This is a genomic window from Eudoraea sp., from assembly GCF_039969275.1.
Classification (GTDB): domain Bacteria; phylum Bacteroidota; class Bacteroidia; order Flavobacteriales; family Flavobacteriaceae; genus Eudoraea.
In genome coordinates this window covers 230,685-423,755 of sequence record NZ_JBDVOC010000017.1, presented here as the reverse complement: position 1 = coordinate 423,755, position 193,071 = coordinate 230,685, and the positions used below count along the sequence as shown (strand labels likewise).

The 193,071-nt window shown below is 36.9% G+C and carries 138 protein-coding genes, 3 tRNA genes and 4 pseudogenes (1 of these 145 cut by a window edge); 79 read left to right on the top strand and 66 right to left on the bottom strand.

Going from position 1 to position 193,071, the window contains the following annotated elements; translation table 11 throughout:
- Positions 1–661 precede the first annotated feature (661 nt).
- The 3 genes and pseudogenes from ABJH90_RS17375 to ABJH90_RS17365 form a co-directional block, all read left to right on the top strand.
- Positions 662–964: pseudogene (locus ABJH90_RS17375) on the top strand (tRNA uridine-5-carboxymethylaminomethyl(34) synthesis GTPase MnmE); the annotation flags it as partial.
- A gap of 482 nt (positions 965–1,446) precedes the next feature.
- A complete protein-coding gene (locus ABJH90_RS17370) occupies positions 1,447–1,986 on the top strand; it encodes a GNAT family protein (protein WP_348338125.1) in 540 nt (179 codons plus the stop codon).
- A gap of 386 nt (positions 1,987–2,372) precedes the next feature.
- Positions 2,373–2,546 (top strand): hypothetical protein, encoded by a 174-nt coding sequence (locus ABJH90_RS17365; RefSeq protein WP_348140373.1) that lies wholly within the window; start codon positions 2,373–2,375, stop codon positions 2,544–2,546.
- Positions 2,547–2,553: 7 nt separating this feature from the next.
- Here ABJH90_RS17365 and ABJH90_RS17360 read toward each other — a convergent pair.
- A pseudogene (locus ABJH90_RS17360) lies at positions 2,554–3,893 on the bottom strand (IS3 family transposase).
- A gap of 550 nt (positions 3,894–4,443) precedes the next feature.
- Here ABJH90_RS17360 and ABJH90_RS17355 point away from each other — a divergent pair.
- Positions 4,444–4,752, top strand: coding sequence for a hypothetical protein (locus tag ABJH90_RS17355; RefSeq protein ID WP_348140371.1), 309 nt, complete (start codon positions 4,444–4,446; stop codon positions 4,750–4,752).
- 299 nt (positions 4,753–5,051) lie between these two features.
- Here the strand turns inward: ABJH90_RS17355 and ABJH90_RS17350 are convergent, their stop codons facing one another.
- The 3 genes from ABJH90_RS17350 to ABJH90_RS17340 form a co-directional block, all read right to left on the bottom strand.
- The gene (locus tag ABJH90_RS17350; RefSeq protein WP_348140369.1) at positions 5,052–6,158 is read right to left on the bottom strand and encodes a methyltransferase domain-containing protein; all 1,107 of its coding nucleotides are present in this window, start codon (positions 6,156–6,158) and stop codon (positions 5,052–5,054) included.
- Between the two features lie 417 nt (positions 6,159–6,575).
- A complete protein-coding gene (locus ABJH90_RS17345) occupies positions 6,576–7,244 on the bottom strand; it encodes an acetyltransferase (protein ID WP_348140367.1) in 669 nt (222 codons plus the stop codon).
- 259 nt (positions 7,245–7,503) lie between these two features.
- Entirely contained in the window at positions 7,504–8,433 is a 930-nt protein-coding gene (locus ABJH90_RS17340) for a DUF1835 domain-containing protein (protein WP_348140365.1), read from the bottom strand.
- 235 nt (positions 8,434–8,668) lie between these two features.
- On the opposite strand from ABJH90_RS17340, the gene ppdK reads away from it, so the two are divergent.
- The 17 genes and pseudogenes from ppdK (at position 8,669) to ABJH90_RS17255 (ending at position 28,367) form a co-directional block, all read left to right on the top strand.
- Complete coding sequence (gene ppdK / locus ABJH90_RS17335) at positions 8,669–11,389, top strand: pyruvate, phosphate dikinase (protein ID WP_348140363.1); 2,721 nt, start codon at positions 8,669–8,671, stop codon at positions 11,387–11,389.
- Between the two features lie 104 nt (positions 11,390–11,493).
- Complete coding sequence (locus ABJH90_RS17330; protein ID WP_348319785.1) at positions 11,494–12,234, top strand: CpsB/CapC family capsule biosynthesis tyrosine phosphatase; 741 nt, start codon at positions 11,494–11,496, stop codon at positions 12,232–12,234.
- Between the two features lie 536 nt (positions 12,235–12,770).
- Positions 12,771–13,838 carry a dTDP-glucose 4,6-dehydratase gene (gene rfbB / locus ABJH90_RS17325; protein WP_348140359.1) on the top strand — a complete coding sequence of 356 codons (1,068 nt, stop codon included), beginning with the start codon at positions 12,771–12,773 and terminating at the stop codon, positions 13,836–13,838.
- Between the two features lie 3 nt (positions 13,839–13,841).
- Entirely contained in the window at positions 13,842–14,711 is an 870-nt protein-coding gene (gene rfbA, locus ABJH90_RS17320) for a glucose-1-phosphate thymidylyltransferase RfbA (RefSeq protein ID WP_348140357.1), read from the top strand.
- The gene (locus ABJH90_RS17315; protein ID WP_348140355.1) at positions 14,711–16,150 is read left to right on the top strand and encodes a lipopolysaccharide biosynthesis protein; all 1,440 of its coding nucleotides are present in this window, start codon (positions 14,711–14,713) and stop codon (positions 16,148–16,150) included. The genes rfbA and ABJH90_RS17315 overlap by 1 nt, the downstream gene beginning before the upstream one ends.
- Positions 16,147–17,229, top strand: coding sequence for a DegT/DnrJ/EryC1/StrS family aminotransferase (locus ABJH90_RS17310; RefSeq protein WP_348140353.1), 1,083 nt, complete (start codon positions 16,147–16,149; stop codon positions 17,227–17,229). Before ABJH90_RS17315 ends, ABJH90_RS17310 begins: the two co-directional genes overlap by 4 nt.
- Positions 17,230–17,232: 3 nt before the next feature.
- Positions 17,233–17,940, top strand: a complete 708-nt coding sequence (locus tag ABJH90_RS17305; RefSeq protein WP_348140351.1) for a WbqC family protein — start codon at positions 17,233–17,235, stop codon at positions 17,938–17,940.
- 437 nt (positions 17,941–18,377) lie between these two features.
- Positions 18,378–20,090 (top strand): hypothetical protein, encoded by a 1,713-nt coding sequence (locus tag ABJH90_RS17300; RefSeq protein ID WP_348140349.1) that lies wholly within the window; start codon positions 18,378–18,380, stop codon positions 20,088–20,090.
- Between the two features lie 55 nt (positions 20,091–20,145).
- Positions 20,146–21,255 (top strand): hypothetical protein, encoded by a 1,110-nt coding sequence (locus ABJH90_RS17295; protein WP_348140347.1) that lies wholly within the window; start codon positions 20,146–20,148, stop codon positions 21,253–21,255.
- A 450-nt stretch (positions 21,256–21,705) separates the two neighbouring features.
- The gene (locus tag ABJH90_RS17290; protein WP_348140345.1) at positions 21,706–22,737 is read left to right on the top strand and encodes a hypothetical protein; all 1,032 of its coding nucleotides are present in this window, start codon (positions 21,706–21,708) and stop codon (positions 22,735–22,737) included.
- Positions 22,700–23,851 carry a hypothetical protein gene (locus ABJH90_RS17285; protein ID WP_348140343.1) on the top strand — a complete coding sequence of 384 codons (1,152 nt, stop codon included), beginning with the start codon at positions 22,700–22,702 and terminating at the stop codon, positions 23,849–23,851. The genes ABJH90_RS17290 and ABJH90_RS17285 overlap by 38 nt, the downstream gene beginning before the upstream one ends.
- A gap of 204 nt (positions 23,852–24,055) precedes the next feature.
- Positions 24,056–24,667, top strand: coding sequence for a sugar transferase (locus tag ABJH90_RS17280; protein WP_348140341.1), 612 nt, complete (start codon positions 24,056–24,058; stop codon positions 24,665–24,667).
- A complete protein-coding gene (locus ABJH90_RS17275) occupies positions 24,664–24,963 on the top strand; it encodes a hypothetical protein (protein WP_348140339.1) in 300 nt (99 codons plus the stop codon). Before ABJH90_RS17280 ends, ABJH90_RS17275 begins: the two co-directional genes overlap by 4 nt.
- 121 nt (positions 24,964–25,084) lie before the next feature.
- Positions 25,085–25,489 (top strand): formyltransferase family protein, encoded by a 405-nt coding sequence (locus ABJH90_RS17270; protein ID WP_348140401.1) that lies wholly within the window; start codon positions 25,085–25,087, stop codon positions 25,487–25,489.
- Between the two features lie 269 nt (positions 25,490–25,758).
- Positions 25,759–26,909 (top strand): annotated as a pseudogene (locus ABJH90_RS17265) (DegT/DnrJ/EryC1/StrS family aminotransferase).
- A 13-nt stretch (positions 26,910–26,922) separates the two neighbouring features.
- Positions 26,923–27,165 carry a hypothetical protein gene (locus ABJH90_RS17260; protein WP_348140337.1) on the top strand — a complete coding sequence of 81 codons (243 nt, stop codon included), beginning with the start codon at positions 26,923–26,925 and terminating at the stop codon, positions 27,163–27,165.
- The gene (locus ABJH90_RS17255; protein WP_348140335.1) at positions 27,165–28,367 is read left to right on the top strand and encodes a glycosyltransferase family 4 protein; all 1,203 of its coding nucleotides are present in this window, start codon (positions 27,165–27,167) and stop codon (positions 28,365–28,367) included. Before ABJH90_RS17260 ends, ABJH90_RS17255 begins: the two co-directional genes overlap by 1 nt.
- A 610-nt stretch (positions 28,368–28,977) precedes the next feature.
- Here ABJH90_RS17255 and ABJH90_RS17250 read toward each other — a convergent pair.
- The 5 genes from ABJH90_RS17250 to ABJH90_RS17230 form a co-directional block, all read right to left on the bottom strand.
- The gene (locus tag ABJH90_RS17250) at positions 28,978–30,501 is read right to left on the bottom strand and encodes an Ig-like domain-containing protein (RefSeq protein ID WP_348140333.1); all 1,524 of its coding nucleotides are present in this window, start codon (positions 30,499–30,501) and stop codon (positions 28,978–28,980) included.
- A gap of 992 nt (positions 30,502–31,493) precedes the next feature.
- Positions 31,494–33,884, bottom strand: coding sequence for a polysaccharide biosynthesis tyrosine autokinase (locus tag ABJH90_RS17245; RefSeq protein WP_348140331.1), 2,391 nt, complete (start codon positions 33,882–33,884; stop codon positions 31,494–31,496).
- 29 nt (positions 33,885–33,913) lie between these two features.
- On the bottom strand, positions 33,914–34,690 hold the full coding sequence (locus ABJH90_RS17240; protein ID WP_348140329.1) for a polysaccharide biosynthesis/export family protein: 777 nt from the start codon (positions 34,688–34,690) through the stop codon (positions 33,914–33,916).
- Between the two features lie 34 nt (positions 34,691–34,724).
- A complete protein-coding gene (locus tag ABJH90_RS17235) occupies positions 34,725–36,683 on the bottom strand; it encodes a nucleoside-diphosphate sugar epimerase/dehydratase (RefSeq protein ID WP_348140327.1) in 1,959 nt (652 codons plus the stop codon).
- A complete protein-coding gene (locus ABJH90_RS17230; protein WP_348140399.1) occupies positions 36,680–37,768 on the bottom strand; it encodes a DegT/DnrJ/EryC1/StrS family aminotransferase in 1,089 nt (362 codons plus the stop codon). Before ABJH90_RS17230 ends, ABJH90_RS17235 begins: the two co-directional genes overlap by 4 nt.
- Positions 37,769–38,322: 554 nt before the next feature.
- Between ABJH90_RS17230 and ABJH90_RS17225 the strand changes: the two genes are divergently transcribed.
- The 18 genes from ABJH90_RS17225 to ABJH90_RS17140 all read left to right on the top strand — a co-directional run bounded on the left by ABJH90_RS17225 (position 38,323) and on the right by ABJH90_RS17140 (position 55,414).
- Positions 38,323–39,348, top strand: a complete 1,026-nt coding sequence (locus ABJH90_RS17225) for an NAD-dependent epimerase (protein WP_348140325.1) — start codon at positions 38,323–38,325, stop codon at positions 39,346–39,348.
- Between the two features lie 58 nt (positions 39,349–39,406).
- Complete coding sequence (gene cysQ, locus ABJH90_RS17220) at positions 39,407–40,213, top strand: 3'(2'),5'-bisphosphate nucleotidase CysQ (protein WP_348140323.1); 807 nt, start codon at positions 39,407–39,409, stop codon at positions 40,211–40,213.
- Positions 40,213–40,644 carry a DUF2061 domain-containing protein gene (locus tag ABJH90_RS17215; protein ID WP_348140321.1) on the top strand — a complete coding sequence of 144 codons (432 nt, stop codon included), beginning with the start codon at positions 40,213–40,215 and terminating at the stop codon, positions 40,642–40,644. The genes cysQ and ABJH90_RS17215 overlap by 1 nt, the downstream gene beginning before the upstream one ends.
- Positions 40,626–41,228: an adenylyl-sulfate kinase gene (gene cysC / locus ABJH90_RS17210; RefSeq protein ID WP_348140319.1), complete on the top strand. Its 603-nt coding sequence runs from the start codon at positions 40,626–40,628 to the stop codon at positions 41,226–41,228. Before ABJH90_RS17215 ends, cysC begins: the two co-directional genes overlap by 19 nt.
- Positions 41,221–42,126 (top strand): sulfate adenylyltransferase subunit CysD, encoded by a 906-nt coding sequence (gene cysD / locus ABJH90_RS17205; RefSeq protein WP_348140317.1) that lies wholly within the window; start codon positions 41,221–41,223, stop codon positions 42,124–42,126. Before cysC ends, cysD begins: the two co-directional genes overlap by 8 nt.
- A gap of 17 nt (positions 42,127–42,143) precedes the next feature.
- Positions 42,144–43,400, top strand: a complete 1,257-nt coding sequence (locus ABJH90_RS17200) for a GTP-binding protein (RefSeq protein WP_348140315.1) — start codon at positions 42,144–42,146, stop codon at positions 43,398–43,400.
- Between the two features lie 165 nt (positions 43,401–43,565).
- Complete coding sequence (locus ABJH90_RS17195; protein ID WP_348140313.1) at positions 43,566–44,564, top strand: SDR family oxidoreductase; 999 nt, start codon at positions 43,566–43,568, stop codon at positions 44,562–44,564.
- A gap of 7 nt (positions 44,565–44,571) precedes the next feature.
- Positions 44,572–45,906, top strand: a complete 1,335-nt coding sequence (locus ABJH90_RS17190) for a UDP-glucose/GDP-mannose dehydrogenase family protein (protein ID WP_348140397.1) — start codon at positions 44,572–44,574, stop codon at positions 45,904–45,906.
- A 21-nt stretch (positions 45,907–45,927) separates the two neighbouring features.
- The gene (locus tag ABJH90_RS17185; RefSeq protein ID WP_348140311.1) at positions 45,928–47,208 is read left to right on the top strand and encodes a nucleotide sugar dehydrogenase; all 1,281 of its coding nucleotides are present in this window, start codon (positions 45,928–45,930) and stop codon (positions 47,206–47,208) included.
- 219 nt (positions 47,209–47,427) lie between these two features.
- Positions 47,428–48,549, top strand: coding sequence for a UDP-N-acetylglucosamine 2-epimerase (non-hydrolyzing) (gene wecB, locus ABJH90_RS17180; RefSeq protein ID WP_348140309.1), 1,122 nt, complete (start codon positions 47,428–47,430; stop codon positions 48,547–48,549).
- Positions 48,549–49,760, top strand: coding sequence for a UDP-N-acetyl-D-mannosamine dehydrogenase (gene wecC, locus ABJH90_RS17175; protein WP_348140307.1), 1,212 nt, complete (start codon positions 48,549–48,551; stop codon positions 49,758–49,760). The genes wecB and wecC overlap by 1 nt, the downstream gene beginning before the upstream one ends.
- A 208-nt stretch (positions 49,761–49,968) precedes the next feature.
- Positions 49,969–50,448 (top strand): hypothetical protein, encoded by a 480-nt coding sequence (locus ABJH90_RS17170; protein WP_348140305.1) that lies wholly within the window; start codon positions 49,969–49,971, stop codon positions 50,446–50,448.
- 171 nt (positions 50,449–50,619) lie between these two features.
- Positions 50,620–51,099 (top strand): hypothetical protein, encoded by a 480-nt coding sequence (locus ABJH90_RS17165; RefSeq protein ID WP_348140303.1) that lies wholly within the window; start codon positions 50,620–50,622, stop codon positions 51,097–51,099.
- A gap of 250 nt (positions 51,100–51,349) precedes the next feature.
- The gene (locus ABJH90_RS17160; RefSeq protein WP_348140301.1) at positions 51,350–52,870 is read left to right on the top strand and encodes an amino acid adenylation domain-containing protein; all 1,521 of its coding nucleotides are present in this window, start codon (positions 51,350–51,352) and stop codon (positions 52,868–52,870) included.
- 49 nt (positions 52,871–52,919) lie between these two features.
- Positions 52,920–53,153, top strand: a complete 234-nt coding sequence (locus ABJH90_RS17155) for an acyl carrier protein (protein ID WP_348140299.1) — start codon at positions 52,920–52,922, stop codon at positions 53,151–53,153.
- Entirely contained in the window at positions 53,150–54,220 is a 1,071-nt protein-coding gene (locus ABJH90_RS17150) for a ketoacyl-ACP synthase III (RefSeq protein WP_348140297.1), read from the top strand. The genes ABJH90_RS17155 and ABJH90_RS17150 overlap by 4 nt, the downstream gene beginning before the upstream one ends.
- Positions 54,221–54,223: 3 nt before the next feature.
- Positions 54,224–54,439 (top strand): acyl carrier protein, encoded by a 216-nt coding sequence (locus tag ABJH90_RS17145; protein WP_348140295.1) that lies wholly within the window; start codon positions 54,224–54,226, stop codon positions 54,437–54,439.
- Positions 54,440–54,748: 309 nt separating this feature from the next.
- Complete coding sequence (locus ABJH90_RS17140; RefSeq protein WP_348140293.1) at positions 54,749–55,414, top strand: hypothetical protein; 666 nt, start codon at positions 54,749–54,751, stop codon at positions 55,412–55,414.
- A gap of 110 nt (positions 55,415–55,524) precedes the next feature.
- Here ABJH90_RS17140 and ABJH90_RS17135 read toward each other — a convergent pair whose 3' ends face one another.
- From ABJH90_RS17135 to ABJH90_RS17075, 13 genes and pseudogenes are all read right to left on the bottom strand, one after another.
- On the bottom strand, positions 55,525–55,662 hold the full coding sequence (locus tag ABJH90_RS17135; RefSeq protein WP_348140291.1) for a hypothetical protein: 138 nt from the start codon (positions 55,660–55,662) through the stop codon (positions 55,525–55,527).
- A gap of 215 nt (positions 55,663–55,877) precedes the next feature.
- On the bottom strand, positions 55,878–56,819 hold the full coding sequence (locus ABJH90_RS17130; protein ID WP_348140289.1) for a glycosyltransferase: 942 nt from the start codon (positions 56,817–56,819) through the stop codon (positions 55,878–55,880).
- A 484-nt stretch (positions 56,820–57,303) separates the two neighbouring features.
- A complete protein-coding gene (locus tag ABJH90_RS17125; RefSeq protein WP_348140287.1) occupies positions 57,304–58,326 on the bottom strand; it encodes a GNAT family N-acetyltransferase in 1,023 nt (340 codons plus the stop codon).
- 102 nt (positions 58,327–58,428) lie between these two features.
- On the bottom strand, positions 58,429–58,689 hold the full coding sequence (locus tag ABJH90_RS17120) for an OmpA family protein (protein ID WP_348140285.1): 261 nt from the start codon (positions 58,687–58,689) through the stop codon (positions 58,429–58,431).
- Positions 58,690–59,112: 423 nt separating this feature from the next.
- On the bottom strand, positions 59,113–60,375 hold the full coding sequence (locus ABJH90_RS17115; protein WP_348140283.1) for an OmpA family protein: 1,263 nt from the start codon (positions 60,373–60,375) through the stop codon (positions 59,113–59,115).
- 117 nt (positions 60,376–60,492) lie between these two features.
- Positions 60,493–60,951, bottom strand: a complete 459-nt coding sequence (locus ABJH90_RS17110; protein WP_348140281.1) for a hypothetical protein — start codon at positions 60,949–60,951, stop codon at positions 60,493–60,495.
- 11 nt (positions 60,952–60,962) lie between these two features.
- The gene (gene bshA, locus ABJH90_RS17105) at positions 60,963–62,105 is read right to left on the bottom strand and encodes an N-acetyl-alpha-D-glucosaminyl L-malate synthase BshA (protein WP_348140279.1); all 1,143 of its coding nucleotides are present in this window, start codon (positions 62,103–62,105) and stop codon (positions 60,963–60,965) included.
- Positions 62,106–62,188: 83 nt separating this feature from the next.
- Positions 62,189–65,113, bottom strand: a complete 2,925-nt coding sequence (locus tag ABJH90_RS17100) for a glycoside hydrolase family 3 N-terminal domain-containing protein (RefSeq protein WP_348140277.1) — start codon at positions 65,111–65,113, stop codon at positions 62,189–62,191.
- Positions 65,114–65,234: 121 nt separating this feature from the next.
- Positions 65,235–65,717: an ABC transporter ATPase gene (locus ABJH90_RS17095; RefSeq protein WP_348140275.1), complete on the bottom strand. Its 483-nt coding sequence runs from the start codon at positions 65,715–65,717 to the stop codon at positions 65,235–65,237.
- Positions 65,718–65,774: 57 nt separating this feature from the next.
- Positions 65,775–66,566, bottom strand: a complete 792-nt coding sequence (locus ABJH90_RS17090; protein WP_348140273.1) for a (Fe-S)-binding protein — start codon at positions 66,564–66,566, stop codon at positions 65,775–65,777.
- Between the two features lie 20 nt (positions 66,567–66,586).
- Complete coding sequence (locus ABJH90_RS17085; RefSeq protein WP_348140271.1) at positions 66,587–67,912, bottom strand: (Fe-S)-binding protein; 1,326 nt, start codon at positions 67,910–67,912, stop codon at positions 66,587–66,589.
- A complete protein-coding gene (locus ABJH90_RS17080) occupies positions 67,913–68,881 on the bottom strand; it encodes an MlaD family protein (protein WP_348140269.1) in 969 nt (322 codons plus the stop codon).
- 868 nt (positions 68,882–69,749) lie between these two features.
- Positions 69,750–70,514: pseudogene (locus ABJH90_RS17075) on the bottom strand (N-acetylmuramoyl-L-alanine amidase); the annotation flags it as partial.
- 256 nt (positions 70,515–70,770) lie between these two features.
- Between ABJH90_RS17075 and ABJH90_RS17070 the strand changes: the two are divergent.
- Positions 70,771–73,470 carry a putative LPS assembly protein LptD gene (locus ABJH90_RS17070; protein WP_348140267.1) on the top strand — a complete coding sequence of 900 codons (2,700 nt, stop codon included), beginning with the start codon at positions 70,771–70,773 and terminating at the stop codon, positions 73,468–73,470.
- An 83-nt stretch (positions 73,471–73,553) separates the two neighbouring features.
- A complete protein-coding gene (locus tag ABJH90_RS17065) occupies positions 73,554–73,934 on the top strand; it encodes a RidA family protein (RefSeq protein ID WP_348140265.1) in 381 nt (126 codons plus the stop codon).
- Here ABJH90_RS17065 and ABJH90_RS17060 read toward each other — a convergent pair.
- From ABJH90_RS17060 to ABJH90_RS17045, 4 genes are all read right to left on the bottom strand, one after another.
- On the bottom strand, positions 73,927–74,778 hold the full coding sequence (locus tag ABJH90_RS17060) for an N-acetylglucosamine kinase (RefSeq protein WP_348140263.1): 852 nt from the start codon (positions 74,776–74,778) through the stop codon (positions 73,927–73,929). The two genes, ABJH90_RS17065 and ABJH90_RS17060, sit on opposite strands and share 8 nt — an antisense overlap.
- An 81-nt stretch (positions 74,779–74,859) precedes the next feature.
- The gene (gene gap, locus ABJH90_RS17055; RefSeq protein WP_348140261.1) at positions 74,860–75,861 is read right to left on the bottom strand and encodes a type I glyceraldehyde-3-phosphate dehydrogenase; all 1,002 of its coding nucleotides are present in this window, start codon (positions 75,859–75,861) and stop codon (positions 74,860–74,862) included.
- Positions 75,862–75,883: 22 nt separating this feature from the next.
- Positions 75,884–76,873, bottom strand: coding sequence for a 6-phosphofructokinase (gene pfkA, locus ABJH90_RS17050; protein WP_348140259.1), 990 nt, complete (start codon positions 76,871–76,873; stop codon positions 75,884–75,886).
- A gap of 287 nt (positions 76,874–77,160) precedes the next feature.
- A complete protein-coding gene (locus tag ABJH90_RS17045) occupies positions 77,161–78,363 on the bottom strand; it encodes a 6-phosphofructokinase (protein WP_348140256.1) in 1,203 nt (400 codons plus the stop codon).
- 169 nt (positions 78,364–78,532) lie between these two features.
- Between ABJH90_RS17045 and ABJH90_RS17040 the strand changes: the two genes are divergently transcribed.
- Positions 78,533–79,585 carry a class I fructose-bisphosphate aldolase gene (locus ABJH90_RS17040; protein ID WP_348140254.1) on the top strand — a complete coding sequence of 351 codons (1,053 nt, stop codon included), beginning with the start codon at positions 78,533–78,535 and terminating at the stop codon, positions 79,583–79,585.
- Positions 79,586–79,715: 130 nt separating this feature from the next.
- On the opposite strand, the gene ABJH90_RS17035 is transcribed toward ABJH90_RS17040, so the two are convergent.
- Complete coding sequence (locus ABJH90_RS17035) at positions 79,716–84,131, bottom strand: translocation/assembly module TamB domain-containing protein (RefSeq protein ID WP_348140252.1); 4,416 nt, start codon at positions 84,129–84,131, stop codon at positions 79,716–79,718.
- A gap of 95 nt (positions 84,132–84,226) precedes the next feature.
- Between ABJH90_RS17035 and tsaD the strand changes: the two genes are divergently transcribed.
- The 6 genes from tsaD to ABJH90_RS17005 all read left to right on the top strand — a co-directional run bounded on the left by tsaD (position 84,227) and on the right by ABJH90_RS17005 (position 90,592).
- Positions 84,227–85,252 carry a tRNA (adenosine(37)-N6)-threonylcarbamoyltransferase complex transferase subunit TsaD gene (tsaD, locus tag ABJH90_RS17030; RefSeq protein ID WP_348140250.1) on the top strand — a complete coding sequence of 342 codons (1,026 nt, stop codon included), beginning with the start codon at positions 84,227–84,229 and terminating at the stop codon, positions 85,250–85,252.
- Between the two features lie 110 nt (positions 85,253–85,362).
- On the top strand, positions 85,363–86,073 hold the full coding sequence (locus tag ABJH90_RS17025) for a 16S rRNA (uracil(1498)-N(3))-methyltransferase (protein ID WP_348140248.1): 711 nt from the start codon (positions 85,363–85,365) through the stop codon (positions 86,071–86,073).
- Between the two features lie 157 nt (positions 86,074–86,230).
- On the top strand, positions 86,231–86,872 hold the full coding sequence (locus ABJH90_RS17020; protein WP_348140246.1) for a DUF4159 domain-containing protein: 642 nt from the start codon (positions 86,231–86,233) through the stop codon (positions 86,870–86,872).
- Positions 86,873–86,875: 3 nt separating this feature from the next.
- Positions 86,876–87,964, top strand: a complete 1,089-nt coding sequence (locus ABJH90_RS17015; RefSeq protein WP_348140244.1) for an AI-2E family transporter — start codon at positions 86,876–86,878, stop codon at positions 87,962–87,964.
- Positions 87,965–88,037: 73 nt separating this feature from the next.
- Entirely contained in the window at positions 88,038–89,150 is a 1,113-nt protein-coding gene (locus ABJH90_RS17010) for a class I SAM-dependent methyltransferase (protein ID WP_348140242.1), read from the top strand.
- A gap of 65 nt (positions 89,151–89,215) precedes the next feature.
- On the top strand, positions 89,216–90,592 hold the full coding sequence (locus ABJH90_RS17005) for a Gfo/Idh/MocA family oxidoreductase (protein ID WP_348140240.1): 1,377 nt from the start codon (positions 89,216–89,218) through the stop codon (positions 90,590–90,592).
- 15 nt (positions 90,593–90,607) lie between these two features.
- On the opposite strand, the gene ABJH90_RS17000 is transcribed toward ABJH90_RS17005, so the two are convergent.
- Complete coding sequence (locus tag ABJH90_RS17000) at positions 90,608–91,540, bottom strand: alpha/beta hydrolase (protein ID WP_348140238.1); 933 nt, start codon at positions 91,538–91,540, stop codon at positions 90,608–90,610.
- A gap of 25 nt (positions 91,541–91,565) precedes the next feature.
- Complete coding sequence (locus ABJH90_RS16995; RefSeq protein WP_348140236.1) at positions 91,566–92,300, bottom strand: M15 family metallopeptidase; 735 nt, start codon at positions 92,298–92,300, stop codon at positions 91,566–91,568.
- Between the two features lie 278 nt (positions 92,301–92,578).
- On the opposite strand from ABJH90_RS16995, the gene ABJH90_RS16990 reads away from it, so the two are divergent.
- Complete coding sequence (locus ABJH90_RS16990; RefSeq protein WP_348140234.1) at positions 92,579–93,808, top strand: glycoside hydrolase family 130 protein; 1,230 nt, start codon at positions 92,579–92,581, stop codon at positions 93,806–93,808.
- A 1-nt stretch (position 93,809) separates the two neighbouring features.
- A complete protein-coding gene (locus ABJH90_RS16985) occupies positions 93,810–95,573 on the top strand; it encodes an arylsulfatase (protein WP_348140232.1) in 1,764 nt (587 codons plus the stop codon).
- Between the two features lie 3 nt (positions 95,574–95,576).
- Here the strand turns inward: ABJH90_RS16985 and ABJH90_RS16980 are convergent, their stop codons facing one another.
- The 5 genes from ABJH90_RS16980 to ABJH90_RS16960 all read right to left on the bottom strand — a co-directional run bounded on the left by ABJH90_RS16980 (position 95,577) and on the right by ABJH90_RS16960 (position 101,551).
- Complete coding sequence (locus ABJH90_RS16980; protein WP_348140230.1) at positions 95,577–97,205, bottom strand: sulfatase; 1,629 nt, start codon at positions 97,203–97,205, stop codon at positions 95,577–95,579.
- Positions 97,202–98,041 carry a sugar phosphate isomerase/epimerase gene (locus ABJH90_RS16975; RefSeq protein ID WP_348140228.1) on the bottom strand — a complete coding sequence of 280 codons (840 nt, stop codon included), beginning with the start codon at positions 98,039–98,041 and terminating at the stop codon, positions 97,202–97,204. The genes ABJH90_RS16980 and ABJH90_RS16975 overlap by 4 nt, the downstream gene beginning before the upstream one ends.
- A 15-nt stretch (positions 98,042–98,056) precedes the next feature.
- Positions 98,057–98,773: a gluconate 2-dehydrogenase subunit 3 family protein gene (locus ABJH90_RS16970; protein WP_348140226.1), complete on the bottom strand. Its 717-nt coding sequence runs from the start codon at positions 98,771–98,773 to the stop codon at positions 98,057–98,059.
- A 3-nt stretch (positions 98,774–98,776) separates the two neighbouring features.
- The gene (locus ABJH90_RS16965; protein ID WP_348140224.1) at positions 98,777–100,495 is read right to left on the bottom strand and encodes a GMC family oxidoreductase; all 1,719 of its coding nucleotides are present in this window, start codon (positions 100,493–100,495) and stop codon (positions 98,777–98,779) included.
- A 177-nt stretch (positions 100,496–100,672) separates the two neighbouring features.
- On the bottom strand, positions 100,673–101,551 hold the full coding sequence (locus tag ABJH90_RS16960) for an AraC family transcriptional regulator (RefSeq protein ID WP_348140222.1): 879 nt from the start codon (positions 101,549–101,551) through the stop codon (positions 100,673–100,675).
- Positions 101,552–101,749: 198 nt separating this feature from the next.
- Here ABJH90_RS16960 and ABJH90_RS16955 point away from each other — a divergent pair, with 198 nt between their 5' ends.
- The 5 genes from ABJH90_RS16955 (at position 101,750) to ABJH90_RS16935 (ending at position 114,037) form a co-directional block, all read left to right on the top strand.
- Positions 101,750–103,573 (top strand): sodium:solute symporter family protein, encoded by a 1,824-nt coding sequence (locus ABJH90_RS16955; protein WP_348140220.1) that lies wholly within the window; start codon positions 101,750–101,752, stop codon positions 103,571–103,573.
- 58 nt (positions 103,574–103,631) lie between these two features.
- The gene (locus ABJH90_RS16950; RefSeq protein ID WP_348140395.1) at positions 103,632–104,771 is read left to right on the top strand and encodes a glycosidase; all 1,140 of its coding nucleotides are present in this window, start codon (positions 103,632–103,634) and stop codon (positions 104,769–104,771) included.
- 433 nt (positions 104,772–105,204) lie between these two features.
- Complete coding sequence (locus tag ABJH90_RS16945; protein WP_348140218.1) at positions 105,205–108,537, top strand: SusC/RagA family TonB-linked outer membrane protein; 3,333 nt, start codon at positions 105,205–105,207, stop codon at positions 108,535–108,537.
- A 56-nt stretch (positions 108,538–108,593) separates the two neighbouring features.
- Positions 108,594–110,354, top strand: a complete 1,761-nt coding sequence (locus ABJH90_RS16940) for a RagB/SusD family nutrient uptake outer membrane protein (protein ID WP_348140215.1) — start codon at positions 108,594–108,596, stop codon at positions 110,352–110,354.
- Between the two features lie 107 nt (positions 110,355–110,461).
- Complete coding sequence (locus ABJH90_RS16935; protein WP_348140213.1) at positions 110,462–114,037, top strand: VCBS repeat-containing protein; 3,576 nt, start codon at positions 110,462–110,464, stop codon at positions 114,035–114,037.
- Here the strand turns inward: ABJH90_RS16935 and ABJH90_RS16930 are convergent.
- From ABJH90_RS16930 to ABJH90_RS16915, 4 genes are all read right to left on the bottom strand, one after another.
- Positions 114,034–115,542, bottom strand: a complete 1,509-nt coding sequence (locus ABJH90_RS16930; protein WP_348140211.1) for a sulfatase — start codon at positions 115,540–115,542, stop codon at positions 114,034–114,036. The two genes, ABJH90_RS16935 and ABJH90_RS16930, sit on opposite strands and share 4 nt — an antisense overlap.
- Before the next feature lie 8 nt (positions 115,543–115,550).
- On the bottom strand, positions 115,551–117,269 hold the full coding sequence (locus ABJH90_RS16925) for a glycoside hydrolase family 9 protein (protein WP_348140209.1): 1,719 nt from the start codon (positions 117,267–117,269) through the stop codon (positions 115,551–115,553).
- A gap of 50 nt (positions 117,270–117,319) precedes the next feature.
- Positions 117,320–118,414 (bottom strand): bile acid:sodium symporter family protein, encoded by a 1,095-nt coding sequence (locus ABJH90_RS16920; RefSeq protein ID WP_348140207.1) that lies wholly within the window; start codon positions 118,412–118,414, stop codon positions 117,320–117,322.
- A 97-nt stretch (positions 118,415–118,511) separates the two neighbouring features.
- Positions 118,512–119,246, bottom strand: a complete 735-nt coding sequence (locus ABJH90_RS16915; protein WP_348140205.1) for a PHB depolymerase family esterase — start codon at positions 119,244–119,246, stop codon at positions 118,512–118,514.
- A gap of 276 nt (positions 119,247–119,522) precedes the next feature.
- On the opposite strand from ABJH90_RS16915, the gene ABJH90_RS16910 reads away from it, so the two are divergent.
- From ABJH90_RS16910 to ABJH90_RS16885, 6 genes are all read left to right on the top strand, one after another.
- Positions 119,523–119,606, top strand: a tRNA-Ser gene (locus ABJH90_RS16910).
- Positions 119,607–119,719: 113 nt separating this feature from the next.
- Positions 119,720–119,797, top strand: a tRNA-Pro gene (locus tag ABJH90_RS16905).
- A 313-nt stretch (positions 119,798–120,110) separates the two neighbouring features.
- Positions 120,111–122,198 (top strand): family 16 glycosylhydrolase, encoded by a 2,088-nt coding sequence (locus ABJH90_RS16900; RefSeq protein ID WP_348140203.1) that lies wholly within the window; start codon positions 120,111–120,113, stop codon positions 122,196–122,198.
- Between the two features lie 415 nt (positions 122,199–122,613).
- Complete coding sequence (locus ABJH90_RS16895) at positions 122,614–124,404, top strand: PDZ domain-containing protein (protein WP_348140201.1); 1,791 nt, start codon at positions 122,614–122,616, stop codon at positions 124,402–124,404.
- 202 nt (positions 124,405–124,606) lie between these two features.
- On the top strand, positions 124,607–125,017 hold the full coding sequence (locus ABJH90_RS16890) for a DUF6326 family protein (RefSeq protein ID WP_348140199.1): 411 nt from the start codon (positions 124,607–124,609) through the stop codon (positions 125,015–125,017).
- 10 nt (positions 125,018–125,027) lie between these two features.
- Positions 125,028–125,753, top strand: a complete 726-nt coding sequence (locus ABJH90_RS16885) for a DUF4386 domain-containing protein (RefSeq protein ID WP_348140197.1) — start codon at positions 125,028–125,030, stop codon at positions 125,751–125,753.
- Between the two features lie 338 nt (positions 125,754–126,091).
- Here the strand turns inward: ABJH90_RS16885 and ABJH90_RS16880 are convergent, their stop codons facing one another.
- The 5 genes from ABJH90_RS16880 to ABJH90_RS16860 all read right to left on the bottom strand — a co-directional run bounded on the left by ABJH90_RS16880 (position 126,092) and on the right by ABJH90_RS16860 (position 132,127).
- The gene (locus ABJH90_RS16880) at positions 126,092–127,762 is read right to left on the bottom strand and encodes a mechanosensitive ion channel family protein (protein ID WP_348140195.1); all 1,671 of its coding nucleotides are present in this window, start codon (positions 127,760–127,762) and stop codon (positions 126,092–126,094) included.
- A gap of 215 nt (positions 127,763–127,977) precedes the next feature.
- Positions 127,978–130,020 (bottom strand): adenylate/guanylate cyclase domain-containing protein, encoded by a 2,043-nt coding sequence (locus ABJH90_RS16875; protein ID WP_348140193.1) that lies wholly within the window; start codon positions 130,018–130,020, stop codon positions 127,978–127,980.
- A gap of 125 nt (positions 130,021–130,145) precedes the next feature.
- Positions 130,146–130,601 (bottom strand): pyridoxamine 5'-phosphate oxidase family protein, encoded by a 456-nt coding sequence (locus tag ABJH90_RS16870; protein WP_348140191.1) that lies wholly within the window; start codon positions 130,599–130,601, stop codon positions 130,146–130,148.
- A gap of 238 nt (positions 130,602–130,839) precedes the next feature.
- Positions 130,840–131,469, bottom strand: coding sequence for a phosphoribosyltransferase family protein (locus tag ABJH90_RS16865; protein ID WP_348140189.1), 630 nt, complete (start codon positions 131,467–131,469; stop codon positions 130,840–130,842).
- A gap of 16 nt (positions 131,470–131,485) precedes the next feature.
- On the bottom strand, positions 131,486–132,127 hold the full coding sequence (locus ABJH90_RS16860; protein ID WP_348140187.1) for an alpha/beta hydrolase: 642 nt from the start codon (positions 132,125–132,127) through the stop codon (positions 131,486–131,488).
- 175 nt (positions 132,128–132,302) lie between these two features.
- Here ABJH90_RS16860 and ABJH90_RS16855 point away from each other — a divergent pair, with 175 nt between their 5' ends.
- From ABJH90_RS16855 to ABJH90_RS16840, 4 genes are all read left to right on the top strand, one after another.
- Entirely contained in the window at positions 132,303–132,431 is a 129-nt protein-coding gene (locus ABJH90_RS16855) for a hypothetical protein (protein ID WP_348140185.1), read from the top strand.
- A gap of 567 nt (positions 132,432–132,998) precedes the next feature.
- Positions 132,999–134,252, top strand: coding sequence for a cell envelope biogenesis protein OmpA (locus tag ABJH90_RS16850; RefSeq protein ID WP_348140183.1), 1,254 nt, complete (start codon positions 132,999–133,001; stop codon positions 134,250–134,252).
- Between the two features lie 210 nt (positions 134,253–134,462).
- Entirely contained in the window at positions 134,463–136,289 is a 1,827-nt protein-coding gene (locus ABJH90_RS16845; RefSeq protein WP_348140181.1) for a PorP/SprF family type IX secretion system membrane protein, read from the top strand.
- A gap of 834 nt (positions 136,290–137,123) precedes the next feature.
- Complete coding sequence (locus ABJH90_RS16840; protein ID WP_348140179.1) at positions 137,124–137,750, top strand: response regulator transcription factor; 627 nt, start codon at positions 137,124–137,126, stop codon at positions 137,748–137,750.
- A 215-nt stretch (positions 137,751–137,965) separates the two neighbouring features.
- Here ABJH90_RS16840 and ABJH90_RS16835 read toward each other — a convergent pair whose 3' ends face one another.
- From ABJH90_RS16835 to ABJH90_RS16770, 14 genes are all read right to left on the bottom strand, one after another.
- On the bottom strand, positions 137,966–139,030 hold the full coding sequence (locus ABJH90_RS16835; RefSeq protein WP_348140177.1) for an AI-2E family transporter: 1,065 nt from the start codon (positions 139,028–139,030) through the stop codon (positions 137,966–137,968).
- A gap of 53 nt (positions 139,031–139,083) precedes the next feature.
- Entirely contained in the window at positions 139,084–139,686 is a 603-nt protein-coding gene (locus ABJH90_RS16830) for an ion channel (protein WP_348140175.1), read from the bottom strand.
- Positions 139,687–139,689: 3 nt separating this feature from the next.
- Entirely contained in the window at positions 139,690–140,313 is a 624-nt protein-coding gene (locus tag ABJH90_RS16825) for a hypothetical protein (RefSeq protein ID WP_348140173.1), read from the bottom strand.
- A 64-nt stretch (positions 140,314–140,377) separates the two neighbouring features.
- A complete protein-coding gene (locus ABJH90_RS16820; protein WP_348140171.1) occupies positions 140,378–141,226 on the bottom strand; it encodes a hypothetical protein in 849 nt (282 codons plus the stop codon).
- Between the two features lie 39 nt (positions 141,227–141,265).
- Positions 141,266–142,165 carry a hypothetical protein gene (locus ABJH90_RS16815; protein ID WP_348140169.1) on the bottom strand — a complete coding sequence of 300 codons (900 nt, stop codon included), beginning with the start codon at positions 142,163–142,165 and terminating at the stop codon, positions 141,266–141,268.
- 35 nt (positions 142,166–142,200) lie between these two features.
- On the bottom strand, positions 142,201–142,725 hold the full coding sequence (locus ABJH90_RS16810; protein ID WP_348140167.1) for a hypothetical protein: 525 nt from the start codon (positions 142,723–142,725) through the stop codon (positions 142,201–142,203).
- Between the two features lie 378 nt (positions 142,726–143,103).
- Positions 143,104–144,645 (bottom strand): arylsulfatase, encoded by a 1,542-nt coding sequence (locus ABJH90_RS16805; RefSeq protein ID WP_348140165.1) that lies wholly within the window; start codon positions 144,643–144,645, stop codon positions 143,104–143,106.
- Between the two features lie 398 nt (positions 144,646–145,043).
- On the bottom strand, positions 145,044–145,568 hold the full coding sequence (locus tag ABJH90_RS16800) for an outer membrane beta-barrel protein (protein ID WP_348140163.1): 525 nt from the start codon (positions 145,566–145,568) through the stop codon (positions 145,044–145,046).
- Between the two features lie 56 nt (positions 145,569–145,624).
- Positions 145,625–148,792, bottom strand: coding sequence for a hypothetical protein (locus tag ABJH90_RS16795; protein ID WP_348140161.1), 3,168 nt, complete (start codon positions 148,790–148,792; stop codon positions 145,625–145,627).
- A 98-nt stretch (positions 148,793–148,890) separates the two neighbouring features.
- The gene (locus ABJH90_RS16790; protein WP_348140159.1) at positions 148,891–149,826 is read right to left on the bottom strand and encodes a transporter; all 936 of its coding nucleotides are present in this window, start codon (positions 149,824–149,826) and stop codon (positions 148,891–148,893) included.
- A gap of 287 nt (positions 149,827–150,113) precedes the next feature.
- The gene (locus tag ABJH90_RS16785) at positions 150,114–150,695 is read right to left on the bottom strand and encodes a hypothetical protein (RefSeq protein ID WP_348140157.1); all 582 of its coding nucleotides are present in this window, start codon (positions 150,693–150,695) and stop codon (positions 150,114–150,116) included.
- 111 nt (positions 150,696–150,806) lie between these two features.
- Complete coding sequence (locus ABJH90_RS16780; RefSeq protein WP_348140155.1) at positions 150,807–151,970, bottom strand: squalene synthase; 1,164 nt, start codon at positions 151,968–151,970, stop codon at positions 150,807–150,809.
- A 36-nt stretch (positions 151,971–152,006) separates the two neighbouring features.
- A complete protein-coding gene (locus ABJH90_RS16775) occupies positions 152,007–152,768 on the bottom strand; it encodes an outer membrane lipoprotein-sorting protein (protein WP_348140153.1) in 762 nt (253 codons plus the stop codon).
- A gap of 164 nt (positions 152,769–152,932) precedes the next feature.
- Positions 152,933–155,173, bottom strand: coding sequence for an MMPL family transporter (locus tag ABJH90_RS16770; RefSeq protein ID WP_348140151.1), 2,241 nt, complete (start codon positions 155,171–155,173; stop codon positions 152,933–152,935).
- A gap of 432 nt (positions 155,174–155,605) precedes the next feature.
- Here ABJH90_RS16770 and ABJH90_RS16765 point away from each other — a divergent pair.
- From ABJH90_RS16765 to ABJH90_RS16755, 3 genes are all read left to right on the top strand, one after another.
- Positions 155,606–155,679: transfer RNA gene (locus tag ABJH90_RS16765), tRNA-Arg, on the top strand.
- Positions 155,680–156,974: 1,295 nt separating this feature from the next.
- Positions 156,975–157,643 carry a Crp/Fnr family transcriptional regulator gene (locus ABJH90_RS16760; RefSeq protein WP_348140149.1) on the top strand — a complete coding sequence of 223 codons (669 nt, stop codon included), beginning with the start codon at positions 156,975–156,977 and terminating at the stop codon, positions 157,641–157,643.
- Positions 157,644–157,890: 247 nt separating this feature from the next.
- Positions 157,891–160,302 carry a cbb3-type cytochrome c oxidase subunit I gene (locus tag ABJH90_RS16755; RefSeq protein ID WP_348140147.1) on the top strand — a complete coding sequence of 804 codons (2,412 nt, stop codon included), beginning with the start codon at positions 157,891–157,893 and terminating at the stop codon, positions 160,300–160,302.
- A 320-nt stretch (positions 160,303–160,622) separates the two neighbouring features.
- Here the strand turns inward: ABJH90_RS16755 and ABJH90_RS16750 are convergent, their stop codons facing one another.
- Complete coding sequence (locus tag ABJH90_RS16750; RefSeq protein ID WP_348140145.1) at positions 160,623–163,271, bottom strand: cation-transporting P-type ATPase; 2,649 nt, start codon at positions 163,269–163,271, stop codon at positions 160,623–160,625.
- A gap of 165 nt (positions 163,272–163,436) precedes the next feature.
- On the opposite strand from ABJH90_RS16750, the gene ABJH90_RS16745 reads away from it, so the two are divergent.
- From ABJH90_RS16745 to ABJH90_RS16735, 3 genes are all read left to right on the top strand, one after another.
- Positions 163,437–164,387, top strand: a complete 951-nt coding sequence (locus ABJH90_RS16745) for a calcium/sodium antiporter (protein WP_348140143.1) — start codon at positions 163,437–163,439, stop codon at positions 164,385–164,387.
- Positions 164,388–164,890: 503 nt separating this feature from the next.
- Entirely contained in the window at positions 164,891–169,357 is a 4,467-nt protein-coding gene (locus tag ABJH90_RS16740; protein WP_348140141.1) for a T9SS type A sorting domain-containing protein, read from the top strand.
- A 14-nt stretch (positions 169,358–169,371) separates the two neighbouring features.
- Positions 169,372–171,369 carry an adenylate/guanylate cyclase domain-containing protein gene (locus tag ABJH90_RS16735; RefSeq protein ID WP_348140139.1) on the top strand — a complete coding sequence of 666 codons (1,998 nt, stop codon included), beginning with the start codon at positions 169,372–169,374 and terminating at the stop codon, positions 171,367–171,369.
- Positions 171,370–171,393: 24 nt separating this feature from the next.
- Here the strand turns inward: ABJH90_RS16735 and ABJH90_RS16730 are convergent, their stop codons facing one another.
- Genes ABJH90_RS16730 through ABJH90_RS16720 form a run of 3 tightly spaced genes read right to left on the bottom strand, consistent with a single transcriptional unit; the run spans position 171,394 to position 174,243 of the window.
- Positions 171,394–172,146, bottom strand: a complete 753-nt coding sequence (locus ABJH90_RS16730; RefSeq protein ID WP_348140137.1) for a hypothetical protein — start codon at positions 172,144–172,146, stop codon at positions 171,394–171,396.
- 39 nt (positions 172,147–172,185) lie between these two features.
- Entirely contained in the window at positions 172,186–173,721 is a 1,536-nt protein-coding gene (locus ABJH90_RS16725) for an NAD(P)-binding domain-containing protein (RefSeq protein ID WP_348140135.1), read from the bottom strand.
- 3 nt (positions 173,722–173,724) lie between these two features.
- Positions 173,725–174,243, bottom strand: coding sequence for a hypothetical protein (locus tag ABJH90_RS16720; RefSeq protein ID WP_348140133.1), 519 nt, complete (start codon positions 174,241–174,243; stop codon positions 173,725–173,727).
- A 467-nt stretch (positions 174,244–174,710) separates the two neighbouring features.
- On the opposite strand from ABJH90_RS16720, the gene ABJH90_RS16715 reads away from it, so the two are divergent.
- Complete coding sequence (locus ABJH90_RS16715) at positions 174,711–175,364, top strand: tetratricopeptide repeat protein (protein WP_348140131.1); 654 nt, start codon at positions 174,711–174,713, stop codon at positions 175,362–175,364.
- A 32-nt stretch (positions 175,365–175,396) separates the two neighbouring features.
- Here the strand turns inward: ABJH90_RS16715 and ABJH90_RS16710 are convergent, their stop codons facing one another.
- Entirely contained in the window at positions 175,397–177,445 is a 2,049-nt protein-coding gene (locus ABJH90_RS16710; protein ID WP_348140393.1) for an HDIG domain-containing metalloprotein, read from the bottom strand.
- A 118-nt stretch (positions 177,446–177,563) separates the two neighbouring features.
- Here ABJH90_RS16710 and ABJH90_RS16705 point away from each other — a divergent pair, with 118 nt between their 5' ends.
- Together ABJH90_RS16705 and ABJH90_RS16700 are read left to right on the top strand one after the other, a co-directional pair.
- Positions 177,564–178,739 carry an acetyl-CoA C-acyltransferase gene (locus tag ABJH90_RS16705; protein ID WP_348140129.1) on the top strand — a complete coding sequence of 392 codons (1,176 nt, stop codon included), beginning with the start codon at positions 177,564–177,566 and terminating at the stop codon, positions 178,737–178,739.
- Positions 178,740–178,760: 21 nt separating this feature from the next.
- The gene (locus ABJH90_RS16700) at positions 178,761–179,513 is read left to right on the top strand and encodes a C40 family peptidase (protein WP_348140127.1); all 753 of its coding nucleotides are present in this window, start codon (positions 178,761–178,763) and stop codon (positions 179,511–179,513) included.
- Positions 179,514–179,566: 53 nt separating this feature from the next.
- Here ABJH90_RS16700 and ABJH90_RS16695 read toward each other — a convergent pair whose 3' ends face one another.
- Both ABJH90_RS16695 and gyrA read right to left on the bottom strand, forming a co-directional pair.
- A complete protein-coding gene (locus ABJH90_RS16695) occupies positions 179,567–180,823 on the bottom strand; it encodes a tetratricopeptide repeat protein (RefSeq protein ID WP_348140125.1) in 1,257 nt (418 codons plus the stop codon).
- A 30-nt stretch (positions 180,824–180,853) separates the two neighbouring features.
- A complete protein-coding gene (gene gyrA / locus ABJH90_RS16690; protein ID WP_348140123.1) occupies positions 180,854–183,388 on the bottom strand; it encodes a DNA gyrase subunit A in 2,535 nt (844 codons plus the stop codon).
- A gap of 260 nt (positions 183,389–183,648) precedes the next feature.
- Here gyrA and ABJH90_RS16685 point away from each other — a divergent pair, with 260 nt between their 5' ends.
- Both ABJH90_RS16685 and ABJH90_RS16680 read left to right on the top strand, forming a co-directional pair.
- Positions 183,649–186,198, top strand: coding sequence for an ATP-dependent Clp protease ATP-binding subunit (locus ABJH90_RS16685; protein ID WP_348140121.1), 2,550 nt, complete (start codon positions 183,649–183,651; stop codon positions 186,196–186,198).
- 201 nt (positions 186,199–186,399) lie between these two features.
- The gene (locus tag ABJH90_RS16680; RefSeq protein WP_348140119.1) at positions 186,400–186,801 is read left to right on the top strand and encodes an STAS/SEC14 domain-containing protein; all 402 of its coding nucleotides are present in this window, start codon (positions 186,400–186,402) and stop codon (positions 186,799–186,801) included.
- A gap of 2 nt (positions 186,802–186,803) precedes the next feature.
- Here the strand turns inward: ABJH90_RS16680 and ABJH90_RS16675 are convergent, their stop codons facing one another.
- Positions 186,804–188,348 (bottom strand): NAD(P)H-hydrate dehydratase, encoded by a 1,545-nt coding sequence (locus ABJH90_RS16675; protein WP_348140117.1) that lies wholly within the window; start codon positions 188,346–188,348, stop codon positions 186,804–186,806.
- 198 nt (positions 188,349–188,546) lie between these two features.
- The gene (locus ABJH90_RS16670) at positions 188,547–188,705 is read right to left on the bottom strand and encodes a hypothetical protein (RefSeq protein WP_348140115.1); all 159 of its coding nucleotides are present in this window, start codon (positions 188,703–188,705) and stop codon (positions 188,547–188,549) included.
- 52 nt (positions 188,706–188,757) lie between these two features.
- On the opposite strand from ABJH90_RS16670, the gene thrA reads away from it, so the two are divergent.
- The 3 genes in view from thrA to thrC are tightly spaced (at most 30 nt apart) and all read left to right on the top strand, a layout consistent with a single transcriptional unit that may run on beyond the window.
- The gene (gene thrA, locus ABJH90_RS16665; protein ID WP_348140114.1) at positions 188,758–191,202 is read left to right on the top strand and encodes a bifunctional aspartate kinase/homoserine dehydrogenase I; all 2,445 of its coding nucleotides are present in this window, start codon (positions 188,758–188,760) and stop codon (positions 191,200–191,202) included.
- Between the two features lie 4 nt (positions 191,203–191,206).
- Entirely contained in the window at positions 191,207–192,127 is a 921-nt protein-coding gene (locus tag ABJH90_RS16660) for a homoserine kinase (RefSeq protein WP_348140112.1), read from the top strand.
- A gap of 30 nt (positions 192,128–192,157) precedes the next feature.
- Positions 192,158–193,071, top strand: the 5' portion of a protein-coding gene (gene thrC, locus ABJH90_RS16655) for a threonine synthase (protein WP_348140110.1). 382 nt of this gene lie beyond the right edge of the window; 914 of the gene's 1,296 nt are visible here — the first part of the coding sequence; its start codon is at positions 192,158–192,160; its stop codon lies off the right edge, out of view.

The following is a 193,071-nucleotide window of genomic DNA, read 5'->3' as shown; positions in this document are numbered from 1 at the left end:
TACAAGTACTATAAACAATAAAACAATGTTTCTTTTTAACCGAGTGTTTTTGATTATTACATTATTCGGAGAATAACAAAATAAATTGATAATGGGCAATAAAAGAAACGCGAACTCATTAATACTTAATAGCACCCCAGGTAATGGCAAATAGGATTTTTCATTCGTAGGTAAAAAAAACCCAATAAATAGAATTATATAAAATATACGATTGAAGAGTGAATGCATCTAAAAATTAAGTTTTATTTCAGAAATAAGAATTAGAATTTGCTTTTTTTAATTAGGTTTAATGGGTCATTATTTTTAAAATACTCAGATCTTGTCATCCTTAAAGTAAAAGGACTAATTAATCATATAATGCCTGACTATAGATTACAGACAAAAAGTTAAGTCATACAAGGCCCTTACTTTCAGGCATACCGAAATGTTGTAAAAAAAACACTCTTTAAATGTTTCTTTTTAGGGGCTACCTCTTTTGGAAGCTTACTTTATGTTTCATTTAAAGAACGCTATAGTTAATATTACGCCAAAATCATGAAGAGGTAAAGATTTGTCTGTCAGGATGTTGGAAAAATCGATTAAAGTATAATAATTGCAGGTATGGAAGCGAAGAAAAAGATACCAAAATCAAAGTAAATAGGGGACGAAAGTTGAATACCAACTACTCTCTGCCAAAACCGGTCTTTGAATAGAAGAGCTCAAATCGAAGCTCTTGGATGATGTCAATGCAGGGGTTTTAAGAAATAATGAGACTATTGTGACTAATAGCAGGCATTATGATGCATTAATAAAAGCCTTGGAGGAGATTAAAAAAGTGCAGCTGGGGCTGCAGGAAGGTTTATCTGGCGATCTATTGGCCATTGATATCCGGCAGGCGCTTTATCATTTTGGAGAGATTACCGGAGAGAACACCACCGATGACCTTTTAGGGAATATTTTTGCCAATTTTTGTATCGGAAAGTAACCACTATAAAAAGGCCATAGGAAACATACTAAAAGTGGTTATTTATCGCTAGATTCAACGATTATTTCAATCTTCTAATATATTTTTTATTTTGTAATATAGTAGTCAATGAGGTAATTCAAAGTAATTCTTGTACGCCATAGATATATTCTTTGTTGAGGTCGAACTTGCCCCTGGTACCAGCAACATTTTAAGCAAGAGAGTTTTTAAACATGGGCATTGTATGGATAAGTATTCAGGTGATTTAGGGTTTATATGATTACACCTTTTCTGTATGCGATTTAACTTAAAACGAATATTTGATTGTTTAGTAAACCAGTCTTATGAAATCTACCAAAACAGCCAAGAAAAACACGTATCTGACATGCTGAAACTATGTTAAAATCAAAGAATTATTATCTTAGTTCTTATAAGTGGGATATAGGTAATAACTTTATCCAATTGTTATGGGCTATAATATAAAATTGAAAAAGGAAACTTACATGAGCAAAATTGACAAAGAAAAAATCAAATTAAGAGCATTAACAAAAGAAGATGCGAAAATCTCTTGGACATGGCGTAATAATGAAAATATGCGATATTTTTATTCTGGTCATCCTTTTTTCATAAACCAAGAAAAAGAAGAAACATGGATAACAAGAATATCTGCTTCTGATATGCCATTAACTTCATTTGGAATAGAAGAAGTAGAAACCAATTCTTTAATTGGAATGTCATTCCTGAAGGATATAAATTTAATCCATAGAAATGCTGAGTTTGCTGTTTTTATTGGTGAAGAAAATGCCAAGGGTAAAGGATATGCAAAAGAAGCAACAATAAAAACAATAGAGTTCGCTTTTAACAATCTAAATCTCAATAGAGTTTTCCTAAAAGTTCAAGAAGACAATACTAATGCAATAAAACTGTATGAAAAATGCAAATTTAAAAAAGAAGGAATTTTAAGAGAATGTATTTACAAGAATGGGCATTATTTAAATAAGATTATAATGTCTATTCTTAAATCAGAACATATTGATGAATAACAAATTACAGCCCATAACATGGATAAAAATAATAGCCGAGACAGTAGTAAATTCAAGGGTTGTTGCCCGTTTCAATTTTTTTGTAATTTGATAGTTTTGAAGTCCACAATCGGCTACTACACTTTTAATAACCTTTTTCTTATATTGTCATTTAGAACATAAGCCTTTTAATTCTAACATTTACTACTTCATAAAACTTTACTTTCAAAATGCGTTATTTGATAATAATAATACTCCTTAGTTCCTGTCAGAGCAACCCAAAATTAGAAGTATTAAAAAAAGAAAACGAGTAATTGCAAATTAAGGTCGATAGCACAAAGAACGAACTTCATAAATGCGAGATGTAGATTGATTCTTATAAGGGGATGCCTCTAAATATTTAGTTAATGGGCATCTATGGATATAATATACTACCAGAGGATGAACAATGGGACACACTATGGGATAAAGGAGAGTTTCTGACCAACCTAAAATTGATAGATAAATCGTTCAGCCTTTACGCAATTGATAAGTTCTTTGTTGTGTACGTCGTCAAACGAAAGTGGACTAGCTTGGCTTAAAGTTAAGTTATAAATTTAACATTTGTTTTACGTGGGTGTTTCTTCGTTTTTTCATTGTTTTTTCTTTTGTTATTTGTCTTTGTTCAAGTATTGAATCTGCTCTTCCAAAATATACATCCGATGGTGTCACATTTCGAAGTGACTCATGATATCTTCGGTTATTATAATAGTTTACAAACTCTGCCAGTCTTTGTTCAAGTTCTTGTGGCAAATAATAATGTTCCAGTTTAATGATGTTTTTCATCGACCTGTGATACCGTTCGATCTTTCCCTGTGTTTGTGGGTGCAATGGTCTTCCCCTAATATGCTTCATGTTTTTGTCATTTATAAATTGTTTTAATTCTTGACTGATATAGCAAGGACCATTATCTGACAATAGTTTTGGTCGTTGCTTTTTTGACAGCCCTGCTTTGAGTAGAGCGGTCACTATGGTACGGGTGACATCTTTGGCATGCATGGTCGAGCAAAGCTCCCAATGCACAATATAGCGGCTGTAATCATCCAATATAGTGGAGAGGTAGTACCATCCCCAGCCCGTAATCTTCAAATATGTAAAATCTGTCTGCCACATTTGATGTATCCTAGTGGTTTTATCCTTAAACTCATTAGATGCCGCCATTAGATTGAAAGCAGGCTGTGTAACAAGCCCATTTGCCTTTAAAATACGGTATACACTACTCTCGGAGATGTAATATCGTTTCTCATCAATCATTTTACAAGCAACCCCTCTGGAGGATTCTTCTGGATACTCCAGTGCCATATCAATAACCTCTGCATGTACCTTGTCAGGAATCTTGTTCCAATATGTGTTCCTGGCCCTGGGCCTAGGGGCCAGGCCATCAAAACCTTCTTCTCGGTATTTGCCATACCAATTATAAAAAGTGCTCTTATGTAGTCCTATTTCTTTCAAAGTCCTGTTAACACCAATTTCAGAAGTTTCCACAAGTCTAATGATCTCGTACTTTTCTTGTTGGGTAAAACGCATATACTTTCTCCATTTTACTCGAAGCCAGTCGTACTTTTTTTAAGTACACGGTTCTGGAGCAATAGCTCAGCTACTGCTTCCTTTAACTCAGAGTTCTCACCCTTGAGCTCTTTTACCTCATCCGTATTTGCCTCTCGCATGGTATCCCCCGTAAGACGCTTTTTGCCAGCTTCTAGAAAATCCTTGCTCCATCGGTAATACAAAGCAGGGGCAATACCCTCCCGACGACAAATGGTGGCCACAGAAGATTCACCTTTTAATCCTTCCAGTACAATCCTGATTTTTTCTTCCGAAGAGAATTTCCTGCGGGTTTGTCGTTTAATGTCTTTTACAATTGATTCCGTTGATTTCTTTTTTGCCATTTTAAGTGAACTTTTAAAGTTAATAATCCATCTTCAAGGCTAGCCTTGAAGATAACAAAACTGTCACTTAACTTAAAGGCTAAATCAGTCCACTTTTATCTGAAAATCTACACTTTGTTGAGGTGGGGCTCGGACCTTTACAATACGCAACTGCATAAAACCTATTCTAAATATGCCACAACATCTATAACCTCAATATATAAGCTTATTATTTATAATATTTAGTAATTGAATGATATTGATAGTTATGGATTAATATAGAAATAATGTGTGGACTATTTTGAAAATGATAAACAAATACAATAAATTTGTAATAATAATAAGGTTATTCCTATTGGAAAGGTACATTACCGACTTAGAGGAAAGATTGAAAATGAATCTATTTATCTACAACTTACGGTAGATAGAACAAATCGTTTTGAAAAAAGGACTGGATTAAGTATTGACCACAAGTATTGGAGTAAAGAAATAAAGTTACCGAAGCAGAACCAAACAAAAAACAAGCAATTAATAGCATAGATCAATCAATCTACCTTAACTGATAGCTTAATTGCCTATTATTCATTATAATGGCAATGCAAATGATAATTCTACAAATAATTTCGATGGACAAGTCAACGGTGCTGCCTTAACTGCTAACAGATTTGGAAATAGTAATTCAGCCTATTTTTTTGATGGAATCCATGATTTTATAAACTGTGGTTCTATTTTAGACCTTTCCTCACAAGACACCATTTCTATTTCTGCTTGGATTTATCCACAACAAATATCCACAAACAACAATTTTTCAGGGCTAGGCTTTGGCAAAAAGACATCCGGAACTTTACAACTAAACGTGCGAACAGAAGCAGACCCGTAAATTTTCGGAAACAATAAAAAAGGGATAGAGACAGCCTTACTTTGTGGAATATTGGATATAAAGGGAGATTAAAATATTCCTTATAAATTCTTCAATCCATTTTACAACCTTTACAACGATAATTAGGCTTTTGAGGTCGATATGTACTCTAATCGCACCCCAAAATCATAACTACTTGCTTATCAATAATAGTTATATTTTGTATTTTAAAGCAAATCAAATTTCGATAGATTTATTATTATTTAGAAATTTTTTTGTAGTTAAAAACTATCTAACAATTTAGGTTTAGACTGCCATTATTAATTTGAATGAACCTGTTTTGATATCACTTTCCTTCTATACTTCAAAATTCTTTCTTTTTCTTTCCGGACTTCCGAACTCTTTCTGGCAGTAAAAACATAAACAAACTCATACAGCTGATGTACCTGCATATCTTCAAGTCCTTCCGGAAGCAAGTCAACAGGGCTTCCTGCAAGAGTATTGTAACAGGCAAACACTTTTTTATAATACAAATGTTCTAACCATGTAGACTCTGGATACTCTTGTTCATCAAAAATAAGGATTTTTCCACCTTCTTTGGTCACTCTAATCATTTCCTTCAGAGCACTTTTTGTGTCAGCAAATCCATTAAATGCCCCATAATTTGTGCAAATATCAAATGTCCCGGATTTAAAAGGAAGATTGGTGGCATCAGCTAGAATGAAATCTACAGGAGCCTTCTGTTTACTCATTAAATCCCTTCCTTGTACAATCATACCCGCAGAAAGGTCAACTGCCGTGTAATCTGCATTCAGATTCATATAACCACGTCTATATAGTGCATTGCCAGTACCACTGGCAATATCAAGCATTTTTATTCTTTTATCTGACTCCAAATATTCTTTTAGAAACTCATCGTGAACAGAAGAGACGCTTTTTTTAGGCACAAATTTCCGAATCGCAAGTATTATTCTTATGGGAATAGCAAGCAAAAGCAAATACGCATATCGCTGTTGTTTTGAAAACACAAAAACGAAAATTGCCAAAGCCGCAAATAATATAAAATCATAGATCTTTACATCATCAATGCCACGATAAGCAATCAAATCTATCAAATTATAGGCTAGGAAAATAAAGGAAAACACTAATAAAAAATATACGATCCAGTATTTAAGAGAAATTTTTATTGGTCTAGCTGGAAGCATGAAGAAAGGGTTCCAAAAATTATAAAACCATGCCATATATTGATAAACTTTATCTCTAAGTCCCTTATCTGACTTACCCAGAGAATCTTCTACATAAAGCTTTGGGATGCCACTTACACAAGAATATTTCTCACCACATGCACTACACTTCCAGTAGGTTTGATAACGTTCATTAATACTATTTTCTTTACACGCGGGACATATCACTTTTGATTCTATCATAATCAATAAAACTTGAATTAAAAATCAGTTCTTTTAAATATTAAAATAAAGGTATTCCGATTATCCAAATTATTGCAGACATCTCGATAGACTGATAAAAAAAACGATAAAACTGCATTTTTCGGACAGCAACCTTAATTTTGGTATTGTTACTCAAATACTTAAGATAACTGATATAAAATATCGAATAAGGCGGAGCGGGAAGGATTAGATGATTTAAAAAATATCTTTAATTCTAAGGACAATTTAGAAAATACTAGATAAGTAGGTAACCATTATTGAATCTTCGCCATCGTAGGATTTATATTCAAAAAAGTAATGGTAAGATGAGTATGGAAACCTAGGGAATTTGATTGATTGGATTATATCGACAAAGTGTAACAATTAATGGAAGTTCATTTATTTGCATATAGATAATTATATTTTCCATAAATTATTTGGCCTTATTACCTTACAAGGACTTCCATAGGCTATACTATTTGCGGGAATATCTTTGGTAACAACGCTTCCCATACCAATAAAGGTATTATCACCAACGGTAACATTATTGTTTATAATAGCACCCGCTCCTATTTCGCAGCCACGTCCTATTTTGACATTTCCAGAAGTTACAACCCCTGGATTAATACCAGTGAAGTCTCCAATGGTATTATGGTGCCCGATTTGAGAACCTCGCTTTATATGTACTCCAAATCCAACGGAGGTTTGTGCACTTAATACGCAAAGATGATCTATAAATACAGCCTTACTTAAAATATTACTTGTGCTGACAATAGAGGATTTAGCAATTAAGTTGGAATATTCCTCATTCTTTACATAGGGTAAAAAATCTTTGTGTATTCTATATTTGTTTCGTGCACCACCCACTCCAAATAATATTGGTGAGGTAACTTTAATATCCTGCATCTTTTTAATCTCGAAGGAAATGGGTTGCAATCTGTCGGCGGCTTTAATTTCCATAACAATATTGGGGAAGACTTCTATTTTTAATGGTTTTTTATAATTATACCTAATAATGTCGTTTAGAACACATACCCAATCTTGTTCAAATCCTAGCAACTGAAATACTTTATTATCTGTGCTCATTTATAATTTATTGATAAATTTACCTTCTATATTTTGATTATTTATCATGTAATATAGGAATAAGACCTTAAAATACTGTAAGTAAATGATCTAATTGCGTTTAACGTGCTTGATGTCCTCTGTTATTATCGACTCACAGTGCAATCCATTAAAGATCTTCAACTAAAAATTATGATATAGGAAATATCATCAGTTAATAAGCTAAAGTGATAAATACTATTATCGGCAAATAAAAAGTCCAGACGGCTTTAATTGCAAGCTATAATTTTAGAATTCTGCTCGATTCTGTGTTGAAAAGATAATTGTACTTTAATGCACCCCCTAAATAGGCCTCATTGTTCCGGATTTTGGAATAGTAGCTTGTTGTACCATCCAATATTTCCTTGCCTTTTTTAGAAAGTCTTACCGGATTAAAAGTGCTGTATAAGGGTTTTAAAGATGAAATGATACGCTCGTATTGTGTATCACCAAAACCATAAATACCTTTATCAGAGAGCACTGTAAGTAATAATTCGCGTTTTGATTTTGGTTTTTTAGACAAGGAAAGCTCTAGAATATGATTCTCGAGTTCGTTTAGTCCGTTTTTTATGCTAGGGAAGCGTTTTAAATGTATTTTTATTGCTTCTGAGAGATAATCAAATTGATAATTTTCATAATCCGTGAGAGTTTCTAATCTAATGGGATTGTCACTACAATAGAGTTGCCATATATAATCCGCGTATACAATATCATCTTGCTCAAGTACTGTCCTGTTTTCAAAGTGCTCGAGTAATTGTTCGCTAGCTAACTCATTCAGATATATTTTGTTAGTTTTATCTTCATCACCACTACTTACCAATGAAATTTGCGCATATGGGCGATGTGTCTTTAACCAACTTATTACGGCCAGCATGTTTATTTGGCTATACAAATCGTAATCAAACCAGAGAACTATCCTATCTTTTTGTTTATGATTACAAAGCGATTTGAATTCTTTTAAGGTTTTCTCAATAAACCACTTTTTAGAAATTTTATAATTTTTATTCAGAAATTCGAAACGGGTCCTCCAAAAAGTTTCACTCCCTACATTAGTCAATGTTTTTCCTTCACAGAGCATTTCACGCCATGTGATAATATCGCCTTTAAGTTCTAATGATTTTAGCCTATTGGTAAGGTGGTCGCTATTGGTAATATGTAACCTGGAACTCAATTCAGATGTTGTTTACGTTTTAATCAAGATAAGCAAACCCTATGCTCAGTATAAACATTTCCGTTCAATAATCATTAATTCGGATAAACGACCTTTAGCTCTATAATTTCCTCCCCCACTCTGTAACATTAATTACATAAGTGATGCTATTTCCATATACATGATATATGTCATAAAATCAAAGCTGAAATGGACCTATTTTCGGTGTTGAAATCTATTTAAAAAGAATATTCCCATGGAAACGATGTCCGAAGTAAAAACAAGAGTCTACAGGTTTGGAAATAAAACAGCAGATGGAAACAGTAAAATGAAAAACCTGTTGGGTGGTAAAGGGGCCAATCTTGCTGAAATGAGCGCCATTGGTATTCCCGTACCTCCCGGTTTTACTATTACCACAGAAGTTTGTACAGAATATAACGAACTTGGTAAGGATCAAGTTATACAAAACATAAAGGAAGAAGTTAAGCAGGCTATCAAAAATATTGAGGGAATTATGGGCGCCAAATTTGGTGATCCTGAAAATCCCCTACTAATTTCTGTTCGTTCCGGGGCTCGTGTTTCTATGCCAGGTATGATGGATACGGTTTTAAATCTTGGGATAAATGACGATGTGATACCCGGCTTGGTCCAAAAAACAAAAAACGAACGCTTTGCATGGGATTCTTATCGCCGTTTTATACAAATGTATGGTGGGGTTGTCCTTGGGATGAAACCGGAAACCAAGGAAGACATTGATCCTTTTGAGGAAATCATGGAACATCTTAAAGATAAACGCGATATAGAATTAGATACCCAATTTACAGTACAGGATTTACAGGATTTGGTATACGACTTCAAAGATGCTGTAAAAAAACAAACAGGTCACGATTTTCCTTTAGATCCATGGGATCAGCTATGGGGTGCAATTATGGCTGTATTTAATAGTTGGAACGGGAATAGAGCCATTTATTACAGGAAAATGCATGGTTACCCGGCAGACTGGGGAACAGCCGTAAATGTTCAGGCCATGGTTTATGGAAACATGGGAGAGAATTCCGGAACCGGGGTTTGTTTTACAAGAGATGCAGGAACAGGTGAAAATGTTTTTAATGGGGAATATCTGATAAATGCACAGGGAGAAGATGTAGTAGCAGGTGTTAGAACACCTCAGCAAATAACCAAATTAGGCTCAGAACGCTGGGCAGTACTTGCACAGGTAAAAGAAGCTGATAGGGCTGCTGATTATCCTTCTCTAGAAGAACTTATGCCCTCTATTTATTCGGAACTGAATGGCTACCAGGAAAAACTGGAAAAACATTATCGTGATATGCAGGATATGGAATTTACCATTCAGGAAGGTAAACTTTGGATTCTACAAACCAGAAATGGTAAAAGAACGGGGGCTGCCATGGTAAAAATCGCCGTTGATCTTATTAAAGAAGGCCAGATTGATGAAAAAGAGGCTTTAATGCGCATAGAACCCAACAAACTGGATGAGTTGCTCCACCCTGTATTTGACCATAGTCGCTTGAATAAAGATGATATTATTGCTCAAGGTTTACCTGCCTCTCCAGGTGCAGCAACCGGTCAGATCGTGTTTTTCGCCGACGAAGCAGATAAATATAAGTTTACCATACTTACCCGAATAGAAACTTCCCCTGAGGATCTGGAAGGAATGAACATTGCAAGAGGTATCCTTACCGCCAGGGGTGGGATGACTTCCCACGCAGCGGTTGTAGCCCGTGGCATGGGTAAATGTTGTGTTTCAGGCGCAGGTGCGCTTAAAATTGATTATAAAAAAAGAATATTACGAGTTGAAGATAAGGAATATCAAGAGGGGGATTGGATCTCCATTAATGGTACTACAGGTAATATTATTGAAGGAAAAGTGCCAACCATGCAACCCGAGTTGAGTGGGGAATTTGCCGAGATCATGGACTTATCTGATAAGTACCGAACCATGAAGGTTCGTACCAATGCAGACACTCCCAAAGACGCTAAAGCAGCTCGTAGTTTTGGAGCAGAGGGTATTGGTCTTACAAGGACCGAGCATATGTTCTTTCAGGCAGACAGGATCAGGGCTATGAGGGAAATGATTCTGGCTGATACTGTAAAGGGCAGAAAACTGGCATTAAAGGAACTCTTGCCAATGCAGCGATCAGATTTTGAAGGAATTTTTGAAGCTATGAACGGGTTACCAGTTACCATACGATTACTCGATCCACCATTACATGAATTCGTTCCGCACCAACTGGCCACACAAAAAGAACTGGCAGAGGATCTTCATATTTCGCTTGCCGCTGTAAAAAATAAAGTGTCGGAACTTCATGAATTTAACCCAATGCTTGGTCACAGAGGTTGCAGATTGGGTAATACCTATCCGGAAATAACGGAAATGCAGACCCGGGCCATCATCGAAGCTGCGTTAAATTTAAAAGCCAAGGGGATCGAGGTAATTCCTGAAATAATGGTTCCCCTTATAGGTGCTGTTAATGAGTTTGTTGCCCAGGAACATGTTATCAGATCAACAGCTCAAAGGGTATTCAAAGAGCGCGAAGATAGCGTGGAATACCTGGTAGGAACGATGATTGAAATTCCACGGGCGGCACTTATGGCAGATCGCATTGCCGAAAATGCTGATTTCTTTTCTTTTGGCACGAATGACCTTACTCAAATGACATATGGTTACTCCAGAGATGATGCAGGTTCATTTCTTGGGATATATTTGAAAAAAGGAATACTAACCTCCGACCCTTTTGAGGTACTGGATCAGGAAGGAGTGGGACAATTAGTAAAAATGGGAACAGAAAGGGGTAGAATAACAAAACCTAATTTAAAGGTAGGTATTTGTGGAGAACATGGTGGCGAACCAAGTTCAGTTGAATTTTGCTACCGGACAGGTATGAATTATGTTAGCTGTTCACCATTTAGAGTGCCTATTGCTCGCGTAGCTGCGGCTCAGGCGGCGATTTCTTAGGCAACAGAATTGGCATAGTATACATATGTAGGCCTAATTAGTGTAGAAGTGAATAGTACTATTTAAAGCATTAAACACTATTTTTGTGTTGATAATGGTATTATATGTTTCATATTTTTAGTAAGAAAAAATTCCTCGTGGATTATTTACAGAATTTTGTGGATATCCACAACCATATTCTTCCGGGAATAGATGATGGGGCTAAAAATGTGCAGGAATCGATAGACCTGATTCGCGGCTTTAAGGAGCTTGGGATAACCAACTTGGTTGCCACTCCTCACATCATGAGTAATTTATACCCAAATACCAAAGAAACAATTGAGGCTTCTATGGACCTGTTGACCAATGAATTGATAGCAAACTATCTTAAAGACATCTCCATTGAGGCCGCTGCCGAACATATGATCGACGACAATTTTGAAGATATATTGGAAAGAGGCGAAGTAATGCCTATGAGAAAGCAGTATTTATTGGTTGAAATGTCTTTTTTGCAAGCTTCGATTAATTTTGATGATGCTATACAAAGCGTTATGAAAAAAGGCTTATTTCCTGTTCTGGCACATCCCGAGCGCTATGGATATTGGCATTCCAATAAAGCTAACTATTCACAGTATAAAAAAAAAGGAGTTCAATATCAACTAAACCTGCTATCCTTAAGTGATTATTATGGGGCAGAAGTACAGAAGATGGCCCTATATCTATTAGATCATGGACTATGTGATTATATTGCCTCAGACATTCACCGTCTGGAACAACTAGAAGCTTTGAAGGAAATAAAAATTAAAGCGAATTTATTGGAAAGTATTATCCCAATAATAAACAATACTATCACTAATTTTTACTGATTACACTAGAGACGTCACCACTTTTTTCTTGATTTGCCATAGCCATAACCATAACTACCGCCATAGCCCAGGTTAGATGATTTTACAAGTAAAGGTTGTGTATTCCTAATACGAAAATGCATAAATTTCAAAAAAAAAGCAGATAATATTGTTTTTGTGTATTTAATCGAATTTTACAATATAGTTTATTTTAAGAGCAATATCTTCGTAGTAAATTTCAGTCAAAGTACAATTGTGAAATCCACTTTTTATAAATAAAATTAGTTTTGTAGAAAAATGGCAGTGTAAAAATAACTTGCTTATAACACTTAATAATAAAAGGGGGCATTTCTACTTTTTGGTAATGAGCCACTCTAATTATTGCTGTTCAACATGAAACTTCTTGGTTAAAAACTGGAATTTAGGTTGAATGTAAAATAGGACTCATAATATAGGAACTGCGTATTAAATCAATAATATGGCACATATTTTAAAGGAAAATATAGAATTAAACGTAGCACCAAAGTGATATATTATTATTCTAAATTGCTCAGTAAATGTTTAATAAAAGTATTCGAAGTAAAAATTTATTAGTAACCGGAGGTGCAGGTTTTATTGGCTCCCATGTTATTCGAAGATTGGTCAATAAGTATCCTGAATATCATATCTATAATTTGGATGCATTGACCTATGCAGGAAATTTGGAAAATTTAATAGACATTGAGGGAAAAGAAAATTATACGTTTCTTAGGGGTAGTATAACAGATGAAGATTATGTCAGTACTATTTTCAAAGAATACCGTTTTGAAGGAGTAATTCACTTAGCTGCGGAGTCTCATGTAGACAGATCCATAACCGATCCTTTGGCTTTCGCAAAAACCAATATTTTAGGCACAATGTTGCTGTTAAATGCATTTAGGGCATTATGGAAGGATAACTGGAAAGGAAAGCGTTTTTATCATATTAGTACAGATGAGGTCTATGGATCCTTGGGGAAAACGGGCTTCTTTGAGGAAACAACTCCTTATGATCCTAATTCACCATACTCTGCTTCTAAAGCCAGTTCAGATCATTTTGTAAGGGCTTATGGAGAAACTTATAATATACCTTATGTTATTTCCAATTGCTCCAATAATTACGGAGCAAACCAATTTCCTGAAAAGCTAATACCTTTGTTTATAAATAATATTATTCATAATAGACCATTGCCTGTTTACGGAGATGGAAATTATACGCGAGACTGGCTATATGTGATTGATCATGCCATAGCGATCGACCTTGTTTTTCATAAAGGAATAAATAAGGAAACATATAATATCGGTGGCTTCAACGAGTGGAAAAATATTGATCTGGTGAAGTTGCTTTGCCAGCATATGGATGAAAAACTGGGTCGTGAAAAAGGAGGCAGTGAGCAACTGATTACCTATGTTAAAGACAGGCCCGGACATGATCTACGCTATGCCATTGACGCCTCCAAAATTAACAGGGACTTAGGTTGGAGTCCGACCGTGACCTTTGAAGAAGGTCTCTCAAAGACCATAGATTGGTACTTAGCGAATGAAGATTGGTTAAACAACGTGACCAGTGGTGCCTACCAACAATATTATGAATTACAATACCAATAAAACATGAAAGGGATAATATTAGCAGGAGGTTCAGGGACACGATTACACCCATTAACATTAAGTGTTAGTAAGCAATTGCTGCCCATCTACGACAAGCCAATGATCTATTATCCATTATCGGTCCTGATGCTTGCAGAGATTAAGGAGATATTAATAATTTCAACTCCACAGGATTTACCAAATTTTAAAAAATTATTGGGGTCTGGTAAACAATTTGGCATACAATTATCGTATGCTGAGCAACCATCACCGGATGGTTTGGCACAGGCTTTTATAATTGGTGAGGACTTTATTGGTAATGATGACGTTTCTTTGATCCTTGGAGATAATGTATTTTATGGGTCTGGATTGCAAAAATTATTGAAAAACGCGATTAAAATTGTTAAACAAGAAAACAAAGCTGTTATTTACGGTAATTATGTTACGGACCCAGAACGCTATGGCGTGGTGGAGTTTAATCGAAATAAAGACGTTTTAAGTATTGCGGAAAAGCCAGAAATTCCCAAGTCAAAGTACGCTGTTGTTGGATTATATTTTTACCCTAATAGTGTAGTGAAGATTGCAAAGAATGTAAAACCCAGTGATAGGGGTGAGTTGGAGATTACTTCAATAAATCAGGAATATTTAGATCGGAAACAATTAAAATTAGAAATTTTAAGTCGGGGCTTCGCTTGGTTAGATACAGGCACCCATGAGGCATTAACCGAAGCAACTGAGTTTGTGAAAGCTGTTGAAAAAAGAACAGGGCTAAAAATTGCCTGTTTGGAGGAGATTGCTTTAAATTATAAATGGATAGATAAAAAACAATTAAAACAGAGGATTTTTAAATTAAAAGGTGAATATTACACTTATCTTCAAAATTTGTTGGATTAATGTCCTTAAAACAAAAAACAATATCCGGTGTCGCATGGAGTTTTGCTGAGGCTTTATTTTTAAAAGGACTTTCCTTTGTAACGATGGTCTTTTTAGCTCGTTGGCTAGGGCCTATAGATTTTGGTCTCATGGGAATGATCGCGGTATTTATCGGAATTGGTACGTCTTTAGTCGATAGCGGAATGTCTGCTTCAATTATTAGGACAAAAAATGCAGATGATTCCGATTTTTCTACGGTATTTTACATGAATATGGCCATTAGTCTGCTGGTGTACGCCCTCATGTTTATTACAGCACCATATATTTCTTCTTTTTATGGACAAGTAGTACTTATAGATATAATTAGAATTTATTGTTTAATATTTATTATATCAGCTTTTTCCGCAGTACAATTGGCGATATTAAATAAGGAAATGCGTTTTAAAAGGATGATGCTGTTAAATGCCCCGAGCACAATTATTGGAGTTAGTGTGGGCCTTTTCTTAGGCTATAATAATTATGGTGTTTGGAGTATTGTATCTATGTATATGACCACACAAATAATACTATCTTTATTACTTTGGATAACGGGATCATGGAAACCTGGCTTAAACTTTTCGAAAGAAAAGCTAATATACCATTATAATTTTGGTTACAAATTGATGCTATCGGGATTACTGGGTGTAGTTTTTGCAAACAGCTATAATATTATTATAGGGAAATTTTTTCCAGTGCAGACACTAGGTTATTATGAACGGGCGAAACGATTTACTCAATATCCTTCACAAACAATTACTGAAATCGTAGGTAAAGTTACGTACCCAATGTTAGCGCAATTGCAAGATGATACGCCAAAATTGTCAATAATTTTCAGGAGTTTACTACGTATAGCTTTTTTTGTTATTGCTCCATTAATGTTGGGGTTAGCTGCTATAGCAGAACCATTATTTGACCTGATACTAGGGAGTGAATGGCTAGCTGCAGTTCCCTATTTCCAAATATTAAGCTTGGCGGCCATGTTATTCCCTATCCATGCTTTTAATGTTAACGTGTTAAAAGTATATGGAAGAAGCGACTTGTTTTTAAAATTGGAAGTATTTAAAAAATCATTCCTTGCTATTGGTATAATAATTGGTTTACAATTTGGGGTTATTGGCCTGGTTTGGAGTAGCGTAGTTGTTTCCCTTATCAGTTTGCTTATTAATACATATTACAGCAGTAAATTAATACATTATACTACGAAGCGCCAATTATTGGATATGTTACCAATTTTACTATTAGCCATTCTTACTTTTTTATTGATGTACTATTCAGTTTATTTATTTATCGACTATAGCAATATCGTTCAAATAGCTTTTGCTTCACTAATAGGAATTACTTTTTATCTATTGATTAATTCCTTTTTTAAAGCAAGCCCTTTATATAATCTATTAACAATTATAAAAAATCGCAAGTTATGATACCCGTAACCTTACCCTTTTTACCGCCCAAGGAAGACTATGATATTTTATTGCATGGTATTTGGAAACGTCGATGGCTAACCAATATGGGGCCATTGGCGAGTGAGTTGGAAATGAGCCTGAAAGAGTATCTTAATGTTAATCATTTATTATTCGTCACCAATGGCACGGTAGCGTTGCAAATGGCCATTAAAGCTTTGGATTTGAAAGGTGAAATTATTACCACTCCGTTTACGTATGTGGCTACTACGAGCAGTATTGTTTGGGAAAATTGCAAGCCTGTTTTTGTAGATATAGATTCAAATAGCTTAAACATAGATCCTACTAAAATAGAAGCTGCTATCACAGCGAAAACTTCTGCCATTGTGGCAACTCATGTATATGGTAATCCATGCGATGTGGTGGCCATTGAAAAGATAGCGAAAAAATATAAGCTTAAAGTAATATATGATGCTGCCCATGCCTTTGGGGTTCAAGTCAACGGTACTTCTATTTTTAATTTTGGTGATATTTCAACATGTAGTTTACATGCAACCAAGTTATTTCACTCGGGTGAGGGTGGCTTGGTGATAACCAAGGAAGCAAAGTTGTTAAAAGAAATTGCTCATATGCGTAATTTTGGGCACTCCGGACCCGAAACGTTTCATAATTTGGGAATTAATGGTAAGAATTCAGAATTTCATGCTGCAATGGGTTTGGCTAATTTTAATTATATTCAAGCCATACATGATAAACGTAAATTGTTGACGGATCGTTATAACAAAAAATTAAAGACTTTCAAAGCAATTAAGCCATTATGGCATAAAGATTCTAAGGCTAATTATGCCTATTATCCGATTGTTTTTGATAATGAAGAGTTACTACTAAAGTGTATTGATTTACTTAAATTGAATGAAATATTCGGGAGACGCTATTTTTACCCGACTTTACCATCCTCCTTGCCTTATTTGGAATCAAAACAACTCAAATGGGCAGATGATATTTCTAAGCGTGTATTTTGTTTGCCACTATACTTTAATCTTACGTTGGAAGAAGTAGATATGATATGTAGACTGTTATTAAGAGCACAAAACAATTAAGAAATGAGCGTAGCTATGATGCAACCGTATCTATTCCCATACTTGGGATATTTTCAATTATTGAAAGCGGTTGACGTATTTATTTTTGCTGATGACGTAAATTTTATTAAGGGAGGTTTTATCCATCGAAATAAAATTCTACTTCAAAATGAGGAGTATTACATTATTGTACCATGCGAAAAAAAAAGTCAAAATAAGTTGATTAATGAAGTACGACTTTCAACGAAAACCAAGGGATATCCCGATAGCATACTTCTTACTATTAAACAAGCCTATGCAAAAGCACCCTTTTATACAGATGTTTTTCCAATAATTGAATCGATATTCCATTCGGATATCGATAGCCTATATAGATTAGCGGCATCTTCAGTAGAATCGGTATCAAGGTATTTGGAATTAAACGTGGATTTTAAATATTCTTCTGTGTCATTTAATCATACAAAAGGTCAGGAAAAATCAATTCGACTGATAAATATAACGAAGGAATTAGGCGGTCACACTTATTTGAATCCTATTGGAGGAACTAAGATATACAACAAAGAATGTTTTGAAAACCAAGGCATTAAATTAGAGTTTTTAGTATCTGAGGCAATAACATATCCTCAGTTTAATGGCAATTTTATCCCAGACCTTTCCATAATCGATGTTATGATGTTTAATTCTATAGAAGATGTTAATAAGCTTCTTAATAAGTACAGACTTATAATATGATTGCAGGCGCAAATATTTGGGCTAAAACCTTTGGAATTATTCTGATTATATTATTTATGACATAGATACAGCTTCAGGTCGAATTTCAACCTTTATTTTATGTAGTCATTGTGTTTAGATATAAATGGTTAAATAACAATTATATTATTTCGCAACCTACTTTAAATGATAGTTGAAAGCGCAGGTAATCTGGAAGTCGCAACAGGGTAGCACAGATTTAGATTTTAAATGGAACATCTTGGACTCTTTAGTTTCACTTTTACTTGATAGGAAGGTTTTTTAAATTTACAATAGCAATTATTATGACAACATTTGTAAATTTGGCGTTATATGTACGGCATTATCAGTTGTTAATCAAGAAAATGGTCAAGTAAGCTTGAAAGAGTATACTTTAGCGTTCTTCTAGAAGAATTTTAGATAATTTTTAAATTTAATTTATGAGAGGATTCAATATTTCAATAGGTTCAATTGGTAAAATTAGTAAATCAAGAGAAACTCAAACCAATAAGCCTGACTTCATAGAATATAAGGATATTAGACTTAACAATTTTACTAATAATAAATTTGAAAATGATAATTTATTTTTAGAAACAAATGATTATATAATTGTTTTAAAAGGAGTTATTTTAAATAAAAAAGCCCTATTAAAGCCATCCTTAAATTGGGAAGAGACAATTACAGAATTATATTTGAAAGAAGGAAATGAATTTTTCAAAAAGTTCAGGGGAAGTTTTTGCGGTGCATTTTATGATAAAAAGGAGGATAAATGGATTGTTTTTACCGATCACATTGGTTCAAGAGCCCTTTATTATTATAAAAAAGGGAAAGTCTTTTTTATTTCCAGTGTAATAAATGAAATATACGCTTTTTTAAAGGACAATAATCTTTCATATAGTCTCAGTATTGAATCTGCATATAATTTGTTGAGTTATGGTTATATGTTAGGGGATGAAACATTGTGTGATGATATTCATAAAATTATGCCTGGAAATTATCTCTGTATTCGAAAGGGCAGCGTTGAAGCGATAAATTATTATAAACTACCTAAGTCGAAACTTGAAGGGAATGTAGATGAAGATGAAATAATTGAAACGCTGGATATAAAATTTAAGGAAGCTATTCGTCTGCAATTTGAAAAGGATAGGGAATATTCATACAAGCATTTAGTCACATTAAGTGGAGGGATGGAATCTAGAATGGTCTCCTGGGTCGCACATCAAATGGGGTATGTAGATCAACTTAATCTAACCTTTTCACAAAGCGATTATTTGGATGAGACAATTGCAAAAAAAATTGCCGCCGATTTAAAACATGAGTGGATTTTTAAGGCACTGGATAATGGTACTTTTTTAATGGACATTGATGAAATCAGTAAGATCTCAGGAGGTAATGCTTTGTATTATGGACTTGCCCATAGCAATAGTATTTTTAAGTATTTAAATTATGATACCTTAGGAATATCCCATTCAGGGCAATTGGGAGGTGCTATAATAGGTAGTTATATTAAACGTTTATACAAAGATGATTTGAAAACATTAGGAGGAAAATTTTCCAGGACACTGGAAAATAAAAACTCCTCAAGCACATCTTTCGAAACTTTTGAGGATTTAGAATCGGCCATAATATATCAAAGAGGATTTAATGGTATTAATGAAGGGCTAAAAATTGGACAAATCAATACTGAAACCATGTCACCTTTTTATAATGTGGATTTTATGGAATATTGTATGTCAATACCTCTAAAAAATAGGATGAATCATCGTATTTATTTTAAATGGATTTTATCAAAATATCCAGAAGCTGCAAACTATAAATGGGAAAAAATTAATGCTAAACCCTCTGCTAATAATTTTTCAATTAATTACAAAGGTAGACCGATTCTATTAAAAAAACTCCCTTCGCTCATACTGCAAAAATTGGGTTTGAAATTACCCCCTGGATCAACTAAAAATCATATGAATCCTTTGGAATATTGGTACAACACAAATAATGACCTTAAGACTTTTCAGGATAATTACTTTAAGGAAAATATTGATCGCATAACTAATTTAGGTTTGAGATCTGATTGTCAAAATCTTTATGATTTAGGTAATGCCATTGAAAAGAATCAAGTATTAACCCTTCTCTCTGCAATAAAGCTAAATTTTTAAATTAAGGTTTAATATTTTATATAGATAAATAGCAAGTTGCACAATATTACGTCCTATGAAAAAACTTATTCATGTTCATTCAGACCACAAATTCATACATGATTCGGAAAGGTTTGAGAGTGAATTTTTTATTAACGAATTGGTAATTTTAGATGCCAAAAATTCATTAAATAAAGAATATCATAACAAAGCCCTATTTTTTGAGCCTAATCCAGAGAATTTAAACAAAATTTTAGCAATAGTTAATACGGCGGATATACTTGTCATTTACAATTTAGACGTTTTCAAAAGCCTAATTGTGAATCATGCTGATAAAAGAGTTAAGATTGTCTGGCGGTTTTTTGGGACTGAGTTATATTCTCGTAAACTACATTTATATCTCAGTACAAAATCCAGGTCTTTTTTTAAACCCAGATTAATTAAAGACCAGGTAAAAAGGATTTTTCCATTCCTTTTTCAAAATGAAACGTTGTTTTACAGGGCCATAAAGCGTTCGGATGCAATTATCTGTGTTTTTAAAGAAGAGTACGAATATTTGATAAGACATTGGAATCATCTGCCGAAGTTAATCCCCCTTTCTTTAGACAAATTACAGTTCACCAAAGAGATTGATTTTGAATTGGAATATCCCAAAAAGAATACAGTGGTTTTTGGTAATAGCAGGTCAAATTACAACAATCATTTGGATATTATGGAATTGGCAGAATCATGTAACCTGAATAAGAAGATAGACATCAAAATTTTGTTTAATTATGGTGCGGAAAATGCCTATACTGATAAAGTACGGGAAAAGGCGAGGGGTATTGAACAGGCTACTTTAATAGATTCTTTTATGCCCCCGCATGAATTTAATGATTTTTACGGACTAGTAGCTGCCTTTGTCAATAACACCTATAGACAATTCGCGCTTGGTAATATAATGAGTGCATTGCATAGAGGGGCTAAGATTTATCTAAATAAAAAAAACACTACCTATACGTGGTTTAAAAATGAGGGGCTTTATATATATGAGATAGAGGACCTAAAAAATGATTTGGAAACCGGTAAGATTCACTTGACAAAAAGTGAAATAGAGCATAATTTAAAGTGCATGAGAAATCTAAAAGAATTATACCCCAGGACTGACTTCCATTTACAGATATTGCAATTATTAAACAAAAAATAATATCCAGGAAGTAATTAAAAGGTTATGAACTCGTTTTTATAATCAACATATAATTATATAATGAATTTAGGGAGGGGATGATCAATTAGACTTTAGGCGTTACTTCTATAGTTAAAAAAATATTCATCCTTTAAATAATTTGGATTTGAAATCTGATAGGTAATATCTTTATGCATAGTTTAATTCTATACAAAAAAGTAAATTCTAATTCCTATTTCTGAAATAAAACTTAATTTTTAGATGCATTCACTCTTCAATCGCCTATTTTATATAATTCTATTTATTGGTTTTTTTTTACCTACGAATAGCAATTTCTATTTGCCATTGCCTGGGGTGTTATTAAGTATTAATCATTTCGCCTTTATTTTATTGCCCATTATCAATCTATTCTGTTATTCTAAGAACAAAGTATTAATCAAAAACAATAGGTTAAAAATACACATATTTTTATTGATTATAATAGTTGTTTTTACTGAAGTTGTTGTTAAAAATCTTTTTTACGGTCAATCAATTATAGAGGCATTTAAAACCATAAGAATTGGATTGCCCTTATTTTCATCTTTAATTCTAATTGCCCAAGGGATAAGGGCCGATATTAGAATTGTATGGAATACGTTATTAGTTGCAATTAGTGCTTCCGTAATAATATCTGTGCTGTCTTTGGTTTTTGATCTGCCAATTTACTATAATTTGGAAAGTGGTGCTGATATATTGAAAGAAAGAAGTGGAAGATTAGGCAATTCTAACTTTCAATTCGGTTTAATAGGAATGTATCTATTAATTCAAGATAATAATAATTGGTATAGTAGGGGAAAGTTGGTTAAAATCACTGCCATTTTGAGTGTATTTGCGCTTATTCTAAGTTTTAACAGAACCTTATTAGCATTATTATTTCTGGAGACCATCTATTTATTGTGGAATAAAATCAACTTAAAAAAGTTTCTGAAAATTTCATTTTATGGCATTCTGGTATTGCTGATTTTTTTTGGGGCCTATTTTAATAATGACACTATGAGACGTCAAATGGATAGTAGAATCTTTTCAGTACTAACAGGAGAAGTAACTATTGCTGAAAATACCATCGAAGGTAACCGAGAGGTAATATACACGGCCGTGCAAGATAAACTGGCTTCCGGATATTATGTTATTGGATTGCCCTTCAAAATTCCAATATTTACCTGGGCCCCACGTTATTCATTTGAAGAGGAGCGGGATATGAGAGTCACCGATACATCTGTGCTAACACTCCTACTAAGATATGGCATCATACCTCTTGTATTGACTATGCTGATTTTAAGGCTGTTATATTCGTTTTCAAATGATCTATTCTTCAAAACTATTCTGATCTTATATCTAATTGCATCATTAAACATTGATGTTATATTGCGTATGAATTCAATTTTATTTATCGCAATCATTTTTATGATAACAAAAGCTAAAATTCATGAACAAAATAGTATTCATAGTAAAGACCGATATTAATACAGACGGAAGGATTTTAAATGAATTAAGGATTTTAAAAGAATGGAATAAGGATCTAGAAGTTGATCTCATTTTATTTCCTGATAAAAAGGTTACCATTTCTTTTGATGATTCAGTTAAATTACACCAAATTCATGGCACATTTAGACATAATAAGTTTTTAAGAGTTTTTACTGTACTTGAATTTACTTTTAAAGCTTTTAAATTATTGAATAAATTAAAGCCGCGTATTATTCATGCGCAAGATTCTTCAATAATTCTACCGGTACTATTATTCAGATTACTGCATCCTAATAAATTTTGGTTGATATATGATGATCATGAAGTGCCAAATAAAAATGGTTCTTTCTTAAATAAAATCCTGGGGGCTTTGGAGAATTTTTTTATAAAAAATTCTGATGCCGTAATAATGGCAAATAAAGAGAGAATGCTTTACTTGAAAAAAAAATTGCACTTAAAGAATAAACTATTTTACTTTTTAAACTTGCCATATTTTGATGTTAATCCAAGTACGGTCCCGTCAGCGTTGATTGAATCAAAATTGGATGAATTAGAACAACGAAAGAAAAAGGGAACTAAATTTATAATTCATCAGGGACGTTTAGAGATAGAAAGAGGAAGGCAGAAACTCGCCGAAATTAGCAAAGAACTGCCCAATCCTTATGTAATCCTTTTATTGGGAGGTACGGAAGCTGACTTTATTAAATTTAAGAAGGAGAATGGGCTACATGATGATAAATTCCTTTTTATAGGTAATGTTAATTATGAAGTGTTGCCTTTGTTTTGGGAAAAGGGATGTGCCAGTATCGTTATGTATTTACCTACTTATACTAACAATAGGCTTTGTGCACCTAATAGGTTGTATTTATCCTATTTTTTGGGTCTGCCGATTATTGTTAATAAGAATAACCCGGTATTATTTGATTTTATCGATAGTTATAAGGCAGGAGCGTTTATAGAAGACTTTACCGAGAATTCAAGTGTTGAATTTTTTAACCAATTGAATAATCTTATAATCGACGATTCAGCAAAAGAAAGGCTGTTGGCTATGGAAAAAAATAAAATAATTGATTTTTATTCTAGTATAATTGATAAAGTACCTAAAGCCGGGTAATAAAATTGGTCAACTGCACACAGCTAATTGTGGAAAATTTATAGATTCGGACAATATAGAATTATTAGCGGGATCTCTTGAAGAATTTAGTAATATGGACAAAATGAGATTAAATGAGATGGGTATGAATGGAAAAGAGTATCTAATTAATAACTTATATTACGAAACGCTAGCAAAAGAATATCTTGATATTATTGACAGCTTATGATTTCTTATACAAAACATATAAAAGTATTAATAGACTTTTTAGCAGCATTTCTGCTCATATCTTTATTAAGTCCTATCTTGATTATTTCAACTATCGGGTTGTATTTTGTCAACGATGGAGCCCCATTTTTTTTCCAACTTCGTCCAGGACAAAACGAAAAGCTTTTTAGGGTTATTAAGTTTAAAACGATGACAGACAAACGAGATGCCCAGGGAAAACTTTTGCCTGATTCCGAGAGGTTGACAAGTTTAGGAAAATTGCTGCGCAAATCTTCAGTAGACGAACTCCCGCAATTACTCAATGTGTTAAAAGGCGATATGAGCATCGTAGGTCCTAGACCTTTGCTGCCGGAGTATTTGTCCCTTTATACTAAAAATCAGGCTAGACGTAATGAAGTACGGCCCGGTATTACCGGTTGGGCACAGGTAAATGGCAGGAACGCCATTAGTTGGAAACAGAAATTCGAATATGATGTTTGGTATATTGATAATATTTCGTTTAAATTAGATATTAAAATTCTTTTTTATACAATTTTCAAGGTTATTAAATCTGAAGGTATAAATGATATCAACCAAGGTACAGTAAAAAAATTTACGGGTAATGAATGAAAAATAAATTAAAATTCTTAGTTAATAGAAGTAATTTTTTATATCATTCTTATAAAGAAGATCCAATCTACTTAAATGCTTTGTTAATTACAAGCGTGAATAAAAAAATAATAAATTTTTTACTAAAGAAAGGACATTTTTTTAACTTTGATATGGACATTAATATCGTTTTAAACCACTTTGAAATTTGGTTAATTCAATTTGAAGAAAAAGAAAAAAAGTTATGTTCTATTTCTGATAGATTTGTTTATAAAAGAGTTGAACAAGAATTACCTTATCCGAAAAAAAATAATTGATAATTTAATAGAAAATAATAATAACTCATAATCTATTAAATTTGCATTTGCCGGAAACAGGGATATAGGCGTCAAGGTTTTAGAATTTATTGTAACAAAGGGGTATTATCCCGAATTATTGATGGTTACTAATGAAGAATCTCAGGAAATAAATGAATTAATTAAGATTAGCAAGTTACCTTCTTCAAAAGTTTTTAAAGGATCTCCAAAAAAGAATGGGGTTATTAAATTACTTAAAAAGTTAAAACTAGATTATATTTTTGGCATTCATTTTCCTTATATAATTTCAGAAGAATTGATAAAAATCCCGTCTTCCCAATTTTTAAATTTGCACCCTTCTTATTTGCCTTATAATAAAGGATGGCATACTCCTTCCTGGGCCATATTGAAAAATACACCTGCAGGCGCTTCACTCCATTATATGTCGAAAGAACTTGATATGGGTAATATTATTTTGAGAAAAGAAGTTAAAATCGATTTATCTGATACAGCAGCTAGTTTGTATAAGAAAATTAAATTACTATAATTTGATGTGTTTAAGGAGGCATTCCATTCTCTTTTAAAAAAAGAAGTATCCTCTATTTCTCAGAAACCCACTGAGGGGACAACCCACAGAATGAAAGATTTAAAATCAATTGACATTTGTAAATTGGATTTAAACCAAAAATATTTATTAAATCCTTTATTTGATGGGCTCAGAGCATTAACAACAAATGATATATCGGAAGCTTGTTTTTAAAAAGGATGGAAAAAATATAGGATTCAAATAAATATTCAGCAGGAGAAATAAATATAATGAATAAAAAAATATGGCTTTCGTCGCCCCACTTGACCGGGGAAGAGCAAAAATATGTAAAAGAAGCCTTTGATACCAATTGGGTGGCACCCTTGGGCCCTAATGTAAATGGGTTTGAAGGGGATTTAAAAACATATTTAGAAGATGGTGTTGAAGTTGCTGCACTTAGTACAGGTACTGCCGCTATTCATCTGGCGTTGATTCATTGTGGCGTAGCACAAGGGGATGAGGTGATCTGCCAAACGTTTACTTTTTGCGGAAGTGCAAACCCTATTACCTATCTTGAGGCCAAACCGGTTTTTGTGGATAATGAACCCAAAACCTGGAATATTTGCCCCAATATTTAGAGGAAGCGATCAAGGATAGGATCAACCAAGGGAAAAAGCCAAAAGCCATTATTGCCGTACATTTATATGGGATGCCGTATGAGGTGGATGCCGTTTATAAAGTGGCTTCCAAATATCGAATACCCGTTGTTGAAGATAGCGCAGAGGCTCTGGGATCAAGCTATGAAGGTAAAAAGTGCGGCACTTTTGGCGAATATGGGGTGCTCTCCTTTAACGATAATAAGATCATAACGACAAGCGGCGGTGGGGCTTTGGTATGTCCCAACCATCAAGCCAGGGAGAAAACGTTGTTTTTGTCAACCCAAGCAAGGGATAATGCCCCCCATTACCAACATAGCGTCATAGGCTATAATTATCGTATGAGCAATATAAGTGCAGGGATAGGCCGTGGGCAAATGGAAGTTCTGGATAAACGCGTTGGGTAAAGACAAGATGGGTTAAGACAGGATATGAACCGCTTTTATAAAAAGCTGTTTCAAGAAATGCCCGGTATAATGTTATTGGAAGAACCCAATGCCGATTTTATAAGTAACCATTGGTTAAGCACTGTTCTTGTAACCCCTGAAAAATAAAACAAGGGTAGGGAATCCTTGCAGTTACATTTGGAAAAATGCAATATAGAAAGTCGGCCGCTATGGAAACCGATGCACCTGCAGCCAGTTTTTAAGGATTCCCTCTATTATGGAGGAAGGGTGGCAGAAGTTCTATTTGAAAAAGGATTGGTCCTTCCCTCAGGTTCTAATTTGACAACTTCAGATAAAGAAAGGATAAAAAAGACTATTTTTGAATGGTCAAAAGCATAACCGATGCGATCTTATGGTCACTAAAATCCTTAAGGCATTTAACATTATCTTATCCAAAGATAACAAACTGGATATACGTAAGTCTTTCGTTAATTCCGATATTCCAGAAAACATCATCTACTTTGGAAATCCTGCAAAATTTTATAAAAAAAGACTAGATGATGATACATTCGAAAAGATAAAGAATTCCGAGTATTGGAATAAAGAAGAAAAACAGGCAAAACAAATTCTAAATAATCTAGATATAAATAAGTAATGAAAATCCTATATATACACCAATACTTTCATACATCCAGCGAGGCAGGTGGCACCAGATCATATTGGATAAGCCAGGAACTTATTAAAAATGGACATGAGGTGATCATGCTAACATCCTCTAGTGAAATTGATTCAAAGGTCAAAAGAATCGACATAAATGGGATAGATGTCATCTATTTAAAAGTGCCATATAGTCAATATATGAGTATTTTTAAGCGCCTAATGTCCTTTGTAAATTTTATGCTTAAATCGGCCCGTATAGCCTTAAAAGAAAAGGACGTTGACCTGGTAATCGCCACTTCTACCCCACTTACAATTGGCTTCCCTGCCTTGGTGGTCAAAAAACTCAAAAAAACACCCTTTTTATTCGAAGTAAGGGATCTATGGCCCGAAGTTCCTATACAAATGGGTGGCCTAAATAATAAACTTCTAATTAAGTTGGCAGTTTGGTTTGAAAAAACCATTTATAAAAATGCCATGCATGTCGTTGCTTTATCTCCCGGAATGTATGACGGTGTTGTAAAAAGAAATATCCCTCCTGAAAAAGTTTCGATGATACCCAATATGTCTAAAATAGATATATTCTGGTCCCGTGACAAAGATTTGGTACTTGTTGACAACCTGGGACTTAAACGTGATTCTTTTAAAGTAGTTTATTTTGGGGCCATGGGCTTGGCCAATGGTATGGATTATATAATCGAAGCCATTAAATATTTAAAAGACAATCAGGAAATTGAGTTTGTATTTATGGGAAGTGGGGCCACTGAACCCATTTTAAAGGATACGTGTGAAAGCCTTGGTATAAAAACTGCCCATTTTCTTGGCGGTTTTGATCTAGAAAAACTCTCGGAAATTGTTAATTTATGTGATGTTTCTTTGGTTACATTTGCAGATTTTCCCATTTTGGCTACAAACTCCCCCAACAAATTATTTGATTCTTTATCCGCCGGAAAACCCATTATCGTAAATTCTCCTGGATGGACCAAAGATATGATTGAAAACAATAAATGTGGAGTGTTTGTAGACCCTAAAAACCCAAAAGATTTGGCAAAAAATATTTTATCACTTAAAGAGGATCCGAAAACTTGCAAAGAAATGGGGTTGAATGCGAGAAGATTGGCCGAAACGAAATATGACAAATCAATTCTGTGTAAAGAATTTACTGATGTTGTTGCTTCCTTAGATCTAAATAAGCAATAATAAACAGCGCTAACATTGAGCGGGCATATCTGTCAATTATTGGCTAAACATGCCAATTACAGAGGATAATAGATTTGATTTATGTTATCGCAAACTAATCTTTTAAGTAAAAAATTAAGCAACTTATTACGCCCTATGGATAAACCTATTTTGGCAACATATATAAATGCATGATGTCTGAGCATCCCCCCGAAAATAGGACAGTAAGTTAAGTTCCCAAAAAGAAACTTAAACTTACCAATATGGACGAAGAAAGTTTACCTCAAAATTCAAGACAAAAGTAGTTTTGAAAACTCTTAAGACTCCTGAAACTGCCAAAGAATCAACACAAAGGTTTGAGATATTACCCCGGCAGGTGAATTTATGAAAACTCGAATTTCCAGCCCAAGCAAAATCTGTATTTTTAAAGGTTTCAATTCTAGAAAAAGTGAGTCCGAGTAAAAAGAAGACCATCTTTTAAAAAAAATTGGCCAGCAAAAAGTAAGTAGAGCTTGATTTTTTATTTTTTAAAGAACGTCTTGCGGTGTTATAGTTAATTATTGAATAGCTTTCTATTTAACAACATTTCGCGCTTCTCCTACCGGGAGGTCTTAACTCCAGAAATGAAATGTTAGTCCCCATTATAAGTGTTATTGTTCCAAATTACACCTTGAGGTGGATTACTAACATACTGTTGTTTGAAAGCAAAACCGTAAAAACTTGGAACTGCAAAACGATTATACTCAACGGTAATACCATTTTTCGGAATACCACCTATCATAATATTTACATCATCAAATCCACTATTGTCAAAACGGTTACCCGCATCATCTTGAAAATCGTTATGATGTATATGGAAAGTGTTTCCTGCATAACAATCATTACATTTATCGGTATTACTTCCGTATTGCGAATGCACATCAAAATTATGATGGGTTCCCCCCTGTAATACCGTATTGCAATACGCTTCGTAAATAGCATAGTCAGGGTCACCACTGCCAACTGCTATATCATGTCTATTGTAGTAAAATATATTTGCATATATTTTGGTCTCTCCCCTTTGTGTAGAAACACCATAACCAAAATTATTCCCGTTAACATTATGTATGTAATTATGATGGGCCAATTGACCTGTACTTGGTTGATTAGGACCAAAAAAGTCACTTCCAGAATATTGATTAAAAGTAATAGCCCCAGAAGGCCAATTGTATATTTCCAGATTATCAACTTCCGTATTACTCCAATTAGAAGCAATGCCATATTTTCTTCTCCTTAGATCAGGGTCTGATGTATAAATTCCTGGTTCACCATAAGGCCCTTGAAATCTAAAACCTGTAAATCTTACTCCAGGACCTGTAGTTATAAATACTGGTCTTTCAGACCCAGAACCTAGATAACGCATTTGGTCAGTTTTTAAAAACGCACCTACACCAATACCTCTATCGCTTGCTATGGTAACTCCTGCTGCTACAGCTATATAACCATCACCTAAAGCCGTTAAATCTATGGTAACACCGCTATTTATAAAAACAATATCACCACTTGTCCTAGCTTCAACCAAGGACTCAAAAGCGGATGCGGATAAGTTAGTTGATACGATATGCGTTCCAGTTGTCAATATAGCATCATAGTCAGCCCCTCCTCCAATTGGATTACCATCCTGACAGTATGAAAAAGGGGATATATTATCAATTTCCCTGGAAGAGTTGGACTCTATAATTATATAAACAACAGCCTCACCTGATAGTAATGTACCGTCCTTATTCTGCATTTCCGCGGTATAGGTAAAGGTATCGGTTACAGGCTCTGCCGCTAAAATTTCTTCTGGGGTATAGGTCAGAGTATTGTCGTCATTGATTACAACGGTTCCGTTATTAGGCTGAGAGGTTTCAATTATTGAAACCTCTTCAGGTTTTTCAAAAGTGTCATTAGCCAAAACATCAAGTACGATGCTGCCGTTCGAGGATGTTTGATAATTATCATTTACAGTGGTCCCACTGTTTCCGTTATTTACATTGGTGTCACCACTTCCGCTATTTACCGTGATTTCAGTAGTTTCATTCTCCGAATTACTGATTATAGATATTTGATAAGTATCACCCTTAGCATACGTTCCAACGAGAACTTCGGGATCTACTGCAATGTAGTCTGCCATCAAATCCGAGTCCTTACTGCAGGAAAAAAGGGTGATAATTGCTAAAATAAGGCACAACAAAACTAGGGGACTTTTGGGGTTAAATTTCATGTGTAAGATAAATTAAGTAAGTATGATAATCAAATTTGGGTATTATAAAAATATATATATTTGTTGAATTATCGATAAAAACCATCAATTTTTCGATGAATTACCTGTTTGGTACTGAATTTTATACGTTTCAAATTTTAGTTTGGATGTAAGGCTTTTTTTTATTCGATGAACTACATGCTTTTTTAACATTATCTTTGCAAATCAATTAGTTAATCCAAGCGTTTTGTTTGCTTATGCATTTAATAGCTTTTTTTAATGGCCCCACTTTTTTGATTTGTAGTATCTGAATTATCGACTCCTATAATTTATTTCCTTTCTGTATTAAACTTTTTAAACTCAAAGCCGAAATAGAATTAACTTCTTTAGCCATACAAATGCATTTCTTGGAAATAAATTTGTCAGTAATCTTTTAAATTGCAAAATTGCCATAGTTTTAATGGAATAGTTCGGTAAGATTCTAATATCAATTTTAGTGGGATAAGGGGTGATTACTGATTATTAAGAGATAACCCATGCAGAAGTGGAGCAAAAAAAATAATATATCAGCTCAACTCTAAGACTTTCAATAATGGCTTTTATTTTTTAGTTGGTGGTAAAGTAATAGCCCTACGTCAATATTCTAAAGAAGTAAAAGAAGTAAAGTTTTGAAAATTTCCAAAATACTTAGTTGAAACCTGGTATCACCCCAACATAGGGTAAAATCCTAACCATAGACAACACACCAATTGTATTGGTTATCCTGAAGCAGTTACTATAATAAAAAAAGAGCAGCACATAGTATTCATATAATGTAAGATGGTTTTATGTGCAGAGATTTACCTCGTCCTTTTTTTGGAATTTGAATATTTGTCTTATTGTAATTTTAACGCCTCATGGTTTTCGAGGATATTTCATTACCATTAGAACTTCCACCATTTTTTAGTGGTTTTACCGTAGCCGTAGCCGTATTTTCTGCCATAGCCCAGGTTTGAGGGTTTAACATCGTTTACAACAAATGAAAGCCCTTTAAGTTTTCCTTCCTTGTATAACTTCAATGGAAAATCCAATACCTTTGATTCCGTTACCCCTGCTCTTGTTACATAAAGAATTTGATCTGCGTATTCACTTAATAGTAAAGTATCTGAAACTACCATTAGAGGGGCAGTATCTACTATAACGTAGTCATAATCAAGTTTCACATTTTCCAATAATTCGGAAATGCGATCACTCATCAAAAGATCCGAAGGATTGGGTGGTATTTTGCCTGAGTAAATAATATCAATTATATGGTCATACGCTAACATTGAAGAAATAATATCTTTATGGCCTAACCTAGAATCCACCAAATATTCTGTGAGTCCTTTATTTTCCTTATTTCTATACGGCCTGCCCATCTTATCAATATGTTTACCTGAATAGAATTGATAGATTTTTGGATTACGAATATCTGCTCCAATCAGCAGCACTTTTTTATTGGTATTTGCAAAAACCATTGCCAGATTGGAAGATATAAATGTCTTACCTTCCCTTGGTACAGTAGAAGTAATAAAAATAATATTCCCTTTTGAAGAATTCTTTTTTGATTTGATAATATAATCCAGATTGGTCCGAAGAATGCGTAAGGATTCTGCCAATACAGTTCGCTCGCCCGGTTTAACCAGGCTATTCTCCTTTTTGGAAATTTTAGGGAGCTCGGCTAAAACCGGTATATTTCCGATTAATTTTTCCAAACCAATCTTATTATGAACTTTATTATCCAATAAATAATTCACATATACAAAGGAAAATGGAACTAATAATCCAAGAAACAAAGAAACAAATAGCACCAATTTTAATTTCGGGGAAGCCGGAAAATCACTAACGGCATAGGCACTGTCCACAACGTTCGACTTTGGGGAAGAAGATGCAAATGCAATTTGAGCTTCCTCACGTTTTTGCAACAAATATAAATAAAGAGACTCTGTCGTTTCTTGCTGTCTTGATATATCCCTTAAGGTGCGTTCATTTTTTGGAGCCGAATAAATCCGGGAGTTAATTCTTGATAATCGACTACTAAGATCGTTAACCTGAAGTATCAGATTATTGGTCGTCCCATTTAAACTTGAACGCATACTACGCTTTAATCCGGCAAGTTGCTGATCCAGGTTTACTATAATTGGGTTTTTGTCATTGGAACTTTCCAACAATCGCTTCCGCTCCAAAGCCAGTTCATTGTACTTTTGGGTTGTGGCGACTATTGAAGGGTCCTGTAATCCAATATTTGACGGGAGTAACTCGCCGTAACCGTCTTCGTTATCAATAATATCCTTCATGGATGAGGCAATATCCAATTGTATAGATGCGTCCTGCAATTGCTGTTGGGTTTGAGCTCCAATATCTAGATTGAGACTGTTCTGTGCAACAAGGTCCGACAAGCCTCTATCCGATTTAAAATTCACTGCAGATTGATCCACGTTAGTTAAATTAGTAGAAATACGTTCTAATCTCTCATTAATAAAATCTGAGGTTTTAAAGGCCATTGCCCTTTTGTCCTCAACGGCATTTTGATTATAAATTGATATTAATGTATTTATAACGTCTTGCGCCCTTGAAATTAAAGCATCTTCTAACAAAATGGTAATAATCTTAGATTTTGGATTATCAACCGAGATTTCCAGGGCTCTCTGATAATATTCCGCAACTGAAGATAATGGGTTAACAGAAACTACAAATCTATTTGTTCCACTACTGGTTGGATCCAAATTATTTGGGGTAATAATTATATCACCTACTGGTGAGGAAATAGTTTTTCCATATGAATACATTTTAGTAGGCCCACTCTTGTCTTTAGCAAATTCAAAAGATGTTTTTGATGATAATGTAATAAAAAAACTTTGTCTCGAATTATGAATAAGGGAATCTGGGGCAAGAAAATTTATTTTGAATGGAGGGCTTGGGTTGCGATAAATACTGGAATTTCTAATATTACCTAATGCTGTAATTCTTATATTAAGCTCTAATTCCTTAACCAAGTCAATTAGATTAGATCTTGATGTTAATAGCGCCATTTCGTCCTCTACCTGGACACCTCCTTCACCTAAAATACCCAAATCTTCAAAAACATTAAGCTGGGAGGATCCCTTAGCATCCTCCAATATTTGAATTTTAGCTTGCACGGCAAATTTTGGGACGGTATACCTCATATATAATATTCCCAATATTACGGTACACAAAACTGAAACAACAAACCATTTCCAATTTTTTAAATAGGGTTTCAAAAGTTCTCTGTAATCCAGATTCTCATCTGAAGGATTTGTGGGCTCCGTGTTCATTTAATGTTATTTTATAAAAAGGAACATAATTAATTTCTTGTCACAAGAATAACAGCTGATGTGAGCAATACCGAAAATATTGTAACCGCAATGGACGTTTTTTGACTAGTATCCAAAGCGGAAGCAGAAATACCCCTTTTGTTAGGTTCTACATAAACAACATCATTCTGAGTGAGATAATAAACGGGAGATTTTGTCATATTTTTGGAAGTCAAATCGATACGATTATATACTTTTGTTCCCGCATAATCCCGAATAACCAAGACATTATCACGAACCCCGGTGATACTTAAATCTCCTGCTAAACCTATTGCCTCTAAAATAGTTATTTGTTCCCCGATAACAGGGTAAGTTCCTGGTCCATTGACATTTCCCAAAACTGTAACAGTAAAATTCCTTAGTTCTATATTTATTATAGGTTCTTTTAAATATTCTGACAATCGGTCTCTTAGAAGAATTCGCAATTCATCGGGAGATAGTCCCACAACTTTCACTTTTCCGATTACCGGGAAATCAATTTCACCGGCTTGATCTACTAAGTAATCTACTTGCGCCGCTTGACCACTGCTATTTGGGTCTCCTCTGAATAAATTAAAGGGAGCACTTGTTTCGGGATTTAAAGAAGAAACATATATCCCAATAAGATCATCAACTTTGAATTTTGTAATGAGGATATTCGTGTTAACTTGGGTTTCAAAATTGCCTATATCTTGAAAATAAACGACCTCTTCTCTAGTTGCTCCACAAGATAATAGAATTGTTGCTCCAAGAAAAAATAAAAAGATACGGTTGAATACTCTTAACATCTTATATATATTAGATTGCAATTATACAGAAAAATTACGATTGGACTATTTTCTTTTCTTCTTTATTCCCAACATGAGAATCTTTGTCGTAGTTTTTATCCCCAACTTCCTTTTTATCAAGATAGCAAAAGTTAGAATTGTTGGATACAAATTCTGGTACAATTTTTTTCATAAGGACCACTGTATCAGCGTTGAAGAACATATTGGAGACACACAACTCATCAATTCTTGATTGAACATCTGTATAGTCCAAATCCCTTACCTTACTTATCATTATTTTTTTATGGTAAGTCGGCAAGGTATTTTCACCTGAAGCTAAAAGCTCTTCATACAATTTTTCACCCGGTCGTAATCCGGTAACTTTGATGTCTATATCCTCAGGATATTTCAGCCCCGATAGCTTGATCATATTCTTGGCCAAATCAAAGATTTTAACAGATTTGCCCATGTCAAAGATAAAGATCTCTCCTCCTCTACCCATAGCTCCTGCTTCGAGCACCAGTTGTGATGCCTCAGGTATGGTCATGAAATACCTCGTAATATCCCTATGAGTAACGGTCAAAGGGCCACCTTTTTCAATTTGTTTTTTAAATAATGGAATAACAGAGCCATTAGAGCCTAGTACATTTCCAAACCTGGTAGTTATATACTTGGTCTCACTTTTCTGGTGCTTACAGGTTATATACATCTCTGCTATTCTTTTAGTTGCTCCCATTACATTGGTAGGATTAACCGCTTTGTCAGTAGAAATAAAAACAAATCTATCTACATTATAGTTAGAGGACAGATCTACCAACACTTTGGTGCCTGCAATATTAATTTTTATGGCCTCATAGGCGTTATATTCCATCAATGGAACATGTTTATAGGCCGCGGCATGAAACACTATATTGGGCTTATATTCCTGAAAGAGGGTATTCATTCTGTTTTTGTCCCTGATATCGGAAACAATAGGGAAAAAGTTGTGAATCCCGTTTTGTCTTAATTCCTGCTGCAAATCATAAAGAGGCGACTCTGCCTGGTCAATAATGATCAGTGATTTATATTCATAATTAACAATTTGTCTAACAATCTCGCTCCCAATTGATCCTGCACCTCCTGTGACAAATATTACCTGATCCTTTAGATGTCGTGAAATTTTTGAATTCCTAATGTTAATGGGCACTCTATTTAATAAGTCCTCGATCTGTACCTGTTTTATCTGAGATAATTTTAATTCTCCGTTTATCCAGTGGTCAACCGGAGGTACAATTTTAACCTGTACCTGAAATTCAACTAAACTTTCTACTAGTTCTTTTAAGAAAGTATTGTCTATATTATGAATGGAAACAATAATTTCGGCAATATTCCTCTTATCTATAAAGAATGCTGTTAACTCTTCTCTCCCATAGACTCGTACTCCATTTAAATTTTTTCCTAGTTTTTTGCGATCATCATCTATATAACCTATTACCTTGGAGTTGCTTGCAGTATGGCTTGTAAGTGCATTATAAGTCAAAACACCTGCCTCACCTGCACCATATATCAGCACATTCTTTGATACTTTAAATCCACGAATCAGATTATAATACAAGGACTTAAATATATATCTGGAAGTTGTAAGTGCAATAAAACTAATTAAACTATGAATTATGATAATAGACAAAGGGATGGTGAAATCCTCCATAAAATTCACCTGTCTGTTTACTATAACCAAAAATATGGTTAGAATACTGGAAAGGCAGATGGCATTAAATATGTTATAGACATCCTGCACACCTGTATGCCGTATAACACCTTTATAGGAACCCGTAACAATAAAGGCGGCCCCGGCGATAATAGCAACCAGGGGCAATTGAAATAATAGTCGTTCCGTATCAAAATTCAGGGTTAAATTAAACCTGATGAAATAAGATAAAACAAAAGAAATGCAAATTAAAAATATGTCAATACCCAAAACCAGCCATTTAGAGGCATATCTATGGGCATTGTTTAAGAGATAATTTTTAATCATAATACTACTTTAAGAATTAGGGTAACTATTCTTTCCAAATCTTCCTTACTAAGATTTGAACCACTGGGCAGACATAGGCCACGCTCAAATAAATCTTCTGCGGTTCCGTCAGTAAACCTGCGATACTTTTTAAAAACCGGTTGTAAGTGCATAGGTTTCCATAAAGGTCTGGACTCAATGTCCTCTTCCAATAGTGCAAGGCGTATTTTTTCCCTGGTTTCAAAGGAAGGTGTAAGGATGCACGTCAGCCATCTGTTACTATAATAACCTACAGGTTCCATTAAAAACTCTATTTCCGGACTGTTATTTAAATTACTCTTATAATATTCAAAATTAGATCTTCTCGCTCTAACCCTGTCATCCAAAACTTGCATTTGTCCTCTGCCAATACCTGCAAGCACATTACTCATTCTATAATTATATCCAACATGAGAATGTTGATAATGTGGAGCTTCATCCCTTGCCTGGGTGGCCAGGAAAACGGCTTTATTTTTTATATCTTCTTCTTTAGTCACCAAGGCACCCCCACCCGATGTGGTTATTATTTTATTTCCATTAAATGAAAGTATCCCAATATTGCCAAAACTGCCACATTTATTATCTTTATAGGAGCTTCCCAATGCTTCTGCACTATCTTCCACAATAGGAATATCGTATTTTTCAGAAATTTCTTTTATCTCATCAACCTTATAAGGCATTCCATATAGATGAACAGCAACAATAGCCTTTGGCTTTTTACCTAATGCCATTCTGTTAATGATTGCTTTCTCCAATAAAGATGGGGAAATATTCCAGGTATCTCTTTCGCTATCAACAAATACAGGTGTCGCACCAAGATAAAGAATAGGGTTGGCTGATGCAGAAAATGTAAAGCTCTGGCAAATTACTTCATCCCCATGTGAAACTCCTAAAAGTTCCAAAGCCAAATGAATGGCTCCTGTTCCGGAACTAAGTGCCGCAACATGAACATCGTTTTGAATATAATCCTCAATGGCCAGTTCAAATTGGTTGACATTTGGCCCTAAAGGAGCAACCCAGTTAGAGTCAAAAGCCTCTTTAACATACACCTGTTCCATCTCACCCATGTGGGGAGATGAAAGCCATATCTTAGTTTTTATTGCAGTTTCCAAATCGATTTTTAAGTATAAAGTTCTGGTTGTGATATATCTAATTGCAAATTTAAAATTAAAATGAATTTAAATCAGAAAATAATATTGATTCAACTATTCGCCAAAGTCTAAATTTAATTCGATTAAGTACAAAGTTTATACTTTTGATTCATATCCAAAAATCCAATTTCATTATATTCAGTTTTTTATGAACAAAACTATAAACACTTAAATTTCAACGTATAATCTAATTTATTGTTCTTACCTAATTAATTATATCTTAGGGGCTCATCCTAAAAAAAGAACAATTGTTTGGAACGCACATTATATCTTGCACGTTCGTTTTATTGGGGGAAGTTTACAAGGTAATCAATAATTTTCACAGGATATCGCTTAAAAACATTAAATTTCATAGCATGTATACAGTTGATGATCGTTATAATTGTTTATCTCACATAATTTTGTGGTAATTTCGAATTCAATAATTGAAATTCGCTTTTATGATCCTTAATTGATCATATATTTAGATAATGAAAATTCTAGTCACCGGGGCAGCCGGATTTATCGGGTTTTTTGTGTCCAAAAAGCTATTGGATAAAGGGCATACTGTAGTTGGCATTGACAACATCAACGACTACTATGATGTGCAACTCAAATACGACCGACTGGCTCAACTGGGAATTGATCGAAATAAGGCAGAAGCCTACAATTCAGGAGCAAATAGTTCTTCAGAACCTGAATTTTCGTTTATACGACTGAATTTGGAAGACCGGGAAGCTCTACCCAGCCTCTTTAAATCTGAAAAATTTGATGTGGTTTGTAATCTGGCAGCTCAGGCGGGAGTTCGCTACAGCCTGGAAAATCCGGAAGCCTATATAGATAGCAACATAGTGGGGTTTCTCAACATTTTGGAATGCTGCCGACACTATAAAATAAAACATTTGGTTTATGCCAGTAGTTCCAGTGTTTATGGACTAAACACAAAAATTCCTTTTGAAACTACCGATAATGTAGACCACCCAATAAGTTTGTACGCCGCTACCAAGAAAAGCAACGAATTAATGGCCCATACCTACAGTCATTTGCATAAATTCCCTACCACCGGACTTCGATTTTTTACCGTATATGGCCCATGGGGAAGGCCAGATATGGCTATGTTTCTTTTTACCGATGCCATTGTTAAAGGAGAAGCTATAAAAGTATTTAATCAAGGGAAGATGGAGCGGGATTTTACTTTTATAGATGATATAACCGAGGGAGTTGTAAGGGTGATTGAGGGTTCAATTGAAAACAGAATTGCATTAAATAAACTGTACAAGGTGTACAACATTGGAAATAATAGTGCCGTAAAACTGCTCGATTTTATTGCTGCTATTGAAAAAAGTCTGGGCAAGGTTGCGTTAAAAGAAATGCTGCCTATGCAACCCGGTGATGTAACCAGAACATGGGCCAATGTGGATGATTTAATAGAGGATTATAATTATAGCCCAAGTACCCCAATTGAAAAAGGAGTACAAAATTTTGTAAATTGGTATCTTAACTTCTACAGTAAATAGTAAACTTTAATTGATTAATACAATTCAAATATCGACTTTTGCCTATTAAAAAATTAAGATGACTCAACCTAATAATCTTTTACAACTTGCAATTGCTGCATCTATTAATGCAGGTAAGGCAATACTTGACATTTATTACAAACCGGACTTTGTATCCGAATTAAAAAATGATAACTCTCCCTTAACTGAAGCAGATTTGGCAGCGAGTAAGATTATCAATAATTACTTGGTAGATACCCCTTATCCCATTATCAATGAAGAAATTAAGAATAAGGACTATGCCGAGCGTAAAATGTGGGAAACCTGCTGGATTGTTGACCCGTTGGACGGAACAAAAGAATTTATAAAAAGAAATGGCGAGTTTACTGTGAATATTGCACTATGTAATAATGGTGCTCCAGCAATAGGAGTTATTTATGTCCCGGTATCCAGAGAATTATACTATGCTGATGTAACATCACATAGCGCATATAAAACCATTCTTGATGAAAACCATGAGCTTAATTCTGAAATTTTAAATGAAGATGATCGTATATTTCCCTCAAAACCAAATAATTCATTGATACGTGTAGTGGGAAGTCGTTCACATATGAATGACACTACTCTTGATTTTATTAATGAAGTAGAGAAAAATTATGAAAAAGTGGAAATTGTATCCAAAGGAAGTTCTTTAAAATTCTGTTTAGTTGCCGAAGGTAAAGCCGATGTATATCCCCGCTTTGCACCTACGATGGAATGGGACACGGCAGCAGGACAGGCAATTTGTAAGGCAGCCGGACTTAAGGTAATCTCCAGGAAAACAAATGAAGAGTTGGAATACAATAAAGAAAATTTATTGAATCCTCATTTTATAGTAAGCATTTAATGCCTAATATTTCCCATAAAAGACATCTTGCCAAGACTATTACCTGGCGTATAGTGGGTACCATAGATACCTTTGTATTGTCCTGGTTAATATCAGGTAATCCATTAATCGGACTTAAAATTGGATTTTCGGAAGTTGTTACTAAAATGCTTTTGTATTACTTGCATGAACGAATATGGTTTAATATTGGCATTCGTAATAGCCGGAAAAGACATATAATAAAAACGATAACCTGGAGAATAATTGGTACTTTAGACACTATTTTGTTATCCTGGTTTATCACAGGAAATCCATTTACTGGTATAAAAATTGGATTGGCAGAAGTGATTACTAAAATGATTTTGTATTATTTCCATGAACGTGCCTGGTATCGCATTAACTTTGGTTTGGAAAAATCGGAAAGGAAAAAAAGATGGAAAAAAATATTGTAGCACATACTTATAAGATAAACAAGGAAAGCAGAAGAAAATCAAATGGACATAACTCTTTTTTGATTTTCTTTACTGGTTTATCCGGTTCTGGCAAGTCTACAATTGCTAATGCACTTGAACAAAAATTATTTTCTGATGGAATAAAAACCTATGTATTGGATGGAGATAATGTGCGCAGGGGAATCAATCAGGGACTAAGCTTCAGCCCGGAAGACAGATCGGAAAATATTAGAAGAATTGGAGAAATATCTAAATTGTTTATAGATGCAGGAATAGTTATATTGGCAGCATTTGTTGCACCTTATGAAAAAGACAGACAGCATATAAAAAAGACCGTTGGAAGTAAAAACTATGTTGAGGTATTTGTTAATACGAGTTTGGAAGTCTGTGAAGCCAGGGACGTTAAAGGCTTATATAAAAAGGCTAGAAAGGGATCTATAAAAAATATGACCGGTATTTCGGCGCCTTATGAATTACCAAAAAATCCTATTGCTACCATTACCCAAGAAAATACCATTGAGGAATCTGTTGCAATCATTTATGACAAAATCAAAAATAAATTAAGACTCCAGGAGAATGAGTAAATATTTTTTAAACTATTTAGACGAATTAGAGTCGGAGGCCATTTATGTCTTAAGAGAAGTCTGGGCACAATTTCAAAATCCTGTAATTCTTTTTTCAGGTGGAAAAGACTCTATTTTAATTACCCATCTTGCAAAAAAAGCTTTTTATCCGAGTAAGATACCGTTTGCATTAATGCATGTGGATACGGGGCATAATTTTCCCGAAACCATAAAGTTCAGGGATGATCTTGTGGGTTTGCTTGATGTTCGGTTAATTGTAGGCTCTGTTCAGGAGTCTATTAACCAGGGACGCGTTGCAGAAGAAAAGGGTAAGCACGCCACTAGAAATGCGCTGCAAATAACAACTTTATTGGATACTATTGAATCAAATAAAATAGACTGTGCTATCGGTGGAGGTAGAAGAGACGAAGAGAAAGCACGCGCAAAAGAAAGATTCTTTTCGCACCGGGATGATTTTGGGCAATGGGATCCCAAAAACCAACGGCCGGAATTGTGGAATATATTTAATGGTAAACATTTTGAAGGAGAACACTTTAGGGTGTTCCCTATTAGTAATTGGACGGAAATGGATGTTTGGAATTATATTAAAAGGGAACAAATAGAAATACCATCGCTCTATATTGCACATGAGAGGGAAGTTGTCTGGAGAAACGATTCCTGGATTCCAAATTCTGAATTCCTGACTTTGCATGACAATGAAAAAATAGAAACCAAAAAGATCAGGTTCCGTACGCTGGGCGATATAACGATTACCGGTGGTATTGAATCTGAAGCTGATTCCCTGGAAAAAATTGTGAATGAAGTTTCGGCTATGCGACAGACAGAACGTGGTAACAGAACAGATGACAAACGATCTGAAAATGCCATGGAGGATAGAAAAAAACAAGGATATTTTTAAAAAAATAGAAAATTTTTATGAAAATTAATAATAACCAGTTATTGCGATTTACCACCGCAGGAAGTGTTGATGATGGAAAAAGTACATTAATTGGTCGCTTGTTATACGATTCCAAATCTATTTTTGAAGATCAATTGGAGGCCATCGAAAACACAAGCAAGCAAAGAGGTCACGATGGGGTTGATCTTGCCTTATTTACGGATGGATTAAGAGATGAGCGCGAGCAGGGAATCACTATAGATGTTGCCTATCGCTATTTCACAACTCCCAAAAGAAAATTTATTATCGCAGATACGCCTGGGCATATTCAATATACCCGGAATATGGTAACCGGTGCATCTACCGCAAATGCCGCAATTATTTTGATTGATGCCCGGCACGGGGTGATTGAGCAGACCAAACGACATGCTTTTATTGCTTCCCTTCTAAATATCCCGCACGTTATAGTGTGCATCAACAAAATGGATCTGATAGACTTTAAAGAAGAAGTGTATAATGATATCATTAAACAATTTGAAGCATTTTCTTCAAAATTCATTGTGAGGGATATTCGTTTTATCCCTATTAGTGCTCTATTGGGTGATAATGTAGTGAACAGATCGGAGAATATGCCCTGGTATCGGGGAGGAGCATTATTACATACCCTGGAAACCATACATGTTAGCAGTGATTATAATAAGGTAGACGCCCGTTTTCCGGTGCAAACTATCCTTCGGCCTCAACGCGAGGGATTCATAGATTATCGGGGATATGCTGGTCGAGTTGCAAGTGGCGTCTTAAGAAAAGGTGATAAAGTAACGGTAATGCCTTCCGGATTTACATCGGTCATTGATTCTATCCAGGGAGCTTCGGGAATGCTTGAGGAAGCTTTTGCTCCCATGTCTGTTTCTATTACATTACAAGACGATATTGATATTGCAAGAGGAGATATGATAGTAAGAACCACCAATATTCCGGAATCATCACAGGATATTGAAGTTTGGTTATGTTGGTTACACAATAATTCAGCCAAACCCAGGGCCAAATATGCCATCAGACATACTTCCAACGAACAAAAGGCAATGATAAAAGAAATAGTATATAAGATTGATATTAATACCCTGGGGCGAAATACTGAAGACAAAGATTTGAACATGAATGATATATGTAAGGTCAGAATTAGAACTACCAAACCTCTAATGATCGATCCATATCGTGAAAATAGATCTACCGGTAGTATCATTTTAATTGATGAAAACACCAATGAGACCGTTGCGGCAGGTATGATTACGTAAAAAATAACTTTAATGAAAACCGAATATCACTACCTTCGAAAAGTAGTATATGGTAATTGGAAAATCAATTATACCAAGCCTATAGCGATTATTAGGGATAGTTGATATAAAAAACAACATTAAATTCCAAGGTTTTGTTGATCTTTGCACCTGTAAATTCCAATAATGAACATTAAAGAACTTAACCTTAATTCCAGGTATAAAATTCTGGTTACCGGCGGTGCAGGTTTTATAGGCTCTAATTTATGTGAATCTCTACTTGAAAATGGAAATACCGTCCGTTGTCTGGATAATTTTGCGACCGGGAAAAGAGAAAACATTGATCCCCTCTTATATAATCCAAAATTTTCAATGCTGGAAGGGGATATACGAAACCTTAGTGAGTGTAGAAAAGCATGTGAGGGGATAGATTATGTCTTACACCAGGCCGCTCTAGGTTCAGTACCTCGTTCCATAAAAGACCCTATTACCAGTAATGAGGTAAATGTATCCGGATTTCTTAATATGCTGGTAGCAGCCCGTGATGCAAAGGTAAAACGTTTTGTCTATGCAGCGAGTTCTTCTACTTACGGTGATTCTGAAAATATGCCGAAAATTGAAGATATAATTGGGAAGCCTCTTTCCCCCTATGCCATCACTAAATACGTTAATGAATTGTATGCAGATATTTTTTCCAAAACCTATGGAATGGAGACTATTGGCCTTAGGTATTTCAATGTATTTGGTCGTAAGCAGGACCCAAATGGGGCCTATGCAGCTGTAATCCCTAAATTTGTAATGCAATTAATGCAGCACGAATCCCCGGTTATTAACGGAGACGGCAGCTTTTCGAGGGATTTTACCTATATAGATAATGTACTGGAAATGAACATTAGGGCCATGGTATCCGAAAATCCTGAATCAGTTAATACTGTCTATAATGTCGCCTATGGCAAACGAACCGATTTAAATGAACTAGTGGGGCTCTTAAAAGACTATTTAAGTAAATTTGATGCAGAAATAACCAATTTGAATGCTGTGTATGGTCCCAACAGGCAAGGCGATGTTCCCCATTCCCTGGCCTCAATAGAAAAGGCAAAAAAACTCCTGGGGTATACCCCTCAATTTGACCTAAAAAAAGGATTAAAAGAAGCCGTTACCTGGTACTGGCAAAATTTAAAATAAAATTATGATGAACCTAACTGTAATAGGAACAGGTTATGTAGGCTTAGTTAGTGGCACCTGCTTTGCCGAAATGGGTAACAATGTTACTTGTATTGATATTGATGCCAGGAAAATAGCTGACCTGAAGAAAGGGATCATACCTATTTATGAGCCCGGATTAGAGGCCATGGTCAAAAGAAATGTGGACAATAACACCTTACATTTTAGTACAGATCTGAAATTGAATTTAGACAAGTGCGATATAGCCTTTATTGCTGTTGGTACTCCAATGGGTGAAGATGGGTCTGCGGATTTGCAGTATGTATTACAGGTGGCTTCGGAAATAGGCAAGCATATGCATCACCCTCTAATAATAGTTGACAAGTCCACCGTACCGGTAGGTACGGCTGATAAGGTAATTGCTGCCATTGAAAATGAACTAAAAAAGCGAAATAAAGAAATTGAATTTCATGTAGTGTCTAATCCGGAATTTTTAAAGGAAGGTGATGCCATAAACGATTTTATGAAGCCCGACCGTGTTGTAATTGGTTCGGATGACAAAGCCACTACTGAAAAAATGCGCGCATTATACGCTCCTTTCTTTAGGAGTAGTATGGATCGATTGATAACTATGGATGTCCGATCAGCGGAAATGACCAAATATGTGGCCAATGCAATGTTAGCAACAAAAATTTCTTTTATGAATGAAATTGCCAATATCTGTGAGTTGGTTGGAGCGGACGTGAATAAAGTTCGGATTGGGATCGGCTCTGACAGTAGAATTGGATACAGCTTTATCTATCCGGGAAGTGGTTACGGCGGCTCTTGTTTCCCGAAAGATGTGAAAGCACTTCACAGGACGGCCGCAGAACACGGTTACAAAGCCGAACTTATAAATGCGGTAGAAACCGTAAATGATCGGCAAAAATTAGTAATTGCAAAAAAAATAATTTCTCGCTTTGGAGAAGACTTAACAGGAAAAACGTTTGCAGTTTGGGGATTGGCATTTAAGCCACAAACTGATGATATGCGAGAAGCACCAGCCATTTATATAATAAAAGAACTTACTAAAAGGGGCGCTGTAATTAAGGCCTATGATCCAAAAGCCATGGAAGAAGCAGAGCACTTTTATCTAAAAGGTGTACCAAATATTAGTTATCACCATTCTAAATATGACACAATAATAAATGCAGATGCCATGATTTTATTGACAGAATGGAAGGAATTCAGATCTCCGGATTTTGAAGAATTGAAAAGTCAATTAAACGAACCCGTTATATTTGATGGTCGCAATCAATACAACGATTCAAGTCTTAAAAAACAAGGCTTTGAATACTATCAGATTGGGAAAAAACAGATTTAAAATTTTAATTATTCCTTAAACATGGGCAAGACCAAAATAGCAGTAATTGGGTTGGGATATGTAGGCCTACCCTTGGCACGTCTTTTCGCTACAAAATATCCCGTAATTGGTTTTGATATTAATTCCGATCGAGTAGCAGAGCTGCAATCTGGCAAAGATAGTACTCTTGAAGTAGAGGATAACATTCTTCGTGCAGTGTTAAAAGAAGATCCCAATATGGAAACTGGCTTATACTGTAGTTGTGAAATGGAAGCAATAAAAGATTGTGATTATTATATAGTAACCGTTCCAACTCCGGTTGACAGCACTAACAGGCCTATTCTGACCCCCCTATACAAGTCGAGTGAAACTGTGGGTAAGGTTTTAAAACAAGGAGATACAGTCATTTACGAATCAACCGTTTATCCGGGGGTTACAGAAGAAGAATGCGTTCCTATTTTAGAAAATAGTAGTGGTTTAAAATTCAATAAAGATTTTTTCGTGGGTTATTCCCCAGAACGTATCAACCCGGGTGATAAGGAACACACTGTTGAAAAAATATTAAAGGTAACTTCGGGTTCTACTCCTGAAATAGGAAAAAAAGTTGATCAGTTGTATGCTTCAGTTATTATGGCCGGTACCCACCTGGCTCCTAGCATTAAAGTCGCCGAAGCCGCCAAGGTTATTGAAAATTCTCAGCGGGATATTAATATTGCTTTTGTTAATGAGTTGGCAAAAATATTCAATTTAATGGCTATTGATACGCATGCCGTTTTAGAGGCTGCAGGCACCAAATGGAATTTTATACCATTTAAACCAGGCCTCGTTGGCGGGCATTGTATTGGGGTTGATCCCTATTATTTGGCACAAAAGGCCCAGCAATTTGGATACCACCCGGAGATTATATTAACCGGGAGAAGAATGAATGATGGTATGGGGAAGTATGTTGCTTCTGAAGTTGTAAAATTAATGGTTCAAAATGATATCAAGGTAAAAGGATCAAAAATATTGGTTCTGGGTATTACGTTTAAAGAAAATTGTCCGGATGTTAGAAACACTAAGGCTGTTGATGTCATAAATAACCTAAGGAGTTATGGTACAGATGTGTCCATATATGATCCTTGGGCCTCACCTGTAGAAGTAAAGCATGAATATAATATGGATACTTCGAAGGTAATGCCTAATGGTAAATATGATGCAATCGTACTTACGGTGGCCCATGAGGAGTTTCTTCAAATGAATCTTAGGGAAATGCTTAAACCAATTGGGGTTTTATATGACGTAAAAGGATTCTCAAATGAGAGAGTCGACGGTAGACTTTAAATAAATATTTCTTGATTTTAAAAAAATAAATCATCATTAAAACGATTGTTTCTAACTTTATTTCTTTTAGTCTTTTATATTGGTATCGTAACTAATTAATTGGATTAAGATTTGCCATATTAGTTACTTTTGACATTATTATAGCAATTTCGAGGTAGTAATACCTTAAAACTCATGCTATTAATTTAATAAGAAACTGTAAATGTATTCCCAACACGAATGAAAAAGAAAAATCTAATCATATTCGGAACACGTCCTGAAGCGATAAAAATGGCTCCGTTGGTAAAAGAGTTTTTAAAAAATCCAACTTTTGAAACAAAGGTATGTGTAACTGCACAGCACCGTGAAATGCTCGATCAGGTCCTGGATTTTTTTGAAATTACACCGGATTTTGACCTGAACCTTATGAAACCGGGTCAAAACCTGTATGGCCTGACAGCTGCTATCATTACAGGGTTACAGCCTGTTCTTGAAGAATTTCAACCGGATTATGTTTATGTCCATGGGGATACAACCACCACAATGGGATCCAGTATCGCGGGATTCTATTCAGGCGCAAAGGTATGTCATGTTGAAGCAGGATTACGGACCTTTAATAAACTTGCTCCTTTTCCCGAAGAAATAAACCGAACCATTACAGGGCATATTGCCGACTATCATTTTGCCCCTACACAGACTTCTTTTGATAATTTACGGAACGAAGGAATTTCAAAGAATAACATTTTAATTACCGGTAACACGGTTATAGATGCCCTATTCGAGAGTGTTTCCAGAGTGGATAACATTGAAGATCCTGAAATAACGCAGCTAAAGAACGAGCTCGATTTCACTAAACGAATCGTTTTGGTTACTGGTCATAGAAGGGAAAATCATGGGCAGGGCTTTATTAATATTTGTGAAGCCTTAAAAGAAATTGGGAAAACAGTAGATAATGTACAGATCATTTATCCCGTTCATTTAAATCCAAAAGTGCAGAAACCTGTATATGATATTTTAGGCGACCAAGACAACGTTAAACTAATTTCCCCACTTGCGTATCCAGCCTTTGTTTGGCTAATGAAAAATTGCGAGCTCGTAATCACTGATAGTGGTGGTGTACAGGAAGAAGCTCCTAGTTTGGGTAAACCCGTACTTGTTATGAGAGACACAACAGAGAGACCAGAAGCAGTGGATGCTGGCACCGTAATTCTAGTTGGTACTGATAAAAATAAAATTGTTGCAGAAACTTTGGATTTGATGCAGAATTCAGAACGTTATAAAAAAATGAGCAAGCTCCATAACCCTTATGGAGATGGAAAAGCCAGTAATCGAATTGTTGAATTTATCAAAAATTTGGGGTAATGAATAAACCAGAAGTAGTAATGATTGGTCTTGGCTATATTGGCCTGCCAACAGCAGCTTTAATAGCAGAAGGAGGAACCTATGTACATGGGGTTGACATCAACCAACAAGTAGTGGATACAATCAATAGGGGTGAAATCCATATAGTGGAGCCATCTTTAGATACTTCTGTATCTAACGCAGTAAATAAAGGATTTTTGAAAGCTGCCACAACACCTGTTGAGGCAAATGCATACTTAATTGTTGTTCCTACACCTTTTAAAGACAAAAATGAGCCTGATATTTCTTTTGTCCATTCTGCCACCACAGCAATACTTCCATTGCTAAAAGAAGGTGATTTATATATAATCGAATCTACTTCTCCCATAGGTACTACGGAAAAGATGATGACCTATATATATGAAGAACGTCCTGAGCTCACTGGAAAATTACATATTGCATATTGTCCTGAACGCGTATTACCCGGCAATGTGATGTATGAATTGGTGCACAACGACCGTGTTATCGGAGGGATTGATAAGGTCTCAACGGAAAAAGCCGTTGCTTTTTATGCCAAATATGTAAAAGGAAAATTGCATAGAACAAATGCACGGACAGCCGAAATGTGTAAATTGGTGGAAAACTCGTCCAGAGATGTTCAAATAGCCTTTGCCAACGAATTGTCGTTGATTTGTGATAAAGCAGATATTAATGTATGGGAACTCATTAATTTAGCGAACAAGCACCCCAGGGTAGACATTTTGCAGCCCGGATGTGGTGTTGGAGGGCATTGTATCGCGGTCGACCCCTACTTTATCGTTTCTGATTATCCCATGGAATCGAAAATTATTGGAACTGCAAGAGAAGTAAACAATTACAAATCTTTCTGGTGCGCTGAAAAAGTTCAAAATGTTAAATTACAATTTGAATTGCAGCATGGAAGGAAGCCTACAATTGCGTTAATGGGTCTGGCTTTTAAACCGGATATTGATGATCTAAGGGAGTCCCCTGCAAAATACATTGTACAACGGGTTTTACAAAATGCGAATAATGAGGAATATTATATTGTAGAACCTAATATAAATGAGCATAACGTATTTAAACTTACAGACTATAAACCGGCTTTTGAAAAGGCCGATATCATCGTATTCCTTGTTGCCCATAAAGAGTTTAAGATGTTACCCAAAAGTAAGGACAAGGTGATGCTGGATTTTTGCGGCATCTACAAGTAGATTTTTATTTTATTGATTTGTGAATTCCAATTTACAATTTGGTTATATTATTTTGGTCCATTATCGAGGTTTAAAGGTTTTTAACCTAAATATTATCATTAAGAAAATGAAATCGTTTTCTTTACACAATAAATGGACTATTATTTCATTTTAAGGATAAGATAGTAGCACTTCAAAATCAAGAGTTAAGCAATTTATATTTATTCAAATGAAAAAAGATTATTTAGATAAAGTACAAACCATCGATAGCATTATAAAAGCAACTTATGATTCTATGGGCGGCGAACCAGGAGAAGCCAGGGATTGGGATTTGTACCGGTTTTTGTATCATCCTAATGGTCAGATGATTCGCTATGAAAACGATTTTGTAGACGGAGAATTAAGGCCTCAATATATGTCTCCAGATGACTTTATAAATTCAATTGGTAAGTGGATTGCAACTGTGCGAAAAACAGGTTTTTATGAAAGAGAAATTCATAGAATTACTAAAGTCTATGGTAATACAGCACATGTTTGGAGTACCTGTGAATCTTTTCATAGTAAAAATGATATGAAAGAAAACAAGCCCTATGTAAGAAATGTACATAGTGTACAATTAGCATATTATAAAGAAAGATGGTGGGTTCTTAGTATGTATTGGTCCAGAGAAACAGACGAATTTCCTATTCCAAAAGAATTTCTGGAATAATACTTTCAATTTTCAAAACTAAATACTTCTAAAATATAGCTTTAGAGAATAGATAATCAAGTCTATATTTTTGAAAAACTATAAATAGTAAAAAACTTACAGGATGCCTGTTCTGTTTTTTAATAACATTAATTCCTGAATAAATTTATAACCTAAAACAATAAAACAATTATGAAAGAAGAGTATTTAAAGAGTGTTCAAACCATGGATGATATTATAAAAACTTCTTATGCTTGTATAGGGGGAAAAGCATATGAACCCAGAGATTGGGATTTCTATAGGTTTTTATTTCATCCTGAAGGAAAATTAATCCGATATGAAAATGATATGGAAGGCGTATTAAGGCCTCAGTTTTTATCTCCTGACGAATATATTAATGGCATTGGAAAATGGATGGAGACTAAGCGGACAACGGGCTTTTATGAAAGAGAAATAGGCAGGGTCGAAGAAACTTATGGTAACATAGCGCATGTCATAAGTACTTGCGAGTCTTTTCATAGTTTAGAAGAGATGGAAGCCAACACGCCTTATGTGAGAAATGTTCACAGTATTCAATTAGCTTATCATAAAGAAAGATGGTGGATTCTTAATATGTATTGGCAACGTGTTACACCAGATTTTCCTCTCCCAGAAAAGTATTTGGGCTATTAGCTAATCATGTGACTGATCTTAATATTATTAATTAAATTATACAGAAACATTACAATGTAATGTTTCTGTATAATTAATAACTTCAAAACATATTCTTCAACATTAGGTACTGACTTATTGAATAATAGAGTGAAAATTTGAATAATATTATAAGTAAACTAAATTTTCAATTTAAACACTTTGGCGTTATAATGAAATTATTCATAACCAGTAGCTACTATTGTCGCTTTATTTGTATTAATGCTCTAATATGATAAAGATTAATTTAATTGAATATTTTGAAAATACTGTTGATTTATTTCCTGATAAATTAGCACTTGTCGACAGTACCTCTCAATTAACTTTTAAGGAGCTCAAGCAAAAAGCGAAACTTGTTGCAACTCAAATATCTAAAAAGAAAAATTCAATTAATAGCCCTGTTGCTATTTATTTACCCAAAACCAATGATGCAATTGCTTCATTTTTAGGCACTTTATACAGTGGCAATTGCTATACTCCATTGGATACGAAAAATCCTATCCCAAGAATTGAAGCCATTTTAAAAGCATTAAATCCATCATGTATTATAACAAATGATAGGTTTATATCGAACATAAAAAAATGTAATTTAGATATTGATGTTATCAACCTTGATGAATTAGAACAAAATAACAATATTGACGAAAGTTTTAATTATCAAAAATGTATAGATACGGATCCCGCATATATATTGCATACCTCAGGTTCTACAGGGGTACCAAAAGGAGTTGTTATTTCACATTTGTCCATTATTGATTATATAAATTGGGTAGTTGATACTTTTGACATAACGGAAAAAGAAAAAATTGGTAATCAAACCCCATTCATATTTGATATGTCTACGTTAGACATCTATCTAATGATTTTTAAAGGTGCAACACTCTTTATAATTCCTGAACAGAAGTTTATGTTTCCCGCTACTCTGTTGGATTATATAAAAGAAAATAAGATAAATTTTATTTTTTGGGTTCCATCGGTTTTGGTCAATATCGCTAATCTCAAACTTCTTGGTTCTATTAGTATTCCAACAGTAAAAAAGGTATTATTTGGTGGTGAGGTTATGCCACCTAAGCACTTGGGTTATTGGATTAAGAATTTAGATGAAAATATTGTTTATGGAAACATGTATGGCCCCACTGAGATAACAGGTACATGTATTTGTCATATTGTTGATGAGTCATTCAATGAAAATGAGTCTTTACCTATTGGTAAGCCATGTAGAAATACTGATATATTAATACTAAATGAAAAGGATGAACTTTGTAAAGTTGGAGAGAAAGGTGAATTATGTGTTAGAGGGTCTTCACTTGCCCTTGGTTATTGGAACAATTTTGAAAAAACGAACGCTGTTTTTGTTCAAAACCCATTGAATAAATCGGTACCTGAAAAGATATATAGAACTGGTGATATTGCTTTTTTAAATGAAAAAAGTGAATATATTTATATAGGTAGAAAAGATTTTCAAATAAAACTATCGGGGTACAGAATTGATTTAGGGGAAATAGAACATTATATTTTAAGTGTTTTTGACACTATAAATGCAGGAGTATTTTTTGACAGAGCCAAAAATGAAATTGTTTTAATATACGAGTCTGAAAATGAAATATCCATTAAGGATTTTAGATTAAAACTGGCACAAGTTTTGTCAAAACACATGATTCCAACAAGGTATATTAAAATGGACGTTTTACCTAAATCAACAACTGGAAAAATAGATAGAGCTTTATTAAATAAAAAAATAAATAATACATAATTTTATCAAATAAATGGAAGCTTTATTAATTAATTATATTTAATTTATTTTGAAGAAAAAAATATTAGACTTTCTAACTGAAATTAGACCGGAGTTCGACTTCGCAGCATCTAGTAATTTTATTGAAGAGGGTATGTTGGACTCATTTGATATTGTAAGTTTAGTTGCTTCACTAGATGAAGAATTTGGAATTTCCATTGACGGAACAGAAATTATACCGGAAAATTTCTCAAATGTCGATAGTATTTTTCAATTGCTAATTAAAAATGGTGTTACAGAATGAACCTAAAATTTCATAATAAAAAAATTACGGGCATCCTTACAGTTTTACCCGAAAATGAAGTCAATTTTGACGACGAGATCGATAATTATGACTTCTCAAGAGGTCAATCTATGAAGCTCAAGTTGATTATGGGCTATGGAAAGCGCAGAGTGGTCAAAGAAGGGACAACGGTGTCGGATCTGTGCGTATTTGGCATGAATTATCTTTTTGATAACAATCTTTTAAAAAAGGATGACATAGATGCTCTAATATTAGTGACGCAATCCCCAGATTATTTTGTGCCCGCAACCAGCCATATCATTCAAGGTAAGCTCAATCTAAAACAGGATATGATCTTGTTAGACATCAATCAAGCTTGTTCTGGCTATCCCATAGGTCTAAATCAGGCTTTTATGTTATTGGAACAGGATGAGGTGAATAAAGTGGTGGTATTGAATGCCGATATCATGAGCCGTAAGGTTTCAGTAAAAGATAGAGGTAGCAGACCAATAACCGGTGATGCCGCCGCCATCACAATTGTTGAAAAAAATCCGTCTGATAATATTATATATGGCACCGTAAACGTAGATGGAAATGGTGCTGATGCGCTGATAATTCCGGCAGGTGGTTTTAAGATGCCATCTACACCAAAAACTGCAGAATTGGAAACAGATAGTAGTGGTAATTCTAGAGCGTTGGACCATTTGGTCATGAAGGGGGACGTTGTTTTTAATTTTGTTCAAAAAGAAGTTCCTCCCATGATTGAGAACTTACTGGATAAGGCAGGTAGCAACAAGGACGAAGTAGATTATTATATGTTTCATCAGCCCAATAAATTTATGCTAAAAAAACTTGCTGATAAAATGGGGATTCCTTATAGTAAAATGCCAAACAATGTTGTTGAGAATTTTGGCAATTCCAGTGGTGTTTCCATTCCTACCTGTATTACTTACAATGTAGGCGAAAAACTAATGACGGATTCTTTTTTAATTTGTATAGCCGGGTTTGGAGCAGGTTTGAGTTGGGCCTCATTACTGATGGAAATGGGTAATTTAGATTTTTGTGAAACTATTGATTACGATAATTAAACCATGGAAAATTTTATAGAATCAATTTCTGAAATCTTTGAAGAAGAAACAGTTGAGCTTAGTGATGAGCTTGAATCATTCGATGCCTGGGATTCATTGACCATTTTGTCGATTATCGCAATTTGCGACTCAGAATATAATGTACCCCTCTCAGCAGAGGAAATTGAGAACTCAGGAACCATATTAGGATTAAGGGAGCTGATTGAAAGTAAAATGTAGTATGTCCTAACCATTGATAAAGCTAAATAAACAAAGAACTACCTGACAACGGTATATCGAAGCATAGTTTAATATTCAACTGGCTTATAAATGGTGAATAAACCGTAATATCCACGACCCAATAGACCATGCCATCAATAAGGCACTTGATAATGTAGAGTATGCCTCTTAAAAGTTCTTGAATCGAAAACCATAGATCATTTCGCTAATTCAAGTAAGTTATAATCTGTTCTTTAAAAATTGAATTGCTATTTCCAGTAATAAAAAGTAGATTTGGGTTAAGTACAACAGCTAAAACATATCAATATCATGAAAAACATAATAATTTTAGGTACCGGTGGGTGTGCCGCAGAGGTAACATTTTATATTGAGGACCATAATTCCAAAGTATCCGAAGGGGAAAGAATTAACATTTTAGGGTATATCGATTATGAAGAAAATATAAAGCCCTATTATGAAAAATATAATTTCAAGGCGCCCGTTCTATGTGATATTGATGTATACGAACCAAAACCGGATGAAGAGGTTTTAATTGCAGTAATGGATATTGAATTTAAACAGAAAATGATAAAAGCGCTCAAAGAAAAAAATGCCAAATTTGGTAGTTTTATCCATCATAGTGTTATAATGCCGGAAAACCTTAATATTGGCGAGGGCAATATTGTTTTCCCATTTTGTATTCTTGAAGAATATGCAACCATTGGCAGTTACAACCTCCTTACTTCGTATTGCTTTATCAGCCATGATTGCGTAGTGGGTGACAATAACTTTTTTTCCGTGGCAGGCGTTGCCGGATCCGTCAAAGTAGGGAATAACAACTATTTCGGACTTAGATCACTTGTAATTCCACATGTTGAAGTTGGTAACAATAATGTTATCCAGGCCGGTATGATTGTTGACAAAAATGTGAAAGATGATACTACCGTCTTCTATCGCTTTAAAGAAAGAGTTATGGCAATTCCTAAAGTAAATTGAGCTCTAATATTCGTTTTATTTTAAATCTGGAATGGGTCTGTAAATTAAACTCTGTCCGTTTTTCCGTATTGATTTTGGAGTATTTGATTGCTGGTTTTTTGGGCAGGAAACTATATGTGATGAGTCCGGTGATGATATTGACCAAGAAGTTTCCAAAGCTCTTGGCCTATATAACCCTTGTCGGCAAATAGCCTACAGCATATTTTCTTCATAAAGTTCTTGTTTCTTAACGGTTCCCTGTCCTCCACAATGGCCCATTTGATGCACAAGCTTAATATCTCACCCTTACCATTATCGAACTCCTTTAAGTTCTTAGCGATCTGCTGTGGTGAAAATCTGCCTTTTTTCCTACCTCTTCTTTAATGAATATTAATCGAACCCAGGTTATGAAGAAAATATTTTGTTATCAATGTTTTTGTTTTATTTATCTATCAATGGCCGCCATTACTAAGAAGGATCTTTATTATAAGGTGGAGTATAAATTCTGTGTTTTTAATCCAATATTTTCCCAGTCAAAATATTCAAATATCTTATTCCATGTTTCCTCCTTAGGATATGCATCTACATTTAATGCCATATGCATTATTGCTTTGTTCAATTCAATATAATTCAGTTCCGGAAGGATATATCCAATTTCACCAAACTTAAAAGAATCCGCTAATCCACCTATATTGGACACCACAACTCTTTTTTTCTCATTTATAGCTGTTAAAAGTATTCCGCTTTGTGATATTCGTGTATAAGGGAGAAGAACAAAGTCGGTAAGTTTCAAAATAGCCAAAAATTCCTCAACTAAAAGAAATCTATTTAATATTGTAACGTTCTTTTTACCTTTTAATTCATCCAATTTTCTATGCTTTCCTTTACCTGCTATAAATAGCATTAATTGTTCGTTATTAGAAACATTATCCTTATTCCATGCATCTACTATCAAGTCGTACCCCTTATAATCATTAATTTTACCCAACGCGGAAAAAACAATTCTTTTATCCAGATCATAGTCTGACCTAAACTTTTCAACATAATAATCAATCTTTTTCGAATCAATATTTTGCCCTATATCAAGTATCCCATGGGGTATTACATGTATTTTTTTGGAGGAGACTTTGAATTTTTCTATTATTTCTATTTCAGTGTTATTCGAATGTACAATTATCGCATCCACTAAAGAATATATTTTTTTATAAATATCTTCATATCTATCCCCTGTATCATGCGGTAATACATTATGGGCAGTTATAATGATTTTAACGCCATTTAGCTTTATTAATTTCAATAAATAGTAATCAATTTGAGGAACTTTTAGCCACTGAAAATGAACAATTAATGGTGATTTAAATTTTATAGACTTGAAAAGGATAAATTGTGACTTTAAGTAACTAATGAATTTAAAAAAACCTGTCATGTCACTATAATTATAGATTTTATAAAACTTGATTAACAATCGATTTGAATCGTACTTTGTATTACAAAAATAATGCAAGTCAATATTTTTCATATTTGAGAGCAAGGAGTAATCATACAGAGCCAAATTACTATAGCTCATAGGATCAATATAAAAAACAGTTTTTAGTTTTTCTTTACTATGGTTTTTTTCGTCAGTCATATTGAGGTCATCTTTAGTTTTAAATTTGGATCGAAAAGAAGGGTTGCGGATACCCGCCGTTATGTGTCCGGAACTCGAAATAACCAAATCACATTTTAAAGTTAGTGCATAATATATAGAGAAGAAACTATAGACCAAAAAAGTAAAAATCCTTCTTAAAAAATTTTGTTTATTATCAATTTTTACATTAATAATTTTAAGTTTTATCCCATCAATAATTAGATTTCCAAAAATAGAAGTAGCAAAAATTTATGCATTTTAACTTGCAATTATACAACAATACCTACCCTTTATATCTATATAACGGGAAAAAATTATTATCAATTTTTTGTTGATTATTCTTAAGCGTTAAACTGTCATAAATATCGTGATCAACAATGTATTTCCAAACGTTGAATTTCTTAAAATCTTTGGAGAAGGAAGATTTAAAATATAACAGGGAATCTGATTCACTCCCTAAGCCTCCTCCCAAATTAAAATATTTATAATTTTCCTTTGTTCCCGATATTCTTGTTTCATCTAATAATAGTCTTATAGGAGTGAGATGAAGATAGTCGTTTTTGGTGCCTGATATATGGTACTGAATAATATCATTGGTTCTCATTATCATTGCCGCTGATATAATTTCATCGGTCTCGTTCATAATAGCAAAAATGACCTCCGTAGTGAAGTCTTTGGAATCAATCATGTTAAAAAAGTAGTCTTTCTCAAAGTAGTAGGAATCCTTTGCTTGCACTCTATTCATGTTTTCGTAATAAAGATCTACAAACGTTAGAATGTCTTCTTGACTAGTACTTTTTTTCGTATAACATAGTTTCCTTACCTTATTAAGATACCTTTTTGTTGTTTTAGAAAATAATTGTCTTTGAATGTCAATGTCTTTTGTTAAATCGATATTTACAACATCACTTAACGCTTCAACATTACCTATATTTTTTAAAATACTAATTTGATTTTCTATAAAAGGATTGAGTCTTGAGAAAACGCTTATAATTTTTTGGTCTTTAAAGTAATTATAGAGTGATTGTTGAAAATCAGAAAGATCCATTGCGGTACTAAAACTTTTAAATATGGGGCCAGAATATCCATAAACCGAGGTGGCATCAAAATATGAAGTACCCTCAATAGGTCTAATCAACAAAGGAAGTGCAATCAAGATATCACTTGACCGGTATACCAATAATACTCCTTTTTCATCAGGTTTTCTATTTATGGCATGATAGTCATAAGTATGATAACAATCATAATTTTCTATTTCTGACAAAATTTCGACCCATTCGTTTTTTTTCAATATCTCAAAAAGCATACTAAACTACATTTCGTTAATAACCGGTTTCCATTTTCCAGATGATAAAAGGGGGTGAAAGGTTCTTAATCTTAAAATCATTAGGCATATTGGTGATTTTTTTTAAAATTCTATCACAGTAAACTCGGACCTTCTATTCATCTTGTGCTTTTCCTCAGAGCAATAGGTGTGGTTGTCACAATGGTTTGCTAATTGTTTTTCACCATAAGCCTCATAAGACAATCTACTGACATCGATTCCTTTAGCAATTAAATAATTCACAGTACTTTCTGCACTTCGCTTGGATAGCCATAAATTATACTCCTTAATACCATGGGAGTCTGAAAAAGATTCCACTTTTAAATTCAAAGTCGGAATTTCCACCAAAATTACTATTAAATTGTTTAAAAGTTAACTTTCTAGTGACTAGAAAGTTAACTTTTAAACAATTTTTACGTTACAAAGGTATTATTGGCGGTATACTCCAATTGGATAGTCTTTACTATTACACAAAAATGAAAAAACTTAAGAACTATAATTGGAAAAATAACGAAATCATTAATTAAGATATATTTATAATATGAATTCTTAAATGAAAGTTGCGATCAAATAAAAGTAATAGACTCGGGAGAACTAATTTGGGTTTCAAAAAAAGATACCAATATAAAAAGGCTAGAAAATAGTTTATACGCAATTAAAATTGTACCAAAATATTTAAGCATACAATTTTATAATGATAAAAGATTTAGAGTTAAAAAATATCCTTCCATTAAAGGATTTGCTACGAACTCTTTGACTGGATTTTTTCTATTTCCTATTACCGGAGTCTGTGGTATATTGATTTGTCAAGAGCTTAATAATAACTGATGATCTCCTATTCAGCCTATGCTGCTCTTCAGGGCAATATACTCCGTCAACGCAATTATTTACAGGTTGTTCTTCACCATGACCAATTGCCTTTAGCCTGCTACTTGCAACTCCCTTACTCTCCAAATACGCTACTGCACGTTCAGCTCTTTTATCGGATAGCCATAAATTATATTTTTTTGGACCTCTTGAATCTGCATGCGCTTCCACCAAGAAGGAATACGTTGGGTTGTCCTGCATTAAAACAGCTACTTTGTCGAGGGTGTTTTTTGACTTCTCATTTAGATAAGAGGAATCAAAATTATAATATACATAGCCCAATGCGTCTATCTCATTTTGCAGATTGAGCAGCTTGTTCTTTTCTGCATCCAATCTGGACTTCTCTTCCATTGCTAGCCTTGCCTCCTCCTTTTCCCTTGCCAATCTTTCTGCAAGTGCCGCAGCTGCAGCTTCGGCTTTTAAAGCCTCATCAATAGAATCTGAAACACGTTTAGCCTCCTCTTCCATTGCTTTAATTAAAGCTAATTTTTCGCGACCCTTTTTGGTAAGATCTTTTTCAATATTAAATTGATAAACAACGCCTACAGCGTGCTGTACATGGTTGGAAGCTTCATTTCCAAAGGACCATTTCCCTGAAGAACTAAAATCCAGTCCCCATCTATCCGAAAACCACGTTCTAAAGCCTATAACTCCATTATAAGTACCTCTGGATAGGTCATTGGCATAGGTATAACCAACTCCTACACCCACATAAGGGTCAAACCAACCCGTCTGCCCAAATAGTTTGTTTAAATCATAGCTAAGCCTGGTATCAAAACCAAAATAGTCCTTATCCTCAGGATTAACTACGCCGTCTATGATATTACCTTCTTTGTATTTGTTATAGGTGGCAATAGCTTCCAAACCTATGCCACTTCTAAAATAACGGCCAATATTAATTCTGGAAGGAAAAGCTACACCATTCCACCGATCTTTAATTGTGGTAATATTATTCGTTCGTTCCCCCGAATCATTGACAAAATTCCAGCCCAAACCCACCATCCATGAGCTTACCACCATACTGTCTTTAGCGGTCAGCTGTAGTTCTTCCTGTTGATCCAACGGTAGTAATTCCTGTTGTGTCGATTGAATTTCTTCCTGTGCGTAAAATGAAGTTGTCCCTAAGAAAAGAATAGCGATAGCGCTTGTTAAGTAGGATTTCATAATGTAATGATTTAGGAGTATTACATTACAAAATTACTTCCCATTAAATACAATTCCTGCAAAGTAAGTTGAGGTGCAATTTTATTCGATATGAAACCTATTTATTACTATTGATAATTACTTATTATTATCAAGGACAATTTCCTTCTCGGTAAGTGGCATTTTATATAGATGAAAGGGCATTAGGATGGCGGTGGATGGTGACTTATTATCTTTCGTGTTTTCTATGTCTAAAATCATCCGATTATCCTCTACCAGGACTCCTCTAATCCGTGATGTAGGTGTATCAGATGTTTTTCCGTTGCAATAGATAACAACCATTTCCGTACTAAAATCTATTTCAGGAATTTTAAGTCCAGGTTTTCTGGTCATATTTACTTCGGTAAAGAAATTTTTTAAGGCCTTCTTATCTCGTAGGACCAATAATTGCTCAGTTTCTGAGCCCCCATAATTATCACTTAAAATTAGTGTTAATGGATTATCGTCCAACTCCTGGTAATTTGTGTTTTTATCCTTATCCTTTTGACTTCCACAGGTCCCCGCCAATATCAATAATCCTAAAATAAGAGTTTTCATGAGAAATTACATTAATAGGTACTATTATAGTGGGCCTTATAAGCTTTTTCATATAAAGCTTCGTAAAGGGGCATTACATTCTTTATATCAAAATTTAGGGCTACCTGATGGGCATTCTCCTTAAATTCCGCAAGAACGGCATCATCACTTAGTATTTTTAATGCATTTTTAACCATATCATCCACGTCGCTAACATCACTCAAATAGCCGGTTACCCCATGAATATTTACTTCCGGAATACCACCCGTATTACTGGATATTACAGGAGTCCTGTTAATCATTGCCTCCAGAGCCGCTAAACCAAAACTTTCCGATTTAGAAGGTAACAAAAACAAATCCGAAAAGCACAGGACTCTATCAATCTCATTACTATTGCCTAAAAACACCACCTTATCTGTAATTCCCAATTGTTCACATAATAGCTCGGCATGCTCCTTTTCCGGGCCCTCACCAACCATAATTAATTTAGCTTCTAATTGCTTTTGAATGCCATTAAAAACATGAATAACATCCGGTATGTGTTTTACTTTTCTAAAGTTGCTAATATGAGTAACTATTTTCTCATTATCCTCTGCCATTAATGATCGCTGGCAGTCCGTAAAATCTAAACTGTATTTTGTTTTATCAATGAAATTTGGAATAACCTCAATTTCTTTTTTAACATCGAAAAAATCTAATGTTTTTTGTTTTAAATCATCTGATACTGAGGTTACTACATCACTTTTATTAATGCTAAAGTTTACTGCAGGTTTGTAAAACGGATGGTTCCCCACCAGTGTAATATCTGTACCATGCAAGGTTGTAATCATGGGAATATAAATTCCATCTTCTTCCAGAATTTTCTTTGCCATATATCCTGCATAGGCGTGTGGTATTGCATAGTGAACATGAAGTAATTCTATGCCGTAGAGCTTTATTGTATCAACCAGTTTACTCGAAAGCGCAAGTTCATATGGTTGGTAGTGAAAAAGAGGGTATTCTGGCACATGTACCTCATGAAAATGAATTCTATTACTTAATAATTCAAGCCTAACGGGTTGCCTGTATGTGACAAAATGTATTTCGTGTCCCCTATTGGCCAAGGCTATCCCCAATTCTGTAGCAACAACACCACTCCCACCAAAAGTCGGGTAGCAAACTATAGCTATTTTCATTTAATTAACGGTTTTAACGCTGTACATCAACTTCTTAAAAGTTTTGAAAAAGAAACAACGCTGCTTTAATACAAATCTAATATTTAATTTCCTCCCTCATTGATAAGAGAATCATAAATTGCCTTCTGAATCCTTGTCCTTAGCTCTGATTTCACCAAAAGCCTGTTTGTAGCAGATGGGTAGGTCCTGTTGGATAGAAAAACATATACTATCTCTTCTTCAGGATCGGCCCAGGTAAAAGTGCCTGTAAAACCGCTATGTCCAAAACTTTTTCTGGACACACAACCGCAAGTCGGACCTTTTTCTACAAGTTGCGGTTTATCGAATCCCACACCTCGTCGCACATTTTTATCACAGAAATAGCACTTATTGAATTTTTCTATGGTTCGGGAATCTAGAAAACGATCACCTCCGTAATAGCCTCCCTGAATGTACATTTGCATAATTTTTGCCACATCGTTGGCATTGCTAAACAGGCCTGCATGACCTCCTACTCCACCTTGCATTGCTGCCCCCATATCGTGCACATAACCCTGAACAAGCTGGTATCTGTAATAAGTATCCACCTCGGATGGAACGATCATATTGACCGGGAATTTTTCCAGTGGATTATACGTGGTGTAGTTAGCTCCCATAGGCTTGAAAAGAAAATTATCCATCAAATTATCCAAGCCGGAATTATAGTTGTCTTCAATATATTTTTTAAATATGTAGTAAGGAACATCACTATATCGGTATCTGTTAGACTTAAGGTTTTGTCTTCCTATTCGATCATAAATAGAATCTTTATAAGCGTCTTGCAGATACATATTCTCGGTAACCTTTATGGAAAATCCATCTGAGGGACTATTTCTATAGAATTCCGGAGAAGGCCTCCTCTTATCATTTAGCGTCTTCAAATAGAATGCAATCCAGGAGGGTAGTCTGCCATAATGACTTAAAGATTTCAGCACCGTTACATCTTTAAGCTCTGTGTCTGCATATTCCGGTATTAAATCCTGAAAAGTATCATTTAGGGCTATTTTGCCATCTTCTTCCATCTTCATAATGGCCGGAAGGGTGGAGAGTATTTTCGTAAGCGACGCAAGGTCATAGAGGTTATTAGTGGTTAATTCGGCTTTAGATTCATAAGTAGGTTTACCAAAAGCTTTATTATAAATTACTTTGCCCCTTCTTGCAATTAGGACCTGGGCTCCGGGGTACATTAAGGAATCTAACCCATTTTGTACCAACTGATCAACCTCAGCAAGTTTTAAAGAACTCATTCCTACTCTTTCGGGCGTACTGTACCCCAAACGCCTTAAAGATTGGGTTTTAACCGAAGTATTCACGGGAAACTCCGGACTTACAGTAACTGGCAATACTCCCTTCCCGGGAATTGCACCAAAGAGCACTTCCGCTGCTTTCTGCTGAGCAAGTTTGCTATTCTGATAGGCCATAATTACACCGTCTATACCCGTAAATGAGACAATATCCAACAACGCATAAGGCTTGGCAAATACGGTAAGTACAACATTAGAAGTCCTTTGCCTGGAAATTTCCTGAAGCCAAAAAAGTTCTTTTTGAGAAAATTTATATGGTTTCCAGGGACTTTCATTACTCTTATGAAGCCCTATTATTATGAGGTTAAAATCAAAAAGTTTCTTTTTAAGGGTAGAAATATCTTTACCATTTACCTGCGTTACTTTAGCATACTTATTTAAGGTTTCCAAAAATGGCGTATTTACTCCATCCCCAAATTTTACATAGGCAATTTTCTTGTTTTCAAGTTTTTTGATGCCAATAATGTTTAGTTTATCGCTAATTACAGTAATAGCATTCTCTATTGCCTCTTCATAGATAACATCATTTTCAGGACTATTCAGGTCTTCAAGGAGGTACTTTGTTTCTATTGGACTGTAGTCATGTAACCCCGCTTTGAATTTGGCCATTAATATTTTTTTTACGGAGTATGCCAGGCGCCGTTCAGATATCAGTCCTTTCCTATAGGCCTTTAAAAAGGTATCCTTGCTTTTTTTGAAATCCTTAGGCATTAGCAAAATATCATTACCCGATAAAAATGCTTCTAATTCAGTTATCCCATTACTTGCAAAGTCCGAGACCCCTTTCATATTAAGTGCATCAGTTAATATCAGCCCTTCAAATTCCAATTCATTTTTAAGCAAGTTGGTGATAATCTTTTTGGATAAAGATGAAGGCCGCTTATTTTCAGGCTCCAATTCCGGTACATTTAAATGGGCAACCATAACGCTGCTAAGTCCCTCTTTTATAAGCTTTTTATAGGGATACAATTCAATACTGTCTAATCGTTGCCTTGTAAAATCTAAAGTAGGCAGGGATTTATGTGAATCAACAAAAGTATCCCCATGACCAGGAAAATGCTTCCCACTTGATAGTACTCCGGCACTTTCCATGCCTTTCATAAAAGCAATCCCTTTTAGCGCAACATTCTCTCTGTCCTCACCAAAAGATCGATTCCCTATAATGGGGTTTCTCGGATCTATATTTATGTCTATATCAGGTGCAAAATTTATATGAACCCCAAGTCGATTTGCATGCCGGCCTATTTGATACCCCACTTTTGAAACAATTGCAGTATCTGCTATTGCGCCCAGAGTCATGTTCCATGGGAATGCGTAAGTTGAATCGAGTCTCATTGCCAGGCCCCATTCAGCATCCATTCCAATGAGAAGAGGAATTTTTGATAAGGACTGGTATTCATTAGTGAGTTTAGCCTGCCGCATAGGGCCTCCTTTTGAGAAAATCAATCCTCCTATTGCGTGATCCCTTATTAATCCCTTAATTCTTTGTGCCGCAGCTTCACCTTCTTCAGAAGATGCTATTACCATAAACAGTTGCCCAATCTTTTCTTCCAGAGACATGGCACTATACTTGTCATTGACCCACTCTTTCTGGGACAAAGTATCAGCTGTCACCAGCGGTGAATATTGACCTCGGGCAACCAGTAATAAAGCAAAGAATAGAAAAGAAAGTAGGTATTTCCCCATAAATATTATATTCTAGGTACTAACTTAAAACAAAATTAAATATTGTTTTTTTGTTCATTAATGTAGCCATGGTGGGTTAATTAGAGTGGCAAAAGCGTCTAATCAGGCTATAAACACAATTTTATAAAAAACGGCTATGCCAACTATCAGACGCTGGTACTTCCCAATGATTTAAATATTCATATTTATTGGTAACCAAATTATTAAAAACTATAGTGTTTTTAGAAACAGCCCTATCCTTAGCCATTTTCTTAAAATCTCCTAAAGGCTTATATGCAATATGTATGCCTTGTTTATAGGAAACATTCATCTTATCCAATAAATCTACATCATATTCCTTTTCGAGTTGTTGGATGAAATGTACAGATGCATCAATTGAACAACCTGAAGCAGAGGCAAAATTCTGATCCAAAGCAATTATAATGAAACGTTTATACTTAATTTCATACCCTGCCTTAAGGTCGCTTCCATGGGCAGTCCATTCAGAAATAAATCTGTCCAGGGCGGCTGTTATTTCAACAAGCTCTTCTTTCGAAAAACTTCTGTTAGCCTGGTATATCCAAACTCTTGCTGTTTCGGTTAATGATTCAAAATCTACCAACATTTGTTCTTTTTCGTTTTAATTGAATTTATATTGTCAGAAACAATTCTTTTAATCTGATTAAATATCCCCGGCATTAGCTATCAGTTCAGCGATATCCATAACTTTTATGGAGGCATCTTTTTCTTTATTCTTTACTCCATCGGTCATCATTGTATTGCAAAACGGACAGGCCGCAGCAATAATTTCTGGCTGAATTTCCAAGGCTTGTTCAGTACGTTCAATGTTTACATCCTTATCTCCTGGCTCTGATTCTTTAAACATTTGTGCCCCCCCGGCTCCACAACATAAACCCTTTTTCCTGCAATTCTTCATTTCAACCAGTTGGGCATCAAGTTTTTTTATGATATTTCTTGGTGTCTCATATACGTTGTTGGCCCTTCCAAGGTAACAAGGGTCATGAAAGGTAATACGTTTACCTCTATAGCTGCCACCTTCCAGGGTAATTCTACCATCTTCCAATAACATATTTATGAACTGGGTATGGTGCATAACCTTGTAATTACCTCCTAATCCCGGATATTCATTTTTTAAAGTATTAAAACAGTGGGGACAAGCAGTTACAATACTTTTTATTCCGTAGGCATTCATCACTTCAATATTGGTTACCGCCTGCATTTGGAACAAAAACTCATTTCCTGCCCGTTTTGCAGGATCCCCAGAACAACTTTCTTCAGTTCCAAGAACCGCAAAACTCACATCAGCCTTCTGAAGTATTTTCACAAAAGCCTTGGTGATTCTTTTAGCCCGGTCATCAAAACTACCAGCGCAACCCACCCAAAATAAAACTTCAGGCTGTTTACCTGCAGCAAAAAGCTCTGCCATAGTCGGTACTTTCAACTCCTCATTCATAATCTTGTTTATTATGCTTTTTAAGATTCATCGGCCCAATTAAGCCTGTCCATTTGATTAAATGGCCAGGGTGCTCCATTATTTTCAATATTTCCCATCATAACATTGAGTTCACTTGGCGCAGCCGATTGTTCCATAACCAGATACTGACGCATACTAATTATTATAGATAATGGGTCAATGCTTACAGGGCATGCTTCTACGCATGCATTGCAGGAGGTACAAGCCCATAATTCTTCAGGTGAAATAAAATCCCCCAATAATTGACGGCCATCTTCAACGAATTTTCCTTTATTCGCATCCATATTACTGCCAACATCCTCCAACCTATCACGAGTATCCATCATTATTTTCCTTGGTGATAGTTTCTTTCCAGTAAGGTTTGCCGGACATTCACTGGTACACCTTCCGCATTCTGTACATGTATACGCGTTCAACAGCTGCACCTTACTAAGATCCATAACATCAGAAGCTCCAAATTTATCCGGAGGAGGGGCATCTTCCACTGGTGTCGCAAACGGATCAACATTAGGATCCATCATCAATTTCACTTCTTTGGTTACTGCTTCAAGATTATCAAACTGACCCTGAGCAGTAAGTTTTCCATAATAAGTATTTGGAAAGGCAAGTAATATGTGTAAATGCTTCGAATAATACAAATAATTCAGAAAGGCCAATATTCCAACGATATGCATCCACCAGGCAGTACGTTCTATGAAAATTAAAGTGCTAATAGATAATCCATCAAATGCAGGCATAATAAATTGGCTGACAGGGAAAAGTCCTGCTTTTGTATAATGAGGAGTATCCAGGAACTGTAATTGATAATCAGCAGCGTTCATAGTTAGGAACAAAGCCATTAAAACCAATTCTATATACAAAATAAGATCGGCATCCATTTTTGGCCAGCCTTTCATTTCAGGCTTAATAAAGCGTTTTATCCTAATGAAATTCCTTCTTAACCAGAAGATAATTACCGCTAGTATTACCAAAAAAGCAAGCACTTCAAAAGAAGCTATAAGGATGTTGTAAAGTTTACCAAGGGGTGCAAAAACTCTATGGGTTCCAAAAATACCATCAATAATAATCTCCAGAACCTCAATATTTATTATAATGAAACCGAGATAAACAATAACATGCAAAAAACCTGCTATTGGTCTTACAACCATTTTAGTTTGCCCTAAAGCTATACGGGCCATATTCTTAAAACGCTGTGGCTTATTATCTGAAGGCATTCCACCTCTACCCAGGTTAATATTCCTGCTAAGCTTCTTTACGTTCATGGCGAAATAACCAATCCCGGCTAATAATATAATAAGGAAAATTACATTTGGCAGATACTGCATCTATTCATTAGGTTTATTTGTTGCAGGATCATCTTCGGGAATCTCATATTCTTTTTGCTTTTTCCCAAAAACTGAAACATTTACATAGCGCTTAGGATTTAAACGAAAATCCTGAAGAAGGAGGTCTAACTCTTTGGAAGCCTCAGACAGATTGTTGTACAGCTCCTCATTATTTACCAATTTACCAAGTGTACCTTCGCCTTTTTCAATTTTGGCTAACATTTTATCCAAATTACTTATTGTAGACTCCAAACTTCTTATAGTATTGGCCAGTCCCACCTGTGCGATAGAATCCGAGAGTACTGAAAAGTTAGTGGTAATTGTGTTAATGTTCGTAATTGAACTGTCCAGGCTATTTTTATTATCCGCCAATAATGAATTTAGAGTGGCAGCACTCGATTGAAAACTTTGAACGGTAGCATTAAGCCCCTTGATACTTTCTCTTAAGTTTCTCTTTGTCTCTTCATCCAATACGTCATTGAAATTTAATAACAAAGAATCCGCATTGGAGACAGCCCCTTCTATTTTCGACTGCAATGGTGCCAATTTTTGCTGTAGCAAATCTGTTAGTCCAGGCTTTATATTAGATGATAAAGTATCCCCGGATTGTGCAATTGGCGCACCGTCAAATACCGGATTTACTTGTATTCCTTTACCTCCTATAATCCCAGTATCATAGAGCTCTGCAATGCTATTTTTAGAAAATTCAAAATCACTGTCGACAGAAAAAGTAACAAGAAGGTTACCACTACCATTTTTAAAACTAATTTTATTCACATTCCCCACATTGAATCCATTAATAGATACCTGTGTTCCGGGTTGCAAACCACCTACGTGACTGTAAACGGCGTAAAAGGTTTTACTATTGTTAAAAATCGGGGTTGCTTTAAGAAAACTGAAGCCCATGACAAACAGCAAAATACCTCCAATAACTATTATTCCTGTTTTAACTTCCCTGGATAGCTTCAATCTATTCGATTTAAATTACAAACAAAATTAGAAATAAATTTTACAAGACCTGTCATTATTCAGAGACGTATTTTAAAGCCTCTGGAACGGGTATTCTTTTCCCATCCTTGTAGGCCACTATAAAGGAAGTAGGATATCCTTTGGCATCGGCATTCGCCTTATATAATTTTGCCTGAGAATAAGAATTGGTTTTTCCATACATATATCTCACAAGGTTCTTATAACGCTCTGTTGAAAGTGTACTCAATCCGTTAAATTCCTCGGAAAGCAACGGTAAAACCTTTGAACTGGCCAACAACTGTACTTTGAAGACTATTTTAGCCTCTGAGACAACTTCTTCCTTTTTAACCTCTTCTTCTTTTTTCTTCTCAACTATTGGTTCAGGAATGGGTTCTTCAGCAATAGTCAAGGGTATTTCTCTAACCTCTTCTTCTTTTTTCTTCTCAACTATTGGTTCAGGAATGGGTTCTTCAGTAATAGTCAAGGGTATTTCTCTAACCTCTTCTTCTTTTTTCTTCTCAACTATTGGTTCAGGAATGGGTTCTTCAGTAATAGTTAAGGGTATTTCTCTAACCTCTTCCTCGGGTACTTCTTTTTTTGGCAATGGTTTATCCTCTTCTTTTGTTAAAACTTCCTCGGTTTTATTTTGGTTAGTTACAGCAGTTTCGGCTGGAGGTAAATCAGAAGAAACTACAACAATTGGTTCCATGATTTCCTTCTTTATAGCCTCGTTTTTTATATCAGTGGCAGGTAATATTTCTGGTTCCGCAGCTACAATTACCTCATTTACAGGTGTCTCCTCCACATTTTTTATGGTCGTGATTTCCTCAGGAGATGTAGCATCCTCCAGATTAATCCTGGTGTTATTTTTATAATTAATAATAGCATCCGCGATGGCATTGCCCATTTCTTCCTGCCCTTTTTTAGAGTTTAGGTATACTCCTTCCGACTTATTAGTAAGAAAACCTGTTTCGATAAGAACACTGGGCATAAAAGTTTGATGAAGAACAATAAAACCGGCCTGCTTAACTTTTCTGTCATTTCGACTCAAATTTTTAGAAAAATTGTCCTGCATCATCTTGCCAAGCATAACGCTTTGATCCAGAAATTCTTCCTGCATAATAGTTAAGCCAATTACAGATTCAGGAGAGTTAATATCATAAGCAGCATAGCGAGATTCGTAATTATCTTCAAGATAAATCACGGAATTTTCCTTTTTTGCAATTTCAAAATTCTGCTTGTTTGCATGTAATCCCAGTACAAATGTCCCGGCTCCATTGGCGTCAGAAGTGTGTGAATCACAATGTACAGATACGAAAAGGTCTGCATTTGCCTTATTTGCAATTTCTCCTCTAACAAATAGATCTACAAACGAATCATCCTTTCTTGTATATATAACCTTTATGTCTGGTATAGATTCTAATTTCCTGCCAACATTTAATACGATGCTTAAGGCAATATTCTTTTCCATATAGCCATTGCCCAAATTGCCCGGATCATGACCACCATGACCTGCGTCTAATACTACAGTAAATTGATCCGCTGGAGGATCTGAATCTCTTTTATCATATGATGAGCATAGCAAGAAAAACGTTATTGCCAGGGGAATGAAAAAAAATTTATTAAACTTCATTTATTTTAGAATTATATTTTAAAGAAAATGAAACAATTGTAATGGCCTTATATTTTTTTCCTAAGGTAAAAATCTTTAGGATTTATTTCTATTACAAATCAAAAATACAATTATCATATTTCATCTGCTAAAAGGATTTTACAAGCATTTACTATGGTTAAATTTATTGTAATGTCCTACAAGCAGACCAAAAAATATATGTAAGTTTGACTACCAAAAACGAAGCCTTACCGTTACAAAAATAGGATTTATCGCTTTGCAATCAAACAAACATTCTCTACTTTTCTTATTACTGCTTATCATTGGCGTTATTCAGCTCTCTGCGCAGGAAGATCTGATAAGGCCTTTACCCATTAAAGCTGTGGGAGATACCATTTCTGCACCTTTAATGCCTGCTCCTGTAGTTTTAGACACGGTTTTGACAGATTCTACCCAGACCGATTCAATTGCGGGCAAACAAGGAATACTATCGGATAAAATTAAGTATAAGGCAAAGGATTATGTTAAATTAAGTCAAAAAGATCAAAAAATTTACCTGTATAATGAAGCTGAAATTTATTATCAGGATACAGAATTAAAAGCCGGCATAATAATCATGGATTACATAAAAAATGAAGTATATGCCGGACGTATTAAAGATTCACTGGGTAATTATTCCCAAATCCCTTATTTTAAACAAGGAGAAAATGTGGTAATTCCAGATTCAATTCGATTTAATTTTGACACACAAAAAGCCCTGATTTGGAATTCCAGAACAGAACAACAGGCAGGTTTAGGGCAACTTGGTTCGGACGCCATGAAGGTTTATGCGTCGATTACTAAAAAGGAAAATGATTCAGTATACTTTTTAAGTGAAGGGAAACTTACCACAGCTAAAGACAGTGTAAATCCTGATTATTATATTCGTGTTAGAAAGGCAAAATTTGTTCCTAAAAAGAAGGTTATAGCAGGATTCAGTAATTTATATATTTCAGATGTACCTACCCCTATTGCATTGCCTTTTGCATATTTTCCATTGACTTCTGGAAGAACTGCCGGAGTCATGATGCCTACTTTTGGAAATGATCCGGACAGGGGGTATTTTTTGCAAAACCTGGGTTACTATGTCCCTATTAATGATTATGTAGACCTCACACTTACCGGTGACCTGTATACCAACGGGAGTTGGGGTTTCAGAGCACAATCTGTTTATTCCAAGCGTTATAAGTACAGGGGTAATTTTAATTTTAGATATGAAAATCAGGTGACAAGTCAAAAAGGATTTGATGATTACAGTCGTGGTACCATTTACAATATTCAGATAGCACATTCCCAGGATTCAAAAGCTAATCCTAACTCCAGATTGTCGGCATCTGTTAACCTGGGTAGTAGCCAGTACTACAGAAACTCTCTACTGCAGCAAAATCTACCTAATACACAAATCAATAATCTGTCATCATCTGTTTCCTATTCCAGGACTTTCCCGGCCTATCCCTCAGTAAATCTGAGTTTAACAGCTACACACAATCAAAATACAAATACAGATGCAGTAAATCTTACGCTTCCAACATTGCAGGCCAGTTTGGAACGAATTTTTCCGTTTGCTAAAGAGGGTGGTATAAAAAAGGGGGCATTACAGAATATTAATTTTCAATATGATCTTAATGCCCGTAACAGCATAACAACCACCAGTGAAGATTTTGGATCCTCAAAAATGTTTGATGACGCCCAGGTTGGTGCCAGAAATCGGATACCTATAAGTACAAACTTTAAAGTCGCCAAATATTTAAGTATGAGTGTAGGGGGTACTTATGAAGACGTTTGGACTTTGCAAACATTTAATCAACGTTTTGATTCAGAAACTCAGGAAGTTGTCACCGATACAATAAAGGGATTTGATCGGTTCAATCAATACAGTCTTAACAGCAGCATTGGAACAACGGTATATGGTACATTTAGCCGAGGTGAAGATAAAAAGATACAAGCTATCCGTCATATAATGAGACCTTCGGTAAGTTACGGTTGGGCACCTTCGTTTGATCAATATTATGACGAGTATATAAATGGAATTACCGGAGACACTATTGAGTATACCCGTTTTCAAAACACCCTGTATGGGACACCCCGGAATGGTAAGTCCAGTGCTTTGAGTTTTTCTCTTGCCAATACACTTGAAGCTAAAGTTCGTGATAAAGATTCCACAGCTCTAGAACCAAAAAAGGTGATGTGGCTAAATAGTTTTAATTTATCTACAGGTTATAATTTTCAGGCAGATTCTCTTAATTTAAGTCCATTGGCTCTAACAGGAGGCACCAATATTCTTGATAACAAAATGTCTATTAACTTTGGTGCCAATCTGGATCCTTATGCAATTGACAATAATGGCAGACGTATAAATACGTTTAATATTAATAATGGAGGAAGTTTGCTAAGACTTACCTCTGCGAGGGCCAATATAAGTTATTCTTTAAACAGTAAAGATTTTCAACCAAGCAAAGACCGGGAGGAATATCCGACAGAAGGTGATGCCTACGTTGCAGCCAGTGGTGGTAGGACTGATGATCTTTTCGGGAAGGCAAATAATTTTGACGAAAGCAGATTTGACGATCGAGACGAAAGCAAAGTGGAAAATCCGATATATGAGAATAAAATAGAATGGGATCTTCGCCTGCAATATGCTGTTACCTATAGTAATAGTAACAGACAAAATGAAATTTCGAACAATTCTCTCATGTTTTCAGGAAATATTACACTTTCCCCCGGATGGGACGTAGGGGTGTCATCGGGTTATGATTTTGTGAGAAAAGGGTTTACAGTTACCCAGCTGCGCTTTAGGCGCGACTTAAAAAGTTTTAAATTGAATTTTGACTGGACCCCGTTTGGTGATTTTGAAAGATGGTACTTTTTTATTGGAATTAAAAGCTCTATTCTTAAGGATCTTAAATTTGAAAATAGAAGTCAGCCTCCTCCCAGGTAATATCAAAAAGAAAAAAACAGCATTCCGGTTTATACTGATCTATTTTTTAATTAGCTTAACTGTCTAAAGGTAAATTCAAAAGCATGAAAAAAATCATAAATACTCCTAATGCCCCTGCCCCTATTGGTCCTTATAACCAGGCTGTTTTGATCGGTAATACCCTATATATTTCCGGACAAATTCCTCTGGATCCGTCAAGCGCCAAACTCGTTGAAGGTAATATAAAGAAGGAAACGCTTCAATGTATGGAAAATCTAAGTGCGATACTGGAAGCTGCCGATATGTCTTTTGAACAGGTGGTTAAAGCCACGATCTTTGTTAAGGATATGAATTGCTTTTCGCAGATTAATGAAGTTTATGGCACATTTTTTAGCACTGAATCAGCGCCTGCCAGAGAGACCGTTGAAGTCTCAAATCTTCCAAAATTTGTAAATGTGGAGATTTCAATGATCGCCGTCAGATAGTCTCTTTGTGAAATTCTACCAGCCCTTCAATTGGTCTTTGACGAATAACACCCACAATCAAATCATTTCTTTCTAGTACGGCTGTTAATTCATCTTTAAGGAAATGGGCAATACTCCCCACAAAATTAACTGGCACTTTGGTAGCTAATTCAAATTGCATTATGTAATTATTTACAAATTGCTGAATGCCTTTGTCTATAACCCCCTTGCAATAGGGATGCTGCTTATTCTCAATCAGGAATCTGGCGAATGTAGCGAGGTAGGTATTCGGATTTGGCTGCTTGTAAAGATTTTCCTTAATTACATCGGCATCAAGGTCATACTCTTTATCAAATTTAATTCCCAGGTCCTGTGGCATTTTATGAAAATAGTAATCCCGAATTAATTTCCTCCCAAAGAAATTTCCACTCCCGTCATCCATTGGAATATAGCCCAGAGAGGTGACTTTTTGAAACAATTGGTGACCGTCATAATAGCTACAATTAGAACCCGTACCTAAAATGCAAACAATTCCCTGATGGCCAATTTTTGTTGTGGAATAGATAGCGGCAAAAGTATCTTCCTTAACTTCTGCCTTGGCATTTGGGAAATATGATTTGAAAATAGTCTTGAGAAATTTCTTCATTCTAGCTGTACCACAACCGGCACCATAAAAATAAAGTCGCTTAACTTTATCTTTGTTTTTAGACAGCTCAAAATTATTGGCCAGCCTGTCTTCAATGACCTCCCGAGTTAAGACTTCAGGACTAAGTCCCAAAGTTTGAGTAAAAAATAACTCCTTCCCTTTATCGTCCAAGGCAATCCAATCAGACTTAGTAGCTCCACTATCAACAATTAAAATCATAAAACAGGCATTAATAAAGAATCCTCAAAATAAGCAAAGATTTGCTTTTTTCGAGGATTCTTATTAATAAAATTCAATTTATTACAATGTATGCAAATATTCAGCCAGATCTAATAGTTTGTTTGAATAGCCTGCTTCATTGTCATACCAGGAGATTACTTTAAAAAATTTAGAATTTAACTCAATTCCGGCACCTGCATCAAAAATACTTGTACGGGCGTCACCAATAAAATCTTGTGAGACCACGGCTTCATCTGTATAACCTAAAATACCCTTAAGTTCACCTTCAGATGCCGCTTTAAATGTCTTTTTAATATCCTCATAAGAAGTTTCCTTTTCCAGGCGTACAGTTAAATCAACAACAGAAACATCTGCCGTTGGCACCCTTAAAGCCATCCCGGTAAGTTTACCCTCTAAAGAAGGAATAACTTTAGTTACTGCTTTTGCAGCTCCGGTGGACGCAGGAATAATATTTAACAAGGCACTTCTACCACCTCTGAAATCTTTTCGTGAAGGACCGTCTACGGTAAACTGAGTTGCTGTAGTGGCATGTACGGTAGTCATTAAAGCCTCTGCTATCCCATAATTATCATTTAACACTTTGGCTATTGGAGCCAGACAATTAGTAGTACAGGAAGCATTAGATACTATTTTGTCTGAAGCTTTTAGATCTTTATGATTCACGCCCATTACAAACATGGGGGCGTCTTTTGATGGTGCAGAGATAACTACTTTTTTAGCTCCACCGTCAATATGGTATTGCGCAGTTTCCAGAGTTGTAAAAATACCGGTGCATTCAGCAACATATTCTGCTCCTACTTCGTCCCATTTTAAAATTTTTGGATCCTTTTCACCTGTAATTCTAATGGTTTTGCCATTAACGATCAAGTTGCCATCTTTTACTGCAACAGAACCATCAAAACGGCCATGCACCGAATCATATTCCAACAGATATGCAAGGTGCTCCACAGCTAACAAATCGTTGATAGCAACAACCTCTATATTATCTCTTTTTACTGATTCTCTGAAAACAAGTCTACCAATTCTCCCAAATCCGTTTATTCCAATTTTTAGTGTTGACATTTTTTATTGTTTAAGATTAAAACTATATAGTCATTATATCAGAAACCCTTATGAGTTCCTTATCAATTTTTGATTTTCCCTTTATGGCCTCACTTACAGGGGTAAATGTAATTTTATTATCAACAATGCCGGCCATTAAATTTGTTTTTCCTTCTAACAGGGCTTCAACAGATTTTACTCCCATTCTACTGGCAAGTACCCTATCAAAACAAGAAGGTGCACCGCCTCGTTGCATATGGCCAAGAACACAAACCCGAACATCGTAAACAGGAAGGTTTTTTTCCACGAATTCTTTTAGTTCGTAAACATTTTTTCCGGTTGTTCTATCACCTTCTGCAACTACTACAATACTAGATGATTTTCCCCTGGCTTTACTCCGAGTTAAGGAATCTAACAGCCTCTCTAAACCCAAATTCTCTTCAGGAATAAGTATCTCTTCTGCACCGGCACCTACTCCGGAATTGAGGGCTATGTGGCCTACATCTCTACCCATAACCTCAACAAAGAAAAGTCGGTGATGCGAACTAGCCGTATCCCTGATCTTATCAATTGCTTCTACAACAGTATTCAGTGCAGTATCATAACCAAGGGTGTATGTTGTTCCAAAAATATCATTATCTATAGTTCCGGGAATACCAATAAAAGGCATTTTGTACTCTTCATAAAAAGCAAGTGCACCTGTAAAGCTTCCGTCCCCACCAATAACCACAAATGCATCAATATTATTTGCAACCAGTTGATCATACGCTTTTTTACGCCCTTCAGGCGTCCTAAACTCATCACATCTGGCAGATTTAAGGACAGTACCTCCTTTATTAATAATATTATTTACACTGCGGGCATTCATTGGAAGAAAATCGCCTTCTATCATCCCTTCATACCCTCGATAGATCCCAATACAATCTTTCTTAAAATATGCACATGTACGTACTACGGATCTTATAGCTGCGTTCATCCCTGGAGAATCACCCCCAGAAGTAAAGACCGCAATTTTTTTGATTTGTGAATTCATTAAAAAATTTAGAATTGCAAAATTACTAAACTTATTGCAGAAAAAGAATTAGACAAACCCTTTATTTAACACTTGACAGCACCTAAATCGTTATAGTAATAAATTTCTTTATTTCTAAGGCAAAAAAAACCTATTTACGGATGTCTTTAGCCCATTAAAAGCTGTAAAAAAATAGACATATTAAACCAGACAAATGTCATTTGCAAATAAAATAACAAATCATCTCAAAAAAGTTATGTTCAATCAACTAATTAAGGATCTATTTTTATTTAAGTGATTGCTTGTAATTAGTCATTAGTCATGATAAATAAGGGCAGCATTTCAAAGTTTTTATAAAATGGATGGAGTTTTGGGCGGTTATAGAATTTATCCACGTTAACGAACTTTTTAGTTTCTGTAACAACCTCAATTGGCACATGATCATATCGTCCATTTTTCAATACCACCATTCGGCCATCAATCCCTTTAAGTATTAAATCGAGCGCAAGATTTCCATAGGCTGTGGGCACTACAGAATCAATAAAATCAGGGTCGCCGCAACGTACCATGTATCCGAGTTTCTGATTGATTACATTTACGCGATTTCCCTTATTATATTTAGGGGATATTTTTTTTAACGCAAGAGAGACTTCATCACCAATACCACCCAACTTCGCATGGCCAAAGGCATCTTTTTCCATACCCTCAAACTTCATTTCACCACCTTTAAAAGTGGCCCCTTCGGAAATAAGTACAATGGAATAGTTACTCGGATTTCTATTCCTGTCCTCTGTAAGTAACTCTGCCAGTAGTTCTATATCAAAAGGTACTTCGGGTATCAGACATCTATTAGCTGCTCCTGCCAAAGTAGGCAACATAGCGGTAAATCCGGCATAACGTCCAAATACTTCCAGTACCAGAAAACGTTCATGAGATCCTGCTGCCGTCCGAAGACTATTTGTAAGACTAATAGTTCTCGTAACACATGTGCTGAAACCAATACAATAATCTGTTCCCGGAACATCATTATCCATGGTTTTAGGAATGGCCATTACCTTAACTCCTTGTTTGAACAAATGAACGGCATAGCTGAGCGTATCGTCTCCTCCAATAGCAATCAGATAGTCTACACCTAACCAATCGAGATTTTTGATCACTTCTGGTGTAAGATCATTGATCTCCTTATTATAGGTATCTCTTAAATGAGCTGGAACTATTAGGTTGGATACATGGCTTGCCCTTGTCCTGGAAGTATGAAGAAAAGTTCCACCGGTTCTTGCTGCTTTGTTCACTACTATCTGGGAAAGCTCCATAAAGTTATTGCTGTTGTCGTGCTTACCGTCTCTTACAATATCTATTAATCCTCCCCACCCTCTTCTAAAACCAATCACTCTATATCCTTCACGTATTGCTCTGAAAGTAACGGCTCTGATTGCCGGGTTAAGGCCGGGTACATCTCCACCCCCGGTTAAGATGCCGATAGTGCCTTTGGTCTTCTTAATTTTTGCCATAATATTTTTTTATTAAATTTTCATTTCAAAATCACTAAAAAACTAGGATGGTTAAAGTACTAAATTATGGTGATAATCTTATTAACATTTTCAAAAAAAATCTCTGAAATCGACCTTAAAAACGCCTTTATCAGCGTATCTTTATATGACGATTGAAAACAGTATTATTATGTCATTTAACATTGAAAATATTTTAGGCAAAGAAGCTGGTTACCTGTTAGATCACAAGTGTAACACGGTAAAAAAAGAACATCTACATCTACCCGGTCCTGATTTCGTGGATCGTGTTATGACAACTTCAGACAGAAATCCTGTCGTACTTCGCAATATGCAAACTCTTTTTAATAACGGACGAATGGGTGGTACAGGATATGTATCTATTCTTCCCGTGGATCAAGGTATTGAACACACAGCGGGTGCGTCGTTTGCACCAAATCCCATTTATTTTGATCCTGAGAAGATTGTTGAACTTGCTATAGAAGGCGGTTGTAATGCTGTTGCTTCTACTCTTGGTGTCCTTGGTTCCGTTTCAAGAAAGTACGCACATAAGATTCCATTTCTCCTTAAATTGAACCATAATGAATTACTTACCTATCCCAATAAGTTTGATCAGATAATGTTTGCAAGTGTGAATCAGGCTTTTGAAATGGGTTGCGTTGCCGTTGGAGCAACAATATATTACGGCTCTGAAGAGAGTACCAGACAAATTCAGGAAGTTACCGAAGCTTTTGAATATGCTCATGAACTAGGTATGGTAACAGTCTTATGGGCATACCTTCGTAATCCTGGTTTTAAAAAAGACGATAAAGATTATCACGTTTCTGCGGACGTAACCGGTCAGGCCAATCATTTGGCTTCCACAATCCAGGCTGATATAGTAAAACAAAAACAGGCTGAAAATAACGGAGGTTTTAAAGCAATAAATTTTGCCAAAACGCACGAGAAAGTATATTCTGAATTAACCACAGATCACCCAATTGATCTTACCCGATACCAGGTAATGAATTGTCTTATGGGCAGGGCGGGATTAATAAATTCCGGTGGATCTTCCGGCGATAATGATTTGGCTCAGGCCGTTAAAACCGCAGTGATTAACAAACGTGCAGGAGGTATGGGGTTAATATCAGGGCGAAAAGCTTTCCAAAAACCAATGGCAGACGGTGTAGAACTTTTAAATGCAATCCAAAATGTGTATTTAGATGATAAAATTACAATTGCTTGATTTTTAATATTTTAAATTTGTCTACTTATATTTAATTATAGCATTAAATATAACTATTAAGAAGCACCCCGGAAAACCGGGGTGCTTCTTTTTAGTATGTTTTATATATTTCGCTAAAATGGACCAATCATCATTTTGGAACATTCGTCTTCGGATAAAATTTTATTAAACTATCCTTCCCCATAACCGCATCAGGAGTTGCCGACACCTGTGGCTCCTCTGTTTCAACATTCTTCTTTTTAAAGATCTTTTGCATAAGTTCCTTAAAACTATTGAAATCTACCTCGTAAGAAATACCAACCCCTTGTGTATATCCTTGCTGTTCTGACAAAAACTGTTGTATTTCGTTTTCGCGATTAAAGATCTTGGCTCGCAGAGTCCCTTCTTCATTTAATAAAACCTGTATTTCCACATCACCGGCAACCACAGTTTCACTTACCCCTCCCACAGGAACCCCGAACCTACCATTAAATAAAACTTTGTCACTTATCTGAGTAGATACTGTGACACCTATTCTGTCTTCGGTAGAAATATCATTGGGATCCAAATAACCTTGCTCGTAAGTAACCCCAAAATCAAACTTATCATCACCATCATCAAGAACCTGATTTAATAAGCCGGAGGCCGTTTGAATTAAATTGCCTGTAACTGCTTGCTGGTTTATTCCTGATCCTTCACTAACGAAGGTCCCCTGGGCTAACAGAAAAAATGCATTTCGTTCTTCTATAGTCGGATCCTGGAGCCTGTATTCCAATTCAGATTTTACGGTAGAACTCGTCCCTGGAAATTCAATATTTAAATCAATAGTTGGTCGCTCTAACTGATCCGTAAGCCTAATAACCACATCAGTAGGGATTCGCCTGCTATATCCTGCATTATCAAGCAAGGGAGCCGGGTTTGCATTCAAGGAATAAACTGCTTCCATGTCTAAAGTTGCCTCCAGGGGCGAACCATCCCAAACAATACTACCCCCAGGTTTAACATTAAAAGCACGATCAATAATTCCTCCAAACTTGTAATTATACTCTCCTGTAACGACTACAAAATCACCCCACATATTAAACTTGCCGTTGGTATTAATCTCAATATAAACCAGGCCTGCTCCTGTTCCTTTTAAAGAACTTCCGGTTTTGGGATCAACTACGATCTCTACCTCCGCATCAGGGGTTACATCCAAATCAAATTTTAATTCTAAACCATAGTATTCTTTGATTTGACGCTCGAGGTCAATAGTTTCATCTTCATTTTTATTAATAAATGTGATAAAAGAGTAATCCCCTACGGAAGTGACATCACTTATGGGAATTTTTAAAGATGTTCCCCTGGCTGTTGAACCTTCAAAATTAATGTTCAGGGCATTGGACGGTCCAAATATTCGTCCCCTGCCACTAACAAATCCGGTTCCATAGTAGAGTATTTCTTCTTCAAATTCTGTATTTAGTATTAAAAATCTATCCCCACTGGTATTTATGTCTAAATCAAAATTCCATTTCTTAAAGAAATTATGCTCTATTGTACCATCCAGAATCGCCTCGGTATTCAAAGCAACATCCGTAAGCGTGATATTCTGAAAATTGAAAGTCTGATCATTTAATTTAACCACAGAGTTAGCTCCAAAATCATAATCTACGTTGAGATAGGGCACAGATATCCCTGCATTATTCATAGTTAAAAGTCCGTCAATATCAGGATTCCTAATATCTCCCTTTATTTGAGCATTGCCATTAAGCATTCCTCGAATATTGGAAATAATATCCTTTCCCAAAGGACTAAAAGGTTCCATATTAAAATTACTGAATGTAGCCACCAGATCTGCCTGAGGTATTTCCTGATCTCTGGTAACCTTGCCAAATACCCCAAATTTTTCAAGCCCGTTTTCCTTAATTTGAGAATTTACGGAAAATTCGGTAAGGTCACGATTACCAACAACACCAATGGAAAGATTCCCGAGATCTATTTCGTTTATTCCAAATTCAGATATATCCAAATTGCAAACCGGCAAGTAAATATTGTCTTTTTGAAGTACGTTTAAGGTACCATTTATCTCACCTTTGAGCTTTAAGCTATCTATAGCCGGGGTAATTTTATTTAGGGAAACAATTTTAAACTGAAGTTCCAAATCTTTGAACGTAGAGTCTGCAAGTTGCCCTCTTAGCCTAATTTGTTCCCTGTTATCGTTGTTCATTACTATTTCTTCAATAGTAATACTATCCAGGGTACTATTTAAAATTACCTTGTTTTTGCTATTGCTTTCACGATTCAGAACCCATGTATTACCCTTAAAACTTACGTCAGATTTTTTTAAACCAATTACTGATTTATTATCCTGATTGAAAGTGTGGTAAAAATTTAAGTTGTAACTATCGTTATACTCACTACCTCCTTTAAATTCCGTTCTAAAGAACAGCGTATCATTCAATGTGGTATTAATCAGGTTAAAATCTTTAACATCATAATATCGAGTTGAAAGATCCTGAACAGCCAGATAGGTATTAAAAAGTGGGTTTTTATTATCAATCCTAAAATCAATACTATCTAATTCATTACCATAGGCAGAAATATAAGGCGATTTGAAATTTAGTTTAAAATCCCCCTCATCTGCGATAATATTACCTTTGATAAAAGTATTTGGGCCAAAGGCAACCTCTGGAAAAAAAACTTCAACGATTTTATTATAAATCTTAAAATTAAAGGCCATTTCCTGCCCTCCTGAAATTTCATATGGTTTGTAGTTTGTATAAATACTCCCTATTGAATTTCGCACCAGTCGACCAAGCTCCCTTACTTTAAATTTACCCCTCATATATCCTGTAATTATATCAGGAGAATTTATTTCTATAACCCTTGTAGAATCTTCAGAAAATGTGGATTCAATTTTGAAGTCTTCAAAGTAATAAGTGCTATTTTTATTCTGATAATTTGTTTGGGAAAACTTTATATCTCCCTCAATACTTTGAAAGGAACTTCCTGTGATGTCCATAGTTACATTACCCTTAAATACAGACACACTATCATCTATAAAATTTAATATTTTCAGATCTGCATAATCCACCAAAGCATTAAAATTGAAACTACTTTTATCTGCGCTGAAATCTGCCAGCCCTTTAAATCTAAACTTTAAGTTCTCATCATTACTGATTAAAGACCCATCGAACAACTGATCTTTTAGGATCCCGGAAATCTTGATGTCTTTATAATCATAGCTGTTGAAATTAACATTATACACCTGCCCAAAAACTTCAGTATTCAGATTCTTGCTTACAAAACCTTTACCTTCAACATTAACGTCTATAGTTGTTTTTCCTAAACTTTTATTTTCGGTAAAACGTCCCAAATCAAAATCAATTAAGGATACGAATCCTTTATAACTGGCATTGTCTATATTGTTGATTTCTGAAAGGGTAAGATCTACATAACTTCTTCCTATGGCTGTGTTCAGATTTGCCCGGGTTTCTATTGATTTGGTTGTAATGAATGTTTCACCCCTTACCGTAAACTGTCCTAACCTCTGAAAAATAGAAGGAAGAGATTTACCCAATATTTTAGGTAATAAGGACCTTAGCTCATAATAGCTGGTAGTAATGTTCTTTATCTGTGCATTGAGCTCAAAAGGCCCTTCTTTTGAGATTATATTTTTAAAATTAAAATCCCCTCTAATCCCTGTATTATCTGATTGTAGAAATAAGCTTTCTACATTCAAATCATTTAATACCCCATTCACATTCGCTGAAAAATTCACTAATTTTTCTGAACCGAATTGGTCATACAACATATTAATCTCATCTAAGGCAACTGAGGAATCGATGAAATCTGCATTTAAATTTACCTTGTCTATAAATTGTGCGAGGTCTTCCCTTTTATAATTAAATACCAGATTGCCAACTATATTAGATTTGGGAGTTTGAATTTGCAGGGAATCAAATGTCATTTGTTGCTTGGTGTATTTAAAACTTGTAGCCAGCTTTTTAACATCGATACCCAAATTACTTTTTAGTGATAAGTTTTCAATAACGATACTAACTTCGGGTCCTAAAATTTGAAAATCACGGGCATCTATGTCAAGGTTCCTGAAGTTTAATACCTCAACTTTTTCCTTATTCATATCTGTTAACCGGAATGTACTATTTTCTATTTGAACATCTGATGAAGAAAAATAAAAAGGAGGCGTGTTCGGGTCACGGGGTTTTTTGTCGTCTAACTTGTCAACAAAAACACCGAGATTATTGTCGTTTTCTCCTTTATAAGTTTTAAGATTAAAAAGCAGTCCTTCTATATCTATATCACCAAATTGTAATTTCCCATTTATGAGATTTCGTACGCTTAATATGGACGTGGATAGCTCCCGAATGTAAATTAGAGTGTCCTGCTTGTAGTCTTCCACATAAACATCCTTTAAGGCAGTGTCCCATGAAATTAGAGAAATTCTAAGTCGGTCAACATTAATATTGGTGCCAAATTCATTGTTTAAAGTCTCAGTAGCGTAACGCGCAAGCCTGGTCTGTACGCCTGGCAGAGAAAGAATTATAGTGCCCAAAACGCAAGTCATCAGGAAGACTAGAAGCGTTCTAACGAGTATTTTTCTCAGTTTTTTGATAGGGCGATTATGTTTTACCTTTGTACTACCAATTTTTGTTCCAAAGCATGAGTCATAAACAAAATATATATATTCTGGCTATAGAATCATCCTGTGATGATACATCGGCCGCTGTTATGCACAATGACAAGACGCTTAGTAACGTGGTAGCCACGCAAAAAATTCATGAGGCATACGGAGGTGTTGTTCCGGAACTTGCATCAAGAGCACACCAGCAAAATATTGTTCCGGTAGTACACCAAGCGTTAGCCAAAGCAAATATCGACAAAAAACTAGTATCGGCCATAGCATTTACGCGCGGACCTGGACTATTAGGTTCTTTACTGGTGGGGACTTCATTTGCCAAATCACTTTCATTGGGTCTCAAGGTACCATTAATAGAGGTTAATCATATGCAGGCACACATTTTAGCGCATTTTATAAAAGAAGAAGATAAAAAAGTGCCCCCCTTTCCATTTTTAGCTTTAACCATCAGTGGTGGACACACTCAGATAGTTTTGGTCAATAATTATTTTGATATGGAAATCCTTGGAGAAACCCTTGATGATGCGGTTGGAGAGGCATTTGATAAGAGTGCAAAAATTCTAGGCTTACCTTATCCCGGAGGGCCATTAATTGACAAGTACGCCGCAAAAGGAGATCCTTCGGCTTTTCCTTTTCCAAAACCAAAAGTAAAAGACTTAAACTTTAGCTTTAGTGGTTTAAAAACCAGCATCTTATACTTTATTCAAAGAGAAACTCGTAAAAATCCAAATTTTGTTGAACAGAATTTGAATGACATATGTGCCTCGATTCAAAGTACAATTATTCGTATTTTGATGGACAAACTAAAGAAGGCTTCAACGCAAACCGGGATAAAAGAAATAGCGATAGCAGGTGGTGTTTCTGCTAATTCTGGAATAAGAAAGGCGTTACGAGAAAGTGAGGTTAAATACGGATGGAGTACATACATTCCAAAATTTGAATACTGCACGGATAATGCGGCAATGATTGGTATTGTTGGCTATTTAAAGTATATTGACGGGGTCTTTAGCGATGAACGTATTGCTGCAAAGGCCAGATATGTTATTTAAATATAACTCAATTAGGTTTAGTTTTTTTGAAGAGGCGAAACGGATTTGGCAATGAAAAGAATTCGTCAAAAATGAATTAACTGGCAAATAACTAATTTTTCAATTTTATTATGCAACTTTTCTATAATCCCTCACTTGATAATAGCGCCAATCAGTTTTCTTTTAATAAAGAAGAAAGCAAACATATTGTAAAAGTCTTGCGAAAAAAAGAAGGAGACGAACTTTATATTACCAATGGCAGAGGGGTATTATTTACCGCAAAAATTCTAGCTGCAGATATGAATATGTGCAAAGCAGCCATTATTTCAACACAAAAGAGAAACCCTAAAATGTTCCGGCTCCACCTGGCCGTTGCTCCTACAAAAAGCGCTGAACGATATGAATGGTTTCTTGAAAAAGCGACAGAAATTGGGGTTCATGAAATTACACCAATCCTGTGCCATCATTCTGAACGCAAAATACTTAAAATGGAGAGACTTCAAAAAGTAGTTCAGTCCGCTATGAAACAATCACTTCGAACCTACCTGCCTAAAATAAATAATCCGGTTTCATACTCAGAATTTCTCTCTCAGGATCATAAGGAACTGCTATTTATTGCACATTGCGAAGAAGAAGAGAAACTGGACCTTAAACGCTGCATCCTTGCTGATAAGGATGTAACTATATTGATTGGACCCGAAGGGGATTTTTCTCAGAAGGAGATAAAAGAAGCCTATGAAAACAATTTTTTGTCAATTTCCTTAGGTGAAGCCCGTTTAAGAACTGAAACAGCTGCCATAGTAGCTTGTACCGCGGTAGCATTAATAAATAGTGGGTCATAAACTTCAAAAAGTCTTTGATTAAAAAATACCGCGATTAGACTTTTCCGGGAATTTGCAGTCTAATTATTCAATTGATTAAGATGTAATAAAATTTTGGAAAGCAACTTTTTAATCGCTATTTAATTATCTTTAGGCCTATTAGATCCGAATCTTTTCTATGAAAATACTTCCCCTGTTTTTGACAATTTTGTGGATACTCAATGTTAATTCACAGGAAATCGCAATTCTAAAATACAATGGCGGTGGTGACTGGTATGCTAATCCAACGGCATTGCCGAACCTTATCAGGTTTTGCAACGAAAATATAGATACAGAAATTGAGCAAAGACCTCAAACCGTGGAAGTGGGCAACCCAGAAATTTTTCAGTATCCTTTTTTACATATGACAGGTCATGGCAACGTTTTCTTTTCTCAGGATGAAGCTGATAATTTAAGAACCTATCTTCTTTCCGGGGGATTTGTTCATATTGACGATAATTACGGAATGGAGCCCTATTTGAGAAAAGAACTAAACAAAGTTTTTCCTGATCAAGAACTCGTCGAGATTGGTGCAGACCATGCAATTTTTACAACGCAGTATGAATTTCCTAAGGGCTTACCAAAGATTCATGAACATGATGGCAAAAGACCACAGGCTTTGGGTATTTTTCATGAAAATAGATTGGTATTATTGTTTACCTATGAGTCGGACCTGGGTGATGGATGGGAAGATCCCGAAGTGCACAACGATTCAGAACAAATACGGCTTAAAGCCTTACAGATGGGCGCTAATATTATACATTATGCATTCAAAAATTAAACTATGAATTCAAAGATGATTTCTGATGGAATACTTAGGGCTGTAGGAATTATTACGGCAATTCTACTTGTTTGCTATTTCCTTTTTAAAATTAATATAGTACTGATTTACATTACCATAGCGCTTGTTATATCACTCTTAGGAAGACCTATAGTTGTATTCCTAAGAAATAGATTAAAAATGAATAATACCCTTGCGGTAATATTAACTATGGTAACATTTTTAGGTCTAATAATTGGGATTATTTTATTGTTCATCCCCTTGTTAATAAAGCAGGGGCAGAATCTTTCTTTGCTAAATATTGAGGCCTTACAGCAAAATCTTGAAAATCTTTACAATGAGGTTACTACATATTTTGGAATTACCACAGTTGACCTTAAAGTGCAACTTCGCGAATCCAAACTATTTTCCAGGATTAATTTTGGAGTAATTCCAGAGTTTTTAAACTCTGTCGTTGGTCTGTTGGGAAGCATAAGTATTGGGCTATTTTCGGTTATCTTTATTGCTTTTTTCTACCTAAAAGACAGCAAACTACTTCAGGATAATTTAATGGCATTGGTTCCAGATGAAAAAGAGGCCAAGCTTAAAAAATCAATTTATACTATAAAACTTCTTTTATCGCGTTACTTTGGGGGATTGGTTCTTCAAATTTCGATACTTTTTGTAATCTATACTGCGGTTCTTTTAATTTTCGGAATTGAAAATCCGGTAGTTATAGCATTTCTATGCGCACTTTTAAATCTCATCCCATACATCGGACCTATTATTAGCGGATTTTTAATGGCCTTGTTAACTATGACGAGTAACTTAGGTGCAGACTTCAGCACCGTAATTCTGCCTAAAACCATTTTTGTAATGATAGGTTTTGCAATAGGACAACTGGTGGATAACTTTTTCTCTCAACCGTTTATTTTTTCCAATAGTGTAAAATCGCACCCGCTTGAAATATTTCTTGTTATTATTATTGGCGGGCTTCTTTTTGGTATCACGGGAATGGTCATCGCAGTACCCGGATATACCGTAATAAAGGTGATTTTAAAGGAGTTTTTTGCCGATAATAAGATCGTAAAGTCCTTGACCAAAAATTTATAGTTATACTTTGAATAAAGATATCTTAAAAACTGGTGTACAGAGTTATATAAATAATAATTTAAATACTGACATCATGTCAGTATTGTTGAAAAAGACAAATTTTGATAATGTTTCTTCAAAAGATCTAGCACAACAGATAGAAAGCAAAAAAAAGTGTGCTGATAAACTCCCGACCTGGTACAATTCAGAAAATATATACTACCCTCCAAAGTTAAATATTGAGCAAACCTCCTCAGAAAAAACAGCCTTGTATAAAGCTGGTTTTGTCAATGGAAAATCTCTCCTGGATCTTACTGGTGGCTTTGGTGTGGACAGTTATTTTTTTAGTCAAAAGATACCCCGGGTTATTCTATGTGAAATTAGTCGGGAATTATCAGAAATTGCCGCTCATAATTTAAACATTCTTCGAGCACTCAATATTAATGTTATAAATGTTGATGGAATTGAATATTTAAAAAAGTCTGATAAAAGTTTCGATTGGATTTATGCAGATCCATCCAGAAGAGATAAAACCAAGGGTAAAGTATTTAAATTATCAGATTGTTCTCCGGATATCACAAAACATCTGGATCTGCTTCTGGAAAAATCAAAATCCATCCTCCTTAAGACCTCTCCCCTCTTGGACATAACTGTTGGAATCAAAGAATTAAAAAATGTTGAGGAGATCCATGTAGTTGCAGTGAATAATGATGTTAAGGAATTACTATGGATCATTAAGGACGACAATACACAAGATCCTTTAATAAAAACTATCAATATTAAAAATACACAGGATGAGGTTTTTGTTTTTAAACGCTCAATTGAAAATACAACTAAATCTGATTACGCCAAGCCCCTAGACTTCCTGTATGAACCTAATACTGCCATTCTGAAGGCTGGAGCATTTAAGATCCTTGGAAACAAATTCCATTTAAAAAAGCTACACGAGCATACCCATTTGTACACCTCTGAAAAAGAAGTGAAATTTCCAGGGAGAGTTTTTAGAATACTTACTACTTATCCCTACAGTAAAAAATCAATAGCCGCTCTGAATGTTCCAAAGGCTAATATTACTATTCGCAACTTCCCTATATCGGTTGCTGATATTAGAAAGAAATATAAAATAAAGGAAGGCGGGGAGCTCTATTTATTTTTTGTAAAGGATCTCGATAATAAACTCCAGATTCTTAAATGTTCAAAAATATAGGAAAAATATTTTTCGGTATATTTAGATAATCTTACCAACTAAATATAACTATTGACAATAAACAAATGGAATCCAAAACATTCTACATCAACCGGAGAAACTTTCTTAAAGGCGCTACAGCAGCGGCCGTATTATCATCTTTTGGAACCTATGGGTTTGAACTTATGTACAGGGATAAGCCATGGCGCGTGGGACTTATTGGGGCAGGATGGTATGGAAGCAGCGATCTCTATAAACTTATTCAGGTTGCAAATGTTGAAGTTATCTCAATCTGTGATGTTGACAGTAATTTTACAGCAGATACGGCTAAGCTGGTATCACAACGACAAAAATCCGGTAAAATGCCCAAAACATACTCGGATTACCGGGAAATGCTCGCAAAAGAAGGTTTGGAAATTGTGTTAATTGGTTCACCGGACCATTGGCATGCGCTCCAATGCATTGATGCGTTAAAGGCGGGGGCTCATGTTTATGTTCAAAAGCCGATCAGCGTTGATGTTATTGAAGGAGAGGCTATGGTAGCAGCCGCAAGAAAATATAATAGAGTTGTACAGGTTGGAACACAGCGTAAAAGTACTCCTCACTTAATCCATGCCAAAAAGAATATAGTTGACACCGGGATGCTTGGTAAAATATCTCATGTTGAGATGTGTTGTTATTTCCATATGCGCGCAAATGGCAATCCTCCTCTTGAGAAAGTTCCTGATTTTCTAGACTACGAAATGTGGACCGGGCCTGCACCTCTGAGGCCCTATGATGGGATCCCTCATAAAAGATGGTGGCGTACATTTATGGAATATGGCAATGGTATCATGGGTGATATGTGTGTTCATATGCTGGATACCGTTAGATGGATGCTGGCTCTGGATTGGCCTAACCGCATAAGTTCTACGGGAGGTATTTATGTTCAAAAGGACGGTAAATCCAATATTGCAGATACACAGTCCGCTATTTTCGAATATGATAATCTCAATTGCATCTGGCAACATAGAAGCTGGGGCACTCCGGATGATCCTGAATACCCCTGGTCATTTAAACTATTTGGGGAAAAAGGAACACTTTCAGGGAGTACAATGCAATATGATTTTGTTCCATACGGAGATGGTAAACCCCTGCACATGGATGTGGTGTACGAAAAAGAGCAATATCCCGAAGATTTAACGGAAAAGAACATAGAACTTAATGCCGCACCGGCCACGAGGTTGCATATGCTCGATTTTCTGTCAGCTATAGATAAAGGCACAAAACTCCGTTCGGACATTTTGGATGGTCACATTTCGACAGCCAGTTGTATTCTTGCAAATTTGTCTATGGAAGTTAAAAGACCTTTGATTTATGATCGGAAAAATCTGGTAATTGTAGATGATTTAGAGGCGACAAAACTGTTGCAAAGACCTTATCGCAGTCCATACGAACATCCCCATCCTAACCAGTTTATTTGATAAAATTCAGTTATACTAAAATTGTAGCGACCATTCATGCAGATGCTGGGTCCACTTACTAAGACCCGGGTTCTTCGTAGCTAATGAGAAGCCATGCCCGCCTTCCGGATAAATATGAAGTTCAGCCGGTACTCCTTTTTGATTTAGAGCCTGAAAAAATAAAAGACTGTTCTCCGGCGGCACAGCCTTGTCGTCTGCTGCATGGAACAGAATTGTTGGAGGTGTATTCTCTGAAACCTGAAGTTCATTTGAAAAGTATATAATACTCTCACTATCCGGTTCATCACCCAAAAGGGCCTTCTTAGATCCAATATGTACTGAAGAATCAGAAAAGGAAATAACGGGATAAACCAATGCCATGAAATCGGGACGGGCACTTAATAAATCGGCCCCGTCTACATAATTATATACCTCATCCTCAAAATGGGTTCCAAGCGTGGACGCAAGATGCCCACCAGCAGAAAATCCAATAATTCCTATTTTTTTATCATCAATATTCCAGGTTTTTGCCATATACCGTACAAGCCTCATGGCCCTTTGTGCATCCTGCAAAGGAACAAACTGATTATTTACTAAAGATTTTGAGACCGGTAATCTGTACTTTACGACTATCCCTGCAATTCCTTTTGAATTCAAAAATTTGGCAATATCACTCCCTTCCCAGTCATAAGCAAGAATATGGTACCCTCCTCCCGGGAAAATTAACATTGCTTTGCCCGTACTATTGGCTTCAGACGGTAAATACACCTCTATTTGAGGGTTTTGAACATAACTTATTTTTTGAATAGCGCCCTTCTCCAGTATCTCCTGTTCATTAGATTCAATTCGGTTCGGAACAGCATCTGCCGGCCAAAGTGGCAAAATAGTGTCCTGGGGATAAGTACAAACCACAAGAAAAAATGCAAATAAAGAAGTATATATTATCCTAATCTGTTGTCTATTTTTCATTGGTTTAACCATCTCTCAAATTTATCTAATTACATTCCCATTTAAAATCTGCAATGCGGTCATTAGATGCGCTGGAGAGGTTATAATGCCACCACTCCGTCCTTACTGACCAAAATCCGTATTTTTCCATAGTTTCTTTTAAAACTTTCCTATTGTGTAAAATTTCTTGTGGTAAATCCATATTATCGTGATATGCCTTTTTACCAAAGAAATCAAAGTCGGTGCCCATATCCAATTCATCTCCTCTAAGTGTTACGAGGGTAATGTCTACTGCACCTCCCTTATTATGGATGGAACCTTTAACAGGATTTGCCACATACTGCGGATTCGGCACAATCTCCCACATTTTATATTGTACAGAATTAGGTCTATAGCAATCATAAAACTTAATTTTATACCCCTGCGCCATAAAATCATTGTTCGCCTTAATTAAGGCTTTTGCTGTCTTTACACGCGTATAACATTCCGCACAGTTGTATACTTTGGCTTTTAAAAAATTGTTTTCTGTCGCATACCTAAGATCATATTTAAAATCTCCGCTGTAGTCAGCTAAACGAACGAATGTAGTATCGGTCAATCCATCTAAAGATTTTAAAACTTCTTCCCTGGGAGAAATTCTAGATTTTGAAAGTGTGTCCAAAACAATAACTGAATCTGATTTGACATCTATTACTTCCTCTTTTTTCGGTTTTTCTCTACAGGCGCTAAAAAGGATGATAAAACAAAAAAATACGATGGTTTTCAAAAGTGATTCTGGCAATTGAATAGTTTAATGACGAAGTTAGAGAAAATTAAAAACACATGCACTTCTAGTAACTCTTTTCTATTCGCGAGTCCTTCTATTTCAAAACACTCTCAAATTTAAATTATCATGTATGATTGACTTTCAAGACGATTATAATCAGATCGAATTATGATTCCATTTAGTTAGTCATTCTATTAATTTTTAAGGACCTTTATATACAATATAAATGGGGAATGGTTTTTTAGAGTAAGTAAAGATGGTGTACCTTATGAAGATGAAAATAAGGTTGGTCCATGGAAATGTCCTTACCACAACAGCAGGGCTTGCATGGAAATTCTAAGGCTCTTGAAACAGCCTGGATTGAACTAAAAACAACAAATAATTTAAACCAAATGAAAACGAGAATCTTATTATTGGTGATTTTTTGCTCTTTAACAGCTATCTCCTGCAAGGAGGATAATAAAAAAACTCCTGAGGCAAAGGATGGTGGGCCAGAACTGTGGCTTCTTGGCTTCGAAAAAACGGATAAAAATCCAATTATGACCGCAGATTCCAGTTATGTTTTCAAGGATCCGGTGACAAAAGAGGATATACAATGGCAAAAAGCCGATGTATTTAATCCTGGTGCAGTCGTACGAAATGACACCGTTTTTATGCTCTTTAGGGCCGAAGATAACCCTGAAGCCATTTTGGGCGGAAGAACTTCCCGTATTGGTCTTGCATACAGTACAGACGGAATAAATTTCAGCAAATACCCGGAACCCGTTTTATATCCAAAAGAAGATGAATTTCAAAAATGGGATTACCCCGGAGGCATTGAAGATCCAAGAGTAGTAGAAATGCCCGACGGCACTTATTTAATGATGTATACAAGCTGGAATAAAGATGTGGCCAGGTTATCAAGTGCTACATCAAAAGACCTTAAGAATTGGACCAAGCATGGGCCGGTTTTTGAAAGTTTTCAGGAAGGGAAATTTAATAATATCTGGAGTAAATCCGGATCAGTAGTTACAGAGTTGAAAAATGGACGGTTAATAGCTAAAAAAGTAAATGGCAAATTTTTAATGTATTGGGGAGAGTTATTTGTCAATTTAGCGCAATCAGAGGACGGCTTAGATTGGGAGCCTTATTTGGACGAAAAAGGTGAGCTTTTGCATGTATTCACACCTTCTATTGGTGAATTTGATAGTCATTTAACCGAACCCGGACCTCCTGCCCTTTACACAGAGAATGGAATACTCTTACTTTACAATGGCAAAAACCTAAGTGGAGAAGGCGCCAGTTCAAAAGTAGCTGAGGGCACCTATTGTGGAGGTCAGGTATTGTTTGATGCCCAAGACCCATCCAGGCTTATTAAAAGACTTCAGGAGCCGTTTATATGCCCAAGCCTTCCGCATGAAACAAGTGGACAGTACAAAGCCGGGACCACTTTTATTGAAGGTTTGGTCTATTATAAAAACAAATGGTTTCTTTATTATGGAACAGCCGACAGTATGGTAGGATTGGCTGTGAAATCGGATTAAAATGAGATTAAATATAAGTTTGCTACTGCTTTTATTACTCCTTGGATGTAATACTAAAAAAGATGACGCAACAACAGTAAAACGGCCAAACATTGTTTTAATCATGGCTGATGACCAGGGATGGGGCGACCTAAGTATAAGTGGCAACAGCAACCTCAGCACCCCAAATATAGATGCACTGGCACAAAATGGTGTTTCTTTTGAAAATTTCTATGTACAAGCTGTATGCTCCCCAACCAGGGCAGAATTATTATGCGGGAGGCAATTTCAACGGCTCGGAGTTTATGCCACTTCTGCTGGCGGTGAAAGGCTGAACCTGGACGAAACCACAATTGCTGAGGTTTTTAAAAAGGCAGGTTACCAAACAGCAGCCTATGGTAAATGGCACAGCGGCATGCAACCACCTTATCATCCTAATACTCGAGGGTTTGATGATTTTTATGGTTTTGCCTCCGGGCATTGGGGTAATTATTTTGATCCACTAATAGAGCATAACGGCAAACTGGTAAAAGGAAAAGGGTTTTTAGTAGATGATCTCACCAATAAAGCCTTGGAATTTATCACCAAGAATAAGGAAAAGCCCTTTTTACTTTATTTACCCTATAATACGCCTCACAGCCCAATGCAGGTTCCAGACAAATATTGGAACAAATTCAAGGATAAGGTATTAACTGATAAACACCGGGATACAACTATTGAGGATCCGAATTTTACCAGAGTCGCGCTTGCCATGGTGGAGAATATTGATGATAATGTTGGCAGGATATTAAATAAACTTCAGGAATTAAATTTAGAGGAAAATACAATTGTCGTATACCTCTCAGATAATGGCCCTAACGGATGGCGGTGGAATGCCGGAATGCGAGGTAAAAAAGGTTCTATTGACGAAGGAGGAGTACGTAGTCCTTTGTTCATTTATTGGAAAAACGCCATCCCGGCTTCAAAAAACATAACTCAAATAGCAAGCGCCATTGACGTCCTGCCCACTTTGGCCGGTTTGGCAGGAATTGAAGCGAAAACGCTAAAACCCCTGGATGGGCTCAATATGGAGCCGCTGATTTTTGAAGAAAATCCTTCTTGGGATTCCCGGTTTATATACAATCATTGGAATGAAAAAACCAGTGTTAGATCACAGGAATTTCGATTGGATAATGAAAACCGACTTTATCATATTCCTTCAGACCTGGGACAAACCAAGGATGTATCGAAAAATTATCCTGAAGTTTATACTTCTCTTTTAAATGCAAAAGAGAGCTGGCAACAAGAAGTCCCTAAACCTTCAACTCAAATTAGGCCATTTACTATAGGCCACCCAAACATAGAGACTACACAACTCCCCGCCAGGGACGGTATAGCACATGGCGGAATTAAACGCAGTAACAAATATCCAAATTGTTCCTTTTATACAAATTGGAAAAGTATTGAAGATTCCATTACCTGGGATGCCGAGGTTTTGTCAGATGGCGACTATGAGGTTATTCTGTATTATAGTTGTCCTGAGAAAAATGTGGGATCTACCCTGCTGCTTGAATTTGATTCCAGCAATCTCAGTAAAAAAATTACTGAGTCTCATGATCCACCTTTAGAAGGAAAGGAAAATGACAGGATTCCACGTATTGAATCCTATATAAAGGATTTTAAACCCATTTCAATGGGGATAATGAAATTAAAACAAGGCAAAGGTCAACTTACCCTTCGGGCATCGGAAATAACTGGAGAAGAGGTTATAGATTTTAGATTATTGCTTTTTAATAAATTGAATTAGAAGTTAATCTATACTACAAAGTAAATCATCGCTGTCTGTATAACCAATCCGAACAGCTTTTGCAGTAAATGAAATATTCTTGTTCAAAGGTTCGGAAAAAATATGCCAGCTAACATCTCCGGGTTCTTTCCATATAATGGTAGCATCAGATTTATCTGAAATCAGATTGATTTTATCTCCTTTTTCAACCAATTGAAGTGGTTTTAATTTAGGTTGTTCGCCATCTGGAAACCACATTGTTATCAAATCTTTTTCGGGAGTTCTGCCCAGGTCATTGGTTTCTTTGACCCAACTGTTTAGGACCTTTCTTAAGTGAACTAAAGTATCCTGAAATTGTACCTGGTTTGAAAGATTAACTAATTCAAATGGGTCATTTTCCATATCATATAATTCTTCCTCTGGTTTAGGTGTCCTGAACCACAAAGAAGGTATGGAATCTAATTTTCCCAATGTCTGTAATGTCATCATATTTTGCATCATGGGCATTTGTTCACGGTATTTAACCGCTAACGCATTTGATATTTCGGGATTGTAATTCCTAATATACTTAAATCTCTTAGTACGAACGGCGCGTAATTTATCATACATTTCATCAAACCTGTCTGACGTGGCAAAAATATAGTTGTTTTCTGCACTGTCTTTATAAACTCCAAAACGTGCCTTGCCCTGCATGACTTTGGGGGGAGCAATTCCCGCCCAGGAAAGAAGTGTTGGGGCAAAATCGATGAAGCTTAAAAGTTGGTCATCGTAATTATTCTCTTTTATATTATCCTGAAATTTAATAACCAGGGGAAGTTTTATTCCTGTGTCATACAATGCTCTTTTGTGCCTTGGGAAAGGACCACCATGATCTCCATAAAAGAAGATAATACTGTTTTCGTACAGCCCGTCTTCCTTTAATTGCTTAATAATTTTTCCCAGTTGATCATCCAGGCGTTTTAAGTTAGAGTAATTAACTGCTAAATCGTGGCGAATTACATCATTATCAGGGAAATAAGGAGGGACAGTTATGGAATCTGGTGAGATGTATAAATCTTCTTCACCTTGTTTCCAGATGCCTGATTCATGACAAATATTAAAATTAAAAACGGAAAAAAAAGGAGCGTCTTTTGGTCTGTTCCTCCAATGCGCACTCGTACTGCTTTCATCCCAACCAGATTCCGGTGCCCTAAAATTGTAATCCTCTTTAGCGTTATTAGTGCAGTAATAACCTTCCTTACGTAAGTATTCTGTAAACATTTTTACTCCATCCGGTACGATGGGTGAATAACTTGGAATTCCTATCTCCGGCTGATTTTCAGTTGAATACGCGTTATAAGTACGCATATTATGGGTACCTAATGTGGTTGGGTACATCCCGGTAATAATTGCACTCCTGGTAGGGGCACAAACCGGTACAGGAGTATAGGCATTGGTAAAAACAACACCATCCGAAGAAAGCGACTCAATATTTGGCAGAGAGATTGTACTATCACCATACATCGGAAAAAAGTCGGGAGATTGATCCTCTGCCACCAACCAGATTATGTTTGGCCTAATCTGGGCCTCACTTTGTAATTCATTATTCTTACATCCTGTTCCAAATGCAAAGAACAAAAAACACCAGTAGAATGATCTAATAACTATTCTCAAAGGCTTTCAAGATATTTAAGACTATGAGGCACCTGTTCTACAACCCTTGAGCACTCATCTTCAATAAACATATATTCAACAATCCCAAGTTCTTTGGCACGTTTAACCACGCCTGCAATATCTACTTGTCCTGATCCCAGTACTACGTTGGTCTCAACATCTTCGTGCCCTGTATTGTTGCCCTTTACCCCGTGTTCCAAATCCTTAAGATGCAGTAATACAATTTTATCAGGATAGCGATTCAAAAGTGCAAGAGGATCTCCTCCCCCATGATGTACCCAATACACATCCATTTCAAAAGCAAAATGAGTTGCATTTTTTGCCATATAATCAAATAGAGTGCCATTCTCATAGGGCCGGAATTCATATCCATGAGCGTGATAGGCCAGCGTAATCCCTTCTTCTTTTAACCGTTTCCCTGCTTTATTAAAAACCTCGGTAGCCTCCTTTGTTTTAGCAATATCGAAAGTATTTCCCTCATGTGAAATCCATGCGCACATTACGTATTTGGCACCAAAGGTTTTAGCGTTTTGAACGACCTTCTCGATATCATTTTGCAGGTCCTCATAGCCCGCACCTACACTAACCATTTCGAGACTATTATCCTTGAGTAATTTTTTATATTCGTCCATTGGAAGTCCATAACTTCCACCACCTTCTATTTTAGTAATACCCCAGTCATTAATTAGTTTAAGGGTTCCTTGAACATCAGTTTTAAACTGATTTCTTAGGCTGTACAATTGTAAACCTACTTCCTGGGCAACAATCTGATAAGTACCAAACAGACAACATAAAAGTGCCACACCCAGAATTGAAAAATTATTTTTTTTCTTCATCTTATTAAATTTTATTTATGTTAGTAAATTTCCTTCATTATCCCATTCTGCAATTATACCGCGCTTACTTTGATCTACACATTTAGCCAGCCACTCTTCGTCATAAGCCAAGCCATGCTGTTCAAGAACATCTTCCGGTACTCCATCCCAAACATTAGGCATATTCCCTTTATATCCCAGTTCTTCAATACCAATTTTAGAGGTATAGTATCCGGTGAGCGTAAGATTCCGCATTAAAGAGAAAAATTGTATTTCCAGTGGTTGCTTATCCATTGGAATTTCGGAATCATAAAACGCAATTGAATCCATAATTTGTTTTTGTTGCTCTTCAGAAGCCGACTTAAATTCTGTGCCAAAATCAGTATTACTTTTATGATCGAGCCACATAAGGCCTCCCCGTAAATCTGTTTGTAGTTTAGGGACATCTTTAGCCATAAATTCAATAAAATCTGGTACACCGGCGTCTGTAGCACCCCCAAATTTATCATTCGGAGGCATTATTAGATTACATAGTACGGCAATGGTACCTAATTCATGTTCATTAAAAAACTGTTCCGAGTTTAATTTCTCAATTAGTTCCTTCTCTTCCGGAGTCCTCCCAAAGTGATTTTCGTCTGATTTAACTGCAGCTAGCTCCTCAGTACTTGCTGCTTCGGGTTTACAGCCATGAACAACCAGCCCACCCGCAACGGTTCCAAGTAAGATTGATTTAATACTCTTCCTTCTATCCATTTTTTAGATATTTTGCTGTTTTAACTGTTCTACAATATAATCCGATGCACGCCATGACAAGGCCAGGATGGTCCAAGTGCAGTTTTTATCTCCCTGCGAAACAAAAGGACCGGCATCGGTTATAAAAACATTATTGACATCGTGCAACTGTTGAAATTTATTTACCACCGACTTTTTTGGGTCATCACCCATTCTGGTAGTTCCTACTTCATGAATAATTGCACCTGGAGGCAGAAGGCCATAATCCTCTTCTTTTGAAGGTGTATCACCTAAAACTTCTCCTCCCATATTATGTATTAGTTCTTCAAATGTAGATTGCATATGCTTTGCCTGATTTCTTTCAAAATCTGACCATTTATAATTAAAACGAAGTACCGGGATACCGAATTGATCGACAGTAGTCGGGTCTATTTCACAATAATTATCTTCTCTCGCAACTGCCTCTCCCCGGCCTCCAAAACCCAGGACAGAGCCATAATATTTTTTAACGTCCTTGCGCAGACCTTCGCCATAACCTCCGGTTGGTAAGTTAAAAAATTTATTAAACTCATTTGGATTAAATCCAAAGCCATAATTAGGCATGCGCATTCCTCCCCAGACTTCAATATGATAACCCCGGGGGAAATCCAAATTTTTGTTATCAAGCCACCAGGGCGTATAAACATGCATTCCGCCTACACCGTCTTCATTGTAAACTTTACGATTCATCAGACCCGGAATAAATCCGGCCCGGCTGCTTCCGGTAGAGTCATGAAGATATTTCCCTACAACATTACTGCTGTTTCCAAGTCCATTAGGATGTTGTTTGCTTTTGGAATTCAGGAGAATCCGAGCAGAACTACAAGCAGAAGCAGCTAATACTACAACCTTTCCTTTTAGTTGGTACTCTTTGCGGTCGTCCTTACTAATATATGAGACCCCGGTAGCTTTTCCTTCATCATTAGTAGTTACTTCCCGAACCACAGAATTCACATAGAGGTCTACCTGGCCTCCACTTTTTTGAGCAGGAAAAATTAAACAGGAACCTGCAGAAAAATCGGCATATACCTGGCAAGAACGAGAACATTGGCCACAATAAAAACAAACTCCACGATCGTTGTTTATTTTTTTCGTAAGCATGGACATTCTGGATGGAATTACCGGAATATTGGATTTACGCGCACCTTTAATGTACATAAGCTCATGTAGTCTTGGTTTTGGCGGTGGTAGAAAAAATCCATCCGGATCATTAGGAAGTCCTTCATTGGTGCCGAAGACCCCAATAAGTTTGTCTACTTTATCATAATATGGTTTTACATCTTCATAGCCAATGGGCCAATTGTCTCCAAGACCATCAATATCTTTATGCTTAAAATCATTTGGACCAAATCTAAGTGAAATTCGTCCCCAGTGATTGGTTCTGCCTCCCAGCATATGCGACCTGTACCAGTCAAACTTAGTACCTTCTTCACGCGTATAAGGTTCGCCCTCAATTTCCCAACCACCGTACGCCATGTCAAATTCACCAAAAACTCTGGTAGTACCAGCGCCTCTTCTTGGTGATTCGTATGGCCACTTTAACTGTGTCATTTGTTCGGGATCTGCAGGATCAAAAAAAGGTCCAGCTTCAACAACGGCAATTTTCAGACCAGCATCGGCTAATACCTTGGCAGACATGCCTCCACCGGCACCAGAACCAACAATTATAGCATCATATGTATTTGGTGATTCTTTTATTTGCATAGGTAAAATTTAATTAATTAAGAACCTTTCTATCCATTAATATCAAGCTTAAATTACATTATTTATTACAAATATTTTTCAGACAGGGCTGTTTGGTAGAAATGTACAAGAAATTGACAATTTAGTGTAAGAATAGAACCCAAGACAACCTTCAGTAGTGCCAAATATATTCAGAAGTTATAATACTCTGCGAATACCGGAAAAATCCTGCCTGTATTGAGTAGGCGTACTGCCTTTGCTCTTCCTAAAAACACGGTTAAAATTTGCAATACTATTGAAACCACACATAAAAGCTATTTCCGAAATGCTCAAATCTCTTTCTATTAACCATTTAGAAGCATAACCGATACGAATATCATTAACATATTCCACAAATGTCTTACCCGTTCGCTTCTTAATAAATCTATTAAATGAAACACTACTCATATTCATTATATCAGCAACTTCCTGAAGAGTCATTTTTGACGAATAATTATCCTGAACATGTTCATATAAAGTTTTGAGTTTATTGTTATGCTCAAAGTTTTCCAGTTGAATTGTTGTCGTAGACAGCAACCGTTGATTTCTTGAAGTAGCCAGGTCATATAAAATTGAGAAAAGTTCCATAAAGTAATCTATCCCACCGAGTTTTGATACTTTTAATAATCTCGGTGACATATTACGAGTTACTTCTTCAGAAAAGAGAATTCCATGAGCTGATTTATCAAACAAGTCTTTTAATGGCTTCATAATTCTACGGCCAAGAAAAACGGAATTGAAGAGATCACTATGAAATTGAATCGTTATTTCATGTATGTTTTTTTTTGTACACTGATGTTGCTCCCATCCATGAAAAAGATTAGAGCCAACCAAAACTAATTCAAGATCTTCAATTTCTTCTATGCTGTCACCAACAATTCTGCGGACTCCTTTTCCATTGGATATATAGTTAAGTTCTAATTCCGGATGAAAGTGCAAGGGATAATCAAAAAAATCCTTCACCCTGTCAAAAACCAGAAAACTGTCTTCATTGGAAAGAGGTGTGATCTCACGATGAATTCTTTTTAATAATTCCATTATTCAATGGTAGATCTGTCGTTATAATTCATTGATATGATAAAATAATACCAAAACAATATTAACAAATATTTTAGATTTGAACCAGAATTTAGCAAATGAAGGCTGTGTATTTTTAGAAATATTCAAAAAAGTGCCTTTATTTTCGCTAATTCCAACTTGTTTGATTATTCTTTATTTTATAGGAACTACCAAAATATGCTAAAGGGAATAGATATTGCAATAATACTATTATATCTTTTAGCCACTGTGCTCATTGGTCTTATTCTCCGTAAAAGGGCACAAAGAAGCAAAGATGATTATTTACTCGGTGGAAAATCCTTGCCCTGGTATATGCTCGGTCTTTCTAATGCCTCAGGGATGTTTGATATTTCTGGCACCATGTGGCTGGTTACCTTAACATTTGTTTACGGTTTAAAAAGTATTTGGATACCATGGCTATGGCCGGTGTTTAACCAGATATTTCTAATGGTCTATCTAAGTGCATGGCTGCGTCGCTCCAACGTCACAACAGGTGCCGAATGGATTTTATTCAGATTTGGCGAAGGTAGAGGCGGCAGATTATCACATACCGTTGTTGTGGCTTTTGCCATTATTAGTTGCCTTGGTTTTCTTGCTTATGGCTTTATTGGCCTTGGAAAATTTGTGGAAATATTCATTCCCTGGGAAGTAGTAAGCGCCTATGTTCCTTTCGATGTCCCGCTGGAATATATCCCTCATTTCTATGGAACTGTTTTTACCATGTTCGCTGTATTTTACTCGGTTCTTGGTGGTATGTCTGGTATTGTATGGGCAGATCTTTTACAATTTACGATAATGACCATCTCCTCTTTTGCAATAGCATTTATAGCATGGCAGGCTATGGGCTCAAATACACTGAACGTTCCCGAGGGCTGGATGGATCCCTTTTTTGGTTGGACCCTGGATATTGACTGGACAGGCCTTATTGCAGAAGTGAACGACAAAATTGCTTCAGACGGATATACATTATTTGGATTGTTTTTTATGCTGGTTGTCTTTAAAGGCATTCTGGCCAGTATTGCCGGTCCTGCGCCAAATTATGATATGCAGAAAATACTATCTACCAAATCTCCAAAAGAAGCAGCTAAAATGAGTGGATTTGTATCAATTGTACTTATGCCTACCAGATATCTTATGATTGGTGGTTTTGCAGTATTGGGCATTCTTTTTTATGATCAGTTAGATCTGCAACGTGCCGGAATTATCGACTTTGAAAATATTCTTCCTTCAGCCATAAATAAATTTGTGCCTGTTGGTTTAATGGGCCTTTTATTGGCTGGCTTATTGGCTGCATTTATGTCCACTTTTGCAGGAACCTTAAACGCGGCTCAGGCCTATATTGTAAACGATATCTACTTAAGATATAAGAAAGATGCAAAACCAAAACAGGTAAAATGGATGAATTACGGCAGTGGTATACTGGTTGTAGTAGTGAGTATTGTTCTGGGATTTTTCGTAGAAGATGTGAATTCTGTTTTGCAATGGATAGTTTCTGCCCTATGGGGAGGCTATGTAGTTTCTAATACTTTAAAATGGCACTGGTGGCGATTTAACGGCTATGGTTATTTTTGGGGAATGTTATCAGGGCTAATACCCGCCATTATTTTTCCGCTTGTCTTTAAGGAAACGCTGGAACTTTATCTTTTCCCTCTGTTTCTTATAATTACCACCCTTGGCTGTATAATTGGAACTTATATGGGACCACCTACTAATGAAGTCACATTAATTGATTTTTATAAAAAGACAAGGCCTTGGGGTTTTTGGAAACCCATAAAAGATAAAGTACTTGCCGGGGATCCGGATTTCAGGAAAAACAAAATGTTCAAAATGGACATGTTCAATATTTTTATTGGAACCACTGCTCAGACACTTTTGGTAATTATACCTTTATATTTAATCCTTAGAGAATATGCATCCTTGTGGATATCGTTAGGAATTTTTGCTATTTGTGGTTTTCTGCTTAAAAAGTTCTGGTGGGATAAGTTAGATCAACAAATGTAATGTGATGGAAACACCCAGGCTAAGAAACCAAAATCGGATTTGGAATTATGAGCAGCTTATGAGAAATCATCAGCAACTTATAAATATGCCTAATCATTCAATACCGGAAAATAGTGGGATAATTTCCAGATGTAAGTATCCGGTGATTACTGCCGAGCATATTCCAATAAACTGGCGGTACGATTTAAACGCAGAGTCCAATCCATTTGGCTTAGAACGAATAGGCGTTAATGCTGCATTTAATGCGGGGGCTATTAAATGGAAAGATAAATACACCCTTGTGGTAAGAGTTGAAGGCAGCGACAGGAAATCTTATTTTGCTTTTGCAGATAGCCCGGATGGAATAAATAAATTTAAATTCTGGGAAAGACCTTTACTACTTCCACAATTAAACGATCCCGATATTAATGTATATGATATGCGCCTGATTGCTCATGAAGATGGATTTGTTTATGGTATTTTTTGTACCGAAAGAAAAAATCCGGATGCTCCAAACGGGGACACTTCCTCTGCCATTGCAAATGCCGGCATCATCAGATCAAGAGATCTTAAAAACTGGGCGCGTTTACCTGATTTAATTTCAGGCTCTAACCAGCAAAGAAATGTGACCTTGCACCCGGAATTTGTTCAAGGTAAATATGCCCTTTACACCAGACCTCAGGACGGATTTATTGAGACTGGTTCCGGAGGAGGCATTGGGCTTGGATTTATAGAGGACATGAACTACCCTGAGATTGTTGATGAGACAATTATCAACGAAAAAGTATACCATACTATATATGAATTGAAAAACGGATTGGGACCTTCACCAATTAAAACGAAGGAAGGCTGGCTTCACCTGGCGCATGGAGTTCGCAATACGGCTGCCGGTTTAAGATATGTATTATATCTTTTTATGACAGATCTGCAAGATATATCTAAAGTCATTTATCAGCCCGGGGGTAATTTTATGGCTCCGAATGATAAAGAGATAGTAGGAGATGTGGGAAATGTACTTTTTTCTAATGGTTGGATAGCGGATAATGACGGAACCATTTTTATCTATTACGGGTCTTCAGATACAAGAACACATGTAGCCACGACATCTATAAATATTTTGATCGACTATTGTAAAAATAGCCCCGTAGATAGATTGTCAACCAATGAATCCGTAAAAAGCATATTAAACTTAATTGAAATGAATGAATTACAGAATTAAAAATAGTTTCCCCAACCTGCGCTTGGTTTTTTTGAATTAGCGCGGCGTTTCCCGTTTCTGACAGGCAAATCAAAGGGGAACGATTGCAATTTTGATACTCTTTATATTATAAGGTAGTATCAGTAGCGTAGAAAGCAATGCCTTTTGGTTAACCCCAAAAGGTGTTGTTTTATTAAAAAAGTAGTACCAGCTCATTATCATTTCTAATATAACAAAATGTTAAATTTATATATATAACAAATTCTTAATATTTCATTATTTGACAACTAATTGATAAAATATTGTCACCGTTCTTTATATTATTCATATAATTTTACTAATATTATCCAAAATTTAGGGTTTATTTTAACATTTACCGCAAACGTTTTCGCTTTAAGTGCTATTTAAAACCGTGAAAATCAATTAATTAAAGCTAACTAAACAACAAACGATTATGATTCTAAAAAGTGATTATCACTCGTTAAAATCTTGTGCTGGCAAAATCAGCAAGTTCAGTATCAAGATTTTTTCATTACTTATGGGGCTTGTTTGTTCGTTTGCTCTCGCAGCATCGACAACGAGTCTCGAAACAGTAATTACGATTGAAGCATTTCAATCCACTATCACAGGAACTATTACAGATGCAAGTGGGGTTCCGCTTCCTGGAGCCAATGTGGTAATTAAAGGAACCTCGACTGGTGCCGCAGCTGATTTTGATGGAAATTATTCCATCCAGGCCAGTGCCGGAGATGTCCTTGTATTTTCTTATACCGGTTATAATTCGGCAGAACTAACTGTGGGAACTTCTAATGTTATAAATGCAACTCTTGAAGAAGGACTTGCCTTAGACGAAGTTGTGGTAACAGGGTATACCACTGAATCAAAAAGAGAAACCACGGCAGCCGTATCTATCGTTAAGGCTGAGGAATTGGCAGCAATTCCTTCAGGTAATGTGGAACAACAGTTAGCCGGTAGGGTTGCTGGTGTTACTGTTATTACCAACGGTCAGCCGGGAACTACCAGCCAGGTAAGGGTTCGTGGTTATGGTGGTTTTGGCGGTAACCAGCCACTTTATGTCGTAGATGGGGTACCTATTCAATCTATAGATTTCTTAAGCCCGGACGATATTGCTACCACCACGGTGCTTAAAGACGCTGCGGCCGCATCCATTTATGGAGCCAGAGCTGCCAACGGTGTAATTGTATATACTACCAAACAAGGTTCCCGCGGAGATAGAAAAACTAAAATTTCCATCAATATTCAAAGTGGGGTAACAGATCCGAATGTAGCAGGGTCACCGGAAATGTTGAACCCTCAGGATATGGCAAATTATACACATATTGGTTATAGGAACAATGCGGCAGCTAATGGTACTGCTCCGCAATATACACATCCGCAATACGGTTCAAATGCAACACCAACTTTCCCTGATTGGCTGCATGCTGATGGACAGAATGGTGTATATGGCGCCATTGATCGTGCGACTATTGATGCAAATTATGCAGCAGATCCTGAAAATGTATTTTTATTCGCACCAAACCTTCAGGGAACCAACTGGTATAGAGAAATTACCAGGATTGCGCCGCAAACTAGATTAAGTCTTGGTTTTGATGGAGGAAATGAGAATGGGCGTTTTTATATAGGATTAAATATGCAGTCCATAACTGGTATACTTTTAGCCAACAAACAAGACAGGTATACTGCACGTGTTAATTCAGAATTTGATCTGGCACCTTGGTTAAGTATTGGTGAAAATCTGCAGGTAACCTATAATTCAATTGTAGGCCAAACAGGTGGTAACGGAGGACAAGGTATTGCAAATGATGAATCTGAAATTCTTTCGGCCTATCGTATGCCAACTATTATCCCTGTATTTGATGAGTATGGCAGCTATGCCAGTACCAGAGCCGCAGGTTTTAACAACCCGCGTAACCCGGTAAGGAGATTAGCACAAGACAGAGGTGATGATCAGGCGTTTAACGTGAATGCCATTGGTAATTTTTATGCACTTATCAAACCTTTTGAGGGTTTTACTTTTAGAAGTAGTATAGGTGGTTTTTATTACAATTTTACCAACAGAGATTACAATTACAGGTATTTAGGAGATTCTGAACCACAGGCAAGTTTTAGTTTTAGTGAAGGTTCAGAATATGGTTTCTCATGGACATTTACGAACACCATTACCTACGAGAAATTATTTGCTGACAAACACAAATTAAAAGTATTAGTAGGTCAGGAGGCAATTGAAGGGACAAATACCCCAGTAGCTGCTCCTCGTGGAAGGAGAATTCAAGGTTCTGGTATTAACCCGTTCTCTACAGATTTAGATTTTGTAACCCTTTCTGCTGTGCAGAGCCCTGTGGTTCAAAGTTTTATAAGACAAGGTGTTAATTTTAGTTCTTTGTTTGGTCAGGTACAGTACAACTATGACGAAAGATATTATGTATCCGCGGTTGTTCGTCGAGATGGTTCTTCTGTCTTTGGCGCTAACAACAGGTATGGTACCTTTCCTGCATTCTCAGGTGCCTGGAGAATAGTTGGTGAATCATTTATGGATAACCAAAACATTTTTCAGGATTTAAAAATCCGTGCTGGTTGGGGGCAAATGGGTAACTCTAATAATGTAGACCCTGCTAACCAGTTTTCTTTGGCTGCTTCTGATTTAGGGAATACTTTTTACCCAATAGGAGGTCAAAACAGTGGTGCCGATGAAGGTTTTGCTACCAGCCGTATAGGAAATCCGGATGCTAAATGGGAAACCAGTACAACAACCAACATTGGTTTTGATGCTACTATTATTGACAACCATTTGGACATTGAATTCGACTGGTGGAAACGCGATACCGAAGATCTTTTATTCACAGTGCCTTTGGCCGGTGTAACAGGAAATTATGCGAGTGCACCTTCTAGAAATGTTGGGGAAATGTTAAACCGAGGTATTGATTTAAGAGTGGTTTGGAGAGGAAATTTCTCAGAAGATTTTACTTTTGAATTTGCAGTTAATAATACCTTCCTTAAAAACGAAGTGGTGGAATTTGCACCAGGTATCGACTTTTTAGACGGAGGTTCTTTTAGAGGAATAGCTCCAACAAGGAACCAAATTGGAAAGCCGTTATCTTCCTTTTTTGGTTATGATGTAATTGGATACTTTGAAAGTGCAGCAGATGTTGCTTCTTCTCCTTCACAGGATGGAGCCGGTGTTGGTAGATTTAAATATAGAGATGTTGACGGAGATGGTGCAATTACCCCGGATGACAGGACCTATCTTGGCGATCCTGTAGCAAATTACAGCGGTGGTGCAACCATAGATTTGAAATATAAGGATTTAAGGATGGAGATGTTCTGGAACTGGTCTACTGGTTTGGAAATATTTAATCAATCAAAATGGTTTAGAGATTTCTTTGGTACTTTTGAAGGTTCTGCAAAAGGTGTTGCTGCATTTAAATCATGGACCCCTGAATTGGGTAACAGCGCAGCTGCTCCTATCTGGGAAAGTGCTTCAAATCTTAGTACAAGTGGAGCTTCTAATTCCTGGTATGTAGAAGACGGTAGTTATGCAAGACTTCAAAGACTTGCTTTTACTTACTCTTTTAGCCAACTGGTTGACAATTCCAATACACTTAGCAAATTTGAACTAGGCCTTTCTGCGAATAACATCTGGACCATAACTGGTTACAGTGGATTAGACCCTGTTGTTGGTGGAGATGTTGATACGGCATTTGGTGTTGATGTGGGTAACTATCCGGTAACACCATCGTATATGATAAATGTTAATATTGGACTCTAAGACCTTGATTATGAAAGATTATGATAAATTTTTAATTATATTTGAAAAAAAAAGTTATGATGACAATTAAAAAGATTAAACAATTTGGTATTATCGTCATGTGCGCCCTGGTTTTAGGGGTTTCATGTAGCGATGAGTTTTTAGAAGTACCACCAGCTGGTTCTTTGGGTGATGCCCAGTTAGGAACAGCAGATGGTATTGAAGCCCTTCTAATAGGAACCTATGCTGCCTTGAATGGCGTATTTGGCAATCGATTTGAAGGTCCTAACCATTGGATTACCGGTTCCATTCTGGGTGGTGAAGCCAATAAAGGAACAGATGCCGGGGATTATTCAACTATTAACCCTATACAACGTTATGAAACTGATCCCACCAGTGGTGACTTGAATAACCTATGGCGTGGACGTTTTGAGGGAGTCGCAAGGGCTAATAGGGTTCTTGCAACTGTTACTGCTAACCCGGATGCTTTAGTAGCAGCGGATCGTGACAGAATTACTGGTGAAGCACGGATGTTACGTGGTCATTTTTATTTTGATCTTCAAAAACATTTCGGTAGCATCCCGGTTTTTGATGAAACTTTGCTGGCAGAGGAGGTTATTCTTGTTCCAAATAGCGGGACTGCCTGGGCTCAAATAGAAGCAGATTTCCAGTATGCTTATGATAATTTACCTGAGGTTACAGATGCCGGTCGTGTAAATAAATGGGCAGCCGCAGCTTATATGGGTAAAGCTAAATTATTTCAGGGAAAGTATGGTGAAGCTATAACCTGGTTTAACGATGTTATTGCCAATGGGGTTACTTCAAATGGTTTAGCATATGCATTATTAGATGATTATTCTCAAATATACAATGCAGAAAATGACAACCATGCCGAATCTGTTATGGATGTTGAAGCTGCAAATAATACGGGAAGTACTCAAAATGCAAATTACTTTGATGATTTGAACTATCCTTATAACACAGGTCCTGATGGCCCGGGTAATTGCTGTGGATTCTTTCAACCAAGTATATCATTGGCTAATTCGTTTAGAACGCAAGCAAATGGTTTACCCTTGTTAGATGAATCTTATAATGACCCGGCGAATGCTGTAAATAATTCATTTTTCCACGTAATTGTAAACGGAAATGATGAATCTACTTTTGTGCCTGATTCAGGCCCATTAGATCCAAGAATTGATCATTCGATTGGAAGAAAGACCATCCCTTACTTAGATTGGATAGCTCATCCTGGTTCTGCATGGATTAGAAGTTTCCCTTATGCGGGTCCTTTTTCTCCTAAGAAATACATCTATTACAAAACACAAGAGAACAGTTTTACAGATGGTAGTTCATGGACTCGTGGTTATGCAATAATGAATTATACAATAATTCGTTTTGCTGATGTGCTTCTTATGGCCGCTGAAGCTGAAGTGGAAGCAGGATCATTGACTAATGCATTGGATTATGTAAACCGGGTACGGGCAAGAGCAGCGCTTTCTGAGCATTGGGTTAAAAATCCAGATGATACAGATGCTGCGAACTACAATATCTCTGAGTACACAGCAGCGGACTTTGCTTCTCAGGACGCTGCAAGAACCGCAGTTCGTTTTGAAAGAAAGCTTGAACTTTCTGGTGAAGGTCACCGTTTCTTTGATTTGGTACGCTGGGGTATCGCAGCCGAAACCTTAAATGCGTATTTAGCTTATGAAGGACAGTTCCTTGTTACCAAATTTGGTGGTGCGAGTTTTACTGCCGGTAAAAACGAATTAATGCCTATTCCACAAGCACAAATAGATATTCAAGGTTCTGATGTTTTATCTCAGAATGCTGGGTACTAATACTATTGTAAATATAATTTTTAAAAGGCCGCTGAAAAGCGGCCTTTTTATTTGTTCATGTGACGAGGTTCTTGCACTTTTGTATGTTGATATCAAATACAGATCCAATGAAAATAAAAATTGTTATAGTGGCAATCTGCTTACTCTTAATGCTAATAACCAGCTGCGATAACACGGAAAAAAACACGGTTCTTTTCCAAAGTGTTACTCCCCAAAATTCTGGACTGGATTTCACCAATGCATTGACCGAAAATGATTCTATTAATATCCTTGACAATGAATTTGTCTATAATGGTTCTGGCGTGGCGCTGGGAGACCTGGATGGTGATGGTCTGGACGATATTTTCCTCACAGGCAACCAGGTAGATAATAGCTTCTTCCTCAATAAAGGACAATTAAAATTTATTGATGTCTCCTCAGATGCCGGGATAAATAAACCAGATTCTCTGTTATGGTCCTCAGGGGTGTCTATAATTGATATTAATCTTGATGGGAAACAGGATATTTACATTTGTAACACATTTTACAAAAATCCGGACAGAAGAAGGAACCTCTTATACATCAATCAGGGTAATAATGATAGCGGTACTCCCCTATTTGAAGAAATGGCCAGGGAATATGGAATTGCAGACACCAGCTATTCTTCTCATGCCCAATTTTTTGACTATGATAACGATGGTGATCTGGATCTTTTTATTGGCGTAAACAGGATTGAAGGAATAAACCCAAGCCAGTTTAGTCCGTTGGATGACGATGGAACTTCTCTTAGCCGGGACAGGCTGTATAAAAATGAATGGGGTGACAATATGGGCCACCCTGTCTTTAAGGATGTATCAGAAGAAGCCGGAATTCGGTTTCACGGATATAGTCATAGTACTCTAATTCATGATTTTAATGAAGATGGCTGGATGGACATCTATGTAGCCAATGATTTCCTGAGTAATGATCTGATTTATATCAATAATCAGGATGGGACGTTTACCAATCGTGCCGGAGATATCTTTAAGCATTTTAGCCTTTCTTCCATGGGTAGCGACATTGCTGATGTCAATAATAATGGGCATATGGATATTTTTACTTCAGAAATGCAGCCCTATTACAACAAACGAAAGAAATTATTTCAGGGGCCCAGTAGCTATCAAAAAGAAATTTTTACCAAAAAATACAATTACGAATCCCAGTATACCAGAAACACGTTACAACTTAATCTGGGTGTTAATCCGGAAACAGGACTTCCCATATTTGGAGATACTGGTTTGTTTGCCGGAGTCCAGGAAACAGATTGGAGTTGGGCACCACTTTTTGCCGATTACGACAATGACGGTTGGCAGGATCTGTTTATTACGAATGGATTTCCAAAAGATGTAACCGACAGAGATTTTGGAGATTTCCGGGTCACGGCCAGCAGATTGGTTAGTAAAGAAAAATTAATAGCAGCGATTCCTGAGATAAAAATTCCAAATTTTATGTTCAGAAATACAGGAGACTTAAATTTTGAGGATGTTACGGACTCCTGGGGCCTTAATTTTGGCACCTACTCCAATGGAGCGGCATATGGAGATCTTGATAATGATGGGGATTTGGATTTGGTAATCAACAATATAAATGACCCTGTCCTGCTAATGGAAAACAAGCTGTCTCAAATAAATCCTGAAAGCCATTATTTAAGGGTTAAATTAAAAGGATCTGATAAAAATCCGGCTGCATTTGGCAGTATGGTTGAAATATATTCGGATGGTATTCGTCAGAAGAAGTCTTTAATTTCGGGGCGAGGTTATCTCTCCAAACCTGAAAGTGTGTTACACTTTGGACTTGGCACTAAATCCTCAGTAGATTCTATAAAAATCATCTGGCCCGGGGGTGGTGTTCAAAAGTTACAAACTCAGGAAACAAACAGAGTTCTCAATATAGCATATAATCCGGATTTGCTGGAACCCGGCTTAAACAAGGATTCCTTATTTATCCCTATGTTTAAAGAAGCAGCTGAAAAGTATAATCTGGTATATGAAAGTCGGGATCTTGACTTCATTGATTTTAATTTTCAACGTACACTGCCCCATAAGTTCTCTCAATATGGTCCATCACTTGCTGTAGGCGATATAAACAATGATGGCCTGGATGACATGTTTCTTGGTGCCAGCAGAAAATTTGCCGAAGCCTGGTTTATACAGCAAATTGACGGAAGTTTTATTCAAAAGGAAGTTAATTACAAGCAAGGAGCCGAATTGGAAGAAGAAGATGCCGGCACCCTGCTCTTTGATGCTGACGGGGATCAGGATTTAGATTTATATATAGCCAGGGGATGCGCTCAGTATCCGCCCGGGGATATATTATACAAGGATATTCTTTTATTAAATGACGGGAACGGCAGGTTTTCTGAATCCGCAGAAGGCATCCCGGATATGAGAAGCAATTCATCAACAGTCAGAGCTTCTGATTATGACAGGGATGGAGACCTTGATCTTTTTGTTGGAAGCAGAGTGCTTCCAATGGCTTACCCAAAAGCAGATCGTTCCTATATTCTCAGGAATGAAAGTTCGCAGGGAAATGTTCGTTTTGTTGATGTGACAGAGGAGGTATCACCCGAATTACAATATCCGGGACTTATAAGTGATGCCTTATGGACCGATTTCAACGGGGATTACTGGCCCGATCTAATTCTGGCAGAAGAATGGAAACCCATTCGTTTCTTTGAAAATAGAAGTGGAACACTTCATGAAATAACAGAATCCAGTGGAGTTCAGGACAATTTTGGCTGGTGGAACAGCCTGGCCGCTGCAGATCTTGATAACGATGGAGATACAGACTATGTAGCCGGCAATTTTGGCAAAAACATATACTTTAAAGCCGATAAGGATACCCCTGTACGCTTATATGCCAAGGATCTGGATGATAATGGTATGATAGATCCACTTATCTCCTATTATCTAAGGGATAGTGTTGGAACAAAGAAAGAATACCTGTATCATCCGTGGCAGGATGTTGTAAAGCAATATGTAGGAATACGGAAAAGTTTTAACTCCTTTGGTGAATTTGGTGAAGCCACTTTGCCGGAAGTTTTCCCTGATGGACTTCTGGATGATGCCACTAAGCTTACTTTTAACTATATGCAGACATCCTGGATTGAAAATCTCGGAGATGGCCATTTTGAAAGTCATCCCTTGCCTATTGGAGCTCAACTAGCCCCGGTTTATGGGATTATCACAACCGATTTTAATAATGATAACCTATTGGATATTGCATTGGTTGGGAATGATTTTGGTATGGAAGTACAGCAAGGCCCTGCCGATGCTTTTATAGGTTTGTTATTGAAGAATAAAGGCAATGGAAGTTTTGAAACCGTATCCCTGGAGGAGAGTCATTTCTTCGTACCGGGCGATGCTAAAAGTCTTGTGAGAATAAGCGTGGCCGACGAAAAATCTATTCTGGTTGCTTCACAAAACAATGATTTCCTAAAAGTTTACGAAACAAATTTAAATCCGGCTCCTCAGTTAGTTCCAATAAGAGCTAATGAAGTTAAATGTGCCTTATATTTTAAGAATAACAGCAGTCAGATTCAGGAATATTATTGGGGCTCCTCATTTCAATCTCAGTCCAGTAGACATGTTGAAGTGAATCCAAACGTAAAACAAATCAAGTTTTTTGATAATACCGGCAAAGAAACAAGAACGCTAAACTTTTAGTGTTCTTGTTTGTGTTTAAAATCCCCAAAGCGATATTTAACCGTTCGTTTTAATGGAATATTCATCCCATTGGTTTCTTCAAGCCAGTCATATATGGCCGAAGACATAGATTTTGCTATTTCCTGTTTATCAGGATCTGCAATTAAATTGTACATCTCCTCAGGATCATTCTGTAAATCATAGAGTTCATTTCTATCCCATATTCCCTGATACTTTATGTACTTATATTGATCTGTTCGCATGCCAAAAACCGTTGGAGTCATAGGAAAATCATACTCCCAGTAATATTCATAAAATATCTCTTTTCGGGAAGCAACATCTTTATTTCCGGTTAAAATTGGAATAAATGAAACCCCCGGCATATTCTCAGGTTGTTTAACACCCGCTTCAGCCATTACTGTAGGTCCTATATCAATATTCTGTACCATCTGCTGGGGAACTATACCCCCTTCAAACAATTCCGGACAACGAACCAGTAAAGGAACTTTAACAGACTCTTCATAAAAATGCCTTTTGTCTATTAATCCGTGTTCACCCCAACTAAAGCCGTTATCCCCCATGTAAATGATTAATGTAGACTCATCCAGTCCTTCCTTTTTCAGATATTCCATGACAGTCCCTATACTCTCGTCAACGCCCAGCAGGGTTTCGCAGTAATCTACAACCATTTCATATAAATCCCGGTTAGAATGATACATATAATCCACCCCATGCCAACTAATTCGTTGGTCAGCGACCCATTGTGGCCATTTTAAATCGCGGTATTTTCCCGTTTTGGTCTGTTCATAGGTAGCAGGGAGTTTTATCTTTTTCCCTTTATAAATGCCTTTATGTCTTTTAGCAGGTTGAAATCCTGCATGTACGGCTTTATGAGATAGATAAAGAAAGAATGGTTTATTCTTATCTCTTTTATCCATCCAATCTACTGCGTGTTCAGTTAAAAGATCTGTGATATAGGTAGAATCTTTATAGGCTACTCGCTCTCCGTTAATATTTAACGTAGGATTATAATAGACCCCTTGTCCGGGGAAACTTTCCCAATGCGTAAAACCAGGTTGTGGCGCATCGCCGTGGTCACCCATATGCCATTTTCCAAAAAAGCCTGTTTGATATCCCGCTTTCTGTAAATACTCCGGAAAATAAGTCAGGTTACCAGGATCCGGAGCCTGGTTATCCACAATAGTATGGCTATGTGAGAACTGGCCGGTTAAAATAGATGCCCTGCTTGGAGAGCACAGAGATGTAGTGACGAAGGTATTGGGTAAGTATGCCCCTTCTGCAGCCAGCTTATCCATATTTGGGGTTTGCAACCATGGAACTTTCCCTGTAAATCCCATATAGTCATATCTATGGTCATCTGTAAGAATAAAAATGACGTTTCTAGGTTTTGGTTTTTGTACTGCACTTGAGTCATTTTCTGTTGTTGTATTTGCAAAAGCGGTTTCCGTACTTCCAGTAAGGGCCCAAACACCTATTAAAGCGATAAAAGTTTTTAGTATTCTCATAATTTTGGTTATTTTGATTCTTGTTCCAGAAAGCCCAGGATATAAGTCAAAGGCGAATTCCAGTTTAAACATATTTCATTGCTTGCATAACTATCCTCATGATCCACCCAACTTTTCATAGGGGTCGCATTTTCTGGATATATTACACCCGCAGCTATATCCTGTTTGTCATCATTTGGTCCTCCGGAGAGCAGTCCGGGTACGGGGTCTACTACGCCGTCAGCGGCACTTTGCCTGTGATGTATAAACATAGGGGGATTATCTCCAAAACCAGTCACAAAACTATATCCTAAAGCATTGGTTCCAAGTACATAATCTGCAGCCTGTCTTACCGCTGTTAAATATTCCGGTTTATTTTGTAACCGGTAAGCCTGGGCTATTATCATTGCTGTATTAAGGACATCACTATTTGATCCCCATTGAAAATCATCGACACATTGAAAATAATCATTTGTTTTTGTTTTTGCAGTAAGGGCGTCTGCAGTATTCAATATTCCTTCACTTAATTCATTATAGAGCTCATCAGGAACGAGTGATTTGTTTTCTAAAAGTGTGAATATCCCCATAAACCTCATAAATTTTGTCCAACCATCTCCGGGGCTATAAGCAAAATCGATCTGATCTTTATTAAGTTGTCTAAGGTACGTTGTGTCAGAAGTAGTTACATATAATTGTGCGCGGGCCCAGAAGAATTCATCATCAAAATTAGTATCCCCATATTGCCCTGTGCTAATACCCTCAGGATTAACAAATGCAACTTGCGGATTAGATACAGACCAGTTGTACGCCCTTTTAGCTGCCTGCAGGCATTTCCGGGCATATATAGAATCATAAGGCATAAAAACTCGAGCAGCTTGAGCTGCAGCGCCCGCAAAATCGAGACTGGCAGCGGTACCTTTACCCACAATATATCTTTGATTTGTTGCCTTATTAGGCATTACCATCCCTTCAAAACTTTTAGTGGTCAGTTTGTGAAACATTCCCCCGTCATCATCCTGCATAGTCAAAACCCAGTCCATTTCATATTTCAGCTCATCCAAATAATCACTAATGGTATTACCACTTTCAGGTATATTTAAATCCCCATCAGCAACACTATTCGGATATTGTTCTTCAAGCAAAAAGAACTGGCCTAACGGAAAGGAGGCATTAACCACATACTTATTATAGTCTCCGGCATCATACCAGCCCTTGGGGGAATTTAAACTCCCGGTTTGTTTACCACTGGAAGGATGATACAAAACAGAATCATCCGGATGCCCTGAGGCTCTATTCCATTGGGAGGCGTGTTTTTCATCCAGGGCCATCCCGGCTCTTTGAAAATACAAAGCCTTTATAGATCCCTGGAAAACAGGAAGTAAAACATTTTCTTTTATTTCAAAAGGAAAAGAATATCCAACGTCTTTAATATAAATATGATAAGATCCCGCCATTGTAAGTTCACTGAAATTAGCAATACGTACTTGCTCTCCCGCCATTCTCCAGTCTAATGTTTCTGAGAGTTCGCCGGAAAAAACAGGTTCACCAGATTCACTATCAATTATACTGAATTTTCCATTTTCCAATTCAGCAGTAACAACCGCTTTTTTAACTGCGTCGGGATAATAACCTATTTGGTTTAGTCTAATTTGAGTGCTAAATGTATCAGCAATGGCAGGGACAGCTTCTTTACAACCTGCAGTAACAAAAAGAATCAAAGTTCCATAAAGACAAAATAACCTACTCATAATATTCAAATTTTATGATTATCCCCTAGCCTGTTTCCAATTAAATAATATTACAACAAATCTGCCTCTTTAGCCAATTCCTCAATAGGTTTTCCACGCCACCAGGTTGCTAAACTCGATCCGGTAATATTCATCATGGGCCCGAAGACAGCTGGGGCCAGACCCATTGTGGCCACGCGCCCCATTTCCAGTGCAATGCCTGAGGCTAGTCCGGCGTTTTGCATACCAACTTCAAATGCTACAGTACGAGCCGACTTCCTGTCAAGGCCAAATACTCTGCTTCCCCAATAACCAAATAAATAGCCAATTAAATTATGTAAAATAACGGCGACTATCAAAAGTAATCCAAGTGTTAGGAGCGAATCCCTTCCTGCAGCAGTTATTATTGTAATGATAATTGCAATTCCTGCCATAGAGACTATCGGCATTGCTTTATCGAGCCATTTAAATCTCCCATGGGCAAATCTATTAAATACCAGTCCGGCAATGATTGGTAAAATAACGATTTTTACAATACTCCAAAGCATTCCCAAAAAATCTATAGGCACCAGTTGATTCGCTAAAATCTTCATCAGCAAAGGCGTAAAAAGTGGTGCCAACAGGGTAGCTACCGCAGTTAAAGTGAGCGAAAGTGCCAGGTTTGCTCCAGAAATATAGGCCATGACATTAGAAGCCAGACCGCTGGGAGAGCTACCTACTAAAATAATTCCGGCGGCAATTTCAGGGGGAAATCCAAATACCGTAGCTAATCCATAGCCCACAAATGGCATAATCGTAAACTGACACACAATACCCACTAAAACACCCTTAGGCATTTTTACAACTCCTTTGAAATCCTGAAGACTCATCGCTGTCCCCATTCCAAACATAATTAGCATTAGAAGAGGTACTATTAGTTTTTTAAGGTCGAAGTTCCCTGCTTTGGAAAAAAATTCAGGATAGAACATTGAAGCAGTCACTGCTGCAAATATTAAAATGGTAAAGGAAAACCCTTTCAAGGAATCAACGTTTCTTATCGCCAGAGCCAGTGATAGAAAAAAAAGTATCAAAACAGGGCCCAGTTTATTAAAATCCCCCAAAATCAATAATACAAGTGCCAGTATTCCAGAGCTGATGGCTAATCCCCATATTATTTTTCTATACATCAAGCCTCTTGTTTTTCCGCATTAAATATACTATGTATTCATCGGGAAACCTGTACAAAATATCTAAAATTTTAAAGATTAATATTGTTGTGAGGAGCTATTCTTTTGTCATTTTTTGTTTCATTAACCACTCATACAATTCTTCAGTATTGTAAGCCCGGACCCATGCGTTATGCCCTACCCCTTCATATCTGGTAAATGTAACATCATAGCCCATTTCCTTAAGCTTTGTAACCATGTCCTCAGATTCCGAAATAGGTATGGATTTATCTTCAGTTCCATGAAATACCCATATGGGCAGCTTTTTATTAATCCAGGCTGCATAGGGCACCGGGGTCATTCCGCATACTACAGCCAGAGCTGCAAACTTATCGGGGTATTGTACAGCAAGTTCCCAGGCAGCACTACCACCCCTGCTTAAACCACTAAGATAAATTCTGTCTATATCTACCCTATTTGTCTCTATTATGGTATCCAATAATTGCATCACTGCCCTGGTATTCCACCATTTTCTTTTATATGGATTTTGAGGGGCCAGTATTAGGAAAGGGAATTCCTTTCCTTCTGCCAAAAGTTTAGGAGGACCATTAGTTTTAAGATCTTCCAGGGTGCCGCCAGCTTCTCCTCCCCCATGTAAAAATAAAAGTAGTGGGAATTTTTCGCTTTCAGTCTCTTCATATCCCTTTGGAAAATACAGGTAATATTGCAAATTTTCTACTGAAACAGTTTCCTTTTCATCGGCGATCAATTGGGACTGTGCAGAACAGGACTGAATAGAAAGCAGATAAAGTATAATTGTTGCTTGTTTGATAAAAGAAGAGATTCTTTTCATTTATAGTATTGTTATTCAATTCAAGGTTTCATTTTAAAAAATAGCTAAACGATTAAATGGTCAATTGAAATAGTATTAGATCCTGAATTTAGTTAAATTAATTTGTTTGAAGCGTATAAAAAACTGGGGGTTTATCCTTTAGGAATTTTAATAATCTAAGAAAGTTTGAAATGTGAATGTTATCGTTTAAAAATTCAATAAAAAAGTTGCGTTCCAGGATATGAAGAATTACATTTGCATCCGCATTTTACAATGCACGTTCATTTAAAAAATACAGGAGAGGTGCCGGAGTGGTAACGGAGCAGATTGCTAATCTGTCGACGCGCAAGTGTCGCCTGGGTTCGAGTCCCAGTCTCTCCGCTTTCGCCAGCCTTTTTCCGCCAAGGTGCGGAACCGGCGGGCTTTAGCGGACATTTCCGCAAAAGTTCATTAAATGATTCCGGTTGGAATTCAAAACTGAAAATTACACCACTCGGGGTGTAGCGTAGCCCGGTTATCGCGCCTGCTTTGGGAGCAGGAGGTCGCAGGTTCGAATCCTGCCACCCCGACCAAGAGAATCCAATCACGAAAGTGGTTGGATTTTTTGTTTTTAGAGCGTAGTGCTGCCAGGCACTAAAGCGGTGAAAACAAAGAAGACAGACAAGAAAAAGACCTGAATAACAATACGGTACTGTCTATCTATGAGGATGTCGAACACAATTTGTGGCTGGCTCTGGATAATGTGTTAAGTGTAATTAATATGGATTCTCCTTACAAAACTATTATATTGCAAATTATTTTAACAGCGGAAAATATTCCAGTGTTTGATTCAAGACCAGAACTAATTTCTAAAACAAAGCCGTAACGAGTTTAAAAAAGAAAAATATGAAAAATATCAATTACATTATTTCGACATTCTTTGTGATTTTATTGAGTTGTTCAGAGGAAACCCCCGCGATGTTGACCCCATCTAATCTTGTAGTTACATCAGAAATTAGTAATGATGGTTCCGGAAAGGTTACGTTCGAGGCAAAGGCAACAAATGCCTCTTCATATACATTTGCTTTTGGTGACGGTACATCTCAAGAATCATTAACCGGCAATGTGGTAAAGTTCTATGAAATGGGAGGACAGAATACCTATAGTGTTACTGTAACAGCAAATGGAGCTGGGGGCTTAAATGTTTCGGAGACAATTCAAATAGAAGTAAATGTTGACGGGGAACCGTCTGAGTTTGCCGAGATAATTTCATATCTGACCAACGGTGGGTCAAAAACCTGGTATTTGGCGGCGGCAGAACCGGGACACCTCGGGGTAGGTCCTGCACGTGAAGGAATAGACGGAGATTGGTGGTATCCCAAATGGTATTCAGCCCAAGCTTTCGAAAAATGTGGCAGCCCTGATTCGGATTGCCTATGTGATGATGAACTGACCTTTTCAGTCGATGGCGATGTAATATCCTATTCCCTCGATAACAAGGGACAGACATTTTTCAATTCCGCGTATAAAGATGTGGTGGGAGGTACCGAGGTCGACGATTTTTGTTATGATTTTGATACTTCGGGTACCAAAACGGTTACCCTATCATCCGTTGAGGGCAATGTACCCGAGGCAGAAACGACAGGAACACAAATAGATTATTCCGATGACGGGTTTATGGGATATTACGTTGGGTCTTCGACCTATGAAATTCTATCCATAAGCGAAGATTTATTATATGTGCGCACATATGACGCCCTCAATCCAGATTTGGCGTGGTATCATAGATTTTCCTCAGAACCCGCAACAGGAGGCGGAGATGAAAAGCTTGAAAGCATTTATACTGATTTGGTATGGTCAGATGAATTTGATGTAGACGGTGCACCTAATCCTTCCAATTGGACCTACGATCTTGGTGCAGGAGGATGGGGAAATAACGAGGTACAGACCTATACTGATGATCCTGAAAATGTTGTCGTCGAAGGGGGAATGCTAAAGATTACAGCAAAGTCTGAAGGCGGAGAAGCCGTGGTACACTATTTTGATGATATTACTTTGGTTGCCACTGGAGGAGCCACTTCGACAGTTGATGATTTCGAAGGAACCGCACCAACTTTTACAGGTTTTGGAGGGGCATCTACACAGGTTGTGGCCAATCCGGATGCCACTGGTGAAAATACATCTGCATTGGTAGGAGAGTCGACCAAACCTTTAGGTGCTGAAACTTTTGCCGGATCATTCTTTGATGTGTCAGCTCCATTGGATCTGACAACCTATTCAAGTATAAGTATGAAAACCTGGTCCCCAACGGTGGGCGCGGTTGTAAAACTAAAACTTGAAAATTCTGCCAATGCTGATGAAAATTTTGAAGTTGACATGAATACCACTGTGTCTGAAAGTTGGGAAACTCTGACTTTTGATTTTAGCGCGGCTCCGGCATTTAACTTTGATCGTATTGTTGTATTCTTCGATTTTGGAGTGAGTCCTGTAGGTGCCTTTACTTCTGCACGAATCAAATCCGAGAACTTATATGAGTTTACTTATGGTCGTGTGGAGATTAGGGCTAAACTTCCCGCTGGTGGAGGCACATGGCCTGCACTATGGGCCCTGGGCGCTAATTTCGATACAGTTGGATGGCCAGATTGTGGCGAAATAGATATTATGGAACATGTTGGAAACAGTGTCAATATTGTTTCAAGTGCTTTACATTATCCAGGTAACTTTGGTGGAACTGCGGTAACTGGTTCTATCCCCATATCTACAGCAACAACTGAATTTCATAATTACACGGTGGAATGGACTCCAGACAGCATCAAGTTCGTAGTCGATGATGAATTTATCCATACCAGTTTTGTGAATTCTTCTACAACTCCGTTTAACGCCGATTTCTTTTTCATAATGAACATCGCCATGGGCGGTACACTTGGAGGAGCTATTGATAGTGGGTTTACCCAAGACACCATGGAAGTGGATTATATAAGAGTTTATCAATAAACGAATATAAAAGGATAGTAAAAGGTCGGTAGTTAGAATTATGCTACCGGCCTTTTTTATTCAAATATAATGCTGATGATGTACTAGTTTTGAATTTAGTTTCAGCTGATATCGCATAAAAACACATTGTTTAAGGAGAAGCCAATATGGTTTCATTGGAAAACGCCATGAGCTTTAAGGAATCTGACAAAGGGGAGCATTAAGAAGATGGTGAATGGATGATTGGTAATGGAGCAAGAAAAGGTCCAGGCAATTAAGTTAAGGTACTGCGCGGAGCACGAAATACTTATTTACTTCTGAGGTCAAATTTTAGAAATAAATTATTTTTGGGAATAATGCAATTTTGAAAAACAACTGTAACGATCTAAGAAAACCGAAGTCCCTAATAGGAACTAAAAAAATCAATCAAAATCCAATGAAAAAATTTCTTTTTGCCCTCATCGTATGCACAGGTATTCAAATTAGTAATGCCCAAATATCCACCCTGTATGATATCTCCTTTGACAATGCCGTACACCATGAAGCTAAGGTTCATGCCACCTTCAAAAATTTAAAGACCGATGAAGTCGAATTTAGAATGAGTAGGTCCTCTCCCGGGCGCTACGCCTTACACGAGTTTGCAAAAAACGTCTACAACGTAAAAGTGACCGATAGCAAGGGGAAAGTGTTGGGTACTACCAGACCCGACCCCTATTCCTGGTTAACAAAGGGGCATGATGGAACTATTCATGTTACCTATACCCTATTCGCCAATCATGGGGACGGAACCTACGCACAGGTAGATGAAACACATGCACATTTGAATATTCCGGCGACTTTTATGTATGTACCCGTTTTATCAAAAAATGAGATTGAAGTAATTTTTAATGTTCGCGAAGATCTGGGCTGGAAGATTGCCACACAACTCAAGCACCTAAATGGGAATACCTTCTATGCCAAGGACCTTCAATATTTTATGGACAGTCCAGTGGAAATTAGTAATCATAGCCGACGTTCATTTGATATCGATGGGCAAACCATAAATTTTGTATTACATCATAAGGGAACTGAAGGCGAGTTCGATTCCTATTTTGAAAAGGTAAAGAAAGTAGTATTACAAGAGGTAGCCGTTTATGGGGAGCTTCCCACTTTTGATTTCGGGGAGTACACCTTTTTAGCCTGTTACATGCCCCAAGTAGACGGCGACGGCATGGAGCATCGAAATTCTACCGTTTGCACTTCTACAAGAAACCTAAGCGATCCGGGATTCGACAGAAACATCGGAACGGTAACCCATGAATTCTTCCATGCCTGGAACGTAGAACGCCTCAGACCTAAATCCCTGGAACCTTTTGATTTCAAAAAGGCCAACATGAGCGGTGAGCTGTGGTTCGCTGAAGGGTTCACTAGCTATTATGCAGGTTTGATTTTATGCAGGGCAGGATTAATAGAGCAAGCAGGATATCTTAATTGGCTGTCCGGTTCATTTAGTTATGTTTGGAACTCAACTGGCCGGCGGTTTTACAACCCCGTCGAAATGAGCTATCAGGCACCCTTCGAGGATGCTGCCGAGTCTGTAGATGAAACCAATAGTAGAAATACCTTTATTTCCTACTACAACTACGGACATAAGCTCGGACTTGCACTGGATCTGGCGCTGCGCGGGCAAAAACTAAATCTGGACGATTATATGAAACTGGTTTGGACTACTTATGGCAAAACCTCCAAATTTTATACTAACGATGATTTACACAAAACCTTGAACACCTATGCAGGAAAGGAATTTGGTGATGCTTTTTTCAATAATTACATTTATAAAAGTGGTATGCCCGATTATGAGACTTTGCTTAAAAATGTTGGGGTAACCTTAACAACAAACGATGACAAGGTATTTTTTGGAACCTACCTCGATGAAGAACACAAATTGGGCGAATATCCTCCCTTCGATACTCCGGCCTATAATGCCGGACTCACAAAGGCCGATAAAATTTTACAGCTAGGTACTGTAAAACTAAACGGGGATTCAAAATGGGACGAGATTCTTAGTGCATACAAACCAGGGGATACCGTCAAAATTATTTATGAACGATACGGAGAAACTAAGGAATCATCCCTAACGTTGGCAAAAAGCCCAGACTATAATTTATCCTTATTTGAAAAAGACGATATAGAACTGGATAAAAAAACCAAAAAGAATCGAGAAGATTGGTTGGGGGAGAAAAAATAATTTGTTTTTATTTCCTGTTGAATTCAAAGTACAATAAAAGTATAAATTTGATTGTGTTACTGTATGCATAAAAGATATATGATCATTGATTATATTCCTTCGTTATCAATTATTAGCACGATATTGCTTGTAACAAAACTTGGGGTGAAACGTCTTCATTCAGAGCCAAAGTAAAATTGAAAATTAAAAAACAGCATTCCAAATGTTAGAAAATCCAAAAGTAAACATCAAAATTAAACTTGCTGCATTGTGGGCTTCAGTAACCTTCTGCTATTTATATGGAGATTATTTTGAACTATACACACCTGATAAAGTAAACAGTTTAATTTCAGGCGATAATAATTTGAATAGTCCCACCATATTATTATTAGCGTCTATAATTTTGGCGATTCCATCTGTAATGGTGGCAGCTTCAATTTTCCTTAAACCAAAAATAAACCGAATTCTTAATATCTTATTTGGAACATTATTTACTTTAATGATGGTGTTTATAGGAATCATTTCAACTAACGAGTGGTACTTATTCTACGTTTTTTTAGCATTCTTAGAAAGTATTATAACTGCTTTAATTGTTTGGTACGCCTGGAAATGGCCTAAAGAAGTGCAAATTTAAATATATAATTATGACATCAAGGAATAAGACAGCTAGAGTAGCCGGAATACTATATTTAATACTAATAATAGGCGGAATAATTAGCCTTGCATATATTCCTTCCCAGTTAATAGTTTGGGAAAGTGCATCAAAAACATTTGAGAACATATCAAATTCTGAATTCTTGTTTAGATTAGGAATTGTCATTAACATTATTACTTTTCTGATTTATATAGCTTTACCGTTGGCTCTTTACAAACTCTTACACGAAGTAAATGAAGTTTATGCCAAGCTAATGGTAATTTTTGTATTGGTAAGTGTGCCAATTTCTTTTGTAAATATGTTAAACAAATTTTCAATTTTAACGCTAATCAATAAGGCTGAATATTTAGAAAAACTTGGGTTAAGCGAACTTCAAACCCAGGTAATGTTTCATATAGATAAATATTACAACGGAATTGAAATCTCTCAAATATTCTGGGGACTTTGGCTATTCCCTTTTGGATATCTGGTTTATAAATCAGGTTTCTTACCAAAACTTTTAGGAATACTATTAATGGCTGGTTGTTTTGGTTATTTGATAACATTTTTTGGAGGTTTCCTATATTCAGATTTTAATAACACAATTATATCGGATATTGTAGGAAAACCTGCAACTCTTGGAGAAATCGGAATTTGTTTGTGGCTATTAATAATGGGCACGAATAAAATAAAATTTGGAAGAAAAACAGTGGGTAACATTGTAAATAAAAAATAGTAGCTTAAGAGCTAAAAACAAAATGGGATTTATAAAATAAAAGTCAGTATGCGACCGAAAAACCAGCATGTAAAACCCGCTACTTTGATTATACAAGACCGTTGTCAAATATCAAACAAATGAAGTACATAAACAAAAAGGAAAGTGAGGCGACAACCTGTATTGGATTAATTTGAGCAAGAACCCCTATACGGGATCAACTCAGTTAATCCTGCCGCACCAACTACATTCATCAAAGATGAACTTTGCTGGGCATGCCCGACCAAGAGAATCCATTCACGAAAGTGGTTGGATTTTTTGTTTTAAGGATATCTTCAATTGCTGAAAATAATATCCATCTAACTTTTCATATTGTCATCTGGCTTTGTTATTGTCATTTTTTGGTTTTGACCCGTTAAGTGGTCCACAATTTTGTGTAGTGGTGATTTGTCTTCGGTGGTTAACTTGCCAGGCACTGTAGTTAAACTTCCATCGCGCGCAGCAACATAGCTAGGTGAAAGTATTTCAACGCCAGCCTTATTGAAGGCAATTAAAATATTCTTGTGTATTTCAGAATAAATTAGTGGCATCTTTTTAGGTTTGAGCGTGTATGCATTTAGTTCATAAGACACATAGTAATCGTCTAAACTGTTTTGTAGCACAAAAGGCCTGGGTTCCTTTAAAATAAATTCCGTTTTAGAGGCAGCCTCCAATAACAATTCCTCTGCTGTTTCCCATGGTAAATCATAGCCCAAAGTTACAGTAGTATGCAGTATTATTGGTTTATGGTCTTCATTTGAATAATTGACAATAGTCCCAGTTAAAATTTTTGCATTTGGAATAGTAACCTCCTCTTTTTTTGTAGTCCTGATTCGGGTAACAAGAATTGTTTTTTCAATTACATCTCCTACAATATTGTCGATCTTTATTCGGTGACCAACTTGAAAAGGACGCATGTACGTTATAACAATTCCTGCTATAATATTGGCAATGGCAGAGGTGGAACCAAATGAAATAAGAGCTCCAATAAATATAGAAATCCCCTGAAATGCAGAGGAACCAGAGCCTGGTAAATATGGGAAAATTAATATTAGTGCCAGGGCATAGATCAGTATTGAAAATATCTTCCCTGTTGGCTTAGCCCAATCTCTATGAAAGTTTTTAAGTTTAAATCTTTCGATTTCAACATCATTAGCAATTTCATTGATAACTCTGACAAAATAACGAGCAAAAAAGGCAATAATTAAAATGAAAAATAGGGATGGAATAAAATCTATAAAACCAAAAAAGATATATTTAATAGGAGTTGCAATATAGCCATAAAACAAGTTTACTACATTTTCTGCCCAAGGAAAAAAACTAAACATAAATGGTGCATAAATAAAAAAGGTAATTACAATCACACCAATACGCAGGATATTGGAAATAAACACGAATATATTGACCGTGTCTTTGGGTATAAAATATTTTAAAATATTGGTCTTTTTTCTTAAAAATTTACGCTCTACTTTAGACAATCTTAAATTTATCTTCCTAAATAGCCAATTAATCAGTTTAATATATAGAATTAAGATTACCAGCAAAAGGGCAAAATATCCAATTCGAATTGCCCATTCTTTTGTTGTTAAACCTTCGGTACCTCGCAAACTATTCTTTATTTTCGCAAGCCTGACCTCAGCCAGATTGAATGTGGTTGTACTATCGCTCACTGCATCCTGTAATGTGGTAACCAACGCCAAATCATTGTTTAACATTATTTCAACAAATTCATTATTTTGCTGAAGCCATAAACTATCAAGTAAAGGATTATAAGTTGCAGTTAGCCTTTTTAACCTTAATGAAGCCTCGTTGGCTCTAACTTGAACTGGATAGGTTTCGGTGCCATTTTTAAAGTAAAATAGCGTATCATTATTTAAAACAACCGGAGCTTTATTAAGTATTTGGTCAGCTTGCTGAAGGCTTAAGGTATCTTGTGCACCTAAACTATGGTACGATAATAAAAGAACAAGTAATATTTTTTTTAACAACATAAATAAAGATTGTATTTTAAGTTATTGAAACTTCAACTTGAAAATAAGGAAAAAATTAGTGCAAGAACAATTTCAAATAAATTAACCACTCATTTGAAGTCAATTATCTCCTTAATAACCAAAAGATCATCGGCCATGGCACACAGCTAATAATAGAAAAATGCTCCTCATATATATCTAATTTGTACGGTGATTTGTAGATGCCCCTTATGGAACTATTTTTTTAATACAGGTAAGTCCATTTTTTTCAGGAGGTTATGAAATCGAGGTTCATTGCGTAAAAAGTCAAAAAGAGGATCTACACTGATATAAGGCATGTTGCTGTCATGTTCTTCATATGCTTTTTCTAGCCATTCCAAGGCCTCTTCTTTCATACCTGCTCGGCAATATAGTGTAACTATTTGCCCTAAAGGATAATATACTGAATCGCTCTTAGATATCATCATCTCTGCAGTACGCTGCATGGCCAAATTATAGCCGCCTTCTTCAAAGCCCTGATCAATAGCTTTCAGAGCCGACTCATTTTCCCTTAATTTATATATTTTTTTTGCAATATCGAGTGCCTTTTTCTTATCACCCAATTCATGATAGACTGCCCATAGTGCCGGGAGTGCAATACCCTGATCCGGTTCTATTTCATATAGCTTTAGCAACAATTCAAGGGCTTCATCGAACCTACCGGCATTTTTGAGTGCCTGCCCGTGAATTGAAATATATAATGTATTAAATGGATCTAACTCCATAGCGAGTTCACTATGTGGAAGCCCTTTTTCGGGATTGCCCATTATTGCTAAAAAGTGTGAGTAATATGCCTGTGAAAAGGCGTAATTTGGATTTAATTCAATGGCCTTTAAAAACTCTTGTTCAGCTTTTTTCCAATTCCAATCCCCCCAGGTATTATAGACGGCCATTCTGGCATGAATTTCTACCAGCGAACTGTCTAACATCAGGGCCTTATTTCGTGCAGCTTCTTCTTTCTCGGAGACTTCATTATAGGGTAAAAACCCATGTTGCACATAAGCTCCCCAAGTTCTGGAAATTCCCAGGTAGGCAAGGGCATAATTCGGATCAATTTCTCTAGACAATTGAAAATAATCCATGGCACGGTCAAGGTCTGGTTTTGTGCCTAGCTCCCAGTGGCCCATACCCCTTAGGTAAGCTTCGTAAGCATCAGGGTCTATAGGTTTAGTTTCAGATAGCAATTTTTCTTCCTGAGGGGTCAGATTTAAATTAATTTGCTGGGATATCTCTCTTGAGATTCTTTTGGTAAGATTAGAAAGCTGTCCTTTCTCAATGTTAAAATCGTGTACCCACAACTGCTTCTCTTCAGGAAAAGCACTTACCAATTTTACCTGAATACAAATATTTTCACCATAGCAGGTTACGGAAGTTTCTACAGCAGCATCGATATTGAGCTCAGTGGCTATTTGAGGGATCGATTTTTCTACGTTGCGATAGGCATTGGCCGTTCGTTTAGAAGGTACTCTCAATGCACTTATTTTTCCCACATCACCAATTAAAGCATCATGTATTCCTGCAACAACATATTCCAGTGATTCATCACCGGTAAAATTGTCAAATGGCAGAATAAGCAATGATGATATTGGAGCGGCCTCAGTTTTGAAGGCATTTCGTATCCAGGGTCCATTTGCAAAAATCAACAATAATAGAATAATATAAGTATAAGCGGACCTGCTAAGCTTATGAAACAGAGATCTTCCTTTAAGTTGCTCTATTTTAGCAGGAGACGGGATTGGAAGCCCTTCTTCAACTATAGAATAGGTGTTTACCGGATAATCAACATTTTTTAATTTGACCTGACCCAGATATTTCGTGTTAACAGCGCTTTTGGCCCGAATAGATTTTTGGATAGATTCCGATATATAAATACCTCCCGGGTCTGCGACCGATTGTAATCGAGAGGCAATATTTACCCCATCTCCAAAAATATCTTCGTGATCATAAGTGATATCACCAAGATGTAATCCGATCCGAATTTTCTCTTTGATTTGCTGTCCTGCCTGTTTTTGTATTTCGATAGCGCACAACACCGAATCAATTGCACTATCAAATTGAGCTAGCATACCATCGCCCATTTCTTTGATAAGTTTGCCATTGAATTGATTGATGCTCTTGATATGAATATCCCGGCTTTTTTCCAACACTTCAAATGCCTTATCCTCATCTGATCCCATCAAAGCTGTATAACCGACAATGTCGGTAAACATTATTGCAGCGAGTTTTCTTTTGGCTGGCATTAGAAACTTGTTGTATTAGACTGTCAAATTGCAAACAATAGGTATAATAGTACCTTAATATAATGAATATGTAACAATAAATCCAGACAAGATCATTTATCCGCGAATAGCTTTTCCATACTATTTCAATGATTTCTGTATTTACCTGTAATCTCATTTATATTGATCCGATACACTATTGGTATACCTTGTTCAGATAATTTACTAGAAAATTCACTGATAAATTTGGGATGTGCTCCTTCCTTTCGGGTAATTATCTTTTTTACATTTTGGGTAAACTTATGTAGAAGGTACTTAGCATCAATTCCTTGCAGTTCTTCAAACGTACCATGTACATGTACAGATCGCCATTTATTAACAGATTTTATCTCTTCGACTTCAAGTGATACCGCATCATTTTGACGCATAGCATCTATCTTATGGCCTTCCGCAGAATAGGCAATAATTGTATTAGTTACCTGATCATAATAATAGGTTATTGGCATAACAAAAGGTTCTTTGTGTGATATGAATGCCAAATGCCCTATATAATTGTTGTTCAACAGCTCGGTGCATTCCCTGGTCTCTAAATTTTCTATCATGACAACATTTTTAATCGAATCCCTGTTATTCTTAGCGATAGTTCTCCCTTTAATGAATTAAATTTAGAATTAAGAAAACACTTTTGGAATGATTCAGATCAGTTGAATAAATAGATTATACTTAACACTATTAAGTTCCTATCCTTAATATATAGTGATGTAAGCAAAAATGAAGTAATCCCTGGAATGATCCAGGTTAATATCAAACACCAAAGCTAATTTTAGTGTTGTTTTATAGTTATGAAGCCTGATTGCTTTCTTCCAACAACTCTATGGCTTCTTCATCAGAGACCTGGTTAAAAAATTCATAAAACTGCCCTACTGCCATAAAATCATATGGAGTCTGTAAACAGATTACCTTGTCAATATGGGGTGAGTCTTCCAGGCTTTTAATAGCCATACCAGGTGCCACAGGAATTGCAACAATTACTTTTTTGGGTTTTTGGGCACGAACCAATTCTGCGGTTACACGAATAGTGTTTCCCGTCGCGATACCATCATCTATAATAATTACAACCTTATCCTTCAAATTTTCTGGTTGTCTGTTTTTGTAGTATTGTTGGTGTCGTTTTTTTAGTTTTTCCCTAATTCGCGCTGTTTCTTCGGCAATATAGTTTTTATGGACCCCTGAGATATCATTAAGAATACTATTTTCCAGGCTTACTGCTCCTATTGCATATTCCCGATTGAATGGATGTCCAATTTTTTTGGAAAGAGCAACATCCAAAGGAGCTTGAAGGGTTTTTGCAACAATTACGCCTATGGGTAATCCGCCTCTGGGTATGGCCAGAACTACTACTTCTTTATCTTTAAACGGTAGCAATTTGTTTGCCAGCTGAATTCCCGCATCAATTCTATCCTTAAACATTTTTGGCCTTTTTTGGTTATGGATGTTCAGTAAACCATTTTGCTGATAATATCGCCACATCCTCTAATTTGCCGCGTTCTTCAAAAAGATGTGTGGCCTCGGGGATGATTTCCAATTTGCGTTCACATCTCAATTTGGCATAGGCTTTTTGATTCAGTATTATAACCACTTTGTCCCATCCACCAACGATTAGGAGTGTGGGTGCGGTTACCTTATGCAACTCGGACATGGCAAGATCTGGTCTGCCCCCCCTGGAGACTACGGCACCAATTTCATCACCAAAGTATGCGGCGGCACTTAATGCTGAGGCCGCTCCTGTACTGGCACCAAAATAAGCCAATTGTAACCCTTTGGTTTCCTTTTGCACTTGTATCCATTCCGTTACGGCTATTAATCTTTGAGTCAACAGATCAATATTGAAGCGAGTTTTGTATTGCCGATCTTCTTCTTCAGTTAGCAGATCGAACAATAGAGTGGCCAGACCCTCTTGCTGCAGCACACTTGCCACATAGTTATTTCGGGGACTCAACCTGCTACTACCGCTTCCGTGTGAGAAAAGTACCAAAGTCTTTGCTTTATCAGGCACAGAGAGAATCCCGTTTAAAACGACTTGTCTTAAAGGGATCTCAATTGTTTTATGCTTCTCTTCTAATAACATTATTCAATCATTTTTAATTTGTTATTGCTTATTATGAGTATAATTCCGTATTTCAAAGTAATTAAATACAAATAAAACGGGCAATGATTATGGTCATTCCCATATGCTATTATTTATCTGATATAGATCATTCCCTATAATTTAGGAACCAAACAGATTTGCCAAACTTTAGGTTATGATAACACAACAGGCTTTTTTTGATGAAATTACTGAGCTTACCAAAATGATGGAGACCGAATACCCTGAGCTTCATCAGTTTTTAGATAAAAACCTAATACCCATTCCCGCTACCAATAATGTATAGTAGAATGTCTTTAATATTAGTAGTGATAAGGATTATTCATCAGGTGCCTGAGTAGTGATAAAAGTACTTTAAGTAGATAGTTGTTGACAATAATATCCCATAAATGAAGTTATTCTCATGAGATGTATTTTATTAAAGATAGGCAAGTTTGTTTATTTTCTGTCTTTAATGTTAGTAGCAAAAGTAAGCGATGTTAACCTTTATCAAACCATAAAATAGCCTGCTCCAATTTAAATAACTACTTAAAAATCTCCTATAGGTTACAGCTTAAAAGACCCACACTTTATGTTAAAAAAATTGATTTTTCTCTCAATTCTTCAAAAAACAACAGATTTCAGGAAGTTTCTTTCCAAAAATTGTACTGTAACATTTTTTTAAACCAATATTGCACTTAAATTCAATCATAGCAAGGCTTAAGAAACACTTTAAAGTAGAAATACAGTCCCTATTATTATTCCATTCATCCGATAAATAACTCTATTTATCGAAAACCTATGAATTTTTGCTAGGTCATAGCTCCAAACATTTTGTGATCTTTGGATTATTAATAACCCAATATCTTGACCTATGAAGAATGCTTTAACCTACAAAGTAGCTTTAGGATGTATCATAACGTTTTTTTGCTATTCATCGTATGCGCAAAACCCTAAGCTTTCCAAATCTGTGAATCCGGATATTTATGAAGCCAATAAACGAGCGAGTAATTATCAGGAGTTATTAAACTTAGGGTATGCCGACAGAGAAATTTACGAAGATTTAGGCAATGCCAATTTTTTAAGTCAAAATTACGAGACGGCTGTATTTTGGTATAAAAAACTGATAGCTATCAGTGAAGATGGAATTCTTAGTTCCGGTTACTCTGAACGCTATCAATATGCATTGAAAAAGTCGTCTGGATCGGATATAGCCGGCACCAATGATAACAAAAACTGGTTGGCACAAATTAGAGCCGAATACCACATGAATAGGCCATTAGCCGATCAAGACAACTCAGCAGAGGGTTTATCAAACACTATCAATGAATCACCAGCCGACCTGGCCCAACAGGTATTGAAAGGGGAAAATGATTTGGTGGTTTTAAAGGATAAAACATTTAATTATAAAAATGCCTATAAAACTCCAATTACGGTTACTGCCGATGGGAACACGGCTTATTTTAGTAAAGCCAGTTATATACAACCCAAGTATGGCGTTTTCTCTAAAAAACAATTAGTTCACAAAATCTATAGGGCAGAAAAGATTAATGGACAATGGGAAAATATTAAAGAAGTTGCATTATCTCCTAAATATTACTCCAGCATGCACCCTACGGTTACACATGACGGCAAACGATTATTTTTTGCCTCAGACATGCCAGGTACTTTTGGAAAATACGATATCTATGTATCTGCAATAAATAAGGATGGAAGCATGGGTGTTGCAAAAAATTTAGGTGAAAAGGTAAATACAAAAAAGAACGACCTATATCCTAATCTCGCAGGAGGTACTACCCTATTTTTTGCATCAGATGGTCATAAAGGCCACGGTGGACTGGATGTATTTATGGTACAGGTATTTAATAAAAAAGTGGGCTGGTCTGTCAACTTAGGTAGCCCTATTAATAGCGATAAAGATGATTTTGCAATTTCCCTTACCGGAAATGGAATGGGCTATGTGATGTCTAATCGCGGGAATGCTGAAGATACCACTCAGCAAGTGGCATTCTCTTTTTCGAATCCTGAAAAAGACAAACAAGAGGAAAATGGCGGATATAACTTTGCAGAAGTTTTTAGCAATGATATAAAAGTAAATTTCGCAAGCTCTGTTTATGACGATGATTAAAGGTTTAGCAGAGCTATAACTTAAACCAAACGGGTACTTATAAATGATCTATTTGGTAGCACAGGATCGATGATTTCAAAACAACTATTCAGTAAAAAATACGCATAGTTCAAAAGAAATTTTTCGAATTATCCAACCCGATCAGCGCTAGTTTAAAAAAAGTATAAATCGGATTATAAATATTCAGAATAAACTTTAAATTTCAATCAGATGAACTGTAACACCTCCATAATTAAGAAAGTATTCGTACTTAAAGTGTTTTGCCTGATTCTCTGTATTCAAGCTGCTTACGGTCAGGAAGCAATCTCTGATCTAAACACAAACACTGCCTATCACAATCAGTTGTTTTTTAATAGGTTCTTAATAAACCCTACATTTTCATTGGTTCGGGAAAACAAATCTTATCTGAATATTCTGCATCGAAATCAGTATGCTGCTTTTGAAGACAATAATCAAAACTACTATCTGGGATTTAGCAATAAATTTAATGATCATACGGCATTGGGTATAGGTGTTTACAGCCAACGAATAGGTGTTATCCAGGAGTTTGGTTTTAATGCAAATTATGCCACTTCTGTACAATTGGGTTCGAAAAGCAAATTATCATTTGGTACTAACGTTACCTATTACAGCGTAGGCTTGGATAAAAATCGTGTGGTTGCTACTGAAAACGACCCTCAAATTCTTGAAGCAAAGTTAGAAAATAAGATTGCTATTCAACCGGGAATTACATTCTCCTATGGAAATTTTGATGTAGGTATCTACGCAGAGGATCTTATCAGATACAGTCAGACCACTAATGAATTTTTAACAAGCTTTAATACCAAAACTGTTAAAACATCTCTACAATATACGCATGCATTTATGACTAAATCAGGTTTATTTGCAAACGCCAGGTTTATGCCGCTTGTACAATTAGGCCAAAATGAAGACGGAAGTCTTGCATATGTGGGTTCTGTTCTGCTTGAATTACCTAAATATGGCTGGTTTCAAAGTACTCTGGATGATACTTATGGCATATCTATGGGTATAGGTTTTAATCTTAGTAAAAAGCTATCTCTTGGGTATTTGGTAGAAAAGAATTTCCTTGATCAGGATGCGGCATTTGGCTGGAATCATGAATTGTCATTGGCATATACTTTTAAAAACCAACCTTCCGCACTAGGTGGATACGTAGTAAAATCCGAAGAAAACAGAATTGATGAAATTGTTCAAAATTATGAAGAGCAACTGGCGCAATTAAAGGAGAATCAAAATAAAGACAAGAAGAATCAGATTGACGAACTTACCAGAAAGTATGAAGCGCAAATAGCAAAATTAACCAGTGCTCAAAATAAATCAACGGCTGGTAAAAATAAATCAGCAACAAGTAAAAATAAAAATGTAAAAAATACGCCTCAGACAACACTTGTGGCATATACAATTCAACAAGAGGAAGATCCTAATACTCTTGCCTACCAAAACCGTTTAATTTTGGACGAGCTAATCTTAAGACAGGACTCTATAGAGAATGCGCGTAACGCCCAATTCGAAAAAAAGTTTGAAATGATCGTAAGAATTTTGCGAAGTGATGTTGAAAATAGCGTTAAATCCAATTTACAGGATTTCAACAATCCGGAAAATACAGTAATGGTTACAAATGACAGGGAGTTTAATACAACCAAAAGTTTGGAAATCAAAAACTCTAAAAATAGCCTAACTGATGCGGAGCGTAAGGAATATATTAAGCTTCCAATAAAAATTAGTAATCTAACAGATGTTGGTGTGCAATCTGGCTATTATGTTATTGCCAATGTATATAAAAACAAGAAATATTTAAATGCTTTTATGAATCAGCTGAATGAACAGGGGTTGAATGCGAAACAATTTTACAACAAGAAAAATGGTTTGTATTATGTTTATTTGGCTGATTTTAAAGTTAAGGAAGAAGCCGAAATCGCCTATGTCTCCGATCTAAATGGAAGATATAATGATGAAAAGTGGATTATGCAGGTTGACAATCCCCCGGCAACTGCTGATCTTATGTATGAAGATTAATGATTTTTCCAAGGACAATAAGAACAATAAAATAAGTTGTCTGTTATACTTGTATATTATTTATCCATAAATAATTGTGTGTCCTACTTATGGAATTCTAACAAGTGTAATAAATTAGGAGTCATTAGCGATTAGGCTTACTTTCTATTTGAACTAGTTATTTCGTAGTTATTCAATTATAATAGCAATATATGGGTTTAGTTTTGTGCTTTTAAAGAGGGTTTAGCCATAAACATAACACTTCCCATAGTTTTTTGGGGTATAAATAATGGGTGAAATTGACAAAATTACAGACTAGTTGGTTTGCATTTGAACGAAAATACTTACGTTATATCATTGCTTTTCTATTTTTTATATATATTTAAAATATAAAAGTAACAGAATAACGATCGCTCAACCCCCAAAACCCCATAATATGCAAACCCAAAATTACCCCAAAAGCAGCCCGCAATGCAGGCCAAAAACAAGAGCTCATCCAGTAATCTTCTTAAAAGAGGCTCCCATTTAAAGTATAGTAAATACAGTTTTTATTCTTGTTTATCTTATCAGCTACTGGAATTATTCAGTTCCTAATAAGGTTAACAAGATTGGATGTATTTCTATTCAATGGTGCCCTAATTCTTAAAACAGATAATTCTTGTTTTAAGGCATTAACATCAAATTTGATTTCATTTTATGAGATTGATGGCTAGTATCTTTGCTAGTATACATCCCTATTTACTATGGTTTAAAAATTGCTAATTGAGCAATGATTTATCCGTATTAACTTGCTCATTTTCAAACTTTTAGTTTCCTATTTCTTTAATATTTTTTAACCCCAAAATACTAATAGATATGAAATCAAATATCCTTAAAATAATTGTTATAGATAATGACCGCTTATTTCATGCGGCATACAGGTACTATTTTGAAACCTACCAGGATTATTCACTTCAAGGCATTTATGTTTCCGTAGATGACGCCTTGGAAGATTATGAAAATGTATTGCCCGATATAATTGTTTCTGAAGTATCTATGCCCGAAATATGTGGCATTCAAGGAATCGGAATGTTTAGAAAAAAGGACTCCGAAGTAAAAATTATTATGATAAGTGCCCAGAATGATTTTGAGCTTATCAAAAGGGCTTTTAAAAATCGTGCAAATGGTTACCTGACCAAACCCGTGACCAAGAAAAGATTGTACAATGCCCTAAATTCTATCAAATATGAAGGTGCTACCATGAGCAATGACATTGTTAAAGCGGTGATTTCGATGTTTCACAGAAAATCATATAACGCTTTTTCTGAACGGGAAAATCAAATAATTGATTATCTGTGCCAGGGTGCGACGTACAAGCTAATAGCCGACAAGCTTTTTGTTACGCCCAGTACGGTAAATTTTCATATTCAGAACATATACCTAAAACTGGATGTGAACTCCAAATCTGAAGCGCTAACCAAACTACAGGAAATGGAAAATTAAACTACTATTAAGCTTAGCAGTAACTATATGCTGAGGAATTGGAGAAATACTAATGTTCTTTTGAAGCTCCAGATTAAAAGTTATATAATAAACTGTGCCAGATTGTGTTTAAATGGACAAAAGTAGCATAAAGCAAATAGCCTGATTATTGCGATTAGGTGTGGCTCTGTGTCTTTTTTGTCCATTTGTTTTATCGCTTTTTTGATCCTGAACAGTTATGCGGATTCATTTTCATCAATTAAAGCTTGTGCGTCTTTTTTTGTTCCAAGAACAATGGCGATCCATTTCGTCTTTGGGTTTTGTTCCAGCATGATCTTTAAAGTCATCGTCATAGGAACGGACAAAAACATACCTACCGTGCCTAAAACAAATCCCCAGAAGATAAGAGATAAGAAGACTATAGCGGTAGATAATCCCATCCCCCGCCCCATTAGTTTGGGTTCCAGAATACTCCCTATAATCACATTCACCGCAACAAATACAATTAGAGTGGGCAAAGCACCCTCAAATCCCAGTTGAACCAGAGCAAATAAAACCGCAGGAGCAGCTGCAATAAAAGACCCTATAGTTGGTATGTAATTTAATAGAAAAGCTATTAAACCCCATAAAATGGCATAATCAACACCAATAATTGTCAATGAAATCCAAATTAGAATTCCGGTTATAAGGCTCGTTAGTGTTTTAATTGAAAGATAATGACGAATACTATTCCCAATAACATTAAAAAATGAATAATTTACCGAATAGTCTTTAAGGATCGCATCTACCTTTACTGCAATATCATCTAATTCCAATAAAAGAAAAAGGACTAAGAAGAGAATCGTTAATAAATTGCCCATAACCCCTCCAAGTTCACTAAGTAAGTTTGCAGTAAAACCCATGATCTTAGAAGGTTCCAATAAATCTTCTATGTTATCAAAGGAGATATTAAAACCCCTGTTATTAAAGAAGTCCAGAAAAGAGGTGCCAATTTTGTCCAGATTTTTTTCATATATACCGGCATTTTCACTAAACGCAGAAAGGGAACGTGCTATAATATCTCCAAGTCCAATGAAGATTGCAATAAGTATCATAAACACAATTAATACAGCCAGGCTCTGTGGCACCTTCTTCCTCATTAGAAATGCAATAGGCTGGGTACAAATAATAGAAATAAATAATGCCATCAAAATTGGGGTGATTAGGGCAGCCCCGTAAATTAATCCTGTAATTACAATAATAAAGGCAGCCAGACTAACTATGAAAGGAAATTTTGAGGTTGATTTGTTCTTACTATTCATTCATTTATAGTATTAATTGAATACAAAGGTGAACTAAATTTACACAAATTAATCTAATTCTTGCTGGCATATTTACCCACCAAAATGGCTACCACAACCGCCACATAGAATTGACCCATTACTGCGATTAACATTGCCAAAGACTGAGCCAATGGGAGTTGAGGCGTTATATCTCCATAGCCTGCGGTGGTTAAAGTTATAAGAGTATAATAAACTAATTCCATATCTGTCTTACCGCTGGCATTGAATGAGCCCGGAAGGTACAGATCACAAAAAGCTACCATGCTCATGAACATAATTCCAAGTAATAAATACCCGTTTAAAGCATTTACCAATGTATAAATTGTGACGTTTTTTTGATTCATCATATGCCTGACAACAGAACCCACAAGAAAAATGATAAAAAGATTTGTGGTTAATTCAGCTAAATAATGTATGTATTTTATATCTGTAGTCTTGGTTATCAGCTCAATAAGGATGGCACCAAATCCAATAAACATTACTTTCCTGGAGATAGGATAAGAAGCCAAAAAAATGATAATAGAAATAAGGATTACGGAAACTACTTCTGTAGAAATCTCAAAAACAGGTAAAATAAATATAAAAATAAAGCAAGATACCAGTAACAATACCGGAGCAACGTTTTTATCCTTCACAGTCTAATTATTTTTTCTTTTTAATACCCAAGTAAATACCGCTGGAAGAACAAACCACGCTAATGTCCATACCATTGGTCCTACAAAGGCCAACCCTACATTAATTACGGCAGTTAGTGGTTCCATCAAATTGCTTTTAGTGACTTGATTGACCTCCTCTTCGGTCATACCCTCCCGGATAAGGCCTTTTTTTGCTGCATATTTCCAAAGGCCAACACTCATAAATCCGGCAATGGCCAAACTCGCTGCCTGTAAGGCAGGCGAGGATTTGGACTCCAGATTAGGATCGGCGATGGCAAAATAAACAAAGAGAACCACAAAGAATAACTGCAACATAGAAAGGGCTGCATGGGTGTAGTTGGTCCGCACCAAATGTTTAAAGATCCCAACGCTCTGGTTCCAGTATAAGAGGGCCAGCCCACTCCCTATAATGACCCTTAACAGCTCCATACGGCTGTCATAAAAATGGCTCAAAAGCCCATAAGGTTTTTCCATCCAGGCCCCTCCCTCAAAATGAGGTAAGTATTGACTCATAATATGAAAGAAGATCAGAGCATAGACTACGTCTATAAAGTTGCTTAGCCTTCTAAGATATATGTTTTCGGGCTTATTTATTAATATGCTCATTTTGATTGGTTTATTTATTTTCAAAGTTACATAAAGTAAATTTTTATAATCGTATCCTCTATAATTACAGCACAAACTCGACTAAGAAACGCAAATCATAAACCGTTCCCTTGGTAGGTCTTATAACGTTCTTAAAAAACTGTGCACCAAGATTCAGTGTTGTTTTTTTTCCAAGCGGGATTTGATATTGGGCTCCTCCGCCTAAAGGCAAATATACTTTTTCCCCGGCGGGTTTGTCCCAGTAGACCGAAACACCATAGGGCATATAAATGAGGTCGAAGCGTTCTACTACATTAAAAACCACAAAAGGTTTGATCATTAACATATTTACCGCTTTTAAATCAGATGGGCCAGCTACTGACCACACCTGCAAGGCAATTGCCCCGGCAAACCAGCGTCCACTTTCAAATTCATAATCAAAACTGGGTCCCAGAGAAAACTTTCCACTTCCAAGGGTTTCATCAGATGCTGTTGGAAACATAGCGGCAAAACCACCTGTGATATGATGTTTGCCATGGTGTTTGCCTTTTCTGGCAAACCAAAAGGCAGTTAGTAAATCATTAATGCCGTCTGCAGGAACAATTTCATCTGTTGTCCCGTCAGGATTACCGTTGGGCTGCCCGGGAATTACCCTGGGATACTGATTAACTTCAAAATAGGAGATGTTTTTAACTTCATATTTACCGATATTCAGGTAACTCTCAAATTCTATCCCTAAGGTACTGGCATCATCACCGGGATCATTTAAAAAACTAAAAAACGGCCAGGTACGTTGAGATCCCAGTCTGTAGAACGGTTGGTTGGTATCCTGCTGCTCTTCACCCTCCTTCTGGTGTTCATCTTGGGCAAAACCACTGAATATACAAGAGCACCCCAAGACCATCAGCCATATAATTCTATTGATTTTCAGCATATACCTTTATATTCTTTGGTTAATATTGGTTTATTTTCCTCATTTTTTACCGCCACCCACAGGCATAGTATAAGTGAAATTCACCCGAAAAGAGTTTTTTACTGCCGGTCCCTGCCAGCTTTTGTAAATAGCACTAGTTCTGTATTCCACATAGGCGTTTATAGATCCTTTCTCTAAGACCCATACTTTTCCAAACCTTAATCCTAATGGCAAATAAAATCCTTTGGTATTCCAGTCATAAGTTGCTACTATATCTGCAGTACCAAGGTAAAAACCGGAGCTGCCGAAACGATAATTTAAAAAGGGTGAAATACCCAGGGGATTTGCATTACTATCAACGGGTCCTTCCTCATTAGGATCCTCTGAAGGTTGCAGCACACGTGGATCAACTGATCTCCATGATTGCGTGAACAGTAGCCCATAAAACCACTGCCCGCTATTATTTACGATAGCTGCCGAAAAACCAAAACCCCATTCATCTTTGGATATATCTTTACTACCCGGGGTTGTCATTAACGGACCTATCCCTGCTCTTCCTGATCCCCAATCTGTAGCTTTGGGAATGAGGAGTGCAAAAATTTCTGTATTTCCGAATCCGGTTTTACCATTGGACAAATCTTCGTAATGTCTGATTGTGACTCTTGGCAAAATGGTTAGTCCTTTTAATGGAACCGGGGCAACTACCCTTAATTGGAGATAATTGTCCAGACCAGGTCTGCGTGGGCTTCCATTTACAAGATCATCGTAATAACTGGGCATATCCTGATAAGCCAATTGAAAACTCCATTGGGTAGCCGTTGCGTCCATTGCTTTAGACGCCGCACTTTGCCCCCCCCCATTTTCTTCTTCCTGTACTTCAGTTGTTTTTTCGACTTCTTCCTGAGAATACCCAATTGCAAAACAGAAAACAAATAGTAAGAATAAAATAAACTTTTTCATGATTATAAAATGTTTAAAACAGGCTTTGATGATCATTATTTAGGCATTTTAGTAACTTTCATATTATGTTTAAACAAACTGCTTAATTTGTCCCAAAAATCACCTCCCAACACCAATAAACCTACTATAAATATCATATCCAGCCCGATATAAAACAACAAGGGCAGGTCCCTAAAAAAAGGAGCTAAATGGGCGAGATAAGGTTCTAAAATACCCACTAGTATCGGAACACTGAACATAATCAAACCTAAGCGGTAGCGAGCCAGGCTAACGGTATCCGGAGGTGCAAACCTTTTAAGGTATTTATAGGCTTTGCCTTTTATATATTCATAACCTGGCTTTCCCATTACTATAATAGCAAGAAGCATAAATAGCTCTGGAATTCCAAATGCCAATAAACCCGAGAGAATACTTTTTGTGGCAGCAGACCATTTGGAGGCAACTACCAGCGGAATCAATAATGGGCTCAGGAATCCCACCACCAAAATCACAGACCCGAGAATGAGTTTTGTTTTTGATTTTTGAGGCACTATTGGTTCCAGAATATGCTTATCCGCCATATAGCCTTATTTTGATCTTTTAAATTTTTAGATTAATAATAATGGGGAATACGAGCAAATTTCTAAATATTTACCTACACAAAATATGATTTAAATCAGCGTTTTTTAATCTTTCCGTGTTTTTAAGTGGTTAATAATATCCCTATAAAAGTGGTCTTTTGAAGCCACACTTTGAATTTTGTGGCCTGCAACAGAACTTCTGAATTATTTTAGCAACAACTGTAATCTTTGTCTATTGTGAGGAACTCCCTTATAGGTATTCAGGGAAGATATCCATGTTCTTTTTGAAAATCTTCCCTGAATTATGTCTTGTAACTCAATTTTTGAAATGTTCCAAAAAATTACAAGAGAGCTTACTTTAAATAATTAACAAAGAACTTATTTATCTCCGGCGCCTTTTTGAACAGCTTCCATCACCCTGTCGAGGCTAAAGCTTCCGGGTTTTTGTCTTGGGGGAAATTCCCTGAAGCTCTGAAGCCACTGTCCCACATAGGCAGCTGCAGGTGCCATCATAAACATATGGTCAATCCACCACTGTCCGTACCCTATAGATTCTTCATGAGCTTTTTCAAAAGGATCCATTCTTAAATTCGTCATCATTGGTGCACGAAGCTGGGTATATGGGTTACTCCAAACATCGATTCCTATCGCCTCTTGTTGCAGAAAGGTGATCTTCCAGTTATTATATCTCAAGGCAGCAACACTACCATCGTCGGTCCAGTACAGAAACTCATGACGCGGCCATTCGGCTTCCCCTTTAAGTGCTGGTATAAGATTATAACCATCAAGATGCACCTTATAGGTCCTGTCACCTATTTTCTTTCCTTTTAATAAATCTTCCTTTGCAGTTGTATTACCAGCAGCGGCAACTAAAGTAGCAAGCATATCTTCGTGTGCAGCAATTTCATTAATAACCGTTCCAGGCTCAATGAGTCCGGGCCAGCGAATAACGGTTGGTACTCTGAAACCACCTTCCCATTGTGTCGCTTTTTCACTAGCAAACATAGTAGTTCCTCCATCGGGCCATGTAAAAACTTCGGCACCATTATCTGTAGAATACATAACAATGGTATTGTCTGCAATGCCCAATTCATCAAGCTTGTCGAGTAGTTGCCCTACCATGCCGTCATGTTCTACCATCCCATCTGCATAGACTCCAAGACCAGTTTTCCCTGCAGACTCCTCTTTAAGATGAGTATTGACGTGCATGCGAGTGCTATTCCACCAAACAAAAAACGGTTTATCATCCTCAACAGCCTTATCGATAAATCCCAGAGCTGCATCTGTGACTTCCATATCAACAGTTTCCATGCGTTTCTTTGTCAATGGACCTGTATCTTCAATTCTGCCATCGGCATAGCTATGAATCACACCACGTGGCCCAAATTTTTCTTTTAGGGTTTTTCCATCGGGGAATACAAAGTCACCCGGGTAATCAGGATGTTCGGGTTCCTCTTCAGCATTGAGGTGATATAGGTTTCCAAAAAATTCATCGAAACCATGATTGCTTGGAAGCATTTCATCGAGATCTCCCAAATGATTTTTTCCAAACTGCCCAGTGGTATAGCCCTGTGCCTTTAGAAGTGTAGCAATCGTTGGATCTTCTTTTTTCATCCCCTCAGGAGCACCAGGAAGTCCAACTTTGGTCAGACCCGTTCTCATCGGGGATTGTCCTGTAACAAAGGCCGCACGGCCAGCGGTACAACTCTGCTGCCCATACCAATCCGTAAAAACGGCACCTTCCTTTCCAATACGATCTATATTGGGTGTTTTATATCCCATCATACCCATATTGTAGGCAGAGACATTGAACTGGCCAATGTCATCACCCCATATCACCAGGATATTGGGCTTTTTTTGGGCAAAAACACCTGCGCTAATCAGCAACAGCATTGCTGTAATTAAACTCATTTTTTTCATAGTGTACTTGATTTTAAATTAATAGTTCCTATTATTATTATTAAATTAGTGTAAATAAATGATTGAAATTCTTTATACTATACCTTATTCCAGAGCCTTTATTAAATCTGGTTCTTTAGGTCTTTTTTCATTTTAACATTTTTGAGATTTATAGATAAAAGAGATACCAACGAATTTCCAGGTATTTTCTAAGGTAGAATATGATAAATATCAGTGTATTCTAATATTTCTAAGTGGTTAATGGCATACTAATATACCAAATTTATTTAGTACAAATCATTTAATTTTGTGCCAAATCTTAAGTTATTCCGGGGCGTTTATTAAATTTTATTCTTCCGCTAAATCATTTATATGCGATTGTTGAATATGGCCCTATATATATATTTGTTCGGGCAAACTTAGAATTTCTTGTCTACACCAATACCAAAGGAATATGAACCATATTCCTTTTTAAAATCATAACTTAAAACCGGTGCTATAGCCCAATTTTTGCCAATTTCAAATTCATAACCGGTACTTGCCCTTAAAATGAATATATTCTTATTCCTTTCAAACTCAACTCCGGGACCAGTATAAACACTCCAGCGTTTTAATATATGATATCCAACAACCAGACCAGTAATAAAGGCATTTTCCCTTTTAAGCTCTTCCCCTTCAAATTCTACTGCGTATTTACCTAATTCAATATCCACAACTACGCCAAGTTTCCATTTTTGATTAAAATGATAGTAATAATCTGCCCCAATGGTGGTCAAATTTTGAGAATTTAATGTTTCCCCTTCTTCAATAGTTCTGGGTACATGGGTAAATCCAACTACCAGGGCAACACCGTGTTTTAGTTCCTTTTCCTCAACAGTTTCCTGGGCCTGAAATGGAGTAACACATAATAGAGATAGGATAAAAGTGCATAAAACAATTTTCATATATGATTTTTTTAATGATTACACTATTAATCCAAAAGGAAATTACTAAAAATATTTTATAAATCAGGGTGCTCAATTGCTCCTTGGTAAACTGGTTTGCATTTTTTTCCTACAATGGCATTGACAAAATTTATAACTGACCCCAGAAGGGTTTCGGCAATTTTTAATTTACCTACCTGAAGATTGTCTAATTTTCCGCTAACTTTCTGCTCCATTAGGCTACATCCGTTTTTATCCAATACATAAGCAGTAAACCCCGGGATTGAATCATTCACTATATCGAATTTTCCGTCAAAGGCAAAGCGGTTTAATGAGGTGCTAAAGGCTACATCTGTAGTTTCGATAATCCCATTCTGAAACTTCCAATTAGAAAGTGCCTGGGAGACATAGGTAGTATCCTCTGCATTAAGATTCATGCCAATCAGACTGACAAAATCACTTCCTTTCGTCACAACAGCTCCTACCGGACCGGCTACCACAAAGGCACCGATGTCTACCAAATTGAAGTTCTGACTTCGTTTATATTTCTTGAGTAATTTATCAATATCTATACCGTAAAGGGTTATTGAGTCTCCCTTAATCTTTAATGAGCCCTTTGCATTTTTGGTTATTTCTTCTAAAGCTAACCCACTTCCGTTTAATTGAAATGAAACATCCAACATTCCTTTAGCTAATTTTTCCTGTGAAAATATTTCAACCGCAGATTCTACAGGAACATCTCTTAAATCATACGAGATCTCAAATAATGGTGTTTCTTTAGAAATGTCTAAAGTAAGAGACCCGGAATCTTCCATTTTTCTATTATTTCTAAGTGCTAAAAAACTTACCTGAAACTGATCATTGTCCGCCGTAAAATTAGCATCTAATGGCACTTTGGCCATAATAGGCGTATTTAATTCATCAATACCAAGATCACCATTAACTGACCTTATGCCCACAATTTTATTAGAACCTTCCTCATGCAAAAAGTAAAGACTATCTAAGTTGAGATTTATCTTTTTAAATTCATATAACAAAGAGTCCGGGGGACGCATAGTAAGTGTGCTTTCTTTTATTTGTGCCTTTTGCATGGCAAATGGAATAGTCTCTATGATACCGGACATATGCAGGTTTCCATCATATGTGGTATTTTCACTACGGTTTCTTTCCTTCTCGCTCATCATTGAGAGGTCTTTCATTTCATATATAAGGTCTAATAAATATGACTCCGGAATATTATTCAGGACCATATCAGCATGGGCATCCAATAATCGGGCACTATCCATAACTACAACATTACCGGACAAATCAATAGATCCATTTGGCATTTTAGCATGCATATGATTAAGATCCATTCGCAGTCCTCTATGGGTATCATATAAGTCTAAACTGGCCTGAAGTTCAGGAAGGTCTACCAAGGTATCGAGATTAAAAGATAACTGTTCCATATCTACAGTAAACCATGGCAAATTGCTATTTATACTGTCATTTTCCCTGCCATAAGCCGTAACTTTCAGAACTAAATCACTTACTCTTTCATCAATTAAAGAGCCCAACTCAGGATTCAAAACAAAGTGCCTGGTAAAGAATTGAGAGGAACTTATATCCATATTAACTTCAATATCCATCTCCTCATTAAATATAAAATGATAAAAGTTAGAAATTTCCCCATTCAGTATTACATTGCTGCCATCGTAATCGAGACCAAGGCCTTTTACAAATAACTTATTTCCCACTTCTTCTATTTTACCATTAAAACCGCTAACGGCTTTCTGGGTAGAAAGTACTTTAAAACCTATATCTTCCATTTCCAGGGACCAGCTTCCGATACTGTCCATCTTATGTTCATTCTCAAGATTGAGCAGGCCATCAAAGTCTGAGGTTAAATTAATCTTACCGTGCAGGGAGTCGATATTTGAAAGTTTAAAGATGTTGTCATAACCATCCAAAGCCAGTGACACATTTACATTACTTTTTAAATATGGCTGCTGGAAATTCTTTATATAGAAATTACCAGAAACAGAACCTCCGGGAATCTCACCTCTTAAATTTCGTAATGAGAGCATTGCTCCGGAAAAATTAGCAGCTTTGCCAGTATGCAATTCCCCGTCGAAACCTACTTTATTAAATTTCCCCTTTCCTGCCGGGCCTTCCATGCTCAAGTCCTTTACACCAAAATTCACATCTATTTCGGGTATATTATCTTCCATTTGGCCTTTAACACGACCTTGTAAAAGGATATCGGCTTTGTTGATCAAGGCTTTGTTCCTGGTCAGAATTTCTTCCTGTACTAATTTCGACAGGAAAGCAATATCATTAGATGATGCATCAAATTCCATATCAATATAATTGCCATTATTGTGATCGTAAACTCCTTTTATATCAACTAAAATATTTTCAAAGCTCAAATTTCCCTTATTTATTAAGATGCGCTTCGAAGCCTCGATAAAATCTAAATTAAATGAAAGTGATGCTGGTCCTTGTTCTGCAATGGAAGGAAATTTTGCGCTTTTTGTTATTTCAAAGGAAGTTTCAAGATCACAGGAAATTCCTTTAGAATTTAATAATATCATACCATCTAAGGAAGCCAATTCAACCTGGGAAGAATAATGCTCACTGGGATTGCTATATTTCAGTGTAATATTTTCAAGATGCAATTCCTTAAGCTGTACAGCAAGTTTTTTCTTCTGTGCTATGGATTTCTTTTTATCTGCTACTGTAGATTTTGATATTCCGCTTGTGTTCTGTTTTTTTTCTTTGATTACCAGGGTATCCAACTTAGGTGCTTTAACCATTTCATTTGGATTGGTCAACGCTTTTTCCAGATTCGTTTTATTGTCCTCGTAGGTCAATACATCTGCTACCCCATTTTTTATACTTATGTTATTAACTATTAAATTTCTGTTTTTGATAAGTTCCCGGGGTTCAAAAGCCAGATAAATTTTCTCAGCATATAATATGGGTGATTGGTCTGTTGCTCTGATGGAGTCTTTTTGCTCGTAATATTCTACATTTTTAAGTTGAACTGTGATATTTGGGAGATGTTCAAAAAGGGCCAGTTCTATTTCTTCAATCTCTAAATCACCCGATTGGACTTCTGTAATATATTGATCAATTTCTTCTAAAATCCAATTCTTTCCATCCTCATAGAACAGGATTCCTAAAAAAATGCACAGGACTATAAGCATGCCCAGCACCATCAATACTCTTTTGACAGTTTTAATTAGAAATGATTTTGTGAACATTAATGCACAATTAATTATACTGGGAACATATTATAAATTTAATAAATTGGAAAAGGCCGCGACATGATATAAGTCACTGAAAAAGGCAATTTTAATACTTACTTATCTTTCATCTTTTTAGATGACTTATCCAACCATGAGTACAAATAAGATACGCCGAACACATCAAAATCACTGCCTTCCTGAAATCGGATTCCTGATGCCACCGTAAATTTTAAGGAATTTCTAGGGTTTAAGGGCAAGGAATAGGTTAAACCCAACCTAAGTTGAGAAATAGTGACATCTCTTTTTATATTGTTGATAGAAGTATCAGCACCATAGCCATAGCCTAAAGAGAAGGCAAGCCACATGCCTTTTTTTCTAAAGGATCTTATAACATTTCCCTTGGCAATCCATAGGGCAGATTGAGACAGGGTATTATCTCCCAGAAACTCCTTGTTATCTGAAAATAGCCAGGCACCTACATAGGCCTCTAAAACCCAATTATCTAAATTGCGAGAGAGACCATAAACGGCCCTAAGGCTCCATCGGTTAGAACCCAAATTAGGAAGTTGTTCCTTTTTATAATTACCAGTTGGAATTATTAGCTGAAGCGACAATCCTGTAATGGTTTTTTGCTTGTACTCCGAAAAGTCTTTAGCGTTAATAGAGGGGGCGCCAGTGAGATTAACAGATGTCCTTATCCTTAAATCTCCAAATCCCGTATACGAATCTTCAAAAGAAGTGTTTTCAAAAGTACCTGTAAAATCTCCTCCTGCAAAGGGTAGTATAACATCTACCTTTCCTGATTTACCAAAAAAATTAATAGCTCTCACATAGGCCAAAATTAAGCTATTGATCCTTCCATTAAAGTCTTCCAATGGCAAAGAGGGATCCAGAAGGGTATTCCCTGAAGCACGGGCATAAGCTAGTCCGACAAAATTAAGCTCTTTAGGTAAATTGGTAAGGGCTCGTGGCTCAAGCTCCTGAGAATATCCGTAATTAAATATTGCAGGGGAAATAACTAATAAAATAACCAGGATTTTAAAGCTCATTTTCCTTCTTAGTTGCTTGGTTAACAATAAACTTCAAAGATATTGAGTAACGGATTAATACTTAAATACTCCGTTGCAAGAATAAACATCCTTATAAAAATGTATATCAGCAAATTCTAAGATACGAGTTCCTGATACTATTGGCAAAAATTAAACCATGAACTGGGATAATTTAAACCCAATTTTCTATTAAGGATCTTAATTACATTATATGTGAAAGTTCAAAAAAGGGGAAATGCAAAACATTTCCCCTTCGCTATTTTCAGGACTGTTAAAAGTGAATTCGATTATTCAACTTTTGTCAAAGAAACGGCAATGGCCTCAGCATAAGTCAATATCACGACTTGTCCAATGTGCAGCTGTTCCATAAAAGCAGCATCTTGCATAGGAATAGTTAAATAGTTTCCGTTAGGGCCTTCTACAGTGGCCAACATCTTCGGTCTATTAAGTATTTCAATAGTCACAACAGCTTTAACCATTTGTCCGACTGCCCCGGCAGGAGCTTCCCCTTCCGGAGCTTTGTCTTCCCCTTCTAAAACAACAAATGGTTCTGCTTTTTCTTCAGATGTGGGCGTTCTGAACTCGGCCTTTAAATACGTATAATAGTCAAAAGTGATTATATCTCCAACTGCAATTTCATCGAACCTTTTAACCTCAGAGCCGGCTGTAACTGTAACCAGTTCACCATCAGCTCCTTTTAGCGTTATATCGCGGGTTTCTTTAACAATATCCGTAACCATTCCCTGCATGGTTACAAGACTTAATCTTTCTCTTGGCTCTATGGTACTATCGAGTTCCTGCCCTAATAAAGGGTAAGTTAAAAATGTACAAAAGAACAAAGCAATGGCATAAATTTTAATAGTTTTCATAAAATGTAAATTTTAATTTGTGGTTTACTATCAGCAATATATCCGCCGATAAATTTTAGTGTTTAATATTTAGAATTTAGTTTAAATCTCCATAATGTACTTCATAAAGCCCTAAGCAATTTCAGGGGATTTATAGGTTTCAGCCAGGGCCAACTCACAATAAGCGTTAATTTTCTCCACCAGCTCCAAAGTCTCCTCAGAATTTGGAAATCCATGTGGAATTTTTTTGGCGATCGCAGAGGCCATCTCTTTGTAAATCTTTACTACCTCCTGAATAGAACCGGCACTTAGTATCAGTTTTGCCGCAAGTCCTTTTCTGATTTTTACATTTTCCGTAAAAACCTTCTGATTATTATAAACTTCGGCCAATGTCGCAATTGCCATCACCTGGGGGATAGCACAAAATCTGAATGCGCGTTCGTTTGTTAATATTTTTAAATAATCCAGGCAGTCTGTGGCATGGGAAAGCGCATCATTTACCATATGATTGAGACACGAAAGAGATTCCGATTTATTTGGGTTTAAGGAAAAACCTTCAAATGTGGGACTGTATAAGGTCCATACCTCTTCCGGCCAAAAAATTCTGTTTTCGTCCATGTCTTCCTTATAATCCCTGACTATATTGGTTTTCTGCAAAAAGAGGCCCATGGAATTTGCCAATTTGTCTTTAGATTCCAATTCCTTGCTCTCTATTTCGGAGGCTGCAAAAAGTTCAGATAATCCAATTCCAACCAATCCGGCAACATAATGGCAATAAAGATTGTAATCCTCTAAAGTAGTTATTTTGGATTCTACAAAATCTGCCATTCCAGACCCCATTTTTTGACAGATATCTGTAATAATATTTTGGTATTTAACATCAAGTGCTAAAAACGCCTCAATCACCTTATCATAATTGGCGAGCAGTTCGCGATATTCTGCTTTGTCTCCTACATTTTCAAGTTTCCAGCCCCTTTCAAAGTTTTTTGTGTAAAACTCCCTAAGCAAAAGAATCTTATCTTCATAGGATAAATCCATATCATCTTCTACGGAGTCCAGCCCTCTGAGTATAAGATAAAAAAGACAAACAACGTCACTTATCTCCTCCGGTAATTGACGAATAACCGCGGCAAATGATCTTGACACTTTATCAAGAGTATCATAGCAATAAGCCAGGTTATAATCCTTTTTTATATTGCTATTTTTATGATGACTATTGATGTTCTTACCCCCAAATTTTAGTTTTAAAAGGGCGGCCATCTCATCTGGCTTTAAAATAGATTTCTTTATAGACATGATAGGTTGTTTTGCATGAGTTAAGCCTATTTCTATTTAGTTGATAGCTGTTTCAATAATAAAATTTTCTTCCTTTAAATCGGGCCTGGCATTAATTTTCAAAACTTTTATTTCGTTGTGCTTAGCTTTTTTAAGTTCCTTATTAACCATAAACATAGGTTGGATTTTTCCTTTGAGTTGCCCAATTGCCTGAAAATCGGAATAGGTTGTAATACTTTTTTTTGTTCCGTCTTTATTAAAGGCTATAATTTTTAAAATATGATACGTATTTTCTTCAATTAAATATTCAGTTTTGCCATTTTCAAGGTCCAAAACATCATTGACCTGCAATTTATAACAGGATTTGCCCTCAAATTCCTCATTCCCATTAAAAGCGAAACTCAATTGATCGCGATCTTTTGAGGTGTAATTAGAAATAGACACCCCGGAATTAACTAAATCCATATTTTTAGAGGTAGCCTTCATCTTTCTGATTTTCCCATTGGCAGGAGTAAATATTTCTATCAATCCTGGTTCATCAGGATAATTTGTTATAACAATGGTAATCCCTTTTAATTTGACTGGCTGCTGAACTACTGTTTTAGTCTTTTCCATACCTCCAAATTTGGCAATAAGAACATCGTATTGCTTGTCTTTTGACTTTCCATTACTTGCTATCTCCTTTATCTCGAGAGACAGTTCCAAATTTTGAGTCAGGAGCTGATCCGCGGCCTTTTCAAAAATTTCCTCAGCACTATTCTGGCCCATAACAGGCAAACAAAATGACAGGAAAAATACAAATAATTTAAGCTTTATCATAAAGGGCAAAATTAGCACATTTATTTAGAAAAAATAATTACTCTTCCTTATATAATATTCGAAATAAGTTCATACTGAACTATTATACAATTCAAGTACCGTTCCAAATATTATTTATGACTTAATTATTTACTGTTCTTTCCTTAAGATTTATGGATTCATTATTATTCAAGAAATTTTGGCTTGGTTATAATTACGATGGCCGGAACCAAAAATAGAGAACTAATCAGACAGGCAGTAATTGAAATGACAATCAGTGCTCCAAAAAACTTTAAAGGGGTGAAATTGGATAAAATAAGCGGCATAAAGCCCACTATAACTGAAAGTGCATTGATTATAATTCCCCTACCCGATGTGTTGAGGGTTATACGAACAGCCTCTTTATGATCATGCCCCTTGGATCGTTCTGTTTTAAAGCGCCACAAAAAGTGAATGGTATAGTCTACTCCTACACCAATCATAATTGATGATAATAAGGCAGTAGCTATATCCAGAGCTATGCCAAATATACCCATTAACCCAAATAATACTAATATGGCAATGGTAATTGGTAATGTGGAGAGCAATCCTGCCTTAGGGGAATGAAAAACAAAACTTAAAATGATAAAAACCACGGCCAGGGCAAAAATCAATGACTTGATTTGACCCTTTACAACCATATCTGCCAATTCAATTTCCGTAAGTCCGGCTCCGGCGGCATAGCGGGCATTCGGATCATCTTTTATAAGTGTATTAATTTTTTTCAGTACCCTTTTGTTGGCACTATTACTGCCGTCTTTAAGGCTTATTAATATTCGTGCATTTTCATAGTTATAATCCAGAAATTGAGAAATATCATCTTCATTCCCACCCATTGAAAAGACTTCAATCAACTGGTATATTTCATCCGAAGATTCCGGGATTTCATTATACCCCTCTTCTTCAGGCTCATAAAAACCTTTGCTTAATTCTTTTACAAGCGAAACAGGAGAACTTACAAGCCCTACTGCCGGGTCTTTTATTATTTCCTTTTCGTAGACCTCCATCCTTTTCATCACCTCAGTAGAGAGAACATCACCTGAAAAAAGTACAGAGATAAACTGTGAGCCTCCAAATTTTTCATTTATCAATTTTGTAGATCGACCAACTTCTGACTTAGCAGAAAAATAACTTTCAACATTGGTGTCAACTTTTAATAAAAATACTCCAGCCACTCCAATCACGGTTACGATTATGGAAATAGCAATAATCCGTTTTGGATGTAAGGTCACCCAATTGCCCATGCTCACGAGCGACCGCTCAAGAATGGGGGCTTTTTTTGGTTCCAATCCAGATTCCCGTCGCTTTGGCCTAAAAAATGATAGCATTGCGGGTAAAAACCAAAGACTCAATATTAGGGCGAAACCTATACCAATTGCAGTAAGCACACCTAATTCGGCAGCAGGCATCATGGTATGGCTAAGCAACCCCAGTATTCCGCCAATAGTGGTTATACCCGTAATAAAAATTGGTTTTTTAAGGTCAACGTAAATTTGCTTACAAATTTGTTTCATCGAAAGCTTTTCCTCAGCTCTCGCCAATTCCTGGTAGTGTGCAATTAGATGAATACCATAATCATTGGCTATCGCGATAATCATGATGGGCATTAGAATACTGAATAGCGAAATCTTCCAGCCTAAAAAGGCCATCAATCCAAAGGAGAGAATAATGCTCATAAGAACAATCAGAAAGGGCATAAACACCCCTTTCCATTCTTTAAATGAAAAATATAGCATAAATACCATAAGGAACATGGCAATGGGAAGTAATACAATCAAATCAGCAAGTATATTTCCCTCAATAGAATATCGGATAAAGGGTAAACCACCTAAAAGGACTTCTTCTGATCCCGGATGATCAGCTATAATTTCTTTTATATCATCTATAATATTATCGGGAGTCCTGGTGTTTTTTATGAGCACTAAGGAAACAAGGCTAAAATCTTCAGAAAAAAATCTGTTGGTCATGCTGTTACCCGCAATTCTTTTCTTTAAAGATTCAAAATCGGCCTGATTATCCGGAATTTCTTCAAAGAAAGGTGTCATAGACATGAATCCATCCTCAATTGAAATTTCCTGTGCACTAAAAGGAGAAATAATTCGATCTAAGCCTTCCAGTTCACTCAAATCGGTAGCAAGTGATTCAAGTCTTTTCAAGGTAGCTGCATTAACAACATCTTCTGAATGCAACATCAGCAATATCATCTCACTTCCACCAAAAATGCTATCCAGCTCTTTGAGGTGTACCTTATTTTTTATAGTATCGGGGACATAATCGTCTACATTAGAATTTACCTGAAGTCTTGGAATTAGCAGCAAAGAAAGTAGGGTAATAACTATAGCGGTTATTACAATTAACAAGCGGTACTTAATAATTTTATCTTGCATTTTCATTAATAAAACAGGTATTTATTCAAACCCATATAAAAGTCTAAACCCTACACTTTAGCGCTAGATGGAAATTGTGCAAAAAAAGTTCTGAATCTCGGTTATAAATGTAATTTATTTCTAAAAGAAAAACTCTAAAATAGTGCATTACTATGTCACAAATATATTCTTGGCGCAGATTCCAAATGTGCTGGATATCTGAACTCAATTTAAAGTCAAAATGATATTCAAGTTACTTATATCTATAAATACATACTCTGAGTAATGAATTTTGTGGCTCATAATATCTTTGTTCAATATCTTTTTGCAATTTTATTGGTTATAACCAGATATATATGACTTTTTGTGTTCGTTAAATATTGCTTGTAATAAGTTTTATTCTAAACAATACATTAGTATATTTGCCCCGCAAAATAATCGAGTATTTTGTAGGGTCGCGTAGCTCAGCTGGATAGAGCATCTGCCTTCTAAGCAGACGGTCACAGGTTCGAATCCTGTCGCGATCACTTAAAGCAGAAAGTCCATTACGCGAGTAATGGATTTTTTTATTTTAAGAAATGTCAAAAGCCGCAGGGTTTTGTAAATGTATTGAAATGAAAAAACAACTGCACCAGCAGTTGGCCTTTCTATTTTCAGATGGGGTTGCAAAGGAAAACCGAATGTAATGAGGTAATCCTGTCGCGATCACGACACTTAAGAAACCATACTCTAAGAGTATGGTTCTTTGTTTTATGGAGAAATTGAGCTGGCTCAAACTTTCAGAATAAAACAAAGAATTAGGGCGATAGCCTATGGTTTTTTATTTGCAACATTGAGAGTCAAGGAAAACCAAAGGTAATCCTGTCGCGATCACTTAAAGCGTAAAGTCCATCACCCAAGTGATGGATTTTTGTTTTGTGAAAGGATGGAAAGCGCGTAGCTTTTCAGTCCTGGAATAAAATAAAACAGCAGCGCCAGCGGTTGGACTTTACATTTTCACATGGGGTTGCAAAGGAAAACCGAATGTAATGAGGTAATCCTGTCGCGATCACGACACTTAAGAAACCATACTCTACGAGTATGGTTCTTTGTTTTATGGAGAAATTGAGCTGGCTCAAACTTTCAGAATAAAACAAAGAATTAAGGCGATAGCCCATGGTTTCTTATTTGCAACATTGAGAGTCAAGGAAAACCGAAGGTAATCCTGTTAATAAATTAGAGCAAAAGGCCAACGCGCCGCCTGGCCCCTTCACTAAAAATGTCCACCGGACATTTTCTTAACGCTCGGTCCTATTTTCACATGGGGTTGCAAAGGAAAACCAAAGGTAATCTGTCGCGATCACTTAAAGCAGAAGGTCCATTAAAAGTACAAAAAATGGAAATGGCAGGTAGTTCACTGATATAATCCCATAGTGAATCATTATCATCAAGTTCAACCAGTTTAGCAATAAAATCATTTACATCTGTGGTTAGCTCTTCGTAAGATTGACTACTATTTCTAAATCCATTTTATTAGCAAGCTCGTCGGTTGTCTTGAGTTAAATCTCGGATATTTCACCAGTAATATTAACTATTAAAAGAGTATCAGTATTAGCATAATTGGTATCTAAAATTATGCCCCAGTAAGGTTATCTCTGTCATTATTTTCAATTACTACAAATTTTATCTCGTGAAGTATTCCTCTAACATTATTAGATAATCCCAATAATTGTTTTATGGCAATTCGTATATTAGTCTAAATTATTTCGAGTTGCTTATGCCAGTCAAAACCCATCCCTGTATATCACCTGATACCGGAAATAACTCCTGTATGAATTGTAGCATGCGCAAACATTCCCTTATTGACGAATTAAGCTATGAAGAACTAGAGGCATTAAACAAGAACAGGTACAGGGTTTCCTATAAGGCTGGAGAAAATATTTGTAAAGAAGGTACTAAATCCCCAGGCTTGATTTGCTTGAATGAAGGAAAGATAAAAATCACAAGAACGGGTACGAATGGAAGGGAACAAATCTTGTCATTAAGAAAGCCTGTAGATTTTATTGGCTTTAGGGCTCTGATGCAGGAAAACGTTTTTTTGGACTCTGCCATTGCCCTGGAAGATGTTTCGGTCTGCATAATCGATAAAAACGACTTTTTTAAAATAGTCGGGGACAATAAGCATTTGGCTTTTAAGATCATTCGATTACTGGCACGTGAACTGAACGAAACGGATAACCGAATGGTCAATTTATCCCACAAACACATCCGTGCCCGTTTGGCGGATGCGCTCCTTTTGGTGAATGAAATTTATGGCATGCTCCCAGACAATGAGACTTTGAACGTTCCATTAAAAAGGTCGGATCTGGCGGCTCTTTCCAATATGACCACTTCGAATGCCATAAGGGTTCTTTCTTCATTTTCCCAAGAAAATATTGTAGAAATAGATCAACGGGACATAAAAATCAAAAACTTAAAAGCACTGAATGACATCAGTGTCTTCGGGCGATAAGTGTGGTCCGACCCAAATTGGTAGAGTGGAATATTCTTAAATCAAGGCCGCCTCGATATTCACTTCAAGATATTTCTTCATTTCTATAATTCTCTCGGTAACGTATCGACGGGTACCTTAATGTGATTGGTTATGGTGTCACGGCTGTTCTATAACATGTTTTGATATGTTATAGAACATTGTTTGGTACTTGGCCTATTTCTTCCTTTGAGCTCGCTTGTTATGTTTAATATGTCAAATCAATCCCATGAAGGAAGAAAATCTTTTCCAAAACAATACTAAAAGAAGTCTGAATTATTTTATGCAGACCAAAAACTGGTGGGCCCCTTTATTGTTTATCCTTATCATCAGTCTTGCAGGAGTGGGAATGATCGGGTTTCAAACGTATAATGACGCACCTCCAATGACAGGTTTTCAGACGAGTTCGGGTGAAAATTTAATAACCCGGACAACTCTTGAAGATGGCCAAATTGTATTTCATAAATATGCCTTAATGGAATACGGGTCCTACTTTGGGGATGGTGCGCAACGTGGACCCGATTATACGGCAGAGGCATTGCATCAAGTCGTGTTATTTATGGCAGAATTCCGAGTGAATGAATTTGAACGTGAAAATGGTCGTACACCCTCGGACATGGAGTTGAAAATCATAAAAGAAAATGTAAAGGATGAAATAAAAGACAACAAATATGATGAAGAAAAGAATATAGTAATATTGTCGGATGCCCAAACGTTTGCTTTAAAAGGATTAAGGGAATATTACACCAATGTTTTTATAGATTCGAATACGGAAGATTCTTTTCCGCCACCCGGGTATATTACCGATAGGGATGAGGTTAAAGCCTTAAGCGATTTTTTCTTTTGGGGGGCATGGGTCTGTGGTGTAAAACGACCAGGGTCGGAATTTAGTTATACGCATAATTGGCCTTTTGATCCCGATGCAGGAAACAATCCCACTTCTCCGGTAATTCTATGGAGCGTTCTTGGTCTTTTAGCATTTGTTTTGGCCTGTGGAGTTGTGCTTTATTTTATAGGTCAATATAATCAATTGCCCAATAAGTTTTTCAAACAGGGTACCTCCGGGTTTTTGACATTTAAACAGATTAATAATTTTACACCTACAAAGACCCAAAGGGCGTCATTCAAATTCTTTTTCGTGGCAATTATTCTTTTTCTAATCCAGGTTTTAAGTGGCGTTGTTACCCTAAACGAGTTTGTTGATTTTTTAGGGTTTGCAGGAATCAATATTTCTGCCGAGGTACCTATAACGATTACCCGTAGTTGGCACTTAATGCTTTCGCTTTATTGGATTTCGACCTGTTGGATAGCTTCATCCATATTTATTATTCCAATAATGACGAAAAAAGAGATGAAAAGTCAGTTGCCCTTGATCAATTTGTTGTTTGTCTTACTTTTCATATTAGTGGGTGGCTCTTTGTTGGGAATGGTATTGGGTCCATTAGGGTTATTGGGGGATTGGTGGTATTTGTTGGGCCATCAAGGCTGGGAATTTGTTGATTTTGGCAAAATATATCAAGGCTTGCTAATGGTTATTTTTGTGCTATGGGCCGTTGTTGTTTACAGAGGAGTACGGCCGGCCTTCATTAAAAAGCAACCATGGAATCTACCCAACTGGATCATGTATTCGGTCCTGGGCATTCCAGTACTTTTTCTTTCAGGATTCGTCGCCCAGCCAGAAACAAATTTCGTGATTGCCGATTTCTGGAGATGGATGGTGATACATATGTGGGTAGAAGCATTTTTTGAGGTTTTTGTTACGGTTATTGTCAGTTATTTAATGGTTTTAATGGGATTGGTAAGTCGCCAGGCCGCCATACGGGTGGTTTATATTGCAACCTTGTTATTCCTTGGTACAGGTCTTTTGGGTATCTCGCATAACTTTTATTGGAATGCGAAACCTGTTGCGACCATGGCTTTAGGAAGTGTATTTTCAACCCTACAGTTTGTCCCCTTGATTTTATTGACTGTGGAAGCTTGGCGATTTAAAAATATGCCCCGGATGTCGATCAATGGATTGAACGGAAAAAATGGAGATAAGCAGGATATTGCGGATTTCGCATTTCCCGAGGTATTCTTATTTCTGATAGCTATGAATTTCTGGAACTTTTTCGGAGCTGGTGTTTTAGGGATTATTGTGAACCTACCCATCATGAACTTTTTTGAACATGGCACTTACCTCACCATAAATCACGCACATGCCGCATTAATGGGGGTTTACGGCAATATTTCATTGGCGGCAATGCTATTCGCGTCGAAAATTTTATTAAGGCCTGGTAGGTGGAATAGAAATATTGTTAGAACATCCTTTTGGTCTATAAATGCGGGATTAATGCTTATGGTAGTATTGGACTTATTCCCAGCAGGGGCTATTCAATTTAAATCTGTATTGGATCATGGTCTATGGTATGCACGATCCAACGATTTTATCACCAGTTCAGCATTTGAATCCCTAACGTGGATGCGCGGGATTGGGGCCAGTATTTTTCTGTTCGGCGGGGTTATTCCTTTGACTTGGTTTATCGTTTCAAGGGCGCGCTCACTCAAAAAAGGAAGGGATTCGTATGTGGGTTTTAAACGTAGAAAAACAAATGTTTCAAAACCGAAAGTAATTCCTCTTGAAAAAGAGAATGTTGATTAAAAAAAGAAACATCTTTCCTGTTCTTTAATGTTTTTTTTTGAATGAATCAGGCTAGGAAAATGCAACAACCCCGGTCAGTGATAATTAGTTGATCGTTATCATAATGCCAACTAAAATAACCGCAGATAACAGTAATTAGAGTTTTTGCTTTTTGCAATGATCTTATTATACCTGTTTGGTCTTTTTGTTTTAAGATTGAACCTTTCTTTGAATTCATCAAGGGCTTGCAAAGGAAAACCTTAAATAATCCTTGATATATCGGGTTTGAGATCTTTGATAAGAAGTATTTTATACCCCTTAATTCGCATATTAAATCAAATTCAAACGGTACCCCCCAGGCGTTTTACAAGTTGTGTTAGTAGCAGCGAGCCAAACCCAAAAACGGCAATAATACCCCACTGCTGAAGTGTTAATTGCACAAGGGAAAGGATTTCCGCCACAATAGGGATGAGGTTCGATATTAATACTATCAGGGTGCATAAGATTAAGGCTGCCCATACCCAGGGATTTTTGGTTACTTCATTAGAAAAGAAGGACGATTTCCTCAACGGCATATTAAATATGTTTAGTAATTGACCCACAACCAGGGTGTAAAAGGCCATGTTGTTAATCTCCATGGGAGACAATTGCAACCAAAGGTGGGCATATGCTGTTATCCCCAACACAGCGAGGGTGATACTCATCCCGCAAATTACCGTGGTAATCCACAATTCCCGGGTCATAATAGGTTCTGTAGGCTTCCTGGGGGGTTGATTCATCAGGTCCTCTTCTCCTTTACCAAAGCCCAGGGCCAATGCGGGAAAAACATCAGTCACCAGATTGAGAAATAGAATCTGTAACGGAAGTAACGGAGCCGGGAGCACCACAATAGCGGCTACACCCACAGAGACAATCTCGGCTAAATTACAGGATAAGAGATAGACTACAAATTGACGAATATGCTCAAAAATCAACCTGCCCTGTCTTATTGCCAGTTCCATGGCTGTGAATCGGTCATTTTTCAGGATGATATCGGCGGCTTCCCGGGCTACTTCTGTTCCCCGTATGCCCATTGCGATACCGATATCTGCCTTCCGCAAGGCCGGAACATCATTTACCCCGTCGCCTAACATCCCAATTGTGTTATTGTTTTGTTGGAAGAACTTGACCAACTGCAGTTTTTCCTTTGGGGTAACCCTCGCAAAAACCTTGGTATGCAATAAGCGTTTCCGTTGGCGTTGATCTCCTTTCAACAGCCGATTAATTTCACTGCTGTGAATCAGCTGATCCTTTCCGTCTCCTTCTTCCATTAAGCCAATTTCCTGAGCAATTTTCCATGCAGTACCCGGATGATCCCCCGTCATCATCACTACCTTGATACCCGCATTTTTGTATACGGAGATGGTATCTTTGACATCGGTACGTGCCGGATCAATAAAGCCGATAACCCCTATGAAGGTCAATCCTTCCAGGAGGGCGTCCATTTCAGGTATTTTGTCATGGTCCCTATAGGCCATCGCCAGGGTACGGAATCCCTGTGAGGCCATTTCGTCTACCAATTGATACCAGCCTGCTTTATCCTCAAATGCAGACACATGACCATTGGTAATTATTTTGTCACAATAGGCTACCACCTCCTCAAAAGCCCCTTTTACATAAAGGGTATGGCCATTTTTAGGATTGCGGTTGATAGAGGCCATGTATTTACGCTCTGTATCGAAAGGCATAGACAGAACCTGGGGCCGTTCCCTTCGTACCGCTACCGGATCGTATTGCATCTTGTCTGCAAAATCGAGCAAGGCAACATCAATACTTTCTCCAAAGCGATCTTCCAACTTAGCAGGACTTTCATTACACAGGATACTTGTGGTAATCATCTGCTTTAAATCCCGTCGCCTTGAAGCCAGTAGTCTTAAGGCATCCTGTTGTTTACCGACTTCGTATTCCTGTTTCCCGGCAAAGGCGAGGGTATGAACGGCCAGTTTGTCTTCAGTGAGCGTTCCGGTTTTGTCGGTACAGATAATATTGGTGGCCCCCAGGGTATGAACTGCCTCCAGCTTTTTGATAACCACTTGTTTTTTGGAGAGTTGTAGCATGCCTCTGGCAAGGGCAATAGTAGCAACAATGGGTAAACCTTCGGGAATGGCCGCAACAGCCAGGGCGAGTCCGGTTTGTATCATGAACATCAGGTCCATCCCGCTGAGAATTCCGGAGACTATGACCAGGAAGGTCAATAAGATGGTGAATCCTATAAGCCATCTGCTCAGTTGGCCGAGTTTTTTTTCTATGGGAGTTAGCCCTTTCTCTGCCTTCTGGCTTAACAACTGAATTTGGCCGAGTTCTGTATTCGCACCGGTTGCAACTACTATTGCCTTGGCGGATCCACTGACCACAAATGTGCCTTTGTAGACCATATTAGTACGCTCATGAAGTAAGGTGTCCTGGGGGAGTGCTACGGTATTCTTTTCAATATCCTGGCTTTCACCTGTCAGGGCAGCTTCTTTTACCTTCAAACGTTTTACCTCAATTAAACGGGCATCTGCGGAGATGATGTCACCTGCATGCAGAACCAGGAGATCTCCCGGAACCAGTCCGGAAGCCTTCACTACCTGCAATTGGCCATCCCGGATAACACGGGTGAGTACCTGCCCAATTTTACGGAGCTTTTCCAGGGCACGCACTGCCTGCAGCTCCATAAAAAAACCGATACCAACAGTAATCAAAATAACCACTAAGATGGCCACGGCTTCGGGCCAATCGCCCAGGAGTAGCGCTAATAAGAAGGCTACCAACAGGATATAGATGATAGGATCCACGAATTGATCTGCCAGGACAAATAGCTTCTTTTTTGGGCCTTTCTCCGGGATTTGGTTTTTGCCAAAGCGGGCAATTCTATTTTGTACCTCCTTGCTGTCCAGCCCTTTATGCCCGTCGCTCTTCAAAAGTTCGATAATATGGCTAACCCCTATGGAAAATATTTTACTGATCATCTGGCACCCTATAAATTAATATGGAATTGACCTTGGTTGGAGAGGTTAAACCACTCCGGATTTATTTACATCACAAGGTATCATAAAGACAAAGGTTCACCAATGATTTCAGTCATTGTTCATCCTTGTTACGACCCTTAATTTTGAAAAACCAAGATAGTATCAATGAGTGACATTGCCATTTTAGTTCTAGGTGTTTTCGGATTGTGGCTGGGCACGGAATTCACGGTAAAATATGCCATAAAAATTGCCCGACGCTTCAGGATCTCCGAGTTATTCATCGGACTTACCATACTTGCCTTCGGGACAGACCTTCCTGAACTGGTTGTGGCGATAGAGGGAGCTTTTTTTAATTTGGCGGGTACTGATGTATCGGGGGTGGTGACCGGCAATGCCATTGGTAGTTCCATATGCCAGATCAGTATCATTGTTGGAGTTATCGCATTATTTTATTTTGTGCATATTGGTAAGATCCAGGCGCGGCAAATGGGAGCTGAGCTTATTGGTTCGGTAATTTTGTTGGCGCTTGTTTCCTATGACGGTATAATTACCTGGAATGATGGTGCCTTGCTGCTTATGGCCTTCTTATTGTATATCTACACGCTTTTGCAACGGGAACGCAAGGTGCGTAAAAAAACTACTCCAGAGGTAGAAAAATCCACCTTTGGGATCTGGTTTCAAATTGCCTTGTTGGCAGGAAGTTTAGGTGTTGTAATCCTTAGCTCCCATGTAGCCATTGAACAGGCTATTGTAATCGCTGAAAACTGGGGTGTGGGTCAATCCTTCATTGGAGCAGTCATTATTGGATTAGGCACCAGTTTGCCTGAACTCGCTATCTCCTTAAATGCCTTATCGAAAGGTCAGACAAGTTTATCCGTTGGGAACATTGTTGGGAGCAATATCTTTGACCTTTTGGTTCCTCTGGGCCTTGGTTCTCAGATTTCAGCCATAAAGGTGGATCAATATATTCTAAGATTCGACCTCCCAATACTGTTTATCTATAGCATCATTTTCGTTTGGTTTTTAATACGAAAAAAAGGGATACAGAAACACGAAGGCCTGGCTTTGGTAATTCTTTATCTCGCCTATGCGGTGGGTAAAAATTTTATGAATTGATGCTAGGCTATCAGGATAAAAAGCCAAAGGGTTTTATAGGTGCATAAAAATGTAAATAAAATAATATTCATCATCCATTTTTTGCATCTCACTAGAAATGAATCATAATTATGCAGATAATCCTAAAATTGCGGCATTTTATCCCCTTATTACAGGAATTAGGTGTCATCATCTGATTTTATTAATATCTTGGCTATCAATAGTCCTCCCCGGATTTTGCATGAATTTGTGATAACTAAATGATAATGTTTTTTAATTGTATCTTAGTTGTACCTCTTATCTATCTTTAAATTAACCTAAGTATAATTAGATAGCTAGCATTAGAATATATCTTCTGACTATAGCTTCTGGATTATTTAATTACATGGTATGGCAAGGTGCAATCCAATAACAGGCAAAGCCTGTAATACAGTATTGGTCTTACCTTAAGGAATATTTCCCCCAAAGAAATAGGATGTGTCAGATATGCATCTTGTATTACATTAACAAAACTAATTTGCTTAATGAAGCACTTTTACACAATAATTATGGAACATATTAATCGTACACCATTTGGGTTAGCAGCTTTGCTTAAAGCTATGGGCCTTTTTGCAGTGTTATTTTGTATGGCATTGCCAGTAACAGCACAAAAAGGAAAAGGCGGTCCCGGGGGTGGTAATAAAGATGTTATTCTATTCACCTGTGCAGAGGATATTGGAAATGGGCTATATCTAGCCAATTTTGGTTATACCAATCCCACAAACAAGTCCATAACAGTAGACCAGGAGGACAGCTATATCTATTTAAGTGATAATATAGAGGATTCAGAATTTAATGGAATACAGAAGATTCCTGGTATTACTTCGTTTGAACCAGGAACGCATGACAACATATTGTCAGTGGTTTTTGCAGATAATGGACATGCCAAATGGACCGTGGCGTTCGGTGGAACCTATGAAACTAAAATAAGGGCCACCCTTAATTCCCCTGTATGCGAAGCAGATAGTTTTATTGTTCCTATAATTGGGCCAGGAAATGGAAAAACTGTAGGCTTTGTAAGTCCGGAACTCATCTCATTGGGCGCAGGAACAGCTGGTGACATTCCATCCGACATTATTTATCAGATCAATGCAAATGAGAAAGTACTGATACAAATTATACCCTTTGATGGACAGACACAGGCAGTAATTGATGTATTAGAAGGTATCTTTGGATTGAACTATGATCCAAACCCGCTGAATTCTGATTTTATTATAGATCCAGCTGTGATCATTTCAGAAGAATTGGCAGCAATTGACGTATTTTTCCCAATTGACAAAATTCTGCCACCCACTCCGCCTAACCCACCTTTGCCTGCCTTAACTGATTATTTCGACATCATTAAATCAGCACAGGCCCTTTATACACCATTCACATCCGGCAAACTGGAAGAAACAGGGGATGCCATCACTCAGGGAGACAGCACCCAAACTACCAGCATAGTACGAGAATCTTTCCGGATCGTTACCCCGGGTGGGGATAGCCGGCCAGTAGACGGTACCGGTGTAAATATAGTATTGTTCTCCAATAGCTGGGATGCTAACCCACCAGAACCGGGACAGCCTACCAATGAAGCAATAGATGTGGGGAACGGAGATCTGCCGGGTATAGAAGGTATAGGTAACCCCAATGGGTATGACACGCCCGTTAATGTCATTAAAGATTATCCATATACCTTTAGTCCAATCTCTGACGAGGGCAGGGCCATGGGTCATATAGCCCATGATATAGCACCGGGTGCCAGCCTCGCCTTTCGTACAGGAGTTTTGTCTCCAAGGGATTTTGAGTTAGGTATTCAAAATTTGGGTGCCGCTGAGAATACTATTGGAGTCGATGATTTAACCTTTCCGGGGGAACCTATGTTTGGAATAAGCAATATTGGAAAAGCTATCCAGGCATTTACTGCAAATGATAACTACTACTTCACTTCTGCCGGCAATTTTTATGATAATGCCTACCAGGCTATTTTTCAAGCATCTGATGGTAACAACATCCCCGATTTTGTAACAGATCCGGATGCCGTGGCCCATGTGTTTGGAACCTCTGATGGCTCCGAAGATATTTATCAAAGATTTAGTGTAAAGAGTGGAGAAACCTATATGATCGTCATGCAATGGGCCGAAAACTTTGCCTCTCAGGATAACGCACTAGGTGCGGCAAATGATTTAGATTTTTGGGTCGTAGACCATCAGGAACGATTGCTCGTCGGCAATAATTACTATAATGACGGTGAAGATGAGATTAATGATGACGCTAGAGATCCTATTGAGTACATAACTTTTAGGGCCACCGCAGATGGAGAGGCTAATTTCCTGATCACCAGTGCCAACGGAAACCCGGGTTCATTACCCTTCAGGTATATCATTTTCGTAGCAAATAGACTCCAGGTATTAGAGCATTTTGATGGTGCCTCTACCATTATGGGACATCAGATGACTCCAGAAGCTTTGGCCATTGGTGCGGTAGATTTTCGTAAAGCGGAAAGTCCCGAACCTCAGACATTCTCTTCCTTTGCAGGAACACTGCCGGACGGCAGTAGTACTGAAGCCGTTTTGGCGTCTTTTGACGGGGTGAATACCAATGTACTGACCATTGGGCAGAATGAGGTTGCTGGGATACCGGTAGATGGAGACGAGTTTAAGAACTTTTTTGGTACTTCCGCTTCTGTGGTACATGTGGCAGCGGCCTTTGCATTAATGAAATCTGCGGTACCATCCTGGTATGGGACAGAATCTGTGGATATGCTTCAACTATTTAAAGATACGGCAACCCCGGCCGGTAATCCAGACCAGGTAGGTGCCGGGGTCATTAACGCCGCTAATGCTTTTAATCAAATAGCAACCCAAACCGGGGTTATAACAGGATTTACAACAGAATTTACTTCTGAAGAAGGAGGAGTTATCAGTGCAGACACCTTAGTCCTTTCCTTAAATGGGGCATATTTCCCTGAAGCTCCCAAAGTGCTCTATGGAGACGATGAAGAATTAGAAATTATCTCGGTAGATGAAAATGAAATAGTTGCCCTGGTAGGTCCGTTTACTGGTAATGAGCCGGTGACCGTCTTTACAAATTCTACGGTACCACTGGGAACAGATGGAGGCAAATCTAATGCCATCTATTTGCTAGACGAAGGGATACTGGCTATCAATGTGATAGCCAATGATTCGATTATTGAATATGGGCAAGACTACGAGTTTGGTTATACAGTAGAGGGACTTCCGGAAGATGTTGAAATTGGTGTAGATCTCCCAAATATTGTGTATACCACAGCGGCCGTCCCACCTTATCCAAAAGTGGCTAACTACCGTGTTTTCCCAGAATTTGATTTGGAAAATGCCACTGATGAACAATTAACTGCTTTGGAAGGCTATCTGGTTAATTTTATTAGCGGGTCGTTTACGGTTACTAAAAAGGATCTCGTAATTGTTCCTGAACCCGTGGTTACAACATATGGGGAGGCTATTAACCTGAATTTGAATTATCTATACGATCCTACGGGAATAACCAATAATACAGATTTCCTGGCCACAATTTCACAGGCACACAGTACAACCTTTTTTGAGGACAATACGCTGGCTTTGATCAACCGATTTAAAGCCGTTGTGAACACAGAAACATTTTTGGATTTATTGGATGGAGGTAGTTGGATGGCCACAGAAAACACCATTAATAATAGGTTTAAAGCTGTTGTAAATGAAATGGATCTAATTGATCTTGATGTACAGGATCTGGAGAATTATATAGAAAACCGATTTAAAGCAGTCGTGAACAGATTTAAAGCCGTAGTAAACGGAGAAGATCTCTTAACGGGAGAAGTGTTTTTTGAAAACAGATTCAAAGCAGTAGTAAATAATGGTGACTTAGGAGGTGCAGAGGATGGAAATGATTATTCTCCGGTATTTGCAGTTCTCCATGCCGATGATGATTCCGAAAGCGGGGGAAGTGTGTCTACATTCTATTCGGTAAATCTTATCACGGGGCTCGACGTAACACCTTCACCAGAATTTAATTATTCCTATCCCGGAGCCATGTTTGCCCCCATAGGAGCCAATTTGAATATAACGTATGATTCCAGTACCATTATGGTAAATCCGGCTACATTAACTATTGAAACCGGAGATCTGATAATCGATCAGGGGACAACCATAGATACCTCTTTGATTAACACTATCATTCAAGGGTATGCGTATGATGAAACCCAGGAAGATGTATTCCCTGAGGGCATCCCATATATCTTTGAAAATGAAAATGGAGAAGCTTATACCCCAGGTGATACAGGAATCTTTTTTATCACGATCACAAACGCTCAGAATTATGTAAATGAGTATGATCGTATAGGGGTAATTTATGTTAATCCTACTGGTAACAATTTACGTAAAATAAGAACGTATCTAGACTGTGTGGAAGAAGATTTTGGCGGTCCAAATGGCCTCAACTATATTGCTCATTACCGCTACGAGAATCCAAATGACGAAACCATTTATATCGCCGAAGGGCCAGAGAATCAGTTGACCGGGCCTGCTGCGCTAACCGCTATTGGGGAACTGCCCTTTATCTTTTTACCCGGGCAAGGCACTTTCCAAATACGCTTTGATGGGAATACATTAAAGTGGGAACTTACCAGCAGGGATAGCACACATAAAAGTTCTACGACTTCTAATGCCAATGCCAATTCCGGCAGGTGTGATTCCGGGATTACTGGTGCGGGTTCATCTTTCATTTTGTACCCGAATCCGGTGAATGGAATTTTGTATATTGATCAGAACTTTTCCGAGGTGGTTACCCTGGATATCTTTGATATTTTCGGGATTTTATATCTTAACACCACCTTAGATGGCAGAAATAGTCCAATTACACATGAAATAGATATGACTGACTACCCACAGGGAATGTATTTTATAAGGATTACTACCAAGGACGATGTGAACGTTTATACGGTGGTAAAAGACTAATTCTAGGAACCGATATGAGTAAAGCGGGAAATAAAACATTCTTTGTAGCCTTTTTGTTGGCAGCATTATTTGTGACAAGAGGCCTGGTTTCTCAGGAATCACAAATAGACAGCCTTAAGAGGATGGTTCAGGAAGGGTCTGGGGATTCAACTCAGGTAAACAACCTGAACGCTCTGAGTGTTGCAATCCTTCAGGAGGAGGATATTTCAGGATCACTGCAAGTGTCCCGGCAAGCCGGAGAACTTGCTGATGAGTTGAGATATTTAAAAGGCAAGGCGTATGCGGAGAAGAATATTGGGATGGCCTATTATTATCAGGGGGATTATATGGAGGTACTGGATCACTGGACAAAATCTCTTGAAATTTTTGAAGCCATTGAGGATAGCCAGGGAATAGCGAACATGGCGAATAATTTAGGAGCGGTTTACTACAGCCAGGGAAGTAATTCGAAGGCCATCGATTATTATCTGAGATCTTTAAGTATTGCAGAAAAAATACAGGACACATTGCGTATTGCCTCAGCTTTATTAAATATTGGTGGAGTTTATGGTGACACCCCCAATGACTACGACAAGGCCTTGGAATACTTTAACCGGATCCCACAGTATTTGCCTGCATTGAACGAGCCCCAAATAACCACCTCCTATTTAATGGGTGAGGGTGAGATCTACCTGTTGCAGGGTAATTACAGGGAAGCATTGAAATACTATGAGGATGCACTGCCGTTAACTCTAAATACAGCCGATAATACGGACAACCTTACCAAATTGGGTATCGTTGAATTTAAAATGGGTGAAAAATCGAAGGCTATATCTTATCTGGACCAAGCCTTTCAAATTGCGAAGAAGAATAACCAACAACTTCAAATGGTTCAGACTCTGATTGAACTTGGTAAAGTATATCAAAACGATAATTTTACAAAGGCATTGAACACGTTTAAAGAAGCGGAATCCTTAGCCAATGAAATGGGTACCAAATTTGAATTGAAGGATATTTTTGAAGGTTTATCCATAGCCTATGCCAATCAGGGAGATTATACCAATGCTTTTAAGTACCAAACACAATTGATTGCGGCAAAGGACTCCTTGTTTAATGTGGAAACTGATGATAAGATCCGTGGGCTACAATTCGATTTTGACCTTGAAAAGAAAGAGGATGAAATAGGGTTGTTAGAACAGGAAGCGCAAATTGCTGACTTACAGGCCAAACGGCAGAAGTATGTCATCTACGGAACTGTTTTGGGGCTGCTTTTAGTCTTTATGCTTGCTGTAGGATCCTATAAACGGTACCGTTATGTGAAGAAAACAAATAAGATCATCGAGGAGGAGAAAAACCGATCTGAAAATCTGCTATTAAATATCCTTCCGGATGAGACCGCCCTGGAACTAAAACAGAACGGAAAGGTAAAAGCTAAAAAATTTGAGTCGGTGACCGTAATGTTTACTGATTTTAAGGGCTTTACCAGTTATTCTCAAAATTTATCGCCGGAGTTACTTGTTAAAACTGTGGATTATTATTTTTCAAAGTTTGACGCGATAATGGAAAAATACGATCTTGAAAAAATTAAAACGATTGGAGACGCCTATATGTGCGCAGGGGGATTACCCTTTCCTACCAAAGACCATCCATATAAAATGGTCCAGGCCGCTTTCGAAATTGCTCAGGTGATGGAAGAAACTAGACTTAAACCTCCTAAGGATATTGTTCCTTTTGATGTCCGTATTGGTATCAATACGGGAGTCATTATTGCCGGTGTGGTGGGAACCAGAAAATTTGCCTATGACATCTGGGGAGATACGGTGAACGTAGCGGCTCGTATGGAGTCCTTATCAGAGCCAGGCAAAGTAAATGTATCCCAAAGTACCTATTTGCTTATTAGGGATCGTTATAATTGTGAGCACAGGGGGCAAATACACGTTAAAAACAAAGGGATGATGGATATGTATTTTGTAAATGAGAAAAAAGAAGAACCATCCATTAAAGCTAAGAAGGAGAAAATAATCAATATTTGATCCTAGATCAAGCTATAAATACTTCTAAAATTCCGCAATCATTCGTAAAGCAGCCGTGGCATTAACCCCTTCTTCAGTAAATTCTGCGCCTAGGCCAGTCTGTAAAGACCAATGTTCAGAAAATTGGATTTGTATTTGTGGCATTATTAGCAACTCTAATTCTTCACCTTCATCGAAATCCCCCGGGTCTGAATTATTAAACTCCAATCCCAGGGAGGTGCGTTCCGTAATCTCAGCAAAAATTGTTGCATTTAGAAGAAGGGTCGTGGTTTTATTTTGGGAATCCGAACCAACTTGTTGACGCACTCCAAGCAGGGCAAGGACACTCCATGTTTCATTAAACCTATAAGCCGGAATATAAAGCATACTGATATCCCATTTATCTGTTTTCCTTATTTTTTCAACCATGAATTGTGTCCCATGGATAAAGCGTCCTGATGCAGACTCACCAAATGTATATTGCAAAGCAATCTTTAAGGCTTCCAGTGTGCCGTCTTCAAAGGGAAGTTCGAACTCTACTGCAAAATCATCCCAAATGGCATACTCAATCTCCGGAGCCCAATCAATATGCCTTGAAGAAGTAGAACTCAAGGGAAATTCTGCAAGCACATTAATCTCTAACTCACCCTGTTTGGCTCCCAATTCACGTACCAAATCAAAAACCATTGGTTCCGGGATATCATCTTGCGCCTCATGTGATTCCTCTTGAGCCAACACCTGTAACCAAAGACAGGAAAGACAAAATATGTTGAACAGAAGATTTAAAACTCTTTTCATTAGCTCTTTTTACCTGCTACTACTGACTTTATTATAGTCTCAATTGGTATGGAGAAAACCTGGTGTTAATCTTCGAAGACCATATCTTACCCTACCTCTCAAGCCCGCTTTTACAATATGATTATAAGTGCTAATAGGAAGTTTACTGATTATCTGATGTGATAGCTCAACTTTATTTCCGGGCCCTCGTAGTCTGAATTGAGTTGCTTGTGTAGGTCCATACATTAAGTGCAGCCAAAGTTTTGGGTGCAGGAAAAAGTATTTGTATAAAGGTGGGTTGCAGCCAATAATTCTGGCCATACTATTCATATACCCATGATAATCTACTAAACTCCGGATACGATCTGCATTTTTCTCATATTGTGTGCGATATATGGTCAAATCATTCTGCGCTATTCGGTTCATTTCCATAGGCTCCGGTAGTTTCATATCACCGTTAAAAATTAACGCACAATACCTGGATTGCATCTCCATTATAGGGAATTGACTTCCAAAGCCGGGTCTCGCCCATCCTATCCAGGCAATGCGGTTGCCATAATCGGGATGAAACATATGTTTGTACATCTTACGAGGATCACAGGTCTTAAGGGCTTCGGGCATAAAGTCTACTTTATTCTGGTAGCCGGTGCAAAAAACGATAGTATCAATATCCTCAATACAAGTACCTTCTGCATCAGTTAATTTAGCACCCCCCTTTTCTACTTTGGTAATATCCCCCATTACCTTACATCCATTATGCGCAATAGCCTTAGGTAAGGCCAGGGTTTTGGTGCCAAATATTCCCCAGATGCCACGTTCAACAGTAATTTTTTCATTGAGATCTGCCAGGGCATCAAAAACGGGGTCTTGTCTTGCTCTTTCAAGTTTAAGTACAAAAGGGCTCAATCGCTTACCGTATTCACGCGGTAAATCCCAAATTCCACGATGTGTGGAAACATCTGCTGCATGACCGCCCCGCCGTCTTGGAACTACCCAGCCTGTAGATTCACGCAAGCTTACCCAACATTCTTTTGCCACTTGTGAAATCTCGAAGGCTACATCGGATCCGGACTCCCCGCCACCTACGACAAGGACTCGTTTATCCTTAAAATCACTGGCATTTTTATAATCCCTAGAATGTGAATAAGAAACTTTGGTAAGTTCCTTCTGCCATTCAGGATATTTAGGAACATTATTGTTCCCTATTGCCAGAATAAGGCGTTTGGTTTCTATTAATTCCCCGGATGCCAGTCGAATCTGCCAGTGGTCTTCTTCAATTGAAACCACTTCCGCTACTTTACTACTGTACCGTATGTGTTCTTTCACCCCAAAATGACCGGCATAGGAATTCCAATAGGAAACGGCTTCATCCTTGCTCCAAAAGTGATGATCCATACCTTCACCAACCCAGAAATCCGAAAACATGCTAAAAGTAACAGAAGATGTTAATATAAGATTGTCATACCCATTGGAGAAAACCCCTCCCAGCGTATCAGACTGTTCCAAACACAAAACATTCTTTATCCCTTTTTCCAGAAGTTCTTTAACGGCAACTATTCCCCCTGGTCCTGCTCCAATTACTACACAGTTATACATTTTTTATGGTATTATATTTTCAATTATTAAATCGACCGATTCAAAAAGAGGAAGAAGGTCTTCATCAATATCTTTCTTTCGAATTGTATCATAAACATGCCCCAGACTATATTCCGGAGGCAAGACTTCAATTATCTTGGTATATAGGAATTGATCTCCGGAAGAAATCTCTATCTGAATATTTGAAATCAAGGCTATACTATGTTCTTCATCAGTCATGAAGGCATTTTTTATCCAATCCGGCAATCTCACGGGTAATTTTCCTATAATTTTCTTTTTGTAATCAATTTTGGACTGCTGCAGGGTTTTCCCCAACAATCCTCCGTCCAGGATAAGTCTATGGACAGCACTAATTGGTTGGTGATCTGTGTTATAAAACCTAACCACGCCTACCGTTCTTGAAACGCCCTTTTTATCCTTAAGATGAACAATTCTTATTTTATCATCCTGGCGAATAATTTCACACTCAACGGGGCCATATAGTTTCTCAAGTGTGGAGGTATGCAGGGTATTGGTATCCATATAGTCTATAGCAATAATCTTAATTATACTCTTGGTATTTCCTATAAGAGCTAAGAGAACATTCCTCTTCTTCTTAAAATATAAATGACTAAAATACAGAAAAATCAGAAATGAGTCTTATTTAATTATCAGAGTCATTTCATTTTGGATTATTCCAAATTATCATGGAATCCTTTTCTGTTTATTACTCCTTAATCATAATTCAAAAAGGCAAATCTTCTATACTATATTTGACAAATCTTCTCTAGACACCTGTTTATCAAAAGAGCAGTTATCGGCTTATAGTGGAAAAATGGGAGTTTTTAAAACTCAAAGTAAGTCAATGGAAAACCTATTACAACAGGGAATGAGTTATTTCAACAAGAAAATAAAGTAATTGATTTGCCGGACTTCGCCCGACCCAGATCCTGACTGAAAGTTGTCTATTTCTAAATTCGTAAATTGGGCGAGATTCGAAACGATATAATATGAAAGCATTCAAAATCAAAAGTCTTACACTATGTGTAAGTCTCGTGGTCACAATGATATTTACTACCGAAACTAATGCTCAAGTTATGGAAAATGCAAATTTCCAGGCTGGGATCACGGCATATCAAGCCAACAACCTGCCACTGGCTTATAAAGAGTTTCTCACAGCTGCAAAGGACGGCCACGCCGATTCCCAATTCAATGTGGCTTTGATGTATGAGCAAGGTATAGGTGTAAGTAAGGATGAGAAGGAAGCCGTTGTTTGGTATGGTAAATCTGCCGCTCAGGGGAATGCTGCTGCACAATTCAATCTAGGGGTGCTCTATGAAAATGGTCGTGGCACCAAGATTGATTATGTAAAAGCCAATGAATTGTATCGTAAAGCTTCTGCGCAGGGAGATCCGCTGGCCATTGGTAATCTAGGCATGCTCTATGTGCGGGGCCAGGGTGTGAAAGAAAACAAGGTTGCTGGCGTGGCGCTGCTCCTGGTTTCGGCTGCCATGGATCCCTCGCCCCAAAACCATGCTAAACAAAATATTTCAACTACTCAAGGCCTGACGACTGAAATGATTACAGAAGCCCAGACGCTCGCCCAGGAATTTAGTACTGCCAAAAACCTGTTGGTGCCGTTGGATAATTATTTGAAGAGATGAGAGCAAAGCATCACAAATGAATTATACCCCTTTTATTCAGGATATTCTACTCTGAGATGGTAGATATTGGTCAATTTTTGTTTAAGTACCTTCTTTATCATTTCAATCTCTTTAAATGTAATATTGGCATTTAAAAATTGATTCCCATTCATCTGGCCGGTAATGATCTTCTCTACAAATTCATCAATAATTTGATATGTCGGATTATTTAAACTTTTGGAGGCTGCCTCTACCGAATCTGCCATCATCAAAATAGCTGTTTCCTTAGAAAATGGGATGGGTCCCGGATATCTAAAATCTGATTCCTTCACAGGATCATCCAATTCCTGCTGCTTTTTATAGAAGTAATACACGAAGGTGGTTCCGTGATGTGTTCTTATAAAATCGATTACCCTGTCCGGTAAATTGTACTTCCGGGCAAGTTCAATTCCTTCAATCACATGATTGATAATTATCCTGGCACTTTCTTTAGGATCCAGATCATCATGCGGATTTATACTGGTTACCTGGTTTTCAGTAAAATAGGTGGGATTGTTCATTTTACCAATATCATGATATAATGCCCCTACCCTAACCAGCATCGCATTTGCACCAATTTCATTTGCGGAAGCTTCGGCTAGATTCGCAACCTGAAGTGAATGATGAAAGGTTCCCGGAGCCTTATTGGAGAGCTCCTTCAACAACTTGGAATTTGTATCGGACAATTCGAGCAGGGAAACATCCGAGACCATACCAAACATTTTCTCATAGATGTAGATAAGTGGTTGAGCAAAAAGAGTTAACATGCCATTTAAAACGAAAAATCCGAATGTGTACCAGTTCACATTATCCAGGTTGCCCTCATGAATAATATGAAAAGCAAAATAGCCAATGATATAGATAAGGGTTATCTGCCCTACAGAAATAAACAAATTGGCCCGTTTATAGAGTTCAGATACCGTTAGAATGGTGACAATCCCTGCTATAATCTGAAGGAAAATATACTCAAAGCTGTTGGGAACCACAAAGCCTAAAATAAGTACGGTTAAGACATGTACAAAAAGTCCAAGTCGCGCATCAAAAAATGTTTTCAGAATTAAGGGCATTATACACAGAGGTACCACAAAAACATAAGCCTCATTGTATTTTACCACAAGGGTGGTTATAAATACCATGAGTAAAATATTAAAGAAAATAAAGGTCACTTTTACGTTATTCCTAAAAACTTCGGGCCTGTATTTTTTGAGAAACAAAAACAGCATCATAAGCACGAGTGCAACTAGAATAGTGTAACCGAAGAGGATAAAATAGTAGTTGTTTTCAGTCCATAGTTCCGATTCATATTCCGCTTTTAAGGACTCCAGTATTTTCAAATTCTCCGCCTCTACTACCTCTCCCCTTGCAATAATTAGTTTACCTTCATCTACATTACCTCTTGTTAGAGAGATTTCAGAAATAGCTTCTTCCAATTCTCTTTTGGTGAGCACCTCGTCATAAGAAACATTGGGTTGTAATACATCAAAAAAAAGTGTTTTAAAGTCAGAGTCATAATTTCCAAGCCTCTTGTCTTTTAGCATCCTGGTAATTGAGTCACCCAAAGTTTCCATTCTGTAAAGTGCATCAGATTGCAAACGCCTTGCTTCGTTATCTTTTAAAAGGTACAGGCTGTTTTTGGAAATTTGATCATCAACATTTTGTATAATTCCGTAAGTATATACGGAATCAAGAAACTCCTTCCCCACTTCTTCTAAAATACGCCTTGATCTGTTACTAAATTTTTCAGCGCTAAAAACAAGTGGAAATTTATCTGCAAAAACCTGGTAGGCTTCCGTAGCAACTATTATGTCATATCTATAATAATCTACCTGATCTCTTTCAATCGCATTTCTTTCTTCGGTAATTTCATCGGCTGTTTTCTTAATGGAAAAGTCGAAGGGTGCATAAAGATTTTCATACTGCCATGGCTTACCCTTCTGAAATTCATATTTGAACTTACCCCCTCTTGGGAAGAAAAATACAATACAGGCTATGGATATAACATAGAGTATATACTTATAAATAAGTGATTGGTTTTTATAAACGCCGTCTAAGGTTTTCCCCATAGTAGAAAGTATCTTCTTCAAAAATAGAAAATAATAGCATTATCGATTGCCTTTTAGAGACTAAACACAATGCATTGCACATTAATTTATTAATTTCGCGTAATTAATGGATTTTCATATGAAAGAGGTTGTTATTGTATCTGTAGCCAGAACACCTATTGGCAGTTTTATGGGTTCTTTATCCACTATTCCGGCTCCAAAGTTAGGAGCTATTGCAATAAAAGGTGCCCTGGATAAAATAAGTCTGAGCCCAAATGAGGTAGATGAAGTACTCATGGGCAATGTTGTACAGGCGGGAACCGGACAGGCTCCTGCAAGACAGGCCGCTATATTTGCCGGGATCCCCGATACTGTTCCTTGTACTACAATAAATAAAGTCTGTGCATCGGGAATGAAAGCCGTAATGCAGGCGGCACAGTCTATTGCGTTGGGTGATACCTCTGTGGTTATTGCCGGAGGGATGGAGAATATGAGCCTGATACCACATTATGTTCATATGAGAACAGGTCAGAAATTTGGGCCTTCAACGCTGCTAGATGGCATGCAAAAAGATGGTTTGGTTGACGTTTATGACCAGAATGCCATGGGAGTATGCGCAGATGCCTGTGCAGTTGAACACGATTTCAGCAGGGAGGATCAGGATAACTTTGCCATCCAATCCTATAAACGATCTGCCGAGGCCTGGAAATCGGGAAAATTTACCGATGAAGTTGTTCCGGTTGAAGTACCTCAACGACGGGGTGAACCAATCATTGTTGGCGAGGATGAAGAATTTAAAAATGTTAAATTAGATAAGATACCTGCGCTACGACCAGCATTCACAAAAGACGGTACGGTTACCGCTGCTAATGCATCAACTATTAATGATGGTGCAGCCGCCCTGGTCTTAATGAGTGCCGAAAAGGCCAAAGAAATGGGTTTAAAGCCAATAGCGACTATTAAAAGTTATGCAGATGCAGCCCAGGAACCAAAGTGGTTCACAACTGCACCAGCCAAAGCACTTCCGAAAGCTATTGCCAAAGCGGGAATTTCCTTAGATGACGTCGATTATTTTGAATTTAATGAGGCGTTTGCAGTTGTTGGTCTGGCCAATATGAAACTATTAAAACTCAATGATAGTAATGTAAATGTGAATGGTGGTGCGGTCTCCCTTGGACATCCCTTAGGATGCTCCGGGGCACGGATAGTGATTACATTATTAAGTGTTTTAAAACAAAATGATGGCAAAATAGGAGCTGCGGCTATCTGCAATGGTGGAGGTGGTGCTTCAGCAATTATTTTGGAAAGAAATTAATTTTCGCGGCAACGGTAGCCTATGTATCACGGTATTTGTCACCTTAATATTGTACCAATTAGAATTCTTGCAGAAGATTCCAGCGAGATGGTGACTCAACTACTTTATGGTGATCATTTTAAAATCCTGGAAAAAAGAAAGTTTTGGAGTAAAATTCGCGATGCCTATGATGGTTCTGAAGGGTGGATACGCAACAATCAATTTGTTCCAATTGAAAAATCAGATTACCAATCCCTAAAGAATTCAGGGGAATATAAATTCTCATCAGATCTGGTATCTTTTGTTAATGATGAGAAGAAGGTAATGATTCCAATAGTGCTTGGTTCCTCTGTTAAAAGTGTAAAATTACTAACACATCAATTTGACGGGGCCTCAATAAATGGCAAAAAGGGAAAATCCAATTTGATTGTTACTGCGCTTTACTATTTGAATGCACCCTATTTATGGGGAGGAAAAACACCTTTTGGAATAGATGCTTCCGGCTTCACACAAATGTCTTACAAAATAAATGGTTATCCCTTATTAAGGCGCGCAGAAGAACAAGCTACTCAGGGTGAAGCCTTGAGTTTTATTGAAGAAAGCGAACCGGGTGACCTTGCGTTTTTTGACGACAATGAGGGACAGATAAATCATGTAGGTCTTATAATGCAGGATAATTTTATCATCCATGTGTTCGGTAAAGTAAGAATTGACAGATTGGACCACACTGGTATCTTCAATACAGAACAAAGAAAATATACCCATAAGTTAAGGGTAATAAAAAAGATCATATAAAAAACCCTGACAACTAGTTTGCCAGGGTTTTTTTATTGGAAATATAAACTAAATTATTCTCCAAGTAATTTCTTAATTCTCATGAAATTTTCAGTGTCTCCCAAAGCACCGTAAATATTCTTAAGTTGTGTAAGCACACTCTGATTGTCTGGTTTCAATTTATAAGCCTCTTCCAAAATACCGGCAGCTTCCCTAAAAAGATCATCTTTCTGCTTCTTTAATTCTTCATAACGTGCTATATCCGCTTTAGAATTACCTAAACTATTCATTTCATCAATCAGTCCATTGCCCTCATCTACATACGTTGTTGAAAGATTCAATTGCGCATTCACATATCCAGGATCTACCTCCAAGGCTTTTCTGTATGCCTTACGAGCTTCCTCAATATTGCCTTGTTCCATGTTAATTACACCTATATTATATTGCAAATCCGCATTATCCGGTGCCATTGCAGCCGCTTCCGCCATCAGTGATTTGAACTTATCTTTATCGCCCAATTTATAATGCAAATTAGCTTCATTCAGGACCAAATTTACATCGTCAGGATTGTTTGCTCTGGCGTCAGCAAAGGCAGCAAGTGCTTTATCGTCCTGACCCAATTGTGAATAAATCAAAGCCATATTTTTAACTATTTCGGCTTGCTTTGAAGGAGATTTTTCATCCTTAGGGTCTTTATAAGAACCAGACTTTACCATCAAATCTCTTTGAGTTTTTTCCATTATCTCCTCCTGGCCAGTTGCTACATTAGTAGCCTTATAAACTACACCGCTGCCGTCATAATTAATATTTTTTAATTCCTCGTAATAACTTAAAGCCTTTTCATAAAGCCCTCCGTTAACGGCACTACTTGCGGCATAATATAAATAAATAGTATCTTTTGGACTAAGTGTATAACTTAAATACAGCTTATCTGCCGCCTTCTCGTATTCCTTATTTCCATTATCTTCTACAGCAGAATTAACCAAATCGGCTGTTATAGCAGCCAGACGCTGATTTGTTTCGTCAGCATGCTTTCCTTTGGGACCTTCAATGCTCAGGACTTTATTAAAAGAACTGATTGCTTCGTCAAAAGCATCGTTATCTCCCTTCTTGGCAAGATCTGCATAGGTTTTACCTCTAAGAAAGAAATAGTCTGCCTGGACTTTTTCATCCGCTCCACTAATCATTCCCTGAATTCCATCTAATGATGTTTTTGCTGAGGCTGCATCACCAGATTTTAAAGCTTTTTCAGCGGCTTTGAGTTCCGCTTTCTGCGAAAATCCGCTTAGTGCACAGCACATAACGGTTATAATTAAAAGTTTAGTTTTCATTTTAACGTAAATTATATTAGTGTTTATTTATTAATCTTTTTCGGTTTCCGTGTTATCTTTATCAATAGCCGTGCCATCTTCAGTCTCGACTTCTATATCCATTATATCAACTTCCTCCAGATTATCCTCATCCTTCATTACTTTGGCGACTGCTGCTATAGAGTCAGTTTCTTTCAGGTTGATCAACTTAACACCTTGAGTGGCCCTACCCATAATACGCAGGTCATCAACACTCATCCTTATGGCTATACCAGATTTATTAATGATCATTAAGTCATCAGAATCAGAAACATTTTTAATGGCCACCAGACCCCCCGTTTTATCGGTAATTGAGATGGTCTTCACACCTTTACCTCCTCTATTGGTAATCCTGTAATCATCAATACTGGATCTTTTACCATAGCCATTCTTCGAGACCACTAATATTTCGTCATCAAAATTATTTACAGATACCATGCCTATTACCTCGTCACTTTCATTCGCCAATCTTATGCCACGGACACCAGAAGCATTACGTCCCATAGGTCTGGTCTTACTTTCTTCAAACCTGATAGCCTTACCGGATTTAAGCCCTAGCAAAATCTGACTTGTACCGGTGGTTAGTTTGGCTTCTAAAAGTTCATCATCTTCTCTTATGCTAATTGCAATAATTCCATTTTGGCGTGGCCTGGAATACTGTTCTAATGAGGTTTTTTTAACTGTACCTTTTTTCGTAGCCATAATTACATAATGGCCATTCACGTATTCCTCATCCTTTAAATCTCTGGTACAAATAAATGCTTTTACCTTATCATCCTGTTCAATATTCACCAGGTTTTGTATGGCTCTGCCCTTCGATGTTCGGCTACCTTCCGGAATTTCATAGACCCGCATCCAGAAACACTTTCCCTTTTGGGTAAAGAACAGCATATATTGATGGTTTGTACCAACAAAAAGATGCTCAAGGAAATCCTCAGTCCTCGTTGAGGAGGCTTTTTGCCCTACTCCACCTCTGTTCTGTGTTTTATATTCACTTAGCGGAGTCCTTTTTATGTAACCTGCATGCGAAATTGTGATTACTACCTGTTCGTCAGGTATCATATCCTCTATACTCAGGTCGCCCCCGGCAAAATTTATTTCTGATCTTCTTGCGTCCCCATAGCGTTCTTTAACATCGAGAAGTTCATCCTTTATGATCTGCATTCTACGATCTTTATTAGCAAGAATGTCCTTTAAGTCGGCAATTGTCTTAATAACCTCATCGTATTCAGAGCGCAATTTATCTTGTTCAAGACCTGTAAGCTGTCGCAGACGCATTTCTACTATAGCCTTGGCCTGAACTTCAGATAATTTAAATCTTTTAATAAGGTTTTCTCTGGCATCATCTGCATTTGAAGACGCTCTAATGATAGCGATAACTTCATCAATATTATCAGAGGCAATAATTAATCCTTCCAATATATGAGCCCTGTCTTCCGCTTTTTTCAAATCAAAAGTGGTACGTCTCACCACCACCTCATGACGGTGCTCAACAAAATAATGAATGATCTCTTTTACATTAAGCAATTTGGGTCTTCCATTTACCAGAGCTATATTATTTACACTGAAGGACGACTGCAGCGCAGAATATTTGTATAATGTATTAAGAACAATATTAGGAATGGCATCCCTTTTAAGGATATATACAATGCGCATTCCCTTTCTATCAGACTCATCCCTGATTGATGCTATTCCATCTATCTTTTTATCATTGACCAAATCGGCAGTTTTTTTAATCATGTCTGCCTTATTGACTTGATACGGAATCTCCGTGACAATTATACATTCCCTGCCCTGAACTTCTTCAAACGTGGCCTTGGCTCTCATAACAACCCTGCCACGTCCGGTATGAAAAGCTTCTCTTACACCGTCATAACCATATATGATCCCCCCTGTAGGAAAGTCGGGAGCTTTAATGTGTGTTATTAACTCATCAATCTCTATATCATTATTATCAATATATGCGATAGTTCCGTCTACCACCTCTGAAAGGTTGTGTGGAGGCATATTAGTTGCCATTCCCACTGCAATACCTGAGGCTCCATTTATCAATAAATTTGGTATTCTGGTAGGAAGAACTGTTGGTTCTTTAAGGGAATCATCAAAATTAAGTTGGTGATCCACGGTGTCTTTATCAATATCTGCCAACATCTCATCCGCAATCTTTCGCATACGGGCTTCCGTATATCTCATTGCCGCAGGACTATCGCCATCTACTGATCCAAAATTACCCTGTCCGTCAATTAACATGTATCTAAGACTCCATTCCTGAGCCATCCTCACCATACTATCATAAACAGAGGTGTCACCATGCGGGTGATATTTACCTAATACTTCCCCGACGATCCTTGCAGATTTTTTGTGGGAACTTGAAGAACGAACGCCTAAGTCGTGCATACCGTATAAAACTCTCCTGTGAACCGGCTTTAGACCATCCCTGACATCGGGAAGGGCACGTGACACAATGACCGACATTGAATAGTCAATGTAAGCTGATTTCATTTCATCTTCAATGTTGATAGGGATCAATTTTTCTCCTTCAGCCATATAAAAATCTTATTGCTTTATTGTGATTAAAATATCATGCCAATATACGCAAAATCATAGCTTACAAAGCAAGTTCAAAGCAGTTTATTAAAGAATTTATTAACACATCCCGATAGCCATTTCGTTAATAATTAGGATGTTAATTTTTTTGTAAATCCGTGTTTTTTTCGTCATTTAGTCCAAGTTTGTCGAATATAGGTACGGTATTTGTCGTTCTTAAGAATAGATTTACTAATTTTATTACTGAATAAGAAAATTTTATGGATGATAATTTTTCACCTAGAGTAAAAGATGTAATTGCTTACAGCAAGGAAGAAGCATTAAGACTTGGCCATGATTTTATTGGTACCGAGCATTTAATGCTGGGATTGCTGCGCGATGGAAATGGAAAAGCAATTAGTATTCTGGATGCACTCGATGTGGATCTGGATCACTTAAGGCGCAAAGTGGAAATTTTGAGTCCGGCCAATCCAAATACCGGAGGTATTCAAAAAGACAAAAAAAATCTTCATCTGACAAGACAGGCAGAACGTGCATTAAAAACCACATTCCTGGAAGCAAAATTATTTCAAAGTTCTTCAATAAATACTGCACATCTACTATTGTGTATCCTAAGAAACGAAAACGATCCAACCACAAAATTACTCCACAAGCTTAAAGTGGATTATGATGGAGTGAAAGATCAGTTTAAATCCATGATCACCAGTGAGGACGATTATATTGATTCTCCTGCAGCAGAATCATTTCCCAGTGATTCCGATGAGCCTGTAGAAGGCAAGGAAGGATCTTTTGGAGGAGCTTCCAGTCAAAAAGGAAGCAAAAAATCCAAAACTCCTGTTTTGGATAATTTTGGAAGAGATTTAACCCGACTTGCAGAAGATAACAAATTAGATCCTGTTGTTGGACGGGAGAAAGAAATTGAACGTGTTTCTCAGATACTTAGCAGAAGAAAGAAAAATAATCCACTTCTTATAGGAGAACCTGGTGTTGGTAAAAGTGCAATTGCCGAAGGTTTAGCGCTGAGAATTATTAACAAGAAGGTATCACGTATCCTTTATAACAAGAGGGTAGTTACGTTAGATCTTGCTTCACTGGTTGCCGGTACAAAATATCGTGGACAGTTTGAAGAGCGGATGAAAGCCGTAATGAACGAGCTGGAAAAGAATGATGAAGTAATTCTGTTTATAGATGAGATCCATACCATTGTAGGAGCAGGAGGCGCAACAGGTAGTTTAGATGCTTCAAATATGTTTAAACCGGCTTTGGCAAGGGGAGAAATTCAATGTATTGGAGCAACTACACTTGATGAATACAGACAGTATATCGAAAAAGACGGTGCACTTGAAAGACGATTCCAAAAAGTAATGGTAGAGCCGACTACAGTGGAGGAAACCATTGAAATATTAATGAATATTAAAGGGAAATACGAAGATCATCATAATGTAAATTATACGGATGAAGCCATAATCGCCTGTGTTAAGCTGACTAACAGATATATGACCGACAGGTTTTTACCAGATAAGGCCATAGATGCTTTGGACGAATCTGGTTCTCGGGTACATATTATAAACATGGATGTTCCAAAACAAATTCTTGAATTGGAAAATCAGTTGGAAGATGTGCGTGAATTAAAGAATAGTGTGGTTAAGAAGCAGCGCTATGAGGAAGCCGCTAAGCTCAGGGATGATGAAAAAAGACTTGAAAAGGAACTGTCTATTGCACAGGAAAAGTGGGAAGAAGACAGTAAACTTCACCGTGAAACCGTTAGCGAGGAAAATGTCGCCGATGTAGTATCTATGATGAGTGGAATCCCCGTAAATAAAATAGCACAGACTGAAAGCAATAAACTTGCTGAACTGCCAAATCTTATAAAAGGGAATGTAGTTGGACAAGATGAAGCTGTTGCCAAAGTCGCCAAAGCCATTCAACGAAACAGGGCTGGTCTGAAAGATCCGAATAAGCCTATAGGTTCATTCATTTTCCTTGGACAGACAGGGGTTGGTAAAACCCAGTTAGCCAAAGTGTTAGCTCAAGAACTTTTTGATTCTGAAGATGCATTGATTCGCATTGATATGAGCGAGTATATGGAAAAATTTGCCATCTCCAGATTGGTAGGTGCCCCTCCCGGCTATGTCGGTTACGAGGAAGGCGGACAATTAACTGAAAAAGTTAGGCGCAAACCTTATTCTGTAATTCTTTTGGATGAAGTTGAAAAAGCACATCCTGATGTTTTTAACATGTTACTTCAGGTATTGGATGATGGTTTCTTAACAGATAGTTTAGGTCGTAAAATTGATTTTAGAAATACGATCATTATAATGACATCGAATATTGGTGCCCGCCAACTTAAGGATTTTGGACAAGGGGTTGGTTTCGGTACAGCTGCAAAAAAATCGCAGGAGCATAATCATCATAAGAGTGTGATTGAAAATGCGCTTAAAAAAGCTTTTGCACCAGAGTTTCTGAACAGGATAGATGATGTTGTTGTATTTAATCCATTGGAGCGCAAACATATTCACAAGATTATTGATATTGAATTAGATAAGCTTTTTGAAAGAATAAAGGATATTGGATACGATCTGAATTTAACTGATAAGGCAAAAGATTACATTGCCGATAAAGGTTTTGACAAGCAATATGGTGCCCGACCTTTAAAAAGAGCAATCCAGAAGTATATTGAAGATGCCCTGGCGGAAGAAATTGTAAATTCAAAACTCGAAGAGGGGGATAGTATTTATATGGACTTGGATGAAAAGAAAGATGAGCTGTCTATTAAGATAAAAAAATCCAAGAAGGGCTCCAAAGCATAGCAAAATGTAAGAATTTAGTTATAAAGGAATCAAGTTATTTGGTTCCTTTTTTTATATCCCTGTATTACAACAAGTAAGAATAAGAATACAGTTTCAACTTGGTATAAACCATATAAACGATATATACGCTTTTGATCTAATATTTTTCGGAAAACTTACCCAAGCACATACTTTCGTTTTAGACACACTAAACTATATGAAATGAAAGTCGGACCGGCTAAGAAAAAAATTATAGTTAAAGAATATAACTTAGATATTGGCACCGTTCAGGTATTCAAAAATCATATGGTTGTTATCTTTGACGAAGGGGCAACACTTACCCTGGAAAGGGCTTATCAAATTATAGGAATTTCAGAGATACATTTCAGAGATATAAACTTTGGCATTATTAGTCTCAGAAAAAATTCTTATGCCGTTGATCCCACTATTTACAGCTATTTAAGGGAGTTAAAAAATCTTAAAGCATTTGCTATTGTTTCCGTTAAGGAGGTAGATATGCATAACTTTAAAATTGAAAAACTCTTCTACAAAAAGCCAATGAAATTTTACATTGATTATAACAATGCACTTGCGTGGGTGCAAAGAAGAGTTAGAAAGAAGTAGAACTAGTTCTCATTGGATTCTTTTTCAACATCTGTTGGTGGTATATTAAACAGATCAATATAAGCACGACCAATAGCATTGATTATTGCTGTTGCCGTTAGCGCCTGGTATCCTAAGTTTTCAATTGCTATATCTCCTGCCCTCCCGTGAAGGTATACTCCAAAAATAGCTGCTATTAAAGGTTCATACTTCTGAGCAATTAATGATGTTATTACACCTGTCAGTACATCCCCGCTTCCTGCAGTGGCCATCCCTGGATTTCCCGTAGTATTTATATATCCTTTTTCGTTATAGATCACTATCGTATGAGCATCTTTGAGTACCAGGATGCAGTCGTATTTTTTAGAGAATTCCCTGGCTTTGTGAAGTTTATCAAAATCATTCTCCCAATTACCTAACAAACGCTTCAATTCTCCCGGATGGGGAGTAAGTATCGTTTTTGGAGGAAGTTTTTTCAATAGCGCTTTGTTCCCGGAAATTATATTAATACCATCAGCATCAATGACCATTGGATATTCAGTTTTTCCTAAAAACTCTGTGAACGCTTGCTGCGTACTTTTGGAAGTTCCCAGTCCAATTCCCACACCTATTACGTTGGGCTCTATGTTCAAAGAAATATTAGTGATTTCTTTTTCTCCCTGGTCTGTAATAACCATAATTTCAGGTAATGAACTTTGTAATGGTATATATCCGCATTGGGGTATATAGGCCGAAACCAATCCACTCCCAGAGGTAATACAGGCCCTGGAAGCAAGGGAAACAGCACCAATTTTTCCATAGCTGCCGCCAAGAATCAATGCATGCCCATATGTACCTTTATGTGAAAATTTTTCCCTTGGAATGTAATATTTCAAAACTTCATTTTTACCAATAAGTTCAAAGGTGGCCTCGGTTTGCTCAGTATATTTTTGAGACAATCCAATATTCAAAATTTCCCATTGGTTGGAGAATTTTCCGGTATCCGGTAAGAAAAATATAAGTTTTGGAAACTGAAAACTCAGAACATAATTCGCTTTCACCACCGCTTCTGAATTTTTTACAGCCTGATCTAGAAACAAGCCCGACGGGACATCAACTGAAACGACAAAAGCATTTGAATTATTAAGATGCTGCACAAGCCCCTCAACCCACTGATCCGGTGATCTGTTTAGCCCAATCCCGAAAATAGCATCAATAATAATATCTTCAGAATCTAATGAAGGGAGTTCAGAATCCTGGTTAATAAAGTTTGGCCAAATCTTACGGTCCTTTAACCGTTCTAAATTAGTCAAAAAATCATGAGACCTCTTCTCGCTATAGTTTACTACAAATACTTCAAAATTGTAACCATGTTCACCTAAATGCCGTGCCAGAGCTAATCCATCGCCCCCGTTATTTCCAATCCCACAGAACAATTTAATTTTAACCTGAGCACCCTGTAACCTATGATGAAGCCAGCTAAAAAGCTGAAGGGATGCCCTTTCCATAAGTGCGTCACTTGTGATATCCTGATCTTCAATTGTGAATTGGTCGGCTGCGTATATCTGTTTGGCTGTAAATATCTTCATTTCCCTATTAAAGGTAAGATTTTTAGGTTTCTATTATTTAGTGACAACAATACTTGAAATAGGTATTCCTATTCCTAGTGCTAATTACAAATTCTACTGTATACCAACGAATTACCCTAAATCAGGCAATTTTTTGTAAAAATATTTCAAAAAAATTGATGACTTCGCAAAAATAGCATGAATTATTTGATAAGGGGCTCAAAAGTCATACTTTTGAATTCTCATAATAGACATTATGAAAAGCATATCGGACATAAATAAAATGGCTTCATCCCATACAAACCAGCACCAATTTGCTGCTAACATCACCACTACTACCCCATAGGGGTAAGATTCTACATATACGTCCGTATCCATTTATATTCAGTAGCAACACCTGTATAAATCAAGCAATTAATAATATAGTATAATGAAAGTTTTAAAATTTGGTGGTACTTCAGTAGCCAATGCACAAAATATAAGGAAGGTTCAGGGTATCGTCAAAAATTTGGAGGCTAACAAGATCGTGGTCGTAGTATCGGCTCTTGGGGGAATTACAGACCTACTTTTAAAGACGGTTGATTTAGCATCAACACAGGATGAATCCTATAAAGAAAGTCTTAAAGAAATTGAAGACAGGCATATAAAGACCATAAAAGAACTCATTCCAATTCAATTACAAAGTGCTATTTTAAGCAAGGTAAAAAGCGAACTAAACACCCTGGACACCTTAGCAGAGGGTGCATTTCTAATTGCTGAAAAAACCCCACAGTTAACGGACAAGATTGTTAGTTTTGGCGAGCTTTTATCGTCCTTTATTATTAGCGAATTCTTTGTCTCAGCGGGTATGAATGCAGCATTTAAGGATAGTCGGGAACTGATCAAAACTGACGACACTTATGGAAAGGCTGCTGTGGATTTTGTAAATACTAATAATAACTGCAATTCGTTTTTTTCCAAGACTAAAAATAGAATAACGGTTATTCCGGGATTTATTTCTTCATCAGCCAAAGGTAATCCCACAACCTTAGGCAGAGGTGGTTCTGATTATTCTGCGGCCGTAGTGGCTAGTGCAATAGATGCAGAAGAATTGCAAATATGGACGGACGTAAGCGGAATGTATACAGCCAATCCAAGAATAGTAAAACAGGCAAAATCAATTCCACAGATCTCCTATGAAGAGGCCATGGAATTATCCCATTTTGGAGCTAAAGTACTCTATCCTCCTACCATACAGCCTGTCTTATCCAAAAACATACCTATCCTTATTAAAAATACTTTTGCACCCGAAGATCAAGGTACATTGATTGCTAAAAATGAGAACACCCAGGGCAAATCTGTTAGGGGTATCAGTAATGTTGAACATATTACCCTTCTTTCTTTGGAAGGTCCCGGAATGATTGGGATACCGGGTATTTCAAAGCGATTTTTTGAGGTCCTTTCCCAGACAGGTATCAGTGTGGTTCTTATTACCCAGGCATCCTCGGAACATTCAATTTGTGTTGGCATATCGGATGTAGATGCAGCAATTGCAGAATCACTCGTAAATAAGGCCTTTGAATATGAAATAGCCACACATAAAATAAAACCGGTTTTGGTGGAAAGTGAGCTCGCCATAATTGCATTGGTAGGTGATAACATGAAAAGCCATCAGGGGTTAAGCGGCAAAATGTTTAGTACCTTGGGTAAAAACAATGTAAATATAAGGGCCATAGCACAAGGGGCATCTGAACGAAATATTTCTGCAGTAATAAAAAAAGATGACGTTAAAAAGGCGCTAAATACATTACATGAGGAGTTCTTCGAAGAAAATATTAAGCAATTAAACATCTATGTAATGGGTGTTGGAAATGTAGGCTCGAGATTTATTAAACAAATCCAAAAACAGAAAAAATACCTCAAAGAAATTCTAAAGTTAAATCCAAGGGTGATTGGATTATCTAATTCCAGGACTATGATTTTTGATGAAGATGGTATTCCATTAGAAAATTGGGATGAGCTTCTGGCAAAAGGCAAAAAAGCCGATAGAACAGCGTTTTTAAATACTGTTCTGAAGTATAACTATCGCAATAGCATTTTTGTTGATAATACAGCTAGTGAAACTATAGCTAATACTTATCCTGATTATTTAAAGCAAAGTATTTCGGTAGTTACCTGTAATAAAATTGCATGTTCTTCGGACTACAAAAAATATAGTGATCTGAAAGAGCTTTCAAGGGAATATAATGCACCATTTCTATTTGAAACTAATGTAGGGGCCGGATTACCGATAATAGACACTTTAAAGCATTTGATAGCTTCGGGAGATAAAATTAATAAAATACAAGCTGTACTTTCCGGCAGCCTGAATTTTGTTTTTAATAATTTCAACGACAAGACTACCTTTCATGATGTTGTTAAAAGGGCTCAGGAAGAAGGTTATACCGAACCGGACCCAAAAATAGACCTAAGTGGGGTTGATGTAATGCGAAAGATTTTAATCCTGGCAAGAGAAAGTGGTTATGTCCTGGACATTGAAGATATAAAGAACAACGCATTTTTGCCAGAGGAAAGTCTTGCTACAGGCAATAATGATGAATTCTACGCTTCACTTGCTACCCATGAGGAATCGTTTCAGAAATTATATGATAAAGCGGTATCTTCTGGTAGCAAGCTTAAATATGTTGCGGAATTTAAAAATGGTAAAGCAAGTGTTGGCTTAGAACAGATCCCTGAAGGTCATGACTTTTATAATTTGGAAGGAAGCGACAATATCGTTCTTTTTTATACTGAAAGATACCCAAATCAACCATTGATCATAAAAGGAGCCGGAGCCGGGGCCGATGTTACGGCATCCGGAATTTTTGCAGATATAATTAGAATAGGAAATTTTTAATCAAATGAATAGTATTAAGGTTTTTTGTCCTGCTACCATAGCTAATATCTCGTGTGGATTTGATGTCCTTGGGTTAGCACTGGATGCAATAGGGGATGAAATGATAGTACATAAGACAAATCAACCGGGTATTAATATCTCCAAAATAACAGGGCAAGCACTCCCTTTGGAAACTATGGATAACGTAGCTGGTGTGGCAGGATTAGCCTTATTGGCAGAAAGCGAATATTCTGGTGGATTTGAGATAGAAATACATAAAAAGATAAAAGCCGGAAGTGGAATTGGAAGTAGCGCGGCAAGTGCTGCAGGAGCTGTATGGGCTATGAATGAACTCCTGGAGAAACCATTTTCACCAATTGAACTGGTAAAATTTGCTATGCAAGGTGAGGCGTTAGCCAGTGGGGTAGCCCATGCGGATAACGTTGCACCCGCAATATATGGTGGATTTACCCTGGTGCGCAGTTATGAACCTCTGGATATTATTAAAATAAACACACCTCCGGGTCTGTACGCTACTGTTATTCATCCTCAGATTGAAGTAAAGACATCAGATTCAAGAAAAATACTTAAAACATCAATTTCTTTAAAAGATGGGATAAAACAATGGGGGAATGTTGGTGGACTTATTTCCGGGCTTTTCCTTGAGGATTATGACCTAATTGGCAGGTCTTTAGTAGACCATATAGTAGAGCCTATCCGCTCGATGTTAATACCCGGTTTCAGTGAAGTTAAATCCGAAACTATTAAAGCAGGAGCCTTAGGCACTGGTATTTCGGGTTCGGGGCCTTCCATTTTTGCCTTGAGTAAAGGAAAGGAAACTGCCGAAAGAGTGGCAAAAGCTATGAGAAATGTATATATCAATATTGGTGTAGATTATGACGTATATGTCTCAAAAATAAATACTAAAGGAATGCATAAAATATAATTTTGAATTTTACTTCCAAAAAACCGGCAAATGAAATTTTATAGCCTAAATAAAGAAGCTGCGGATGTATCGTTTAAAGAAGCTGTCATTAAGGGAATAGCTCCCGACAGAGGTTTATACTTTCCGAGGGAAATAAAACCGTTGTCACCATCTTTTTTTGAAAATATTGAAGATTTGACTGATCGTGATATTGCCTTTAAGGCAATAGAACAATTTGTAAGTGAAAGCATTCCGGAAAATAAATTAAAAGAGATCCTAAAGAGTGTATTAGATTTTCCTTTTCCAATTATTGAATTGGAGAAAAATGTGGCAACTTTAGAACTATTTCATGGACCCACCCTTGCGTTTAAAGATGTAGGAGCCAGATTTATGGCACATTGCCTTGGATATTTCTCAGAGGATCAGAGTAGTGAGGTGACTGTACTGGTTGCCACTTCCGGGGATACAGGTGGCGCGGTGGCTAATGGCTTTTTAGGTGTTAAAGGCGTTAATGTGGTTATTTTATATCCAAGTGGTAAAGTCAGTGATATCCAGGAACGGCAGTTAACCACTTTGGGGCAGAACATAACAGCCCTTGAAGTAAATGGGAATTTTGATGATTGCCAGAATATGGTAAAAACTGCCTTTTTAGATTCGGACCTGAAGGCAGAAATGCAATTAACTTCAGCAAACTCAATAAATGTGGCCAGGTGGTTACCACAAATGTTTTATTTTTTATTTACCTATAAACAGCTCAAAAGCAAGAAACAACCTATCGTTTTCTCTGTCCCTAGTGGTAATTTTGGAAATATCTGTGCCGGGATGGTTGCACAAAAACTAGGATTACCTGTTGCGCATTTTATTGCCGCGACAAATGTCAATGATACGGTACCACTTTTTATGCGTACTCAGGAGTATTCTCCCAAAATGTCAAAAGCTACTATATCTAATGCGATGGACATAGG

Bases quoted from the DNA above. Each gene is read 5' to 3' on its own strand.
- ABJH90_RS16870 (WP_348140191.1), bottom strand. From the start codon at position 130,601: ATGATAGAAAATTTAGAGACCAGGGAATGCACCGAGCTGTTGAACAAC.
- ABJH90_RS16860 (WP_348140187.1), bottom strand. From the start codon at position 132,127: ATGTTATTAGAAGAGAAGCATAAAACAATTGAGATCCCTTTAAGACAA.
- ABJH90_RS17160 (WP_348140301.1), top strand. From the start codon at position 51,350: ATGATAAAGATTAATTTAATTGAATATTTTGAAAATACTGTTGATTTA.
- ABJH90_RS17350 (WP_348140369.1), bottom strand. From the start codon at position 6,158: ATGATAGAATCAAAAGTGATATGTCCCGCGTGTAAAGAAAATAGTATT.
- ABJH90_RS16780 (WP_348140155.1), bottom strand. From the start codon at position 151,970: ATGTCTATAAAGAAATCTATTTTAAAGCCAGATGAGATGGCCGCCCTT.
- ABJH90_RS17095 (WP_348140275.1), bottom strand. From the start codon at position 65,717: ATGTTGGTAGATTTTGAATCATTAACCGAAACAGCAAGAGTTTGGATA.
- ABJH90_RS16970 (WP_348140226.1), bottom strand. From the start codon at position 98,773: ATGGATAGAAGGAAGAGTATTAAATCAATCTTACTTGGAACCGTTGCG.
- ABJH90_RS16770 (WP_348140151.1), bottom strand. From the start codon at position 155,173: ATGCAAGATAAAATTATTAAGTACCGCTTGTTAATTGTAATAACCGCT.
- ABJH90_RS16920 (WP_348140207.1), bottom strand. From the start codon at position 118,414: ATGTATAGAAAAATAATATGGGGATTAGCCATCAGCTCTGGAATACTG.
- ABJH90_RS16705 (WP_348140129.1), top strand. From the start codon at position 177,564: ATGAAAGAGGTTGTTATTGTATCTGTAGCCAGAACACCTATTGGCAGT.
- ABJH90_RS17110 (WP_348140281.1), bottom strand. From the start codon at position 60,951: ATGAAAACTCTTATTTTAGGATTATTGATATTGGCGGGGACCTGTGGA.
- ppdK (WP_348140363.1), top strand. From the start codon at position 8,669: ATGGAAACGATGTCCGAAGTAAAAACAAGAGTCTACAGGTTTGGAAAT.
- ABJH90_RS16925 (WP_348140209.1), bottom strand. From the start codon at position 117,269: ATGAGTAGGTTATTTTGTCTTTATGGAACTTTGATTCTTTTTGTTACT.
- ABJH90_RS17035 (WP_348140252.1), bottom strand. From the start codon at position 84,131: ATGACTTGCGTTTTGGGCACTATAATTCTTTCTCTGCCAGGCGTACAG.
- ABJH90_RS16900 (WP_348140203.1), top strand. From the start codon at position 120,111: ATGAAAAATATCAATTACATTATTTCGACATTCTTTGTGATTTTATTG.
- cysQ (WP_348140323.1), top strand. From the start codon at position 39,407: ATGACTCAACCTAATAATCTTTTACAACTTGCAATTGCTGCATCTATT.
- ABJH90_RS17020 (WP_348140246.1), top strand. From the start codon at position 86,231: ATGAAAATACTTCCCCTGTTTTTGACAATTTTGTGGATACTCAATGTT.
- ABJH90_RS17235 (WP_348140327.1), bottom strand. From the start codon at position 36,683: ATGATTAAAAATTATCTCTTAAACAATGCCCATAGATATGCCTCTAAA.
- ABJH90_RS16965 (WP_348140224.1), bottom strand. From the start codon at position 100,495: ATGCAAATAAAAGAATCACCAAATACATATGATGCTATAATTGTTGGT.
- tsaD (WP_348140250.1), top strand. From the start codon at position 84,227: ATGAGTCATAAACAAAATATATATATTCTGGCTATAGAATCATCCTGT.
- ABJH90_RS17230 (WP_348140399.1), bottom strand. From the start codon at position 37,768: ATGGGTGAGATGGAACAGGTGTATGTTAAAGAGGCTTTTGACTCTAAC.
- ABJH90_RS17150 (WP_348140297.1), top strand. From the start codon at position 53,150: ATGAACCTAAAATTTCATAATAAAAAAATTACGGGCATCCTTACAGTT.
- ABJH90_RS17215 (WP_348140321.1), top strand. From the start codon at position 40,213: ATGCCTAATATTTCCCATAAAAGACATCTTGCCAAGACTATTACCTGG.
- ABJH90_RS17295 (WP_348140347.1), top strand. From the start codon at position 20,146: ATGAAAAAACTTATTCATGTTCATTCAGACCACAAATTCATACATGAT.
- ABJH90_RS16760 (WP_348140149.1), top strand. From the start codon at position 156,975: ATGCGCAAACATTCCCTTATTGACGAATTAAGCTATGAAGAACTAGAG.
- gap (WP_348140261.1), bottom strand. From the start codon at position 75,861: ATGTCAACACTAAAAATTGGAATAAACGGATTTGGGAGAATTGGTAGA.
- cysC (WP_348140319.1), top strand. From the start codon at position 40,626: ATGGAAAAAAATATTGTAGCACATACTTATAAGATAAACAAGGAAAGC.
- ABJH90_RS17140 (WP_348140293.1), top strand. From the start codon at position 54,749: ATGAAAAACATAATAATTTTAGGTACCGGTGGGTGTGCCGCAGAGGTA.
- ABJH90_RS17115 (WP_348140283.1), bottom strand. From the start codon at position 60,375: ATGAAATCCTACTTAACAAGCGCTATCGCTATTCTTTTCTTAGGGACA.
- ABJH90_RS17285 (WP_348140343.1), top strand. From the start codon at position 22,700: ATGAACAAAATAGTATTCATAGTAAAGACCGATATTAATACAGACGGA.
- ABJH90_RS17255 (WP_348140335.1), top strand. From the start codon at position 27,165: ATGAAAATCCTATATATACACCAATACTTTCATACATCCAGCGAGGCA.
- ABJH90_RS16890 (WP_348140199.1), top strand. From the start codon at position 124,607: ATGTTAGAAAATCCAAAAGTAAACATCAAAATTAAACTTGCTGCATTG.
- ABJH90_RS16850 (WP_348140183.1), top strand. From the start codon at position 132,999: ATGAAGAATGCTTTAACCTACAAAGTAGCTTTAGGATGTATCATAACG.
- ABJH90_RS16795 (WP_348140161.1), bottom strand. From the start codon at position 148,792: ATGTTCACAAAATCATTTCTAATTAAAACTGTCAAAAGAGTATTGATG.
- ABJH90_RS16985 (WP_348140232.1), top strand. From the start codon at position 93,810: ATGAGATTAAATATAAGTTTGCTACTGCTTTTATTACTCCTTGGATGT.
- ABJH90_RS17090 (WP_348140273.1), bottom strand. From the start codon at position 66,566: ATGAATGAGGAGTTGAAAGTACCGACTATGGCAGAGCTTTTTGCTGCA.
- ABJH90_RS16895 (WP_348140201.1), top strand. From the start codon at position 122,614: ATGAAAAAATTTCTTTTTGCCCTCATCGTATGCACAGGTATTCAAATT.
- ABJH90_RS17000 (WP_348140238.1), bottom strand. From the start codon at position 91,540: ATGAAAAATAGACAACAGATTAGGATAATATATACTTCTTTATTTGCA.
- ABJH90_RS16680 (WP_348140119.1), top strand. From the start codon at position 186,400: ATGAAAGTCGGACCGGCTAAGAAAAAAATTATAGTTAAAGAATATAAC.
- ABJH90_RS17275 (WP_348140339.1), top strand. From the start codon at position 24,664: ATGAAAAATAAATTAAAATTCTTAGTTAATAGAAGTAATTTTTTATAT.
- ABJH90_RS16915 (WP_348140205.1), bottom strand. From the start codon at position 119,246: ATGAAAAGAATCTCTTCTTTTATCAAACAAGCAACAATTATACTTTAT.
- ABJH90_RS17100 (WP_348140277.1), bottom strand. From the start codon at position 65,113: ATGGGGAAATACCTACTTTCTTTTCTATTCTTTGCTTTATTACTGGTT.
- ABJH90_RS16730 (WP_348140137.1), bottom strand. From the start codon at position 172,146: ATGAAAAGAGTTTTAAATCTTCTGTTCAACATATTTTGTCTTTCCTGT.
- ABJH90_RS16700 (WP_348140127.1), top strand. From the start codon at position 178,761: ATGTATCACGGTATTTGTCACCTTAATATTGTACCAATTAGAATTCTT.
- rfbA (WP_348140357.1), top strand. From the start codon at position 13,842: ATGAAAGGGATAATATTAGCAGGAGGTTCAGGGACACGATTACACCCA.
- ABJH90_RS16880 (WP_348140195.1), bottom strand. From the start codon at position 127,762: ATGTTGTTAAAAAAAATATTACTTGTTCTTTTATTATCGTACCATAGT.
- ABJH90_RS17200 (WP_348140315.1), top strand. From the start codon at position 42,144: ATGAAAATTAATAATAACCAGTTATTGCGATTTACCACCGCAGGAAGT.
- ABJH90_RS17310 (WP_348140353.1), top strand. From the start codon at position 16,147: ATGATACCCGTAACCTTACCCTTTTTACCGCCCAAGGAAGACTATGAT.
- ABJH90_RS17010 (WP_348140242.1), top strand. From the start codon at position 88,038: ATGTCAGTATTGTTGAAAAAGACAAATTTTGATAATGTTTCTTCAAAA.
- ABJH90_RS16740 (WP_348140141.1), top strand. From the start codon at position 164,891: ATGAAGCACTTTTACACAATAATTATGGAACATATTAATCGTACACCA.
- ABJH90_RS17250 (WP_348140333.1), bottom strand. From the start codon at position 30,501: ATGGCAGACTACATTGCAGTAGATCCCGAAGTTCTCGTTGGAACGTAT.
- wecC (WP_348140307.1), top strand. From the start codon at position 48,549: ATGAATAAACCAGAAGTAGTAATGATTGGTCTTGGCTATATTGGCCTG.
- ABJH90_RS17330 (WP_348319785.1), top strand. From the start codon at position 11,494: ATGTTTCATATTTTTAGTAAGAAAAAATTCCTCGTGGATTATTTACAG.
- ABJH90_RS16710 (WP_348140393.1), bottom strand. From the start codon at position 177,445: ATGGGGAAAACCTTAGACGGCGTTTATAAAAACCAATCACTTATTTAT.
- ABJH90_RS16930 (WP_348140211.1), bottom strand. From the start codon at position 115,542: ATGAGAATACTAAAAACTTTTATCGCTTTAATAGGTGTTTGGGCCCTT.
- ABJH90_RS17190 (WP_348140397.1), top strand. From the start codon at position 44,572: ATGAACCTAACTGTAATAGGAACAGGTTATGTAGGCTTAGTTAGTGGC.
- ABJH90_RS16755 (WP_348140147.1), top strand. From the start codon at position 157,891: ATGAAGGAAGAAAATCTTTTCCAAAACAATACTAAAAGAAGTCTGAAT.
- ABJH90_RS16950 (WP_348140395.1), top strand. From the start codon at position 103,632: ATGAGAAATCATCAGCAACTTATAAATATGCCTAATCATTCAATACCG.
- ABJH90_RS16670 (WP_348140115.1), bottom strand. From the start codon at position 188,705: ATGGATACGGACGTATATGTAGAATCTTACCCCTATGGGGTAGTAGTG.
- ABJH90_RS16865 (WP_348140189.1), bottom strand. From the start codon at position 131,469: ATGTTTAAGGATAGAATTGATGCGGGAATTCAGCTGGCAAACAAATTG.
- ABJH90_RS16885 (WP_348140197.1), top strand. From the start codon at position 125,028: ATGACATCAAGGAATAAGACAGCTAGAGTAGCCGGAATACTATATTTA.
- ABJH90_RS16810 (WP_348140167.1), bottom strand. From the start codon at position 142,725: ATGGCGGATAAGCATATTCTGGAACCAATAGTGCCTCAAAAATCAAAA.
- ABJH90_RS17125 (WP_348140287.1), bottom strand. From the start codon at position 58,326: ATGCTTTTTGAGATATTGAAAAAAAACGAATGGGTCGAAATTTTGTCA.
- ABJH90_RS17085 (WP_348140271.1), bottom strand. From the start codon at position 67,912: ATGCAGTATCTGCCAAATGTAATTTTCCTTATTATATTATTAGCCGGG.
- ABJH90_RS17300 (WP_348140349.1), top strand. From the start codon at position 18,378: ATGAGAGGATTCAATATTTCAATAGGTTCAATTGGTAAAATTAGTAAA.
- ABJH90_RS17225 (WP_348140325.1), top strand. From the start codon at position 38,323: ATGAAAATTCTAGTCACCGGGGCAGCCGGATTTATCGGGTTTTTTGTG.
- ABJH90_RS17270 (WP_348140401.1), top strand. From the start codon at position 25,085: ATGGTTACTAATGAAGAATCTCAGGAAATAAATGAATTAATTAAGATT.
- ABJH90_RS16975 (WP_348140228.1), bottom strand. From the start codon at position 98,041: ATGAAGAAAAAAAATAATTTTTCAATTCTGGGTGTGGCACTTTTATGT.
- ABJH90_RS16660 (WP_348140112.1), top strand. From the start codon at position 191,207: ATGAATAGTATTAAGGTTTTTTGTCCTGCTACCATAGCTAATATCTCG.
- ABJH90_RS16695 (WP_348140125.1), bottom strand. From the start codon at position 180,823: ATGAAAACTAAACTTTTAATTATAACCGTTATGTGCTGTGCACTAAGC.
- ABJH90_RS17060 (WP_348140263.1), bottom strand. From the start codon at position 74,778: ATGATTTTAATTGTTGATAGTGGAGCTACTAAGTCTGATTGGATTGCC.
- ABJH90_RS16990 (WP_348140234.1), top strand. From the start codon at position 92,579: ATGGAAATGTCCTTACCACAACAGCAGGGCTTGCATGGAAATTCTAAG.
- cysD (WP_348140317.1), top strand. From the start codon at position 41,221: ATGAGTAAATATTTTTTAAACTATTTAGACGAATTAGAGTCGGAGGCC.
- ABJH90_RS16825 (WP_348140173.1), bottom strand. From the start codon at position 140,313: ATGAGCATATTAATAAATAAGCCCGAAAACATATATCTTAGAAGGCTA.
- wecB (WP_348140309.1), top strand. From the start codon at position 47,428: ATGAAAAAGAAAAATCTAATCATATTCGGAACACGTCCTGAAGCGATA.
- ABJH90_RS17005 (WP_348140240.1), top strand. From the start codon at position 89,216: ATGGAATCCAAAACATTCTACATCAACCGGAGAAACTTTCTTAAAGGC.
- ABJH90_RS17260 (WP_348140337.1), top strand. From the start codon at position 26,923: ATGGTCACTAAAATCCTTAAGGCATTTAACATTATCTTATCCAAAGAT.
- ABJH90_RS17240 (WP_348140329.1), bottom strand. From the start codon at position 34,690: ATGTTAAGAGTATTCAACCGTATCTTTTTATTTTTTCTTGGAGCAACA.
- ABJH90_RS16725 (WP_348140135.1), bottom strand. From the start codon at position 173,721: ATGTATAACTGTGTAGTAATTGGAGCAGGACCAGGGGGAATAGTTGCC.
- ABJH90_RS16875 (WP_348140193.1), bottom strand. From the start codon at position 130,020: ATGCCAGCCAAAAGAAAACTCGCTGCAATAATGTTTACCGACATTGTC.
- ABJH90_RS16685 (WP_348140121.1), top strand. From the start codon at position 183,649: ATGGATGATAATTTTTCACCTAGAGTAAAAGATGTAATTGCTTACAGC.
- ABJH90_RS16815 (WP_348140169.1), bottom strand. From the start codon at position 142,165: ATGAAAAAGTTTATTTTATTCTTACTATTTGTTTTCTGTTTTGCAATT.
- ABJH90_RS17015 (WP_348140244.1), top strand. From the start codon at position 86,876: ATGAATTCAAAGATGATTTCTGATGGAATACTTAGGGCTGTAGGAATT.
- ABJH90_RS17365 (WP_348140373.1), top strand. From the start codon at position 2,373: ATGGGCATCTATGGATATAATATACTACCAGAGGATGAACAATGGGAC.
- ABJH90_RS16940 (WP_348140215.1), top strand. From the start codon at position 108,594: ATGATGACAATTAAAAAGATTAAACAATTTGGTATTATCGTCATGTGC.
- ABJH90_RS16935 (WP_348140213.1), top strand. From the start codon at position 110,462: ATGAAAATAAAAATTGTTATAGTGGCAATCTGCTTACTCTTAATGCTA.
- ABJH90_RS17130 (WP_348140289.1), bottom strand. From the start codon at position 56,819: ATGACAGGTTTTTTTAAATTCATTAGTTACTTAAAGTCACAATTTATC.
- ABJH90_RS16820 (WP_348140171.1), bottom strand. From the start codon at position 141,226: ATGCTGAAAATCAATAGAATTATATGGCTGATGGTCTTGGGGTGCTCT.
- ABJH90_RS17195 (WP_348140313.1), top strand. From the start codon at position 43,566: ATGAACATTAAAGAACTTAACCTTAATTCCAGGTATAAAATTCTGGTT.
- ABJH90_RS16840 (WP_348140179.1), top strand. From the start codon at position 137,124: ATGAAATCAAATATCCTTAAAATAATTGTTATAGATAATGACCGCTTA.
- ABJH90_RS16785 (WP_348140157.1), bottom strand. From the start codon at position 150,695: ATGAAAACTATTAAAATTTATGCCATTGCTTTGTTCTTTTGTACATTT.
- ABJH90_RS16790 (WP_348140159.1), bottom strand. From the start codon at position 149,826: ATGAGCTTTAAAATCCTGGTTATTTTATTAGTTATTTCCCCTGCAATA.
- ABJH90_RS17165 (WP_348140303.1), top strand. From the start codon at position 50,620: ATGAAAGAAGAGTATTTAAAGAGTGTTCAAACCATGGATGATATTATA.
- ABJH90_RS17345 (WP_348140367.1), bottom strand. From the start codon at position 7,244: ATGAGCACAGATAATAAAGTATTTCAGTTGCTAGGATTTGAACAAGAT.
- ABJH90_RS17280 (WP_348140341.1), top strand. From the start codon at position 24,056: ATGATTTCTTATACAAAACATATAAAAGTATTAATAGACTTTTTAGCA.
- thrA (WP_348140114.1), top strand. From the start codon at position 188,758: ATGAAAGTTTTAAAATTTGGTGGTACTTCAGTAGCCAATGCACAAAAT.
- ABJH90_RS17185 (WP_348140311.1), top strand. From the start codon at position 45,928: ATGGGCAAGACCAAAATAGCAGTAATTGGGTTGGGATATGTAGGCCTA.
- ABJH90_RS17370 (WP_348338125.1), top strand. From the start codon at position 1,447: ATGAGCAAAATTGACAAAGAAAAAATCAAATTAAGAGCATTAACAAAA.
- ABJH90_RS16805 (WP_348140165.1), bottom strand. From the start codon at position 144,645: ATGAAAAAAATGAGTTTAATTACAGCAATGCTGTTGCTGATTAGCGCA.
- ABJH90_RS16750 (WP_348140145.1), bottom strand. From the start codon at position 163,271: ATGATCAGTAAAATATTTTCCATAGGGGTTAGCCATATTATCGAACTT.
- ABJH90_RS17045 (WP_348140256.1), bottom strand. From the start codon at position 78,363: ATGGCAAAAATTAAGAAGACCAAAGGCACTATCGGCATCTTAACCGGG.
- ABJH90_RS16955 (WP_348140220.1), top strand. From the start codon at position 101,750: ATGCTAAAGGGAATAGATATTGCAATAATACTATTATATCTTTTAGCC.
- ABJH90_RS16960 (WP_348140222.1), bottom strand. From the start codon at position 101,551: ATGGAATTATTAAAAAGAATTCATCGTGAGATCACACCTCTTTCCAAT.
- ABJH90_RS16835 (WP_348140177.1), bottom strand. From the start codon at position 139,030: ATGAATAGTAAGAACAAATCAACCTCAAAATTTCCTTTCATAGTTAGT.
- ABJH90_RS16675 (WP_348140117.1), bottom strand. From the start codon at position 188,348: ATGAAGATATTTACAGCCAAACAGATATACGCAGCCGACCAATTCACA.
- ABJH90_RS17245 (WP_348140331.1), bottom strand. From the start codon at position 33,884: ATGAACACGGAGCCCACAAATCCTTCAGATGAGAATCTGGATTACAGA.
- ABJH90_RS17145 (WP_348140295.1), top strand. From the start codon at position 54,224: ATGGAAAATTTTATAGAATCAATTTCTGAAATCTTTGAAGAAGAAACA.
- ABJH90_RS16735 (WP_348140139.1), top strand. From the start codon at position 169,372: ATGAGTAAAGCGGGAAATAAAACATTCTTTGTAGCCTTTTTGTTGGCA.
- ABJH90_RS17025 (WP_348140248.1), top strand. From the start codon at position 85,363: ATGCAACTTTTCTATAATCCCTCACTTGATAATAGCGCCAATCAGTTT.
- ABJH90_RS16715 (WP_348140131.1), top strand. From the start codon at position 174,711: ATGAAAGCATTCAAAATCAAAAGTCTTACACTATGTGTAAGTCTCGTG.
- ABJH90_RS16800 (WP_348140163.1), bottom strand. From the start codon at position 145,568: ATGAAAATTGTTTTATGCACTTTTATCCTATCTCTATTATGTGTTACT.
- ABJH90_RS17305 (WP_348140351.1), top strand. From the start codon at position 17,233: ATGAGCGTAGCTATGATGCAACCGTATCTATTCCCATACTTGGGATAT.
- ABJH90_RS17040 (WP_348140254.1), top strand. From the start codon at position 78,533: ATGTCATTTAACATTGAAAATATTTTAGGCAAAGAAGCTGGTTACCTG.
- ABJH90_RS16745 (WP_348140143.1), top strand. From the start codon at position 163,437: ATGAGTGACATTGCCATTTTAGTTCTAGGTGTTTTCGGATTGTGGCTG.
- pfkA (WP_348140259.1), bottom strand. From the start codon at position 76,873: ATGAATTCACAAATCAAAAAAATTGCGGTCTTTACTTCTGGGGGTGAT.
- ABJH90_RS17315 (WP_348140355.1), top strand. From the start codon at position 14,711: ATGTCCTTAAAACAAAAAACAATATCCGGTGTCGCATGGAGTTTTGCT.
- rfbB (WP_348140359.1), top strand. From the start codon at position 12,771: ATGTTTAATAAAAGTATTCGAAGTAAAAATTTATTAGTAACCGGAGGT.
- gyrA (WP_348140123.1), bottom strand. From the start codon at position 183,388: ATGGCTGAAGGAGAAAAATTGATCCCTATCAACATTGAAGATGAAATG.
- ABJH90_RS17065 (WP_348140265.1), top strand. From the start codon at position 73,554: ATGAAAAAAATCATAAATACTCCTAATGCCCCTGCCCCTATTGGTCCT.
- bshA (WP_348140279.1), bottom strand. From the start codon at position 62,105: ATGAAAATAGCTATAGTTTGCTACCCGACTTTTGGTGGGAGTGGTGTT.
- ABJH90_RS17170 (WP_348140305.1), top strand. From the start codon at position 49,969: ATGAAAAAAGATTATTTAGATAAAGTACAAACCATCGATAGCATTATA.
- ABJH90_RS16720 (WP_348140133.1), bottom strand. From the start codon at position 174,243: ATGGATACCAATACCCTGCATACCTCCACACTTGAGAAACTATATGGC.
- ABJH90_RS16775 (WP_348140153.1), bottom strand. From the start codon at position 152,768: ATGATAAAGCTTAAATTATTTGTATTTTTCCTGTCATTTTGTTTGCCT.
- ABJH90_RS16855 (WP_348140185.1), top strand. From the start codon at position 132,303: ATGATAACACAACAGGCTTTTTTTGATGAAATTACTGAGCTTACCAAA.
- ABJH90_RS16845 (WP_348140181.1), top strand. From the start codon at position 134,463: ATGAACTGTAACACCTCCATAATTAAGAAAGTATTCGTACTTAAAGTG.
- ABJH90_RS16945 (WP_348140218.1), top strand. From the start codon at position 105,205: ATGATTCTAAAAAGTGATTATCACTCGTTAAAATCTTGTGCTGGCAAA.